This window comes from Allobosea lathyri (genome assembly GCF_900108245.1).
GTDB lineage: Bacteria > Pseudomonadota > Alphaproteobacteria > Rhizobiales > Beijerinckiaceae > Allobosea > Allobosea lathyri.
The window spans coordinates 55,178-276,444 of record NZ_FNUY01000008.1 but is presented as its reverse complement, the minus strand read 5'-3'; the positions used below and the strand labels follow the sequence as shown (position 1 = coordinate 276,444).

The following is a 221,267-nucleotide window of genomic DNA, read 5'->3' as shown; positions in this document are numbered from 1 at the left end:
TTTCGGCAAGCCCGGCAATTACTACGCCCGCCAGCTCAAGCGCTGGGGCGGGCAGTGGCGCGAGACCCGGACGCGTGACATCCCCGAGATCGACCGTGCCATCGACTGGCTGGGCTCCCATCTCGACGAAGCGGGAGAGACCACCATCGTCCATGGCGATTTCCGGCTCGGCAATCTGATGTTCCACCCAAGCGAGCCGCGCGTCGTCGCGGTGCTCGACTGGGAGCTCTCGACGCTGGGCCACCCGCTCTCGGACGTCGCCTTCTCCTGCCTGCCCTGGCATTCGACGCCGCAGATGTATGCCGGAATCGTCGGCCTGGACCGCGAGGCATTGGGTATCCCGACGCAGACCGAATATCTCGCCCGCTATTGCGCGGCCGCCGGCCGTGAGACCGGACCGGGACGTTTTCACCTCGCCTTCTCCCTGTTTCGCTTCGCCGTCATCCTCGACGGCATCGCGGCACGCGCCAGGACCGGCAATGCGGCGGCGGCGAACGCGGTCGCTGTCGGCGAGATGGCAAAGAGTTTTGCCGAACGGGCAGAAGCCGTGATCGACGGTAGGGACTGATGACTCGATACAGCTGATAACAACCGCGCGTCATCCCGGACAAGCGGCGCAGCCGCGCCGATCCGGGATCCATCCTGGAGCGCAGGAACTCTACGATGGATCCCGGATCTCCGCTTCGCTGCGTCCGTGATGACGGCGTATTTCCAGCAGACCGCGACCAGAATTGAACGAGGACCGCCATGGATTTCGCCTATTCCGCCAAAGTCGACGATCTGCGCGCTAAATTGCAGGATTTCATGGACGCTCATGTCCAGCCGGCCGATGCGCAATGGCGCGAGGAGGTCGAGGCCGGGCGCTATCCGATGGCGCTGATCGACGGGCTGAAGACCAAGGCCAGGGCCGTAGGACTGTGGAACCTGTTCCTGCCGGCGCTGAAGCCCGACGAACCCGGCACGCGGCTCGCCAATCTCGAATATGCGCCTCTCGCCGAGATCATGGGCCGCATCTTCTGGTCGTCGGAGGTGTTCAACTGCAACGCGCCCGACACCGGCAACATGGAAATCCTGCACATGTTCGCGACGCCCGAGCAGCGCGCGCGCTGGCTGGCGCCGCTGATGAATGGCGAAATCCGCTCCTGCGTCGGCATCACCGAGCCCGGCGTCGCCTCCTCCGATCCGACCAATCTGCAGACCACGATCACCCGCGACGGCGACGAATACGTCATCAACGGCCGGAAATGGTGGACGACCGGGGCGCTGCACCCCAACGTCAAGTTCTGCATCGTGATGGGCCTGTCCGATACCCGCCCCGACGCCTCGCCCCATGCCCGCCATTCCATGGTGATCGTGCCGATGGATGCGCCGGGCGTCAGCGTAATGCGCAACCTGCCGCTGCTGAACCATCATTCGCCGGAAGGCCATACCGAGACCGATTTCGACAATGTCCGCGTGCCCGCCACCAATATCCTTGGCGAGGAAGGCGCTGGCTTCGCGCTGGCACAGGCGCGGCTGGGGCCGGGCCGCATCCACCATTGCATGCGCTCGATCGGGCAATGCGAGGTCGCATTGGAACTGATGGTCGAACGCAGCCTCCAGCGGAAGGCCTTCAGCCGCAACCTCGCCGATTATGCCAATGTGCAGGACTGGATCGCGGAAGGCCGCATGGAGATCGACCAGGCCCGCCTGCTCTGCCTGCGCGCCGCCTGGATGATGGACACGCACGGCAACAAGGCTGCGCGCACCGAGGTCTCGGCGATCAAGGTCGTGGCGACGCGGCTGCAGACCAAGATCGCCGACAGGGCGATCCAGGTCTTCGGCGCCGGCGGCCTTTCGAACGATACGCCGCTCGCCTTCATCTATTCCTGGGGGCGGGCGCTACGTTTCATCGACGGTCCCGACGAGGTGCATCTGCGCACCATCGCCCGCGCCGAGATCAAGAAGCGGCAAGGCGCCAATCGCAGCACGATGACCGAGCAGGGCGTGCGGATGCCCTATCTCAAGCCGGCGGAATAACACCAACGTCCGTTGAGGCTAGCCTGTCGTCATTGCGAGCGCAGCGAAGCAATCCAGAAAGTCTCGCTCTACGTCTTCTGGATTGCTTCGCTGCGCTCGCAATGACGCGATAGGCCGTAGCGGGCGATCTCAAGGGCGATTGGTATACGCAGGGCGCGCCGGTCTGGAAAGGCCGGGCCGAGATCGAGACGGGCCGGAACGCGATCGCAAAGCTGCTACGCTGGATCATCGGGCTACCGGGCACGGGGAGCGACGTTCCGCTGAGCGTCACGATCGAACGGATCGCCGATCCAAGCGGAAAGGCCGAGGTCTGGACACGGAATTTCGGCGGGACGCGATTCTCGTCCCGGCTCCATGTCGGCGCAAAAAGCGGACTCCATGAGACATTCGGGCCAATCACCTTCGCGCTCGGGCTCGCCGCGCGGGATGACGGCCTGACATTGCCCGTCACCTCCGCGCGCTGTTTCGGCCTGCCCCTGCCGCGCTTCCTGCTGCCGCTATCGGAAGCGCGGGAATATGCCGATGAGGAAGGCCGCTTCCGCTTCGACGTGAAGCTGACGCTACCCTTCTTCGGGTTGCTGACGCATTATCGCGGCTGGCTGGTGCCTGCCGGCTCGACCTGCTCGACCTCGGGCTTGACGGCGGCGGTGCCAAACGAACCTGCAAGCGATGACAACGCGTTCGACAGCCTCTCCATATAGAGAAACAGCACCGGCGTGATGAACAGCGTCAACACCTGGGAGATCATCAATCCGCCGACCACGGCGATGCCGAGCGGCTGGCGCAGCTCGGCGCTCGCGCCGGCGCCGAGCGCAATCGGCAACGTGCCCATCAAAGCGGCCAGCGTCGTCATCAGGATCGGCCGGAACCGCATCACGCAGGCCTGATGGATCGCCTCCTGCGCGCTCTTGCCCTCCCGGCGCAGGACGAGAGCGACGTCGATCATCATGATCGCGTTCTTCTTGACGATGCCGATCAGCATCAGCAGGCCGATGATGGCGATGACGGAGAGGTCGAGGTTGAACAGCCTGAGCGCGCCGAGCGCACCGATCGCCGCCGAGGGCAGGCCCGTCAGGATCGTCAGCGGGTGAATGAAGCTCTCATAGAGAATGCCGAGCACGATATAGATCGTCAGGATCGCACCCGCGATCAGCAGACCCTGATTGGCGAGCGAGTCCTGGAAGGTCTTGGCGGTGCCGGCCAATGTCGTCGAGAGCGATTTCGGCAGGCCGATCTCGGCCTTCAGCGCCTCGATACGGTTGACGCTGTCGCCCAGCGCGACGCCTGCCGGCAGATTGTAGGAGATCGTCACGGCCGGCAGCTGTCCGAGCTGGTTGACCGTCAACTGCCCCGCCGTGCGCTCGACCTTGGCGAAAGCGCCGACCGGGACCAGTGTGCCGTTATTCGCCCTGACGAAAATCTCGTCGAGCCGCTCCGGCGACCACCCTCCCTTGGGGTTGAATTCCACGACGACATTGTAGTTGTCGCCGGTCGCGTAGATCGTCGAAACCTGACGCACGCCGAAACCGGAATAAAGCGTCGAGCGCAGGATGTCGGCCCCAACGCCCAATGAGTTCGCCTTGTCGCGATCGACGACGAGCGTCGCCTCGAGCGCGTTGTTCTGCAGGTCGGAGGTGACGTCGGCGAAGGTCGAGCCGGCACGGGCCATCGCATCGGCGAGACGGATGGACCAGTCGTTCATCTGCGCCTGGTCGAGCCCCTGGACCACGAGCTGGTACTGGCTCTTGGAGGCACGCGCGCCGATATTGAGGTTCTGGACCGGCGTCATATAGGCGTTGATGCTTGGAATCTGGGCGAGATCCCGGCGCAATGCCGCCAGCACCGGCTGGAGCTTCGGCCTGTCCTTGAGCGGTTTCAGCTCGACAAAGAGCCGGCCTGCGTTCAGCGCGCCCGCCCCGCCGTTGCTCGCGCCGACCGTGGAGGCGACATGGGCGACATAGGGCGAATTGCGGAATGTGTCGGCGACCTGCTTCTGCAGCGCCTGCATCGCGGGGAAGGAGATGTCCTGCCGCGCCTCCGTGGCGACCTGGAGCTGGCCGATATCCTCCTGCGGGAAGAAGCCCTTGGGCGCGCTCTGGAGCAACCAGACGCTGCCGATGAGCGTGGCGAAGAAGGCGATCAGCATGACCGGCTGAAAGCGCAGGCAGAAGGTCAACGCCCGGTCGTAACCATTGAGAATTCCTGAGAATCCGCACTCCAGCACACGCCCGACCGCGTTCTCCTCATGATGCTCCGAATAGCCGCTCAGCAGGCGCGAGCACAGCATCGGCGTCAGCGTCAGCGAAACGAAGGCGGAGGCCAGGATCGCAACCGTCACCACCACCGCGAACTCGTTGAAGATGCGCCCGATGACGCCGCCCATCAGCAGCACGGGAATGAACACCGCCACCAGCGAAAGCGAGATCGAGATGATGGTGAAGCCGATCTCGCTCGCGCCCTTCAGTGAGGCCTCGTAGGCGCTGAGCCCGTCCTCCTCCATATGCCGGACGATGTTCTCGAGCATGACGATGGCGTCGTCTACGACGAGACCGACCGAAAGCGTCAGGCCGAGCAAGGAGATGTTGTCGATCGAGAAGCCGAAGCCGTACATCGCCGCCAGCGTCGCGATGATCGAGATCGGCACCGCCACGGCCGGAATGAAGGTGGCTGCGAGCCTGCGCAGGAAGACGAAGATCACCATCACGACCAGTACGATCGTCAGGAGCAGCGTGAACTGGACATCGTCGACAGCCTGGCGGATCGAGCTCGAACGGTCGTTCAGCAGCGCCAGCGAGGAGGCGGCGGGAAGCTGCTCGCTGAAGGCCGGCAGCATCGCCTTGACCTTGTCGACGACCTCCACGGTGTTGGCGTCGGGCTGGCGCTGAACGGCAAGCACCACCGCCGGCATGCCGTCATAGGTGCTGGCGGTCTGGGTGTTCTCGACGGAATCGATGACCTTGGCGACATCGCCCAGGCGCACCGGCTTGCCCGAGCGGGTGGTGATGATGACATTGGCGAACTGGGCCGCATTGGCGAGCTGCGTGCGCGCCTGGATCGTCAGTTGCTGGCTGTTGTTCTGCAAGGTGCCGACCGGCGTATTGGCATTGGTCGCGGTGATCGCGGCCTGCAATTCGTCGATACCGATGCCACGCGCGGCAAGCGCCGTCGGGTCGATCTGGATGCGTACGGCATATTTCTGGCTGCCGAAGATCAGCACCTGCGCAACGCCATCGACCGTCGAGAGCGCGGGCGAGATGACCTGCTGGGCGAAGGCATCGAGCTGCGAGAGCGGAACGATATCGCTCTTCAAAGCCATCAGGATGATCGGCGCATCGGCAGGGTTCACCTTGCGGTAGCTCGGCTGCGTCGTCATCTCCAGCGGCAGCTGCTTCTGCGCGCGGGCGATCGCCGCCTGCACATCGGCCGCGGCTGCGTCGATATTGCGGTTCAGCACGAACTGGATCGCGATCGAGGTCGAGCCCTGCGAGTTCGTCGTGGCGATCGAGTCGATGCCCGCGATGGTCGCGAACTGCTTGACCAGCGGCGTCGCGACGGAGGTCGCCATCGTGTCCGGCGAGGCCCCGGGCAGCTGCGCCGAGACGTTCACGACCGGGAATTCGGCGCGCGGCAGCGCCGCGACCGGCAGGAAGCGATAGGCAAACGAGCCCGCCAGCACGAGCGACAGCGACATCAGGATCGTCGCGACCGGATGACGGATGCAGAAGGCGGAGATGCTCATGACCGGCCACCTTCCGCGACCGGTGTGATCTCCGAAACAGGAGGTGCGGTGTTCGTGGCAGCGGTCTTGTCCTGGACCCGCGCACCCGGTTTCAGGCGCATCTGGCCGTCAGTCACCACGCGCTCGCCCGGCGCAACCCCCTCGCTGATCGCCGTTTGGCCGCCATCGCTCAGCGCGATCTTGACCTGGCGCAGATCGACGGTCGAGTCAGGCTTGACGACATAGACATAAGGGCCCTTCTGCCCGGTCTGGACGGCGACCGTCGGAACGATCGTCGCCCCTGTCAGCGTGTCCGGGATGATCTCGACATCGACATATTGCCCCGGCCAGAGCTTCAGATCGTCATTGGCGAAAGCCGCCTTGGCGACGATCGTGCCCGAGGTGATGTTGACGCTGGAATCGACGAAATTGAGCGTGCCCTGCTCCGGCGGACGGCCGGAATTCGCGACGCTGGCCGTCACTAGAATGGGTTTGCTCGCCACCAGCGCCCCTTGCAGGACAGGCAGTTCGCTCTCCGGCATGGCGAAGCTGACGCGCAGCGGCTTCATCTGGGTGACCGTCAGCATGCCCGTGCCCGTGCTGTTTGCACTGACGAGGTTGCCGGGCGTGACCTGCACGGCACCGACGCGACCGTCGATCGGCGAGACGATCTTGGTATAGCTGAGCTTGAGCTTGTCGGCGTCCAGCGTCGCCTTGTCGGCCAGGATCGTGGCGGCCGCCGTGCGCTCGTCGGCCGTAGCCTGGTCGACCGCCTGCTGCGTTCCGGCATTCCTGGCGAGCAGCTGCTGGTAGCGGTCGAGATCGGCCAGCGTGCGCTTATGCGTCGCCTCATCGCGCGCGATCATCGCTTCATCCTTGGCGATCTGGGCCTTGATGTCGCGATCGTCCAGCGAGAACAGAAGGTCTCCCGCTTTCACGAACTGACCATCGGTGATGTGCAGCTCGGTGATCTGGCTGTCGATCCGCGACTTGATCACGACGCTGGTCGGCGTCTCGACGAAGCCGATGGCGCGCTTGCGCACCGGAAAATCGGCCTGCGTCGCAACGGCCGTCGTCACGGTGACAGCGCCGGAATCGGAGCGGCCGGCGCGGGCCGGATGCGTCGCTTCGCTGCCGCGCGATTGGACATACCAGACGCCGCCGGCCGCAATTGCGACGAGGGCGACGGCGATGAGGATCCTGGAACGGTTCATGGCCTACCTTCGCTCAATCAGGCCGCGCGGCCGGCGGCACGTGCCGCCTGCGCCCGCTCGTCGCGCTGCGGTCTCGTGCGGTCGCGGATGGTGCCCAGCGTTTCGAGCGCCATCACGATCGCCGCATCATCGACGCCCGCCAGGACCTCGCCCGCGATCTCGCCTCTAACGGTATCGAGCCCCTCGACCAGTTCCCGCCCCTCCGGTGTCAGATGCAGCAGGCGGACACGGCGATCCGCGGCATCCTCGCGACGTTCGACCAGCTTCTGCTGTTCCAGCCGGTCGACCAGCCTGGTCAGAGAGATCGGCTGCAGATCCATCTGCTCGGCCAGGGCGGCCTGATTCAGCCCCTCGGCGCGGCGCAGGCGCGAAAGAACGCCCCACTGGGCCCGCGTCGTGCCGTGCTGACGCGCGCGCTGGTCGACATAGGTGCGCAACAGCCGGGCGGTCTCGACCAGCTGGAACATCAGTTCGCGCCTGAGGGGTCGCATCATTCCGTACGTCTCCATATCATAAGCAGGCTTATGAGATGGGTAGCGATTGCGGCGTTTTCAGGTTGGCATTTTGGCGCTTCCCATCACGGCTCAGCGAGCGGAGCGAGGGCGGCTTGGCTGCTTGCAGCGTGCTTTACCGCCCGGTGAAACTCGCGGGGCGCTTTTCGAGAAAGGCCGCGACGCCCTCGCGAAAATCGGCGGTGTGCGTCGAGGCTCGGAAGGCCTGGCGCTCGGCTTCGAGCTGCTCTGCGAGCGTGTTGCCGCCGGACGCCGCGAGCAGGCTCTTGATGCGGCCATAGGCCTGCGTCGGCCCGGCGGCGAGACGCCTTGCCAAGGCCATGGCCTCGGCCTCGGCCTCGACGGTGTCGGCCGGCACGACCCTATTGACCAGACCCAGACGCAGCGCCTCTGCGGCCTCGATCGTCTCAGCCAGCAGGGCCAGCTCCTTCGCCTTTCTCATGCCGACGAGGCGCGGCAGGTGAAAGGTGCCGGAACCGTCCGGCGTCGCACCGATCCGGGCATAGGCCAGCGTGAACTTGGCGTTTTCGGCGGCGATCGCGAGATCGCAGGCGAGCGCCAGGCTGAAACCTGCGCCTGCCACCGCGCCGTGCAGGCAGGCGACCGAGGGTTGCTTCAGGCTGTCGAGGAGACGCAAGCCCGCATGAAGCGGCTGGATGATCGCCTCGATCGACGCCTCAGGATCACCTCCCCCGGTGAACTGCGCGACATCGCCCCCGGCGCAAAAGCCCCTGCCCTCGCCCTTGATCAGGATGGCGCGGACATCGTCGCGCGCGGCGATGTCTTCGATGCGCGCCAGAAAGGCTTCGGCCATCGGCGCGTCGAAGGCGTTGAGCACGGCGGGTCTGTTCAATCTCAGGAGCGCGACGCCGGCGTCCACTGTCAGGATGATGGGATCGGACGGATTGGACATGGGACAGCTCCGCTTTGCCCATTCCGGGCAGGCCATGCCCCGTTCTAGCATCGCCGCCCTCGCCGCTGCGAGCGCCCGGCAACGGCCCAATGCGTTGCGTTTGCGGCGCACCATGCTTGCGCGACTGCGCATGGCCGGTCCATGTGTGCCCGCCCTAGACTTGTCTGCTCGCCCTAGACTTGGCCTCGACCTCAAACACGTCCAACGCAGAGTTCCAAAGACCCATGAGCCAGCTCTTCAGCCCCGGCCAGATCGACGGCCTTTCGCTAGCCAACCGCATCGTGATCGCGCCGATGTGCCAGTATTCGGCCGAAGATGGCAGGGCCACCGACTGGCATACGATCCATCTCGGGCATCTGGCGCTCTCAGGCGCCGGCCTGATGTTCATCGAGGCGACCGCCGTCGAGCCAGCCGGCCGGATCAGCCCGCAGGATCTCGGCCTCTGGTCGGATGAGACGGAAGCCGCGCTGGCAAAAACGCTTTCGGCCGTTCGCGCCCATTCCGACATGCCGATCGGCATCCAGCTCGGCCATGCCGGCCGCAAGGCGTCGGTGGCGCAGCCCTGGAAGGGCGGCGGCCAGCTCGCGCTCGATCAAGGTGGCTGGCAGACGCGCGCGCCTTCGCCGGTCCCCTTCGACGGTCACGCCCGCGCGCCGACCGCGCTGACGCGCGACGATCTCGCCCGACTTTGCGAGAACTTCGCCGCCGCGGCGCAGCGCTCCGTCCGGCTGGGGCTGGCCGCGATCGAGCTGCATGGCGCGCATGGCTATCTGATGCACCAGTTCCTCTCGCCGCTCTCCAACCGGCGTGAGGATGCCTATGGCGGTTCGCTGGAAAATCGCATGCGGTTTCCGTTCGAGGTGTTCGAGGCCGTGCGTGCGGTCGTTCCGGCAGGCTTCCCGGTCGGCTTTCGCGTCTCGGCCACCGATTGGGTCGAGGGCGGCTGGGATCTCCAGCAGACGCTCGCCTTCGCCCGCGAACTGAAGGCACGTGGCGGCAGCTTCATCCATGTTTCCAGCGGCGGGCTCTCCGCGGCCCAGAAAATCCCGCTCGGCCCGAACTATCAGGTCCCGATGGCGCGCGCGGTGAAGGAGGCCACGGGCCTGCCGACCATCGCGGTGGGCCTGATCACGGAGGCCGACCAGGCCGAGGCGATCATCGGCACGGGCGATGCAGATTTCGTCGGGCTGGCGCGCGGCGTACTCTATGATCCGCGCTGGCCTTGGCATGCCGCCGCCCATCTCGGCGTCAGCATCAAGGCGCCCAACCAGTATCTGCGCTCGCAGCCCCGGCAATATCGCAATCTGTTCGGCTGACGCCGTACCCAGTCCTCAGCCAGCGAGATACGCGACGATCATGACAGCTTATTCCGAGCTTTCCGCCCATTTCGGCCGCATCGCGGCACTCTCCAACGCGGTCGGCATCCTGCAATGGGATACCGAGACGACGATGCCGAAGGGCGCGGCCGGCACGCGGGCCGACAGCATGGCGCTGCTGCATGTGCTGCGCCATGGCATGACGACCGAACCGCGCATCGGCGACTGGCTCGCCGATGCGGAGGCCGATGGCGAGCTTGGCGAATGGGAGCGCGCCAATCTGCGCGAGATCAGGCGGCTCTGGACGGTCGAGACGGCCCTGCCTGCCGATCTCGTCGAGGCCTCGAGCAAGGCGGTCTCGGCTTGCGAGATGCGCTGGCGGCAGGCGCGCGCCGAGGCCGATTTCGCCGGGCTCCTGCCCTATCTCGCCGAGGTCCTGAACCTCCAGCGCCAGATCGGCCGGGCCAAGGGCGAGAAGCTCGGCCTTGGCGCTTATGACGCGCTCCTGAACGACTATGAGCCGGGCGGCCGCTCGGAGCGCATCGACGCGCTGTTCGACGATCTCGCCGCGTTCCTGCCCGGCTTCACGCAGGATGTGCTCGCCTTGCAGGCGCAGCGTCCGCAAGCGCCCGATCCGCAGGGACCGTTTGCGATCGAGAAGCAGCGCGCGCTCGGCCTGCGCATGATGGCGGCGCTGGGCTATGATTTCGAGCGCGGCCGGTTGGACATCTCGACCCATCCCTTCTGCGGCGGGGCCGACAATGATGTCCGCATCACCACACGCTATGATGAGAGCGACTTCGCCAAGGCGCTGATGGGCGTGCTCCATGAAACCGGCCACGCGCTCTACGAACAGGGCCGGCCGCAGGCCTATCTGAACCAGCCCGTCAGCCAGGCGCGCGGCATGAGCCTGCATGAAAGCCAGTCCTTGCTGGTCGAGATGCAGGCCTGCCGCAGCCGCGAGTTCATCACCTTCGCCGCGCCGCTGATGCGCGAGACCTTTGGCGGCGCTGGGCCCGCCTGGGAGACCGAGGCGGTCTGGCGCCGCTACACCCGCGTCGAGCCCGGCTTCATCCGCGTGGATGCCGACGAGGTGACCTATCCGGCCCATGTCATTCTGCGCTACCGGCTGGAGAAGGCGCTCATCGCCGATGCGATGCCGCTGTCGGAACTGCCGGCGGCCTGGAACGAGGGGATGGCCTCGCTGCTCGGCGTGACGCCGCCCGACGACCGGCTCGGCTGCCTGCAGGATGTGCACTGGCCCGGCGGCGGCTGGGGCTATTTCCCGACCTATACGCTGGGCGCGATGACTGCGGCGCAGATCTTCGAGGCCGCCTGCAAGGCCGAGCCCGAGATCCTGCCCTCGATCGGGCGCGGCGAATTTTCTCCGCTGGTCGGCTGGCTGCGCGCCAATATCCACGCCAAGGGCTCGCTGCTGGAGACCGACGCGCTGCTGACGCAGGCGACAGGCCGGCCCCTCGACGCAAGCGTGTTCAAGGCGCATCTGCGGCGGCGCTATGGGGGAGTGGGCTGAGGCTGGGACTCGGTACTTCCAACCGAATGATTTTGTTGGTCTTCGGACCGGCAGATCGAATTGACTACGACAGGTTTTGCTAGGATCAATGCGGAGGGCGCGCCGCGCCCTTCGACCGGAGAGTAGGCATGGCCGCGCCATCCATCCACCCCGCTGCATCCCAGCATCTGCCGGCCTTCATCACAGCGCCCAACGAGACCGATTATCTCATGGTGGCATCGGCCGTGCTTCTGGTCGTCGCCGTGATGGCAATCGGCCTGCTCTTTCTGCGATTGCACACCCTGCCCGAGCGAATGGCGCACAGATCGCACAAGCTGCAGTTCGAGATCGTCGCCATCCTGGGGCTTCTGGCTCTCTTTACCCATGTCCACCTGTTCTGGGTGGCAGGCTTGCTCCTGGCGTTGATCGATATTCCCGACATCTCGGGAACCTTCACCAGAATGGCGCGGGCATTGGAGAAAATCGCGGGCATCGCGCCTCGAGAGGACGCGGACGGGGTACCGGTAGAAGCAGCCACTGCCATCCCGCCAGATGAGGTCCCCTTAGGCGGACCGCACCAGGCCCGCACATCCGAGGAGCTGAAGCATGCTTGAGCTTCTCTTCTGCTCCATTCTGACCATTCTTCCCGATTATCTCTATCGTCGCTACGCGCAAGGGAAGCGAATCGGCAAAGAGATCACGCTCTACTCCGTCTGGTTCGAGCTGCGTTGGGGCATCACCGCCTGCCTGATGCTCACCGTCGGCCTGATCACGGTGATCTTCTACAACCACCCTTCGACCAGCAGCGCGACATTATACTTCCGGACGGTTCCGATCGTCTCGGAAACCAACGGACGCGTCGCCGAGGTCAATGTCGGGTTCAGCCAGCAAGTGGAAAAAGGAGCTCCTATTTTCAGGCTGGACAATTCGCAGCAGGAGGCGGCGGTCGAGGCTGCCCGGCGCAAGATTGCCGAGACCGAAGCGGCGCTCATCGTCGCGCGGGCAGACATCCTGGCGCATGATGGCAAGATCCAGGAGGCCAGGAGCGCTCATCAGCAGGCTCTGGACGAATTGCGCACGAAGCAGGAGCTGAGGCGCCGCAATGACGACATCGTCGCCACCCGCGAGATCGAAAGACTCGAGAACCTCGTAACAGGGCGCGAGGCGGCAATCTATTCGGCGACGGCTGCAAAAGAGGCCGACCAGGCGCGGATCTCCTCTCTCCTGCCAGCCGAACGAGCCAGCGCCGAAGCGGCCCTGGCCCAGGCTAACGTAGAACTGGCAAAAACGGTCGTTCGAGCGGGCGTCTCCGGGCGCGTCGAGCAGTTCACGCTGCGGGTGGGCGACATCGTGAATCCCTTCATGCGGCCGGCCGGGATCCTGATCCCGCAAGAAGCCGGGCGGAACAGACTGCAGGCCGGTTTCGGGCAGATCGAAGCCCAGGTTCTGAAAATCGGAATGACGGCGGAGGCCGCCTGCGCTTCGAAACCCTGGGCCATCATTCCCATGGTGGTGACGGACGTGCAGGGTTTTATCGCCTCTGGCCAGGTTCGCGCCGGCGAGCAGCTGGTCGAGGCTCAGCAGACGGCACGACCAGGCTCGATACTGGTTACTCTTGAACCGCTTTATGCAGGCGGCCTCGAAGGTGTAACGCCCGGCAGCAGCTGCATCGCCAATGCCTACACCAGCAACCACGACGTCATCGCCTCAAAGGACACCGGCGCCGTAAAACGCGTGGTCCTTCATGCGGTTGATGCCGTCGGACTGGTGCATGCCATGCTGCTTCGCATCCAGGCGCTGGTGCTTCCGATCCAGACCCTCGTCTTCGGCGGCCATTGAGCGCAGGCGACGAGGACGCGCGCCATGCCGGCGAGGACCGGATCCGCTGAGTTTGTCCTCGCCCCCTCGGCGCCTCACAGGTTTCCCTTCGGCTATAGGGGAAAAACCTGATGGCAGGCCCGGCCCGCGTAGTTCACGCTCCCGGCGGAACGAACGGATGCCGGCCCCGCCCCGCGTGACCTTGAGGTCGAGCGGTTTCACACAGGAGCTGGCCCGGTCAAGCGCGGGAGTTCCCATGTCGGCCCTCGATATCTTCGCCTGGATCGTCCTCTTGGTCCTTGCAGTCAGCACCCTCGGGGTGATCTGCATCGCAGGATGGTTGCCCGGTCATATCGCCCATGAACGCGGGCATCCCTGGGCGCAAGCGGTCACGGTCGCCGGCTGGGTGACGCTGTTCCTCGGCTTCGTGCTGTGGCCGGTCGCGCTGATCTGGGCCTACGTCGACGTTCCCGCCCGCAGGCAGGAGGCGGCTCGATGATCGTCGTTCTGCTCAACGTCTACCTCGTCATCCTCTTCCTGCTGGTTCGGCTCAAGGTCATCAGCTTCAACCTGTTCTGGAAATGCTCGCCGTTTCTCGTCCTGCTGCTCCTGCTGATCGGCCTGTTCATTCCCATGGGCTGGGGCGCGCCATCGGGGCCCGCTCTCCTCGGCCGGTATTCGGTCGCGATCGTGCCCGATGTCGCGGGCGAGGTGATCGACGTGCCGGTTCAACCGAACACGCCGCTCAAGGCCGGAGACGTGTTGTTCCGCATCGATCCGACGCCGTTCCAGGCCCAGGTCGGGGCTCTCGAAGCACAGCTGACCTTCGCCCGGCTGCGGCTCGACCAGATGTCTCAGCTGCAACGCAACGATGCCGGCCGTGCGTTCGACGTCCAGCAGCGCGAATCCGAGGTCAAGCAGCTGGAATCGCAGCTCGAAGGCGCCAAGTGGAATCTCGACAAGACGACCGTGCGGGCGCCGGCAGACGGCTATGTGACCAATCTCGCGCTTCGCAAGGGCGCCCGGGTCACGAACCTGCCGCTATCGCCGGTGATGGCCTTCATCGATACGTCGAGCACGATTCTCGGGGTCGAGGTCCAGCAGATCGCGGCCCGGTACATCAAGCCGGGTCAGGAGGTCGAGATCGCCTTCAAATTCCTGCCCGGCCGCATTCTCGCAGGCAAGGTCGAAACGGTGCTGCAGGCCGTCGCCAGTGGGCAGACCCAAGCGTCAGGACAGGCCGTGTCCGCCCTGCTGACCGCGCCAACCCCGTTCATAGTTCGCGTCAAGTTCGACGATGACGCTGCGGGCCGGAGCCTTCCCGCAGGAAGCGCTGGCACGGCGGCGATCTTCACCGAGCGCGTGGCCGCCAGCCATCTCATCCGCAAGGTGCTGCTGCGTCAGGAGGCGATCTTGAACTACGTCCTGCCCTTCTAGATCCTGCGCTTCCGACCGAACGCGTGATGCGCCTGCGCGCGCGTCATGCCGCCGGGCAGACCTCCCTCCCCAATATCTTCAGGGTGGTCTTGCGCTGGATCAGGTCGTCCTTGGCGAAGAGTTCGGCAAGCCAGTCGACGAAGACGCGGACCTTGTTGCTGAGATGGCGGTTCGGCGGATAGACGATGTGCAGCGGCTTGGGCGCCGAGCACCAGCTCGTCAGCAAGGGCACGAACCGGCCTGCAGCGATGTGTTCCTGCACCATGAAGGTGGGGACCTGGATGATGCCAAGCCCCGCCAGCGCAGCGGCAACATAGCCCGAACCCTCATTGAGTGAGGCGATGTAGTTCCCCCTCACCTCGATCGCCTCCTTCTGGTCGACATAGGTGAAGGGCATGGCGCGGCTGGTGCCCGCAACGCGATAACCGACGATGAAATGATCCTTCTCCAGATCGGTCGGATGCTGCGGCTTGCCGTGGCGCGCGATGTAGCCGGGCGTGGCGCAGGTGACGAGATACATCTCGCCGATCTTGCGCGCGATCAGGCTCTGGTCCTGGATTTCGCCGGCGCGCACGGCGCAATCGAGATTCTCGGCGAGCAGGTCGGCCGGGCGATCGCTCAGTCCGAGATCAAGCTGGATGTCCGGATAGCGGGCATGAAAGGCAGGCAAGGCCGGGATGATGACTTCGACGGCAAGCGATGCGCTGCAATCGACGCGCAGCCGGCCACCCGGGCGCGCCTGCGAGAGCGCCATGCTCGAATCGAGTTCGTCGATGTCGCCGAGCACGCGCAGCGCCCGCTCGTAATAGGCGGCACCGTCCATCGTCACGGTGACGCGCCTTGTCGTGCGGTTCAACAATTTGGCGCGCAGATGCGCCTCCAGCTGCTGGATCTGCTTCGTCACCGTCGGCTTGGGAAGGTCGAGCAGATCGGCCGCACGCGTAAAGGTACCGGCCTCGACGACCCGGACGAAAGAGCGCATGGCGCTGAGCTGGTCCATCTCAGATATCCCATTCCATCCTAGAGATCCTGCCTTCTAATTATTTCCCTACAGAAATAATGAATGAGCCATATGACCATTTATTGCCCCATCAGCATCACCTAAATCATGCTGCACCGCAACACCCCAGGTCGCGCCATGTTCGCCTCGCCTCAAACGCAGTATCGCAGTCCACGCGCCGTATTCTGGCGGGAGGAGACGATTGCGTCTGGCCAGACTTCCCTGGCGGCCCGCCTCTACGCCCCCGCCGAGATCGCGGATGATGCCGGGCTGGTGCTTCATCTGCATGGCGGCCACTTCAATGGCGGCTCGCTGGTGGAGGGCGAAGCCGTCGCGACGATGCTGGCGGAAGCCGGTGCGGTCGTGATCTCGCTCGACTATCCGCTGGCGCCGGCGCACCGCTTTCCGGATGCGCTGGAGGCCGCATATGGGGCGCTCCAGACGCTCGGCAAGGGCCGCGCCCGCTGGACCTCCAAACGAGCCCCGCTCTATGTGGCGGGCGAGGAAGCGGGCGGCAATCTCGCTGCCGCGCTCGCCATGATGGCGCGCGACCGGCGCGGCCCGGCGCTCGCCGGCCAGATCCTGTTCTCGCCGATGCTCGATGCCTGCCTGGGCACCTATTCGCTGCGCGCGGCCCATGCCGGCCCGGTGGGCTGCCACTGGGCGGATGGCTGGGCCGATTATCTGGGCACGCCTGACAAGGCCGCCCACCCTTATGCCACACCGCTCAACGCCTCGCGACTTGCAGGGCTTCCGCCGGCCCTGCTGATCACAGCGCAGGACGACCCGATGCGGGACGAATGCGCTGGTTATGCGCAGCGCCTGCAGGAAGCGGGTGTGACCGTCCGCCATCATATGCAGACTGGCCCGACACTATGGCCGGGTGCCTATGCAGCCGCGCCCAAGGAAGGCTCCTGCCTTTGTCTGGCATGCAACCATGTGACTGAGTTCTACAGCCTGACCGCGCCTCCCTAGGCGCCGGACCCCGCGTTTTTCGCACCCTTATCGATAGTTCTAGCAAGGAATGAACCCATGATTCAGGGAACAACCCGTCGTGGCCTTTTGGGTGGCGGCCTGGCTGCCGGCGTTTCGCTCGCGACCCTCGCCATCGTCTTCAATCTCGTCGGCGGCCAAGCGCAGGGCGAGACGCCTGCCGCCGCCGCACCGCCTGCGACGCCCGTCTCGGTCTCCACGGTCGAGCAGCGCGATCTCGTCAACTGGTCGGAATTCTCCGGGCGGCTGGAGGCGATCGAGCGTGTCGAGCTGCGTTCGCGCGTTTCCGGCGTGGTCGAGGCCGTGCATTTCCGCGAAGGCGGGCTGGTCAAGCAGGGCGACCTGCTGATCAGCATCGATTCCGCACCGTATCAGGCCGATTTCGAGAGGGCTCAGGCTCAGGTCCTCGCCGCCGAGGCGCGCGTCGCATTGGCCGCGGGCGAGAATGAGCGCGGCCAGCAGCTGATGGCCAGCCGCAACGTCTCGCAGAAGGATCTGGACACGCGCTTCAATGCGTTGCGCGAGGCCCAGGCCAACCTGCGCGCTGCCGAGGCTGCCCAGCAGACGGCGCGTCTCAACCTCGACTACACCCAGATCCGGGCGCCGATCAGCGGCCGCATCGGACGGCTCGGCATCACCGTGGGCAACCTCGTGGCGGCCGGCGCCTCGGCTCCGCTGCTGACGACGCTGGTATCGGTCGATCCGATCTATGCAAGCTTCGACGCCGACGAGCGCAGCGTGCTCGACGCGCTGGCAAGCCTGCCCGGCAATGACCGCGTCATCGAGCAGATCCCGGTCAAGCTCGGCACCGCAGCCGGCGAGGCCACAACCTTCAACGGCAAGCTGCGCTTCATCGACAACGCCGTCGATGCCGCCAGCGGCACCGTGCGGGTGCGGGCGCAGCTCGACAATCCCGAGGGCAAGCTGATGCCCGGCCAGTTCGTGCGGGTGCAGATGGGCCAGGCCCGGCCGGAGCCGGCGCTCGTCATCAATGAGCGCGCAGTGGGCACCGACCAGAACAAGAAGTTCGTCTTCGTGGTCGGAGCCGACAACAAGGCGGCCTGGCGCGAGGTCACGCTGGGCGCCTCGAATGAGGGACTGCGCATCGTCACCAGCGGGCTGAAGCCCGGCGAGCGCATCGTCGTCAACGGCCTGCAGCGCATCCGCCCCGGCGCGACGCTGGCACCCGAGGCAGTGCCGATGGCCGAGAAATCCGAACTGAAGCGCGATCCGGCCAAGACGGAAATCGCCCAACGCTGAGGGCCTTAGGCCGTCATTCTCGGGCGCGGAGAAGCGCAGACCCGAGAATCTCTTGCAGAAGATGCCCGGGTCGAGCCCGGGCATGACGGCGTTTTTTTCACGCAAGACATCCGCTCCAAAGGGGGGCGTGCCATGAACCTGTCCAAATTCTTCATTGATCGGCCGATTTTCGCCGGTGTCCTGTCCCTGCTGATCTTTCTGGCGGGGCTGCTTTCGCTGCGCATCCTGCCGATCTCGGAGTATCCCGAGGTCGTGCCGCCCTCCGTGGTGGTCCGCGCGCAATATCCCGGCGCCAATCCGCGCGTGATCGCCGAGACGGTGGCGACGCCGATCGAGGAGGCCATCAACGGCGTCGAGGGCATGCTCTACATGTCCAGCCAGGCGACGACCGACGGCCTGATGACGCTGACCGTGACCTTCAGGCTCGGCACCGATGCCGACAAGGCGCAGCAGCTCGTGCAGAACCGCGTCAGCCAGGCCGAACCCCGCCTGCCCGAGGAGGTCCGCCGTCTCGGCATCACCACGATCAAGAGCTCGCCCGACCTGATGCTGGTCGTGCACATCACCTCGCCCAATGACCGCTACGACATGACCTATCTGCGCAATTACGCGGTCCTCAACGTCAAGGACCGGCTGGCGCGGATCGACGGTGTCGGCCAGGTGCAGCTCTTCGGCTCGGGCGATTATTCGCTGCGTGTCTGGCTCGACCCGCAGAAGGTCGCCGAACACGGCCTGTCGCCCAGCGACGTCGTGCGCGAGATCCGCGCACAGAACGTCCAGGCGGCTGCCGGCGTGATCGGCGCCTCGCCGAGCGCGCCCGGCCTCGACCTGCAGCTCTCGGTCAATGCGCAGGGCCGCCTCCAGAGCGAGGAAGAGTTCGGCGAGATCATCGTCAAGACCGGCACGACTGGCGCTGTGACGCGGCTGAAGGACGTCGCGCGCATTGAGCTCGGCGCATCCGAATACGCGCTGCGTTCGCTGCTCGACAACAAGCAGGCCGTCGCCGTTCCGGTGTTCCAGGCACCGGGCTCCAACGCCATCACGATATCCGACCAGGTCCGCGTGGTGATGGAGGAGATCAAGCAGAACATGCCAGAGGGCGTGGACTATTCGATCGTCTACGACACGACCCAATTCGTGCGCGCCTCGATCAACGCCGTCATCACCACGTTGCTGGAAGCAATCGCGCTGGTCGTGCTCGTCGTCATCGTCTTCCTGCAGACGTGGCGGGCCTCGATCATCCCGCTTGTCGCCGTGCCGGTCTCAGTCGTCGGCACCTTTGCAGTGATGTATCTCTTCGGCTTCTCGATCAACGCGCTCAGCCTGTTTGGCCTCGTGCTCGCAATCGGCATCGTCGTCGACGATGCAATCGTTGTCGTCGAGAATGTCGAGCGCAATATCGAGCAGGGCCTCGAGCCGCGTGAGGCGACGTACAAGGCGATGCGCGAAGTCTCGGGTCCGATCATCGCGATCGCGCTCGTGCTCGTCGCCGTGTTCGTGCCGCTGGCCTTCATCAGCGGCCTGACCGGGCAGTTCTATCGCCAGTTCGCATTGACCATCGCGATCTCGACCGTGATCTCGGCGGTGAACTCGCTGACGTTGTCGCCGGCGCTTGCGGCGCTGCTGCTGCGCTCGCACGATGCGCCCAAGGACGCGCTGACACGCGGCATGGACAAGGTGCTGGGCTGGTTCTTCCGCGGCTTCAACCGCTTCTTCAACCGCTCCTCGCAGGCCTATGGCACCGGCGTGCGCCGGCTGCTCTCGCGCAAGGCGGTGATGATGGCCGTCTATCTCGTCCTCGTCGGCATCACCGTCGTGCTGTTCCGTGCCGTGCCCGGCGGTTTCGTGCCCGGACAGGACAAGCAGTACCTCGTCGGCTTCGCGCAACTGCCCGATGCTGCAACGCTAGACCGGACCGAGGACGTGATCCGCAAGATGGGCGACATCGCGCTGAAGCATCCCGGTGTCCAGAGCGCTATCGCCTTCCCCGGCCTGTCGATCAACGGCTTCACCAACTCGTCGAATGCCGGCATCGTCTTCGTGACGCTGAAGCCCTTCGCCGAGCGCAAGGACCCGTCGCTCGGAGGGGCTGCCATCGCGATGCAGCTCAACCAGCAGTTCGCCGGCATCAAGGAGGCGTTCATCGCGATGTTCCCGCCCCCGCCGGTTCAGGGCCTGGGCACGATCGGCGGTTTCAAGCTGCAGATCGAGGATCGCGCCGGCCTCGGCTACAAGGCGCTGGATGAGGCGACCAAGGCCTTCATGGCGAAGGCTGCGGCGGCTCCCGAGCTGACCGGCATGTTCTCGAGCTTCCAGGTCAATGTTCCCCAGCTCTATGCCGATATCGACCGCACCAAGGCCCGCCAGCTCGGCGTCGCCGTGACGGATGTCTTCGACACGCTGCAGATCTATCTCGGCTCGTCCTATGCGAACGACTTCAACAAGTTCGGCCGCACCTACACGGTGCGTGTGCAGGCGGACGCGCCCTTCCGCGCCCGGCCCGAGGATATCGGCAAGCTCAGGGTGCGCTCGGCTTCTGGCGAGATGGTGCCGCTCAGCGCCGTGCTGAACGTCCGCGCCGATGCCGGTCCGGAACGGGCCATGCGCTATAACGGCTTCCTGGCGTCCGACATCAATGCCGGCCCTGCCCCCGGGTTCTCCTCGGGACAGGCGCAGGCGGTTGCCGAGCGTATCGCCAACGAGACGCTGCCCAAGGGCTTCTCGTTCGAATGGACGGAACTGACCTATCAGGAGATTCTGGCCGGAAATTCGTCGCTGATCGTGTTCCCGATCGCGATCCTGCTCGTTTTCCTGGTGCTGGCTGCCCAGTATGAGAGCCTGACGCTGCCGGTCGCGATCATCCTGATCATCCCCATGGGCCTGCTCGCCGCCATGACCGGCGTCTGGCTGACGGCTGGAGACAATAACGTCTTCACCCAGATCGGGCTGGTTGTCCTTGTGGGACTATCGGCGAAGAACGCGATCCTGATCGTCGAGTTCGCCCGCGAACTGGAATTCGAGGGCAAGACGCCAGTCGAGGCCGCGATCGAGGCCAGCCGCCTGCGCCTGCGGCCGATCCTGATGACCTCGCTCGCCTTCATCATGGGCGTGGTGCCGCTGGTGACTTCGACGGGAGCCGGCGCCGAGATGCGCCATGCGATGGGCGTCGCGGTCTTTGCCGGAATGATCGGCGTCACCGCCTTCGGCATCTTCCTGACGCCGGTGTTCTACGTGCTGATGCGCAAGCTCACCGGCAACAAGCCGCTGAAGCAGCATGGCGCGGCGGCGGAGCCGGCGCATCTGGCGGAGGCGGCTTGAGAAGGTAGCGAAGGCTCCGAACGAAGCGCCGTCATCCTGGGCTTCGCGAAGCGAAGTCCCGGGATCCATCATAGAGCGCTGAGCCCTACGATGGATCCCGGGACGACCTTCGGTCACCCAGGATGACGGCGTGTTTGATGTGTCTACCGAGCTTACCGCTCGATCATCTTGTTCCAGCGGCTGTTCCACTCCGGACGCTTGGCGTTGATGGCGTCCCAATCCAGCGTCACCGCGTTCTTCATGTTGGTGTGGAAGCTCTTGAGCTTCTCCTCGGCCGCCGGGGTCGAGGCGACTGCCTTGACGTTTGAGGGGACGATGTTGCCCGCCGCCAGCGCCTTGGACTGGGCATCGGCCGAGAGCAGGAAGGCTGCGAGCTTCTGGGCGAGTTCCGGCTCGGAATTGTTGGCGATGACGCATTGCGCCACCATCAGCACCACCGAACCCTCCTTGGGCTGGGCGTATTCCACCCCGATGCCCTTTTCCTTCAGGGTCGAGATCGCCGTCGGCGTCAGCGGGAAGATCGCGGCTTCGCCGGTCTGCGCCATCTCGGAGATCTTGGCCGAGCTCGGGATGAACTCGATCACATTCTTGCCGATGGTGTCGCGGAACTTCGTGAAGCCCGGCTCGACATTGGCTTCGCTGCCACCCTGGATGCGGTTGAACATCAGGAAGGCATGCAGGCCGAAGGAGGAGGCCGAGGCCGACTGGAACACGACCTTGTCCTTGAACTTCGGATCGGCCAGATCCATCCACGAGGTCGGAGCGGCCCAGCCCTTCTCGTCGAACAGCTTCTTGTTGTAGCCGAGCCCGGTCATGCCGAGGTCGATGCCAACGGCCATGTCGTCCTTCATGCGGGTACCCTGGGCGAGTTCGCCGAGCTCCGGGCTGGGCTTCAGCTTCTCGCAGAGGCCGGCGCCGATGGCGCGCACCATGACGCCATCGTCGAGGAAGATGACATGCATCTGCGGCTTGTCCTTGGCCGCAGTCGCCTTGGCGAGGATGTCCGACGAGGTGCCGGGCACGACGACGACCTTGACGTTGTTGGCCTTCTCGAAATCCGGGAAGACGGCCTGGGTGAAGGCCCGCTCGAAATTGCCGCCGTTCATGCCGACATAGAGCGTCTTGGTCTGGGCGCTGGCTGCGCCGGCTGAGAAAAGAGCGAGCGAGGCGACGGCTGTCACGAGTGCGGTTCTGCGGTTGGTCATGAGAGAACTCCCCTGTGGTGCGGCTCTGGGTCCGGGTCCGCACGCGAGCCGTCGGCTGTGCGGTGGTTGCTGGAAAGCGGCTCGCGCCGCTGGTCGAAGCGCGTGATGGAAAAGGCCTCGATCGGCGTCGTCGTGGTGCCGTCACGGACGAGTTCGGCCAGAACCTCGCCGACGCCGGGGGCGATCTGGAAGCCGGCACCGCTGAAGCCGAAGGCATGGAACAGGCCGGGCGTCGTGCCGCTGGCGCCGATCACGGGGTTATGGTCGGGCATCGACGCCTCGGTGCCGGTCCAGAAGCGGATGGCATGGGCATGGCGCAGCCCGGGAAAGAGCTCGGCCGCGCGGTTGATGATGCTGAGCGCGCCCTCGCCGCGCGGACGCGAATAGTCGGGGTCGACGAGCGGCAGGCCGCGTTCGCCGCCGACGACGCAGTTTCCGCGCTCGACCTGCCGGGCATAGATGCCGCCGCCCTCCATGCCGGTGTTGACGGTCATGATCGGCGCGAGCGGTTCGGTCACCACCATCGTCGGATAAATGCGGGTGAGCGGCACGGGTTCGCCGAAAGCCTCGGCGAATGCGCCCGCCCAGGCCCCGGCACTGTTGATGACCATGCCGGCGTTGACGACGAGCCCATCGCCGGCTTCCAGCGCAAAGCCCGCGCCGTTGCGGATCGCAGCCGTGACGGCCGTGTTCTCCAGAACATGCGCCCCGGCGCGCCTTGCAGCGCTGGCAAAACCGGCCGAGACCAGGCGCGGATTGGCGTGGCCATCGCCCGCGCAGAGCGAACCGCCGACGATATCGCCCCCGATCCAGGGGTAACGCTCGCGCAGGTCGTTATGGCCGATCAGTTCGAGACCGAGCCCCTGATCGGCGACGGAGAGCGCATAGGCTTCGAGCGAGGCCATGTCGGCAGCACTGCGGGCGAGCTTGAGATGGCCGGAGCGCATGAATTCGCCATCGATCCCGATCAACCCGGTGAGGCGCGGCCAGACCGCATGGGCGCGCTGCGACAGCGGCAATTGCTCGCGGGGACGGGCCTGACGACGGACGCCGCCATAATTCACGCCGCTGGCCTGCGCGCCGCAATAGCCGCGATCCAGCAGAGCGACGCTCATCCCCATGCCGCGCAAGGCCAGAGCGGCCGAGGAACCAACGAGGCCGCCGCCGATGATGGCGACATCGACATCGAGGCGCCGGCTCATTCCGCAGCCTCTCGCGGCAGGTCGGCCGGAACCAGCACAAGCGGGATCGGCTTGACCGGCGCCTGGGCCCGCAAGCGCCCGACCGTATCGAGATCGCGCTTCGTCTCGACGGACAAGAGTTCGGCGGCGGCGCTGGAGCAGATCCGTCCCTGACACCGGCCCATGCCGATGCGGCTCACCGCTTTCAGTCGATTGATCTCGCCGATATCGAACTGGCCGATCGCGCGGCGGACCTCGCCGACGCTGATCTCCTCGCAGCGACACAGCATGGTCTCGTCGGACAGCCCCGCGACCCAATGGGCCGGAAAGGGGAAGGCCGTCTCGAGAAGCTCGCGAAAGCGGCCGATCCGGGAAAGCTCGCGTTCGAGGGCTGCCGCGCGCTCGCGCCGATGCGGCAGGCCGCGATCCTCGATCAGCGCCAGGGCCGCACGCTCGCCCGCACGCTCGGCAGCGTCCGCGCCGGCAATGCCCGCGCCGTCGCCGGCGAGATAGACACCCGCAACGCTGGTGCGCCCGGCCGCGTCGCGCTGTGGCAACCAGGCCCTGTCGCGCTTGTCGAAACAGAACGCACAGCCGGCGAGATCGGCAAGCTGGGTCTCCGAACGCAAGGCGAGGCCATAGCCGATTCCGTCGCAGGCGACGCGCTTCTCGCGCCCGCCTTGCCGCCAAGCGACCGCCGCGACGCGTTCCTGCCCCTCGATCCGGACATCCTCGACGCCATAATGGAGAGCGACGCCACGCAGCCGCAGTTCGGCGGTGAAGCGAAGCCCGCGCAAGACGACCATCGGGGCCAGATGCAAGCCGCGCAGCAGATTGAGCTTGGCCTGGAAGGGGGCGGTGTCGAGAACGGCTGCGACATCGACGCCGGCTTTCAGATACTGCCAGGCGACCAGGTAGAGCAGCGGGCCCGACCCCATGAAGACCACGCGCGAGCCGATGGCGCAGCCCTGTGCCTTCAGCGCGATCTGCGCTCCACCCAAGGTGAAGACGCCCGGCAGGGTCCAGCCCGGAATCGGCAGGACACGATCGGCCGCACCTGTTGCGAGCACCAGTCCGTCATAGGCGACACGGCGGTTCGCTCGACCGACTGCGATGTCGGCGATGCCGTCGCGCAGGTTCCAGAGCAGGGCTTGCGGCCAATAGTCGATGCGCCCGTCCAGGGCCGCGAAATCGCGATGCAGCGCCTGAGCCTTTTCAGCCTCCGAACCATAAAGCGCGCGGGCGCTGCGCTCATCGGGAACGAGGCGCTGCCGGTAGATCTGGCCGCCGCAGGCGGGAGCCTCGTCGACCACCAGCGGGCGCAGGCCAGCAGCGACCAGAGCCTGCGCGGCGCGGATGCCGGCAGGGCCGGCGCCGACGACGAGAGGCTGAGGCCGGCCGTTCACGCTGCCTGCCCCTGTCGGGTGACGATCCGCATGCCCGGCGCAAGGGCTGTGGTGCAGGCGCGCAGGCGCTCGCCGCTCTCCAACGTCACCCAGCAATCCTGGCAGGCGCCCATCTGGCAGAACCCGGCGCGCGGCGAGCCGGAAAACTCGCTGCGCCTGAGCACCTCGCCATGGTTGAGGATCGCAGTCAGAAGCGTGTCGCCTGCCCGGCCTTCGCAGGGCTCGCCATCGAGCTGAAAAGCGATGGCGGCGTGGCCTTTGCGCGTGATGCGATGAAGCAGCGGCACGGCGGCCCCCTCACTTCTGTCCGACGAGGATCTTGTCGAGGCCGAAGGCGCGGTCGAGCACCAGCATGGCGGCGGCCGTCAGCGCGATCATCAGGGCGGAGACCGCCGCCATCATCGGATCGATCGATTCCGTGGCGTACATGTACATCCGCACCGGCAGCGTCACCGTCTGAGGCGAGGTCACGAAGATCGACATGGTCAATTCGTCGAAGCTGTTGATGAAGGCAAGCAGCCAGCCGCCGGTGATACCCGGCAGGATCATCGGCGCCGTGACCCGCCTGAACACCGTCCAATGCGAGGCGCCCAGCGTCATCGCGGCCTTTTCGGCGCTGCGGTCGAGCCCCGACAGCGCGGCCATCACCAGCCGCATCACATAGGGCGTGATGACGACGACATGGCTTGCGACCAGCCAGCCGAAGCTGCCCGTCGCCCCGATCAGTGCGAAAAGACGCAGAAATGCGACGCCGAGCACGAGATGCGGGATGATGAGCGGCGACAGGAAGAGGCCGTTCAGCGCGTCGCGGCCGGGAAAGTCATAGCGGTCGATGGCGAGCGCAGCCGGCACGGCAAGCGCAACCGAGATCGTGGCCGACAGGGTCGCCAGCCACAGGCTGTTGGCGAAGGAGGCCACGAAATCAGGATGCACGAAGATCTCGCGGAACCAGCGCAACGAGAAGCTCGTCGTCGGGATCGAGAGCGTGTTTTCGGGCGTGAAGGCGACGAGGCAGATCACCACGAGCGGCGCCAGCACGAAGGTGACGACGAGACCATGGAAGATCAGGGCGATGGGGCCGTTCTTCTGCATGGCGCTTACCCCAGGGTCCGGCGGGCGCGCGCTTCGACCATGCGGTTGTAGGCCAGCATGATGACGAGGTTGGCGAGCAGCACGATGATCGCGATGGCCGCGCCCAGCGGCCAGTTCAGCTCGTGCATGTATTCGTCATAGACCAGCGTCGCGGCCATCTTGAGCCGACGCCCGCCAAGCAGGCCGGGAATGGCGAAGGCGCTGGCCGAAAGCCCGAAGACGATCAGGCTGCCCGAGAGCAGCCCGAGCGAGACCTGCGGCATCACCACCCGGCGCAGCGCCGTGAAATGCGAGGCGCCCAGGCTCCAGGCCGCAGCCTCGACCATCGGGTCGAGCTTCTGCAGCGAGGTCCAGACCGGGATGACCATGAAGGGCAGCATCACATGGACGAGCGCGATCACGATCGCGGTCTCGGTGTAGAGCAGCTTCACCGTGCCCAGCCCCAGCGCCTGAAGGGTCTGGTTCACGAGGCCGGTCGAGCCGAGCAGCATGCTCCAGCCGAAGGCGCGCACCACGACCGAAACCAGCAAGGGGCCGATGATCACCAGCAGGAAGATCGAGCGCCAGGGATCGCGCATCCGCGACAGGATATAGGCTTCCGGCGCACCGATGATCGCGCAGATCAGCGTCGTCAGCGCGGCCAGCCGGAGCGTCCGCCAGAAGATGCCGAGATAGTAATCGTCCGACAGCACGGTGGCGTAATGCGACAGCGTGAACTCGTTCCTGATACCCGTGGTGTGGTCATAGGCATGGAACGACAGGATCACCGTCAGGATCAGCGGCAGGATGACGAGGCCGAGGAACAAAAGCGCGCCGGGCGAGACCAGCAGCCAGGGCGTCAGCGCCGTGCGCGACCGGCTCACGCGGCGGCTCCCGCGGCTGCGTGCAATGCCGAAACCTTGAGGCTGGCGGGCGCCCAGTCGAGCGAGACGGCCTCCCCCTCGCCTGCCGGCTCGTCGCCATGATTGGGCACGGAGACGGCGATCAGGCCAATGGCGGTCTCGACGTTGAAGAGCCAGTAGCTGCCGAGAAAGAAGCGATTGACGATGCGCCCGTCGGTCACGCCCTGCCCGGGGGCCTTGAGAACGATCTTTTCGGGGCGCAGGGACAGCGCGACAGCCGCCCCATCAGCGAAATCGACAATCTCGCTCGGCAGGACAAGGCCCGCGACCTCGGCCGTGCCTGACGCGCCATTGCGGCGCCAGACACCCTCGATCCGGTTCATCTTGCCGACGAAGGACGAGATGAAGGCCGTCGCCGGCCGCTCGTAGAGGCGGTACGGCGCGTCGATCTGCGTCATCCGGCCCTGCTCCATCACCACGACGCGATCGCTGATCGAGAGCGCCTCGGCCTGGTCATGCGTGACCATGATGGTCGTCGTGCCGACGCTGCGCTGGATGCGGCGCAGTTCGAACTGCATCTCCTCGCGCAGCTTGGCGTCGAGATTGGACAGCGGCTCGTCGAGCAGCAGCACCGGCGGCGAGATGACGAGCGCGCGGGCGATCGCGACGCGCTGGCGCTGGCCGCCCGACAGCTGGCGCGGGTAGCGGTCGGCCAGCGCGGCCAGATGCACCAGCGCGAGCATTTCCTTGACGCGACGGTCGCGCTCGGCCTTCGCGACTTTGCGCATTTCCAGCCCGAAAGCGACGTTTTCCGCGACGGTCATATGCGGAAACAGCGCATAGCTCTGAAAGACGATACCGAGCCCGCGCTTGCTCGGCTTCTCATGCGTGATGTCGCGGCCGTCCAGCGTGATCTTGCCGCCTGACGGCTCGACGAGACCCGCGATCATCTGAAGGGTCGTGGTCTTGCCGCAGCCGGAGGGGCCGAGCAGCGAGACGAATTCGCCCTTGGCGACGCTGAGGTCGACATCGGCGACCGCGGCGAGTTCGCCATAGACCTTGCTCAGCGATTGCAGCGTCAGGAAGCCCATCAGCACCTCGGACGGCAGGCCTTCCCTCCCCAACGGACGGAAAACCGGACTGCGATGGCTCATGGAGAACCCGGGCGACACAAATCCGTCAACATTAAATTCCGTATCAGAGAATTTATATTGACATTATTCTCCTATATGGAATTTTTATCTCATGTCTGTTTCGTTATTTTCACTCTAATGGCGCAATCCAGCGAGCCGCAATCGAGCCTGCGGCGGGCTCTGGGCCTGCTGCGCATCCTTGCGGCCGGTGAAACGGCCGGAATGCGCCTGAAGGACATCGCGAGCGCGGCCGGCTGCGGCCAGCCGACCGCCCACAGGGCGCTGCGCGACCTGATCGCGGAAGGCTTCGTCTCGCAGGTCGAGGGCGGCAAGCGTTATCGGCTCGGGCTCGATTTCTTCGTCACGGCAGCCCGCTCCGGGCAGGCAGGCGGCCTGCGCGATCTCGCTCGCCCGGTCCTGCTGCGGCTGTCGGCCACCTTGAGCGACACGGTCTTCCTGCTGGTCCGCAACGGCTATGACGCGGTCTGTCTCGATCGGATCGAGGGCCCCTTCCCGATCCGCTCCTTCACCGGCGATATCGGCGGCAAGGTACCGCTGGGCCTTGGCCAAGGCAGCCTCGTCATGCTGGCGCACCTGCCCGAGGCCGAGCGCGACGCCGTGATCCGCTTCAACATCCCGCGTCTGCTCGACCGCGGCTTTCTCGACGAAGCGGCCCTGCGCAGCGCGCTCGACAAGGCCCGGCAGCAGGGTTGGGTCAATCTCAACACCGGCCTGATTCCCGGCATGGCTGGCGTCGCGGTGCCAATTCTCGATGCAGAGGGGCGCGCTGTCGCCGCGCTCAGCATCGGCACGCTGGCGGAACGACTACGCGAGGAACGCCTCCCCAACGTCGTCAGCATCCTGCGCAGCGAGGCTGAAACGCTTGGCGCGAAACTCAACCCGTTCGACGTCGCCCTGCGCTACCCTTCCCGCAGCCTGAGCGCAGTGCCAAGATGAAGCCGATGACCATGCGAACCCTGCCTGCCATGCTCGCCACCTTCGCCTTCGCTTCGCTGCTGGGCTTCGCGGCCAGTTCAGCGCCGTCCGATCCGCCGAAGGTCATTCCGCAAGGCGGCCCCTGGGACGCAGGTCATGGCTTTTCCTTCGAGCACAAGGTCAAGAAGACGCGGCGCTCGCTGAGCGGCATTGCCTGCCCCGCCAACAGCTCCGGGCAAAGGCTCTGTCTTGGCGCCTTCGATGAGGGTGGCGAGGCCCGCTATATGGTGCTTGGGGATGGAACGCTTGCGCCCGATGGCGAGCGTGTGATCCTGCGACCCGGCAAGGTCGAGCTCGATGCCGAGGCCGCCGCCACCGATGGCGCGCTCTACTACGTCACCGGCTCCCACAGTGCCAAGCGCAGCAATTGCGCGAGCAACCCCGACAGCCGCCACGTCATCCGCTTCAAGGTCGACCCGGCGACGGGTCGGGGCCTGCGCGGCGCCGACGGAAAACTGGCGGGAATGGAAGATACCGGCGCGCTCTGGGGCCTGATGGCAACGCTGCCCGGGTTGAAGGACCATGTCGGCGACGCGATGTGCCTTGGCAGCCAGTCTCCCGGCGATGCACCGGACAAGGTCGGGCGGCGCGGCGTCAACATCGAGGGCCTGGCGATCAGGGACGGACGGTTGTTCTTCGGCTTTCGCGGCCCGGCCATCGACGGCACAGCCAAAATCCTGTCGGTCGACGCCGACGCGCTGTTCAAGGGCGGCGACGCGCGCCCGAAGCTCGCTACCATCGCTGTCGGGAAAGGGCGCGGCATTCGCGACCTCATCGCGGTCAGCGACGGCATCCTCGTGCTTGCCGGCCCCGATGACGACAAGGCCAATACGGCGCTGGACTGGGTCGTGCTGCGCTGGGACGGCAAGGATTCCGGCGATGCCGTAACTCAGCCACGACCGCTGGCCACGCTCGATCTCAGCCGGGTCAAACTGCGCAAATGCGACGACGAGCTGAAGCCGGAAGCGCTGACGGTGACCGATGATCGGCCTGGCCAGCCCTATCGCGCCATCATCCTCTCCGACGGAATGTGCGATGGCGGCGCGCTCGGCTTCAGCATCCCGCGCTGAGCCGCCATGCTCCTCCGGGCTTGCCTTGATGGTCCGAACCATGGTGTCGAAGCGCAGCCAATCCGCTGAAAGCGAACTTCGATGACCACATCCGTAGCCGCCACGCCCGCCGCGACCGCCTCCAAGCCCGGCCCGCGCATCACCATCACCTATTGCTCGATGTGCCAGTGGCTTTTGCGCGCCGCATGGCTCGGCCAGGAACTGCTCTCGACCTTCGGCCAGGATCTGGGCGAGGTCGCGCTGATCCCGCGCACGGGCGGCATCTTCCAGATCACCTATGACGGCGAGATGATCTGGGACCGCAAGGTAGATGGCGGCTTTCCCGATTCTAAGATCCTGAAGCAGCGCGTCCGCGACCGGCTCGACCCCGATCGCAACCTCGGCCATATCGACGGGCATAGCGCGGTCGAGGCCGAATAAGCGCTGCGCCTTATCGCGCCGCTGACGACTGACGCCGGTAATTCGACGGCCGCCTGCTCCGGCGTGCCGGCGGTCGAGATCCCGGGCCTTATGAGCCTCGCCCGGTTGCGGGCGCGTGCGTCCCGTCGGAACCCGGCCGGCGCCTGAGCGCCGGCCTTGAGCGAAACCCTGTCGCCACGAGCCTCCTGGAGAGGCTGTTATCCCGGCCAGCGCTCCATCTTTGAAAAGACATTTCGTTGACCGCAAGCAGTCGAAAGAGAACTATAGCACCATCGGTCAGGTCTTCATCTGTCCGGTCGCGGGATTTGCTGGAGCAGCTTGCGCCGCGTCACCAACGCTAAAAGCACCACGATGAATTCGTGGGCTCCCAATTGATGGAGACACGACCATGATCTATCTCTTCCACTTTGCAACGCGGGGCTTGTTGCGTCTCTCGGCTTTCCTGCGCGCCAACCGATGTTGACGGCGCGCCCGGCGGGCGCACGCGGCGGCTGACGGCCGCCCCCTCATTCCCATCGCAGACGAGAAGGCGCCGATCGCAGTCGGCGAAGGCGAACCTATGTCCAGCGCATTGATCATCACGGTCGGAGACATCACGGCCGGGCTCCTCGTCGGCTGGGCGGGCAATTTCCGCTTCTTCTCCTCGGCGCCAGCCTTCGATGTGCTCGACGGGCGCAGCTTCGGCAGCGCCGAGCAAGCCAGCCGCGCCGCTAACAGCCTGTCGGCCTCGCATGGCGCGAAGAGCGCATCGTCAGGGGTTTGATCCGTGAGCACACCAACCAAACCGAATATGCGATCTGAGGTGTTGTCATGAACGCGGTTACTCCCCTGTCCCAGGCCACCCGCCTGTCGCAACCGGCCCGGCTGGCGCAGCCGGCGCAACTGCCGAACGCCGTTCGGACGCCCCAGGACGATGCGGCCGACTTCCGCACTGCCTTCCGGCACCTCGCCGGCGGCGTCAGCGTCATCACCATCGGCCAGGGCGAGGATCGTTCCGGCCTGACAGCGACCTCCGTTGCCTCGCTCTCTGCCGATCCGCCCTCGGTAATGTTCGCCGTCAACCAGAGCTCGTCGAGCTTTCCGCTGCTGCAGCGCCATCGCAGTTTCGGCGTCAATTTCCTGAACGCCACGCAAAAACAGGTTGCCGACCGTTTCGCCGGCCGGCAGGGCGAGAAAGGGCTGGAGCGCTATGCCGGCGCCGAATGGACCAGCGCCGTCACCGGCGCTTCGCTTCTGGTCGGAGCCTTGGCCGCCCTGGACTGCGAGGTCGAGGAGATGATCGAACGGCATTCGCACAGCATCATCATCGGCCGGGTCCGGGCGGTGAGGCTGGGGACCGACGACGCGGCGCTGCTCTACTGGCGCGGCGACTATGAGCGTCTTGGCTGGATGATCGAAGAAGCGACGGGAGCGCTGGGATTGCGGGCGTGTTAGGCCGAAATGCTGGTGATGAGGATCGCTAGCCGGCGCCGTGTCATGTAAGCGTCGAACGAGCACCGAGCGGTCGCGACAGAGGCCCCAAGACTGAGCGATGAGCTGGATCGACGCCACCTACCACGTTCGCAGCACTGCGGCGGCCATCGAAGGCCGGGCGCAGGCCCTCGCCGTCGAGCAGAGCATCGAAATGCCGGTCGCTGCGGTGCGCGACGCCTGGATCCGTGACGAGGTCCTTGGCCGGGTGATCGCCGTCGAGCCCCTCGCGGGCGATCTCTACCGGGTCAGGATCGGGCTCGCCGCCGCGACCGTCGGCGCGGATGCCGGGCAACTGCTCAACATGCTCTACGGCAACAGCTCGCTGCATGACGACGTCACGCTCGAGGATTTCACCCTGCCGCCCGAAACCGAGGCGGCGCTCGGCCATGGCCCCCGTATCGGCCTCGCCGACCTGCGCCGGCGTGTCGATGCCGGCAGGCGTGCTTTGACCTGTTCGGCGCTGAAGCCGCAAGGCCTGCCTCCCGCTGGCCTGGCAGAGCTGGCGGGCGCATTCGCGCAGGGCGGCATCGACTATATCAAGGACGATCACGGTCTGGCGGAGCAGGCCTATAGCCCGTTCGCCGCACGCATCGCAGCCTGCGCGGCGGCGGTCCGGAGCGCCGCCGGCATATCGGGCCACGCGACGCGTTATGCGCCGAGCCTGTCGGGCTCCCTCGACGCGGCTCGCACCCAGCTCAACTTGATGCGCGAGGAAGGGCTCGATACAGCGGTCGTCGCGCCGATGATCCTGGGCGTCTCCAACGTTCAGCTTCTGGCGCGCGACTATCCCGACATCGCCTTCCTGGCGCATCCGAGCCTTGCCGGCGCCGCGCGCATCGCGCCCTATTGCCTGGCGAAGCTCTTGCGGCTGATCGGCATGGACGGGCTGATCTTCCCCAATCACGGCGGCCGCTTCGGCTATTCCGAGCAGACCTGCCTGGGAATAGCCGATGCAGCGCGTGCGCCCTGGGCTGGCCATGCACCGGCAGTGCCGATTCCCGCCGGCGGCATGAGCGTCGAGCGCGTGCCGGAGATGCTCGATTTCTATGGCGATGATGTCATGCTGCTGATCGGCGGCAACCTGCTTGCCGAGGGCGCCCGGCTCAGCGCGGCCACGGCCGCATTCGTGGAGACGGTCGCCCGCTATTCCGGAACGAAGGCCGATGGTTGAGAAACTCGGACACGAAGGTGGCAAGGAGCCGGAGGCCGCGCTGCGTCGCCGTGTAGGCGAATTCGCCTGGGGGGGCGTCGAGCGACTGCCCTACAAGGAATCGGACGCGGCGCTGTTCAAGGGCATTTCGCGTCAGATCCTGTTCTCACAGGCCGGGATGGCTGGCGAGTTGCGCTATTTCGAGATCGAGCCCGGCGGCTTTTCGACGCTGGAGCGGCACGCGCATCTGCACGGCGTCATGATCATTCGCGGCTCCGGACGCTGTCTGGTCGGGACGCAGGTGCAGGAGATCGGGCCGTTCGACCTGATCACGATCCCGGCCTGGACGTGGCACCAGTTCCGCACCGCGCCCGGCGAAGCGCTCGGCTTTCTCTGCCTCGTCGATGCGATCCGCGACAAACCCGCCTTGCCGACGCCGGACGAGCTTGCCGTGCTGAAGACGGTTCCGGAGATCGCAGCTTTCCTGCGATCCTAGAGCTTATTATTGATTTTGCGTCGAACCACGCCGTCATCCTGGACAAGCGGCGAAGCCGCGCAGATCCGGATCCATCGTAGGGAGCAGAGCTCTACGATGGATCCCGGGTCGACCTGCGGTCGCCCAGGATGACGGCGCGCTTTTTGGATCATCATCGCGCCAGACCGCCTCCAGCCCGAAACCGTGTCGCGCCTCAGCCCAGATGGCTGCGCGTCGCGGCGACCCAGGCGCGCAATCTCGCCTCCGGGTCGGCATTCAGGGTGATGTCGGTCACAGCTGCGACGATATCCGCGCCGGCCTCGAACACGCCCTCCGCCCGTTCGAGGCTGATGCCGCCGATGCCGACCAGCGGGATATCGCCGAGGCGGCGCTTCCATTCGCCGAGGCGGTGCAGCCCCTGCGGGTCCCAGCGCATCGCCTTCAGGATGGTCGGATAGACCGGGCCGAGCGCGATATAATCAGGAGCCAGCGCCAGGGCCCGCTCAAGCTCGGCCTCGTCATGGCTGCTGACGCCGAGCCGCAGGCCCGCCGACCGGATTGCGGCCATATCGGCGGTATCGAGATCCTCCTGACCGAGATGGAGGAAATCGCAGCCCTCCTCGATGGCGAGATGCCAGTAGTCGTTGATCACCAGGTCGCAGCCGGCCTTGTCGCACAGCAACTTGGCCCGGGCGATCTCGCGGCCGATTTCGGCCTCGCCTTTATCCTTGATACGCAGTTGCACCAGCTTGACGCCGAGCGGCAGCATCCGTTCGAGCCAATCGGCACTGTCGAAGATGGGGTAGAAGGGGTCGAGCTTCATGACAAAAACGCCTTGCCCATGACGGGAGTTGATGGAGCCGCCATATCGCGCGCCTCGATCGGCTGTGCTTCGAAGGCCTGGCGCCCGGCCGTGATCGCCATTGCGAAGGCTTGCGCCATCAAAGCGGGATCGCCGGCCTTGGCGACAGCCGTGTTGAGCAGGATCGCATCATAGCCGATTTCCATCGCCTGCGCCGCATGCGAGGGCAGGCCGATGCCGGCATCGACAACCAAGGGCGTTCCGGGAAAATGCTGCCGCATCGTCCGTAGCCCATAGAGATTGTTCAGCCCACGGCCCGAGCCGATCGGCGCGCCCCAGGGCATCAGCACCTCGCAGCCGGCATCGAGCAGCCGGCCGCCGACAACGATGTCCTCGGTGGTGTAGGGAAACACCGAGAAGCCATCATCGCTCAGGATCTTCGCCGCCTCGATCAGCCCGACGACATCGGGCTGGAGCGTATCGTCCTCGCCGATCACCTCCAGCTTGATCCAGTCGGTGCCGAAGACCTCGCGGGCCATATGCGCCGTGGTCACCGCCTCCTTGACGCTGTGGCAGCCGGCCGTATTGGGCAGAACCCTGACGCCGAGCTCCTTGATCAGCGACCAGAAGGCCTGCCCGGCCCCGCCTTCGCCCGACTCTCGCCGCAGCGAGACCGTCACGATATCGACCCCCGAAAGCCGGACGGCCTCGGCCAGGATAGCGGGGGACGGGTATTGCGCCGTGCCGAGGAACAGGCGGCTCTTGGGCTCGTAACCGTAGAAGGACGCCATCTCAGCCGCCCTGCATGGGAGCGACGACCTCGAGGCGGTCGCCGTCGCTCAATGTCACGCCCTCGCGCAGCCGCGCGCTGACGAACTCGCCATTGACCGCCGTCGCCACGACCTTGTCGGCATAGCCGAGCTCGGCCAGCGCCTCGGCGAGGGTCCGGGCCTCAACCTCCTGCGGTTGCCCGTTAAGCAGCAGAGTCATGCAAATTCTCCAGAATGCAAATTCTCCAGAATGCGGGCCGGGTCGAGAGCGGCATCCGCCGCCATCCGCGCCATGGCGGGGCTGAGCAGGAAGCCGTGCCGATAAAGCCCGTTGATGTGAATCACCCGCCCGCGCCGTATCACGCGCGGCAGGTTGTCGGGGAAGGTCGGGCGGGCGTCGACGCCGATCTCCACCACCTCGGCCTCGCCGAAGGAGGGATGCAGCGCATAGGCCCCGCCAAGCAGTTCCAGCATGGAACGGGCGGAGATTCGGCCGCGGTCGGCGCTTTCGATCATCGTAGCGCCAACCATGAAGATGCCGTCGGCGCGCGGCACGACATAGAGCGGGATACGCGGGTGCAGCAGACGCACGGGCCGGCCGAGGTGAAGGTCGCGGCTTCGCAGCAGCAGCATCTCGCCCTTGACGCCGCGAAGATCGGCAAGCTCGTCGCGCGCCGAAAGCCCCCTGCAATCGAGCACCACGGCGCCGGACAGGTCGGAGGCACGGACTTCGCTGGAGAAATGGATCGTCGCTCCCGCCGCGAGCACGCGCTCGGTGAGGCCCGCCAGCGCCTTTCGCGGATCGAGATGGGCCTCGCCTTCGAAGAACAGGCCCTTCGAGAAACGCCCCGCGAGATCGGGTTCGAGCCTGGCGATGGCGTCGCCGTCGAGTTCGGAAAAATGCGATGTTCGCTGGCCGAAACGGCGCAACTCGCTGCGGTCCCGGCTCGGCGCCAGCACGAGCGTGCCATTGCGGACGACGCAATCGACATGGCGTTCCCACCAGTCGGCCGCCTCCCCGCCCAGCCGGATGACCGGCTCCTCGGCGCTTTCGCCCTCGCACCAGGGCGCGAGCATGCCGCCTGCGAACCAGGAGCAGGCCTGCGCGCCGGCAAACGCCCCGCGTTCATGCAACGTGACGCTGGCGCCGCGATCGAGCAGTTCCGCCGCGCAGGCGAGGCCGACGACGCCTGCGCCGATGATCTCGACATGGACGCCCACGCCTGTCCTGTCGGGATGGCGTTGAACCTGCCCTTCTCGTGTCGACAAATCTGCCATGCCGTTCCCATGCTTCCGGCAAAGACAGCGATCATGGCGGGTAGCGGGTGATCTACGAGCCGAAGACCGTTCCCTTCGCCGGCATTACCCGGATCAGGTTCGATGGGTTGGCGCCTGCGCACCTCTCAGCCTCGACGGCACCCCAACGGACGCAGATATTGTAAGGTCGGCTGAGGGTAAGGACAAGGCTGACGGTCTGCATGGCCGGCATGAGCGCCTTCGCGATCGGTCTATCGCGTCAGTAGGTTGCCCTGCCACCGGACAGATCGAAAATGCCGCCCGTCGAGAACGAGCATTCGTCGGAGGAGAGCCAGAGCACCATCCTCGCGACCTCCTCGACCTCGACGAAGCGGCCCATCGGGATGCGACCGAGAATATCGGCGCGGCGCGCGGCCGAGATTTCCTTGGCCATCGCGGTCTCTGCTGCTGCTGGCGTGATCGCGGTGACGATGATGCCGTCGCGCGCGGTTTCCTTGGCGACGCTCTTGGTCAGCGCGATCAATCCGGCTTTCGAGGCGCTATAGGCTGCAGCCAGCGCCATGCCCTCCTTGCCCTGGATCGAGGCGATGTTGACGACATGGCCACGCAACGGATGCGGCGTCACAGTCGAAGCACGCGCATCCTGCTGCCGCATGCGCCCGACAATGGCACGCGTGACAAGATAGGCACCGAACAGGTTGACCTGGAGCACGCGCTGGAAGTTCTCCGGCGAGGTCTCCCAGACCGGCTTCACCTCGCCGAGCACCCCGGCATTGTTGACGAGGATGTCGATGCGACCATGGGCGGCGAAGGTGGCATCCGCGGCCTCGTCGACAGCCGCTGCCTGTGTGATGTCGACCTGTCGCGTCGCGGTGGATGGCCCAAGCTCCGCGGCCGCCTCGGCCAATGCGGCTTCATTGGCATCCCACAGCTCGACGCTGGCCCCAGCTTCGATGAAGGCCCGGGCGATTCCTCGCCCAAGTCCGCCGGCCGCGCCCGTCACGACCGCAGTGCGGCCCTTCAGATCATAGCGCGCGCTCATCAGCCGGCGCTCCAGGCCGTCTTGGTGCGGGTGACCTGATGACGATAGAGGCCAAGCGAATAGGGTCCCTCCCCACCAATCACATCGAGCTTTGCGGCCGAGAGTTCAGCCTTGGCCAATGCCACGAAGGCCTCCTCATCGCCCCAGCCCTCGACCAGCAGCACCCAGCGGGGAACGGCATTGGCGACGCCACGCGCCTTCTGCTCGGCGGTCGCGACACCACTGGCCTGCGCATCGGCGGTGAGCAGATGGACACCCGCTACGCCGGGCCTGGCCAGCAGATCGGGAATGGTCTGGCGCAGCAAAGTGTCCTTGTGAGCCGCGCCGGCCTCATCGGACACATCGTAGCGCAGCGTCGCGATCAAGCCGCCTTGCGCCGGTCCCGCGCTGTGGGCGACGCGGCAGATCGAGCGAGCGACAGACCGGAAATGCTTCACGGCCGAGAGCGTCCAGGGCGTCGGCGCGTTGACGCGGGCGGTATAGTCCTGGCTCTTCAGCGTTTCGACGCTCAGGGCCTCGTAGAGGTTGAAGAATTCGAGATCGGCCTCGATCGCGACATAGCGGCGGCCGCGCAGGAAACCGGGAATCCCCACACGTTCGGGCATGTGTTCATGCCCGTGCCAGGCATAGAAATCCTCCCGGCCCTCCGGCGCGATGTCATGCCAGATCGCGACCGCTCCCTCGCCCGCCAAGCTCATGCGCTCTCCCCCGACCTTCCCTGCCGAGGCGCGTTGACTCCGCCTCTGCCGGCACATATACGAAATGAAATTCTGAATTGGAAATCATTTCCAAAAATAAAAAACGACAGGGCGGAGCTGGTGACGATCGCAGCGGTGGAGCGGGCATTGAAGGTGCTGGAGGCGTTGTCGGGGGAGCCCGATGGCGTCGATCTCAGCCTGCTCGCCGAACGTCTCGATCTCCCCTTCAGCGCCACGCACCGCCTGCTGGCGACATTGACCGAGCGCGGCTTCGTCGCCCAGGACAGCAGTTCAGGCGCCTATGCTCTGACGCTCAAGCTTTCGCAGCTCGCCTTTCGCGATCTCGACCAGCGCGGCCTGCCCGATGCCGGGCAGATCGTGCTCGACCGGCTTGCCCGCGACACCCGCGAATATTGCCGCCTGGCCATTATCGAAGGCGAAACCCTCGTCTGGATCGCCCGGGCCCAGGGCGCAACAGCGGGACTTCGCTACGAGCCGCCGATGGGAACAGCCATCGTCCTGCATGCGACCGCGACCGGAAAGGCCTGGCTCGCTTCGCTTCCGGAAGCCGAGGCGCTGCGCATCGTCTGCGCACGCGGCTTCGGCGCCGAGGGGCGCACCGGCCCCAACGCGCTGGGCGATGTCGATACGCTGCGCGCCCATCTCGCCGAGACACGCCAGCGCGGCATCGCGCTCGCCGTCGAGGAGGGCGAGATCGGCACGGTCGCCATGGCGACGACGTTCCGATCCAGCACCGAACCGGACGCGCCGGTCGCCGGCACGCTGAGTGTCGCCGGCCCCCTGCCCCGCATGCATGAGGACAGGCGCCCGGTGATCGCAGACGCCTTGCGCAAGGCCGCGCGCGAGATGGCCGAAATCTGGCCGCTGCGCCGCCGGCAGATCCAGAAGCTGCAGGCGCCGGCCCTCAACGACCAACCGCATTCGACATTTCAAGCAGGAACTCCGGCATGACCGGCGAGACCGCCATCGCTCCCCATCCCGTCAGCGCAGCCCAGCCCAACAAGGCGCGCGAATGGTTTTCGGCAATCGCCTGGCCGCTGGCGAGCTTCGCCGTCCTGCTGCTGGCCTGGGAATGGCTCGTGCCTCTGGCGGGCATCCCCGAATACATCCTGCCCGTGCCAAGCGCCTTTTTCGAAAGGCTCTGGACGGACCGGGCGCTGATCTTCCAGCACACGCTGGTGACCGGCAACGAGATCGTCCTCGGCTTCCTGATGGCGGCGGTGATCTCGATCCCGCTCGGCTACATCATCGTCTCCGTGAAGATCCTGGAGAAGGCGATCTATCCGGTCATCGTGTTCTTCCAACTCGTGCCGAAAATCGCGATCGCGCCGCTTTTCGTGGTCTGGTTCGGATTCGGCCTGTTTCCGAAGGTGTTGCTGACCTTCCTGCTCTGCTTCTTCCCGACGCTGGTCGCGAGCATGACGGGTTTCAGGGCGCTGGACGAGCGCGTGCTCTATCTGACCCGCTCGATGGGCGCGTCGGCCTGGCAGACCTTCCGCTATGTCCGCGTGCCGGCGGCGCTGACCTATATCTTTTCCGGCCTCAAGGTCTCGGCCGTCTTTGCCGCGACGGGCGCGATCGTCGGCGAGTTCGTCGGCGCCAATGCCGGGCTCGGCTACCTGCTGCTGCGCGGCACGAGCTTCCTCGACATGCCGCTGATCTTCGCCTGTCTCGTCGCGCTCAGCGTCGTCGGCATCCTGTTCAGCTACCTCGTCGATGGGCTCGAGGTGCTGCTGATGCCCTGGCAACGGAAAAGCTGAGGCAGCGCGTGCGAAAGCAGAACGCGAAGGCTGAATTCGAATGCAACCATCAACCCGGAGAAACCGGGAATTCGGGAGGACACCATGAACAGACGCACGCTGATTACCACCGCAGCCATGCTGGCGCTGAGCGCGACGACGGCCTTCGCGCAAGGCGCGGGCAAGCCGATGAAGATCACGCTGAACTTCCTGGCGGCGGCGCCCAATGCCGGGTTCATGATGGCCAAGCAGCTCGGCCTCTATGAGAAGGCCGGGATCAACCTGACGATCGAAGAAGGCAAGGGCTCGGGCACGACCGCGCAGATGGTCGCGACGGGACAGACCGATATCGGCTTTGCCGACGCGCCCGCCGCGATGCAGCTGCGCACCAAGGGCGCACCGGTGAAGATCATCGCGCCGGTGCTCCAGACCAATGGCTTCGCCATCATCTCGCTGGAAGAGACCGGCATCAGCTCTCCCAAGGACCTGATCGGCAAGAAGCTCGCGGTTCAGCCCGGCACGGCGCAGACGACGCTGCTCGACGCGATCCTCGCCACCAACCAGATCGACAAGAGCAAGGTCGACGTCATCAATATCGATCCCGGCGCCTTCGTCGGCGCTCTGCTCGAGAAGAAGGTCGACGCGATCCTCGGCGGCGCCGATTTCCACTCCATCCAGATCCGCGAGCGCGGCTTCAAAGTGCGCGACATCTTCTACCGCGATGTCGGCGTGCCCACCGTCGGCCTCTCGATCATCGCCCGCGACGACAAGATCAAGGCCGATGCCGAGCTCTACAAGAAGTTCATCGAAGTCAGCCTGCAGGGCTGGGATGCGGCACGCAAGAACCCCGACGCTGCCGCCGATGCGGTCGTCGCGCAATTCCCTTCGGTGAAGAAGGCGCAGGTGCTCGCCCAGTTCGATGTCGTCAACAAGCTGCTCTGCGCCCCGGGCGCGGCCTCGCTCGGCAAGGTGCCCGAGAAGAACTGGACCGTAAGCTTCGACCTGCTGACGCAATATCTCGGCCTGCCCAAGGACAAGCCGATCACCGATTACTACACGACCGAGCTGCTCCCGGCCTCGGCTCCGGCCTGTTCGTAGCAGTTCTTCCGGTTTCGACGTCGGTAAACCAAAGCGCGCCGTCGTCCCGGGCGTAGCGAAGCGCAGACCCGGGATCCATTCCAGACCGCCTCTCAGAAAGGTCGGGGAATGGATCCCGGGTGGACCTTCGGTCCCCCGGGATGACCGCGTTTCCTGCGAAAGACACGATTATGACCCCAGCCACCTCCGCCGCCTCCATCGAAGGACGCGGCGTGATCAAGACCTTCGGCGGCTTCACTGCCGTCGATGGCCTCACCCTCAACATCAAGAGCGGCGAATTCGTCAGCCTGATCGGCCCCTCCGGCTGCGGCAAGAGCACGTTCATGCTGATGGCCGCCGGGCTGATTCCGATCAGCCAGGGCGAGCTTCTCGTCAACGGCAAGGCGCTGACCTCGCCGCTGACCGATATCGGCATCGTCTTCCAGGACCATCTGCTGCTGGAATTCCGGACGGCGCTTGAGAACGTCATGCTGCAGGCGGAGATCCGCGGCCTGCCGCTGGGTCCGGCGCGCGAACGGGCACTCGAGCTTTTCGCCAAACTCGGCATCAGCCATGCGGTCGACCGCTATCCCAAGCAGCTTTCGGGCGGCATGCGCCAGCGCGTCTCGATCGCGCGTGCGCTGATCCACGACCCGTCCGTACTGATGATGGACGAGCCCTTCGGTGCGCTCGATGCGATCACCCGCACGCAGATCCGCCACGACCTCGAAATGCTCTGGCTGGAGACCGGCAAGACCGTCGTCTTCATCACCCATTCGATCGATGAAGCGATCGGTCTCTCCGACCGCGTGCTGGTGATGTCGCCGACGCCCGGTCGTGTCGTCGACGAGATCGCGATCGAGCTGCCCCGCCCGCGTCCGGCCCATCTCGGCGATTATCCGAGCTTCAACGCCTATGCCGACCGCATCCACGATGCCTTCAGGCGCTTTGGCGTGATCAAGTACTGAGCGCACCGGATTCCATTTGAATAAAAACTGATCGACAACGCTTGCGATCGCGGCTTCCGGTACGACATGACGCAGAAATCGCTGGGCGGATACTGACGTCCGGCCGACCGCCTTCTATTCCAGCGTTCCGCCGATACGTCTTGTTAACAGACCGCGCCTACCAAAGACGTATGATCCTGACGGCATACCTATGCGACTCTCTTGACGCGCTTGGTATCGCAGCGTGCGAATTTGACCTGGAGCATCGCACCACCGCCTGGAACCGCACGTTCACCGAATTTTTCCCCGAGCACGCCGCCCATGTTCATGTCGGCGAACCCTATGCGGAAAATCTGCGGCGCTTCTATCGGGGCCGGCTCGGCGCCGATGAAGTTTGCGAGATCGAGCGCTATGTCGCCGAAGGGATTGCCCGGCATCAGAACCAGACGCAGCCCTATGAATTCACGCACCGGCACCGCCGCCTTCGCGTTTCCTCGCTGGAGGCGCCAGGCGGCAGCCGCCTGCGCCTCTGGCAGCAGATCGTTCTTGAAGGCGCCACCACGCGGCAACCGGCACCGGTCTTCGATGCGCTTGAGTATATTCCCGACGGCGCGACCATTCTCAGCGCCGACGACCGCATCCTGGCGACCAATGCCGAGTTTCGCCGCCTCTACGACATCCCACATGATCGCGTGATCGTCGGTTTGACCCTCGACGAGATCATTGCGGAAGCTTGGCGGTTTGGCCCCTCAACCGGTGCGCTGCGGGCCACGATCCGCAATGGGCTCCGCTATGATGGCGCCCCGTTCGAGGTCGAGCTTCCCGGCAATCGCTGGCGGCGCGTGATCGTCCGTCACGCCGATGACGGGCTTGGCTATTTCACGCATGCCGACATCACCGCCAACAAGCGTCAGCAACAGGAGATCCTGGAGGCGCAGGAGGCGCTGCGGCGAGCGAATGCCGAGCTGTCGCGCCTGGCGACGACCGATGCACTGACGGGGCTGGCGAACCGCCGACGGTTCGCCGATGCCCTCGCCCTAGAGGCCGCGCGCCAGCAGTCGCTGGGCCTCATTCTGGTCGATGTCGATCACTTCAAGGCGATCAACGACCGCTTCGGCCATCCCGCAGGCGACGCCTGCCTGAACAGCATCGCCGCAGCGATCGCCGCGGTCGTTCCGGCCGCCAAGGCTCTCGTCGCCCGGATCGGCGGGGAGGAATTCGGGGTCGTCCTGAGCAATACCGGCCTGAAGGAAGCGCGAAGCTTTGCCGCCGGGATCAGGCAGGCGGTCGCCTCCTTGCCGTGGAGCGCCCTCCAGACCGGGCTCGACAAGATCACGATCTCGGTTGGCGTCTGCGCGGGGGCCGGCCCTCTGGATCCGGCCGAGATGCAACTCGCCGCGGATCGAGCGCTCTATGTCGCAAAGCGCGCCGGGCGCGACCGGGTGGAAGTCGTGACGCTGAACAGTTTGTCAGTGTGTCGGCGAGACACCGCTCAGCAGGGTTGACCGGCGAGGCGGACTCTTTTGGTCATTGGCGACAGGCCGACCAGCCCAGGGGCGATCGACGGCCAATCGAGCCGCACGCGCGTCGCATTGCAGGGTTCCGACCCCAGGAGTGTCCTCAGCGCTCTTGTCTGGGGGACAAGAATGCTATTGAGCACGGTTGGAACGTCTGGGAACCCGCAGTCCTATCCAAGCAGATGCGGGGCCTACTCCGGGACAGAAGGAACCAGAACGATGAGCCGTCGGCTCGAAATACCAAAATCCAAGGCTCTGCATATCGATGGAGCTCAGTTTCAGTTCGGCTTGAACGATGTGAACCTGACCGCCGGCCGATTCGCCGATTTGTTCTGCAATGGCCGGATCAAGCGCGTGCACGAATGGCTTCAGGACGAAGTGCCGGTTCCGCCCTGGGTGCCCGCACTTCTGGCGGCCATGACGTTCCCCGACGCACGGGAACGCGCGATCGCAACCGCCGAACATCTCATCGCCGCGAAAACACCGAGCGAAACCGGCTCGTGATGAGGCAGCTCTCGCCGACGCGAGCCGCAAGCGTTCGGATGTTCCGTTGGACTGCACTTGCCGCGGTGGTGCTGATGGGCCCCGCCATCGCCGAACCGCGCCAGACGCTCATCGAGCAATGCGCAGCCAGCCACGGCGATGACGGCATTGCCCGCGATACGGAAGTGCCGCATCTCGCCGGGCAGAATGAGCGCTATCTCGTCAACCAGATGCTGGCCTTCCGCTCAGGAAAGCGCGCTCACAAGGAGATGCGGTTCATGGCGCGGGATATGACGACCGGCGAAATCGTTGCATTGGCAGCTTATTACGCGGCCCTGTCGCCTCGCTAAATCGCGACAACCGCATCCCACTTTTCGAGCCGATGCCCTGGCAGCGCGTCAGGCCACCCCGTCGAGCTCCGCCTGATAGGCCTCCTCGAGCATCTGGCGACAGGCGATGGCCTGCTCGCGGACCGCATCGAGCGTGATGTGGCTTGCGATATCGGCAAGATCACGAAGGGCAAAGTCCACAGCCGACAGCAAATCAAGGCTGGCTACGCTGCTGGCTTCATTTTGGCGCGTCGGCAACCGAAATTGCAGAATTTGACCCATCTCGATCTCACTTGTTGCCGAATCACAGATGAGTCTGGGCTGTTTGGGTCAGTAATCCGTTAACGCGGCGCCGCGGCGCGCGAAATGCTCGGGTTCATCGAGACGCCGGGCGATGCCGGCCCGGCAAAGCAGTTCGGCCCGGTCGCGCTCCGACCGGGCCTTTTCGCTTAGCCGATCAGTAGATCAGCCTCAGTAGGTCTCGGGAACGTAAAGCTCCGGCGGAACCGTCCGACGGGTGTAGTCGGGATTGCGCACACGTTCGGGCAGGCTGATCTCCTGCTTCGGCACGCTCTCATAGGGAATCTGGCCGAGCAGGTGAGCGATGCAGTTGAGCCGCGCCCTCTTCTTGTCGACGGCCTGAACGACCCACCACGGGGCGTGCTCCGTATGGGTGCGGTCGAACATTTCTTCCTTGGCGCGGGTATAGTCTTCCCAATGGACGCGGCTTTCCATGTCCATCGGCGAGAGCTTCCATTGCTTCAGGGGATCCTCGATCCGCATGCGAAAGCGGAACTCCTGCTCCTCATCCGTGATCGAGAACCAGTACTTGATCAGGATGATGCCGGACCGGACGAGCATGTGCTCGAAATCGGGAACGGAGCGGAAGAACTCCTCGAGCTCATCGGGCGTACAGAAGCCCATGACACGCTCGACACCGGAGCGATTGTACCAGCTGCGGTCGAACAGCACCATTTCACCGGCTGTGGGCAAGTGCTGCACATAGCGTTGGAAATACCATTGATGCCGCTCGCGCTCGGTCGGTGCGGGCAATGCGACGACGCGGCATATCCGCGGATTGAGCCGCTGGGTGACACGCTTGATGGCGCCGCCCTTGCCAGCGGAGTCGCGCCCCTCGAAGAGAACGACCACCTTGAGTTTCTTGTACTGGATCCAGTCCTGAAGCCGTACCAGCTCGTGCTGAAGCCGAAAAAGCTCCCGGAAATAGATCCGTCGGTCCAGCGCAGGACCGCCCGGAGCAAGACCTTCCAGAACGAGGCCGTCGATCCGCTCTTCTTCGAGCTGCAGTTCGAGTTCTTCGTCGAAGTTGTCGGCGATCTCGGCTTTGATGCGGTCCAGATCGTTCATCATGAATGCGGGCCTTTGAAGTCTTCATTTTCAAGGGAAAGAATCGGGACAAGACGCAGCCACCGGCAATCTCGCCGCTGCGAATGACGTTGCGATGAAGCCGCTCACCGCGAGCCTCCGCAGACGCCCCGCGCGAACTGATCTGCACGCGAACGCCGTCTGCGGTGATCGTGGGCCTTTTTGTCGTTCGGCCGAGGGGCCGGATGCCTCGCTCCGGATCGACCGCCAGCCGTCGCCATATTGTCATGCGCGGCTGCAACTAGCTCATCACATCCATGGGATCACGGATCATCGGAGGTTGGGGATGCAACTGAAAACGCTTTGGCATGCGATAGCAATCGGATCCGCCTTCGCAGCAGCCCCAGTGGCCGCGCAGACGATCTACCCGATCAACCGTGCCGAAATTCTCGAGGGCTCGCGCTTCGACTTCAAGGTCGAATTCCCGAACGCGCCCGCCTCGGCCGATGTTGCGGTCACGATCAACGGCAAGCCGGCGGCTGAAACCTTCGGCAAGCCGACCACCTTCATGCAAAGCGAGGAAGGCCAGAAGCATTCGGCGTTGTGGCTGCGCGGCGCGACGCTGCCGGCCGGCAATTATGTCGTCGAGGCGACACAAGGTGCCAACAAGGCGACGGTCAAGTGGGAGGTTTTCGCCACCGCGCAGCCGCGCCGCGCCAGGAACGTGATCCTGTTCGTCGGCGACGGCATGTCGGTCGCCCACCGCACCGCGGCGCGCATCCTGTCCAAGGGCTGGGAAGAAGGCCGCTATAATGGCGAGCTCGCCATGGACGACATGTCCAACATGGCGCTGATCTCGACCTCCGGCAGCGACTCGGTGGTGACAGACAGCGCCAATGCGGCCCATGCCTACACCACCGGCCACAAATCCTGCGTCAATGCGCTCGGCGTCTACTGCGCAAAGAACGCCCTGACGCTCGACCATCCCAAGGTCGAGACCATCTCGGAAGTGATCAAGCGCCGCAACAAGATGGCGATCGGCGTCGTCACCAATTCCGAGATCGAGGATGCGACCCCGGCTTCGATGGTGGCGCATACCCGCCGCCGCTCGGACTTCAACGACATCGTCAAGATGTTCCACGAGGTGCAGCCCGACGTGATCATGGGCGGCGGTTCGCCGAACTTCCTGCCCAAGACGACTCCGGGCTCCAAGCGCACCGACGATCTCGACTTCATCGCGAAGTTCAAGGACGCCGGCTACGCCCTCGCCACCACCAAGGCCGAGATGAACGCTGCCGTCGCCGGCGGCTCCAAGAAGCTGCTCGGGCTCTACAACACCAGCAATATCGACGGCGCCTTCGATCTGCGCCTGGCCAAGAAAGGCAGCACCGGCAAGTTCCCGGATCAGCCCGATGTGGTCGAGCAGACCAAGGCCGCGATCGACATGCTGAAGGGCAATGAGGACGGCTTCTTCCTGATGGTCGAGTCGGCCCGCATCGACAAATACAGTCATTCGCTCGACTGGGAGCGCTCGGTTTTCGACACGATCATGCTCGACAACGCGGTCAAGGTCGCCAAGGATTTCGCCGGCGAGCGCAACGACACCCTGATCATCGTCGTCGCCGACCACGCCCATCCGGTCTCGATCATCGGAACCTATGACGACGAGCGGCCGGGCCAGCTCCTGCGCGACAAGCTCGGTGTCTACGCCGAATCCGTCCCGCCGAATTACGGCCCGCTCGATGCCCAGGGCTATCCGACCAATGTCGACACCTCGCGTCGCCTGGCGGTGGTCTTCGGTTCCTATCCGGACACCTGCGATATCGGCCGGCCGTCCATGGGCGGCGAGCGCGTTCCGGCCGTGAAGGGCCCCGACGGCAAGACCAACATCGCCAATGAGGCCGATTGCTCGGGGCCGCTGGCCACGCGCAAGGCCGGCAACCTGCCCTTCGACTCGAATACGGGAGTTCATTCCGCCGACGACGTCGTCCTGACGGCAATGGGCCCCGGAGCGGAGAAGTTCCGCGGCCATAAGCCGAACACCTATGTTTTCCGCGTCATGGCAGAGGCGCTGGCACTGGGCGGCAAGTGAGCCGGCCATCCGCCGACAAGGACGAGCGATGCAACGGCAACGCGAGGAAATGCTGACCACCCGCCGCGTGACCCTGATGGGTCTCGCGGCGGCGACGCTTTGCGGGCCTGCCTTCGCGGCGGAGCCAGCGCAGATCGCCTTCGACGGCCTCTACAAATCCTTCGGCGTGCTCGGCTTCCAGTTTTCCGACCGTGTCACGGCGCTGCGCGGACAGGGGGTGCGCCTGACCGGCTACATGGCGCCGCCGCTGAAGCCGGAAAGCCATTTCTTCGTGCTGACGCGAGAGCCGTTGGCGATCTGCCCGTTCTGCCAGTCCGATGCCGACTGGCCGGTCGATATCGTCGTCGTTTTCATGAAGGAGATCACGCCGATGGTCAGCGCCGGCCGCAAGGTCGTCGTATCCGGCCGGCTTGAGATCGGTTCGGCCACGGATCGCGACACCGGCTTCGTCAGCCAGATCAGACTCGTCGATGCCAGCTTCACACTCGCCTGATCGCGCCACCGCCAAGGCGCTTCGGCTGTCTGGCGTCACGCTCGACCATCGCGGCGGCGACGGGCGCCCGTTTCGTGTCCTCGACATTCCCGACCTCACCGTGCCTTCCGGCGCGCATATCGGGCTGCGCGGCCCCTCGGGCTCAGGCAAGACCTCGCTCCTGCACGTGATCGCCGGGCTGATCGTACCGAGCACGGGCACGGTCTCATGGGGCGAGACTGAACTCTCCGCCCTGCCCGCCGCCAGCCGCGACCGCTGGCGTCTTGAAACGCTCGGCTTCGTCTTTCAGGATTTTCACCTGATCCCGGAACTCGACATCCTCGCCAACATCACGCTGCCCGCGAGCTTCTCCTCCTGGCGCGTGGTCCGGTCCGAACAGGAGCGTGCCGCTGCGATCGCCGCGCGCATGGGCCTCGTCGATCTGCGCCGCCGAACGGGTGTGCTCTCGCGCGGGGAGCAGCAGCGCGTCGCGATCGCACGCGCAGTATGCCGACGTCCCGCCCTGATTCTCGCCGACGAGCCGACTGCCAGCCTGGATGCAGCCCATGCCGATGAGGTCGGCGCCTTGCTGGTGGATGCGGCCAATGAGGCGGGCGCCACATTGATCTGCGCCACGCATGATGCTGCGCTTCTGGCCCGGCTGGAGCGGCGGCTCGACATCGAAACCACCTCCCCGCTACGGGAGCTGGTCGCATGAATCCGTTCGCGATGGTCCTGGCCGATCTTCGCGCGCTGCGCTGGACCGCGGCTGCGATCGTCATGCTGGTGGCTCTTGCAGTCGCGATCGGCGTAGCGATCGGCGCCCAGGAGCGCGCGCTACGGCAGAGTTCGGCCGCGGCAGCCGATGATTTCGACCTCCTGATCGGCGCGCCGGGCAGTCAGGCGCAACTGCTGATGTCGACCGTCTATCTGCAACTCGACGCTATCCCGCTGATGGAGGGAAGCGTGCTCAGGTCGCTGACCCAGGACGATCGTGTCGCCGCCTTCGCGCCGATCGCCTTCGGAGACGTCACCCGCGGCTATCCGATCATCGGCACGACAGCCGCCTTTGCCGCGCGCTGGGGCCGCATCGCACCCAGCGAGGGACGCCTCTTCGCGGCGGAGGGCGAGGCCATGATCGGCGCCGATGTCGATTACCGGCTCGGCGAAAGCATCACGCCTTCGCATGGTGTGGCGGGCCAGGCGCATAAGCCCGGCGAGGCGGATGCCGACGAGGCCGGCCATCGCCATGCCGGCCACGATTATACCATCGTGGGGCGCCTGCCGCCGCTGGGATCGCCCTGGGATCGCGCGATCCTGGTGCCGATCGAGAGCGTCTGGGAGGTTCACGGGCTCGGCAACGGACATGCGGCGGGAACGGAGACGATCGGCCCGCCCTTCGATGGTGTGACCATCCCCGGCGTGCCCGCGATCGTCGTCAAGCCGCGCAGCATCGCCGGAGCCTATGCTTTGCGCAGCCAATACCGCCAGGGCGGGACGATGGCGTTTTTTCCCGCCGAGGTCCTGGTCGGGATCTATCGCGCGCTCGGCGATGCCCGCGGCGTGCTCGTCCTCGCCTCCACGCTCAACGCGACGCTGGTACTTGCCTCGATCCTGCTCCTGCTGATCGCCGTGACGGGATTGCGCCGGCGTCGTTACGCCGTCCTGCGCGCGATGGGCGCGCCCCGGCTTTATGTCCTGCTCGTGATCTGGCTTGGCATGGCCGCGCTGATGGCGCTCGGCTGCATCGCCGGCTTGCTGCTCGGCGGCGCTGCCGCCAGCGTGCTGTCAGGCCTGATCGAGGCGCAGACCGGCCTTCGTCTCGCGATATCGCTCGGCCGGCCCGAATTCCTGCAGATCGGCGTGCTGTTCGTCGTCGGCTCCGTTCTCAGCCTGCTGCCGGCCATCGCCTCGTTCACCAACCCGATCGCATCGGGACTGCGCGGCTGAAGTGACGTCGACCGGCCGCTGTCCGGGCACCCCAGATCTCCAGTCATCGACAGAGTTTACGAGGGCATGCAGCCGCGCCCTGGGCTCCCGGCCTATGTGACCTGCATCACTGAGCGGAGCCATGAAACGGCGCAGATTGCCGGCGGCCGGGGGGCAAGACTCAAATCACCCATTCGGGAGGAATTCTCATGCCTGCCCACAGCCTTACGACACTGGCGGCCGGAAAGACGATCATCGCTGCTCCGGCGATCGAAGCGCTGGCCTCGCAACTTCGCGGCAGCATTCTCGATGCGAGCGACGCAACCTATGATGAAGCGCGTGCGATCTGGAATGGGATGGTCGATCGCAGGCCCGGCCTGATCATCCGCTGTGCGGATGCTGCCGATGTCGTCAGCGCGGTCCGCTTTGCCGGCGATAACGGGTTGCTCGTCTCGGTCCGGGGTGGTGGACATGGCATTGCCGGAAACGCCGTCTGCGATGGCGGGGTGATGATCGATCTTTCGCAGATGAAATCGGTCCGCGTCGATGCGGCGGCGCAACGTGCCTGGGTCGGACCGGGAGCAACCCTCGCCGATCTCGACAGGGAAACGCAGGCGGTTGGACTGGCCGTGCCGACGGGCATCAATTCGACGACCGGCATTGCCGGGCTGACGCTGGGTGGTGGGTTTGGCTGGATCACGCGGAAGTTTGGCCTGACCCTGGACAACCTGTTGTCGGTCGAGGTCGTTACGGCAGATGGCGAACTCAGGAGGGCAAGCGGGTCTGAAAATCCGGACCTGTTCTGGGCGTTGCGCGGCGGCGGCGGCAATTTCGGCGTGGTGACAGCGTTCGAATTCCGGCTTCACAAGCTCGGCCCCCAGGTCCTGGCGGGCCTCGTCGTGCATCCATTCGGTGACGCCGAGATGGTGCTGAAGGACTATCGTCAGGCACTCGAGGTCGCGCCCGACGAGCTGACATGCTGGGCCGTGATGCGACAGGCGCCTCCCCTGCCGTTCCTTCCGGCGGAATGGCATGGCAAGGAGGTGCTGATCCTTGCCATGTGCTATTGCGGCGACATCACTGAGGGTGAAAAAGCGACCGCCAGGCTGCGCTCGATTGGAACGCCGATCGTCGATGTGGTCGGCCCTGCCCCTTTCGCGGCATGGCAACAGGCTTTCGATCCCCTGCTGACGCCCGGCGCCCGCAACTACTGGAAGAGCCACGATTTTACCGATCTCTCGGACGCGGCGCTGGGAATCCTGACGGGCGCCGTGCGCCGTCTTCCGGGCCCGGAATGCGAGGTTTTCATAGCCCATGTCGGTGGTGCGGCAGGTCGCGTCTCGGCCGATGCCACGGCGTTTCCGCAGCGCAGCTCCCATTTCGTCATGAACGTTCATGCGCGCTGGCGCGAACAGGCCATGGATCAGGCTTGCATCGGCTGGGCCCGTGCACTCTTCGAGGCGACGCGGCCACATTCCGCCGGGACGGCCTATATCAATTTCATGCCGGCAGACGAGGCGGATCGCGTCCAGGAGGCCTATGGCGGCAGCTATCACCGCCTTGCCCAGCTGAAACGGCGCTACGATCCGTCGAACCTGTTTCGCATGAATCAGAATGTGATGCCGGTAGCGAGCTCCCAGGCGGCGTGAGTCCAGCCCGCTGAGAACGCAAGGGGGCCGAGCGGCTTCATGCAAAAGGGGCGCCTTTCGGCGCCCCTCGTTGTCGTCGCGATGTTCGAGCGATTGTCGTTCAGACGAAGCGGAAATAGTCTGCGGCGAGGTTGGCGAGGTCGACGCCCTTGAGAGGGAGCGTCGTCTCGGCATCGACGCTGAACACGGTATCCGCTCCGATCTGCTTGGCAGTGGTGATGGCAGTGCTGACCGACGTGCTGCCCTGGATTGCCGCATCGGCAACGCTCGGGTCGCTGTTCTTGACCGGATAGGTCAGCCCGCACCGGAGAACACAGTGTCGAAGTCGATGACGCGGTCTTCTGAACCGCGCTTGGCGATGTAAGCGAGAATGGAACTGGTGATCGTGGCCACGAGACACGCCTCGCTGCCGAATAAATATGCCTTGACGCCGGGGAAGCATCGGGCCGTTTCGAAACCCGGGAGCAGGGCTTGGCAATCGATGTGACGTATCGTTAAAAAAATCGCTTAGCAGATATATTGAGTTTTTAAACAGCCGTATGGCGATGCCTATCGAATATAGCCGACAAATATACCGACATGCACCAACATTATCTTCGTCATAAATTATGAGATCCGTTGATATATTTAAATAACAGGCGATATTTTTGGCGAAACGGAGAAGTAAATTTATGGCATCGGTCGCGCAGCTTAGAGCGTTTCACTCCGTCGCTACGGCAGGCGGGTATTCGCAGGCGGCACGGGAAATGGCGGCCAGCCAATCTGCCCTCTCCGGCCAGGTGCGACAGCTCGAGGCGATCTCCGGCGTCGTCCTGTTCGAACGCGGCCCACGCGGCGTGACCCTGACGGCGGATGGCGAGGCGCTCTATCAGGTAACGTCCCGGCTGTTCTCTGCCTTGTCCGAGGCCAGCCAGATGCTCAAGAGTCCCGCCGCCGAAGGTGGGCGGCTGCGGCTGGCTTCCGACGGCGCCGCCCATTCGCTCCCGATCCTGGAGGCGTTGCGCCGGCGCCGGCCGAAACTCGTGTTCTCTATTCAGCTGCACAACTCGGACAATGTGATCGAGCAGGTCGTCCACTACCGTGCCGATGTCGGCATCACCGCTCAGTTGCCGAAGGACAGCCGCTTTCACGTCCAGCCGCTGACGACCATGGCTGTCGGCGTCTTCATGCCGGCGGATCACCCTTGGGCCGAAAGGGAGATCCTGAACGTCAGGGATCTGCAGGGCATGCCCTTCGTGCTGAGGGAACGCGGCTCGCGCACGCGGGAGGTCTTCGAACAGATCCTTGCCGACCATGGCGTGACCCTCGGGGACATCATGGAGGTGTCGACCCGCGACGGCGTGCGCGAGACGGTCGCGGCCGGCTTCGGCATGGGAGCCGTAGCCGATCTCGAATTCGGCTTCGACACGCGGCTGCGCTTTCTCCTCCTTGCCGACGCCCGTACGGTCATCAACGAATATGTCGTCTGCCTTGCCGAGAGGCGCCGGGTCCCCATGATCGCTGACTTCTTCCGCTGCGCCGACGACGCCTACGCGTCGCGGCAGCCGCCGGAGATCGTAGTGACGGGCTTCAGTAGCGGAAGCTGCGCGCGAGCTGGTCTTCGATCGGCTTGACCAGATAGGCAAGCGCCGTCCGCGAGCCGGTCTGGATGAAGGCTTCGACCGGCATGCCGGGTACCAGAACTTTGCCGCCCAGGCGTCCGATTTCAGCTCGCCCGAGCGTCGCCCGCACGGTGAAGTAGGAGGCGCCGGTCTGCGGGTCGGTGCTCGCATCGGCGGACACGCGGCTCAGCTCGCCATGCAGATCCGGCGTCGTGGCGGCGTCGAATGCGGGAAACCGAAGCACCACGCCCTGCCCGATCCGCAAACGGTCGATCATCGTCGGCTCGACCCTGGCCTCGACCACCAGCCCGTCCGTTTCCGGCACGATCAACATGATCTGTTCGGCCGGCCCAATGACACCGCCGATCGTATGGACGATCTGCTGATGCACGACGCCGTCCTGGGGCGCACGCATTTCAATGCGCGACAGCTGGTCAACGGCGGCAATCCGCCGTTCGGAGAGATCGGCGATCTTGCCGTCGACATCGCGCAACTCGGTCGCGACCTCCCGGTGCAGATCCTGGTCGATCTGAACGATCTGGAGCTCGACCTCGGCAATCCGCCCCTTCACCCGCGCCGTGTCGGATACGAGGCTGCCCTGTTCGCCGACCAGGCGAGAAGCCTCGCGCTGGAGCGCGGTCAGCCGCGACAGCGCGACGAGGCTCTGATCATAGAGCTTCTGCACCCCCACCAGCTCGTGTCCGATCAGGATGGACTGCGCGCGCCGGGCCTCGATCTGGGCCGCGAGCCCAATGGTTTCCTCATGGGACTGCGCGATGCGCTCGCGAAGCTGCGAGCGTTGCACATCCGCGGCCGAGCGGCGTGACTGGAACAGCCGGACCTCACCCGCAACTGCCTGCAGCACCGCCGGATCGCCGGCGCGTCCACGCAGTTCCTCGGGGAACTCCAGCTCGGACAGGCCGTCACGTTCCGCCTCGAGGCGAGCCTTGCGCGCCTGGAAGCGTCGCAGTTCGATCTCGATCAGCGCCAGGCTTGCCTTGGCATTGGTCTCGTCGAGTCGCACGAGGACGTCGCCGGCCTTGACGCGATCACCTTCCTTGACCCGGATCTCCGCGACGACACCGCCCGAGGGATGCTGGACGCGACGCACATTGCTCTCGACCACGATCTTGCCGGACGCGATCACGGCGCCGGAGAGCGGAGCCGTCGCTGCCCACAGGCCGACCGTGCCGAGGAGCACGGCAATCGTCGCGACACCGAACAGGGTTGCGCGGCGGATATCCCGGCGAGGATTAGGTCGCTCTGCTCCTGCTGAAGCAGTGGCGCCCGGAAATGCCGACCTGCCGTCGGCGTTGTTCTCGTTAACCGCGCGCATCGGCTGTCATCACGATCTTAGGGGTGGACGGAACGATGTCGGACATGCCCGGCTTGCCGACGAGGCTCTTGCGAAGAACCTCCTCCTTCGGGCCGAAGGCCTGGACCTGCCCGTCCGCGAGGATGAGCACCTGATTGATGCTTGCCAGCGCCGAAGGCCGGTGGGCGACCACCACCACGATGCCGCCGCGCGCCCGCACGCCGGCAATCGCGGCGGTCAGCGCGGCGTCGCCGTCGGCATCAAGGCTGGCATTGGGCTCGTCGAGGACGACGAGGAACGGATCGCGATAGAGCGCCCGCGCCAAAGCGATGCGCTGGCGCTGGCCGCCGGACAGCACACCGCCGGCCTCGCCGATGGGCGTCTCGAAGCCTTTGTGCAGGCCGACGATCAGGTCATAGGCGCCGGCAGCCTTGGCCGCGTCACGCACGGCCTCTTCGCTCATCGCGGGGTCGAAGCGGGCGATGTTCTCGGCGATCGTACCGGCGAAGAGCTGCACGTCCTGCGGCATATAGCCGATGATCGCGCCACGCGTCTCCTCCGGCCACTGGTTCAGCGTGGCTCCATCGAGGCGCAGGCTGCCACGTTGCACGGGCCAGACCCCGACAAGCGTGCGCGCCAGCGTCGATTTGCCCGAGGCGGAGGGGCCGATCACTGCCAGGCCTTGTCCGGCCTCGAGCGTGAAGCCGACATCCTTGACGGTCGGGGTCTGGCTGCCGGGAGGCGCGACGAAAACATGATCGAGCGTCAGGCGTTGTGTCGGCCGGTCAGGCGCCACCTGGGGAGCCTCCTCCACAGCGACGAGCGCCAGTTGCAGCCTGCGCCAGGCCTGGCGCGCGCCGATGAACGGCCGCCAGCTGCTGATCGCCAGCTCGATCGGCGCCAGCGCACGGCTGCTCAATATCGACGAGGCGATCATCACGCCCGACGACGCCTGATCATGCATCACGAGCCAGGCGCCGACGCCCAGCATGGCGGACTGCAGCATGAAGCGAATGACTTTGGATATCCCTCCTAGCCCGTTGGTGACGTCGGCTGCGCCGAGATTGGAGGTGACGTGGCGATCGTTGATGCGCTCGAACAGGCGGGTGATGCGCTGTCCCATGCCAAGCGCCGCCACGGCTTCCGCATTGCGCCGGACCGCCTCGATGAGAGCGGCCCGCTCGCCGCCCGACCGCGCGACATCGGCGCTGGGCCGGCGCGACAGGATTTCGGTCAGCAGAGCCAGCACGAGCAGAATCGCGGCGCCCCCGACGAGCGTCCAGCCGAGATAGGGATGAAGGATAAAGCAGAGCCCGACATAGAGCGGAATCCAGGGCAGATCGAACAGCGTCATCGGGCCGATGCCGGAGAGAAAGCCGCGGACGCTGTCGAGATCGCGCGAAAGCTGGCTGCCGCCGGGCGTCCCGCGGAGTTGCCCGCTGAGGATCGCGCCGAGCACGGGCCCACCAAGCCTGCGGTCGAGCTCGACACCGACGCGGCTCAGGATGCGCTGGCGCAGCCAGTCGAAGACGCCGAGCAGGATGAAGAGCGCTGCCACGATGAGCGAGAGGGCCACGAGCGTCGGCACGCTGCGCGAAGGCAGAACGCGATCGTACACCTGCAACATGTAGATCGAGCCGGTCAGCATCAGCACGTTGACGAGGGCGGAGAACAGCGCCACCGCGAGGAAGGCCGAACGGCAGGAGGCCAGGGCCTCGTTCGCGGCATTCTTGGAAGATTTCGGAAGCAAGGGATGTTTTCCGGACGCATACTGAACAAAAGAGAGCCTGCGGGCGCGCTCCCGCCAGGACCCCAGAACCATCCATCGAATGCCCCAGCGGCCTCCCGGCGAAACTGTCGCGCTCGATGAATGGCCGCAGCAGATAGGCAGGCGAGATGACAAACCGGTGAAATCATCACCGGGAGGGCCATCGAAAATAGCGATACCCCCCATCGACGAGGCCGCAACCTCAGAATATTACCTTATATATTGCGGGCCATCCGGCCGATTCAGGAAGAACTGTTCAGAAAACTCGGTCCAGACCCGCTCCGATACCCCAACGGAAGTCCGGAAGTTTTTCTCGGATCAGGCGAGAAATATAAAAGAATCGCGATTCGTCGGACGCCTTTCTGCGTATTCCGAGGGCGATGCTCGCTCGGCGCGGATATTTTTTGATCGGTCAAGAAACCGTTAAGCAACTGTCATCCTTAACAAGTCATTAACGCACCCAAGGGCTCGCAGCGTGCGGGCCGCGCTCGGCTGAGGTCGAGCACTTCCCTCTGCGCATCTGGCTACAAGGATTTACACAATGACGCGTCCCGCTGGTTCGGTCAGTTTCGTCGGCTACAGCCCCGATTCCGGCAATGGCATCGTCTTCACCGTGATCGAGCCTGTGCTCGCCGGCAATGTGATCACCATCGTGAATGACGGGTCTGATGGCCTGAACGGCGGAAAAGCCGCGAGCTGGACATGGACCGCCAATCGCGACATCCCGGCCGGCACGACCGTCACCGTCGAGGGACTTGCCGCGGGAGAGGCCCCGGCCAATCAGCAGGACGTCGAGACGACCGGCAGCGTCGGCAGCTCGCCTACCTCCCTTGGCAGCTCGACGAGCCTAAGCCTGCTTGATTCGGCATCCAACGACTTCATCGCGCCGTCGATCGTCAGCATGTCATCGGCCGAGAGCGAGACCTCGTCCGCCCGGGTGGCCGCCCCTATCGACAATGGTTCCCCCGGCGGCGGAATGTCCGCCCGCAGCCTTGCGACGAGTTCGACCTCCACTGCCGCCGCGGAACAGAACGCACCGCAGGCGGCTGTCGCTCAGTTGAACGTCGACGTGCAGCCTGCACTGGCCAGCTCGCCGGCATTCGGCGAAGGTGACGACAGCCTGAGCAACACGGACGTCCTGCTCAGCGGCGTCTCGATGGGCGGCGGCAACGACAAGTTCACCAATTCCGGAACCATCATCGGCAGCGACGGCGTTGCCATCGACACCGGCGCAGGCAATGACGAGGTCACGCTTCTCGAAGGCTCGCAGCTGTATGGCGAGGTCCGTCTCGGCACGGGCGACGACAAGCTGACGGCGACTGCAGCCGAGCAGGATCTCTCGGTCGATGCCGGAGAGGGCAACGACATCGTTCTGGCGGGCGCCGGCGACGACCTCGTCCGGGGTGGCGATGGCGACGATCTGCTCGACGGCGGCGCCGGCGACGACGCTCTTCAGGGCGGCAACGGAAACGATCGCCTGATCGGCGGTCGCGGCGACGACTTCCTCTTCGGGGACGCGGGCAACGACACCCTGATCGGCGGCGCCGGCAACGACCTCCTGGATGGCGGCGACGGCATCGACACGGTCGACTACTCGGCTGAGACCGCGAGCGTCACGATCGATCTCGGCACGGGCAAGGCGACCGGCGACGGCATCGCGAAAGACCGGCTCGCCGGAATCGAGAACGTCATCGGCGGCTCAGGCGACGACGTTCTGATCGGCAATAACCTGGCCAATGTTCTGGACGGCGGCGCTGGCAACGACCGCATTGTCGCCGGAGCCGGCGACATGGCTATCGGCGGCGCGGGTGACGACAGCATCGAGATCCAGGCCGGTGCAGGGGCTGCGGCCAGCATCGATGGCGGCTCGGGCCGCGACACGGTGAAGCTGACCGGAACCGGGACCGGTTCGCTCGCTGCTCCCAGCGGGGTCGAGCGCCTCGTTGTCGAAGGCGGAAGCTGGTCGGTCGCAGGCAGCGCCGGCTATGACGAGATCGCCATACGCGACGGCGCGGCCGTGACGACCGGCGTCGTCATCGACGGCGACGACCGCATCGGTATCGATGCCGGCGGCAAGCTGACGGTTGCCAACAACGCTGTGACCTGGGCTGGCGGCGGCAATGCCGTCTTCACCAATGCCGGGCTTGTCGCGGTCGATGCAGGTGGCCGCCTCTTCCAGACAGCCGCGAATGCATCGGGTTCGCTCACATTCGACAACGCCGCTGGCGGCGTGCTGCGTGGCGCGATCAATCCGAGCCAGGCTGGCGAAGCAACTGCGTCCATCACCCTCAACAATGCCGGCCTCATCGAGGCCAACGGGCGCGTGATCGACTTCCGCAGCTTCGATAACAACGGCGCAAGCGCCACGATCAACAACCTGGCCGGCGGTGTCATCCGCCAGTACGGCACCAACACCGACGTGATCCGCCCCGGCCAGAACGGCATCGTCAACAACTGGGGCACGATCGCGGCGGAAGCCGGGGCGGTGGGCGGCGGCGACCTGATCGACTTCCAGAGCGAGACCGGCGGCAAGGTCAGCAACCATGTCGGCGGCCTGCTCGACGGCGCTCGTCATGCCGTGACCGGCGACCATGCCGTCACCGTCGTGAATAACGGCACGATGATCGGCCGCAACGGCTCAGCCGTGAACATCGACAATGACGGTTCGGAAGCCGATCGCGTCAACATCACCAACCACGGCGTCATGCAGGGCCGCTCGGCCGGGCTTGATGACAGCGACGGCGATGCCATCGATGTCGACGGCCTGCTGTTCCTCAACAATTACGGCACCGTCGAGGGCCTCGGCGCCAACGGCTATCACGATGGCGAGCCCAATGTCTCGGAAGGCATCGCCGTCGGCGGCGGCACCATCATCAACAACAGCGCCGGTAAGATCTACGGCTATGGGCGCGCCATCCAGGTCGACAATTCCAGCAACCAGAACGCCCTGGGCGCGACCCTGGTGGTCAATGACGGCTTGATCCAGGGTGACGGTCACGGGCCCGCGAATGTCGCTCCGGCAGATGCGGCCCGGTTCGACCTGCGCGGCAACGAGGCGATCAACCTCGTCGGCAACTACGCCGACGAGGTCATCAACAATAGCCGCGGCCATATCGTCGGCGGCGTCTCGATGGGCGGCGGCAACGACAAGCTGGGCAATTCCGGCCTGATCACGGCAACCGGCGGCGCGGCCGTCGATATGGGCGCCGGCGACGACCATGTGAATCTCTATGTCGGCGCCAAGGTGGTCGGCAAGATCCTGCTGGGCCAGGGCAACGACCTCGTCACCGCAACCTCCTGGGGCGATTTCGAGATCGATGGCGGCGAGGGAGACGACCAGATCTATCTCGACGCGGGCGCCGATCACGTCCTTGGTGGTGCCGGCAACGACATCATCTATACCGGCGCCGGCGACGACGTCATCGACGGTGGTGACGGGGACGATACCCTTGTTGGCGGAACCGGCAACGACACGATCAGCGGCGGCGCGGGCAAAGACATCATCGACGGTGGAGCCGGCGACGACGTGATTTTCGGCGATGCGGGAGATGACATCATCAAGGCCAGCGCCGGCCATGACATCATCGACGGCGGTGACGGCTACGATACGCTCGATGTGTCCGCTGCGACCGGCCCGCTCTTCGCGGATCTGGCCTCGGGTCGGATTTCGGGTGGCGGCCTCGGAATTGTGTCGTTCACCAGCATCGAGAACCTGCTTTTTGGTGACGGCGACAACATCGTCACCGGCGGCAACGGCGACGACAGCTTCGATGGTGGCGCAGGCAACGACACGCTCACCGGCGGCGCCGGTGACGACGCGCTCGCCGGCGGCCTGGGCGACGACATCCTCAATGGCGGCTCCAACGACGACCAACTCGACGGTGGCGCTGGCAACGACGTGCTGTCCGGCGGCTCAGGAGATGACATCCTGCGCGGCGGAGCCGGGAACGACGTGCTGAAAGCTGGCTCGGGCGACGACCGGATCGAGGGCGGCGCCGGCGACGATCTGCTGACCGGCGGCTCGGGAACCGACACGTTCCATTTCGCTGCCGGGTTCGGTCGCGACGCGATCACCGATTTCGGATCGTCCGACACCGATATCATCAGCTTCAGCGATAGCCTGTTCGCCGATTTCGGTACGATGATCGCGGCATCCGCGCAGGTCGGCGATGATGTCGTCATCACGGTCGACGCCCAGACATCGCTGACGCTTCACGAAGCGAATTTGCTCTCCCTGAGCGCCGACGATTTCCGCTTCGCCTGAGCGAAATCGTCCCTTCGCCCTGAGTGCACGAACATGAATGGGCGCGGCGGCAACAGGCCGCTGCGCCCATTGTCTATGGTGAGAATGGCACGGTTGGCGGGTGGAGCAAGGCAGGCCGGGCTCAACCTGCTGTGTCAGTTGAACATAGCGCCGACGCTTCGATACTGGTGCGGCAGTGCCGCGAAAGAAGCATTCGGGGCTCAGAGCCTGGCCGAGAATGTCGTAAGCAATTTCAATCGTTTGGCATTTCGCATCGAAAAGCGCTGTCATCCCGGGCGACCGCAGGGAGACCCGGGATCCATTCCGAGGCGCTTACCGGTCAGCGCTCCGGAATGGATCCCGGATCTCCGCTTCGCTGCGTCCGGGATGACGGCGCGTTTTTCGCTGATGTTCAAGTCCTTGAAAACTGGGATATCATTATCGGCCAGACTCTGAGGAGCCATTCCGTCAGGTATGGCGTCTCGAAGGATGTTCCAGCTGGTTCGGGAACCTCCTGAACATCCTTCGAGACGCCACTTCGCAACTCCTCAGGATGAGGGTTGCATTCTCCAACTGTCTCTCAGAACTCGATCGACGCGCCGACGATCGGGCCGTGCTGGGTGACTTTCCACTGGAAGCCGCCCTCCCTGTAGTCCTGGTGCAGGACCCGATATCCAGCGCGAATGATCGACTTGTAGCCCAGTAGTGTCGTGCGATAGCCCAGCAATGCCTGGCCGTTGAGGCTCAGCCGCGAGCCGGCGCCGAAACCGCCGACGTCGCCTTCCATGAACAGATTCCAGCGATCCGTCAGATCGAGGTGAATGCGCGCGCCGACGAACGGGTCGAGCCAGCTTTCACTGTCGGAGGCATGAAGCCCGCCGAGGCGAAGACTGCCGGTCAGCCGCGTCCAGCGGGCGCCGACCGTTGGTTCCAGCGCAAAGACGCGCGGCGCACCGAACACGGTGTTACCACCGAGTTCGGATTGATAGACGCGATAGAAGGCGCCGGCACTGACCAGATAAGACTTCATGCCGACGCCGATGTTGAACGGGCCGATCCTGGCGTCGTTGGAGACGTCGACATACTCGCCGTTGACATAGGCGCCAAAGGCCCCGCGGCTGATTTCGACATTGCCCATCACCCCGAGATCGAGATTCTCGAGGGTGTCGCGAAAGGGCACGTCGACATGCGTGCGGATGCCGAACACGGACGCATCGCCGTTCAGCGAGGCCGCCCATAGATACGGGCTGATGGTGATCGTCCAGTCGCGCTGAACGACCGGCGCCACGACCTCCGTATTGCGGGCGGGAGCCGGATCGGCTGCCTTTGCCGGAGGCGCCATCGTCAACAGCGCGGCGACGCCAACGCAAGCGGCAGTCACAAAGCTCCAGCACGGCGCGCTTGTTGTCGATGATGTCATGGTGCTGATGCCCCCCGGCACTGGCGTCGATCGGATGTCGAAGAATGTCGTGCCGTGCGGCCCGTCAGGGCTTGGCGAAGGGCAGCGCCGGAGGCGTCATCGCCGGCTTCAGCGCCGCGCTCACCATTGCCTTGGCATCGAGATCGAAACTCTTCAGGTCGATGCCGCGCAGGACGGGGTCATCATAGGTCTTGACGTAGAACACCCGGTTCACGAGGTCGGCTACCGTCGACCATTGGGTGTATTCGAGCGGCGCCTTGCCCTGCTCGCCCTCCCTGATCCAGCCCTTCGGAATGTCGAAATTGTTGACGATATGCTCTGCCAGCCGGACGCTTTCCGGGCCGCTCGGCTTCCGTTCGATGGACAGCGTATAGCCGAGCGCCCGCAGGAAGCGGGACGGCGGCGTCGGGTCGCCGGGAATGCCGAGCATCCCCGAGCCCTGCCCAAGTGGCGCGAATGACTGCTCCCCGACCCTGAGCGGTGGCGCGCTGAAGGGAGACAGCTTCACATAGTTCCGCAGATTGGTCAGATGCCAGTCGAAGGGTGGCGAGTTGGTCATCACGCCGAGCGGATTGTCGTAGATCTTGAGCACGCCATCGACCGGCTCGATCACCAGCGAGGCGCCGGTCGCGTCGTGCAAGGTGTAGTGCACGGGCGGCGCGATCTTCATCGCCTCCTGGACCACATGGATGACCGCGATATCCTTGATCGCCGCCTTGACCTCGGCGACGGTGGCGAAACTGGTCAGCGCCCAGGTCAGGACATCCCATGGCGCGAGCGACTTTGTGGGATCGGCCTTGGCGGGGTCGGCATAGCCGGCAAAATCCGGGAAATAGAGGATGCCGCCGGCGAGCCCCTTCTCATTCATGCCGTCGACCAGGGCGGAGACGCCGAGCGCGTTGAGGCCGACGGCTGCGTATTTTCCGGTCCAGTTCATCGCGGGCGTTCCGCCGGGCCCGGTCGAGCTCAGCTTGTAGTTGCGCGGAATCACTATGGCGCGCGATTCGAGCTCGAAGGCGAACTCCATGGTGCGGCCGTAGACGGCGCCATTATCGGTCGTCCGGATCAGGAAGCTCGTGCAGGCAAGCACGGATTGCGGTGTCGCAAGCATTGCCATGACCAACGAGGCGGCTGCGGCGCGCTTGACGACGCGCCATGGGGCGCTTGGAGACGATGCCGTGAATGACATTGGATATCGACCTTCCAGATTCGTGGAAACGAGGTGGGAGCCGATCACCAGCTCATGCGGAAGCCGGCGCGGCCGCTGAGTTCATGGCTGTCGGCGAACTGGGCGAGGCTCGTTTTGGCGGAGACCTCGCCATAGACCGCGTAGCGGCCGCCGGCCCAATCGTATTTGGCGCCGAGGCCGACCCCGCCCCAGAGCCGCTCCTCGGCGCTGGTGAAGCGGGCGCCCGAGACGTTCGCTGTCGTGCCATCGAGGAACTCGTAGGAGAGATTGGCGATGCCGTAGAGCGTGGCGCCAACCAGCTGGCCGTCGGCGCCGCGCCAGCTGTTGCGGTACTCGGCGCCGAGCCCGAGGCGGCCCTTCAGGCTGTCGCCGTCATCAAGCGAAACCCGGGCGCCGAAGGGATCGGTGAAGCCGGAAGAATCGACCTTCGAATAGATCAGCTGGGCCTGCGGCGTCAGCGACCAGGCACCGCCCAGCGCGATGCGCTGGCCGAGTTCCAGGCCGAAGGCATAGCCGAAGCCGCCTTTGCCATCGGCGAGCCTGCGCCCGGCGGTGGTCGAAGTGAGGTCGCTGTCGAACCAGCTGACTTGCGCCTGCGCATCGGCATAGAAGCCGCTCTGGCCGTACCAGGTCAGCGTGCCGCCGAAGCCGGTGCCGCTCGTATCGATCTTGCCGCGGCCGAAGACCGACGCGACATCGGCGGTGGCGCCGCCGTGATGGGCGGTGAGGCCGCCGATCAGCGTGCCCGCGCCATCGCCGAGCAATTGGCCCTCGACGCCCGCCTGCAGCTTCCAGCTGTCGATTTCGTAGCTGGTGCCGCTGGTCGATAGCCGCGGCGTCACGCGGCTATGCGCGCCTTCGATGCGGGCCCAAATCGCGCGGCTTTCGGGAGTGCCGGCGGCGGCTCCGCTCTCGCCTTGGACGCGATCACCGACGCGCTGGCGCAGGGTCGGCAAGCCGTTCAGGCTCTGCAGCACCTGGCCATAGGCCTCGTAGAGGGGCACGCCGGGCTGGAAAATCGGCATGGTCCGGACCGAACTGCCGACTGGCGCCGCCGCGCCGGCGGGCTGGACATAGGTCGAGCGCAAATACCAGTCGCCGTCGCCGGGCGTGCTGACGCCGTTCTGCTGCAGCGTATAGGCATAGGCGCCGGCGATCAGCGCAGGCTGGCCCTGAAAGGCATAGTCGCCATTGGCGAGACTGAAGCGGCCGTTCGAGGCGCCGCCGACATCGACGACCTTGATGCCTTCGACGGTCGGAGCGCCGTTGCCACCCTGATTGAGCACGGTGACCAGCGTCGAGCCGGCGGCGCTGCCGGTGACCACCAGCCGGTCGGACGGCGAGGCATCGCCGCCCAGCACGGTCTCTATCTCGAGCCTGCCGCCATTGCCGAGATAGTTGCCGTTGATCGTCAGCGTGCCGATCGAATTGCCCGGCGCGATGGTGCCGCCGGCTTCGTTGGTGGTCGTTCCGACCGTGCCGACACCCTGCAACCGGCCACCGAGCACGGCCATCGTGCCGCCGAGGCTGCCGTTCACCGAGAGCCTGCCGGCCTGGACCGTGGTCGCACCGGAAAAGCCGCTGCTGTTGCCGGTCAGCGTTTCGGCGCCGCTGCTCAGCGTCAACCCGCCCGTTCCCTGGAACGTGCCGTCGAAGGTGTCGGCGGCTGCGGTCAGGGTCAGGGTTTGCGCGCCGGTATCAACCACGCCTCTGCCGGAGAGCGTGCGGATCGATGCGCCGGCCGTGGTTGCGGAGATATCGAAGGTGCCGTTGTTTCGCACACCGCTGGAGGCGGCAATGCTACCCGCACCGGTGAGGGCGAGCGTTCCCGCCTGGATCGTCGTGGCGCCGGTGTAGGTATTGGTGGCCGTTAGTGTCGTCGTGCCGACACCGGTCTGCGTCACGGCGCCGGAACCCGAGATGGAGCCGGCGAAGGTCATCGCGTCCGAACGGTTGAAGGCGAGCACGCCGTTATTGATAGCGTTGCCCGTGATGCTGCCGGAGCTTCCGCCATTGCCGAGTTGCAGCGTGCCGGCGCTGATGGTCGTGCCGCCGGAATAGCTGCTGTTACCGGTCAGGATCGTGGTGCCGGGGCCGGTGTGATTGACCACGCCATCCCCGGTCATCGCCTGGTCGAACAGATAGCCGCTATCGGTGTGGTTGAAGTTGAGCGAGCCCGTGCCCCCGGCAAAGACGATGGAGGAGACGCCCAGATGCCCCGCTCCCGTTGCCGCTTCGCCGACCGCACCGCCGATATTGATCGTCCCACCCTTATTGATGGTCAGAACGCGCGAAGGCGCGACTGCGACGAAGGAGAAGGTGCCGCCCTCGGCAACGGTGATGATGCCGGTTCCGTTGGTCCCGAAGACCAGGCCGTTGACGGCATGCAGCGAGCCGGCGCCTGAGATCAGGATGTTGGAGGTCTTGCCGCCGAGATGACCGATCGACATGTTGCCGTTCTGCATCACGCCGCCATCGAGGATCCTGAGCGACACCTCCCCGAAATAACCGGCTCCGCTTTGCCAGCGTGACCCGGCGCCGGAGATCAGGATCGTCGCGCTTCCCGAGCCGGCGCCGGCAATGCTGGCTCCCATGGCGATCTGCCCCCCATGGATGATCGCGCCGCCGTCGATGATGTTGTAGGTGGCGTTGCCATGCAGCGAGCTGATGGCGGATTGGGTTCTGAACTCCGATCCCGCTCCGATGACGTTCAATGTCGCGTTTGTGCCAGCCACATTCGCGATGTTGATGTTTCCGGTGGTGTTCTGGAACGTGCCCCCCTTTTCAACCGTCATCGTGACGCCGGCCGCCGAACCAATGGCACCGAGGTTGGCTCCCGTTGTGAGCCCCGATCCTATCCCGCTGATGATCAGGCCGGCATTGGCGCCGGTCAGGGACAGCGTGCCGTTATTGGTCACCGTGCCGCCGTCGAGGATGCGCAGCACGCCTCCGGAAATTGTCGTACTCGAATAGCTGCTCGCGCCCGTTAGGCTCAGCGTGCCGTCGCCCGCCTTGTTGACAGCGCCGGGCCCGGTGATGGCGCCTGCCTGCGTTGCGCTGCCCCCCGCGTCTACGGTCAATGTCGCGGGAGCCGTGACGCCCGCGCCTCGCACCTCCCCATCTATGTAGGTGTAGCTCTGGGCCGGTGCCTGCGTCGACGCTAGGGCGGCGATCGCAAGCGACAGCGCCGAGACGCCTGTCCTTAGCGTGCGAGACCGGGGTGAAGACGGGCGTCGTGTCGAAAGGCGGGTCGAAGCGATAGGCATAGGCCACTCCAGAACCGGAGGCCTCATCCCCCGGAGCACTGCTGCGATATGAGAGGCCTTGCCATTGGGAGCGATGGGTCGTGCGCGCGACAAAGCTGCCGCGCAACACGCCCCCCAGCAGTGCCGCCGCGCTGCGAGGATCGCATGTTCGCGACAGCCTGCTTGTATCGCCACGTCTCATTTGTTCTGGCTTTTCGTCTCAACGGATGAGGCGCCGTACCGCGCTGGCGGAAGCCCGCCCCCGCGTCAGCCGCGTAGGTCTTCCCCGCAAATCACCTTAGGCCTGTTCCAGCACGTCCCGGTCCCGGCGGAGGAGAGCGAGCGATGCGGCAGGCTGAAAAGACCAGCGCACCAGTTGCGGCGGACGAGATCTTCCTGTCGACGGAGATGGTCGAACCGGGCCTGCGCAACGATCTCTGGCGCGAAGTCTCGCGGCCGTTCTTCGAGACGACGCAATATCCGGGTGACGCCGAGATGAGGCTTGAAGGCTCGATCCGCTCGAGGGCTATCGGCGCGCTGCTGATCGGCCCGACCAGCTTCAACCAGCAGCAATATAGCCGCGACCGACGCGCGATCCTGCGAGGCGGGCTGGAGCAGTACTTCATTCAGCTGTTCGTCGCCGGCAGATTGGAGGCCGACTGCGAGGGCCGAGCCATTTCGGTCGGGCCGGGCGATATCTGCGTCTTCGATTTATCCCGCACATTCAGGAGCCGCGTTCGAACCGGCTCGACTTTGTCGCTGGTCGTGCCGCGAGAGCGCGTCGACAAGGCGGCGGGCGGGCGCAACCTGCACGGCCTCGTGCTGAAGGCTGGTGCGCCGATCACCCGGATTCTGACGGATTTCGTCGTCAGCCTCTCCGACGTCTCGGCCGAGATGGACAGCGCCGACACGCTCGCCATCGAGGATGCGGCTATCGCGCTGATCGCGTCCGGTCTCGCGCGTCACGCGCCCGAGACATCCCTGCATGATCCGGCGCTGACGGGCGTCCTGCGCCGGCGCGTGCTCGAGTTCATCGAGGCCAACCTGTCGGGGCTGCAGCTCGGTCCCGATCTGCTCACACAACGGTTTCGCGTTTCACGCGCTCATCTCTACCGGATATTTGCAGCCGATGGCGGCGTCGCCACGATCATCCGCGAGAAGCGGCTCGACGCTTCGTTTCGCGAATTGGCCAGGCCCGGTGGGCCGTCACGCTCGATCACGCAGATCGCGCATGAGCAGGGCTTCTCCAGCAGCGCCCAGTTTCACCGTGCCTTCCGCGCGCGTTTTGGAATGGCTCCCGGCGAAGCCCGCGATGCAGCGGCGGCACGTCCGCTCGCAGATCAGCGCCTGGCGCATGTGCAAACGCATTTCGCCAGATACGCGCAACAGCTCGGCGCGAACCGTCATCGCGAAGTAGCGGGCTAGTTCGGGCAAGACCGACATTCTCGCCGGCGGTCATGTGGTAACGCACGAAATCCTGGAAGATCGCACCGAAGTGTTCGTGGCGTTGGCTTGCACTTGCAGGGCCGCGCCCTACCGTCCGGCCACCTTCACCCCGCAGAACGACTTTGCATTATCGGTCCACTGCCCGAAGCCTGTCGCGACCATGTTCCGGATGACCGTACAGACATAACGCTGCTGCGCCGGGTTGTTGTGCGGCCCGGCATGATAGCGCGCGACCGCCATGGTCCATGTGGCGTGGCGCGCTTTCAGCCGTTTCAGGAACTTGGCCGAATATTCGACGTTCAGCGCCGGATCGAACATCGCGTCGAGGCTTGGGAACTGGTCGCGGTGATAATGGTGGTTGATCTGCATGCAACCGATGTCGATCAGCTTTTTGCCCCGCGCGCGGGCGGCCTGGAAGGCAGCCAGGGCCTCCTCCTTCGTCGCACCGAAAAAGGCCTGACCCTGAATGTTCAATGCAAATGGCTGGAGCGAATTGCGCCGGCCGCTCTCGGTGAGCCCGACCGAATAGAGCACGCCGACGGGAATGTCGTAGGCCTTGGAAACCCGGGTCATATGCTCTTCGCAAACCGTCTGCGCGGAGGTGCCCAGCGTCTGGCGCGAGATCCTTTCGGCGTTGCGTTCCGATTTGGCGGCGGCCACTTCGGCCAGGACGGCATAGGGATCCTCGAAGCCGGGCGCGCCCTGCGAGGGATCCCTGGCCGGATGGCTCGGCCGCCACTCGGAGCCCGTGCTTTTCGCGCCCTTCTCGTCGCCGGGCAGCAGTTCTGCGCGCTCCGATTCACCGGGCTCTGCGTCCTGCGGACTACGCACGCCCTTGCGGTCGGAGGTTGTATCCGTAAGTTTGATCGGGTTGAAATATTGCGCAACGGTCGTGCGGGTTTCGCGATTGGTCGCGTTGACCAGCCAGAGCACGAGGAACAGCGCCATCATCGCCGTCATGAAATCGGCATGGGCGATCTTCCAGACCCCGGTCTTGGGCTGGTCGGCCACCTTGACCGCATAGCGACGGATGATGATGAGATCGGGCGGGCCCTTGTCCATGATCTGTTATTCCGGTTCCGTGCAAGGCGAAATGATCTGGCGAAGCGAGAAGATCTGGCAAGGCAAGACGATCTGGCGAGCGAAAAGGTCTGGCGAGGCGAACGGTTTCAGATCGGGGTCGGAGCGTGGCGCCGACGATCCGGCCCCTGGCCTTCCAGCCTGCCGACCCATTCGGCGATGCGGGTCTCGATGACGGTGTCGCGGGTCACGATGGTGACGTCGACGGCATCCGTTTCGACGAATTCGACCGCCTGCCCGGCCGGAAAGACGAGGCGCAGCGTCTCCAGTAGCGCAGGCGAACCGGATACGCGGATCAGCGCACCGTCGGCGCCTGCAAGCAGCGGCGCGATCTGCTGGATCAGCGCGCGGCAGGCTGCGTCGCGCATTTCGGTCGCCAGGAAGGGGCGCAGCAGACGCCCAACGGTGTCGGAGAGGTTCTCAGCCAAGGCTTGAAGCGCGTCGGCGAGTTGCGAGGCAAAGGGCGCAGCGACGTCCTCGGCCCAGCGCAGGCGCTCGGCGGCCAGTGTGGCTTCGGCCTCATTGCGCTGCTTCGCGAGATCCCGCTGAGCCTCGGCACGTGCCTCCGCCAGACCCGCCTGTCGCCCGCTCTCGAAGATCCCGTCGAGATCTGGCGGCGGTTGGCGCGGGGTCTTGAGCGGGAAGGCCGGCAGATCGACCGGGACGTCGTCACCGACCTCCTGCACAAGCCAGGCGTCGCCGATGGAGGGCTTCGCTTCATCGAAGCTCGGGATGAAGGCCGCGATGGGAAGATGCCTCATGCTCGCGCCTCCTCTACCCGTGTCTCCTCCTGGAGCCACTGCCTGAGGATCGCGGCGGCCTGCACCTCATTGAGTTCGATGAGCTGCTCGATCTTCTTCTGCGGCAGGCGGCCCTGGGATTGGGAGAGGTCGGCGAGCAGGTTCAGCCCAGCCTCAGTGCCGGCGAGTTGGGCCGGCATGGCCGTCATCTCCCCGGTCACCGCGACGATAGCGGCAGGCTCCGCCGGCCAGAACACGCCGATCATCATGCTGACCACCGAGAACGGCGCCGACATCAAGGCGGAAGGGCGTCGCGCCGGCGCCAGCGCCTGGATGGTCAAGCCTTTCGAGCCCAATACGCTGCTCGGCCTCGTCGCCCGCTATCAGAGCTGAAGCAGCGTTGCGCAGATGCGGCCCGGACGACCAGTGCCTGCCACCGATGACTGCAGCGCTCTCCCTCAGGAGCTTGCGCTCAGAATTGCACGGCAAGCCGCGCGTCGAATGAATGGTCATTCGTGCGCCGGGCGAGTTGGCCGCTATAGAACAGGCCGAGGATCGCGCCATTGCCGATGTTCACATCGAGGCCGGCACCAGATGGCCGCCGGGGGAGCCGCCATCGGCATCATCCATATCTAAAATCAACCCACGAGCGCAGGCACTTATAAGCGAAATGCCAGGCCGTCGCATCGCGTCCGACGCGCTCCGCAGGCGGGTGTGGCGTAGCGTCACAATACAGTTTAAATTGTCTTAAGCTGCCTCGGGGAGGATGGGTCGGCATTCAGGCGAGGTGGAGAAGAAGAGGTCCGATAACGCCGTTTGAGCAGGCATGTTTAACATGCGTCACACGATCGAGACCGCACCGAAAGATGGGAAATTCGTCATCCTCGAGGATGACGCGACGGGCATCTATGACGTCGCTCAGTGGTCGCCGGAGGCGGCGAAGTGGATCGGAAAAAACAGTGAGCCAACCAAGCTTACGCCGACGCATTGGCACCCGTTGGTGCGCGACGAGTATTTTCTGGGAGAGGATGAAATATCGAGCAACCGCTCTGCGGTTTGGGCGTCGGTACGGCGACACCGCAAGGGGCTATATACCGGCGCTGCTGTAGCGGCTGGATTCCTGGTCTTCTATGCCATCCGAGACGCTGCTCAGTATGATAGCGTCAAGATCATAGGACGGCAGGTCGTCGCGCAAGCCACCCAGCTTTTGAGCCAAGTCTCGAAGACCTCCCTCCCGGCGTCCCGACAGAGCGATGCCAATCAAACCAGTCCACCAAGTGCGCAGCAGGTTCAGGTGACGTCCGTACCGCACCCGCCGCAATCCCAGAACGGCGAGCGCGCCGAAGCCGTGGCGCAGGAGCTTACCGAGGCCCGGCTTACCGAGGCTCGGCGAACCATCGAACGGTTGGATTTTCAGCTGCGAGCGGAAACCGCGAAGGGCATTCGATCACTCGAACAGGAGCGCAAGCAATCCATTGCCCTTGCGCTGGAGACCGCAGCTGCACGCAATGAGCTTGCCGCCAGCGCGGCGCGATATCGCCAAGCGCTCGACGAGGAGCGGGCTCGCAGCACCGCGCTGGAGAACGAACTGGCGACGGCGAAGAGCGAGATTGAGACGCAGGCGGCCCGGCTGCGGACGGCGAACGACGAAGCAGCACAGCTCGCGCGCGCGGAAGCCGCAAAAAGCCTGCAGTCGCTCGAACAGGAGCGCAAGCAATCCGCTGCCCACGCGCTGGAGGCCGCTACCGCACGAAATGAGCTCGCCGCAAGTTCGGCAGATTACCGGCAAGCGCTTGAGGAGGAAAGCGCCCGTAGTGCCGCGCTCGAGAGCCAACTGGCGACGGCGCAGCGCGAAATCGAAACGCAGGCAGCGCGACTACGGACGGTGAGTGACGAAACGGGACGCCTCGCGCATGCGGAAGCCGCAAAAAACGTGCAGACACTCGAACAGGAGCGCAAGCAATCCGCCGTGCTGGCGCTAGACGCCGCTGCTGCACGAAGTGAACTTGCCGCGAGTTCGACGCGACATCGGCAAGCGCTCGACGAGGAGCGCGCTCGCAGCGCTGCACTGGCGCAGGAACTGGCGACGGCGAGGCTCGAAATCGAGACGCAGATGGCGCGTTTGCAAGCGGCGAGCAACGAAACAGGGCAGCTCAGACAGGCGACGACGAGCGCGATGGCGGAGTTGGAACAATCTCGGCAGCAAGAGCGGGACAGGATTGCGGCAATGGCCCGGGATGTCGCGCCGGGCAATGCGGTCCTTGCACACGCCATGCCTGAGCCTGTGAAGAGCGGCGATGGACCTGATACAGCGCAAGTGTCTGAGGTGGCTGCCCTGCCGCAGACGACGATCGCCGAAGCCCAAAGCAATACGGAGGCGACGAGATTGATCGCGCGCGCCAGCGCGCTGCTCATTCAGGGAGATATCGGTGCTGCCCGGATAGTGCTCGAAAGTGCTGCCGAAACGGGCAGCGCTCGGGCGAGCTTCATGCTCGCGGAGACATATGATCCCGCCATTCTGACCGCGTGGGGGACCTTTGGAACGCGTGGCGAGGTCATGAAGGCGCGTGAGCTTTATGCGAAAGCCCATGCCGGCGGCATTCAAGAGGCGAAGGACAGATTCAATGCGCTGCGGCAGTAAGGCGCGCGACATGCGGCGATAGTGCCGGGGACGTGTTGATTCCGGCGTCAAAAAGGGAGTTCAGGAATGAACCGGTTTCTAACACGACCCTTGCTCTTGCTGGCCGCCTGGATTGCGGTTGTTTCCTCGTTCCAGCCAGCCGATCTGTCTGCGCAAACAGCTGGGGTGGAGGCCCAGAGCGCTCCATCGGCAAGGCGTGCGCGCGCTGCCGAGACGGAAAAGGAGAAGATGAACGCCTGGACCGTCGGCCTTGCCGCGGGCTTGCTTGAGGGCGCGCCCCTTCGTCTGGCGGCGGAGATGGCCCGCGTGGCCGATGACGGGGCGAATTTGCATATCCTGCCGATCGTCACCAGGGGCGCCACCGATAATCTGAACTCGCTGCTCTATCTGCGTGGCATCGACACGGCGATCATCAATTCCGACGCGCTGGAAGAGTACCAGATCCAGGTGCCGCAGATCCGACGCCGGATCACTTACCTGCTCAATCTGTTCCCGTCAGAACTGCATATTTTTGTTCGGCCTGAGATCAAAAGTCTGCAGGATCTCACCGGCAAGAAGGTGAATTTCAATACCCAGGGCACAGCCGCCGCCTATTCGGGACCGCTGATCTTCAGCCGTCTCGGCATCGATGCAGAAAAGACTTTCATTCCCCACCAGGTTGCGCTGGAGCGGATGCGCAAAGGCGAGATGGCGGCGGTCGTTTTCATCACGTCGAAGCCGGTAGACGCATTCGTACGCGGGCGCTGGGAGCCCGGATTCAAGTTCCTTCCGGTAAAATATGAAAGCAAATTCGAGGATTACTATCTTCCCGCCGTGCTGGCGGCCGAAGAATACCCCGGCCTGATCGAGCCGAACGAGCGCATATCGACGATTGCGGTGCCGACGGCTCTGGTCGCGTTCAACTGGCCGGCACAAACCAACCGCCATCAGCGCGTCGCCCGCTTTGTCGATATCCTGTTTACCCGCATCGACCAGTTGCAGGCGCCGGGCTTCGACCAGAAATGGAAATCGATCAATCTCGCTGCGACGGTCCCCGGCCTGGATCGCTTTCCGGCAGCGCAGGAATGGCTGGATCGTAAAGCGCGCGCACCGCGGGCGTTGCGATGAGAGCGATCCCCCTTTCCGTCGCGTTCGATGTCGTAAGCCGGATCGCGCTCGCGCAGGGCGCGGCCGATCCGATGACGCATCTTCGTGCCTGCTCCCTGATGGAGCCTGCAGAGCGACTGGAATGTCTGGACAAGCTGTCGCGTAGCATGAAGCTGCCGGATCGCTCGACGCCGGGGGCCGCCAACTGGATCATCAGCGAGACGACCTCGCCTGTAAACTACGCGCCGATCATCAGCGCCACCGCCTTTTCTCGCGGCGGATCCGGATTCCCGCTGCAGCTCTCCATACACTGCCGCAACGGCCGCACGGAGCTGGTGGTCACAGGAACGGCCGTCTCCAGCGTCGCTGCCTACACCATCACCTACCGCATCAATGACGGTCAGCCGGTGCAACTTCAGGCCGGAGCCCCATCGTTTGGAACAGGTGCTGCGTTCAAGGGCGATGTTGTGCAGCTGTTACTGTCGCTACCCGATGAGGGCGGCATCACAGTCCGCCTCTCCACGCCGGGCGGCGCCTCCCATGAAGGATATTTTCCACTTGGCGGACTGAAGGCAGTCCGAGACAAGGTAGCCACCGTGTGCAAATGGCCGCGTGCGACTGCCACGCCACGTAACGATTAGTTATCGCACCAAAACGGGAGTTTAAATTATGATTAGATTTAATCCAGTTTTTAGAACTGTACTGCCTTGCATCGTAGGACTACTCATTGTCGCGCAGCCCGTTGCGGCGGAAGAAAAAAAGCAAACTGCGGTTCAGGTTTCAAAGCGGCCTGTCGCCGAATCGAAGCTGCATCGCCTTATCTTACAGGTGAACACAAACGATCCTGCGACGATGAATCTTGCGCTTAACAATGCGGCCAACGTTGCGCAGTACTACAAGGACTTGGGAGAGAAAGTGGAAATCGAAGTCGTCACTTTCGGCCCTGGTCTGCATATGTTGCGCGACGACACGTCTCCGGTGAAAGCGCGGATCAAAGCGATGACCGCGAGCACTCCGGCAATTTCGTTCAAAGCATGCGGCAATACCCAGGAAAATATGAGCAAGACCGAAAACCGGGATATCACGCTAATTCCAGAAGCAGCTGTGGTTAAATCTGGCGTAGTTCGTGTCATAGAACGACAGGAACAGGGTTGGATCTATGTGAGGCCGTAAATGGCAGCGACCTGACTGCGCTATTCACAGTCACTTCGGCCTCGTAGAGCCGCATTCTTTATCCAGGCGCCCATCCGGCGGCTGACGCAGCGCGCGTCAGCTCATCATGGTTCTTGTCGCCATTTTGTCGAACGCGTTCGACGGCTGAAGATTGAGGTGTGACCGGTAGCCGTTCGATGATGTGCGGACGGCCGCCTGCGCGTCCCTGCGAGAGCGGCCCCGGTGACGGCGCTCGGATTCCGAGCAAGTTCTCGCCAATGGCGCAGGCGTTGCAAACCGATGTGGTCGAAAGCCTTAAGCTGTGTCGATCACAGAAGAAGTCTGCGCGGCTTAAGGGGCCGTCGCGGTATTCCGATTTGTTGAAGACCGGAATACATGCTTCCGCGATCATGCGCTGGCCAGGCGAAACTCTCGCCCGAAAAATAGATGTTGCCGGCTGCGGACCCAGGGCGACAATGTCCGAAATAGCCCGGCGCTCTCGCAAACATCATCTGGATTGATCTGCCATCCCTCCGCCGGATAGCACGGGGTGCCTCGACGGCACCGATGACAGCATGGTCGAGATCGATCAGGCAGTTGGCGCTGAAGGTGAAGAAGATGTCGCCCTTCAAAGAGATGGTCGATTGCGCCGCAGGATTGGAACCGGAAACGAATGTCGGCTTTCCCTCGCTGGCCGAGCGCCATGCGACTTCGTCTGGCGCATGAAGAAACACGCGCACAGGTCGGCGGGGTCGAGCGCGATCGCCGGAGTCGCCAGCCTCTGAGCCTGCGGCGGAACGATGCTCGTTGGCAGCGGTGTTTTTCAGGCTGACGAGGAGACCTTCCGTGAGGCGGCGTAGCACGGTTGTTTCAAGCAATGCCCGGAAGCCAGCGCTCTCGCGGAAGCGGGCGCAGCGGATCTTCGAGAACGTGGAATGGTCGGGCACATTACCCTCCAGCTCAGGCCGGCAAAACCAGCGATAAGGGATGTTCAGATCGACTTTCTCTCACAGACGACACTCGAGCCCGGGAGTGGTAGCCGAGCGTCGATGGAAGGCTGCCGCGTCGTGATCGCCGGCAGGTGTCGCGCCAGACTGCTCATAGAACGGGGGCTCCCAGATCAATCTCCGCTTGCCCATGCTCGCAGCCTCCTGTCCCGCTTCCGATAGAGTCAGGACTTCAGCGAAACAGCGACGCTGTCTCCGTCAAAACCCCCAATATGGAAATTCAGCGCCTACCCGACGGCAAACGCTTGCCGACCGACAGGCAACTGCATCACTGCCTATCTGGACCGGCATCTCGATCAGCGATGTCCGTCGCCGTCGGAGCTTTTCGGGTACCGTAACGGCCGGCGGCCGTTCGGTGTGGAATGCACCGCTTGCCGCCGGGCCCCTCGTGTGAACTGGCGGCGAGGAGCGCCGCCAGCTTTGTGCAGAGCAACATCAAACGAGCGTGATTGCGTCGTATCCCAGCGCATCGTTGATATCGGCGATCGAGGCGAATGTGCCGCCGCCGGAAACGCCATCGATCTGGATCGTGCCGAAGCCGAAATCCAGAACGACGCTGGCGCCCGTATCGTCCACGGTCACGACGACCGTCGTCGGATCGAAGACGTCCACTTCGATAACGTCTTCGTCCGCAACGTCGAGATCGGTGACTTCGTCATCACCGAACGGATTATCGGCTCCGTCACCAAAATGGAACGTGTCGGTGCCTGCTCCGCCGGTCAGTAGATCGTCGCCGGCCTCGCCATACAGGTTATCGGCGCCGTTGCCACCGTCGAGATCGTCGGCGCCCTCTCCGCCGTAGAGCGCGTCGCTGCCGGCATTACCGTCAATCTCGTCGTCGCCAGCGTCGCCAAACGCAACATCCGCGCCACCGCCGCCGCTCATGGTGTCGTTGCCGTCCCCGCCGAAGAGAACGTCACTGCCGGCGTCACCGCTCATGGTGTCGTCGCCGGCGTCGCCGCTCAGCAAATCCGCTCCCGAACCGCCATTGAGCGTATCGGCGCCATCACCGCCACTGACCGTATCGTCGCCCGCGCCACCATCCAGGGTGTCGTCGCCGGCGTCTCCGGAGAGCACATCGGCGTCGTCGCCGCCGTTGAGAGTATCGGCACCGTCGCCGCCACTCAGCGTGTCGATGCCCGCACCGCCATCCAGGGTGTCATCACCGGCGCTGCCGCTGAGAGTGTCGTCGCCGTCGCCGCCGCTCATCTCATCATTACCGGCACCGCCCTCCAGGCTATCGTTGCCGGCATCGCCGTTCATCGTGTCGTCGCCGCCGCCACCACTCAGGGCATCATCGCCATCGCCGCCATTCAGCCCGTCATTTCCTGCGCCGCCATTCAGCACGTCGTCGCCGGCACCACCGTCGAGCGTGTCGTCGCCAGTGCCGCCGTTCAGGGTGTCGATCCCGTCTCCGCCGCTCAGGCTGTCGATGCCTGCACCGCCGGTCAGAACGTCGTCGCCTACGCCGCCATCGAGAGTGTCGTCGCCCGCGCCGCCATCGAGGGTGTCGTCGCCTGCATCACCCGACAGGTTGTCGTTGCCGGCATTGCCGTTGAGGACGTCGTTATCGTCGCCACCGTTGATGGTGTCGTCCCCGGCATTGCCGTTCAACGTGTCAATGCCGGCGGCGCCCAGAATGATGTCGTTGCCAGCCCCGCCATTGACGGTATCAGTGCCGGCGCCTGCGTCTATCGTATCATCGCCCGCCAGACCGTTGATGGTGTCGTCGCCACTGGTATCGGGAGGAGGAATAATGTCGTTTCCGGCTGTACCATTGATGATAGCCATAGCGGTTGCTCCCTAATTGGACGTGAGCCCTCGCACATGCACATTCCTGCGATTACGCGCAGTAGTGCGCATCGGGGTCGATCGTCACGGATCGAACAGTCTGCGAAGGTAGCGGACGCTAAGGAGATGCAGCAGGGGGACGCAATCCCCAATTGGATACAAAAGGTCAAGGGGTCAGGAGATAGTCTGGCGTCATTCCGCGAAAACGCTGGATTTACCTTTGAAAACGACGCGCAATACAGTTGGAGAGTTCCCCCGGGGCGCAGGCAGGAAAATCGGATTCCAGAACGCGGCGCGACGGAAGCGCGTATCCGAGCCAGAATTCCAATGGCGCCACGACGGACAACCTCGACAAAATCGCCTCCCGGGCGCGCCCAGCCATTTCTGTCACCAAATGGGGATTATGAAGAAAGATAACCTTCCCTAGCTTCGCGCGGCTGCATCCAGGTCTTCCCGGGCAGGTCTTCCCGGGCCGGCGGTACGCAGCACTCGGCGCGTTCGGTGTCTGCGGCAATCAATAACGGGGCGAGCTGGCGAAAAGGGGCAAGCTGAAAGTCCGAGGAGGCGAAGTCATGGATACATTCCAAGGCATGAATACTGCTGGCCTGATCAAGTTGTCTGATATTGTCGGCGATTCCGCCAATACGAATACCGATGGCGGAAACGACACGCCGCGACCTTCCCCAGATGTTCCTTTCCGGCCTCGCCGATATCCATATCTTCGCAGGCTGTAAGCCGCTCAACCGGCCTGGATCAACGCGCTGATTAGCGGCCGAAAGCCCGCTGCCCAGCACTGTCGATGTCGAAACCACGCTCTTTCCATCCCAGAGGACACATGTCCTACGCGTCTGCGAGCCGTGCGACTTCAGAGTTCCGCCCCAAGACAGCTGCCGAGACCGGCAGATTGAGCGGCCGCACTCTTTTCCTGGCCATCCCGGGGCGCCGCGCCTTCCTGTGGGTGGTTGTCTTCAGCATCGTGATCAACTTGCTCCTGCTGATCCTGCCTTTCTACTCGATCCAGGTGTTCGACCGGGTGATCACCAGCGGCAGTGTCGAGACGCTCATCGCATTGACGATCCTGACCGTCGTGGCGCTCGGGTTCAGCACATGCTTCGAAGTGCTGCGCAATCGTCTGCTCGGCTGTTTTGCAGTCGGCTTCGAACAATTCCTCGCTCCACTCGTGCTCAAGGCTTCGATCACCGATCCAGCAAGGCGGGGCGAGGCCGGCACGCATGACATGGTTCGCGTGCGCGAACTCAGGAATACCTTGGCGAGCGCAACCGTCTGCACCCTGATCGACGCGCCATTCCTGCCAGTCTTCATCGCCGTATTATATCTCATTCATCCCTGGTACGGGACGATTGCGCTCGTGGGCGCCCTGCTCCTGCTATTGCTGGCCATCGCGAGCGGGCGCGTTGCGCGGTCCGAAGCGGCGCAGGCAACGGGCGCCGCCATCCGCGCGCAGCGCACTCTCGACGGCATTGTCCGGCACGCCAATCTCGTCCGGGCGATGGGATGGACGCATGGGGCGATACGCGAATTCGTGCAGCTCAACGACCATGCCCTGGCGCCTGTGGTCAAAGCAAACGGACGCGTAGCCTTGATCGCGTCAGTGGCGCGCATGATCAGGATCGGACTTCAGGTCGCAGCCGTCGGGGCCGGAGCCTGGCTCGTCCTGCAGAACGAGGTTCTGGTCGGCAGCATGATGGCGAGTTCCATCATCATCAGTCGAACGCTGGCCCCGATGGAACATCTGGTCGCGAGTTTGCGTATGCTGAACTCGGCGCGTGACGCGTGGGACCACATTCGGGGCGCGACCGCTGCGGCCCTTATGGATCAGCGCCGAACGCTCTTGCCAACCCCATTGGGCGCGCTTGATGTCAGCTCCGTCACCTTTCGCAACCAGAATGCGAAACGACCAGCTCTGACCGGGGTCTCTTTCCGCTGCCCGGCGGCCAGCGTCGTTGTCATCATAGGACCTACCGGGGCTGGCAAGTCCACGCTGCTGCGGCTGATCGCGGCGCTCGACAAGCCGTCGATGGGCACGATCCGCCTCGATGGCGCCTCGCTCGACAACTGGGATCCGGACCAGCTCGGGCGCTTTGTCGGCTATCTGCCTCAGGATGTCGAGCTGCTGGGCGGCACGGTCGCCGAAGCGATTGCGGGGTTCGACGAGCGCGCGACGGATGAGGATGTGGTCGCCGCCGCCAGTCAGGCGAATGCGCATGACATGATCCTCGCCCTGCCAAGCGGTTACGAGACCGAGATCGGCCGGGATGGCAGCAAGCTTTCGGGCGGACAGCGGCAGCGCATCGGTCTGGCGCGCGCGCTCTTCGGCAAGCGCAAGCTGATCCTGCTCGACGAACCCAATTCCAATCTGGACCCCGACGGGGAAGAGGCCCTGTGCACGGCGATCCGACAGGCCAAGGCGCGCGGCACGACCCTGGTCATCGTCACGCACCGTCCGCGTCTTTTCACCGTCGCAGATTTTATCCTGTTCTTGCGCGACGGGGTCGCAGTCGCCTTTGGCTCCCCAGCCGAGGTGCTGCCGCAAACCATGGCGGGCGCCACACCGATGCGCAGTCCGCGTCCTCCTGCGAATGACAAAGCCAGGCCCGCCACCATCGAGGGGCGGCTCTGATGGCTGACATTCGCCTCGAGCCTCGGTCGCAATGGCAGCCGGATGTCGCCGCTGGCGTGCCAGCGCAGCCATTTCGCACGGCGATAGCCCGTTGGGACGCGGTATCCGAGCAGCCTCGGACGGATACGAGGTGGATCGTCATTTGGGGATGCGTATTCACGATCCTCCTGTTCGGCGTCTTCGGCGTCTGGGCCGGAACTGTGCCGCTTGCCAGCGCTGTGATCGCGCCTGGGGTCGTAAAGGTCATGTCCCAACGCCGCGCCGTGCAGCATCTCGAAGGGGGGATCGTGAGGGCGATATTCGTCCGTGAGGGCGAGCAGGTCGAACGTGGGCAGCTCATCGCCCGGCTCGACACGACGCAGCTCGAAGCCAGTCTCGGTGTCCTCGAAACCAAGCTATTCGCGGGGCTCGCAATCGAGGCTCGCCTGGAGGCGGAACAGGTGGGGGCGGCGGAGGTTTCGTTCCCCGACGAACTGCTCTTGAACAAGGCTCGCCGGGAGGCGCAGGCGTCGATGGTGAACCAACTGTCGGAATTCGCTGCCCGGGCGGCTTCGCTCCAGGGACAACGGCATCTCATCGATCACCAGATGCTGCAGCTCGACGATTCGATCCGCGGGCTCGAGAGCAGCGTCGACGGCCTGACACGGCAGCTCGTTTTTCTCCGGGAGGAAATCAAGGATTCTGATTTTCTCCTGGCAAAGGGCCTCGCTCGCAAACCGAAGGTCCTTGCTCTCAAGCGGGCCGAAGCCGATGCCGAAGCGCAGCTCGCAACGAATACCTCATCCATCGCACAGACGAGGGGCAAGCTTGCCGAACTAAGGGAGCAGCGCCTGCAGCTCGTCTACAACCGGCTGGAGGAGATCGCCAAGCAGCGCCACAGCAACCGCGAACAGATCACCGATGTAAGGCACCGCATTGCCGCAGCGCGAGACACGCTCCTTCGTACCGAGGTGAGAGCACCGGAAGGCGGTATGGTCGTCGGCCTCAACACGCGCAACCAGAACGCCGTACTCGGGCCTCGCGAGACACTTCTCGATATCGTTCCGACGCAGGATCGCTTAATCGTAGAAGGAGAGGTCAAGCCTACTGACCGGAATGAATTACGGGTCGGGCAGCCGGCGCGCGTGCGTATTCTTGCGTTCAATTCCAGGCGCTCGCCCATGCTCGCCGGCTCGGTCACCATGGTTACAGCTGACGCGCTCATAGAACCAAGATCGGGCAAGTCGTTCTACAAAGCGGAGGTCGATCTCCAGAATACGCCGGAACTTACCTACTATCTCGCCTCGCTTCAGCCGGGCATGCCGGTCGAGATCTTCATCGAAACCGGTCAGCGGACATTTGCGGAGTATCTGCTCCAGCCGCTGTCGGTGCGCATGCATCGCGCTTTTAGGGAGAATTGAACAAGTCTGCTGGTGATCAATGCCAGATGGGGAGGGACCAATGGTGCGGAACGATTCCTTGATGCAGGCGCGGTCGAACGCGCCAGCAGCCGCCACGTTGCTCGGACTCGAATCGTTCGGAAGGGCGATCCTTGGATTGCTCGAATGCAAGCGATGCTTCGTTTTCACGCTCTCGCCAGCGACCGGATTTGCCGTGCAGGCCGTTCGGGTCGGCTTCGACAGCAGCGTGCAACCCTCGGCCGATGTGATCACACGCCTGGCGCAGAGACAGGAATGGCAAGCCGCCAGGCTTTTTGCCATCGATCCCGCGGATATGCTCGCGACCGAACTGCTCGGCCGCGAGCACGACGAGCCCGTGCATGCGCTGGCCGGGCGCCTGCCTGCCGGCGATGTAGGCGATCTCATCTTTCTGGCAGGCTGGCGATCGGTCCCGTTCTCTGCCGCGGAGATCGCATGCGTTTCGCGGGCGGCGAGCATCATCTGGGCGACGATGCAGAGCTTCAACCAACGTCGCCCCGATGAGTTGAGTTTGGACAAACTCCTGGAGGAGCTAGCCTTCCCGGTCTTCACGGTCGACCATAAATGGCGGGTCCTCGAAACGAACGACGCCGGCCGGCAACTGCTCCTGGCGAAGAACCCGGTTCACCTTGATCACGGCGCGCTTGCGGGTTCGAACTCCCTCGTCAACAGCCTGATGCAGCAGGCGCTGCGCGATACGATTGCATCCCGGTCAGAGCGGTCCTGGGCGAACACGATCATTCCACTGTCGACCGACCATCGCGCCTTCGCGTTCGCCTGGATAGGCGCGGCTCCGGCCGAGCGACATATGGACCGGCTGCTCGTCATCATCCCCCAGATCGACCCGGCGGCGGGGGCCAAGCGGATCGCGATGGCTTTCGGCCTGCCTTGGGCCGAAGAGAGGATTGTGCTGCTCTTGCTTCGCGGCGAGCCGCCGGCTCGAATAGGGCGGCACCTGGATCTCACCGAAGCGACGGTGCGAACCTATATCAAGCGCATCATGCTCAAGCTCGGCATCAACCGCCAGATCGAGTTCTTTCTTCTTTATATTCTGACGCTGTCGCCCTTCGTTGACGGATGCCGCGACCAGGTCTTTTCGGACGATCTGGATGGCCGCAGTTCATTTGCCCGGGTGGATCGACTGCGACAGGAGAGAGCCTGATCGTGGATAGGGTTGGGATCTGTCGCGCTGCGGCGCTTGCCTTCTGTCTGGCATGGGCGACAGGCGCGGTCGCCGAAGGGCCGCCGCTTCTCGAATTGCCGGTCGCCTGCGATATCGGGCGTAGCTGCTTCATTCAATACTACGTCGATTCTGATCCGGAACCGTCGGCCAAGGACCATACATGCGGCAGCTTGTCCTATGATGGCCATAACGGGACGGATTTCCGCCTGCCGACGATGGCGGCGCAGCAGGCAGGCGTCGATGTGCTGGCCGCTGCCAGCGGCAGGGTTCTCCGGCGCCGTGACGGCATGGCGGACACATCCGTCCGCGAAGCCGGCCGAGCCTCGGTGAAGGATTCCGAATGCGGCAATGCCGTGGTGATCGAGCACGCCGCTGGTTGGGAAACGCAGTACTGCCACATGGCCAAAGGCAGCCTGCGTGTAGAGGTTGGTGACCGTGTCGAGGCGCGGCAGGCGATCGGGCGGATCGGCCTATCCGGCTTGACCGAATATCCGCATCTTCATTTCATCGTCCGTCATGGCGGAAAGATTGCCGACCCCTTCGCTTATGGGGCACCGCCAAACTCATGCGGAGCCGGCCGCTCGCTCTGGCAGCCCTCGCTACAGCCCCTGCTCGCCTACAGGCAGCGAGGGATCTTGAATGCAGGCTTCGCTGCCGCCCCCGTGACAATGGCGACGGTTGAATCGGGGGATCTCGATCGGAAGCGGCCCAACATCGATGCTACCGCGCTCGTGGCCTATGTCCGTGGGATCGGTCTCAAGGCGGGCGACGTCCAATCGCTGGTGGTGGAAGGCCCCTCGGGTCAGACCATCGCCGAGAATCGAGCCCAACCACTTCAGCGAGACCAGGCGCAAACCCTAATCTTTGCGGGACTTAAGCGGCCTGCGGGTGGTTGGGATCGACGCTTCTTTCAGGCCAGGTATGTAGTGTTGCACGAAGGCAAATTGGTTCTGGAGCGAATTTTCGATATCGACCTACAGTAATGACGATTGCAACTCGTATCAGTAATACTCGCAACCAAAATCCGCTCATTCCCCGGTCTCTAGCGCCCTCACCTCTTCCTTCGGAATCGGGCGCCCATCAACGACGATCCAATCAAACCGGCCATCGAACAATCCGATCCATGGGCCGCCTTGAGCGCCCCGTCGGCCTTCGCCCGTCCCCGGGACACAGGGTTTCAGCCCGGCGCGAAGAAGTGCACCTGAGTTCGCTTGGAAACACGCCGTCCTCCCGGGCTTGACCCGCGATTCATGCCGGAGCGCTTGCGATCAACGTCCAGGCATGAATCCCGGCTCTCCGCTTCGCCCCGGCAGGGATGACCCGCGTTTCCGGGAAATCGCAGTATGATCTGCAATATCCACAAATAATAAACCGAACTCTAATAGAATTACTCTTTTGGATGGCAATTCTCAAACTATAATAATTACAAACTATAAGCATTGACTTAATCACGCCGGCATTGCTAGGAGCCGACAACTCTATTAGTCGAAAGTTTACCAACGTGAATTTCCGTTGCGCCCTCATAGCGTCGCCCGCCCTCGTTCTTGTTCCGGCGCTAGCTTTGGCGCAGGCGAATGAAACGCGGCCGATTCAGCTCGATCCGGTCATTGTCGAGGGGCAAGGCGGCGAACTCAGCGGCATTATCAACACGAACGGCTATGTCGCGACTTCGGGCCGGAGCGCCACCAAGACGGATACGCCGCTCCTTGAAACGCCGCAGTCGATCTCGACGGTCACGCAGACGCAGCTCGAGCAGCGCAAGCCGCAATCACTGCTCGAAGCCCTGTCGTATACGCCCGGCGCGCGCGTCGGGACCTATGGCTTCGATCCGCGCTACGACGCCTTCACAATCCGCGGCATCGACGTGACGCACAACGCCGTCTTCCGCGATGGGTTGCGCCAGATCGGCAGCCCCAATGGCCTGTTCCGGCTAGAGCCCTACGGCGTCGAGGCCATCACCGTGCTGCGCGGGCCGGCCTCCTCGATCTACGGCGCCAGCACCAGCGCCGGCATCATCGACATCATCTCGAAGCGGCCAACCGAGGTGCCCTTCCGCGAGGTCGAAGTCCAAACCGGATCGTTCGGCCGCAAGCAGATGAATTTCGATCTGTCCGGCCCGATCAATCCGGAGAAGACGCTATTCTACCGGCTGACCGGCCTGGTACGGGACGCCAGGACCGAAATCAGCGCCATCAAGGATGATCGCGTCTTCATCGCGCCGGCCCTGACCTGGAAGCCGGACGACGCGACCAAGCTGACCATCCTCGGCGAATATATGGATTCGACCACGGGCGGCACGGCCGCCTATGTCAATGAATACGGCCCCTATATGGACAGCCATGGCAATATCCTCTCCAAGGTCACCCGCGCGACCAAGGTCTTTGGCGGCGACAGGCGCTATAACGACTTCCGCCAGCAGCAGGCGCGCATCGGCTATGAATTCGAGCACAAATTCAACGACGTGTTCACGCTACGCCAGCGCGCCCGTTTCTCGCAGCTCGGCAACAACCAGCAATATGTCTACGTCGGAACGCCCGGCCTGACGCGCGAGAACACTGAAGGCTTTTCGGTCGACACCGCCCTGGAAAGCCGGTTCAGGACCGGCCCGGTCGATCACACCCTGTTGACCGGAATCGACCTCAGCCGCCTGAGCTACAAGAGCAAGGAAGCCTATGGCGGCGTGCCGCTCGGATACAACCCGCCCTTCCTATGGCGGACGAGCCAGACCCAGACCTTGGTCGGCGCCTATGTCCAGGACCAGATGAAATGGCAGAACTGGCGCCTGACCGCCGGCCTGCGTCATGACTGGCTCGACAGCAAGTTCGAGGCGGGCGCGGCCGGGGCCGCCCCGACGGAGAGCAAGCAGACGGATGGCCAGCTCACCGGGCGCGCTGCGCTGAGCTACGTCACCGATTTCGGCCTCGCCCCTTATGTTAGCTACGGAACCTCTTTCGTGCCGAATTCGGGCACGGTGCTGGCTGGCGGCGTCGCAGTGCCGACGACAGGCGAGCAGGTCGAAGCTGGCGTGAAGTATGACATCCCCGGCTACAATGCCTCGCTGCGCGCCGCGGTCTTCAACATCAGGCAGGAGAATGGCGTCGTCTATGAGGTCGTCAACGGCCTCAACCGCCAGGTTCAGATCGACCTGCGCTCCAGCGGTTTCGAGGTCGAGGGCGTCGCCTCCCTGGCCAACGGCCTCAGCGTCCAGGCGTCCTATTCCTACAACGACGCGCGCATCAAGAAGCTGACGCCGGAGACGGTCGGCAATCGTTTGACCAGCGTGCCCTATCACATGGCGTCGCTCTGGCTGGATTATACCGTGCAGGAGGGACCGGTGAAGGGCTTCGGCATCGGCGGCGGCGTGCGCTATGTCGGCTCCAGCCTCGGCGACAATCTCAACCGCGCGATCCTGGACAACGAGGCCCGCACCTTCGTCGATGCCTCGGTCCGCTACGATCTCGAGAATCTCGATCGACGCCTGAAGGGCATGCTGGTGCAGGTCAGCGCCACCAACCTGCTCGACGAGGACAAGCAGAACTGCACCGGCGGGTTCTGCTACTTCGACGAAGGCCGCAAGGTCATCGCCAGCCTGAGGTATCGCTGGTGAGCGTGGCCGGATCGCGGTCCGCGGTGACGCGCACTCTCGCCTCGCCAGCCGCCATCGTGCTCGCCATCGGCGGGCTCTATGTCGGCCAGAGCATCATTGGCGGCCTGACCTTCATCGCCCTGCCCGCCGTGCTGCGCGATCGCGGACTGCCGCTCGACCAGATCGGGCTGATCTATCTCGCAAGCCTGCCCTGGGCGGTGAAATTCCTCTGGGCGCCGGCCGTCGAGCGCTATCGGCTGCCTGCCCATGGCAAGGCCCGTTCGCGCTCGATCATCCTTGCGACGGGGCTCGTCTCGGCGCTTGGGCTCTGCGTCGTCGCAGCGCTGGGCCCGACCCATCTCGTCCCGCTGATCGCTGCGTTCGTGCTGATCGCGTTCGCGGCCTCGACCGGCGACATCGCCTGCGACGGGCACGCGGTCGAGACCTTGTCGGAACGCCATCATGGCTGGGGCAACGCGGCACAGGTCGGCGGGGCCTATCTCGGCTCGGCGCTCGGCTCGGGCCTGTTCCTCGTGCTCGTCGGATATTTCGACTGGAGCAAGGCGACGCTGCTGATGGCGGCGCTGCTGCTGGTGCTCGCCCTGCCCTTCCTGCTCTCGCCGGCCCCGCCCTCCGCGGGCCAGCGGACGCATCAGCCCTCCCTTCGCGAGGCCTTGCGCCGTCCCGATATGCGAGCCGGCCTGCTGCTCGCCGCGGTCTATGTCGTCGCGCAGAAATGGGGCGTGGCGATGCTGGGGCCGTTCCTGATCGATTCTGGCCTGGACCTGGCCTCGCTCGGCATGGTCAACGGCATGGGCGGATTGGTGGTGGGCTTCGCCTGCGCGCTGCTTGGCGGCGCGCTCGTGCGCTTCTGGGGTGCGCGCGTGGTCATGGTGCTCGCGCTTGTCCTGCAAGCCGCGTCACTGGCCGGCCTTGCCATGGCGGCCTGGCAAAGCGGCATGCCGAAACCCGTGTTGCTCGCCCTGGCTCTCGGAAGTTCTTCCGGCTTGATGGCGCTCGGCTTCGTCGCGCTCTACGCCCAGTTCATGGCGCTGTCGGACCCGCGCCAGGCGGGCGTCGACTTCACCCTGCTGCAATGCATGGACGCTCTCGTCAGCATGGCCGGTGGCCTCGGTGCGGGCTGGATCTCGCAGCATCTCGGCTATGCCGCCTGCTTTGCGCTTGCTGCGGCCGGGGCAGTGATCGCAGCGCCCGTCACCGCGATTCTGGGCGGTCGCGCGGCGCGACTTGGCCGCCTTCCGCCCGAGCTGGCGGCAGTCCAGCCCTAGCCCGCAGATGATATCATCACTGGCGCAGCACCTGCCGGAAGCGCTTGCCTGGTACGGCGACAAGCTCGTTTTGCCGGGCGAGCATTCCAATGCGATTCCCGGCACCGTTCTGCTCGACAAGGCCGGCGCCGAGCGACTGATGGAGCGCTTCGCGAAAACCCATCCGGGCGGCGATCGGCGCGCGCTGGTCTCGATGTGGACGCAGTGGCATTTCGGGATGCTGATCATCCCAGCAACGGCGGCTATTCTGCTGCTCGATCGCGATCTGCCGGTCGCGCTCGATGAGGTTGGCATCGTCCCTCATGACGAGGGCCGGACGGCGGCCCTCGTCGTCGCGCATGAGGGTCGGCCTTGCGACGTCGACGGGCCGCGCTATTCGCGTCTGTTCGACGGTCATATCGCTCCGCTTATCGCTCACTTCGCCGGGCATTTCAGCGTATCGCCGCGCCTGCTCTGGACCAATGCGGCGGCGATCTTCGAGTGGACGCTGCAGCAGGTCGCGGCGACCGGCGAGGCCGCTCCCGAGGCGCTCGCGGAAGGTTTTGCCCTGCTCGAGGCCCAGACCGATGCGCGAGGGAAGCGCAGCCTCATGCTCGACGCGGTGCGCTATCCCTTGCAGGACGGCGAGCCGACCCGGCAGCGCAAAATCTGTTGCCTGCGCTACCTCCTGCCCGGCGTGGCGCATTGCGGCAGCCTCTGCCCGCTGCCGGAGGCGACAGTGGAGCGTGAGCGACGCGCTCTGCCGGAGGTGCGCTAGCTCCAGCCCGACGCCGCAGCAAAAAAGGGCCGTCCCCAAAAGCGCTGTGAGAAAGAGCGTTGCCGACGCGAGGCTGAAGACGGGATCGAAAGTCCGGCGACGCCGAGAAGTTCATGTCTTCCGGGTCTGTCGGACAACATCCAGAAAGGCCCCGACGATCCGGCTCGTCTCGCGCTTTTTCAGCACAACGACGTGGGCATAAGTATAAATCTCCGCATTCGAGATTGGTATCAGCCGTAAATCAGGGTCCGGCACGAACTCCGCCACCGACACGTAGCTGATGCCGAGCCCGCGGATGACCGCTTCGCGAATGGCTTCGCGGCTGCCGATCTCCATGACGGTTCGCGGTTTTGTCTTGGCGGCAAGGAGCGCTTCCTCGAAAGCGCGCCGCGTCGTCGAGCCATGTTCGCGGATGATCATAGGCTCGCCCTCCAACTCCGCGATCGCGATGCTCTTGCGCCGCGCCAGGCGATGGTCCTTGCGCAGGAACACTGCGACGGGGTGGCGGCGGTAAGGGATGGTGAGCAGGCGGTCGTCCTCGTCGATATAGGCGAGGATCGCGACGTCCGACTTGTAGTCGAAGAGGTCGTCCAGCACGGCGGTCGAATTGCCGAGCTTGACTGCAAGCTCGATGCCGGGATGCGCACGATTGAAGGCCGCCAGCATCTCGGTGACGTGGAACGGGCCGACGGCGCTGATCGACAGCTTTCCGGTCCTCAACTCACGCGACTGCTCCAGGAATGCCTGCGCCTCGCCCTCCTCGGCAAAAAGGCGCGTCGTGATCGCCAGCAACTGCCTGCCGGCATCGCTGAGTTCGCGGCGCCGGCCCTTCCGAACGAACAGCTCGACGCCATACTCCTCCTCGAGCAGGCCGACCTGCGCGGTCAGGGTGGGTTGGCTGATGTGGAACTGCGCCGCGGCCGCATTGAAGCCGCCTGCACTGGCAACAGCATGGAACGATCGAAGCTGCGAATAACGCATAGCAAATTTCTATCTATCAGCTCTGAAAAATCAATTTGTTTCTTGGTTCGTCCTTTGTGAGCATCTCCACCAACGGCGCTCGGAAAGCGCGATGGCACAAACGTGAGCGAGGGCGGACGCATGCAGTGGGCCTATTGGAATCCGGTCAGGATTCGTTTCGGTGCAGGCCTGTTCGACGAAGTCGCAGGTTTGATCGGCAAGCGCCGCTGGGCGCTCGTCACCTATGACCAGCCGATCTTCAAGGAGCTTTCGGAGCGTCTGGTTGCCGCCGCCGGTGCGCCGGTCGCGACGATCACGAATATCGAAACCAATCCGGACTGCGCCGATCTCGTCGAATCCTGCCGCCTGTTCGGCGCAGCGGCGCAACGGGCAGAGGTCATCGTCGCGCTCGGCGGCGGCTCCATGATCGACGCCGCCAAGGTGCTCGCGGCCAGCGGCGGCGATTTCGAAACCGTACGCCGCCATCTCGTCGACAAGGTCCCGCTCGACGCCTCGGACATCGTCCCGATCATCGCCGTGCCCACGACGGCCGGGACCGGCAGCGAAGTCACGTCCTGGGCGACGGTGTGGGACTCAGCCAATGGCAGCAAATACTCCCTGGCTCATCCGCGCCTCTATCCGGAAACGGCGGTGCTCGACCCCGCCCTGACGATCGGAGCACCGCGCGGCCTGACACTCGCGACCGGCCTCGACGCGCTCTCCCATGCGCTGGAAAGCATCTGGAACGTCAATGGCAATCCGGTTTCGGCCAATTACGCCGTCGAGGCAGCACGCGAGATCCTCGATACGCTGCCGCGCCTGCTCGACGAGCCCGGCGATATCGATCTGAGGGTTCGCCAGATGCGCGCCAGCCTGCTGGCAGGCCTCGCCTTCTCCAACACCAAGACCGCGCTGGCCCACAACATCTCCTACGACATCACGCTGAAGTCCGGCACGATCCACGGCATCGCCTGCTCCTTTTCGCTGCCGATGGTGATGCGCTGGGCGATGGGCGTGCAGCCCCAATGCGATGCGGCCCTGCGCAGGGTCTTCGGGCCTGATCTCGAGGCCGGCGCCGAGCACCTGACTGCGTTCCTGCAGAACCTCGGCGTGAAGACCGAGCCCTCCGCCTACGGGGTGTCGCAGGCCGACTGGAATCGTCTCGTCGACAAGGCGCTGGAGGGCGAGCGGGGCCGCAACTTCATCGGGAGGCAAGCTGCGAAAGCTGCCTGACAATCCAATCTTTCGGGCAATCATGCCCACGCGTTCACCGGCAAGGTCAAAGACCACCGGATCATCTGGGAGGATGACATGAACATTTCTCGTCGGAAAGTGATGACGGGGTCGGCCGCGGCTGCGGGCGCCCTGCTGGCAATGCCGCATATCGTCCGCGCTCAGACCAAGCTCATTCGCGTCGGCCTGATTCCCTCGGAAGATTCGCGCGCCATGCTCGAATCGAGCCAGCAACTGCTGGATGCGCTCCAGAAGAACCTTGGCATCAAGGTCCAGGGCTTCGTCGCCTCGGACTATAACGGCGTCATCGAGGCGATGCGCTCGGGCCATGTCGAAGTGGCCTATCTCGGCCCCTTCTCCTATGTGCTGGGCACCACGGTCGCGGCCATCGAGGCCTTCGCGACCGCCGAAACGGCCAAATCGGGCCGGACCTTCTACCACAGCCAGATCATCACCCGGAAAGACAGCGGCATCAAAGAGGTGAAGGACCTGAAGGGCCGCACCTTCGCCTTCGTCGATCCCTCCTCGACCTCGGGCCACCTCTTCCCCAAGGCCGGGCTGATGAAACTGGGCTTCGATCCCGAAAAGGATTTCGGCCGCGTTCTCTTCACCGGCTCGCACGACGCCAATGCGCTCGCCGTCGCCAACAAGCGCGTCGATGCCGCGACGATCGCAGACCGGATCTTCGACGCCGCCGTTCAGAAGAAGCTGGTCGACGCCGCCGACATCCACGTGGTCTGGCGCTCGGATCCAATTCCGGAGTCGCCGACCTGCTGGCGCAAGAATCTGCCGGATGACCTCAAGCAGCAGATCAAATCCGCCTTCCTGAACATCCGGGACATCACCTGGGCCGATCAGGGCAAGCTCAACCGCTTCGTCGAGACCAATGATCAGGCCTACGACATCATTCGCGATACCGCGAAGGTGCTGAAGCTCGATCTGGTCAAGATGAAGTAGTCGCCAGCTGCGACCGGGAGGATCCATCATGATCAAGATCGAAGGCCTGAAGAAATCCTATGCCGGGCGTCCCGTGTTGCAGGGCATCGACCTGACGGTGGAACCCGGCGAGTTCCTGGTCGTGCTCGGGCCGAGCGGCGCGGGCAAATCGACGCTTCTGCGCTGCATCAACGGCCTCGTGCAACCGGATGCCGGACGGACGCTGATCGACGGCAAGGTGTTCGACACGAAGAGCAAGGCGCGCGGCGAGCAGCCGGTCGCGATGATCTTCCAGCACCACAATCTGGTGAAGCGGCTGTCCGTGCTGAAGAACGTGCTGGTCGGCCGGATGGCGGGGCTGTCCTCCATCCTGACGATGCTGCAGCTCTTCCCCAAGCGCGATGTCGAGATCGCGATGGAGGCGCTGGCGCGGGTCGAACTGCCGCACAAGGCGAATTCGCGGGGCGATCAGCTCTCGGGCGGCGAGCAGCAGCGCGTCGGCATCGCCCGGGCGCTGGCGCAGCAGCCGGCCGTGATCCTCTGCGATGAGCCAGTGGCGAGCCTCGATCCGAAGACCTCGCGGATCGTGCTCGGCTATCTCAAGGCGATCTGCAAGGAGAAGGGCATCGCCGTGATCTGCAACCTTCACCAGGTCGATTATGCCGTCGAGTTCGGCGAGCGGATCGTCGGGCTCAGCGGTGGCAAGGTGGTCTTCGACGATACGCCCGATCACCTGACGGCCGAGATCGTCCACCAGATCTATCCCGGCCTGGAAGACCCCGGCATCGGGCGCGTGCTGAAGCCGCGCGCCGCCGCCAGGCAGCCGATCCTGGCACCTCTCGTCGCCACCGCAACGGCCTGAAACCGAAGGGAACCCCGTCATGTCGTTCGGTACAATGCAGCTTGTTCTCCGTCCTCCGCAGGGGCGTTTCGGCTGGTGGGGCGTAAGCGCCCTGACGCTGGCGATCATCGCCTTCCTGTGGTGGGCAGCGCTCGGCTCCGAGATCAACGCCACCAACCTCTGGAACGGCTTTCCCTATATGTGGGATTTCCTGGTGCGGATGATGCCGCCCAATCCGGAGTTCCTGGACCGGTTGTGGAAGCCCGCACTGGAGAGCCTGCAGGTCGCGGTCTGGGGCACCCTGCTCGGCGTCGTCATTGCCGTTCCGGTCTGTTTCTTCGCAGCCCGCAATCTCAGCCCAAGCCCGGTCGTCTATCACGCGACCCGGCAGATCCTGAATTGCATGCGCGGCATCAACGAGATCATCCTGGCGTTGATCTTCGTTGCGGCCATCGGGCTTGGACCCTTCGCCGGCGTTCTGGCGCTCGCCATCCATGGCGCCGGCATGCTCGGAAAGTTCTTTGCCGAGGCTATGGAAGACATCGACGAAGGCCCGCTGGAAGCCTTCCGCTCGGCCGGGGTCGGCCCGTTCAAGACCTTCTTCTTCGGCGTCCTGCCGCAGGTCCTGCCGACCTGGCTGGGCACGGTCTTCTACCGGCTGGAAACCAATGTCCGCCAATCCACGGTGCTGGGAATGGTGGGCGCGGGAGGCATCGGCTTCGAATTGGTCTCCTCGATGAAGCTGTTCAAGTACCAGGACACCGCGACCTGCATCCTGCTGATCCTGGCGATGGTGCTTGCCGCCGATCTGATCTCCTCGCGTGTCCGCGCCATGATCCGCTGAAGGCGCGCGCTGCAGCGGATGTCGTTGCCGCCTTCCGACACATCAAGAAGCCGTATCGCGGTCATCGCGAACGGCAATCGAGCCCGGTGCTGGAGTGGCTCATTCCGGCTTCTCGAAAGGATTCCCCCATGAACATTCATGCCGCCATTGGTTCTGACGTCGTCGCGAACGGTCGGTCTTATCGTCGTCCTTCGCGGCCTGTGGTCGTGATCTGCGTCGATGGCTCGGAACCTGGCTATATAGAGCAGGCGATCGCGGCGGGGCTTGCGCCTAATCTCGACCGGCTGATGAAGACGGGCGCCAACACCACGGCGCTCTCGGTGATCCCGAGCTTCACCAATCCCAACAATCTCTCGATCATCACCGGCCGGCCGCCGGCCGTGCATGGCATCGCCGGCAACTTCTTCTACGATCGCGAGGCCAGGGAAGAGGTGATGATGAACGATGCCCGCTTCCTGCGCGCGCCGACCATCCTCGCCGAATTCCAGAAAGCCGGCCTCAAGGTCGCGATGGTCACCGCCAAGGACAAGCTCAGGACGCTTCTGGGCAAGGGGCTCGACTTCACCAGCGGTACCGCGATCGCGTTCTCCTCGGAAAAGGCCGACCAGGCGGATATGGCGCAAAACGGCATCGAGAACGTGCTCGATTTCGTCGGCCAGCCGCTGCCCTCGGTCTATTCGGCCGATCTCTCGGAGTTCGTCTTCGCCGCCGGCGTCAAGCTTTTGCAGAGCTTCCGGCCCGATGTGATGTATCTCTCGACCACCGATTACGTGCAGCACAAGGCCGCGCCGGGCTCAGGCACCGCCAACGCCTTCTATGAGATGTTCGACGCTTACGTCGGGCAGCTCGACGCCGCCGGCTGCACGCTCGTCATCACCGCCGATCACGGCATGAACGACAAGCATCTCGCCTCTGGCGAGCCCGATGTGATCTATCTGCAGACGCTGATGGACGCATGGTATGGCGTAGGCACGATGCGGGTGATCCTGCCGATCACCGACCCTTATGTCGTGCATCACGGCGCGCTCGGTTCCTTTGCCACGATCTATCTGCCTGATGGCATCAGCCAGCAGGAGGTCGCAGACCGCATCGCGGGGCTCGACGGCATCGAGGTCGCCCTGACCTCGCCGCAGGCCTGCGAGCGCTTCGAGCTGCCCGCCGACCGGATCGGCGACGTCGTCGTCGTCTCGACCCGCCACAAGGTTCTGGGCACATCGGCCGAGAAGCACGATCTGTCGGGCCTGACCGAGCCGCTGCGCTCGCATGGCGGATTGACCGAGCAGGTCGTGCCGATGATCGCCAATGGCGCGATTGCCGTGCCCGAAGGCCGGACCTTGCGCAATTTCGACGTCTTCGACGTCGCCCTCAACCTGGTGCGCTGATCATGACCGTCAACATCAAGCCGCCGGTGCGCCGCGAAGCGATGCGGATCGCCGGCAAGCTCGTCTCGACCGACGACATGCTGGAGGTGCGCAACCCCTATGACAACACGGTCGTCGGCCTGATCCCGGCGGCGCGGCCCGAACATGTCCGCGACGCCTTCGCCAAGGCCAAGGCGTTCAAGCCGAAGCTGACCCGCTACGAGCGCCAGCAGATCCTGCAGAAGACGGCCGAGCTGCTGCGCGACCGCAAGGACGAGTTCGCCCGGCTGATTACGGCGGAAGCCGGGCTGTGCTGGAAGGATTCGCTCTATGAGGCGAGCCGCGCCTATGACGTCTGGTCCTTTGCCGCCCAGCTCACCATCAAGGACGATGGCGAGATGTTCGCTTGCGACATCTCGCCCAACGGCAAGGCGCGCAAGATCTTCACGACGCGCCAGCCGCTGCTCGGCGTGATCTCGGCGATCACGCCGTTCAACCACCCGCTCAACATGGTCAGCCACAAGCTGGCGCCGGCGATCGCGACCAATAACCGCCTCGTGCTGAAGCCCACCGAGCTGACGCCGCTGACCGCGCTGGCGCTTGCCGATGTGCTCTACGAGGCCGGCCTGCCGCCCGAGATGCTCTCGGTCGTCACCGGCAATCCCTCGACCATGGGCGATGCGATGATCACCGATCCCGATGCCGATCTGGTGACCTTCACCGGCTCGGTCCGGGTCGGCAAGCACATCGCCAATACGGCCGGCTACAAGCGCATCGTGCTCGAGCTCGGCGGCAACGACCCGCTGATCGTGATGGAGGATGCCGATCTCGACAAGGCGGCCGAGCTCGCCGTCACCGGAGCGACCAAGAACTCCGGCCAGCGCTGCACCGCGGTCAAGCGCATCCTGGTCGTCGAGAGCGTCGCCGATGCGTTCTCGAAGCTCGTGGTCGAGAAGGCCCGCAAGCTGAAGTGCGGCGACCCGATGGACCCTGAGACCGATGTCGGCACGGTCATCAACGAGCGCTCGGCACAGCTGTTCGAGGCCCGGGTCGAGGATGCGGTGAGGCATGGCGCCCGGGTGCTGCACGGCGCCCCGCGCCAGGGCGCGCTGTTCCACCCGACCGTGGTCGACCACGTGCCCTATGATTGCGAGCTGGTGCATGAGGAGACCTTTGGGCCGGTGATCCCGATCGTGCGCTGCCCCGACGACATCGCCGCGGTCATCGCCATCTCGAACTCGACCGCCTACGGCCTGTCCTCGGGCATCTGCACCAACCGGATGGACTATGCCAGCCGCTTCGTCGCCGAGCTCGAGGTCGGCACCGTCAACATCTGGGAAGTCCCGGGCTACCGCATCGAGATGTCGCCCTTCGGCGGCATCAAGGATTCCGGCCTCGGCTACAAGGAAGGCGTCGTCGAAGCCATGAAAAGCTTCACAAACGTCAAGACATGGTCCCAGCCGTGGACTGCGTGAGGGTGAGCAGAGCAAGGGCCAACGGCGGGACAAGCCAAGCCGCGGAGAGCCGGGGCGAGCAGACCATCTCGAATCCGTAATGTGCCGGAGGTATTCGACAGCCCTCCGCGCTGCCCGGACCCAGGACCTGAGTCATGACTATCGACGCCTTCTCCGCACCCGGCCGGTTTTACCGCGGCAATCTCCACACGCATTCCAAGCGCTCGGACGGCAAGATCGGTCCGGAAGACGTTTGCGCGCGCTATCGCGAGCAAGGCTACGACTTCATTTGCCTCTCCGACCACTTCACGGCGCGATACCAGTATCCGATCACCGATACGACGAGCTACCGCACCGAGAGCTTCTCCACGATCCTCGGGGCGGAGTGCCATGCGCCGATGACGGCAGCGGGAGAGCAATGGCACATTCTCGCCGTGGGCCTGCCGCTTGATTTTCCGGGAAACGGAGACGGCGAGACCGGGCCACAGATCGCTCAGCGCTGCCTCGATGCCGGTGCATTCGTCGCGATCCCGCATCCCGAATGGTACGGGCTTACTCCAGAAGACGCTGCGAGCATTCCAGGCGCACACGCGGTCGAGGTCTATAATCACACGAGCCAGGTGCGACAGTCACGCGGCGGCGGAGCGTATTACCTCGACATGCTCCTGACCGGCGGCCGGCGCATCAATGCGCTGGCGTGCGACGACACGCATTGGCTCGTAGAGGGCGATGAAAACCGCGATGCCTTCGGCGGCTGGGTGATGGTCAAAGCCGAACGGAATGAACCGGCGGCGCTCGTCGAAGCGCTTAAGGCAGGCCATTACTATTCGACACAGGGCCCGCTGATCGAGAACATCGCGGTGAATGACGGCCATATCGAGATCGCCTGCTCGGCCGCTTCGCAGATCATCGTCGTGGGCCGCGCCTCGAAGAATGAAGCGACCGCCGGCTTCGGCCTGACGCGGGCACGGTTCCCGCTCGGGAAATTTTCAGGCAGCTGGTGCCGAGTTATGGTCGTGGCTCCGGACGGCAAGACAGCGTGGTCGAATCCGATTTATGTCTGAATACCAGTCGAGATGGAATCGACGCCGGGCGCGATGATCCGCAAGGCGCTTCTATGATCAGCATCAGACAGCTTCGCTTCAGCAGCGACGCGCGCCCGCCCCTGCGTTGGGAAACGCCCGATCAGATGGGTGAAACTATCTGATACTTCAACCGCTTAAAGAGCAGGGTAGTGGCGGAGACGGAGGGATTCGAACCCTCGATACCCTTGTGGGGTATGCTCATTTAGCAAACGAGTGCCTTCAGCCTCTCGGCCACGTCTCCGTTGCACGCTCTATGCCCGATTGCCACGCGCTTTGACAAGCCATCCCTGAGACAATCGCTATCGTTTCTGTGAGCAGCGTGTCCAGGCTGCGCGGTTTCGGCTCCATCAGCACGGATGCAGGCCTCTGATCCGCGCAAAACGGATCAGAACTGGCGCAAGCAGTCCCGGAGGGTCTCGATCTCCGAGCCAGGGGGATGCCTTGGCACGGGCAGCAAGGCCTGACCGGTCAGCGACACAGCCCGGACATCACGCGGGCTCACGCCGAACTCCTGCCTGAAGGCGCGGGTGAAGCTCGACGCGTCCGGGAAACACAGGGATTCGGCGATCGCCGTAATCGACCTCGTGTTCGACAGATCCGACAGATCGGCATAGGCCTGCAGCAGGCGCCGACGCTGGATGTAGTGCATGACGCCACCGTCATTCTGCAGAAGGCGATAGACCTGACTGCGCGACATGCCGAGTTCGCGACACAGCGTATCCGTCCCCATCGAAGGATGGCGCAGATGCCGTCCGATGATCTGCCGCGCCCTCTCGCGCCTGCTGATGTCGATCTGGTTTGCCGCCGCCACCGCATGGTCAGTGGACGGCGCCACGCAAGCCAACATCATGGCGCGAACGGCGTTCGTCAGCCGCGGCAGATCGGCTGGGGTCAGTCCGGCCAGGCTCTGCTCGAGCAGAACGAGGTAATCGCCGAGCAGTTTCCCCAGCGGCGTGTTCAGGGCCTGTCCCTGCACCGCATCGAGCATCGGTGCGAGTTCGCCGAACGTATCGCGGGGCAGATAGAGCTGGAGCCGCTCATCCTGGCTTCTCTGGCTCACAAGTCCACGGCCCAGCGAGACGACGAAGGGCGTGCGGGCGGGCACGTTCAGCGTCTCGCCATTTCCTCCCAGGCCGGTGGTCGTGCGCTGCCCGAGAGTGACCGCCCAATGATCTATCGGATTGCGCCGGATAAGGGCTTTCGTCCGCGTCGCCTGAAGGGAGGGCGCGGCAACGCGACTCAGCGCGAAGCCGTCCAGCGTCCAGGTTGTGCTTTGGGCCGTAAATCCGTCATCGACCGCACCCGGGACAACGTCGAAGACGGAATCGAACCAACCGCGCCAGGCTTCAATCTGTTCTCGCGGGGGGAGCCCGTGAGTGGAAAACTGAATTGGGGACATGGCAAGCCCGACAGCACGGATGAAGCGAGGTTAGGCTCTTGGAATATTCAGGACCAACAATACTTGATATGCATCAAAGGTGCCATTCGTCTCATCGAGTTTTTTCGAACGCGGAAGCATCGACCGTAATCGCCAGCTGAATCCGAGCGTTGCTGGTTGATCCCGGCGACATTGCTGTCGCCTGGCGGCCTTGATGTCTTCCGGCAGCCAGTTCCAGAACCTCGATTCGAGCAGAATTACCACGTCATGCTTAAGGGAAATTGCCGCAAAGAAAGCTGGCAGAATTCCTGCCTCGCCTCAGGTTTTACCGGCTGCCGTCATCGCTTCCGCTCGCCTCCTCGCAATCGTCGGCGCGCATGGTCACGCCTGCTTCCCGCTCCCTGCGGCGCCTTCTATCGCGACACTTTCGGCAAATTCCTGCGTGAGAGCACCATAGGCTTCCATGGGCGGGAACGTCTCGAAGCTGTGCGCGGCGGGGGTCCTAGCCCAGGGCAGCCGCTCGCTCGTGTAGGTTTCGACAAAGGGTGAAAACCAGCTCGGATCATCCAGCATTGTCGGTCGAAGATTCACGAACCAATCGACGCCCTCGGGCCGGGTGAACATCCAACTCATGCAATGCGGGCAGAAATAGTGCTTCGCGCCGCCATGCAGCCCGCCGATGACAGGCTCGCCTTTGGTGACGAGAAAACCGTCCGACGGGATCGCCGCGCTCAAGGAATAGGCGCTGGAACTCATGCGCTGGCAGCCGGTGCAGTGACACGCCATGGTGAGAATGGGCGGCTTGGTGATTTGCAGGCGAATCCGCCCGCACCGGCAGCCGCCTTCCATCGGTAGGTTAATCGAATTCATGCCGAGCCCCTTTTTGTGTTCGACCGCCGGTCACAGAAGTTCAACCCGACGCGGCTGAGTTGGCAAGAAGCCGTTACAACGTCCGCACCATCAAGTCTTCCTGGAGGAGCGACCCAACAAAAAAAGGGGGCGCTCGATGCGCCCCCTAATCCCGTAAGCGGAGAAGCGGAAGGATGTCCGCTCAGTATCGGTCGTAACGGCGATAGCCATAGCCCGGAGGCGGGCCACCATAGCCACGACGCGGCCCGTAGCCATAGCCCGGTCCACGTCCGTAGCCAGGTCCGCGTCCATAGCCAGGGCCACGTCCATAGCCGCCACGCCCGTATTGCTGCTGGCGCTGCGCTTGTTCGATCATCATAAGGCGACGCTGTTTGGCCGCAGTCATGGTGAACTCTACAGCCTGCTTGTCGAGCTGATGAGCAACGGCGGCTGGTAATGCCTCGGCTGCGCTGGCTGCCGTTGGGGCAGTAATAGCAGCACTCGCGAGAGCAATAGCACCGACGAAGCCGGCAAAAATGGACTTCCTATTCATATTAAATCCTTTCGCCCCACATCCAGGGGGCAAACGTCAACGCAAAGGGTGTCGATTCGTTCCATTTATCCCGGCGGTCCCGTGGATGTCGACCGTATTTCAATTCGCGGAAGGAGCGGAACGACTATCCGGCCGAAGTCTTCCGGGGGCTTGAAGGCCCCGGCGGTGACGACCGCGCACGGCGCTCGCATCGGCAATCACTGACAGTTGCGCCTGACGGAGCCTTCAGGCCTGATTAGAAAGCGCTTGTTGGCATCGGCCGAACGAAAGGGCGATTGTCGTGTCGCTGCGATTGGATTGCTACCCTTGCCCGCCGAGTCTCGGACTGAAACCAGACGTCAGCGGCGTCACGTCAAGGCAGGCGCCTGTCTTGGGATGCTTGCGCGGAGGCGCCAGCGAAAGAACCGTAGATAGCACCCGCCCGCGTCGCTCGGGGCGCCTGCAAGCTCTTGATTGAGCGCGTTTTCTTCGCTGATCAGCCCGGAAAGGAAAATGGTGCCCAGAGCTGGAATCGAACCAGCGACACTGCGATTTTCAGTCGCATGCTCTACCAACTGAGCTATCTGGGCGCCGGGGAAGCGCGGGCGCTTTCCTGTTGGTCGGCGGGGTATAGTCGGTGATGCGCGGGCTGTCCAGTCGCTTCAGCCGGCTTTATCGCTGTCTCCCACAGAGAAGGCATATCTCCGCATAAAGCGGCCCGCGCGGCGTGGTTTCCTGGCGGCGGCCTGGTCCGAGGCGCCTGTTCGCCGTCCTACTCCTCCTCCTGCTCGCGCTTGGACGGACCTGTCTCGGCCTCATCGACCGGTTCGCCGGGAATCACATAGTTTCCCTTCAGCCAGCGGCCGAGGTCGATATCGGCGCAGCGGGCCGAGCAGAACGGCTTGTAGCGGGCCACCGCCGGCTTGCCGCAAATCGCACAGGGCTTCATGGGCGGCGGCGTGTTTTCGTTGTCAGCCATATTTGAGCGTGATTCCTCCGTCGACGATGAGTTCGATGCCCGTCACATAGCGCGCCTCGTCACTGGCAAGGAAGAGCGCGGCATTAGCTACGTCCCAGGCCTCGCCCATATGGCCCATCGGCACCTGCGCGTCGCGTGCCGCCCACATCGCGTCGATGTCGCCATCGCCATAGACCTGTGCGAGGCCGGCGGAGAGCTCCACCATCGGCGTCTTCATCAAACCCGGCAGGATCGCGTTCACGCGCACCTTCTGGGGCGCATATTGCGCGGCGGTCGTCTTTGTCAGCTGGTTCAGCGCCGCCTTGGTGGCAGAATAGCTGGCATAGGGCACGCCGGTATGGCGAATCGAGGCGATCGACGAGATGTTGATGATCGAACCGCCCTCGCCGCTCTCCTCGAACTGGCGCTGCATTACCGGGATGACATGTTTCATCGCCAGGAAGGCGCCGGTGAGGTTCACCTTGAAGACATGGTCCCAGACCTCCTCGGGCAGATCGACGACGCTGCCGACCTCGGCGATGCCGACATTGTTGTCGAGGATGTCGATTCGGCCATAGCGACCAAGCGTGCGGCCAACGAGATCGGCCATCGCATCGGCCCTAGTGACGTCGCACTGTATCGCGAAGGCCTGCCCGCCCTCGTTCTGGATGATGGCGGCGGTTTCCTCGGCCGCATCGCGATTGATATCGGCGCAGATCACCTTGGCGCCCTCGCGGGCGAAGATGGTCGCCGTCGCCTTGCCGTTGCCCCAGCCCGGGCCGATCGAGCCCGCGCCAGCCACGATGGCGACCTTGCCCCTGAGACGTCCCGTCATGCCTGTTCCTCCTGGAGGCGCGCCTTGTGAGGCTGACGCGCTTGCTGCCGGCAGGATCGGGCCTGATCAGGCTCACTGCAAGCTTCCTACGCCGAAGTTGCCCGCCAGCGCAGCAGCCAGGTGTGCCGCCACGCTTAGCGACTGGAGGGCGTGTCGAGTTCGGAGGCGCAACCAGACAGCAATCCGCTCGTCTCAGGCGGCGTTCATCCAGCCGAACCGCACCGGAAAGCCCTCGCCGCCGAGCAGGTTCACCGTCTCGTAAAGCGGCAGGCCGACGACGGCGGTGTAGGAGCCGACGAGTTTGACGACGAAGGAGCCGGCGATGCCCTGGATGGCGTAGCCGCCTGCCTTGCCCCGCCACTCTCCGGAAGCGAGGTAGTGCTCGATGTCTTCGTTCGAGAGCCGCTTGAAGCGCAGCCTGGTCTCGACGATGCGGTCGCGAATCGCGCCTGACGGCGTCACCACAGCCACGGAGGTGTAGACCCGGTGCGCACGCCCCGAGAGCAGGCGCAGGCAGGCTGCGGCCTCGTCGACGATCTCGGCCTTGGGCAGGATGCGGCGGCCGACGGCTACGACGGTGTCGGCGGCAACGATATAGCAGCCTTCGAGGTCGGGCCGGCTTTTGGCGCCGTCCCGCGCGGCCTGCGCCTTTTCACGAGCGAGCCGACGCGACAGATCGCGGGGGCGCTCGCTCTTGAGCGGTGTTTCGTCGAGATCCGAAGGCAGCATGGCGTCAGGCTTCAGCCCGGCCTGCTCCAGCAGCGCCAGGCGGCGCGGCGAGGCCGAGGCCAGCACCAGCATCGGCCGCCAGCCGGGATGTTTGGGAGAGGCAAAGAAGCTCAAGGGCAGCTCGATTATGTTTCTGGCGCGCATGGACAGGCCGCGCTGTGCTTAAGGCTCTAGAGCATTTTCCGCGGCGGATAAATCCATCTCGTCGCCCCGCGCCCGGCGCATTTCAGGCCGGAGAAAACGGCTGCGCCATTCACGCTGCGCATAAATTGGGCGGGAAACTGGTATACCATAGATTGCGCTAACCGCGCGGAAGCGCCACATTCGTTGCCCGCCGGCTTGCTGCCGCCCTCCGGTGGCTATGTTCTTGTCCTGGAGACATCCCAAGATGGCGATCTCGAACAAGCGTCTACGCTCTGTCACCGGAGCGGGCGTAGAAGCCCAGGCGCTCGCGAGCAGGATGATGACCCTGCAGGCCGATGCAGGCCTGACCATCGCCATGCGAATGCCGATGCTGATGAAGGGCGCCCTTGGGGACAGCCGGGGTCAGCGCGAAGCGGCGCAGGCCGTCAACGAGAAGGTCTCGGCTGTGATGGAGAGCGGCATTGCCGCGAGCCAGGCCGCGGCGATGTTCTGGTGGGGTGTTGCCCTCAACCCGTTCGGTCAGGTCGACTTCACCGAGGCGGCCGCAAAGGTCGCCAACAGCACGCTGGAGCCTTTCTCCAAGCGCACCCGCGCCAATGCGGCCAGGCTCGGCGGGCGCAGCCGCAAGGGCTGAGATCCAGCACCAGCAGCCTCCCCTTACTGTCGCAGCGCGCGTACAGCCGAGGCTGCACGCTTGCGCGGTGTCAGGCGATGTCGGAGCGCGCCTCGGCTGGAGCGGCCGTGGCCGCCGCAGCCGCGTTATACTCGCGTTCGAGCTTGCGGTAGCGCGCGGCACTGACCGGTATCAGCGCCAGATAGGTGACGACCACGAGCGACAGCATCTCGAACGGATAGGCGAAGAGCAGGCCTGCCACGACCACGACTGCGACGAAGATCGGCAGCACCTTGTCGCGCGGAACGCGCGCACCAAGCGTCTTGCCGGCATAGCAGGGAATCCGTGAGATCGTCAGGAAGGCGATGAACAGGATGTAGAGCCCCACGAAGGGAGCGCCATATTCCTGCACCGGAAGCCCGATCGCATGCAGATAGAGCGGCAGCATTGCGGTGATCGCGCCCGCAGGAGCGGGCATGCCGACGAAGAAGTTCTTCTGCCAGTCCGGCCGGTCGGGATCGTCGATCATCACATTGAAGCGCGCGAGCCTGAGCGCCATCGCGCAGGCCAGCGTGAGCACGATGATCCAGCCGAATGAGCGCAGATCGTGCAGCACGAAGATCCAGAGCACATAGCCGGTCGCGACGCCGAAATTGACGAAATCGGAGAGCGAATCGAGTTCCGCACCGAAGCGCGACGTGCCCTTCAGCATGCGGGCCAGCCGACCGTCGACGCCATCGAGCGCCGCCGCGATCAGGATGCAGATGGTCGCGGTCTCGAGCTTGCCCTCGACGACGAGGCGCATGGCGGTCAGCCCCAGGCAAAGCGCCAGCAGCGTCACCACATTGGGTGCGATCAACCGAAACGGGATCGGCTTGAAACGGGCGCGCTTCGATTCGACGCGCTCGGGTTCGAAAGGGGGAAAGAGGTCGCTCATGCGAGCCGGAATACGCGGTTTTAACGGCGGAGGCTAGGCAAGAGAAAGTTGACAACAATCGCCGCGCGCCTAGCCGGGCCCCGCTCTCCCAACAGGAAAGCGGAGCACACGCATGTCTCGTCAGCGGTCAGATTGCGCGGAACGCCCGCTTCACCGGTTCGTTGGCGGAAAAGTCCGCCAGAACGGTCTCGCCGGCGATCGCGGTCTGGCCCTCGCCGACGAGCGGGATCACGCTTGTGGGCAGGTAGACGTCGACACGCGAGCCGAAGCGGATGAGGCCGAAACGCTCGCCGGTTCCGATCGTCTCGCCTTCCTTGACGAAGGGCACGATGCGACGCGCGATCAGGCCGGCGATCTGAACCACGCCGACGATGCCGGCCGGCGTTTCGATGGCGAGCGCGTTGCGCTCGTTGTCATCGCTGGCCTTGTCGAGTTCGGCATTGAGGAAGAGGCCGGGCGTATAGGCCATCTTGACGATGCGGCCGGGAACGGGGGCGCGGTTCACATGGCAGTCGAAGACATTCATGAAGATCGAGACGCGCGTCATCGGTTCGGGCGGCAGGTTCAGCTCCGGCGGCGGCAGGGCCAAAGCGATCTGGCTGACGCGGCCATCGGCCGGCGAGATCACCAGCCCCTCGCGCTGTGGCGTGATCCTGATGGGATCGCGGAAGAAATAGCAGATCCAGACCGTGATGATCGCGCCGATCCAGCCGAAGGGCGACCAGAGATTGGCGAGCACGATCGTCGCCACCAGGCCAATGGCGATGAAGACATAGCCCTCCTTGTGGATGGGCACGATCACCTTGCGGACGGAATCGACGAGCGACATGGGTGTGGTTCCGTAGTGTTGCAGGCGCGGGCTGGCGCATGTGGCGACAATCTGCGGCAGAGTTGCGACCGCAAGCTTTGGCTGCGTGGTTTAGGGGGTTCGGCGCGCGGGGGGAAGGGCCTGCGGCAGCTTGTCCCTTATCCGCCGGCCATTGGGCAGGCACAGGCTTGCAGAGGGAACGCCCGAGGCGTAACGGCCTTCACCGGAACGGATGACGCCGTTTTGCAAGGCCAAGGAGATGCCGATGAGCTGGTCCGCCGCGCAATACACCAAGTTCGAGGCCGAACGAAACCGCCCGATCCACGACCTGCTCGCGCATATTCCAACGATCGACGTCGAATCGGCGGCCGATATCGGCTGCGGCCCCGGCAACTCGACGGAACTGCTTCAGGCCCGGTTCGCCGGCGCCAAGGTGATCGGCATGGACTCGTCGAGCGATATGATCGAGGCCGCGCGCAAGCGCTTGCCGGGCATCAGTTTTGAAATCGACGACGTCGCGACCTGGCGCAATCCGGGTTCGTTCGACGTGATCCTGTCCAATGCCGTGCTGCAATGGGTGCCCGACCATGCGGCTTTGCTGCCGGCGCTGGTAAGCAAGCTGCGCACCGGCGGAAGCCTGGCCGTTCAAATGCCCGACAATCTCGACGAGCCGGCCCATGTGCTGATGCGGGAGGTCGCTGCCGAAGGTCCCTGGGCCAGCGCGCTGGCCGGTGCCTCGGGGACACGCGTCCCGCGCCAGCAACCGGACTGGTATTACCGGGTGCTGCGCGAGGTTGCGGCCGAGACCGATATCTGGCGGACCACCTATCATCACCCGCTTGCCGGCGGCGCGCAGGCAATCGTCGAGTGGTTCAAGGGCAGCGGACTTCGCCCCTTTCTCAACCCGCTCGACGACACGCAACGCGCGGGCTTTCTCGCGCGCTATACGGAACTGATCGCGAAGGCCTACCCTGCCCTGCTCGATGGCAGCGTGCTGCTGCCGTTTCCGCGGCTGTTTTTCGTAGCCACGCGCTAAGCTAAGATCGGCGGCTCGCGGCCAAGGCAGGCGGGAGACCGCGGATGACAGGGCACGGCCATTCCGGCGAAGACGAGGATACCTCCTCCGGTCTCGTTTGCGAGGATGTGGTGCTGCGGCTCAGCCACATCTACCCGCCCGAGACTTCGCCCTGGGGTGTGCGGGCCTTTCGCTTCGACATCATGACCGGCGGAGAGGTCGCAGGCACGATCAGCCTGCGGCCGGAGGACACGCATCTTCTGACCCATCTTTCCGGCCAGATCGGATTTTCGGTCGAGCCGGCCTTTCGCGGACGCGGACTTGCGGCCAAGGCCGTGCGGGCGCTTCTCCCGGTCGTGCGTGCCCACGGCCTGAAGCAGATCTGGATCACCACCACTCCCGAAAACACCGCCTCGCAACGCACGCTGGAGAAGCTCGGCTGCATATTGGTGGAAAGCATCGCGGTGCCGGAAGATTACCAGAGTCATGCGCAAGGCGAGCGGGAAAAACTGCGCTATCGACTGGATTTGCCGCTCTGAGCCACATCGAAGGCGGAACACCAGCCCTGCACGCCACGTTCTCCACGCATCCCCTGCGCAAGGAGTACCCCCATGGCGAAATCCTCGGCGAAGCCCAAATCCGACAGGCCCGACAAATCCGTCAAAGCCGCCGGCAAGCAACAGCGGCGCATTCAAAAGCAGGTTGCGCGCGCCGATGCCCGCCCGAGACCCGCTGAAGCCGGAGCAATGCAGGCAGGAGCCAGGCTTTACCCGGAGCCTCCGTTCAAGAAGCAGCACCAGCCCAAGCCCGGCTCGGAGGCGGCGCTCGATCCCGCACCGATGTATGACGCGCCCTACTACAAGGGCTCAGGCAAGCTCGACGGAAAGGTCGCGATCATCACGGGCGGCGATTCAGGCATCGGCCGCGCGGTCGCCGTGCTGTTTGCGCGCGAGGGCGCCGACGTCGCCATCCTGCATCTGGGAGAGACCGAAGACGCCGCGGTCACCCTGGAGGCGGTCAAGGCCGAAGGTCGACGAGGACTGTCGCTGGCCGGGGACGTGCGCGACGCGGCCTTCTGCCGAAAGGCGGTAGCCGAGGTGGTGAAGGCGTTCGGGAAACTCGACGTGCTCGTCAACAACGCCGCTTTCCAGGTTCATGCGCCGCGCTTCGAAGATCTCACCGAGGAGCATTTCGACACGACGCTGAAGACCAATCTCTACGGCTATTTCCACATGGCCCAGGCAGCGCTCGAACATATGACGACCGGCAGCGCGATCGTGAATTCAGGTTCGGTCACGGGGCTGGAGGGCAGCAAGGCATTGATCGACTACGCGACGACCAAGGGCGGCATTCATGCCTTCACCCGCTCGCTCGCCTCGCATCTGGTGCCGCGCGGCATCCGCGTCAACGCCGTCGCGCCGGGACCGGTCTGGAGTCCGCTCAACCCTTCCGACAAGACGGCGGATGACGTCGCAAATTTCGGCGCCGACGTGCCGATGAAACGCCCGGCCCAGCCGGAGGAGATTGCGCCGGCCTATGTCTTCCTGGCCTCGCCGCAATGCTCCAGCTACATCTCCGGCGAAATCCTGCCGATCATCGGCGGCTATTGATCGCCGAGGTGGTCAGGCGCTCAGGCGCGGCCGCACCACCCGGCTGCCGACGAAGCGCCGCGCCGCCAGCCAGGTCAGCACGACGAAGACCAGCAGCAAGATACCCTGCGCGATCGCGAAGGGCGGCTCGGATTGCGTTGGCGCCAGGGCTCGCAGCGGCGGGATCTTCATGAAGGCCTGCGCGACGAGAACGAAGACCAGAAGATAGAAGGCCAGCATCGCCGTGATCGCATAGATGCGCCGCCATGCGCCCTCGAGCCGGAACGCATAGAGGGCAAAGCCCGCGACGATGATCAAAGCCAGCGAGATCGCGCCGACGATATGCGAGGGCAGCACCCCGTTAAAGGGAAAGCCGAAGCCGGTCGCGCTAGTGGCGAAGGCGGTGGACAGAAAGACCCCCGTCCAGCCGCCACGCGTATGGCCGTGCAAGAGCCCGGAGGCGACGGGAAACCCGGCGACAATGGCGATCAGGCTGAGCCAGGTATGAAAGCCTACAAAAGTCGTCGGATCGAACATGATGAGGTCCCCACCCCGCCGGTACACGTCCAGCGTAGCAAAAAGGATGCCGTAGCGGGAGCCAAGATGCGAGCGATTTTAAACTGAGCGCCTCGGCGCCTACTCCGTCAGGCTGACCCGCACGCTCGGACCTTCTGCCTCGGTGGCGCGCTTCAAGGTTTCCTTGGCCTCGTCGACCTGGCGCTGGCGGTTCCAGAGCGCCGCATAGATCCCGTCGGCCGCCAGCAGCTCGCGATGATGGCCGCGCTCCACGATCAGCCCCTTGTCGAGCACGATGATCTCGTCGGCGTTGATCACGGTCGAGAGCCGGTGGGCGATCACCAGCGTGGTGCGCCCTTCGCTGACGCGATCGAGCGCATCCTGGATTTCCTTTTCTGTGAAGGAATCCAGCGCCGAGGTGGCCTCGTCCAGCACAAGCACCGGCGGGCCCTTCAGGATGGTGCGGGCGATCGCGACGCGCTGCTTCTCGCCGCCCGAAAGCTTCAGGCCGCGCTCGCCGACCGAGGTCTCGTAGCCTTCCGGCAGCGAGCGGATGAAGCGGTCGATCTGGGCCAGCCGCGCGGCTTCCGCGACTTCACCTTCAGTCGCATCGGGGCGCCCGTAGCGAATATTGTACTCGATCGTGTCGTTGAACAGCACCGTATCCTGCGGAACCATGCCGATCGCCGCGCGCAGGCTGACCTGCTGGACATCGACGATGGGCTGGCCGTCGATCAGGATGCGGCCGCTATTGGGCTCGTAGAAGCGGAACAGCAGCCGCGAAATCGTCGACTTGCCCGCGCCCGAGGGGCCGACGATGGCGATCGTCTTGCCCGGCGGCACGGTGAAGGAGATGCCCTTCAGGATCGGCCGCTCGGGAATATAGGCGAAGTGGACGTTCTCGAACACGACCTCGCCGGCCGGCACCCGCAGCGGCAGGGAGCCGGGCTTGTCCTGGATCTCCGGATCACGCCCGATCAGCGAGAACATCTGCTCGATATCGAGCGTCGCCTGCTTGATCTCGCGATAGACTGTGCCCATGAAATTCAGCGGCTGATAGAGCTGGATCAGCATCGCGTTGATCAGCACGAAGTCGCCGACGGTATGCGTGCCCGAGCGAAACCCCTGCACCGCCATCACCATCGAGATGGTGAGGCCAGCGGCAAAGATGGCCGCCTGGCCGAAATTGAGCCAGGCCAGCGAGGTGTAGGCCTTCACCGAATTGCGCTCATAGCGCGCCATCGAGACATCGTAACGCGCGGTCTCGCGGGCCTCGGCGCCGAAATACTTCACTGTCTCGTAGTTCAGGAGCGAGTCGATGGCCTTGGAATTGGCGTCGGTATCGGACTCGTTCATCTCCGAGCGGATCGCGATGCGCCACTCCGTCGCCTTGATGGTGTAGGCCATATAGGTCGTGACCATGACCACGAGCACGACGACATAGAGCCAGTTGAACAGCGTCAGCAGCACGCCGATGATCAGCACAAGCTCGATCACCACCGGCACGAGCTGGTTGAGGCCGAGCCGCACCATCTCCTCGATGCCATTGCGGCCGCGCTCCAGCACGCGGGTCAGCCCGCCTGTCTTGCGCTCGAGATGGAAGCGCAGCGAGAGATGATGCAGATGGCCGAAGGTCTGCAGCGCCAGCGTGCGCACGGCATGCATGAAGACCGGGGCGAACAGGGCGTCGCGCAGCTGAATGAAGGCAGCCGAGCCGACACGGGCAAGCCCGTAGATCACCGTCAGGGCGAGCGGCGCGCCGACAAGCCAGGGCAGCCAGCGTTCCAGGCTGGAGGGCGTGTTGGCGAGCGCATCCGTCGCCCATTTGAAGGTGAACGGCACCCCCATCAGAACGACGCGGCCCATCACCAGCAACGCGAAGGCCAGCACGACACGGCGGCGCAGATCGGCCCGGTCGCTCGGCCACAGATAGGGCCAGAGCGCGCGGAAGGTTGCAACGAAACCGGAGCCCGGCTGAAGCAGGACCGAGCGCGCAAAGGTCGGCGCCGGATTGGGTGCGGCAGGCGGGGACATCTTGAAACGATTCCAGTTGGCGGGTTCATATAGGCGCAATCGCCGGGGAATGCATGCCGTCCCGTATCGGGGGCGGCGTGCATGGGCCGCTTGCCTTGCTCTCGCCGAAAGCGCGGTGTCAGATGGCGAATGGGAGAGCACAAAGCTCGCTACGGGGACGAAACAATGACGAAACTTCAAAGAGTTATCGCTGCCGGGCTGACCGGCCTCTGCGCCGGACTGGTATTCGCCGTGGCTCCGGCCGCCGCGCAGCAGGCCAAGCCGCCGGCGCAGATCAAGATCACCAACATGCGCGCCGCGCCCCTGACGACGTTCGAAGTCGCGACAACAGGCGATCAGTCACGGCTCGTCGGAAAGCTCGACAAGCCGCTGGCTCCGGGGAAAAGCGCTTCGATCAAGCTCAACAAGCCAAATGGCTGCAACTATTTCGTGCTCGCGAAATTCAGCGACGATGCCGAAAGCGATGCCGAAAGCATGGATCTCTGCAAGGAACGGACGATCCGCCTGACCGAGTGAGGCCCTTCAAAGGCCTCCATGCCGGTCCGGCAACAAAATAGCGCCTGTCCGGGGTCGCAAATCCGGCCCGCCGATGAAACCAGAAGTGGGGTCGGTGCGTAGACCATCTGAACGCAATGATCGAAAGCGTCGATGCATGCCGGATCAGATGGTCAAACAGGACAAGGGACGCGGGCGCCCGCCAGTGCCCGCTCAAATCGACGAGCTATCCAATGACGAGAAAGCGCTCGTCGCCTTGTTTCGCGCCGTTTCCGCAGAGGACCGGCTGAATATTCTGCGCTATGCCGAGGCGACGCACGACATCCAGGCCATCTTCCGCACGGGCGGAGACAAGCGCAATCATTGATGGTTCTTAGAGCATGCTGTTCGGTCTGAGAAACGCGCCGTCATCCTGGGCGACCGCAGGTCGACCCGGGATCCATCCTAGGGTTCCGGAGCTTTACGATGGATCCCGGAGCTGCGCGTCTTAGCCGCTTGTCCAGGATGACGACGTGGTTCCGAGCATGAACGGCAGACTCGGCGAGCCGCTCCGACTTCGGCTCTGCCGAGCCGTGTTCAGGCCGTGGCCCCTGCCCTCACCAGCTTGTAGGTGATCGAGTCGACCAGCGCTTGGAACGACGCGTCGATGATGTTGGCGCTCACCCCCACCGTGGTCCAACGCTCGCCGGTCTCGTCAGCGGATTCGATCAGGACGCGGGTGACGGCGTCGGTGCCGCCCTGGAAGATGCGCACCTTGTAGTCGACCAGGCGCAATCCCTCGATCAGCGACTGATAGCGGCCGAGGTCCTTGCGCAATGCGACGTCGAGTGCATTCACCGGGCCGGACGCGCCTTCGGCCGCCGAGATCAGCACCTCGTCACCGACTTTCACCTTCACGATCGCTTCGGAAAAGGTGACGAGTTCGCCCAGCGCATTGTGACGGCGCTCGACATTCACGGCGAAGCGCTCGATCTCGAAATAGGTGGGCACCTCACCCATGATGCGTTTGGCGAGCAGGAAGAAGGATGCGTCGGCACCCTCGAAAGCATAGCCCTGCGCCTCCTTCTCCTTGACCTCGTCAAGCACCCGCGTCAGCCGCGGGTCGTCGCGGCCAAGCGTGACGCCAATACGCTCAAGTTCCGCGACGAGATTCGACTTGCCGCCCTGATCGGAGATCAGCACCTTCCGCAGATTGCCGGTCGCCTCCGGCGCGACATGCTCATAGGTGCGCGGGTCCTTCATCACGGCCGAGGCGTGGATGCCGGCCTTTGTGGCGAAGGCCGAGGCTCCGACGAAGGGCGCATGGCGGTTGGGCGCGCGGTTCAGCATTTCGTCGAGCGCACGCGAGACATGGGTGAGTTCGGAGAGCTGCGCCTCGCCGACGCCGATCGAGAAGCGCTCGCGATATCGGTCCTTGAGCTTCAGAGCGCCGATCAGCGTCACGAGATTGGCGTTGCCGCAGCGCTCGCCCAATCCGTTCAGCGTGCCCTGGATCTGGCGCACGCCGGCCTCGACGGCGGCCAGCGAATTGGCGACGGCGCAGCCGCAATCGTCATGGGCGTGGATGCCGAGATTGTCGCCCGGCACGGTCTTGGCGACCTCGGCGACGATGGCCGCGACCTCCTGCGGCAGGGTTCCGCCATTCGTGTCGCAGAGCACGACCCAACGCGCACCGGCATCGAACGCGGCGCGAGCGCAGGCCAGCGCGTAGTCGGGATTGGCCTTGTAGCCATCGAAGAAATGCTCGCAATCGAGCATGACCTCGCGGCCCGCAGCTTTCGCAGCCTCGACGCTTTCGCGGATGCCGGCGAGATTGTCTTCCAGCGAAATCTCGAGCGCGACGCGGACCTGATAGTCGGACGCCTTGGCCACGAAAACGATGACGTCGGCCTTCGCCTCCAGCAGGGCGGCGATGCCTGGATCATTGGAGGCCGAGCGGCCGGCGCGCTTGGTCATGCCGAAGGCGGCGAACTTCGCAGCGTTCGTCGGCTTTTGCGCGAAGAATGCGGTATCGAGCGGGTTGGCGCCGGGATAGCCGCCTTCGACATAGTCGATGCCGAGCCTGTCCAGCATGCCGGCGACGGCGCGCTTGTCGTCGAGCGAGAAATCGACGCCGGTCGTCTGCGCGCCGTCGCGCAGCGTCGTGTCGAAGAGATGGACGCGGGCAGGAACAAGCCCCGCCCCCTTCCCTTCTCCCCTGGCGGGAGAAGGTGGCCGCGCAGCGGTCGGATGAGGGGGCGCCGTGACGTTTCCGGGTTGCGACTTTGCTGGCGCTGCACGGCTATCGTCGCGCGCCGCATCACCCCAACCCTCTCCCGCGAGGGGAGAGGGGGCTGTGTCGCGGTTCATCGCCTGATCCTCATGCGATAACGCAGTACCTTGGGCATCACCATGGCGAGCATGACGAGCTTCATGGCGACGGAGAGCGCACCGGCGCGGCGGATTTTCGGGGTGGGGGTCATGATCTAAACTCCGCCGTCTCTGTCGGCTCAATACGGGCAACGTCGTCAAGATCGTGCCAAAGCGTGTCACGCAGTTCGTCTGGACGCTGGAGAATGTCGGCATTCCAGAAGTGCCGAATGCGGAAGCCCTGCGCCTTCAGCCAAGCATCCCGCACGATATCGTGCTTGTTCTCAGCATGCTGACCGCCATCTGCCTCGACGATCAGGCGCTTCTCCAGACAGGCGATATCCACGATGTACCGTCCGATGGGTACTTGTCGACGGAATTTGAATCCGCTGAAACGCCGGTCGCGCACGAGATGCCAAAGCTTGCGCTCGGCCTCAGTCGGCTCCTTGCGCATGGCGCGGGCACGCCCTTTCAGGGTCTGCTGAAGCGCCGACCCGTCCCCCCCTTCTCCCCTGGCGAGAGAAGGGGGCCGCGCAGCGGTCGGATGAGGGGGCGCCGTGACATTTCCGGGGTGCGACTTTGCTGGCGCTGCACGGTTATCGTCGCGCGCCCCCTCACCCCAACCCTCTCCCGCGAGGGGAGAGGGGGCTGTGTCGCGGTTCATCGCTTCACCTCTCAGGTCGTGGTCGGCTCGCGTGCGGCGTCCCTGCCCATGCTTCAGCGCAATGCCCATCGCCGCGGGTTCGTCGCGTTTCCCTTCTCCCCTCGCGGGAGAAGGTGGCCGCGCAGCGGTCGGATGAGGGGGCGCCGTGACATTTCCGGGGTGCGACTTTGCTGGCGCTGCACGGCTGTCGTCGCGCGCCCCCTCACCCCAACCCTCTCCCGCGAGGGGAGAGGGGGCAGGTTGGCGGCTCATCGCTTCACCTCCCAAGTCGTATCCAATTTACCGGTTGTCGGATCTTTCACGTCTTTGAGCGAAATACCCATCGCCGCGAGTTCGTCGCGGATACGGTCGGATTCGGCGAAATTTTTTGCGCGGCGGGCTTCGAGTCGGGCTTCGATGAGGGTGTTGGCTTCGCGTTCGAAGAGTTCATTTACAGCCCCTTGAGGCTGGTCAGCGAAATCGAACCCCAACAGAGCGAGCGACGACCTTAGGACATCTGCGGCGATAGCGTTGGTTGCGAGAACCTCAGCTTCAGACCCCGGGGATGTCCGCATCCCGCCATTGGCTTCACTTACGAGTCGGTCGATCTCCGTCAACGCCCCATGGGTATTAAGATCGTCGGCAAGCCTCGCAAGAACAGCCGAAGAGGGCGCGGCGGCTCTCCCACCACCGAACTTTGTCAGAGTGTGGCGGTAGCGTTCGATTTTCTTCTCCGCCTCCTCCAGCGCCTTCACCGTCCAATCAATCGGCTGGCGATAATGCGTCTTCAGCATGGCAAGCCGCAGCACTTCGCCGGGCCATTTCCGCCCACCGAACTGTTCGGTTTCCAGCAACTCGTTGATCGTCACGAAGTTGCCGAGGCTCTTCGACATCTTCTCGCCTTCGACCTGCAGGAAGCCGTTATGCATCCAGTAGTTCGCCATGCGCCCTGCCCCGTCCGCGCCGCCAAAGGCGCAGCAGGACTGGGCGATCTCGTTCTCATGGTGCGGGAAGACGAGATCGATGCCGCCGCCATGGATGTCGAAGACGTTTTTGGCCGGATCGTCGCAGGTGAGGCCGCCGCCGAAGGGCGATAGCAGCTTTGCCATCGACATGGCCGAGCACTCGATGTGCCAACCCGGCCGGCCGGGTGTCCTGATGCCCGCAGGCGACGACCAGCCCGGGTCGATGCCCTCGCGGCTCGGCTTCCAGAGCACGAAATCCATCGGATCGCGCTTGTAGGGCGCGACATCGACGCGAGCGCCCGCGATCATCTCGTCGAGCGGGCGGCGCGCCAGCGAGCCGTATTTCGGCGCGGATCCGAGATGCTCGACCGCCGGAACATGGAACAGCACATGCTCCTCGGCGACATAGGCGACGCCGCGCGCCACCAGCCGCTCGATGATGTCGCGCATTTCGGCGATATGATCGGTCGCGCGCGGCTCCTGGTCGGGCGGCAGATTGCCGAGTGCGCCGATATCGGCATGGAACTGCGCCGTCGTGCCTTCCGTGACCTTGGCGATCGCCTCGTTCAGCGGCAGGCCGGGATAGTCGCGGGCGGCACGCGCATTGATCTTGTCGTCGACGTCGGTGAGGTTGCGGGCATAGGTGACATGCTCGGCGCCATAGAGATGCCGCAGCAGCCGGTAGAGCACGTCGAAGACGATGACCGGGCGCGCATTGCCGATATGGGCGTAGTCATAGACCGTCGGGCCGCAGACATACATCCGCACGTTCAGCGGATCGATGGGGGCGAAAACCTCCTTCGTCCGGGTCAGCGTGTTGTAGAGCCTCAAGGTCGGCGACATCGGAGAGTGTCCTGGCAAAACGGCGAAAGGCGTGACGACGAGCATATCCTGGCCGCTGGCCGGGGCGCTGTCTGTCTTTCCGTTTCAGGACGAGGACGTGAGCAGCCGGCCAGCGAAAGCTAGCGGCAAATAATGCAAATCGGGTTGGCGGCTCGCGTCATGAGAAACTGATTGCCTGCATGCGGGCTTTGCGTCAAGAGGGCGCCCCGACTTGCTGCAGTGCAACATCATTGTGACGCAATTCACGTAAATTTAACCCGGCGGAACCATCCTCGCGATTCGAGGGTTACGAGCCCGTCCGGTCAGCTAGGAAACACCTCAAATGCGCCGCGCCGTCGCCCTCATCGGACTGCTCGGAATCGTCGGAGCCGGGGTTTCGCTTTCGGTCCTGCCGACCACGAAGACCTCCGCCGCCGCAAGCGACAACCGCACCTTCCTGATCCCCGCCAGCGACGGCTACGGCGTCGCCGACTGCCTCTCGACCAAATCGGAATGCGGCAAGATCGTCGCCGACGCCTGGTGCGAGGCGCAGGGTTTCGCCAAGGCCGCCTCGTATGGCCTCGCTGACCGCGAGGATTTCACCGGCACGCTGTCGAAGGCCCGCCCGGCCGCATCGGTCGAGCAGCCGCTGGTCATCACCTGCGGCGAGTGAGCCGCTCCCTCACTTGATCCAGTCGGCGCATTTGGGCGCGTCGCCATTGCCGCCCCAGGGCATGATCGGCACGGTCGAGGTCGAGTTCTGCGGCGAGCCGTCGATCAGCTTGTCCGAATAGACCAGATAGACCAGCACGTTGCGCTTGGCGTCGCAGCCGCGCACGATCTGCATCTTCTTCCAGACCAGCGAACGGCGCTCGCGGAAGACGACATCGCCCTGATCGGCCTTTTCCTTGAACTTGATCGGACCGATCTGGCGGCAGGCCAGCGAGATCTCGGAGACCTGCTCGGCGACTCCGAACATGCCGGAAACGCCGCCCTTCTCGGGGATGGTGTAGTGGCAGGCGACGCCTTCGACGACGGGATCGTCGACGCCGTAGACGGCGAGCTTGTCGTCAGGGGTCAACATCTTCCAGACCGTCGACTTCCTGAAGATAAGGTCTTCCTGCGCGGCTGCCGGGAGCACTGACGCCGCGAGACAAAGCGCTCCTGCAATCAGGGCGGATGCGGCGGTTCTCAAGCGCATGGTAGTCTCCTCGGCACGACGATGCTGGCAGTCTATGGCCGGCTGGATATGGTTGCAGTCGGCCCCGAACGCCAGGGTTGCGCTCAAGCAGCCAATGGCTTGAAGACGAGATAGGCGGCCACGAGCGCGCCGACCACGCCGGCCGTGAAGAGCACCAGCTTCAGCCGCGTCATGCCGCTGGCGAAGGCGACGTCGCCGGCATCGATCTTGGGAAACTTGCCGAGCAGCCGCGAGATCGCGAGATTTTCGGCGACATCGCAAAGTCCGCCGAACAGCCAGCCACCACCGCACAGCGCCGCCACCCACCAGGGATAGCCGCGCATCGACAGGCCCGCGACGATGATTGCGCCGACGATCGCATAGGTGAAGGCGCAGGCGACATCGGCCGGGAGCACCCGGGCGCGATAGCGTGCGCGTGCTTCCTCGCCATAATGCGTGAAAAGCTTCTCGACATCGGCGACGTTGAAGCCGTTCCAGTCATTCTCCAGCATCCGGGCCACGCCCTGGCGGCTGGACCAGAGCCCGACCGCCCAGAACAGAACCATCACCAGCACCGGGCCCCAGATGAAGAAGGCGAGCGGAACGGTCGTCGAATAGAACGGCACGGGATCGATCATGGCGGGTTCGGCTTTCGCGGCGGGCGGCGGTCGGTGGAGCGGGGCGCAATCCTGGCAAGCTACCTCGCCTTGCGGGCCAGAGCCAAGGCCTCGCGCAGAACCTGTTCATCGCCGATGTGATTGGCCAGGATCAGCACCAGCTTGGCGTTCAGGGCGGCACTCCCGGCCTCGTCAAGATCGCGATGCGCCTGCGCGATCAGGCGATAGGCGGCGTCGGCATCCGCGAAGCGCTGCCCCGTCTTGAGTTGCCTGTCGGTGGTCATCGGGCGCGGCCCTCCAGTCTGGCGACGGCAGCCGCCACGATCTCGCGCGTCGGGTTGTGGAAACGGGCAGCGACATGCCCGTCCGGCCGCAGCACCACCGCGTCGCCATCGACCAATGCGTAGCGGCGCGGCAGCATCGCTTCGGGGTCTTCGAGTGGGCCCCGTTCGCGCTGCTGCACGACGGCGGGAACATCGACCACGCCGACGCCGGCCGAGCCGAGCCGACGACGCCCGCCGCCATAGGACAGGACCACCGGGCGGCCGTCGCGCAGCGTTTCGCTGAGCCAGAGATGGGGCCCCTCGGAGGCAAGCAGGGGCGCATCCCGGAAGGCCGCGCCGGGCGCAACGCCACCATGGAAACCTTCATCGCGCGTCGAGAGCGGCGAATTGCTGTAGGTTGTCGGCAATGAGAGCCGCCCCGAATTGACGAAGGCGGCTCCGAATTTGCCGCTCGCGGCGAGAGACAGGGCTGCATCGCGCAGGACGCGCTCACCGGGCGAACGCGGCGCGATGAAATCGGTCGCCCGCATGGAATGCAGGATATTGTCGTCGGCGGCCTCGCGGCGCTCGCTGTCATAGCTGGCGAGCAGCGCGACCGGGCTCACGCCCTTGACGACGAGCGCCAGCTTCCAGCCGAGATTATCCGCGTCCTGAATACCGGAATTCGCGCCCCGCGCGCCAAAGGGCGAGACCTGATGGGCCGCATCGCCCGCGAAGACCACGCGGTCATGGATGAAACGCTGAAGCCGGCGGCATTGGAAGCGATAGACCGAGACCCATTCGAGCGCGAAATCGCCATGTCCCAGCATCTGCTCGATGCGCGGACGCACGACCTCGGGCCTCTTCTCCCATTCTGGGTCGGCGTCCGGCCCCAATTGCAGATCGATGCGCCAGATATCGTCGGGTTGCTTGTGCAGTAGCGCCGACTGGCCGGCATGAAAGGGCGGGGCAAACCAGAACCAGCGTTCGGGCGGAAAATCGGCGGCCATTCTGACATCGGCGATCAGGAACTTGTCCTCGAAGGTCTCGCCTTCGAAGGCGAGACCCAGCATGCCGCGCGTCGGCGAGCGCGCGCCGTCGCAAGCGACGACCCAATCCGCCTCCAGCCGATACTCGCCTTCCGGCGTCGCGACAGTCAGCAGGCCGCAATCGTCGCGAGGAGCGAGACCGGCAAGCCGGTTCGACCAGCGCAGATCGACCAGCGGCTCGGCCTGGACGGCCGCCACCAGCGCCGCTTCGACATGATATTGCGGGAGATTGATGAAGGCCGGCTGCTTGTGGCCGGGCTCGGGCTGGAGGTCGAAGGCATAAAGCTGTTCGGTGCCGCGAAAGACCTTGCCGGTCTTCCAGGTCACGCCCTTGGCCACCATCGCATCGGCAAGGCCCAGCCGGTCGAAAATTTCGAGCGTGCGCTTGGCAAAGCAGATGGCGCGCGAGCCCTCGCCGATGCAGTCGGAATCGTCGAGCAGGACGACGGGAACCGCGCGCTTGGCCAGATCGAGCGCCAGTGTCAGACCAACAGGCCCGGCGCCGATGATGACGACGGGGTGATGCGCCGGACTGCGAACATCCTGATCGGGCGAGCGGCGGTAGGCGAAACGATGGGGCGGATCGCCTGGTGTCTTCACCGCAAGGCCTCCGGCGGCGCGATGCCGAGTTCAACCAGATCGGCGCGACGGCCTGCATCGAACTGCAGGAAATACTCGTCGAGCTGCGGCGGCGCGATCGCCGTCCCCGCCAGCATCGCATGGGCCTGGCCCCGATGGTGGATCTGGTGCTGGAAGAGATGCGCCAGGAGATCGTCGACGCGCTCGCGCACCCTGCCTTCTTCGCCACGGTCGGTCTCGACACTTTCGGCGAGCGAGACAGCATCCTGAACGTCGCAGAAGGTAATCAGGCGCCGGTCGCTCTCGCTTTGAGCGGCAAGCAAAGCCGGCCCGGCAAGCGGCACGAAGCCGTCGAAGATCGACTGCCCGCCCCCGCCTTGCTCGAGCGCGTCGATGTAATAAAGATCGACGGAAAGGCTGTGGTTCAGCGTCTCCTTCAGCGAGGGAAAGAAGCTGGTGCGGGTCGAGGCGAATTCGGCATCGCTGAGTTGCGCGCAGGCCGCGAGCAGGCGGTGATTAGCCCAGGCGTTGTTGCGCGCCATCTTGCGAAAATGCGTGGCCAGCGACATCGCGTCAGCCTCGCAGATCGATCCACATCTGGCGATCCCTCTCATCCGTCCAGATGCGGGGATGGTCGAGGCCATTCGCCTCGTCATAGGCGCGCGAGACGTTGAAGGGCAGGCAATGCTCGAAGATCACCCAGTCGCCATAGGCCGGCTTCAGCGTGGCGTGGACGCGCTCGAAGGTCTCGCGCAACGACCGGCCGGCCGCGGCATTGATTTTGACGGCTTCGAACAAATCGCTCAGGAAAGCGCGCGTGCCCTTGACGCCATCGGCCACCATGGCAGCGCTGGTCAGCGCCGCTCCCCGTCCCGGCACCATCGCAGCCGAGCCCAAAGCGGACAGATTGTCGAGCGTCTGCGGCCAGTCGGTAAAATGCGCGTCGCCGCAATAGGGCGTCGCGCCATACTCGACGAGATCGCCCGCAAACGAAACCTGCGCGTCGGGAATCCAGGCGACGATGTCTCCGGCGGTGTGGCCGCGTCCGAGCTTCATCAGGCGCACCTCGCGGGTGCCCAGCCAGACCGAGGCCTCGGCCGAGAAGGTCATGCTTGGCCAGGTCAGGCCGGGACGGATCGAATCGGCGCCCTGGAACAGGCGCGGGAAGCGGCCGATCTCGCTCGCCTTGTCCTGCTCGCCACGCTCCACGATCATGTCGCGGGCGACATCCGAGCAGATGATCTCGCGGGCGCCATAGGCGGGAGCACCAAGCACGCGCACGGCGTGATAGTGCGACAGGACGACGTGGTGGATGGGCTTGTCGGTGACCTTGCGCACCCGCTCGATCACCGTCTCAGCCATCCTCGGCGTCGCCTGCGCGTCGAAGACGAGGACACTGTCGTCGCCGATCACGACCCCGGTATTGGGGTCGCCCTCGGCGGTGTAGGCGTAGACGCCCCGCCCGATCTCATCGAAGGAGATCGTCTTCTCGCCGAGATCAGCGCTGGAGGCGAAGGCCGGCTTTTCGCCCGGCATGGCTCTACTCGGCGTGGCGTTATTCGGCATGAGGCAGGGCCTCCTGTTCGATAGCGCCGAAGATCGACCGTCCCTCCGCATCCTTCATCTCGATGCGGAAGCTGTCGCCAAAGCGCAGGAACGGCGTGACAGGCGCGCCGGTGCGAATGATCTCGACCATGCGCTGTTCGGCGATGCAGGCATAGCCGAGGCCGCCTTCCGCGATCGGCCTGCCCGGGCCGCCATCGGCATCGCGATTCGAGACGGTGCCGGAGCCGATGATGGTGCCCGCGGAAAGTCGCCGCGTCCTGGCGGCGTGAGCGATCAGCGTGCCGAAATCGAAGGTCATGTCGACGCCGGCATCGGGCCTGCCGAAAGGCGCGCCGTTCAGCTGCGTCAACACGGGCAGATGGAGCTTCCCGCCGCGCCAGGCCTCGCCGAGCTCATCGGGCGTGACCGCGACGGGCGAGAAGGCCGATGAGGGCTTTGATTGAACGAATCCAAAGCCTTTCGCCAATTCCTTCGCAGTCAGATTCCGCAAGCTCACGTCGTTTACGAGCATGACCAGGCGGATATGGCGCAGAGCCGCGTCGGGATTGACGCCCATGGGCACATCGTCGGTGACGACCGCGATCTCGGCCTCGAAGTCGATTCCGTGCTCCTCGCTGCGGGCGCGCACGGCCTCGCGGGGGGCCAGCGTCACGTCGGAGCCGCCCTGATACATCAGCGGGTCGGTCCAGAAGCTATCGGGCATCTCGGCGCTGCGCGCCTTCCGGACGAGTTCGACATGATTCACATAAGCGGAGGCGTCGAGCCATTGGCCGGCGCGCGGCAACGGCGAGGCGCAGTCATGTTCGTGGAAGCGGAAGGAGGGCAGCGACCCGTGTTCGAGGCTCTCTGCCAGATCGGCAAGACGCGGCGCATATCGATCCCAGTCGTCGAGCGCCGCCTGCAAGGTCGGCACGACCGGGAAGGCGTCCGTCGCCCTGGTCAGATCCTTCGACACCACTACAAGGCGGCCATCCCGGCCATGCATAAGGGACGCGAGTTTCATGTCTTTTCATTCCTCGCCTGACGCGCAACAAAGGGCCCAACAAGACCGCGGGAGGACACCTTATGAAACGTCGCGACTTTTTGAAAACAGGGGCGCTCGCCGCTGCCGCGACCCCGGTCGCGATGCCGGCTCTGGCGCAGTCGCAACCCGAGGTGAAATGGCGGTTGACGTCGAGCTTTCCGAAGTCGCTCGACACGATCTACGGCACCGCGCAGCAATTCTCGAAATATGTCAGCGAAGCCACGGACGGCAAGTTCGACATCCAGGTCTTTGCGCCCGGCGAGATCGTGCCCGGATTGCAGGCGCTCGATGCGGTCTCTTCCGGCACCGTCGAATGCGCGCATTCGCCGACCTATTTCTACATCGGCAAGGACCCGACGCTGGGGCTCGGCACCGGCATCCCCTTCGGCCTGAATGCCCGCCAGCAGCATAGCTGGTGGTATTTCGGCGGCGGCGAGCAGATCGTGAACGGCGTTCTCGACCGCTTCAACGCCTATTCGATCCCCTGCGGCAATTCCGGCTGCCAGATGGGCGGCTTCTTCCGCAAGGAACTGACCGGGCTCGACGATCTCAAGGGTCTGAAGTTCCGCATCGGCGGCATGGGCGGCGCGGTTCTCGCCAAGCTCGGCGTCGTTCCCACGCAGATTGCGCCCGGCGACGTCTACCCGGCGCTGGAGCGCGGCACGATCGATGCGGCCGAGTTCGTCGGCCCCTATGACGACGAGAAGCTCGGCTTCATCAGGGTCGCCAAGTACTACTACTATCCCGGCTGGTGGGAGGGTGGCGCCATGCTGCATCTCATCATCGGCAAGGAGGCCTGGGCCAAGCTGCCAAAGCACTATCAGGCGATCGTCCAGAATGCCTGCGAGGCGGCCAATAACTGGATGCTGGCGAAATACGACTTCGTGAATCCCGGCGGCCTGCGCCGGCTGGTCGCGCAGGGTGCCCAGCTGAAGGCGTTCCCGCTGCCGGTGATGGAGGCGGCGCTCAAGGCTGCCGAGGAATATTACGCCGAAACCTCGGCCAAGAGCCCGGATTTCAAGAAGGGCTATGATTCGATGGTCGCCTTCCGCGGCGAGAACCTGCTCTGGTGGCAAGTGGCAGAGCTTTCGTACGATTCGTTCATGAACCGGCTGAAGGCCCGATAGACACCCGAACTGATCCGTGAATTTCGCAGACCTCCCCGGCAAAACGCCGGGGAGGCCTTGTCTTGAGCGAACTGCTCGAAAACACATCTGACGTGACGTGGCAGAATCCTGGCCGCCACGAGTGTCCGTGACATTTGACGGCGCTGATCCCCGGGACCCGCGCCCCCCGCGCCTTATCTGAAACGGCTCCGCCCTCGCGTCCCGGAAAGATTTCCTTAACTGCAACAATGCCGACCCCTCAGGCTTTGTTGCGGTATTCGCTTCGTCTATCTAGTATCCACTCAAGAACACTAAATATCCCAGACAATTGCCTTGCCTATGCCTCGCTACCATCCGAAATTGGCGCGAGTTTAAGCAATGATCGACTTAACTGGCTACAAATTAACCTTCGACGAGGAATTCAACTCTCGCAGCATCTCGCAGAATGGCACTGGAACGACATGGGCGGACATTCGCCCGGGCTCGCGCTTGAATGCCAATGCTGACATCGGCTTCGGGAATTCCGCATTTGTAGATGCGGCTTCGGGGATCGATCCCTTCTCGGTCCAGAATGGTGCCCTCCATATCACGGCGGTCCGCACCGATGCCGAGGTGGCAGGTCCGGGAGACTGGGCATCAGGCCTGATCAGCAGCAGGGCGTCATTTGCGCAAACCTACGGCTACTTCGAGATGCGGGCGCAGCTGCCGGCGGAAGCCGGGGTTTGGCCTGCGTTCTGGATGCTACCAGCCGATGGAAGCTGGCCGCCGGAACTCGATGTCCTCGAAGCCTATGGCGACACCAATCTCTGGCAATATGTCCACAGCGTCGCGGGAGACGTGCAGGTCTGGAGTTCCCACGCCAATATGACCGCAGGCTATCACAGCTACGGCGTGGAATGGGGACCCACGACCATCTCCTTCTACTTCGATGGAGAGCGCGTCGGCGCGGCGCAGACCCCGGTCGATTTCCACAAGCCGATGTATCTGCTGGCAGATCTGGCGATACAGCGAGGCGTTGCGGGCACCACCGACGCCGCCAAACAGATGCAGATCGACTATATCCGCGCTTACTCGGCCGATCCGCACGCGACAGCTGTCGATCTTGCTCACGTGTCGTCGCCGGATGGGGCAGACACCGGGCATCTCTATGGCGCGACTGCCGCCAGCCATGCCGAGCCTCCTCCATCGAACGGGCAAGCGAGTGTGCTGTCGCTTCGCGTCTCGGGCGACCATTATGCCGGCTCGCCGCAATTCCAGGTCTTCGTCGACGGAACTGCGGTGGGATCGGTCCAGACCGTTCAGGCGCTGCATGTGCTCGGCCAATGGCAGCAGTTTGATTTTTCGGGGCCTTTTGCGGCCAACACAGCGCATGCCGTGGAGGTGCGCTTCCTCAATGACGCCTGGGATGGCTACGGGGGCGGCGAAGGACATGATCGCAACCTTTATGTCCAATCGCTGACCCTCAATGGCACGACGGAAAACTGGACCGCTGCGACGGGCAATGTGGCGCCATGGTCCACCGATTCCGCGGCGATCGCGACGAATGGCAGCATCGTCTTCGGCCACGCCGTTGCCGGACCGCCCCCGCAACAGCCAGTCACGCCGCCCTCCCCGCCGCCGGAGTCAGTCCCGACTGCGCCTTCCGCTCCCGGCGGCTCCGCGAGCCTTTCGGTGAAGGTCTCGGGCGACCACTATACCGGCGCACCGCAGTTCCAGGTCTTCGTCGATGGAGCGCAGATCGGGCAGACGCAGACTGTCGAAGCCGTGCATGTGCTCGGCCAGTGGGACACATTCGACTTCGATGGTGCATTTGCCGCCGGCACGCCCCATCAGGTCGAGGTCCGTTTCGTCAACGATGCCTGGGACGGGTACGGCGGCGGCGAGGGACATGACCGCAACCTCTATGTGGAAAGCGTATCGCTGAACGCTCACACCGCGCTTTGGACTGCGGCGACCGGCAATGTCGCGCCGTGGTCCATAGGATCGGCGGCGCTTGCGACGAATGGGGGCGTCCTGTTCGATTTATTCTAGAGCATCGGTCCGACACTGCGGCCGGTCAGACAAATCTGACCCGGCGCGGTTCGTGCGCCGCCAGCATGGTGCCGAGGTGGGAGGACATCGCCTTGGGCCGCTGCTCGAGCAGCCGGTCGCCAATCAGGGCCGCTTTTGCGCGCTTCTTCGCGATGCTTTTTTCGATCTCGCGCTCGGCCTTGCGCCGGCGTCTGGCCGGAACCGCCTCCGACAGATGCTTCCGGGCCATGTTCAGGTCGACGACCGTGCCGAGATGGGCGCGCAGGCGCTCGGTCGCCTCCGCCTTCGGCTTGAACCCGGCGGGATCGGCCGGCTGGAAGAAGTCGATCTGATAGCCGAGATCGACGATCGCGGTGCGCCAGGCGTGCAGGCGCTTCATGCTCATGCGACGCGGATCGCCGTCGAGGCGCCGCCTGGCCTTGCGGCAGATGCGCCTGAACCCCGTCAGCAGGAACGAGCCGCCCTCTCCCGCTACCGACCAGCGCGCCATCTCGGTGGAAAGCCAGGCCAGCTTGGCACGAACCGCCTCGAACTGCTGTCGGCTTTGCTCGAGCACGTCGGCCGGCGCATCGACCTCGTCGGCCGCTTTCGGCAACACCTTGCCCAGCGCCTTCGCAACGACGGTCGCATCACGAACCGCCCCGAAACTCTGGCGCAGCCCCTTCACCTCGGAGCGCACCATCCTCGCCTCCGAAGCCAGCGCCTTGGGAGCGAGCTTTAGCAGCGCGCGCCAGGCTTTCATCAAGCGGCGGAAGGCATGAATCTGCTTTTCCGGGTCTGGCGCCGCGTGATCCAGCAGCCTCTGTGCCTGCTTGGGCATGTCGCGGCAGGTGCGCAGCCAGTGTCCGGCCCAGCGCTGCATCATGGCCTTACCGTCGACCTGGCGTTCCGACTTTCGACGCACCGGGCGCGCAGCTGTGCGTACGCTGCGACGAAGCGGCCGGGCCGGCGTTTTCGCTCGTATCGCCATCATGCGCTCCGCGCGGAGGTCGGAATGCGATTCAATCCCAAGTGTCGGAAAGCTGCAAGCTTTCCGAACAGATCCAACCGTTACCAGGCCTCGCGCCTGTTCGGATCGAAGCGCTTCTTCAACCCGTCCCAGCAGGCCGTGTAGTCGGGCTGGAACTGCGACGAGCGCGCTGCATAGCCGGTGAGGCGTTGGGGAAAACGCGTCTCGAACATGAAGGCCAGGGTGCCGGTGAGCTTCACCGGTTTCTGCTCGCTGGTAGAGGCGTGCTCGAAGGCGGTGGCGTCAGGCCCGTGCGGCAGCATCATGTTGTGCAGGCTGAAGCCGCCGGGCGTGAAGCCCTCGGGCTTGGCGTCATAGACGCCATAGATCAGGCCCATGAACTCCGACATGATGTTGCGGTGGTACCAGGGCGGCCGAAACGTGTTCTCGGCCACGGCCCAGCGCTCGGGAAAGATCACGAAGTCGATATTGGCGGTGCCGGGCGTCTCCGAGGGAGCGGTCAGCACCGTGAAGATCGACGGGTCGGGATGATCGAAGGAGATCGCGCCGACCGGTGAGTAATGCCGCAGATCATATTTATAGGGCGCGTAATTGCCGTGCCAGGCCACGACATCCAGCGGCGACTGGCCGATCGGCGTCGAAAACAGCTCGCCGCCCCATTTGGCGTAAAGCGTCGAAGGCTCCTCGATGTCTTCATAGGCGGCGATCGGGGTGAGGAAGTCGCGGGGGTTGGCGAGGCAGTTGGCGCCGATCGGTCCGCGATCGGGCAGCGTGAAGCCGCCGCCGTAATTCTCGCAGACATAGGCGCGGGCAGGACCACCGCTCAGCTCGACCCGGAAGACGACGCCGCGCGGGATCACGCAGATCTCGCCCGGACCGATCTCGATGACGCCGAACTCGGTCGCGAAGCGCAGCGCCCCCTCCTGCGCCACCACGAGATATTCGCCATCGGCGTTGAACAGATATTCGCGCTCCATCGACGCGGTCACGAAGAGCAGATGCGCCGCCATCCCGGCTTGCGTATCGGCATCGCCAGCCGTCGTCACCGTATGCAGTCCCGTGATGAAGGTTAGCGGCTCGGCGGGCAGCGGGATCGGATCCCAGCGCATCTGGCCGATCGGGAGATCGGCCTCGTCGCGGCAAGGCGCAGTCCGGATCAGCCCCCTGTCGCATTTGGACCAGCGCCCGCCATGCTTGACGCTGGGCCGGATGCGGTAGAGCCAGGAGCGCTCGTTCGTCGAGCGCGGCGCGGTGAAGGGCGAACCCGAGAGCTGCTCGGCATAGAGCCCGTAGGCGGCCTTCTGCGGCGAGTTGCGACCAATCGGCAAGGCGCCAGGCAGCGCCTCCGTCTCGAACGAGTTGCCGAATCCGGACATATAGCGCGGGTCGATGCCCGCCCCGGTCCTGGCGCCGGCGTCGATCTTCGGCTGCACGGTCATGCCCTTCTCCTGCGAGTCTTCGCAAATATTTGCTGTTTCGGCCGCCAGCCGCTTTGACAAGCAGGCCGGATACGGAAAGATCGAGAGATTACGTCTTGCCTTGCCTTAAAATTAGTTGCAAATGAAACTAATGTCAACGAATCCAGCGCCGTCACCGGAAGCCGAAACGCTCAAGCTGGAGCGCTTCCTGCCCTACCGGCTCAATGTGGTCGGCTTCTTCGCGAGCCGCGCGCTGGGGCGGATCTATGGCGAGCATTTCGGCATCGGCATCCCCGAATGGCGGGTCGTCGCGCAGCTCGGCGAGTTCGGCAAGCTGACCTCCCGCGACATCGGCGAACTCGCCCAGATGCACAAGACGAAGGTCTCGCGCGCGGTCGCCGAGCTTCAGAAGCGCGGCCTCGTCTCGCGTGCCGAAAACCGGGAGGACCGGCGCGAATCCTTCGTGGCGCTGACGCCGGCGGGGCAGCGCATCTACGCCCATATCGTGCCGCTCGCGCTCGCCTTCGAGGCGCGCTGGATCGAGGGCATCGCGCCTGACGAACTCAAGGTGTTCGAGCGCGTGCTCTCGACGCTGACCGATCGCGGCCGCCTGCTGGCCGGCGGCTATCGCGACGTGGAAACCTGACCGATCAGAAGTAGCGGGCCAGATTTCTGCGGATGCGGTCCAGCGGCCGCTCGCCCTTTGCCGGCGGCTCAAACGCGCTGCCCGTGATCGTCTCGAAAGCCCGGATATAGACCTGCGAGGTCTGCGCGATCAGTTCGTCGGGGATTGCGGGCAGCGGCTCGTTATAGGGGTCGCAGCGCGCGACGACCCAGTTCCGGACGAAATCCTTGTCGAAGCTCTCGGGCTTGTCGCCACGGGCGAAACGCTCCGGATAGCTTTCGGCGAACCAGTATCGGCTGCTATCGGGGGTGTGGATCTCGTCGGCGAGGATGATGCGCCCCTGCGCATCCGTACCGAACTCGTATTTGGTGTCGGCGAGGATCAGCCCGCGTTCGCGCGCCATCGCCTGCCCCCGCGCGAACAGCGCCAGAGCGTAGGCAGACACGGTCTCCCACTGCTCCTTGGTCAGCAGCCCCTTCTCGATGATCTCGGCCGCGGAAAGCGGTTCGTCGTGGCCGCCGTCGAAGGCCTTGCTCGTCGGCGTGATCACGGCCGCGGGCAGCACCTCGTTGTCGCGCAGGCCATCGGGGAAGCGCAGCCCGTAGATGTCGCGCGCGCCCTGCTTGTAGAGCGTCAGGATCGAGGTGCCGGTGGTGCCGGCGAGATAGCCGCGCACCACGATCTCGACGGGGAGGATATCGAGCAGCTTTCCAACGACGACGTTGGGATCGGGATATTCCAGCACATGGTTCGGGCAGATGTCGGCCGTGTTCTCGAACCAGAAGCGGGCCGTCTGCGTCAGCACCTGGCCCTTCAGCGGGATCGACGCGATCGCGCGGTCGAAGGCGCTCAGGCGGTCGGTGGCGATGATGATGCGACGCCCGTCGGGGAGGTCGTAATTCTCGCGGACCTTGCCCCGGTAGTAGCTCGGCAGCTCCGGAATGACCGCTTCATCAAGGGGCAGATACTCGGACATGGATGGCATCGCTTCATCGAGGGCGGGAAATCGAGGGCAGGAGATCGAGGCAAGAGCAGGCTCGGAGCGTCATGTCCGCGCCTGCTCCTTCTAGCCAAAACGCCCGCGATAGACCATCTCGGCTCACATCGTCGCGAGCGATCGCATTCGATCTGCCATTGCCAGCGACACACTTTATGCCGGGGCCCGCAGCCGATTGCTGCTCTGCGGCAAATATGGCATGCGGGGCAGGCTGCTGCATTGGAGCGAATCCGCGCCAGGTCGCCGCAGGAGCCGTCCTTAGTTCCGTCGCGTTTGGCGGTTGTTGTTGCGCCTCAAAGAGTGACCGGCCCGGCCAGGGCCCAGACCAAAGCGGATGATGTGGCCCGACCTGCGATGATATCGAGACTTTCCCGACGCTTCGGCACCGCGCTGCTGGCGCTGGCGGCCATGGGCGGAGCGGCTGTCGCACAATCGCCGTCATGCACCGCCTGGCGTTCCGAGCTTGCAAGCCTCCAGGGTCAAAGCAGTGGCGACCCTCGTGCTGCGCAGGCCGCACAGCGCGTCGGCGCACAGCTTTCCCAGGCCACCAACCAGTATCGCGCCATGGGCTGCGAACGGGGCGGGTTCCTGTTCTTCGGCGAGCAGCCGCCGCCGCAATGCGGAGGCCTGAGAGCGCAGATCGGCCAGTTGCAGGCGCAGTATGGCAGTCTGCAGCGGCAGGCTCAGGGTGGCGCTGTCGAACAGCGACGCGCCCAGCTCGCGGCCGCGATCAACACAAATTGCCGGGCCCCGCAGCAGCAGCGCGGCTTCTTCGAGACGATCTTCGGGCTGGAGCCTCGTCGCGGCGAGATCGATTCGACCATCCCCGAACTCGACCCGGACCGGGTGATAGAACCGGAAAAACCGCGCTCGGGCGGCGCCTATACGGTCTGCGTGCGCACATGCGACGGCTTCTTCTTCCCGCTGTCGAACAGTCCCGGCGGTCGCGAAGGCGCGGACGAGATGTGCCAGGCGCTCTGCCCGGGCACCGAAACGACCGCATTCGGCATGACGAGCGGCGGAGACATCCAGAATTCGGCGTCGCGCAGCACCGGCCAGCCCTATTCCTCGCTGCCGAACGCCGGAAAATACCAGCGTTCCTTTGACGCCGCCTGCACCTGCCGCGGCCAGGGCCAGAGCTGGTCGCAGGCCTTGAAGGACGCGGAATATCTGCTCGACAAGCGCGACGTCATCGTCACCGAACAGCGCGCCGCCGAGTTGTCCCGCCCCAAAGTCGACACCAAGACCGATCCAAAGCGCCGGGGCGCCGCGCCTGCCACGGTTCAGCCCGCGGCGATTCCGGAGCTTCCGGAGGAAAAGCCGCTGCCCTCCGAGAACTCTCCGACATCGGGCACCGAATCGGCCGGCGTCGGCCCCAGCACCATCGGGGAAAAGGTTCTCGACAAGGGCGACGGGTTGAAGAGCGAGACGCGCAGCGTCACCGGCGAGAAGCGGACGGTCAGAATCGTCGCGCCGAACCTGGCGCCGAACCTCGCGCCATCATTGGTCCGGCCATAAACTCAGTTGTTTGTTCCATGCGTTAAGCGCATGGACATCTGCAATTTAATTCCAACAACAGCGCTGGACGCATGATGGCGCACGGCGCATGAAGGCCCGACCCGCATAGAGGGGACGCCGAGATCATTGCGCCCTAGCTTGCCGCCTCTCCAAACGGCGCAAGGGTGCCTCTGCCCCCGAAGGCTCAGAGGCTGCCATGTCAGACAACATACTGCCTGCTCACCCCCAGCCCATCGAACTCGTCGACGCAAAACGCCGGATCAAGGCGATCTTCATCGGCTCGGTCGGCAATCTGGTGGAATGGTACGATTTCTACGCCTACACGGCTTTCGCGCTCTATTTCGCTCCGCATTTCTTCCCCTCGCACGACCCCGTCGTGCAGCAACTCAACGCCGCAACGCTCTTCGCCGCAGGCTTCATCGTGCGACCCATCGGCGGCTGGCTCTTCGGCCACCTCGCCGACCGCTATGGGCGACGCCTGTCGCTGACCCTTTCGGTCCTGATGATGTGTTTCGGCTCGCTGATCATCGCGCTCACGCCGACCTATGCCACCATCGGCTTTGCGGCTCCCGCGCTCCTGGCGCTGGCGCGCATCATCGAGGGCCTCAGCCTCGGCGGCGAATACGGCGCCAGCGCCACCTACCTCACCGAGATCGCCGACCCCGAGCATCGCGGTTTCTATTCCAGCTTCCAGTATGTGACGCTGATCGGCGGGCAGCTCACCGCCATCATGGTGCTGTTGCTGCTGCAGAACGTCTTCCTGACACATGAGCAGCTCGTCGCCTGGGGCTGGCGCATCCCCTTCGTCATCGGCGCCCTGCTGGCGATCACCGCCATGTTCATGCGCCGCCACATGCAGGAGACGGATTCCTTCGTCGCCGCCAGCAAGGAGACGGTGAAGCGGCAGAGTTCGCTGCGCGGCCTGCTGAAATATCCGCGCGAGGTCGCGATCGTGGTCGGCCTCACCGCCGGCGGAACGGCAGCCTTCTACACCTTCACGACCTACATGCAGACCTTCGTGAAGCAGACGGTGGGCCTGTCCGACCTGACCACGACCTATGTCATTGCGGGTTCGCTGATCTTCGCCGCGGTGCTGCAGCCGATCTATGGCGCGATCTCCGACAGGATCGGCCGCAAGCCCCTGCTGATCTTCTTCGGCGTCGCCGGCACGCTGCTGACGGTACCGATCCTGACCACGCTCGCCGGTACGAAATCGCCCTGGATCGCCTTCCTGCTGATCTGCGGCGCCTGGATCTTCACGGCCGGCTACACCTCGATCAACGCGGTGGTGAAAGCCGAACTGTTCCCGACCTCGATCCGCGCCACCGGCATCGCGGTGCCCTATGCGGTCACGGTCTCGATCTTTGGCGGCACCGCGCCGGCAATCGCGCTGTTCTTCAAGCAGCAGGGCCACGAGGAGTGGTTCTACTACTACCTCGCCGGCGTCATCTGCCTGTCGCTGCTGGTCTATGCCACGATGCGTGACACCAAACACACATCGGCCATGCATCGGCACGATTGAGCGAGGAGGGTTGCGCGTCATGGTCGGGCTTGATCCGACCATCTCGGAAACCAGTGGCTACTGGTCTTGAGATTCTCGGGTCTTCGCTTCGCCCGAGAATGACGGGTCAGCCTAGGCCGCCTGTCCGGCCAGCCGCTTCAGCGCCTTCTCCCGCCCGATCAGCGGCAGAAGGGCTGCGAGTTCGGGACCATGTTCCAGACCCGTCAGGGCCTGGCGCAGCGGCATGAACAGCGCCTTGCCCTTCGTGCCGGTCGCAGCCGCGACAGCGCCCGTCCAGCTTTTCCAGGTGGTGGCGTCGAAAGGCTCCTGCGGCAGCAAGGAGGCGGCCGTCGCCGCGAAAGCACTGTCCGCGATCACAGGCGCCAGCGGCCCCGCGACGACCTGCCACCAGGGCTTCGCTTCGTCGAGCTTGCCGAGATTGCCGCGCACGGCGAGCCAGAACGGCTCGCTGGCGGGAATGCCGAGCGCCATGAGCCTGTCCGCCACCGCGTCATAGGGCAGCTGATGCAAGGTGCGGGCGCTCAGCGCCTCCAGCTCATGCTCGTCGAACTTGGCCGGTGCGCGCGAGACATGGGCGAGATCGACGAGCTCAGCCAGTTCGTCGAGGCTGGCGACCGGGCGCACTGCGTCGGACGAGCCGACCAGCACGGCAAGGGCCGAAACCGCCAGCGCCTCGACGCCAGATTCGCGCAATCCGCGCAGCGAAAGGTGGCCGAGCCGCTTCGACAGCCCCTCGCCGCTTGCGGTCGTCAGCAGGTTGTGATGGCCGAAGATCGGCAGCGGCGCTCCCAAGGCCTCGAAGATCTGGATCTGCACCGCCGTATTGGTGACGTGGTCCTCGCCCCGGATGACATGGGTCACGCCTGTGTCGATATCGTCGACGACCGAGGGCAGATGATAGAGATAGCTACCATCCTCCCGGATCAGCACCTGATCCGACAGCGAGGCGCAGTCGACATGGGCCTCTCCGCGCACAAGATCAGTCCAGGCGACGACGCGCGGTTCGAGCAGGAAGCGCCAATGGGGCTTGCGCCCCTCGGCTTCGAGCTTCGCCCGGTCCTCCGCCGTCAGCTTCAACGCGGCGCGATCATAGATTGGCGGCAGGCCGCGTGCGAGCTGGCGCTTGCGACGACGGTCGAGTTCGTCTGCCGTCTCGTAGCAGGGATAAAGCCGCCCGGCGTCGCGCAGCCGGGCGGCAGCCGCGTCATAGATCGCCAGCCGGCCCGACTGCTTGATGACACGGTCAGGGACCACGCCGAGCCAGCTGAGATCTTCCGCAATCGCCTCGGCGAATTCGGGCTTCGAGCGCACCAGATCGGTGTCGTCGTAGCGCAGCAGGAAACGCCCGCCATGGCGACGCGCAAACAGCCAGTTGAACATGATCGACCGGACATTGCCGATATGGAGATAGCCGGTCGGGGACGGCGCTGTGCGAACGAGAGGACTTGTCATGCGCGGGTTATGGCGCGTTTGCCGGGAGGGGACAATCGGCCGGAGCCGTGTTGCCCTGGCACGACGCGTCAATAAGTGCGGTGCTCCTCGCATCGATCTCAATTCCGTGTTGCGGCAGGCAACCCTCGCAGGCTAAGGCTCTCGCACTCGACCGGACCCGGTGAAAACCCGGGTGGCTCTTTCGGCCGCCGACCCGCCGAACAACGCACATGAAGATCGAAGCCAGCTCGCCATTGCGGGCCCGATCTGTTGCGGATTCCCCTTACAATGACAAAGCTGTCTGCCTACCGCCGCGAATGGTTCTGCAATATTCGTGGCGACATCCTATCCGGCATCGTGGTGGCACTTGCCTTGATCCCGGAAGCGATCGGCTTTTCGGTCATCGCCGGCGTCGACCCCAAGATCGGGCTCTACGCCTCCTTCGGGATCGCCTGCGTCTCGGCTTTCGTCGGCGGGCGCCCGGGCATGATATCTGCGGCCACCGCCGCCACTGCGGTGTTGATGGTGACGCTGGTGCGCGATCACGGGCTGCAATATCTCTTCGCCGCGACCGTCCTGATGGGCCTGATCCAGATCGCTGCGGGCTTCCTGAAGCTTGGGCGGCTGATGAGCTTCGTCTCGCGCTCGGTGATCACCGGCTTCGTCAACGCGCTCGCCATCCTGATCTTCATGGCGCAATTGCCGGAGCTGATCGGCGTGCCGACGCTGACCTATGCGATGATCGCGGCGGGATTGGCGATCATCTATCTCTTCCCGTACCTGACCAGGGCCGTCCCCTCGCCTCTGGTCGCGATCGGCGTGCTGACACTCGCCGCCTGGTGGTTCGGGCTGAACCTGCGCACGGTCGGCGATCTCGGCGAACTGCCCTCGACCCTGCCGATCTTCGCGCTGCCGCAGGTGCCGCTGACCTTCGAGACCCTGCGGATCATCTTCCCCTACTCGGTGGCACTCGCTGCGGTTGGCCTGCTGGAATCGCTGCTGACTGCGCAAATCGTCGACGACATGACGGACACGACGAGCAACAAGAGCCAGGAGTGCTTTGGGCAGGGCGCCAGCAATATAGCCTCGGCGCTGATCGGCGGCATGGGCGGCTGCGCCATGATCGGTCAGTCGGTCATCAATGTCCGTTCCGGCGGACGCGGCCGGCTCTCGACCTTCGTGGCGGGCGCCTTCCTGCTGTTCCTGATCCTCGTGCTCGACGATCTCGTCCGCATCATCCCGATGGCGGCGCTCGTCGCGGTCATGATCATGGTTTCGATCGGCACCTTCTCATGGCGCTCGATCCTCGACCTCAGGCGCAATCCTCGCTCGTCCTCTCTGGTGATGCTGGCGACGGTCATCACGGTCGTGGCGACGCATGACCTTGCCAAGGGCGTGATCGTCGGCGTGCTGCTGTCGGGCGTGTTCTTCGCCGGAAAGGTGGCACGGCTCGTCGCGGTGGAGCGGCGGCGCAGTGAGGATGGCCTGGCCTGCGATTATCGGGTTCGGGGACAGATCTTCTTCGCCTCGACCGAGAGCTTCCTCGCCGGGTTCGATTTCGACGACCGTCCGGAGCGTGTGGCGATCGATGTCAGCCAGGCACATTTCTGGGACATCTCGGCCGTCGGAGCGCTCGACAAGGCCGTGCTCAAGCTGCGCCGCAATGGCGCGGAGGTCACAGTGACCGGCCTGAACGAGGCCAGCGCGACCATGATCGACCGCTTCGCCCGGCACGACAAGGCAGATGAGGCCAGTGCCAGCTCGGCGCATTGACGCAATCGCTTCAAGCTCCGGAACCACAGCCCTCATCCTGAGGAGCTGCCGATAATGTCGTCAACGATTTCAGTCGGTTGGCATTTCGCATCGAAAGGCGCCGTCATCCCGGGCGACCGCAGGGAGACCCGGGATCCATTCCGGAGCGCTTGCCGGTGGGGTTCCGGAATGGATCCCGGATCTCCGCTTCGCTGCGTCCGGGATGACGGCGCTTGTTCGATGGTCGCCAAGCCTTTGATTTCAATGCATGCTTTGCGGCCAGTCTCTCAGGATGAGGGCTAAAAATCCATGTCCAAACGAGCTGTCAGAAATCGAAGCTGTCGCCGCCCGCCTTGCCCACACCCTTCACCAGTGACGCATCCGGACTGTGCGGGCCCTCGCCTCGATCGCTGAAGCCGTTGACGATCGGGTAGCGGCGGTCGCGACTGAGATTGCGGGTGGTGATCTTGGCGCCGGGCGCCGACTGGCGGCGCTTGTACTCAGCCCGCTGCAGCAGCCGCTCGACCTGCATCACGGTGTCCAGATCATGCCCGCGCGCAACGATTGCGGCGACGCGCTCGTCGCGCTCGATCAGCCCGGCCAGGATATCGTCGAGCACGTCATAGGGCGGCAACGTATCCTGATCCGTCTGGTCCTCGCTCAATTCGGCGCTGGGCGGCCGCGCGATGGTGCTTTCGGGGATGACGACACCATCGGGACCGAGACTGCCCGTCGGCCTCCAGCGGTTGCGCAGCTGCGCGAGGCGCATGACATCGGTCTTGTAGAGGTCCTTGATGGCGTTGAAGCCGCCATTCATGTCGCCGTAAAGCGTGGCGTAGCCGCAGGACATCTCCGATTTGTTGCCGGTGGTCACCAGCATCCAGCTGAATTTGTTGGAAAGTGCCATCAGCAGCGTGCCGCGCGCGCGGCTCTGGAGGTTCTCCTCCGTGACGTCGCGCTTCGTGCCGGCGAACAGGCCGGCAAGCGCCGCCTCGAAGCCTTCGACCGGGCCTGCGATGGAGACGGTCTCATAGCGGACGCCGAGCGCCTGCGCGCAGGCCTGGGCGTCGCTCAGGCTCTGCTGCGCTGTGAAGCGTGAGGGCATCATCACGCAGGTGACGCGCTCGGCCCCCAACGCATCGACAGCCATCGCGGCGCAGAGCGCGGAGTCGATTCCGCCGGACAGGCCGAGCACCACGCCCGGGAAACCGGTCTTGCCGACATAGTCGCGCAAGGCCAGCACGCAGGCGGCATAGTCGGCCTCGTCGCCAGTCTCGATTTCGGCGGCGTTGGCGGGCTTGCAGCGCCATTGCCCGGCCTCGCGCGCCCAGTCGGTCACGACAAGCGCCTCCTGGAAGGCCGGGAGCTGATGCATCAGCCTGCGGTCAGCGCCGAGGATGAACGAGGCGCCGTCGAAGACGAGCTCGTCCTGTCCACCGATCTGATTGAGATAGACCAGCGGCAGGCCGGATTCGACGACCCGCGCAACCGCGATGTTCATGCGCTCGTCGCCGACGCCGCGCCGATAGGGCGAGCCATTCGGGGAGAGCAGGAGTTCGGCCCCGGTCTCGGCAAGGCATTCGACGACATCCTCGCTCCAGATGTCCTCGCAGATCGGCAGGCCAAGGCGTATCCCGTTGCGGAACACCACGGGGCCGGGCAGCGGACCGGGCTCGAAAATGCGGGCCTCGTCGAAGACGCCGTAATCAGGCAGCACCACCTTGAAGCGCACCGACTGGATCACGCCGCCATCAAGCAGGGCGTAGGCGTTGTAGAGCTTGCCATTCTCCGCCCAGGGCAGGCCGATCAGCAGCGCCGGGCCGCCATCGCCCGTTTCGCGCGCCAGTTCCTCACAGGCCTTGCGGCAGGCATCCTGGAAGGCCGGCTTCAGCACCAGATCCTCGGGCGGATAGCCGCAGAGGAAGAGCTCCGGCAGCATGACGAGATCGGCGCCCGCCTCCCCGGCGCGTTGCCTGGCGGCGCGTGCCTTGCCGGTATTGCCGGCGATGTCGCCAACGATCGGATTCAGCTGGGCAAGGGCGAGGCGGAGCGAGGGCGTGGTCATGGAGCGCCTGTAACGCGCCGCCGCGACACCAGCAATGCCGCATGCGTCCGGGCTGAGCTGCAGCTTAACCTGACGTTAGGGTTAATCGCGCATGAATCATGGCGAGCCGCAATTGGATGTCTGTCGGCTGCCGTGGAGAAGCGACGATGCGTACCCGCATGATGACAACCCTGGGCACGGCAGCCCTCCTCGCCGGCTCCCTGGCCATGGCGCAAGGCGCAGTCGCCGCCGACTACCCGGTGCTGCGCGGTTCGCAGATCGAGGACGTGCCGCCCCCGCCCAGCGACATGGGCGGCAACTTCGAGTGGTCAGGCTTCTATTTCGGTGGTGGCGCCGGCGTTTCCGACACCCAGTTCAAGCCCGGCACCGGATTGCAGGATCTCGCTCGTTCTGCCTTCCGGAACACAACCCTCGGCAGCGAGTACGACATGGGCCAATTCGTCAACAATCTGCCGTCGAAGCGCGACAGCGGCGCGACGTTCTTCGGTTTTGCAGGCTATAACTACGCGTTTGGCGATGTCATCCTCGGCTTCGAGGCAGACTACACGCGCTCCGGCCATAAATATTCGATCAATGATTTCATCGCCAGGCAGGTCGTCACGTCAGATGGCACTATCAACGGCTGGTCGCTGACGACTAACCAGGGCGCGGAGATCCAAGACTATGCGACCGCACGCATTCGCATGGGATGGGCTTATGGCCGTATCATGCCCTTTGCTACGTTCGGCGGTGCAGTGGGCAGATTCGATACGGTCTCCACGGTCGATGCGACATGGCGCTTCACCCGGACCAATCCTATTACCGGCGTAATTTCAAACAATGTCGTCGCGTCAGGCTATCCGCTCACGGTCGGCGCCGCCAAGACGAACGTGTACGGCTTCGGCGTCACACTCGGTGGCGGTATCGACATGGCTCTGACCGACAATCTGTTCCTGCGCGCCGAATACCAATTGATCCGCTTCGCCGATGTCGAGGGCACGACGACGACGATCAACACCGCACGCGTTGCGGCGGGCCTCAAATTCTAAGACGACATCATCCTGATGCGAAAAAGGCCGGGGCAGAGCGCCCCGGCCTTTTTCTTGTCGTGCATGCGGTCGCGGGCTACTCGGCCGCTTCGACCTCGGGGCGGGCCCGGCCCGACCGTTCGTGCTTGACCAGCTCGGCCACGAGGAAGGCCAGCTCCAGCGCCTGCTCGGCGTTGAGGCGGGGGTCGCAGACCGTGTGATAGCGGTCGTTCAGATCCGCATCGGTCATGCCGCGCGCGCCACCGGTGCATTCGGTGACGTTCTTGCCGGTCATCTCCAGATGCAGGCCGCCGGCATGGGTGCCTTCAGCCTGATGGACGGCGAAGAAGTTCTTCACCTCGGTCATGATCAGGTCGAAGGGGCGCGTCTTGTAACCGCTCGCGGCCTTGACCGTGTTGCCGTGCATCGGATCACAGGACCAGACGACGTTGCGCCCTTCCCGCTTGGTGGCGCGCACCAGCGCAGGCAGGTTGTCGAAGACCTTGTCGGCGCCGAAGCGGCCGATCAGCGTCAGCCGGCCGGCCTGGTTCTGCGGGTCGAGCACCTCGATCAGCTTCAGCAGGCCGTCGACGGTGGTCGAGGGACCGCATTTCAGGCCGATCGGGTTCTTGATGCCGCGGAAGAATTCGACATGGGCATGGTCGAGCTGGCGCGTGCGATCGCCGATCCAGAGCATGTGGCCCGATGTGTCGTACCATTCGCCCGAGGTCGAGTCGGTACGCGTCATCGCCTGCTCGTAGCCGAGCAGGAGCGCCTCGTGACTGGTGTAGAAATCCGTCGTGCGCATCTCCGGATGCGTCTCGGGATCGATGCCGATGGCGCGCATGAAGTCGAGCGCTTCGGTGATGCGCTCGGCGACTTCATTGTAGCGCGACGAGGCCGGCGCGTCCTTGACGAAGCCCAGCATCCAGCGATGCGCGTTGTCGAGATTGGCGTAGCCGCCGGTCGCGAAGGCGCGGATCAGGTTCAGCGTCGCCGCCGACTGCCTGTAAGCCTCGAGCTGACGGCGCGGATCGGGAATGCGCGCCTCTGACGTGAACTCGTTGTCGTTGACGATGTCGCCCTTGTAGCTCGGCAATTCGACGCCACCGATGGTCTCGGTGGGGGTCGAGCGCGGCTTGGCGAACTGGCCGGCGATGCGCCCGACCTTCACCACAGGCGAACCGCCGGCGAAGGTCAGCACCACCGCCATCTGGAGGAACAGCCGGAAGAAATCGCGGATGTTGTCAGCCGAATGCTCGCCGAAGCTTTCGGCACAGTCTCCGCCCTGGAGCAGGAAGGCCTCGCCATTTGCGACTTTGGCTAGGGCCTTTTTCAGCTTGCGCGCCTCGCCCGCAAAAACGAGCGGCGGAAAGCCGGCGAGCTGCTGCTCAACCGCCTTCAAGGCTGCCTGGTCCGGATAGTCCGGAATCTGCTGGACAGGCTTTGCCCTCCAGCTCTCGGGCGTCCACCGCTCGGACATAATCTGTGCTCCTGCTTGCAACCGCGCTCAGTTAACCTCGTGTCAGCGCGAAAGCGGGCCTATACACCCAGCAGGGTCACAAGACCACCATGCTATCCGCGGCGAAGCGCCGGCGGTGGCGGCCGGCAGCGGCAGGAACCCGATCAAGCTGAATCCTTACAATGGGATGGAGCCAGCGGCTCGGATCTTGATTCCGGCGGCTCAGATCCTGATTCAACTCAATCAGATCCTGGTCGAGCACCAAGACGCTTTCTCCCGGCGAAGCGGTTTCTCAATGGAACCATGCATGCGTCGAGCGTCATTGACAGATTGTGACGTAACGTTTAGCTCCCATTACGCTTCGTAAGCTATAACGCCTAAACCTCGCAAATCAGAAATTTCTCTATGAATATCAGCGTCTTCGTTCAGGAATATCTTCGTGGCGCGATGCGCAATCCCGGACAGTTCCTGCAGCCTCGCGCTCAGCGCCACTGTCCGATCTGTGAGTATGCTGGACGGTTTATTGATGTCGGCCCCCGCCCCGAGGCGCGCTGCCCGAACTGCTCTTCCAAGGAGCGCGACCGGATCATGGGGCTTTATTTCCGCCGAAACGCCATCGATATGATGGGCCAGCGGGTACTCCATTTTTCTCCGGAACGACCTTTCTTCCGGCAATGGAAGAATAACCCAGCCTATATCGCGGGCGATGTTAAAATCAGCAAAGTCGCCAATACGGTCGTCGACATCACTAATATCCAGTTTAAACTTGATTATTTCGACTATCTGATCTGCCACCACATTCTCGAGCACGTTCCGGAAGACGTCCAGGGTATGCGCGAGTGCTTTCGCGTCCTGAAACCAGGCGGCCTGGCATTTTTCTCGGTTCCCCTCGACATGGAGCGGGCCCACACCTGGGAACCGCCTGCCGGCATGCCGGCAGAGGAGATCGAGCGCATCTGCGGCTGGGACCATGTCCGGCTGTATGGCAGGGATTTCGCGACCAAGTTGGAGGCCGTAGGTTTCCACGTCGAATTGATCGCCTTTACCCCCCAGGAGGCGGAGCAGTTCCGCCTTTCCGAGCAGCACGCGCTCAGCCTGCAGGGGCTGGACCGGATCTTCATTTGCAAGAAATAGCCGGTTATCTGCCCGCCCGCGCCGTCCGCATCGTCACGAGTTCTTCGGCCGCACTTGGATGCAGCGCGATGGTACGGTCGAAATCGGCCTTGGTCGCCCCCATCGTCACGGCGATGGCAACAGCCTGGATGATCTCTCCGGCATCATGGCCGAGGATATGGACGCCCAGCACCTTGTCGCTCTTCACGTCGACGATGAGCTTCATATAGATGCGCTCCTGCCGGCCGGAAATCGTCGCCTTCATCGGGCGGAAGCCGGATTCGAAGATGCGCAATTCGTATCCGGCCGCGATCGCCTGCGTTTCGGTGAGGCCGACGGTGCCGATTTCCGGCGTGGTGAAAACCGCCGAGGCGACGATGTGATGGTCCATCGTCCAGGGCCTGTCGCCGAAGGTGGAATCGGCAAAGGCGTGGCCCTCGCGGATCGCGACCGGCGTCAGGTTGATGCGGTTGGTGACATCGCCGACCGCGTGGATCGACGGCACGCTTGAAGCCGAATGCGCGTTGACGATGATCTGGCCGACCGGCCCGAGCTTTACGCCGGCCGCTTCCAGACCGAGCCCGACCGTATTGGGACGACGCCCCGTGGCGACGAGGATGACCTCGGCGTCGATCGGGCTGCCGCTGGCGCAATGGGCGCGGCGGGCACCATCGGGCAGCAGTTCGATGCGGTCGACCGTGCAGCCCAGCCGCAGCGTGATGCCGGCATGGGCAAGAGCGTCGCGCAGGCGGGTGCGAACGTCCTCGTCAAAGCCGCGCAGGATGTTGTCGCCGCGATGCAGCAGCGTCACCGCCACACCCAGGCGCGCGAACAGGCTCGCGAATTCGAGCGCGATATAGCCGCCGCCGACGACGAGCATGCGCTTGGGCAGGCTCGGCAGATGGAAGATTTCGTTCGAGCTGATGCCGAGCTCGCCGCCGGGGATCGGCGGATCGAAGGCCGGGTAGCCACCGGTCGCGACCAGGATATGGCGGGCGCGGACGATTTCGTCGGACTTCGAGAGGCGCACCGTATTGGGCCCTTCGATCACGGCGCGTTCCTCGCGGACCGCGACTTTCGCGCCGTCGAGCCCCTTGCGGTACAGGCCCGAGAGCCGCGTCACCTCGTTTGCGACCGCATCGCGCAAGGTCAGCCAGTCGAAGCTCGGCTTGGGCACCGTCCAGCCGAAGCCGGCCGCATCCTCGAACTCCTCGGCGAAGCGGCTGGCATAGACGAAGAGCTTCTTGGGCACGCAGCCGCGGATGACGCAGGTGCCGCCGATCCGGTCCTCCTCCGCGATCATGACGCGAGCGCCGTGGCCGGATGCGATGCGCGCGGCGCGGGTGCCACCGGAGCCCGCCCCGATGACGAAGAGATCGACGTCGAATTCAGCCATGATATTCCCTCACTCGCCGCCGGGTTCCGGCAAGGCCGCATACAACCAAAGCGCCGCCACGGTCAGGGCGGCGATCCACCAGCCCTGCCAGGCGCCGTGCGCGACCGAAGCCACCCCGAACGCCGAAGCAAACAGCGCCAGCCGGGGCGCGAGCCGGCTGGCAGGCAACCGGCGCAGGCGCCAGAGGCAGGCTACGCCGGCGAAGGCGAGGACCGCCGCACCAGGCGCGCCGGTTTCGACCCAGGCCTGAATCGGCGCACTATGCGGATGCCCCACTGCCAGCATGGGGCGGTGCGCCTCCGACACGGCGAGCGCGACGGGGTGGCTGTCGAGCGCGGCCGAGGTGCCGAAGCCGGAGCCAAGCAGTGGTCGGGCCCGGATCGCCTCGCCGAAGCTCAGCCAGATATCGACGCGTTCGCGCGAATGCGCTTCCTGCAATTCCGTGTAGAGGGATGGAGGAAAAGCGGCATCGGCTAACCTGCCGATGACCGGCGACAGCGCCATTGTCAGGACGAAGCCGAGCATCACGGCCCAGAGCGCCAGCCGCGGCAGCAATTGCGCGACGACCCAGACAGCGATCAAGATCGCAAGACCGAGCTTGGCCGCGCCGCTGTCGGAGGCGAAGATCATGGCGATGACGGCAACGACGACGAGGCCCGTAGAAAGCCAGGCAAGAAGACGGTCACGCCGGTTTGCGCCGACATGCCGGTTTGGGCCGACATGGCTCCAAAGCCCCGGCAGAACGGCACCGGCGAGAAACAGGCAGGTCAGCGCCGGCCGATTGAAGACGAAGCCGTACTGCTTGCCGACACCGAGCATGATGCGCTGCGACAGGCCGCTGCCGAGTTCCACCATGATCAGCACGGAGGCCGCGACGAGCGACAGTGCGAGCGCGCGGCTGAGCGTCACCCCCGGCCGAAAACGGTCGCTGGCGGTGATGGCGAGGCCAAAGAGCAGAGGCAGCACGAGCTCACCCCACATCCGCAGGCCTTGAGCCGGCCGGTGACTCCAGGCCAGCGTGACGAGCGACCAGAGCAGGAAGGCACATATCGCGAACCCGACCGGGCTGCGCAGGATGTCGAGCAAACGGCGCAGGGGCGCACGCCACCCATCCGCCATCACACTTGCGGCAGTGAAGGCGGCGGCTGCCATCCCCAGGACGAGCGGCGCGGAGCGGTTCGCGATCCACATGGCGAGCGGCAGTGCGGCAAGCAGCGCATAGCCCAGTGTCGTCAGGCGCCCCGACCATGATGCCGGCGCGCTGCCGGCCCGTAATATCTGGCGGGATAGGGGAGATGAGCTCATTGCGCAGCGCTTACGCCATCGCGCCCGAAGCGACCAGAGACTTGTAGCTCTCGCCGCGGAAAGACGTAGAACGAAGGGCGCAGAACCATCACCAACTCGTCTGTCGGACGAAATCTCTTGACTTATGATTATGCAATCAGGCGCAATTGACGCGAGATGCGGCAAGGTGCCACTGGCCAGATTGCCCTAATAAATGCGCGGAAAATCCGCGAGCGGAGGAACTCATGCTGACATCCATTCTGAAGCGTACCGCGCTGACGGCAGTCGCGCTGGCGGCACTCTCGACGGCAGCCTTCGCTCAGCTCGAACTCAAGATCATGGCGCCCGCCTCGCCCGGCGGCGGCTGGGACGGCACCGCCCGCTCCATGCAGCAGGCGCTGATGGCATCCGGCATCGCCAAGAGCGTGCAGGTCGTCAACGTGACCGGCGCCGGCGGCACCATCGGCCTCGCCCAGCTGATCAACGGCGCCAAGGGCGACGGCTCCCAGCTGATGGTCAACGGCTTCGTCATGGTCGGCGCCATCCTGCTCAACAAGTCGCCGGTCAACCTGTCGCAGACGACGCCGATCGCGCGGCTCACCGCCGAGGCCGAAGTCATCGTCGTGCCGACGGACTCGCCGATCAAGACCGCCAAGGACCTAGCCGATCGCGTCAAGGCCGATCCGGCCAAGGTGACCTGGGCAGGCGGCTCGGCCGGCGGCACCGACCACATCCTCGCCGCCCTGTTTGCCGATGCAGTCGGCGCCGACGCCAAGAAGATCAATTACATCCCGTTCTCGGGCGGCGGCGAAGCTTTGGCCGCGATGCTCGGCGGGCGCGTGACCGCCGGCATTTCCGGCTATGGCGAGTTCGAAGGCCAGATCAAGGCCGGCAAGCTGCGCGTCATCGGCGTCTCCTCGTCCAAGCGCCTCGCAAACGCTCCCGATGCCCCGACCCTCAAGGAGCAGGGCATCAATCTGGAACTGCTGAACTGGCGTTCGGTCGTGGCTCCTCCCGGCCTCAGCGCCCAGCAGCGCAAGACGCTGTCCGACGCGGTCGAGAAGCTGACCAAGACCAAGGAATGGGCCGAGATCCTCAAGGCCCGCGGGTGGGATGACGCCTATCTCGGCGGCGCAGAGTTCGAGGCCTTCCAGAAGGCCGAGGAGGCGCGCGTCTCCAAGGTCATGCACGATGTCGGCCTCGTGAAGTGAGCCGCCGGCACCGCTGAAAATGGGCAAGGGGCCGGGAGACCGGCCCCTTTCTCGCCTGAAGTCCCTCTCCCCGCGACGCGGCAACCGCCTCAGCAGCCCCCTGGACCAGCCATGACGAACCAAAAACTGACTGGAAGTGCCGACAGGCCGGCCTTGCTCGTGGGCGTGCTGCTGCTGATCGTTGCCGCCTTCGTCGCCTACGACGCCTCGCAGCAGACGATCACCTCGAATTACGGCATTGGCCCGACCGCCATGCCCTATGTGGTCTGCGTCGGTCTCGTCCTGCTTGGCCTGGCGCATTTCTTCGTCGCCTTCCGCGAGGGCCTGCCCAAGCCGGAGCCGGCAGACCGGTCGGCCCTTATCTGGATCGTGGCCGGCCTGATCGGCCTCATCGCCTGCATCGCGCTCGGCGGCGGCTTCATCGTTGCCATCACCATCGTCTTTGCCTGCACGGCGCGTGGCTTCGGCCGCAGGGCGCTGGCCGTCGATGCGCTCATCGGATTCGTGCTCGGCCTCGTGATCTTCCTGGTCTTCGCCAAGCTCCTGACCCTGCTGCTCCCGGTGGGGCCGCTCGAACATCTGTTCCTCTGAGGGCGGCCGATCATGGAAACCACACTCGCCCTTATGCACGGCTTCAGCGTCGCTCTCGAGCCGAGCAAGCTGCTGTTTTGCCTCGTCGGCGTCTTCCTTGGCACCGCTGTCGGCGTGCTGCCGGGGATCGGGCCGGCGCTCACCGTGGCGCTGCTGCTGCCCGTCACCTTCAAGCTCGACCCTGCCGGCTCGATGATCATGTTCGCCGGCATCTATTACGGCGGCATGTATGGCGGCTCGACCACGGCCATCCTGCTCAACGCGCCCGGAGAAAGCGCTTCGCTTGCGACAGCTCTCGAAGGCTCGAAAATGGCCAAGGCCGGCCGCGGCGGCCCTGCCCTTTCGACAGCGGCGATCGGCTCTTTCGTGGCCGGCACGATCGCCACCTTCGGGCTTGCCTTCCTGGCGCCCTGGCTCGTCGAAATCGCCGTCAAATTCGGTCCGTGGGACTATTTTGCGCTGATGATCGTCGCTTTCGTCACGGTCTCCGCGACATTCGGCGATTCCCCGCTGCGCGGGCTGACCAGCCTGTTCATCGGCATCACGCTCGGCCTCATCGGCATCGACAAGCTGACCGGGCAGGCACGGCTGACATTCGGCGTGCCCGATCTCCTGAACGGTGTCGAGGTCACCACGCTTGCGGTCGGCCTGTTTGCGGTCGGCGAGGCGCTCTATGTCGCCTCGCGCCGCGCACATGCCCCTGAGGAGATCATCCCGATCAAGGGCTCGCTCTGGATGACCAAGCAGGACTGGAAGCGTTCCTGGGCGCCCTGGTTGCGCGGCACCGCCTTCGGCTTCCCGATCGGCGCTTTGCCGGCGGGCGGCGCCGAGGTTCCGACGTTTCTGTCCTATTCAACCGAGCGCCGGCTCTGCAAATATCCCGACGAGTTCGGCAAGGGCGCGATCGAGGGCGTCGCGGGCCCCGAGGCCGCCAACAACGCCTCGGCGGCGGGTACACTTGTGCCGCTGCTGACGCTGGGCCTGCCGACCTCGGCGACGGCGGCAATCATGCTCGCCGGCTTCCAGCAATACGGGCTCAACCCCGGCCCGCTGCTGTTTGCCGAGAAGCCCGACCTGGTCTGGGGCCTGATCGCCTCGCTGTTCATCGCCAACGTCATGCTGGTGATCATCAACCTGCCGCTTATCGGAATCTGGGTCCGGCTCCTGGCGATCCCGCAGCCCTGGCTCTATGCCGGCATCCTGGTCTTCGCGACCATGGGCACGCTTGCCGTCAACGCCTCGCCGGTCGAGCTCAGCATGCTCTTCGTCTTCGGCTATCTCGGCTATCTCATGCGGCGCTACGACTATCCCGTCGCCCCGATGGTGGTGGGGCTCATCCTTGGGCCGATGGCGGAGGCGCAGCTGCGGCGCGCGCTGCAGATCAGCCTGGGCGATCCGATGATCCTGCTCGAGAACCCGATCTCGGCAACGCTGCTCGGCCTCGCCTTCATCGCGCTTGTCGCGCCTTTCGTGATGAAAGGCCTGAACCGCTTCAAGGCCGCCGAGGATTAAAGGCTGCCATCATGCCCGGCCCTGCCGCGGGCATCGTCTTCCAGTTTTCAGCGCCTGGATTCCGCTTCGCCCGAGAAGCAGGGTTTGACGTTGAACAAATGTGGCGTGAATGTGTTGCTGTAAGGCCGGGCCTGCGTGAGTGATCGCGCCGCGCCCCGCCCTCCGGAGAACGCTTCATGAGCGATACGACGCTTTCCGCGACCGCGACGCCAGCGGCCGAACCCAGCCTTCATCGCGTGATGGGCCCCTGGCTTCTGCTGCTTTTCATTGTCGGCGACATCCTGGGCACCGGCATCTACGCCCTGACCGGCCAGGTCGCCAATCAGGTTGGTGGTGTGGTCTGGCTACCTTTTCTCGTGGCCTTCATCGTCGCGATGGTCACCGCCTTCAGCTATCTTGAGCTCGTCACGAAATACCCGAAGGCGGCCGGTGCGGCGCTCTACACGCACAAGGCCTTCGGCATCCACTTCATCACCTTCATCGTCGCCTTCGCGGTGATGTGCTCCGGCATCACCTCGGCCTCGACCGCATCGCGCGCCTTCGCCGCGAACATGTCGAGCGCCTTCGGGCTCGGCCTGTCCGGCGGGATCGGCATCACGCTGATCGGGCTTGGTTTCATGGCGCTCGTAGCCGCGGTCAACCTGCGCGGCGTCGGCGAAAGCGTGAAGGCCAATGTCGTGCTGACCTGCGTCGAGCTGACCGGTCTGCTGATCATCATCACCATCGGCTTGATGGCGATCATGGCGGGTCAGGGCGACGTTTCGCGCGTGCTGGAATTCAAGGCGACTGGCGATGGCGGCCTGTTCTGGCCGGTGATCGCGGCGACGACGCTTGCCTTCTTCGCCATGGTCGGCTTCGAGGATTCCGTCAACATGGCCGAGGAATGCCAGAACCCGAGCCGCATCTTCCCGAAGGTTCTGCTGGCGGGCCTCGTCATTACCGGTGTGATCTATGTCCTCGTCTCGATCTCGGCGATCACGCTGGTGCCGCCCGAACAGCTCGGCGAAGGCGAGACGCCCCTGCTCAAGGTGGTGCAGGCCGGCGCGCCAAATTTTCCGATCTGGGTCTTCGGCTTCATCACCATGTTCGCGGTCGCCAATAGCGCCTTGATCAACATGCTGATGGCAAGCCGGCTGGTCTACGGCATGAGCCGCGAGCACGTGCTGCCTGCCCTGCTGGGCAAGGTCCATGCGACCCGGCGCACGCCCTATATCGCGATCGGCTTCACGACCCTGCTCGCCTTTGCATTGATCACCTTCGTCGGCGAGGTGCCTGCGCTGGGCGGCACCACGGCGCTGCTGCTGCTGTGTGTGTTCACCGTCGTTAACATCGCCGTGCTGGTGCTGCGCAAGGACAAGGTGGAGCACAGTCATTTCCGGACACCGACCGCCCTGCCGGTTGTGGGCGCGCTCGCCTGTGCCTTCTTCGCCGGCCCCTGGACCGGCCGCGACCCGGTTCAATACAAGATCGCGGGCGTCCTGATCGGCATCGGCGTGCTGCTCTGGATCGTCACCGTGCTGGTCAACCGCGCCAGCGGCGTGCGTCCGGCCGAACCGGCGATGGACGATCTCGGCCGAAGCGGGCCAGTCAACTGAGGTGGTCCCGCGCATGAAAAAGGCCGCCGATGCGCAATGCTGCCGGCGGCCTCGATAGGTCTCGATCAGACAAAAAGAAGCGGGGCCTCGCGGCGAAGCCTCAGAGCTGATGGCCGCGCTTGCGCATTTCCTGCGAGAAACGGTCGAAGAGGTAGTTGCTGGTCTGGACGCTCCAGGGCTGGAGCACCTTGTAGATCTCTTCCATCGCCTGCGGCCGCAGCGCCGAATAACGCTGGCCTACCGGCGACTTGAAGAAGGCCAGGACCTCCTTGAGGTCGGCTTCCGTCATCTTCCGTGCGAAGATCTCGACCGCGGTCTTGGTGACCTCTTCGCTGCGCTTGTCGGCTTCGGGCTTGAGGGCCAGCAGGACCTCGTTCACGTCCTTGACCATTTCGGGCCGGGTCGTGCCGACCATCTGCTTGGTATTGTCTGCGAACTCCGCGTAGATGCCGTCGATGTTCTGCGACACGCCGGTCAGATCGACGATTTCACGCGCGACCTGAAGATGGCTCGGCGACAAGGCGGGCGTCTGGGCAAAGGCCGGAGCGCCGCACAGAAGCGCCAGGCTGAGAGCCGCATAGGCAAGGTGGTGACGGATCATGGCAGAGCCCCTTCATCATACAGCGAACAGACCCGCCGTGCTGGCGACGCTTCGCCGCCGCCGCTGATTGCGACAGCATATTCAGGCGTTCCTTAGAGCATGACGCCGAAAAGTGGAAACCGGTTTTCCGACGAAACCGGACTATTCGGCGGCGCCGAGAATGGTCAGACCGCCAGCGCCGGCAAGGATGGCCATGGCTGCCAGACCAATGAACAAGCCGTGCTCGACAACGCCGGGCACGATATTCAGCGCCTGGGCCAAAGCCTCGGGATGGTCGATCGTGCCCAGATGCGCGTCGAGGATGTAGTGGCCGCCATCGGTTACGAGAACTTCACCGTCCGGCCGTTTGCGCAGGGTCAGTTCGCCCGCCGCGCCCGCTTCGGCGATCGCCTTGGCCACCGCGCGGCGCGTCACCTCCAGGCCGAACGGCACGACCTCGATCGGTAGCGGAAAGCGCCCGAGCTTGCCTACGAGCTTGCCGTCATCGGCAATCACGACCATGCGCCTGGAGGCGGCAGCCACGATCTTTTCGCGCAATAGCGCCGCGCCGCCGCCCTTGATCAGGCGCAAGGCACTGTCGAGCTCGTCGGCGCCATCGACCGTCAGATCGAGTTCCGGCGTTTCGTCGAGGGTCGACATCGGAATAGCCAGCGACAAGGCCTGCGCCTGCGTCGCCTCCGAGGTGGCGACGCAGATGACATCGAGCCCGGCGGCGACACGCTCGCCGAGCAGATCGACGAAGTGCTTAGCCGTCGAGCCAGTGCCCAGGCCCAGCCGCATTCCCGGCTGGACCAGTTCGAGCGCGCGCGCTGCGGCCTGCTTCTTCAGATCGTCCGCAGTCACGCGCCAAGCCCGCCCATCAGCATGTACTTGATCTCGACGAATTCCTCGATGCCGTGCAGCGAGCCCTCGCGGCCGAGACCGGACTCCTTAACGCCGCCGAAGGGCGCGACCTCAGTGCCCAGCATCGCCGAATTGATGCCGACCATGCCATATTCGAGTTCCTCGGCGACGCGGAAGGCGCGGCCGAGATCCTTCGAGTAGAAATAGGCGGCAAGTCCGAACGGCGTGTCGTTGGCCATGGCCACGACCTCGTCCTCGGTCTTGAAGCGGTAGACCGGCGCGACGGGACCGAAGGTCTCCTCATTGGTCACCAGCATCTTGGTGGTGACGCCCGAGAGCACGGTCGGCTCGTAGAAGGTGCGGCCCAGCGCGTGGCGCTTGCCGCCGACCACGACCTTTGCCCCATGAGCGACGGCATCGGCGACATGGCGCTCGACCTTCTCGATGGCGCGCTCGTTGATCAACGGGCCCTGCACGACACCGACATCGACGCCGTTGCCGACCTTCATCTTGGCGACCTCGCCGGCGAATTTCGCGACGAACTCGTCATGGACGCCTTCCTGCACGAAGAGGCGGTTGGTGCAGACGCAGGTCTGACCCATGTTGCGGTACTTCGCGGCAATCGCGCCCTGCACGGCAGCATCGATGTCGGCATCGTCGAAGACGATGAAAGGGGCATTGCCGCCCAGTTCCAGCCCGACCTTCTTCACCGTCGAGGCAGCCTGCTGCATCAGCAGCTTGCCGACCGGCGTCGAGCCCGTGAAGCCGATGAAGCGCACGGCGGGGTGCGAGGTCATGACGCCGCCGATCGCCTGCGCGTCACCGGTCAGGATGTTGATCACGCCCTTGGGGAAGCCAGCGCGTTCGGCGAGCTCGACCAGCGCAAACGCGGTCAGCGGTGTGTCGGGCGCGGGCTTGACCACGAAGGTGCAGCCGGCAGCCAGGCCCGGGGCGCATTTGCGGGTGATCATCGCGGCCGGGAAATTCCACGGCGTGATCGCGGCGCAGACGCCGACAGGCTGCTTCTGGATGATGATGCGCGAATTCGGGAAGGGCGAGGGAATCGTCTCGCCATAGATGCGCTTGGCCTCCTCGGCGTAGAACTCGACGAAGGAGGCGGCATAGGCGACCTCACCGCGCGCTTCGGTCAGGGGCTTGCCCTGTTCGGCGGTCATGATCTGGGCGAGATCCTCCTGATTGGCCATGATCAGGTCGAACCATTTGCGCAGGATCACCGAGCGCTCCTTGGCTGATTTCTTGGCCCAGGGCTTGAAGGCGCGCGAGGCGGCCTCGACCGCGCGGGTGGTCTCGTCGGCGCCGAAACGCGGCACCTTCGCCAGCACCACGCCGGTCGCGGGATTGTCGACGGGATCGACACCTTCGCCGATCCAGGCGCCATCGATGTAGCACTGCGACTTCAGCAGGGACGGATCATTGAGCTTGAGCATGACGAGCCTCGACGAACGGTAAAATCTCCCCTCCGTCTAACACGTCCGCGCGGCAGATGCCGACACACATCGCCGCATGCTGGCGACATGATCCACGCAATACAGGTGCTGAAACAGCGTCTTATTTCGCCTGGGGCGTGCATACGACCTTGTCGTCGAAGACGTAGCAGATGCTCATCTCGCCGGTGCGGACGTTGACGCGGAAGATGCCGCCTTCGCGCTCGTGCCGCGACGGCATCAGCAAATAGTCGCTGGGAGGCTGGGGGCCCGCCCCCTCGCCTGCCGGAAAGCAGATCGTGATGCCGACGCCGCCTTCCTTGAGCTGGAACTGGCAGGCCCCGACCTCGCCTGTCGCCTTGTCGACGCGATAGACCCGGTTCAGGTCGTTCTGCGGCGCAGGCGCAAATTCGAACGGCGCCGCCATGGCCGGACTTGCAAGCATGGCCAGACTTGCAAGCAGACAGCTCGCCAACGCGATGCGGCGCGCCTTGGCCGCCAATGCTGAGAGGGTGTTCGACATCGCACCAATCCTTGCCGCGAAGCTTCGCCGCGAATCGCCAGAACGATATCACCTTGCGGGCCGGTTTTGGGGAGCTTCCCTGCGGCGCTTGCAAACCCTGCCTGCGGCGCTTGCAAACCCCCGCGCGAACGCATTTAAGCAGCTGCATGCCGCACGCGACAGAGGTCAATTCATGAGCCTGCCCCCCATCGTCGTCTTCGATCTCGACGGCACCCTCGCCGAGACGGCGCCCGATATCATGCGCACGCTCAATGTCATCCTGGTCCGCGAGGGGCTGCCGGGGCTGCCGCTGGAGCGGGCGCGCGAACTGGTCGGGGCCGGCGCGCGCGCATTGATCGAACGCGGCTTCCGGGTTTCCGGAAAGCCTCTCGACGATGAGACGCTGGAGCGGCTCTTCGAGGATTTCCTGCTGATCTATGCCGAGGACGTAGCCTCCAACAGCTATCTTTATGACGGCGTGCTCGCTGCCCTCGACGCGCTTTCGGCCGAGGGCTACGCGCTTGCGGTCTGCACCAACAAGCCAATCCTGCACACGCGGCTGATCCTCGATCATTTCCAGATCACGGATCGTTTCGCAGCCGTCGCCGGCCGCGACAGCTTTGCCTTCCACAAGCCTGACCCGCGTCACCTGACATTGACGATCGAGGCGGCAAAGGCCGATCCGGCCCGTGCCGTCATGATCGGCGATTCGCGTACCGATATCGCGACCGCGCGCGCCGCCGGCATCCCCACGATCTGCGTGCCCTTCGGATATACCGACGTTCCCATCGAGACGCTCGAGCCGGATCTCGTCATCCAGCATTTCGACGCCCTGCCCGACGCCGTTAGGCAGGTGTTCGATCGCGTGCCCATCCTTTCTTGACGCCGCCGGACGCGCCGATTAGGAGAGGGGCCGGTGCGGGCGACTAGCTCAGCGGTAGAGCACTCCCTTCACACGGGAGTGGTCACAGGTTCGATCCCTGTGTCGCCCACCACCGCAACCCCCTGAAATCGTTAGCGAAAAGCCACTCCGGACACCCGGCCAACTGGCACCCTACAGAGCTACCGGGGCATAAAACGGGGCATATTCGGGGGCCAACTGGGGGACGAGAATCAAGCGTAGAGGCCCGATAGCCCGCCGCCGAAGAGCGCCTGGCGCCGCTTCTGCGTCTCGTCTTCTTCCTGTTTCTTCCGGGTGGTCATATCGAGGAACGGCTTGGGCGCTTCCGTGGCCAGTACGTTCTGCGCCGCGGCCACGCCGGGGTTGGCCATGTTCGGTTCGCCGGTCGGCCCGAGCACGTCCCCGAACTGCGGCGTCGGCTGGCCAACCATGGACGGCGTCGGGGAACCGCCCGGCGCCGCGGGGCCAACCACATCACCGAACGCCCCGGAAGGCGCTGCGCCGCCCACGCGCCGATAGCCGAGCAGCTTGCTCGGGTTCATCGTCGTGTAGGTGACGGCGTCGGACTGGTCCCCGCCGAGGATCTTGATCCGGCCATCGGGCGTGGCGCCGTCGTAGAAGCCGACGTGACCGAGCGGCCCATTGCGGTCTCCCCGCCAGAAGACGGCCAGATCGCCGCGCTGCGGCTCCTTGGTCTCTTCGCCAACATTCAGGAAGGAACGGGCCAGATTGGAGCCCGACCCCTTCACACCGGCCTGCGCGAGCGATGAGTTGACGAAGGCCGCACACCAGGCGAGCTGCTGCGGGTTCAGGTTCACGCCGCCGGTCTTGAGATAGTCGGCGATCAGCGGCGCGGTCTTGCCGAGTTGCCCGCGCGCGATGTCATAGGCGCTACCGGCCATTGCGGCCTCCTGCGTTTAACGCGCCGAAAGCTTCAAGCAGACCGAGATAGTTCGAGCGATCCTGCCCAGCGCGTTCGGCGTCGGGCAGTGTCTTGAACTGACCCACCGGCGCGTTGCGACCTTCTGTGACAGCTCTGATCGCCTCGTCTAAGCCAAGTTCTTGGCCGTCGACGATCGTCGGCACGTTCAGCCACGGGCGGTCTCCCGAGGTGTTGAAACGCTCCGTGGTCGTGCGTTCTGTCGAGATCGAACCGTCTGCGTTGTTCAGCACGGGCCGATTGACGTCGATCGGGAAGCCCCACGGATCGTAATACTCGCCGCGCTCCATCTGCCGAACTGGGCTCGGGACCGGCATTCGGGGCTGCGCGTAAAGATCGGACACCTTCCCCGCCATCAGTTCGGCCTCTTCTTGACGTCGACCTCTAGCGGCCGGCGGATCGCGTCTCCTACCTCATCGTCGGGCGCCTGGGCGTCGTCGAGCAGGTTCAGGAGTTGCGTGGCGCGGACGCCGTATTTCTGCGAGATCATGCGGCGTTTCGCCGCGTACTCGATCGGATTGAACTTCTCCAGCAGGTCGGCGGCCAAGCCGGGGTTGTTCACCGCCGAGCTCGTCAGCGTGTCGATCGCACGGGCCTGGATCTGCTTCGACTTGTTGCGCAGATAGGTCGAGAGCAAATCGACGCCGGCAATGGTCGGGGACAGCTGGCCGCGCTCCACGGAGCGGGCGCGCGAGGCGATACCTGTGGCCGTCAGCGACGGGTCGAGCTTGCCCGTCAAAGCCTGGGCCGTGCCGGACGATCCCGCCGCCCGGGCGCGCATGCTGCCGTCCGCGCCGTCGAGCGCGGTGAAGACCTTCTTGATGTCCTCCAGATCGCCCGGATTGTCGCGCCACAGTTCCTCGGCAACGGCATTCGTCTTCGGGTCGTCGAACATGGCCTTCAGTTTGCGGCCGCTCCAGCGATCGTTGCCCGTGATGCCGGGCGCGCTGAGCTTCTGCTGTTTGACAACCTCCCACAGGGCCGAGCGCGCGTTGCGCAGGACCTCGGGCGAGCCGCCAGCTGCGTCGACCAGTTCCCGAGCCGCTTCCCGAGGGCGAGGGCCAGCCGTGACGCCGCGCACGGCGTTCACGACGGCTTCGTCGCCGTGCTGCAGATAGTTGGCCTGTGCGCTCCGGCTCGGCGTCGTCAGGCGACGCGTCGTCTCATCGGCTGTCGTGCGGGCGGTCGATGCGCCTTCGCGCGCCGTAGCCGCGCCGACCATCTTGTCGCGCAGCTCGGGGAAGGCTTCCAAAACGATGTTACGCTCGCCGAGGTATTTCCGCAGCTGATCGGGCCGATCGGTCAGGCCGCGCGCGTTCACGTCCGACATGATCTCGTCGGCGATTGCGTTGCGGGCGCGCGGATCGCTGCCGACCTCCCGCATCACCGACTGGAAATCGTTGACACGGCCCTGGTCTGTAGGCGTGAAGCGCTGCGTGACTGCGCTGTCGTCGAGGGCGTAACCGCCGCCCTCGCGCGGCTTCAGCGTCTCGGCGATGCCCGTACCGGGGCGTTCGAACCGATCAGCAACGTCCCGGCGCGCGGCGCGGGCGGCGTCGAACTGATCGCGAAGCTCGGGCGGAACATTGCCCTCCACAAACTGGTCAACTTCGTCGCGGAACTGATTGGCGACACGAGCTTTCTGTGCCTGACCAGGCGTCGATTTGGCGGCCCGGATATCATCGGTCAGGCCGGATCGCAGCGACGTAATTTCGCGCAGTGGAACTTCGCCGGTGGCCGGCGTACCCGGGCGCACGAACGGCTGGCCAGAGACGTCGAGGATCGGACTGGCCGAGGGCGGCACGGCCGGTTCGACCAGTTGCGCCGGAACGTTCGCTTCCGAGGGCAGGAAGCGCTGGCGATCATTGATCGGCAGGCCTTCCGTGACAGCGCCAAAACGATCCGCGAGCGGCGCGGCATCGACCTGGACGGTGGCCTCGTTCACGGGGGCGTAAGCTTCGCGGACGCCCTGCTGCTCCTGCGCGTAGCGGTCGGCCAGTGCTTCACGCATGGAGGCGCCTCGCGCCGTGGCGTCGCGCATTCCGGGCTGGACCGCCTGTGACGCCTCGGCCGCTGCAGCTTCAGCAGCGCGTGCGGCCTCATCGACCTGCCCGAGCTGTTGCGTGCGGTTGGCTTCCAGCGCAGCGCGGAACTGTGCCGCGTCGCCGCCGGGGTCGAGACCTGTCATGCGGCTGTCGACCGCGACCTCGTTGCCGACGCGGCGCTCATTGGCCGCTCCGGGCATCCGGGCGTCCTGGTTGAACGCAAAGGTCGCGATCTGCGGGTCCTGCGTCCGATCACCGATATTGGCGCGATAGCCCGGGATGGCCTCTTCGACGGGCGAAGGGCGGCGCAGCTGCGTGACGAGCGGCGTGGTGTCGACCGTGCCCGTGTTGGCGAACTGCTCGCCGGCCTGCGTCGAGTTGTTGATGATACGGTTGGCCACTTCCTCGCCGACCGTATCGCTGGTCATGGAAGGGCGCCCGAGCACGGTGCCGGCGATGCGCTTGACCGGGCCCGCGACAGCGCCGGCCGTCGACAGCGCGCCGACGCCCGTCATCGACCCGATGAAGTCGGACCAGAAGTTGTCGCCGCTCTGCGGGTTGCCTGCGAGCTCGTTGACGACGCCCGCCCCCGTTCCGGCCGCGCCGGCGTAAGCGCCTTCGCGAACCGCCACGGCGCGCGGCGCCACAGCGCCCGCTTCCAGGGCGCTGCCGGTCAGGCTCTTGCCTGCGTTCGTCAGATTGTTGAACTGCTGCTGGACGACCTGCGCGCCCGGGATGGAACTTGGCGGCGCGATCGTCGGCGGCGCGACAGCCATGCGACGCGCGGCCTGTCGGCCCATGGCGTTGCCGATGCCGACGACGCCAGCTACGGGGAGCGCGTTGGCTCCGACTTCTTGGCCAATGCGTCCAGCGACACGCTCGATCGCGTTGCGCGGCGCGGGCGCTTCGGGGATCAGCCCGAAACCACCCATGGCGCGGTCGATGCTCTCGCTGCCACCGATGGGGTGCGGCGTGATCGGGCCGACGTTATCCACGCCCGGCAGCAGGTTCAGGACGCGCGGGGCGTTGTTGACGATGTCCACCGGAGCGCCCGCGAGCGAGGCCAGGCCACGTCGAGCACCGCGTCCGAACTGCGTCACCGCACCGCCAGCCGTGTCCAGGATCGCATCCATGACCGATCGCGGCTTCACCTCTTCGGGAACGCGGGCGCCGGGCAGAACTGCGCGAGCGGCATTGACGCCCTGCTCGATCAAGCCCGGGGTCTGCGCCTTGGGCGTCACGGCGTCAGCGGCCGGCGAGCCGACACGGCTACGCCGTTCGGCCGTCTGCGCCTTCGCGACGCGCGCGATCACCTCCGGCGACGTGCCGTCGGGAAATTCGAGAACCGTTCCGTCGAAGAGCTCAGCTTCAGCCATCAGAGCGGGTTCCCGTTCTCATCGAACCGCATACGGCCTTGACCGACGCTGCTGACCGTCGGCGCGGCCGGAGCGGCGCCGCTGACAGCCGCGACGCCACCGCCGCGCGCCCGGGTAAGGATGCCCTGCTGCGCCTCGATACGGCTGACAGCCTGGTTGATGCGGGCCAGCGAATTGGCCTGGTTGGCGTCGAGACCGTCGAGACCAAGCGCGGCCTTGGCGTTCTTCAACATCTCGTTGGAGAGCCGTTCGCCGGTCGTGGTCTTGGCGTACTGGAAGGCCAGGAGGTTGGCCATCATCTCGATCGCCGGGATGCTCGGGTCGAACGCGCCGGCAAGGCCAGCATCCGCCGTGCCGTTCTTGATCGCCTCTCCGACCTTGGCGAGGTTGCCGCCGAAATACGCGCCGACCTCGCCACCCGTCTGGACGACGTTCTGCGCGGTGCCGCGCATCCAGCCGACGACGCCCTGCGAAGCGGGGCTCTTGGCGATCAGATTGCGAAGCTCGACTGCTGTGTCCTTGGCCACCGCGATATCGAGCAGCTGCTTGTCGATGTCGTTCGTCACGGTCTTGCCGATGCCGACATCGGTGTTCGAGCCCTGCGGTGTGGCCATGTTGGTGACGCGCGCGTCGGGCGGCAGGAGCGCGCCCGTCTGCGCATGCTTCCACTGGCCGTCGGGCGTCTGCACGGCGGGGCCGGCGGTGCCATCGGCGAGCACGAACTGACCGTTCGCCGCCTTGGCCTGCGCGCCCTTGTCGACGAAGGCGCGCTGCCCGATAGCGCCGGCATTGCTCTCGACGACTGGAACGCCGTCGCGGACAACGTTCTGCGTGCCGGGCCCGGCGAGCGCGAGGCCCTGCTGCGTCGCAATCGGCGTCTGGCCGAGTGCGGCGGCGAGAACTTCGTCGCGGGAAAGCGGCTTCGGTGCGCCCTGCGCCATGCCCATCGTCGGCAGGCCGATCGTGCTCGCGACGTCGGCGGGAACCTCCGGCCGGATCTGGCCCGGGTTCAGCGCGCCGTAGAGGCTGGCGATCGTGTTGCCTCGCGTGCTGTTCGCGCCGACCTGGATCTTCGTCTCGTTGTCCAGAACGTTGCGGCTTCCGAGACCTTCCTCCTGCAGCCGGCGCTCTTCCAGCGCCCGCGCGTTGTCCGCGGAGTTGTTGCTGCGCGACGTGAAGGAGGTGACGTCCTGGCCGCGCCGGGTCGTCGCGTTGTTCATATCGAGAGCCTTGTAGCTCTGCGTCGGGTCGTACAGATCGGCGATGACGGCCTGACGGTCGGCATCGCCCGCCGCGCCCGCATAAAGCTCGGCGATCCGAGCGGCCTTCTCGCGGGTCGCGCCAGCATTGGCCCAGCCGCTCGCATCCGCGCCCGAGGGCGGGGCGAACAACTCGGCCAGGTTCTCAGTCGCTTTGGCGATGTAAGGATCGCCGCGGTAAGCCTGATTGCGTCGGACAGAACCAGCCATCAGCCGAAAATCCCAAAGAGGTTGCGGAGGCCATTCGAACCGCCGGACGCCGCGTAGCCGGGAACGCTGGCGAGATCGGCGGCGCGGCCAGCGGCCATGCTGCTGTTCGCCACGGTCTTCGCGCCCGCTCCGAGCCCCGTTCCGGCGAAGGAGCCCTTCAGGCCTGCGCCTGTCGCGATCGAGCCGATGCCGCCGAGCAGATCACCGATCGACTTGATGCCGTTGCCCGCGCCAGACGCGGCGTCGAGTTCCAGCGACGTGACGTCGGACGAGCCCTTCTTGAAGCCGCCGATCTGACCGATCCTGGCCGCGTCGCGCGCCTGCAGACGGCCCGTTCCGCCGAGCACATCGCCAAACGCCCGCAGCTCGCCGCGCTTGGCAGCGAGATCGTTCGTATCGGTGCGAGCCTTGCCACGCTCCTTGGTCTCGTTCTGAACCGTAACGTTGGACCCGGACTGCGGGATCAGCGCGCCGGCAGCTTCGGCGCCGGCCGCCGCTGCGGCGTCGGTTCCGGCCTGCTGGCTCGCGAAATAATCGCCGAGCTCCTTTGACTTCTCGCCCTGCTTATCGGCGAAGCCTTCATAGCGGTCCTGGCTCTGCGTGTTGAGCGCAGCCGCCTCCTGGTCGAGACCGCCCTGACGAATGCGTTCGGCCGCCAGAACGTCCTTGCGGGCGCTCGCGGCCTTGCTGCTGGCCATCTGCCCTGCGACCGCCGAAGCGCCTGTCAGTGCGATACCGGCGATCGTAAGTGGATCGCACATCAGCCCGTGACCTTAACTGAGCTCGATGGCGTGCCGAACAGGCCGGTGTTGTATTTGGCCTTGTACGCGCCCCCGGAGAGGGCTTCCGCCTTCTCCTGCGCCGCCTGCTGGCCGAGTGTGCTGGTGAAACCGGCGAACAGCTGCGAGAGCGGGTTGAAGGCCGTCGGCTGCGAAAGCGCGGTCGCGCGTGACAGGGCCGAGTTCGCCGCGCCTTCGGCATCGCCGGTGGCGCTCAACGTCTGGATCAGGTCCGTCCGGGCGCCCTCGACATTGTTGCGGGCTTCGGTCTCGTTGGCCAAGGCCTTGTCGGCGATGTCCTGCTTGTTGGTGTCGAAGAGCTTCTGCAACTCGCCGACCTTCTCGCCGCGGATCGAGCTATCGAGCGTTCCGGAGCGGGCCAGCGAATAGGTCAGCTGTTTCTGCGCGTCGCCGTACTGATCCTCCAGCTGCGGCGTCGCGAAATTCGTGAATGCGTCCCGACGACCCTTGTAGAAATCGTCGTTGAAGTTGCTTTCAAAGATGTTGCCGACACGCGTCGTGCCGTCACGGATCTTCTGCTGGCGCGCGTCTTCCTCGGAGCGAGCGATGTTGCTCTCGCGCTTACTGGCTTTCTGGCCCATGCTGTCCGTCCAGTCGCTTCGACATCATGAACCCGACACGCCTGAAGCCAAACCGCTCCATGAATCTGGCTGTCCGTTCTGATTGGAAGTCGTTGTCGTTGCCACCTACGATCTCGACGGCGCCCATGCGGGTGGCATACGAGATGAGTTCGTTGGCTAGGAGGACGGCCGCCCGAGTTCCGCGCTTATCCGGCGAGACGTAGAGTACCTTCTGTAAAACGAAAAATCCAGTCCGATGGTCGTAGCTGCCTGTGTCAGCCACCAAAAGCCCGACAAGGCGTCCGTTATCCTGGACGACGAAGGCGGTCGGGAAGGACGTATCAAGGTATTCCTGAAATCTTTCGTGCATGACGTCGGCATCGATCGGCTCGCCGGGCATGGTCTCTCGTGCGTTGGCCGTGGCCATTTCTATGACCGCGTCTTCATCCTCGCGCAGGGCCAGCCTAACGAACATCGGGGGCTGTCCAGGCGAACTGAAAGAACGTCTCGCCGCCCTTGCCGTAGCCGGGCATCGTCGCTTCCTGCTTCAAGCCGAGGATCTTGATCCAGCGGTGCGCGTCGGTGTGGTCTATGATCGACACGCACTCGATACGGTGCACGCCAGCTTCGCGCTGCGGCGGGAAAAGCCGCTTCGTGATGAAACTGGTCAAGCTGATCGCGATGCGCGGCATCTCGTTGGTGGCGAAGAACAAGAGCGTCAGGACGTTCGGCCTGGCTTCGATCATCGCCCCGATCGCAACGGGGTCGGTGCCGTCGAGCGCGCAGATCGCCCCGGGCAAGCCCGCGTACCGACGCACCATGTCCTGCGCCAGTTCGTCCGACGTGCGGGCATAAGACGTCGCCATGAACTCGTGCTGATCGCGCTCACGCATGCGGCTGGCCACCGCCAACACAGCCGCGGGCGACGCCGGCTCAATCCTCATCTGCGTCGCCATCATAGTGGATCACGGCCGAGCCGAGTTTGTGCGGGCCGAGCCCGACCGATTTGAAGATCAGGCTGATATGCGTGCTCTTACCCTCAACCGGATGGGTTGCTTGCGTGAACGTGCTGTCGTGGATCGTGCCGACCACATCGACACCGTCTGGCCGAAGCGGTTCGAGCGCGACGCTGACCTGCCACGTCCCGCGCGCCGAAGCGTCCATACCGGACAGGGTCTTTTCTTTCGCCGGAGCTCCACCGTCCAGGTAGGGCAACTGCGCGATGGCCTGTGTGTCGTCGTAGACTGTCGCGCTCCCGATGCCGCCGTAGGCGTAGATCGAATTTCCCGAACGCACGTAGACACGCTTCTTGAAGACGACCGCATGCGAGATGTCGAAACCGGGCAGATAGCGCGACCACGCACTGACCTTAGCACCCGAGAAGAAACTGAAGACGAAGATCTGGCCTCTGATAATCAGCCAGAACCGGCCCGATCGGGGCTCGATCAGACCGATGACCTCGTCGCGATTATCGTCGCCGAGCGCCTGCAGCGCCTCCACGACGAGATCGTCCACGGGAACGCCGATATCGGTCGTCGCCGCGGCATTGGAGGCGTCGCGAGCACGCAGCGAGCGAAGCCCGCTCTCGTTCAGATAGAAAAGATCGCTGTCGCCGAACTGCGTCACCGAACGCGGGCTGACCGTTCCGGTGTTGTTGAGGACCTGGGCGATCTTGTTGAGGGTCGGATCGGGGTCGACGAACCAGATCTGAACGACGCTCTCCGCGAAGACGGCGACGTAGTTCTGGTATTTGGCCAGCGCGATAAGCTCTTCGGACCCCGAACTTTCCGACGACATGTCGATGAAGCCCGAACCGACGACGCCATTCCAGCGCGTCGGCTGCTGGATGCCGGAAAAGTGCATGTTGGGCCCGGACGTCGAATACATCTTCGACCCGATCGTGCGGGCAAAGAGCCCCGGGGGGTATGTTCCGGGCACGTCGGCGCCGCCCATCATGGACGTCGAGGCCGGCGATACGCCCAACCCGTCCGTCAAAGTGAACGTGACCGGCTTGCCGTTTTCGGCTGCTCCCGACGTCGCCGCGATCACGAAGACGGTGTCGCCGTCGGAGACCGCCGTGTACTCCGGGCTGGAAGACGCGCTGTTGACGGCGGTCGCGATGTTCGCGGCCGTCACCGAATTGCTCGTGATCCAGTTGACGGGCGCTCCGATCACGGAGACGCCGCCGACATTCAGATCCGTCAATTTCGATTGCGGTGAAACGGTCCCGGCCGTGACGACGAACGAAGCGCGGGCGCGACCGTCATACCAGTCCGTGACCCGGGTGCCGTCGTAATAGTGGTGCCGGCTACCGTCGGAGAAGACGCCGACCGCGTAGATCAGCCCCTTGTACAGGTCGAACGACGGCACATCGATAAGCGCCAGTCCCGACGGATGGACCAGGCGTTGATACGTCACGCCTGACGGCACCGCGATGCCGGCTTCGTGCCCGAAAACGACGATGCTGGTAGGCGTAAAAGCGAGCGCCACCGTCCCCGGCGGGAGCGAATACGTGCCCACGAACGCCGCGCGCTGTTCGAACTCGCCGCCCCGATTGATGTGGCCGTCGGTGGCCTGGATCAGCACGCCGCCCGGGGTGGTCTCGGGCATGCGGCGTGTGTCGAGACCGCCGATAAATTCCTTGATCCAGATTGAGGCCATCAGGACCCCGGCGGCCGATAGGTGGTGATGAACGGACGCCGCGGCGGCACAGGATCGCCGATCCCGAACATTCGGAAGCTGCGCTGCGGCGAGAAGCCGCCCCGCTGCTTGGCGTAGAGGATATTGGCCATGTCGAGCTTGATCTGAGCGTCTTTGGCGCCGCTCGCGGCCAGGATTTCGGCGGCGCAGTAGAGCGCCAGCATGTCGTCGTCCAGGTCGGCGAGGTCAGTGTCAGCGGTCAGAGGCCGCAATTTGCGAGTGCCGGTGAACCGAACATAGCCCTCGCGCGTGGTCGCGTCGGCGTTCTGGTCGGGGATCGGCCATAGTTCAAGGCTCTCGTCTTCGACGATGCGCCAGCGGCGCGGTGGCCATGACCGCTGATCGAGATCGCTGTTCCACACGCCGTACTCGGCGCCGGTCACGCCATAGTCGAGGCGGAACCAGCTGCCGTCGCGGAACAGCTCGATCCGCTCGATCCGGTCGATATCGAGATCGGGCGGGGTGTCATAGTACCGCTGCCCGTTCTGGACCGGGATCTGCCATTCCTTGCGGAGATGCGGCCATGCGAAGTCCCGCCACAGGCGCTCCTGCGTCCGCTGCAGCATGTTGACGTGCGTCGACCGGACTTGCGCGTTATGCGCAGGGTTGCTCGAAAGCCGCGCTTCGAAGCGCAGCTTATCGAGCAGAAGCGTGAGCGGGCTGTAGCGGGCCATCGATCAGGAAAAAGCCGAGTTGGTGTCGGTCATATCCTCGATGCCATCATCCTCTGCCTGCGGCTCGGGGGCCGGCACGGCAGCGGCGGCCTTCTTGCCCTTGGTGGCCTTCTTCGTCTCTGCGGGCTTCTCCTGCGCACTTGGCACGGGCTCAACCGCTGAGTTGGCAGTCACCCGGGTCTTGGCCTTGAAGAAGCTCTCGTCGAGTTCGAGTTCGTCGAAGCTCTCGTAGACGCGAGCGGCGGCGCCGGGGAAGAGCGCGGAAACAGCGCGGGTGTCGGTGCCGACGAGGCGCGACCCGGCGTATTCCAGATTGAGGCGGCCGAGCTCTGCACGGTTGGAGCGTTCGATCTCGCCAGTCGGCTCCACGTCGAAGACGGCTTCGTCGCCATGAACGGCGCGCAGCAGTGCGACTTCGGCAGCGGTCACGCCGTATTTCGGGATGGTGTTTCCAACGTCGCCCCCGAGAGCGAGCATGATATTGGCGGTCTGCATGGGACTGGTCCTAGCGTTGTGGCGGGGGCGTCATGCCCCCGCCTGGTTTCGTCAGTACGAGTTGTCGCGCGTCGGTCGGATCTTAACGGTCACGACGCCCTGGCCTTCGGCAAAGGCCGTGACGGACGCCGCTTCGACCGAAAGCACGCTGGTGCGCGTCAGGACGTTGGCGCCGGTGATAGCCGTGGCCTTGAGGACCTTGCCGAGCGGCGTGGAGTTGGCCGAAGTCAGAGCGATCACACCGCCCGTGACGTTGGTCGTGCCGATCTCCAGGTTCAGAGACGCCAGCTTCGCCGCCGTGGTGACGGGCGTGGTGACGGTGAACGTGAAGTCCTCGATCACACCCGCGATGCCGGGCGAGAAATCGGTGACGACGTCGCCGGCAGCGGTGATCGCGGCCAACTGGATCGGGAAGTTCAGGAAGATGGCGTTGTTGCCGTCGACCTGATCGAACATCAGCGAGACGCGCGAGCCAGCGGCCAGCGTTACGCCGGTGCTGTTCGTGACGGTGATGGTCGACGCGCCGAACGAAACCGAGAGCTGTGCCCCGGAATAACGATCGTTGTCGTTGACGATCATCACATTGGCGGCGCCAGCGAGACCGTTCTGATAGCTGGCCTGCGACGTGCCGGACGGATAGCCGACGTCGAAGGTGCCGGTGCTGATCACTGCGGCGGCGAGGACCGTATCGATACGGCCAAATTCATTTACGTTGGTGGCCATGACAGGCTCCCGTGATTGAAGGTTGAACGGAGCAGCAAAGACGGGCGCCGAAGCGCCCGTCTTGTATTCGTCAGACGATGTCGTAGACGCCCGAAGTGTTGAGCTGCTTCGCAACCATAACGCCGGTCATGGACACGCCGTTGTACATGACCATTCGGTCATACGGACGAGCCGGGTTGTGCTTCTTCATCCGCTGCCCGTCCATATAGAGCAGCTTCAGGCCCGTGCGGCCCATGTCGACGGCGTAGCAACGCTTGGCCAGGCCGAGATCGTCCATGGTCGGGTCCCACTCAAGCGGCAGGCCGCCGTGGTTGGGGTCGTCCATGGAGCCGTCGGGCTTGCCGTCGCGCCAACCGCTCTGGCTGTAGAAGCCATTCGAACGGAGCTCGAACTTGTAGGCATCGATGAAGTCCGAGCCCGCGAAGTAGCGGATCTTGGTCGAGCCGTTGCGGTACTTGCTCCGGCGCCGAGCGGCCTTGTCCATGGCCGTGATCAGTGCGCCGCCGCCAGCTGCCGCGGACGTGATCGCGCCGAGGCCGCCTGCCGCGAGGGACGCAGCGGTCATGGCGTCATTGCGCCACCAGGTATTCGCCACGCGGCTGAGACCGCCCGTCGAACCCACAGCAGGGCTGTCCAGGATGATCGAGCGGATGCCCGACAGAGCCTTGGCGTCGGCCGAGCCGTCACCGTGAACGAGCAGGTCGAGCGAGAAGGTGTAGCTCTCGCCCATCTTGTCGTTCTTCTCGTCCAGCAGGTTCGCAAGAGCCTGGGCCTCGCGGCCGGACATCTCGCGGGTCGTCTGGTCGGTGCCGTTCTCGACGACGTCGATACCGTCGGTCTTGAGCTCGGTCATCGTGACGACCATGCCCATGTAGTGCTCCTTCCAGGGGAAGCGAGCGCGCTTCGTCCCGGTCGGGTTCAGGTGCGAAAGCTGATCGTCGCCGGTGTAACCGGCCAGACCCCAACCGGGCTCGTAAGCCGAGCCGACAGCAAAGGAGACGTTCTCCTTGCCGCCGACGAACTTGCCGGCAGCAGAGTTGAAGGCCTCAAGCATCGGCTTGTTGGCAACGTCCTGCTTCCAGACCTTGCCCTTGTCGATGTAGGTCTCAAGGGTGGAGTTGTTGATATTGGCGATTTCGTCGACCGTGAAGGCCATGACTGTTCGTCCTCAGATCAGCCCGCTCGCTTCGCCAACTCGGCCTGGATGATGCTCATCGTGGAGGCCGGGGCTGCGGGGCGGGTGTTGCCACTGATCTGCCCGCCATTCACCGGTGCGAGAGCGGGGCGGCCGGGTGCAGCTGCGGTGCGCGGCTGAAGCCGTGCATTGACCGCGCGATAGGCGCGGTTCAGCTGGTCCTGAACACCCGCTGCATTGACCGGCTTGTAGCCGAGCGCCTGCAGCTGCTTCACTTCCTTGATGATGTCGGGCAGTTTGGCGTCGAAGTTCGGATCTTTCGCCCTGCGGTCGTCTTCCCAAGACTGCGCCGTCGTCAGGCGTTCCTGAACGACACCGGTTTCGGCATCGCTCTGCTGACGGAGACGCGCAGTTTCCGCGCGCTGCTCTTCAAAGCTCTTTCGAACGTTGACGCTGGCCACGGTCGCGCGCGATCGACTGACTTCCAGAGCGGCTTCCTGGGTGAGTTCACCCTGCTGGACACGCTGGTATAGGTCGTCCGGCAATACCTCGCCGGCTGCGCGCAGCACCGCCTCGACTGTCGGCTTCATGCGACGCCAAGCCTCGGCCGGGTCCGTCTTGATCAGTCCACCGATGACCAACAGCTCGGCCGCTTCTTCAGCGTCGATGCCGTTGTTGTCGATGAAGGTCTGGACGTTCCGGTATCGGGTGGCGTCGACTTCCGCAGTCTTCAGCTTGCCAAGAACTTCCTGGAAGCGGGGGTGCTTGTTGAAGGGAACGTCTGAAAACTCGACGTCGTCCTTCGCTTTGGGATCTTTACCGCCGGGGTCTGAACCGGCTCCTTCGCTCGTGGCTGACGAGGCCGCCGCGGCCGGATCGGTGCGCTTTTCCACCACGTCGCGAACGACGGATAGGGCGCCCTCATCGGCAACAGTGTTGCTGACGTCTTGCTCGGTGGACGAAGCCGAGGCTTCGGGCTTTTCGACCTCTTTCGAGGCGCCCGCATCGTCCGACACCTGCGAGATGTCGTCCATCTCTTCGATGTCAAGGTCGTTTTCGAGGGGCATAGGTGCTCCTGTTGGTGGCTGCAGTATACGCAATGTCCAGAATGTCGCAAGCGACTATGGACGAACTAGACCTGATTGCTCCCAAAGGCGGCGTCGGAGCCGCCCGGATCACCGTCGGGAGGCTTCGGCGCGTTGTCTGCGCCCTGCCCTCCCTGGGCCTCCGGCGCGGCCCCTGGCTCGCCGGGCGCGGCGGGTGGCGGTGCCGCAGACGCCATCGCGTTCTGCGCAATGATCGAGGGCGCCTGATCGTCGAACATCTCGGTCAAGTCCATGCGATCGTCGAGACGGCGAAGCGCTTCCTTCAGGAAAGCGTGCTTGTTGAGCCCCGGGATCTGCAAGATGATCGGCGCGACCTTGTTGAAATTGTCGATCTCGATCGCCTGGTTGGGTTTGCCGGTCGAGCCGGCCTGAACCTCCAGATAGATTTCGTCCGCGACGTCGGCCAATTGCTGGTGAGGCCAGAACGCGCCGACACCGGCGATGCGCTTCACCTGCTCTTCCGACATCTCGCGCAGAAGGATCTGCCCCGAGGCACGCGCCAGAACGGTCAGGAACGCGTCGAGATCGTCGACATTCGAGTTGCTGGTCGACGCCGTCGAGTTGGCCGCGATGGCGCTTTCCGTTGCCGTGGCCTTGGCCACGCCGCCGAATTGCGCCTCCTGCATGCCAACCGACATCTGCATGTCGGTGACATAGGGCGAGGTGTCGTAGAGGTTCGGATCGACGCCGGGGACCTTTATGACCTCCAGCATGTCGTTGATTTTGGCCTGGGGCTCCTTGTCGATCAACGAGACGGTGAACGGCTCGGCCGATGCGATCGTCTTCACCGCCTCTTCGCCAACGAAGCCCTTGGCGCCAATCCAACGCGGTCGAGCCGCCTTGCGATGCTCCTTCTGGCCCTGCCTGGACGAATTGATGCCGTGCTGCTGGTCCTTGATCAGCTGGACGTCGGACGGCGGCCACAGGTAGTTCTCGTCTTCAACGTCGTTGAACGTGATCGCATAGACGGGCCAGAAATCCTCAACGAAGACATTCGGAGGGGCCGGCGGGCGAAGCCATTTATTGTGGCCGTCGGCAACGTAATAGACGAGCCCGGACGGCTTATCGAAGTGCTTCCAGACGCAGACGAGCCCGTCTTCCTTATCCTTTACTTCGCCGGTTCGGGGCCCGTACTCGTTGGCGCCATCCTCGTCTGCGACCATGTTGGCGCTGGCGGTATCCTGATCGCTCTTCCCGTTCAGGCTATAGGCCTTGTAGCCGCCCTTGATGTCGACGCCGAAGAGCTCCTGGATTTCGGTGCACGTGAAGAGATATTCGATCGTGATCCGGCGCGCGCCGATGAACCCGACGAGGCTCTTGCACAGGGAGTGCGGGATGACGCGCGTGGACGGCGGGAAGTCGACGATTAGGCCTTCGCGCAGGATGACCTCGGGCTCCTTCTCCAGCGCCGCGATCGACGTTTCGAGCTCGTACATCTCGGCGTCGTCGTTCTCGATCTCGCCTTCGGCGGCGCGCTCCTGCAGGACACGCAGATGGTCCAGCCGGGTCCGGGCATCGGCCAAGCGTTCCGTCATGCCCGGGCGCGGCCCGTACTGACGCTGGAAGTCGAGCTCGACGTAACCGACGCCGTTCGTCAGGGCGCGGCGCACCAGGCTTTTCATGCCAGTCTTGAAGTCGACGGGTTTCTGCTCGGTCAGCGCCTGGCTGTAGAGAATTTCGAGCGTCTTCCCGAGCTTGTTGATATCCTTGCGGCGAGCCGTCCCCTGCTGATAATCGGCGATGACCTCCTGCGCGGTCTGGAAGGCCTGCATCATCTCGGGCGGGATCTGCGGGACGTCCGGCACGGCTTCACCCGTCACCAGGTCGACCTGCTGCGGCGCTGCAGCCATCATCTGCTGCGCCATCTGCACGGTCTGGAACGCCATCTGGAGCGACTGTGGGGTCTCGTCCCAAACGACGAAATCCAGGGTCTCTTTCCGCTTCGCGGTGGCCTTGGGGTTCTTCGCGTAGAGGCTGTCGGTCTTCGATTTGATCAGGCTGCGCGTGATCGGAGCGACATAGCTCGTGGCGCCCGGGTAGGTCTTCGGATCGTAACCCTTGCGCGCCGCGAACATGTCGCTGCGCATCTGCTCGAACGCCTTCTCGTGGAATTTCTTGTCGGCCTTGACCGCGCCCTGGATCTTGAGGACCTGGGCTTTCTCGTTTTCAGCCTGCTCGGCGTCCGGCGTGCTTTCCGCGACCGGGACGGCCTCGGCTTCGTCGATCTCATCGCCGATGATGTTCGAGAGTGCCATTAGAAGCCTCCAAGCTCTAGCGAGCGTTTCTTGTCGGCGTTCCACCGATCCATCTGCTTCATCCAGCCGACGGAGCCCGTGGGAGCCGAGGCGGGTTTGCTGTCGGGGGCTTTGCCCTTGCCGAATTGCTGGCCGAGGCCGAGGCCGATGTAGGCGAGCGCATCGACGAAATCGTCGTGGTTGCCGTTCGGGAAGGCCAAGAGCTCGTCGACCGCGGACGTCGTCCACCAGGCGGTTTTCGGGAAGAGCACCTTGCCCATCGCAACACGGGCGGCGATCGACTGCGCGCGCTGCTCCTTGTCGGCCTTCGGCGTGACCTCGACGAGATTGATGTATGTGCCGGTCTCGCTCATGCGCTTGCGCAGGAACGGCCCGATCGAGCCCGAGATATGCCCGGCTTCCGCCCACCAGAGCAGCGGCGCCATGTTGCCGCCGGCCATGGTCAGCATGGCCTCGACGGCGACGTCGGTGGCCATCCGCTTCCAGACGGCTTCGACCAGATAGAGGTTGTCCTGGCGATCGACGCCAACCTTGATGAAGCAGGACGGATCGTTCCGCTGCTTCTCCTTCACGGCATGGTCGGAGGCGCAGTAGAAGCGCAGGTCGTCGGGCAGCTGGTCGTAATACTGGATGGTCTCGCGCCGGAAGAGCGTCCCGTCGGCCACCGTCGGCCGCTGCTGCACCAGGGCGGCGAAGCCGAGCGGGTCGCGGCGCTGGTTGGCGCGGTGGTAGTCGACATCGTAGCGCTCCGGCCACAGTGCCTCGCCGGGCTCGCGACCGAGCGGATCGTTTTCCTCGGCGATGCCGGGCAGACGGATGATCATCCAGTCCGCGGCTTCCTCAGCGTTGTAATAGTCGCTCTTCGGATCGGTCAGCCGTCCGATGATGTCGTCGGAGTGCCAACGCGTCATCGTGACGATGGTCAGGCGCTTACCCATCCGGCGGTAGAGCGCGACCTTCGTGAACCAGTTCCACGCGGCGTCGCGGATCGTCGGCGAGCGCGCTTCCTCGTGATCCTTGTAGAGATCGTCGACCAGCAGCAGATGCGCGCCGCGACCGTTGATCGTGCCGCCGCGGCCGGCGAAGATCAGGCGCCCGCCCTCGTCGGTCTGGATGTTGTTCTTGGCGTTGCCGCCACGCCGCAGCTTGTAGGTCGGGAAGACCTGCTTGAAAGCCGGGCTGTGCAGGTTGGCGCGGACGTCGGCGCCGACGTCTTCCGCCAGCAGGTCCGAGGCCGACGCCACGATGATATCGTCACGTGGATGCTGACCGGAATACCAGGCGGCAGCGCGCTTCGTGGCCAGTTCGGTCTTGCTGTGCCGGGGTGGCATGCACAGGATCAGCTGCGTGCAGACGCGGCCGTCGGCGTGCAGCAGATCACCCTTCAGGAAGAGCGTGATGACCTGCGCGACGTGCTCCTGGAACCGGGCGGCCTCGTACCGCGAACGCTCGGCATTGCTGGGATCTTCAGGGTCCGGCATCGTGAAACGGGTGAACGCCAGCAGGCCATCCCGAGCCTTGGCGGCGGCCTCCATCCGGCGGGTCGTCGCGATCTGCTTCTGGATCTCGCGAAGCTGCTTCGCCTGATCCTTCTTGGGATCGACGAAGCCGTACCGCTTGCCAGTGTCAGGATTGATGGAGTTCGGGTGCGGCATCAGCGTGGAGCCGGCGGCATCGTCAGCCGATCGAGCAGCGTCTCGATCCGAACCGTCGAGCGCAGCACGTTCCGAACGTCACCGGCCAACTCGGCCGTCTTCTGACGGTCGGCCGAGGCCGCCTGACGCTGTTCGCGCTGCTCGGCCTCGATCGCGTCCTGCTTCTTCTCAAGGCGCGAGATCGCGGTCGCCGTCTCGCGATCGGCGGCCCGTGTATCGGCCCAAAAAAGGACGGCCATTCCCAACACGGCGATACCCGCTGAAAGCAGCGAGGGGATCAACCGGTCGAAGAATTTACCATCCTCGTTGAGTTTCATCGGGTCCATCCGCAGGCCTTCGCACCGTATTCGTTATGCTTCAGAACGGCCAGCTTATCCGTTTGATCCATCGCGACTATGGACGCGGCAGACGGACGGATGGGGGCCGCGACGTCGCAGAAATCACCTGTTATCTTTGCGCACCCACCGATCCATGCGGTGGTCGAGATCAGCAGGAGCAAGGTTGTCGATTTCACTGTCGGATTTCCTCTTTGCGGCGATGGCTTCCGCCCGATGCCGATCCTGCTCTTCCTTCATGATCCGCTTGCCGTCCTGGCGGCCCTTCAGCCAGACGGCGAAGATCGCCGCGGCGATGGCGCCGGCTGCGGCTGCGTAGCCGGAGACCTTGGCCCATAGCCAGGCGAGGATCGTCACGACACGACCTTTGAACTCGGGATGCTCGCGGCGAGCCTGTCGCTGGTGACAGTCACCTTTTCCACGCTCGGCAAGGCCGCTACAGCGGCAATCTGCTGAGCTGGCTGCTCGCGGCGCTGGCCGAGAAAGATCACCCACCCGACGAGAGCTGTTCCAACCACGACGATCCCGGTCGCGGCCAGATCGACCAGCGGGCCGGAGATCACCGCCGCGATCGTGTCGGGGATCTTCAGCTTCACGACAACAAGCGGCACGATGATCAGAGCGATCTGCCGGGCGAGCACGGGCCAATCGATTTGCATTTCAACGACCCTTCCAGAGAGCGGCGAGCGCGGTGAAAAGCGCCGACCAGGCGCTCGCGCGGGCAACCGGGGCAGCTGGCACGTCGACCGGCTTGACCGGTTCGATCGGCTTGACTGGCGCGACTGTGGACGTTTTCTCGCCGTATCGAGCGGCCTTCAGCGCAGCCTCGAACTTCCGGGCATAGCCGGCGACCTTCTCGGCGCTCTCGACGCCGTTGATAATTCGCCGTGCGTTGACGTAGTCGGTCTTCGTCGCGGTCAGATAGTCGTCCAGCTTCTTGCCGGTGAACCAACCCTCGATCATGCCGAGGAACATCACGGGGACCGCATGCTCGATCTTGAGCATCAGGCTCGGGTCCTTCGTGAAGGGCACGCCGGTTTCCTTCTCGGCGCGGACGTAGTTGTCGCGGTGCGTGACCTGCGGCAGACCCCGGCCAAGCCAGGACAGGCCGTTCGCATCCTTGCGCCAATAGGCCGTCTTCACCCACGGCATCTTGCCGGCCTTCCACGAGCTCTCCAGTCGCGCAATCGCGCTGTCGACGCTCGGGTTGACCTTCTCGTCGGCGCGGCGGGTCTCGATGACCGGCTGCATGGCTCGCGCCGTCTCGTGGAACGGCGTCGCGAGGACATAGACACACTGGTTCAACGGCATGCCGCGGCGTTCGGCCTCGTCGAGAATGCGCGACAGCCCGTCGACCTGTTCGACGCCAAGTGTGCCGCTGAACAGGTTCTCCCGGACGTCATCGAAGAAGGCCGCGCGATCCATCAGCAGCGTCCTTCAGCTTTGCACAGCGGGATCTTCCAGAGACCGCCGGCCCCGTCGTCACGACGCCCTGCGCACCCGGCGAGGGCCAATACCAGGGCCAGGGTGACGAAGCGCTTCATCACGTCTGCAACTCTTCGAGGGAGATCACGCCTGTAACAGCGCCGAGCGCCGACGCGGAAGGCAACCAGGTGAACACCGTTCCGACGATGCCGGAGCCCCACACGAAAACGAAGTAGGCCACCGAAGTGGTCACGCCGGGGGCGTCAAGTCCCTCCATGAAAGCGACGCCATAGGTGGGCTGCGCCGTCGAGAAGACGGTCGCGATGTTGCCCACAGCGGTGAACGTGTTGGTCCGCGACAGCTGCGTGGCGGTGATCTGCGTGTTGGTCCCGCAGAGCGCCGGTCCGCTCGCACGTGTCCGGACGAGGTTTGCGGCCGATGTCAAGGCGATGCTGGCCGTCGTCGTCGTGACCACCTTGGTCGTGCCGCTGGCCGATGTCGCAGTCGTGTCCGTCGCGCTGATGCTCTGAACGACATCGCCCGGCAGCTTCATGCCGGCCTGCCAGAGTTCCACGAATGTGGGCGCGACCCAGGTCCCGAGCGCCGTGAGACCAACCTCCCACGACAGGCGCCCGAGGATCGTATAGGCCTTCGCCGCCACGGCTGTGCCGGTGTAGAAAATCGAATTGCTGTCCGCGCCGCCGGCACCGCCTTCCGCCGTGGACGACGCGATCTTCTGGCCTTTGCCCAGCGGGTAGATGTTCTTGCCGGAGAGACAGTTCACGACGCCGAGACGCACGGTCCCCGCGTCGTCGAACGCAACAACCCAAAGCGCAAAGGGCGTGTTGATCGCGGGAACGCCGAGCGTTGACCCCGAGGACAGCACCAGGCTCGACGCGGCCGAAACGACCCGCGTGGTCAAAGCGCCGACATTCGCCGTCGCGGAGCGGAACATCAGGGTCACGACGTCCGTGGCTGTCGGGGTGTTCCCCGCCAACGTGACCAAAGCGATCGTCAGGGCGCCGGCAGCGGCGCTGACCGTCAAACCACCGCCTACGGGCGACAGCACGTCGATTTCCGACTTCAGCGCGTGCGGTACGCCGCCGGCTGTCGCACCGTTCTGCATGTGCAGCCGGCCGGTTTGTGTATTCCAGATGGGTTCGCCAGAGAGCCCCGTGTAGGCCGCGACCTCGGCGGTCGTTCCGCGAGCAAAACGGCGTGGTGTGCGGGCCATTACAGGGTTCCCCAGTCTTCTTGGCCGACGGCGGCCTCTGACAGCAGCCCGAAATCGTAAATCATGGCGCCGGCCTGCGTGGCGTAGTTTTGGGCGAGTTCGGCGGAAGCGTCGGCTTCCGCGGCGCTGATCGCGGCGGCGGCGGCTGCTGCCTGCGTGGCCACCGCATCGAGCTGCGTGTCGACGCCGGCAGCGACTTCGGGCGAAAGACTGTCGAGCGTCACGAGCTCGTTCTGTAGCTTCCCGTCAGCGCGCCGAACGTCGGCCAATGCCGTGATCGTGGCTTGGTTCGACGACGCGATCCTGGCCAGTTCCGTATCCAGCGCAGGAGCGGGCAACGGCGTCTGCGGGGCGGTCGTCTGGAACCCCGAGAAACTGTAGCCGACAACGTAGGGATCTGGATTGGCCATCCGGCGAAGCGCTCCGCTGCGCCGTTTGTCGGCTGCGAAACCACCAATAACCTACATTCCGGACGATTGGCAAGAAAGAACCCGCCAGACGGATGCCGGGCGGGCTGAAAGTTTAGGGAGGAAACGCCAGCCGAGGTGGCTAACGTCCTGACTGTAGGCCGCGACTATGGCCTACGTCAATCTGTGGGGTCGACCGCGTAAAAATCCCTCGGGGCGACAATGCGAGCGCCGCTCGTGCCGACTTCGTAGATCACCATCCCGAAGCAAAGGCTCTCCAGCACGACCTCCCCGGCGATACCTTCCGCGGCAAGGTTGCTGTCGAGCGTTGACCAGAACAGGTCGGAGACCTCATCGACGGTCATTGGCACGGGCGTTCCCCCTCAGCTGGACGGCTCGGGTTGGCAGATACGCCTGGCCCTCGCGATCGACAAGGATACGGTCTGGTTGTGGCCGCTTGAGCTCGGCCTCGAACAGCCGCGAGAACCACGCCGAGACCCGAATGACCTTCGGCGGGGTCCACATCAGCCGTGGCTCAGCGTGCGGCCGCTCAGTGCGTTGCGGAGCGTGTAGCCCTCGAACGCCCAAATCTTGTTCCGGGCGTTGTCGCGGGCGATCTTCCGGCCGAGTTCGACGTCGAAGTTCTCCGGGCTGGCGGCTGCACTCTCGCCGGTGACCTGGAAGCCGTTGCGCAGGGTGAGCGCGCAGACGGTCAGCGTGGTCCCGGGGAAGACGTGGTAGGCGTCCGAGACGATCTGCGCGTCGATCAGATCGGGCGTCAGACGCGGGGCAGTGAGGCCCTTCTCCTGGATTTCAGCTTCGACGGCGACTTCGTTGAGGGGCATGGGGATCTCCTGTGAGAGGCGGTCAGGTCGACGCGGGATCGGGCTAATGGACCTTGGAAACAAGGCGGCAGTCACACCGTGGCTTCACTGCACCGCTCCGGCGAGAACCCGCGTCGATGGAACGGACGTTACGGACGAAATGTCCAGAAGTCAAGACACTCTGGCCACATCCGGAGTTGGTGCGAGGGGAGAGAATTTGCACTCTCACAGCTCAAAGGCGGGGGATTTACAGTCCCCGGGGCTCACTCATGCCCAGCCCGCGCGAAGCGGACGTCAATATCGGGAGTTGGTCAGGGCGGCAGGATTTGAACCTGCGATCTCCGCATTCCGAGTGCGGCGGGGACGGCCAAACTCCCCCACGCCCTGGCTTGGGCGCGGTCGTGGGGTGTTGCGGGTGCCGTTCGCGTTCATGGTGGTTGGATGCCAGACATTCCGGACGACGTCAAGACCGCTTCGGCCCGGTTCTGGCGGGTCGGATCGTGTCGGTGTCAGGCGGGGCGGAAGAACGCTCCGTGGCGTGCCTCGGCGTAGCGACAGAAGGCGGCGTGCGCTTCGTCGGCGGTATCAAACGTTCCGAGATACTTCGTTTGGCCTTTCCCGGCGTGGGCGCTCGCCATGAAGCGCTTCCCGCGGGCGGTCACGCCTTTAGGGAGGCCGGATCGCGAGAACCCGCCTCGGTTGGCGTTGTTCTGTGATCGAGTGGCGAGGCGAAGGTTAGCGAATGCGTTGCTGTCACCGCGACCGTCGGCGTGGTCGATTTCAGGGAAGCCTGTCCGCCCGGTGACGAGTGCGTAAGCGATCCTGTGCTCGCGGAGTTTGATGGACCGACCCTCGTACTCAAGGCTGCAGAAGCCGTAGCGTCCGGAGCGGTTGAGGGAGCGGCCGGCGTATCGCGTGTTCCAGGTCTTTCCCCTGGAAGCCGTGACGAATGAGGCCAACGTCCGACGACGCCACCGTACAACTCCCTCGGCGGGGTCGTAGCTAAAACGCTCGCGCAGGAATTCGATTGGGGGTAGGTCAGAGCACGCCATGTCGCATCTCCAGTGCGGGGTGGTCAGAAGGCCGGTGAGCGTTGACGCGCTCCCGGCCTTCGTTGTTTAGCGCGTTTCGTCCGTAATGTCTGTCGTGAATATGGACGTCCGTTGCGTCCGTGTCGGTTGGACAGATTGTCAAAACGTAATCTCGCTCAAAAATTAGGACGGACGCCCGACGGGGCTTTCGAGTGGGCGCGCGGACTACCCCCGGAGGGCGGCCCGGGGTCCACCCCGCCCCGCCGAGCCGCCTTTTCGCATGCCACTCCCTCTATAGGGGAGTTGTCATGTCATACGTATCAATGACTTAACCGAAGATGTCGGGCGCGTCCGGGGCATTCCGGGGTTCGGAAGCCTCGTTCTCGAGCACTGGACGGGCTCGATCGGCCATCGCCGCGGTGATTGCTTCCGCCTGGCGTTCGAGCTTGGCGCGGTGCTTGGCCAGCTCGTCGCCAGTCATCTCGTGCAGATCCTTCTCCCCCTGCCCCTCTGTCACGGCCATGCCTGACAGTTTCACCAGGTTCGTGCCGGCCGTGACACGCGCGCCGGCTGGCTGTCTCTCGTCCAGGGCGATGGAAACGAGCGTTGCGACGCCAATCGCGCCCGCTTTCTCGCGCAGAAGCGCTTGGCCTGCCTCTCGTGTGGCCTCCTGAAAGATGGGGTTTTGCATGAAGCGCCAGCCCGAAATGACGGGGTCTTTATAGCCCGCAATTGCGGCTGATGCTTCCGGGTTGTCCGTCACGGCCATCGCCGCAACCATCTTCTTTTCCTTCAAGGTGAAGCGGCCGTTCTTGAGCGGCATTCGGGTGACCTTCCATTGCGCAACGGGCGTAACTGCTTAGCACCGTTGGATTTATGCAGCAATGTTAAGCCTATTCACATTGTTGCGGGCACATACCCGCATCGACCACGCGCGGCATCACCTCAAATTATTTTGTCCGTTTTGTATCCCACTATATTGACAGAATGTCCGCCATCCCGTACATGTTGATCCAACGAAGCAGACGAACTGGACGGAGTTTCCGAGATGCACCCGACCTACAACAAGACCCGCTACCCCACCTTTGTCTGCCACCATGGCAACTGGGACATCTACCGTAACGACGCAGGATACTGCGTCTCGATCCCCACCGTTCAAGGCGTCGCTATCGGCTGCAAGGCGTCGCACTTCGGAGATGCCGGATATCTCGCCGCTACACTCGGAATTCGCATCTGACGTTTCGCCTCTGCGCCGCCTCAAGCGACGCAGCACGAAGCGCCCTGCGCCTCAACACCGCCACCAACGTAGGAGGAACCCACCATGACGATCATCACCATCAAAGGCGTCTCGCTCTCGGCCAACGCCACCGCCAACGGGTTCCCCCTGCCTAAGCGTACCCGCCTTCGCGACCGGATCGACTTCGCCAGCTCGGACGAAGGCCACGCCCGCCGCATGGAGCGCCGGGACGTCCGCAGCGCCAAGCGCGCCTTCATCTACAGCTAGACCGTCCATTCTCGCGCACATCGAACCGAACGGAACCAACCGCCATGCCCGTACAAGTTACGATCAACTTCCAGAACGCAGGCCCGCACACGATCTGGGCCAAGCTCGCGGTTCGCCTTGGCCGTGAGCCGACGCGGCAGGAAGCTGCGGACGAAGTTCGCCGCATCCTGTCCGAAGCCTCTGGTAAGTGAGGGCATCATGGCCAAATTCAAAGCAACCTCCGTTCGGACGATTGAAAGCCCCTACGGCTACGAGCTCGAAGCAGAGGCCGAAGTTCTCGGCCCCTTCCACATTCACCCGATGCTGTCACGGAGCGGCGAGCTGGACTACAGCGGTTACACCGTCACCCCGCACAATTCGAAGTTCATGGTTGGCTCATTCAAGAGTCTGACAAGGGCGCGAGCAATTGCGAAAGAGCTTATGGCGCTCTCTGCAAATTGGGACGGCGAGGCGTTCGGCGATATCTTCCCTGATCAAGAATTGGCGCGCGAAGCGTTCGATATTGTCCGCCCCCACCGCATAGACTAACAGGCAAACACCCTTCCAAACCTTCTCTCAACCAAAGCAACGCGCCTGACATGGTCGGCGCGAACGGGAAAGATTTGTCCGATGACCAAACTCACCGACGCAGGCGCGGTCTACAATCAACACGACGCCGCCTTCTCTCACGTGTCCGCTTACGTCGTCATCGACAAGCGTGACGGCGCCTGCGTCGCCAAGGTCGCGATCAAGCGCAGCACCTCGGGCCTGCGCACCACGGCCTTCGTGCACTGGCTCGGCGTGCCGATGGTCAAGGGCGTCGCCAATGGCGGCGGCTACGACAAAGACAGTGCCAGCGTTGCGAACGCCGCGCGCCGCATGCTCGATCTTATGGGTATCGAGCCACGTCTGACACGCGAAGCGCTCGACGACTATGACGCTTTCCGTGCTGCCGCGTCGCTCGACGGCGGCAAGCGCTGGGACGATGCCGTTCGCGATGCCGGCTTCTCAGTTTTTCAGGCGGTGTGACATGCCTGAATTCATCCTCAACACACCGACCCGCCGCACCCCGTCGCACGTCTATTACGGCCTTGCTGAATTCGCGCAGGGCTATGTCGAGGCCATGTTTTTCACCAACGGCGATTGCGGCAGTGAAGACGACGACGACCTGTTGAACTCGATGGGCGTCGAGCGCCTGACGAAGGCGAGCGTCGAATCAATCAAGCGCGACTGCGACAAGTTCCTCGGCACGATCATGCCTGACGGTTGCTTCGCTCGACAGTGGATCGATCGCTTGGCCGATCAGAGCGGTCAACACGGCGATGGCGTTCCTGACGATCGCCGGGCAGGCCACATGTTCTGGTATGCGCGACAAGGCCATGGCGTCGCCTGGACAGATGATTTCGCGTCGGACGAGCCCCTGCATGACATCGCCGACGGTCTGCAGGACGCCGCCCAAGCCTTTGGTGAATGCTACGGCATCAACGCCTATCGCGGCTGGATCCACGTCTCATGAGCATCGACCTGCAAATCGCAATCGCGGTCTTTCCGCTGCTCGTGCTGTTCGCCGGCCTGGTCGTCCGTCACATCGACGCCGTGCGCCGCTTCGAAAGGGGTTCGCTATGAGCAACCGCGAAAAGATCCTGCGGGCAATGCGTGCTGCGGGCGCCACAGGCGACAAGCAGACATTTACGCGGCTCTACGTCAGCAACCGGATTTCACTGGCGGCAGCAAATGCGGAATGGCGCGCTGGTGTGGCCTTCGCTCGCTTCGTCGAGCGTCGCGATGCGGAAGGCGCCAAGTCATGAGCCTGAACAATCTCAGCCCCGATGACCGCTGGCGTGTGTGCATGCGTCGCGCCAGCTATTGGCTCAAGTGCAATGACCCGGGCTATGCCACACGCTGCGTCCGGGACGCCCTGCACTTCGCGAACCGCCTCTCCCCCGCCCATCGCCGCGCCACCATGCGCGTGCTCAACTGGACGCGCGCCGCAGCGTCGCAGAGGGCCGCGGCATGATCCTGCTGGCCCTGCTGCTCGCCCTGGCCCTGATCGCCTTCTGTGCCGTCCCCTGGGGTGTCGGCTGGCTATGCGGCCGTCTGTGGGACCTATTCGGCAGATGACTTAAACGCTAGCATCTGGCTGGTCGCGCAACGGGCGCGGCGTCAAAGCCGGAGCAGCACCTTGCGCGCCCTACTCGCCGTTGCCGTCGCCGCCATCACCCTCACCGCCTGTACGACGATCGAACAACGCGAGGCCTCCGAGCAGGAGCGCTTCGCGTCTTTCGTTGGCCAGAGCGTTGACACCTTCATCCGTCAGACCACGATCGCCCCGACCAGCTACTACCCCACATCGACCGGTCGTGTGTTCGTCGCTGCGACTGGAACCTGCAACCTCCTGATCGACGCCACACCGACCAGCCGAACAGTTGGCGCGGACAGTTGGCGCATCACACGGGTTACATATCGCGGCGGGTGCGCCAACATCTGACATAATGTCTTTGGCCTTGCTCCAGTTGTCTTGGCGCTCTGGTCCCGGATCGGGCCGCTCCAGTTGCGTCCAGGTTATGTTACCCCTTACAGGGGGTACATAACTGGAGCACTGGAGCACTGGGGTAGCTGCTCCACTCTTTGCTCCAGATAAAAAGCAACTGGAGCACTGGAGCAAAACGCTTCAATCGAAGACTGAAAGGCCATCTTCCAGGTTTTGTATCCCGCTATTTTCGACCACTTCGACGAATGTTCTAGGGCGCCGCTGGGCGTCGTTCTTCGTGATCTCCTTAAGTATCCCGTCCTTGATCCACTGCGCGACGATGCTTTTGACGCGCCCCTTGGCCTCTTCTTCGAACAGATCCAAGCCCAATCCTTGCGCGATTGGGACGCCAATCCACGCATCGCCGGCTCGAGGATCGCGGCGCCACTCGCCCGCACGGACAAGCGCCAGGGTCGATGCCTTGTCGTCCGCTGCGACGGCATGCGTGCGGGCTTCCAGGACGTAGCGGCGCACCACGCCGACGCTATCGCCACTCATGATCGCCGTCAGGGCGTCTGCCCCCTCCGGCCCCGCCATCCCGCCCGCATCGAGCGTCAAGCCATTCCCGAGCGCGACACTGGCCAGCTCGAACCATTGCCCGCCATCGGCCGGCGCAGGGGGCGCCAGGTTGTTCTTGTCGTCGGCGAAGTGAAACAGCCTCTTGTGCACGTCGACCAGCCCCATGCGCACCGCATCGACCTTTGACATGCGGGATAGGGCACGGGCCGACCGTGCCGCCGCGAGCAGCGACACCGCGCCGCGCCCATCCTCAACCGTGACCTCGCCACCATTCAATTTTCGGACGTGGTGCACGAGCTCGACGGATGCATTGCCCGCATCCGCGATCTTCGCCCATTTCTTTACGACCATGTCGATCGCGCCGTTATCGTTCTCGGAGACGCGATGCGTCGAGATGAACGGATCAAGCGTCAGCACGTCCAGACGGTTCGCCTCGATCGTGGCCAGCACGGCGCCCGCAACCGGTTCGGCGATGCGGCACCCGTCGCGCGTCTCCGACGCCAGCACGATCTCCATATTGCGCCCGCTGTCCACGAACAGCCGATCGCCGACATCTTCCCGGGTCAGGCCATAGTGCTGCATAGCCGCGCTGATGCGGCGTTCCAGCTCGTCCATCGGGTCTTCGCCATTCCACAGCCAGACGCGATACGTGCCCGTCGGCTGCGCGCCAAGGAGAGGCTTGCCGCTGGCCATGGCCAGCGCCTCGACGATCTTCAGTGATGACTTGCCGACGCCTGACGGAGCCACCGTGGCGGATACGAACTTGCGGATATAGTGGTTGTCGTAGAGCCACTGCCGTTTCGGGATCTTCGCCGGGTCCGGGAAACCATAGGGCGTCGCCTCGATCAGGGAAGCCGAATTTCCAAAAGCGTTTGGTAAGTTTTCCGGGAACAGGGGGGTGTCTGAGCCGGGCTCTTCCAGCCACCGCTCCGCGACGCTGAAGGTGCCCCGCGAATGATCCTCGGCGAGTTCGTAGAGCCATGAGGCGCCGCGGCGATAGGGCGGCTTCATGCGATGCCAATCCGCTGCGACCACGTCGGGATCGTTACCCCCCTCCCCGTCGTCCCATTTGGCGGCCCATTGCTGGAACAGCTCGAGGCCTGCAGCCTGGTTGTCGGGGAGCGCCGCCCGGATCGCATAGCCGACGTCCCTGTAGCTTTCCCTGGTCGGGAACAGAGCCGTCGTGTTCGGGAGGGCGGATACCGCCTTCGTGACAGTGGCCAGATCGCCGGCAAGGGAGCGCTGGTCGTATTCGTTCCCGCCGCCCTCGGTCGTGGGCGCTGTCGCTGACGGGAGCAGTTCGGTCAAGGCCTTCAGCAGGGCCGAGAGATCGGGTCCTGCGACGTAAGGCAGGTCGGCATAGGCCGGCATGCCGTCTGGCCACCTGTAGGCTTGCCCGGTGGCCGGGTGGATGCCGCAGGAGACGAACTGCCTGCCATCCGCCAGGATCTCCACCCTGTCGAGCAGGCGGCCTTTGTCGTCGCGCAGGCCGAACTCGATCCTGGTGTATGTGAAGTCAGCATCCGTGCGGACGAGATACCCCGCTTTTGGGTACTGGCCTATGCGGACAGGGAGGGAGCCGAAGCGGCGCTCGATCTCATCCTTGATGATCCTGGCGTGCGCTTCGTTCTTCGTGTCGGCGTCGATCAGGACGAGGCCCTGCCCCGTCTTCACGCCGACGCCGGCTTGCATGCCGTGCCATGAGACGAGATCGGCCGGCGTGCTCTCGACGCTGACGAAGTCCAGGCCGCTCCATGTGCCATCGGGCCATTTCACGCCCGGGACCTTGCCGCGGGCATCGGCCTTCGGGTTGGCCTTGATACGCCTGGCAAGCGACGAGCGCTCTGACAACGGGGCGTTCGGGGGGACGATCGGGCAGAGCCGGTGATAGCCCAGCGCCCACAGACGCTCGAACGGATTTGAGCTCTGGACGTTCATCGTGTTTCCTCGATCGACAGCGCGGCGTTGCCCGTCATGAGCGGACGATCTCGGTTGATCCTGGTGTAGAACCCGGGTTTCCAGTTCACCGCATCGGCCCATTCCCGTGCGGTCTGGCCGGCGGTCGTCGGGTTGCCGTGGGAGTGGGCGTAGAACGCGCGTAGCCCGTCCCGGCTCGCGCCTCCGATGGCTTGCGGCTTTAGAAGCGCAGCGCTGGCGTCGCGGGGGATATCGTTGGTTTCGAGGGATCGGGCCAGGAGGGCCACCGCACTCCAGTGAGCCCGCGCTGGCCAATCAATATCGTGTGGTTTGTCTTGCGATTGTAGGTTTTGGGCGCTATACATGGACGCCTCTCCAGCTTGGCGGTTGGGAGTTTAATGCGGAAAGACCGGGTTCTCGCGAGCCCGGTCTTTTTGTGTAGCGGATTGTCCGTTTCGTAGCCAGCGAGAATGGACGATTGGGTAGACGTGCGTTACCCGCGCGCCAGCTCCACGAGCATCTGCCAGGTTCCGACGGGCACGATTGCCCCAGCCAAAAGCAACGCTAGCGCGCCGGCAGACACCCATTTGGTCATGGAAATCGTTGAGAGCAACGCGATATAAAGGGCTGTCCACCAGATGGATGCGACGGGGAAGGGTTGAGCCTTCAACAAGGCGACCGCCAGGAGGCCCAGGAAGACCGCTCGACTTGTGCGCAGCGCCAGCATCCCAGCCATGGAGCTATACCAGCGAAGCGCTTGTGGTGAAAACTCCTCGACAGGGGGTTGGGGCTTAATGCCCGTATCCGCCATCTCCCAAGGCATATTCTTTCCGGTGTTCATAGCGCCGCCCATTTGATGCCTCGGAGCAGTCCTAGCCCGCCGCCTCTCAGATAGCGGATGCGGGTAAATGAAATACGGTTTTGTGCGAAGCGCAATCCACTGTCCGACCCGGCGCTGTCCTTATGGGATGGCGCCGGGGTTTTTTCTATTTGGCATCCGCGAGACTCGGGCGCTTCAATCCGAAGTCGCGGAGCTTGATTTTCGCCATGCGACCATCTGGATGGTGGAAGACCAAACCCTCGATATCCTGCCCGGTCAGCCAAGCGCGCATGCCGTCGAAGTCGCGCGGCGGCTCATCACCAGGGGAAATGCTGCCGTGAGGGACGAGCATGTGCCCTTCACAATGCTCTGGGTTGCCTTGGATCTTTGGGCCTAGCAGCTCGTAGGTGCCGTCAGTATCGCCGCCGCGCGCCTCGCGATGCCAGCGGTCCTCTGGTCCGTCACCGACACGCATCCAGCCGACGACCTTGCCTGTTTCAGGGTCTTTGCCGGAGTTCTCAAAGCCTGCCGGGATGTGATCGTTCGCCCCAAGTTCGCGGCGCTTGAACCGCTCTCCGTCGCGGACCATCACGCAGGTTCCATCCAGCTTGATCGTCGCCCGGCCCTCTCCTTCAAAAACCCACGCACAATCGGGGTGCGGTTCATCCAAGACCCTGCTGCGGTCGCCGGCCCAATCTCGGGCGAATATGGTCGGTATCTTCCTCATAAGTCACCCTTGGTTGTAGGTTCTGGCCGGAATCACGCGGATGCCAACAACAGATTCACTCACCCCATCCCCTCGCCAGATACGGTAGCGGTGCGGGCGCAGTAATCCGCGATGCTCTGGAATGACCGGACTACGGCCTCGTCATGGTCGCGCGGGCTGATGTTGTAAACCGACGTGTCGCACTGCTGCTTCACACACGCCAGCGCGCTCCTCAGCCTGTCTGCCTCCGCTTCTGCTGCGAGGGCTCTCGCTTCGGCGGCTTGGAGGGCGGTGGCGGCTTTCTCCTGCGCGGCATTGAACCCGGCCGCCCATGCGTCGGCTTGTGTTCCCGACATCCAGCACGGCGCGTCTTCCGGCTCAGCCCCCACATCCGCAGGAGCGCCGGCCTGTGCCTCGGGGGTGGCGGTCATGATTTCCTCCGGGTGATCTTGCGGGCACGCCTCGCAGCCGCTTGAGCGTCGCGTTTCGGGTTGACGCGCTTGCGCTTCTTCCATCGGCTATAGCGAGGCAGTTCATCGGGATACGAGTTTTGGAACATGGCCGCTGACGCTAGCGCAGCGAGCCCCAAACCAGAAATGACCGATCTCCTCATGTCAGCGCCCCTTGATGTCGGAGAGGGCACGGGCGCGATACTCTTCGACCGCACGCCAGATTGAATCGTGAAGGTTCCCGCCGTTCGAAGCGTGCACGGTTCGGAACACACCGACTGCCGCGTTCATTGCATCGCCGTCTAAGCTCACCGGCTCAGCCTCTACCGGTGATTTTGTTGGGGCATCCGCGAGTGTCTGGCCAGAACCTATCGGCCGCCAGTGCGTCGGGTCGACGGGCAATCCAACCTCTGTCGACATGCATCCGGGCCCGCGCTCTCCCGCCCGGCTACCAAGGATGCACTGCCGTGCCTCAGCCCAATACACGCCTTCTTCGGTTGAGCCATCGTCGTATAGCGCCTCGAACGGCGTCCCATCCTTCGGCGCCGAGTCGATCGCTTGCCAAGCAGGCGCGCGAGTCTCGCGGATGCCATCACATCTCATCTCAATTCTCCTCCGGGGTGGGGGCTGCATCGGTCGCGGGCTTGGCGTGGAAGACAGGACTGGGCCCGCCGTATTCGGGCGTGAGCCGCCCATCCGAGCCGATGATGCCCTCGGATATGAGCAAGGCGCGGGCTTCGGCTTTCGAGCGAGCCCCGGGTTTGCATCTCGCTTCAACGAGCGCTTTGACATCTGAAATGAACTGCTGGTCTACAGCCATCTAGCGCCCCTCCGACGCATCGGTCGCGGGCGCTGCGAGGGCGGCGCGGGCCTTATCCCCGCAGTCACATGGCGATCCGGCCTCTCTGCGGTTAACCGGTATGGCTTTCGGCGTGATGCAGCTCGGATCGCCGTCCCATGACGGGGTATCTACCCAGTTGTCGGTGTTCGCGTAGAACTCAAGGGCTTCCCGCATCTCCACCGTGGCGGGCGCGGGAGGGGTGGCGAACTGCAACATGACGGCGATGCGCGCCAACGCCACCTCTGCGATAGTGTCTTTACGCAGCTGCCGCGTTTTCTCGTCATCCCGCGTCAGCTTGCCAAGGCGTTCATAGGCCATTGCTGCGCGTTCTAGGCGGTTAATCGCTTCGACACCGCTGGCCTCGGCTGCGGGCTTGGCGGCCTCCGTCATCTCGTCAACCTTCATCAGTTCACCGATAGTTTCGGGTTCGTTGGGAAAATCAGCGGCTCGGCGCATCATGGCTCGGCTCCTTGGTGGCGAGAGTGCGGGCTTCGAGCTTCAAAAGCGCAAGAGACGCCCTGCGCTTAGCCATGCTGTCGGTTGTCAGGTCGCGGATTTTGATGAGGTCGGCCTTCAACGCCTCCCGCAGCGCATCCCTCTCAGCAAGGGCGTCTGTAGCTACGTCGTCTTTCCGAATTGAGAGGTCGAGATACCGTTTCGCGGCATCCTTCCAGCCATCCCGCTCCGCCGTCATCTTCGCGAGCGCGTCATCGGATGCGGGGTCGATATCGGACGGGCCGTTATACTCACCGTCCTGATAGGCGAGGAACTGCGGCGCTGGTCCGCGATCGGCTAGTGCGTTAGCGCGAGAGCAGATGTCGCAAATCGTGTCGGGCGCGCGCTGTTGGTGCGGGCATGGGCTTATCGCTGAGCAGCAACCGGGTTTCATGACTTGCTCCGAACTGTAGCCGCGTTGACAGGGGTGACGATCCAGTCCACGCCAAGGTGCTCCGGGTCGGGTGCTTGACGCTGAAAATAGTCTCGGCCCGCGCCTGTCGTGACGACGTAACCGAACGGCGCGTCATCGGATGCGGGCTTGGTGGGGGCTTCGGCCATTCGGCGTTTCATCTGTCGAAGATTGGCCGCGACCTCGTTGAACGCGGCGAAGTGCGAATGCACCCATTCATAAAGCTCGTCAGCCTTGTCCTTGTCGCCAAGCTCGTAGCCGACCCTCATGGTCCCGAACTCGCGCTGACGCCTATTCAGCCATTGCTCGAACGTGTCGAGATCGCTGACGCCGGTATGCGCTGTCCAGCGCTCCAGAGGCGTGTTGCCGCTGATGAGGTCGGACAGCGGGATCATGCCCGCAGCCACCATTCGACTGTCGATGTCGCTCGCGTCATCGGATGCGGGCTTGGTAAATGCCGCGAAGATTTGCCCGGTCCTGCCGTTCAAAGAGGCTTCACGGAGAGCAAGCGTCTCTGCGGGTTCCCGATCTTTCGCCCATCGGCCGATGTTCTCCCCGTCCAATATGGCGAGTCCGACGAGGTTGCGGACCAGCGTGCCATCAATATCGAGCTTGCCGGTATGACCGCAGTCGTCGCACTCCTCCATGCGCTCATCCATCTGGTTGAACGCATATCCAGTGCCTTCGCATTGCGCGCACTGCACGCTCCCCGACTTCGCGTCATCGGATGCGGGCTGTGCTGCGAAGAGAGCGAGGACGGCGCGGGCCTGTTCTTGCGACTTTGCCACAGACGAATTCGCCGTCCGCATGATGAACTCATTGCGGGGAGCGATGGACACGGCTTGGTCGTATGTGCGCCAGCTGTCAGGATCGAGGACCCTCGCGATCTCCTCCTCCCTTCCTGGGACGGGCGCGGCCTTCAGCATGGCGCGGCGGCTGAACTCGGTTCGCCACCAGAAATTGCCTCGGGCGCCTTCCGGCCTTTCAAAGCCGTCAGGGTGCGCGCCCATCAGCCAGTCGATCGCTTCTGCCGGCACAACGCGCCAGGTTGCTTCAGGGTTCGCGGTCATGGGTTCAATCCTTGTAGGGGTCGAATTCGCTCGCGCCCGCCATGATCACGCCGCGCGGGCGCAACTCGTGGACGATCTCGATCGTGCCGGCGTGAGCCGCGAGCACATCGGGCAGTCGACGATAGGCTTGCGGCGCCTCATCGAGATCCGCACCGATCAACGTCACGCCCCGCTCTCTGATCCAGGCCTGCCACTCGTCACGGCCGATGCGTCCTTCGGTCAGCTGCTCGCCTGTCTTGCGGTTGTATTTGCCGCGCGCCGCGGTGCGAGACATGACGCGCCCGGCGCCGTGCACGGTGGAGTAGAGCGTCTGCGCCGACAGCGGCGTATCGACCCCGCGCAGGATGACTGCGTTGTCGCCCATGGAGCCGCCGACGAAGCCATACTGCCCCGGGAAGGCCGGCGTGGCGCCCTTGCGCACCACCCACATGTCGACGCCGCCGTGCGTCTCACGCCAGGCGAAATTGTGGTGGTTATGGACTTCGAACGTGACATCGCCTCCTACGACGGAGCGGACCTTCTCCACCACCCAGTCGCGTCCAGCGTAGGCGTACAGCCCGCCGAGTTCGATGCCAGCCAGGTAACCCCGGCCGAGATCGCTTCCGGCCTCCAGCAGGGCCGGCGGCGAGACCATGTCGTCCTTGGCGCCGGCAGCGGTCAGATACTTCGTCGTGATCTTGTGGCCGAGGCCGCGCGAACCGAAGTGGACGCCGATCCAGGTTGATCCGTCGGCGCAGTCCTCGAATATGTCGACATAGTGGTTGCCGGAACCGACTGTCCCGAGCTGCGAACGCCCGAGCTCCTTCAAGTGCGCCACATCGGCGGCGTTCCAGAGCTCGCTGTCGAAGAGATCGTGGTCGACGCGCTCATCGTTCACACGACCGACGCCGAAGCTGATGACCCTTGAGATATCCTGCAGGATCGTGCCGATGCGTGGGGCGATCTCGGTGTAAGGCACGTCCAGGCGGATGGCCTTGTTGCCGCAGGCAATGTCGAAGCCGACACCGCTGATCGAGATGTGGTCGGTGTATCCGACGACCCCGCCGATCGGGTGATTGTAGCCGAGATGGCCGTCGGCACAGAGCACGCCAGCGACGGCGCTGCCGGTGGACATGCAGGTCTCGAATTGCGCCAGCGTGTTATCGTCATGCTGACCGAAGATGAGGCTCATAGGGGTCTCCTTGTGTTGGCGGTTGGATCAGTCGAAAACGTTGGTCTCGACTATGGACGGTTCGGTGTCGAAGAGCGGCGGGTCCGGCTCGGGCCACTGGTTGAGCGGGACGCGCAGTCCGGCGCAGCCTGAGCGCCAGTCACAACCCGGTATGCAGGCATGGCCGGTGTTCGGGCATTCGTGCCGCTCGGGGAAGGCCTGTTCGATCGCCTCCGCAGCGGTCTCGCCCTTGAACGTGAAGGTGTCCCCGCCAGGCGTGATCAGCTCCAGCGTCACCAGCCCGCCCGGCTCCAGGCCGTAGAGGTTCACGATCAGATCGGGGTTGGACGCGCGGATATCGTCGAAGGTCACGACTTAGCACCACAACGTTTGAAAAATTCAGCAACGGCATACGTTGTGTCTTCAAACTGCGCAGCAAGCGGCGCATGCGCCTTTCTCGGACCGAGGCCTGGCAATTCGATGCGCGCGTGCCAGTGCTTTTTTGCGCGACTTAGCGTGGCGATGGGGAATGCCCACACCCCGGCGAACAGGTCCAACGTCTTTTCGTCCGTCTCTACCCACGTTAGAAATGGGTATTCCGGGTGCGGCCCGTTGACCGTCATTCGAATATGCTCCCCTCAACGGCCGGCGTAGGGGCCGGCTCGCCCGACAGTCCCGAGCGCAGCGTGTCGACGATGACCTCGGCGCGCGGGGCGTTGACGCGGCGGGCGCGCTTGTCGATCTGGCCCAGCAGGTCCAGCGGCATCCGCATGGAGACCTGGCGGGTGCCCTCGGCGTATTTTGTCTTGCGAGCCATGATGTCTCCGTTCTTGTTGCCCTGATCTGTACGGTTTTGTATCCCGTTTGTCAATACAGAATGGACATTCTGGACGATTTTGTATAATGGTCCCTTTCCACGCGAAAGGGCGAGAAAATGCGAATAGAATGGCGCGATGTGCTGGACTGGGAGGGTTTCTACCAAGTCAGCCGGTGCGGACGTGTTCGTTCCGTCGATCGCGTCTGTCACGTCGTTAATCGTTTCGGCGACGACGAAGCGCGACACCTACAAGGCAAGCAGTTGAAGGCGAGTACGGGGGTGAATGGCTACCGAATGGTGAGCTTCACCCGCCCCGGCGTCCGCGTGAGCAGGACAGTCCACAGCCTCGTGGCCTCCGCTTGGTTGGGTCCTTGCCCGCTTGGCCATGAGATTTGCCACCGCGACGGCCGACGCGACAACAACGCCGCAGAAAATCTGCGCTACGGCACACGATCAAGCAACGCGCTTGACCGCCACCATCACGGCACAATGAACCAAGCACACGGAGAGGATCACTATTTCAGAAAACTCACCGAAGCTGACGTCAAGTGGTTGCGAAGCCAGCGCGGGCGTGCGTCGCAGAGAGCTCTCGCGGACACGCTCGGCGTGTCACACGGAACCGTCGGTTGCGTCTTGCGCGGGGTGAGTTGGCGTCACGTCCAGTAAAAGTCAGTCCTTGCGATAGCGCTTCGCGCGGAAGCCGCCAGCGTTCAACGGCAAGCCATCGGCCCACCCCGGCGCCTTGCAGATCAGGCGCTCGAACTCCCGTAGGTCGCCGTACCCAAGCGGGATCTCGGCGAACATCTCGTCATAGACGTGGCCAATGATCGGGTAGCCGGCGGCTTCCGCCGCGAACATGCCGTTGACCAGGATATCGCGCGCCACGGCCTGCGTGTCGTTCTCGGCGAAGATACCGCCGTGCAGATGCTCGCGCTGCATGCGTCGCCCGGCCTTGTCGAGCCCGAGCGCCGAGATCGACGGCGATGTCGCGCCCTGGATCTCAACCTTGCCGACCAGCGCCAACCCTTCGGCCTGTTCGCGGTCCATAACCTCGGCTTCGGACCACGTTCCATCCGCCAGCTTGACCTTGGCCCACACCTGATCGCGCAGCTTCGGTGACGCATAGGCCAGGCACCGCCCCGACGGCAGGCGGCACCACAGATAACCGTTCGCTACGATGTAGGAGAACTTCAGGGCCTCGGTCACGACGCCGGGGTTCCGGATCGCCTCGCGCACCGCTTCCTCGCGCGCGCGCCAGCCGTTGGCGATGGCCGGGTTCGTCGCACGCCAGCCGACCTTGATCAGTTCGCAGGCGATCCAGGCGTTGCGCGACAGCTCGTCGGTGCGGCTGCGACCACGCTTCAGCTCGTTTTCGTAACGCTTGGCCGCCTTCTCGCGCCGTTCCTCGCTGGCGGTTTCCCACACCGGGGCGAACAGCGGTTCCAGGTCGACATTGTAGTTGCGCGACATGGAGTAGAAGGCCGGCACACCGCCCTGGAAGCCAAGGGCGAGCTCCGACACCTTGCCCACCGCTTGGCGGGCCCAGTGCTTCTTCGTGACGACCTCGATCGGCAGGTTCAGGATGCCGGCAGCGGTGCGGCGATACATATCGGGCAGCGTGTCGTCGGCGAAGATCTCGTGCATGGCCTGGACTTTCCAGTCCTCGCCGGACGTCCACGCGATCACGCAGCCTTCGATCGAGCTGTAGTCCGCCTGCATCAGTTCGTGGCCCGGTGCGGCCCACAGGAAGCCCCTGATCGCGTCGGAGATCAGGTCGAGGGGACGGCCAAGCTTCGGCCCGTACAACGCGCGCAGCCATTCCGGGTCCTCGGTCTGGAAGGCTTCGAACAAGGCCGCCGCGTCGAGATGCGCGTCTTCGAAGGCCTTCCGGGGGCGCGGCAGGTTGGCGAAGTTGACGCCGACCGACTGGAAACGGCCGGTCGAGGCCTTGTGATAGATGAAGGAATGTCGGACCCGGCCGTCCTCGTCGGCCCGGTTCAGCATGGCCTGCAGCTTCGACACTGATGTCTTGGCCGCTTCCTGTCGTAGCTCCAGCGCCTCGCGCACATCGGCGGGCAGGTCGATCAGGGACAGCAGGTCGAGGATATCGGCCTTGCCGGCGGTCGCCATGTCGACGCCGCGCGACTGCGCCCATTCCAGGAGCTTCGCCGGTTCGGAGCATTTTCCGACACGCCCGCCCGTGACCCGCTTCATCTCGCGATCGAGGAACGCCTTGGTCTTCTCGGCGAGCCGCAGCGCGGCGCGCGCCGAGCGGCGATCGATCCGGATACCCCGATCATTGATGGTCTGGTCGAGCGTGTAGACGGCCTGCTCATAGTCGGAGAGCGACACCATGCGCGTGTCGGCCTCGGCCTCCGTCAACACGTCGCCGTCGCAATAATCGTGGAACTGCTCGAACTCGGCGGGGAACTCGTGCGGCTCGTTGAATGCGACGATATCGTCAGGCTCGCCCTTGCGGGGCCGGCGCGGAACGGAGAACTTCTGGATCAGCGATTTGCCGACCTTGTCCTTCTTCACGTCGAGGTTCAGGGCGTCGCCCAGGAACTCCAGCGCGCGGGGAAGGCCGAGAGCTGCGGCGGCCGCAGCGGTGCAGCGAAACTGGCGCGTCCGGACAGCTGGCCAGCCGTAGCGCGGCGTCAGGATCATCTGCCACAGCAGACGCTCGAACGCGGCGTTGTGGGCGCTGATCATGCCACCGGCAGCGACGTGAGCCACGATATCGGCGGGGCAAGGCTCACCGGGGCGCCAGCGCCGCACCGGCCCGCCATTGATCCGGTACGAGCCCATCAAGGGAACGGTCGTTGGCGAGGCCATGTAGACGTGCAGGCCGCGCGTCTTCAGGTCGACGGTGCTGCGCGTCTCGAAATCGATCTCCAGCCCGCTCATTTGTGGGCCCGTTTCCGCTTGAGGGCCTTCCAGGGGAGACGTTCCGGCACGACTGCGACGCCGGCAGGCTTCAGCGCCCGCACGCTCTTCGCCTCTGGCGAGACCGTGACGACACGGTCCCCGTCCATGATCAGGTAGAGATTGCCGACCTTGCCGTTGCGGGCTTTGACGTCCGCGAAGGGCTGCGCCAGGTCGGCGAGCTCCTGCCGGAACGCCTCGGTATCGAGACCGTGGTGACGCTCCAGCCAGCGGACCAGGGCGTGATCGGTGACGCGCACGCTCACCATGGCCAGATGCTCCAGATGAAGAGCCCGATGAGCACCCACAGGGCCATCGAGAGCGGGAGGGCGAACAGCAAACCGCGAAGGAGGTTCATGCGCAGTCCGCCTGGTTCATGGAGACGGGAACGACGCTCCATTCCTCGTGCGGGATCGCGCCGCGCCCGAAGAGCGCCGCAGCGGCTTCGGAGCCGAATTTCTCGGCGTCGATGAGATGGTTGGTCCAGACATATGGCCGCCAGCCACCGGCGCCGATCTCGGGCGGGATGGCCGCGTTGTTCCAGCCGAGCATTCGGCCCTTCTCGAAAACGATGACGTAAGCGGGCTCGATCATAGGAAGACGTCCTGAATGGAGGGAGCGACTATGGACTTTAGGGTGTGACGCGGACCTTCACGCCCGCCTCGCGGAACATGGTCCGAGCCGCATCGAACTCTTCCTCGGGCATGGACGTTGAACCCATCCCCGCCACCACACCGACGACGCCGGCCTGGATCAGCGTCCGGGCACAAGCCGCGCAGGGGAAGTGTGTGACGTAGACGACGCAATCCTTGGTCCTGATGCCCTCACGGGCCGCGAACGCGATCAGGTTGGCCTCTGCGTGGCTGGCGAAGAGGTATTTGCGGGGGTGCTCCAGCCGGTCGGGCGTGTCCTTCACGCCCTTCGGCGGGCCGTTGTAGGCGGTCAACCGGACCTCCCGATCGGGCCCGACAAGGACGGCGCCTACCTGCGTGCTGTCCTTGGATTTGGTGGCGGCATGCTGTGCGAAGCCGAAGAGATATTCAGGCCAGTTCATGACGGCTTTCCTTTGCGGGTCTTCGGCCGTTTCCAGTATTTCCGCTTTGACCTGTGGTGCTCGATCCCGCGCCGGATCGCCTCGGGCGTCCGGTCGAACATCTGCGCCAGCGCGGCGATGCCGAACGCCCCGCCCGGATAGCGCGTCACCAACCGCGACCAGACGGCACGACGGGCTTTCCCCGCCATGCGGAGCCGGGAGCGGCCGACGATGTCTTCCGGCTCGACGCGGAAGCGTGCGGCCATCAGGGCGATCTCGTGTTGCAGCCTGGCGTTCACTTGCAGCCCCATTCCTCGTAGACGGTGTCGAGAGGCCGGCCGGAGATGGCGGCTTCGGTGCGGGCGGCAGCGCGAGTGTGTTCCCGCTTCTTGATCTGCCGCCGCTCTTCGATCGATTTGGCGTGCCACCGCCGCTTCTCCATCGCGGCTCGGGACGCCCGATGCTTCTCGACAACCCACGGGGCGATCCGGCTCTCGTAGGTCGTGAAGCGTCCGCCGCAGGCCGTGCACTCCCGGCGGCGACGGATGGTGTCAAAGGCGCTCGCCCGGCTGTCCGTGACCTGCGTCTCGGCTCCGCACTTGCACCTCATGAGACGATCGGACGCCCGAGATTGTCGGTGCTGTGCGCGGCGTCGGTTTCTTCCCAAGAGACGTTCGGGTTGGACGTGCCGGGCATCTTCAGGAGGCGCACAAAGCCCGCGCCGTACCCGGCGAAGAGCATCTGGCCGCGCTTGTAGACCTTGGCCTGTCGGAAGACGCCACCGCTCCGGAGGATCACGGCCTTGTCTTCAATCTGGTGAAAGTAGTCCATCAGTCGAACACGCTTTCTGATGATGTTGACGTGGGGGTGCGCTGCCCGGTCAGGGCTTCCAGCAGCGCAGCGACGGGATCGGATTGGATGGCGACGCGGAAGCCTTCGCTCCCGCGCGCCTTGACGTTGGCCTGCCAACCATCAGCCGTCCTGAAGAGCGAGACGGACATTAGGCCGGCGTCGATGGCGCTGAGCAGGGCCGGGTCGATCACCCGAAGACCCCGACGGCCTGCAGGTAGAGATCGAGGATCGCCTCTTCCTCGGCGCGCTCATTGGCGTCGCGCTTGCGGATGGCGATGACCTTCCGGAGGATCTTGACGTCGTAGCCGTTGCCTTTGGCCTCGGCGTAGACCTCCTTGACGTCGTCGGAGATCGTCTTCTTCTCTTCCTCCAGGCGCTCGATGCGCTCGACGATGCTCTTCAACTGGTCGCCCGCGACAGGATCACCGCTGTTGTCGCCGGCAGTGGCGCGGGGGTTTTCAGCGCTCGCCATAGGTGCGCTCCTTCCACGCCTTGACGTCAGCCGGTTGGCCAGCCGCCACCCATGCGGTGATCTGCTCGCGCGTCAGATCGGCCGTGTAGCCCAGCACCGAACGGACGCCGCTGGTCGTCGTGAGCGCGACGAGCAACAGGACGATCAGGTCGATCACCCACGAGCCGCCGAACCACTGCTTGGAAAAGCCGAAGGCGGCGACGATCACGATCCAGAAGGCGACGAAGCGGAGCCAACGTGCGGTCTTTGACCCGGGCATCTGCGTGGATATGGTCTTGGTATCGGGCATGGAAATTCTCCTGATTGGCGGTTCCGACACGCCGGATTGTCCGGCGTGTCGGTCGTGATTATGGACGTTCCGGATAAATTAGCCGAAAAGGCCTGACGCGCCAGCCCCGCCCTGCGTCGCAGCAGGCGCAGCGCCGGTGTCCTCGACGGTCTCCAGCCACTTCTCCGGATCGCCGCCCGAGCCGCCCAGGCTCTCGCCGTCGGCCTTCTTGTAGAAAGACTGGATGCCGCACGAGATGCCGTCGCCGTTCTGCGGGTGGTTCCAGGCGAAGAAGTTGATCGCCCCGAAGCCGTAGCAGCCGGAATACACTTCCTTCTCCGTGGCCGGGATCACCGCCGTGTGCGAGGCCGACACGACCGGAGGACGATCGGCATTGGCCTGCGTGCGGATGAAGAACACCTCCGGGCCCATGCCACCGTGCAGATCGCCGGTCTTCTTGTTGCGGGCTTCCTTGCCGTCTCCCGGCAGGAACGGAGACTTGATCAGGCCAGCTTTGGCCTTCTCCAGCCCCTTGTCGCCCCACTGCTCGACGATCACCGCCGCAACGATGTCCTGCAGCGACACCAGGGCGCCGCGATAGGAGATCGTCTTCGCGGTCATGGCGGATTTCGGGAAGATCAGCGTGGAGCCGAACTTCAGCTTGGCGCCGGGTTCGGTGCTGCCGGCGCGGGCCTTGAAGAGGCCGTTCGCGAAGGACAGGCGGCAATCGGGGGATTTGAAATCGTCGGATCGTGCAAAGGCCATGGTCAGGTACTTTCGGTTTCGAGGAACTGTTCGGCTTTCGACTTGACTGCCGGACGGGTGGACTTGGTCGTGGAGGCGAGATTGGTTCCCGTTACCGGGCGCATCCACATGTTCGAGATCTTGTCCTTGCGCTTCGCGCCAAGAACCTTCTCGATCTGCGCGACCGAACGAACTTTCCGGTCGTAGATTTCGTCGTCGGTCAGGCCGGCGACGGTTTTCAGGTCGGCGATGATCTTCGCCTCGTCAGCCGCCCATTTGCGGTTGCCGATCTTCTCGACGAGCTGATAGCCGGGGATCGTCGCGCCATGCTCGGCCATGGTGTGGGCGTGGGCACGGACGGCCTTGATCCAGTTCTCTATCATCTCCAGCAGGTCGAGCGTCTGGCCCAGTTTCTCCGGCGACATCTCGCCGGGCGCATTGGCAATGCGCGGCTGCTCCAGGTCGTCCAGCCACACCGCAGCTGCGTCGAGGGCCTTCTTGCGCAGCGCAGGGCAGAACCCCTCCGCAGGGCAAAACGAGCATTTCCCGGGCTTCAGCCACTTCTCGGCCCATTCGTCGAACAGGACCGTGTTGCCGCCGAGCGCGTCGTACTCGTCGCAGGCCTGCTTGGACTGGCCCATCTTGGCCAGCAATTCGGCCGTCCATTCGATCAGTTCGGCGACGTGGAAGGTCTCCGACCTGATGCGCCCATCCTTGTGCGGCGCTCGGGGCTGGACGATCGTCACCGTGATCGTTTCGACGTCCAGGCCGGGATTGGCCAGCATGGCGCCCAGCGCATAGGTCCGCAGCTGCTTGTTCTCGGAGACGTCGACCACGCCCATGCCGTTCTTGAGATCGACGATCTCCAGGTGCCGGGTCGGCGGTGTGTAAAGCACCGCGTCACCCGTACCGCCGGCATCGAAGGGCGTGTCCAATTCGGCCAGCGAAAATCGCTGTTCGACCTGGACGATCTTGTCGTCCTGCAGCAGGAGCTCGTCGGCGAGGCGATAGGCCACGCCCCGAACATAGTTGACGTACTCGGCCGCCGAGTTGACCTCGTCCTCGCCGATCTCGATCTCGCGTTCCTTGGTCTTTTCGACCGTATCGAGGAAGGCCGCCGGATCGGCGCCGGTGCGCAGGCAGCGCTCGGCGATCTGGTGAACCGCCGTGCCTGTGGCTGCGTGGATGCTCTCTTTCTGCGGCGGGGCCGCACGGGAGAGCGCGAGGGCGCCGGAGCAGTGCCAATTCCGAGCCGTGGAACTGGCCGCCCAGGTGGCGTGGTCGCGGGCGCCGTGGTCAACCATCGACCTTGGCCTTTTCGTCGATGAACAGCGCGCAGCTCACCCACTGGCCCGCGGCGAAGACGGCGACGAGCTCGCTTTCCAGGTAGAAGGTCAGCTCTCCTTCGGACTTGACCATCTGCGTGGACGGGATCTTGTGCGTGATGCCCGTGGTCTCGCGCACCAGGTAGTTTTTGATCGGCTTCTTTTCAGCGGCCATGTCACTTGCCCCCGCGCTTGAAGACGTCCTTCGACTTCATCTCGGCGATGCCGGCGATGGCCTTCGCGTAGCCGTCGGCGGGGACCTGCGAGAGCTTCGACACCTCGGCGCCGAACAGCTTCCCGAAGACGACCGCGACGTCCTCCATGGTGTGCGGCATCTTCGCGTGGTCGGCGTTCTGGCCGTCCGCGAAGAGGGCGTAATCCAGCATCGCGGCAACGAGATCTTGCTTCGTGGCGGCAGGCGTAGCCTCCGTCTTGGCCGGCTCGTCGCTGACGTTGCTCAGCCCGTTCTCCAGCACGAACTGCACGGCGCTGATGGCCTTCGGCAGTTCCTCGTCGGTCAGCTCGCCGACGCCCTTGCCGATCAGGCCGGGGAGCTTCGCAGCAACGGCCATGCCGTGCTTGCGCTGGACATCGCCCATCAGGCGCCGGAGATCGTCCAGCGTCGGAGCGCCGGAGGTGCGCGCCGCAGCGCTTTCGGCGGCTTCGTCAGCTGCGTCTTGCGCGACTATGGACGGATCGACCCGCTCTTCACCCGACGAAATGTTCAGCGCCGGAGGAATGTGGGTGGTGATGTTGGCGTCGTCGACTGCGTCAGCGGCTTCATCCTCGGCGATCTCGGCCTTGGTGCGGCGGGCCTTGCCCGGCGACGGCTGGCCGCGTTCCCGCTTGGCGATGGCCTGCTGGACGGACGGCTCGTCGAGGACGCTCGGAGCAATGCCGACAGCGGCGCGCTCTTCATCGGTCGCGGAACGGACGCCGAAGGTGCCGTCGAGCACGCCCTGCTGCCGGTCGGTGGGTTGGTCGACGGTCGTGTCAGCGCCGGAAGGCATTGCCCGGTTCGACGGGAAAGGCTCGGTATTCGGCACCAACGTTGACACCGGCGCGAAAGGCATCCCCAAGAAGAGTGCCATCTGTTGCCGGGCTTCAGCGCCAGTCTCTGTCAAAATCTCGATCTTGAATGTCATTCTGTGACTTTCCTTATTGTGGTCCATAACCTCATCAGCGACGCCTGGACCGCTTCGTCGACTGAACCTTCCAACGTGCAGACCTTCACGATCGCGTTTCGGGCCTGACTGAAATTTGTGATCCGCAGAGACATCTGCGACATGGATTTCGGGGAGAAGACCGTCTCGACGAACCAGAGCTCGGCCGCCGCAGACAGGTCGATGGCCTCGCCGGCAGCGTCGATCTGGCCCAGGAATACCCGGGGCCCGTCCGACTGGCTGAAGGCCGCCACGCTGGCGCCGCGGACCTGATCGGGCGTCGATCCGTCGATCCCGACGACGCCGAACCCGGCCAGCCCCTCCTTCAGGATCGCGCCGACACTCTTGTGCCAGTAGGCCAGAACGATCTTGTCGAGCCCGCAGGCAAATTCATCTTTCAGCGCTTCGACAACGGCGCGCGCCTTGATCTCGCCGGTGATGCGGCGCAGCGGCCCGAGATGCAGATCGAGCGCCTTGGTCTCCCCTGCCCTCGCAGCCTCCAGGATGGCCTGCCGGTCGCCGTCGCCCTCGGCTTCGCGCAACTCCCGATCGGTCACGATCAGAGGCATGAAGCCGTAGGACGGTGGCCGGATGCCGACATCGGCCTGTGTCCGCCGAAGCGAGAAACCGCCGAACCTGGCCTTGAACTCGTCCTCGTTCTTGCCGCCTATCACGACCGGGATACGGTTGAAGCGCGACAGCGTCTTCATCTTCACGATGCAGTAGCGGTGCAGGAAATCACCCCGAACGGTGACGTCCGGCCAGGCGCGGGACGGATCGGCCGCCAGCAGCTCCGGCGCCAATGCCCGCAGCCGAGGATAGCCGTCAGACAGATCGTGCGGGTACGGCGTGCCCGTGAGCGGCCAGACGACCGCGCAGCGTGCCGCGATGCTCGTTGCGTTCATGATCGTGACGCCGTCGCGATCGGGCGTCCCGTAGACGGCCTGTGTCCGCTTGGCGTCGAAATTCTTGGCGTAGTGGTCCTCGTCGGCGATCAGCAGGTCCCACTCGAACCCGAGCAGCGCAGCGCGCACCTTCGGGTCGGAGACAGATGGCCAGCCCACGACGGCGACGAGGTTTCCGTCATGCCCGGGTTTGACCCGAGCAACTGTTTTCGGCGTGACGATGTGGATCGGACGATCGAAGACCGACCAGTCGGAGAAGCCCCGCTTCCAGACGGCACGGCCCGAGGCCGTGGTTATAACGAGGATCTTGCGGGCGACGATCAGGTCCGAGCCGATGATCGCCGCGCCCGTTTTCCCAACGCGCGGCATATCGGCCAACATCGCCGCCCGACGTGAAGCGAGGAACCTCGCCCCTGATATTTGCGTCGGAAGCGGCGTATGTTTCATTGGCACCTAGCCCGGCAGGAACAACAGTTTCGGCGTGTTCGGATATGTACGTTTTGTATGTCGCGACTATGGACTAGACGGACATATTGTCAAGCTGTGATTTGCCGAAGCGACGGCTCGACGTACTCGTAGATGTCCAGTTGGCAGTTCTTGGCGAGGGCCAGTTCGGCGCTGACGCCGAGCGATTTATGCCAACCCGGCAGAAGGACGATTGCGTCGGCCTTGCTGCAGATGAAGGCGCTGTATTCAGCGAAAGCGACGCGTAGCGGAAACGTAGGATGCGTGGTCCGGCAATAGTCGAACTCGGCGGGGTTGTAGACCTGGTGGCCCTGTGCGCGAAGCTCAGCGGCGACGCGGCGGAAGAGCGGGTAGTTGCTCTCGGGGTAGCCCTTCATCGGGCCGCTCAAGTAGATCGTTTTCACTCGAAAACACCTTCGCCTGTGTCGGGAGACACCGTAATCACGGTGCGGGGGCGGTCGCTGTAGCGCTTGCGGCAGCGGCCGTCGGTGATCTGTGCATCGTCGGTCCAGACGATCAGGTTGAGCGCATCCGTGAGCTTGCCGCCATTGTCCCAGTCGGGCTTCACGGTCGGCTTCAACTCGCCGGTACGGGCGGCCTCCTGCTTCTTCTTGGGCCAGCTCGGCGGGATGGCCATGTGCATCCAGACATCCAGCTTGAGCGGGCCCTGGAGCAACGGCCGCCCGGCCATCACGGTCTGCGCCGCCAGCGAGAGGCGGTCTTCAAAGCGAACCGTGCGGTCGGGCGTATAGGAGTGGCCGAGCTGAGCGCGCTTCACGCGCTCCTTACCGCGGGGCGCCCCCGCGAGCTCGATCGTAATCACGAGCGGGCGACAGCCGGCATTGGAGGCCGGATCTCAACAAGCATCGATTGGCACCGGGCCCGGAGGCGAGGCCACTCGACGTGCATTTCCATGCACTCCAATTCCTCGATAAGTTCGATTTTGTCCGGCGCACCGTCGTGTCCGCGGGCCTCACGGGCCAAACCCCAAAACATCTTCGCAAAGGCTTCTTTATCGGAAAGTCCACTCATATTACTGCGGAGCCCTTAGATAAGGAGAAACGGAAATCGGAGTTCCTTTTTCCAGCTCAAGCAGAGCTAAAAGAATGGGGAACCACTCGCCTGGAATGCTCTCTCGCCTAAACCACTTGTAGACGGCCTCATCTTTCGGAGGCTCGTACCCGAACGCTCTGACGAACGCTGTCAGGACTATAGGGCTAACGAACTTATCAATTAGGAATTTTTTCGCGTCAAACACTTTTGTAACCTAGCTGTGGACGGCGATCAGTCCGACCACAAAGACAGATTGTCCGCCCATAGTCAAGACAAAACGTACGTTCCGGACGGACAATCTGTCCTTGACGGTGGACATTTTGTCCTGTAGGAACCGACATGTATGAAACAGCGTAGGAGGATCGTAGATGGCTTCAAGGAACAGGAACCACATGGTCGAGGATGCTACAGACGGCGGCCCGCCGTCAGACGCTAAGTATCTGTCTCGTCAACAGTTCGGGCAACGATTAGAGACATTCTTAGCTAAGAAGGGCTGGCGTCAGGCCCAACTGGCACGCGAAGCTGGCCTGCCCAAGGACAGCATCTCTACCTATATTCGCGGCGTCACGATGCCCACGCACCATAGTCTTCTGAAGCTGTGCGCTGCACTCGGCGTCACGCAGGACGAACTGCTGCCGAACCTCTCTATCAATGCGATCGCAGACGACTTCCCGGAGTTCGATCTGAAGGTTTCTCCCGCCAATCCGGACAAGGCCTGGTTGCGCGTCAATCGGCTGGTGTCGTTTTCGGTTGGCGTGAAAGTGGCCGAATTGCTTCAGCGCGACGGCAAGCCCGTCGCTGACGATGATGCTGACCGAGGCTGAAGTCGCGATCGAGCTGCGCTGCTCCCGCTCCAAGGTGAAGCGGCTGCGGCTCTCCGGCATGCTGGCCTACCTGCCCGGTCGTCCCGTGCTGATCGATGAACGCGATCTCGAAACGTACAAGGAGGCGATCAAATGCCCGGTCCAACCCTCAAGCGAAGCCCCGAAGGCGTCTATCATATCCATTGGTCCGACGCCGGCCGAAGCAAGCGCATCTCAACGCGCACGAGAGATCTGGCTGCTGCGAAGAGCTTCCTCGGCACGTGGCTCCTGATGGAGCGTGAGGCACCGCAGGGCAAAGCTGCCCTGTCGGTGTCCGACTGCTGGACGGTCTACAAGAAGCAGCACGTCGAAAAGAAGGTGATGTCGGCCACCGCCGGCTATTGCTGGAAGGCCCTGGAGCCGCATTTTGGCGCGCTCATGGCGTCCACAGTCGCGCAAGACGCAGTGGACGATTACGTGAAAAAGAGGACAACCGGCAAGCTCGGGCGCAAGGTCAAGAAGCAGACTTGCCGGCGCGAACTCGTGCAGCTGATCGCGGCGCTCAACCACAACAGGATCGAGCTTGACGTCGACCTGCCCGAAGATGGCCAACCGCGCGATCGTTGGCTTAAGGCGCCGGAGATCAAGGCGCTCATGGAAGCCGCGCAGGTCTACCGAGGCGAGGACGGCAAGCTGTCGCGCGCTGAGCGGTTCCTGTGGCTGGCCCTGGAGACGGCCGGGCGCCGGGCGGCGATCCTTGAGCTCACGTGGGACCGGGTCGATTTCGAGACCGGCGTCATCCACCTGGCCGTTCCCGGGCGCCGGGTAACGAAGAAGCGTCGCGCCAGCGTGCCGATGTCTGCGCCACTATGCCGCATGCTGGAGCGAGCCGAGATGGAGCGCACGGGCAAGAAATTGGGCTCCGATCGCGTCGTCGGCGGGGTCGTGGCGAACAAGATGGTGACGGCGGTCGCGCTGAAGGCCAAGCTCGCGGACGTCACGCCGAACGTGCTGCGCCACACGGCGGCCACCAACATGGCCCGTCGGGGCGTGCCGCTCTGGCTCATCGCCAAGGTGCTCGGCAACTCGGTCGCGATGGTCGAGCGGGTCTACGCCAAGCACTCCCCTGCCGATCTGCAAGAGGCGGTCGGAATGATCTCAAACGGACAACTGGAGGCCGCAGAATGATGAGCTATGTGCTGTTCAAGAAGCATGTCCTGGAAGCCTTCGACGGCGAGAACGTCACTGTCGAGGTCACTCGTCGCGAGGGCTGTTGGGGCGTCTACGTGAAAGGGTTTGACGGTGAACTCGGCGCCTACGATACGACCACTGCCGTGAAATCACCCAACCGGGAGGCTGTCCGCGCGTTCTGTCTCGGGCTCTATAAATCGATGCTGGAGAGCTTCCAGGAGGCCGAGAACGAGCGCGCTGAGAGCCGGGCATAATGCCCGGATCGGGCCGTCCATTTTGTCCGCAGAAACCAACTATGACCTACGGCCTCTCGCGGATAGCCCACATTCGCCGCATTCCAGCGTCCGTTTCGTCCCCCAACGAAACGGATTTCTCCCTTCACACGGGAGTGGTCACAGGTTCGATCCCTGTGTCGCCCACCATTTCCTCCCGACATTTTGAGCATAGACCGTGCATATCTGTGCATGATCTCGCGCGGCAGGGGGAACTTGCGGGAACGCGTCGCTCTGGCGTTGCCCGATTGGCCCCGCCGCGATCAAGACAACCCGTAGCAAGAGCAAAGGCGTGTCATGAACAACGACCGAACCCGGAGGCCCAGCGATCCCCGCAAGAACGCTGAAGCGCTGTTCAAGCCCGCTCCTCCGAAAGCGCCGCCTGCCGCCGAGGCCCGCCCGACAATTCCCGGAGCGCGAGAAACAGTCTCGTTGCGGATCGACAGCGATGTACTGGAGTATTTCCAGAGCAGCGGACCTGGCTGGCAGGACCGAATCAACGACGCGCTTCGCAAAGCGGCCGGCAAGAGCTGATCAGACCGGGCGGGGTGTGACGACAGCCCGACTTCGACCTCCGAGTCATGCGCGGTTTGCGCGCCACGACCTTCTTCTCAGCGCCACGACTCTCTTCTTGGCATCATGGCTTTCTTCTTGGAGTCACGACTTGCTTCTTGGCATCACGGCTTTCGACGCCATGGGTTGCCAAGCATTGAGCCACTCCCGATCAGACAGGAGTGGCGAATCGTCATGCAGAACCACAAGGGCCGCGCGAATCAGTCCGCGCGCCCCTCGTGCTCTCGCGATTACGCGGGGACCTTGGCCTTGGGCGTCCGCTTGGCCTTTACCGGCTTGGCCGGCTCGACAGGCTCGGGCGCCTTAACGGATTTGCGACCAAGCCCGGCCGCCTTCGCCAGGGCCGAACGGGCCTCGGAATAGGCCGGCGCGACCATCGGATAATCGGCGGGCAAGCCCCATTTCGTGCGGTACTGCTCGGGCGTCAGGCCATATTTGTTGCCGAGATGACGCTTCAGCGATTTGAACGACTTGCCGTCCTCCAGGCAGATGATCGCCTCCGGGGTCACCGACTTCCGGATCGAGACGGCGGGAACCAGCGGCGCCGCCGGCGGCGGGGCTGCTTCGGCGCCCAGGCCGCCAAGCGCAGCGTGGGTGCTTTCGATGAGACCGGCGAGATCAGCGCGCGGGACATTGTTGTGGGCCACATAAGCCGCGACGATCATCGCCGACAGACCGAGGAGCTCTTCGTTGTTGTTCTCAGACATTCGCGTTCCCGGATTTGAGACACTCAGAAACTGGCCCTGAGCTGTGCGTTTCCACTATAGCGATTTATAGCGCCTCGATGGCTCTTCCTCGAAGCGATCACCGATCACGATTTCGCGGAGAAGCTTCGACTTGACATTACTATACATGACATCGTTGCCATCGGAAAGTCGAAACACCAAGAACGTATCAATATGGGCTGCACAAGCGGATATCGAGTGCGCTGATCTCCGTCCCGCTTTACGAGTCCGCCAGAACTATGGTGTCTTACAGCCGTGAAAATCTCGTCGTGATCTGAGGCCTCTCTTTTGGCTGACATGCAGGAGACGACTTTGCGCGCGAACCTAAAACTGAAATCAATTTCCATGCTGCTCGCATTTCTGGCGAGCTTTGTTTCGCCCTTGGCCAGCATCAGTTCGGCCGAAGCGCAAGGCCGTTCCGGCTCGCGGGACGTGTCGCGCCAGAACGTCCGGAGCGCGCAGGCGCAGCGGGGACGGCACGCCACACGCCCTCACCGGCCCAACGCCAACCGCCCGCATACACGCCCCCATGCACGCCCCCATGCACGCCCCCATGCACGCCCCCATGCACGGCCCCATGCACGGCCGCACACGCGCCCGAACGTCCACAGGCCGCGTCCGCATGTGCGTCCCCACAGGTCGCACCGCGTGGTGGTCGTTCATCCGCGTCGGCACTGGAATCGCGGTGGCGCCGTTGCGGCCGGTGCGGCTCTGGGGTTCATCGCAGGCGCGGCAGCCGTCTCGCTTGCCGGCAACCCGCCCCGGGCAGGCTATTGCTGGTACTACACCACGCCCCAACGGACGACGGGCTTCTGGGACTGGTGTCCGCGGTGATCTGGGCATAAATCATCGCGATAGGGTCGGGCCGGAAGAGCGCCGTACATGCTGTCTAAGTTCGGCCTCAGCCTTGCGAAGTTTTGGCTCGGCCTCGGCATCAGCCTGATCGTCGCCGTGATCGCCGACATCTGCGGCGCGCATGCCCAGGAAACGCCATCATCGGGCATCGACGCCGCGCTCTGCCGGATGATCGACGATGCGGCAAGAACTCACGGCGTTCCGCCCGCCTTTCTGACTAGGCTGATCTTCCAGGAATCGAGCTTCCGCCCCGGCGTGACCAGCCCCGCGGGGGCGCAGGGGCTGGCGCAGTTCATGCCGGGGACGGCGCGCGAACGCGGCCTCGTCGATCCATTCGATCCCGAACAGGCTGTGCCGAAGGCCGCGCATTTCCTCGCCGAAATGCGAAATCGCTTCGGCAATTGGGGGCTTGCGGCCGCCGGATACAATGGCGGGCCCAATCGTGTCGCCGGCTGGCTCGCGCGGGGAGGAACCGGCGCCCTGCCCTATGAGACGGAGAATTATGTCGTCGCCATCACCGGCGCGACGGCCCAGCAATGGGCGCAGGATGCGAAGGCTGAAGCGAACCGCGATGCGCGCGACCTGCCGCTCATGCGCCGCCCGGCCACGCCCGACAGCGCCTCGGCCTGCGGCACGGTCGTGGCCGCCGTCCGCGCCGGCAGCCGGCCATCCCTGAGCTTCGCTGAAGCGGCCTTCGCCCCATGGGGCGTGCAGCTCGCCGGCAACTTCTCGAAAGGACGCGCACTCGCCTCGTTTCAACGCGCCGCGATCCGGCATCGGGCCATCATCGGCGATCTCCAGCCCATGATCATCGGCACGCGCCTGCGCAGCCGGGGCACGCGCGCCTTTTACCGGGTGCGGTTGCCGGCCGCGACGCGCGCGGCGGCCATCGCGCTGTGCCAGCGGATCCAGAGCCATCAGGGGGCCTGCGTCGTGCTGCGGAGTTGAGGCGGCCCGCTCCATGTTGCAGGCGCGCAACGCAACGCAGCAAAGCCCGCGACCTCTCATCGATGTGATGAGCGCGCGATTGCGCAGGGCACGGCACTCTGACAGGAAATTGAGGAGATGTTGACTTTTCTGCGTCAACTTCGTGCTCCGCGCCGCCCCCCGCCGTCTGTCCGAGGTCCCGATGATCCGCACCATCCGTTTGGCCATGCTCGCTAGCCTTGGCCTGCTCGCCGTCGCGACATCCGCCCGCGCCGAGATCGACCCGCTAACGCGCCAGCCCCTGATGGTCTCCAGCGACCCGTCCAAGGCCCAGGCGACCGCCATTCCGCGCGAGGTCGTCTCGTTCAGCGGCAAGTACAATCCCGGCACGATCGTGATCAACACCACCGAGCGCCGCCTTTATTATGTGATGCCCGATGGCAAGGCCATGCGCTACGGCGTCGGCGTCGGCCGCCCGGGCTTCGACTGGGCGGGTGCGCAGACCATCACCCGCAAGCAGGAATGGCCGACCTGGACGCCCCCCGCCCAGATGCTGCGGCGCCGTCCCGACCTGCCGCGCTTCATGCCCGGCGGCCCGGAAAACCCGATGGGCGCGCGCGCCATGTATCTCGGCTCGACGCTCTATCGCATTCACGGCTCGAACGAGCCTGAGACGATCGGCCAGGCCGTGTCGTCGGGCTGCATTCGCATGCTGAACGAGGATGTGATGGATCTCTACGAGCGCGCCAAGGTCGGCACGCGGGTCGTCGTCGCTCGCTGAGCGGGTCCGATCGAGATTTTGTGATCAAGGCCGGCCTTCGCGCCGGCCTTTTTCATATCGCTGCACTACGCGCGATCAGCGCCGCCGCGCCGGCTCCCGCGAAAGCCCTTTTGCGGCGAGATCGTCGAGATAGGCCTGCAGCTTCGCCTCGCCATGCTCGCCGAGTTCGCGAAGATAGTCCCAGCCATAGATGCCGGTGTCGTGCATGTCGTCGAAGGACAGTTTGACGGCGTAATGCCCGATAGGATCGACGCGGATGATCTCGACCTCGGCCTTGCCGGGAACCGTCGTCTTCTGTGTCGGACTATGGCCCTGGACCTCGGCGGAAGGGCTTTCCACCCGCAGCAATTCCGCCGACAGCGCATAGCTTGCGCCATCCTCGAACGTGACATGCAAGGTCCTGCGATCCTTCGACAGGCGTATCTCGGTCGGCCAGACTGACATGGTTGGCGTGATCCTTTAGCCGGGTGCGACCTCTGTCGCGCTTGACGTTGGCTCAAGCGATGCCAATGTCTCAAGCCTATAGCAACGCAGCCGCTGCGCCGCATCTGCCGGTGCGGTGGATGCAGAGTTTCTCGAGGCCTGGACCAGAGTGCTTCTCGACGACATCAAGCCCCTGACGCGTGCGCCGCTGGTCGATCCGTTCGGCCGCGACATCTCCTATCTGCGGATTTCGGTGACGGATCGCTGCGACTTCCGCTGCGTCTATTGCATGTCCGAGGACATGACCTTCCTGCCGAAACGCGACCTGCTGACGCTCGAGGAGATCGATCGCGTTGCGACTGCCTTCGTCGCGCGCGGGACGCGCAAGCTGCGCCTGACCGGCGGCGAGCCGCTGGTGCGCCGCGACGTCATGAGTCTGTTCCGCTCGCTCTCGCGCCATATCACCTCCGGGGCCCTGGACGAGCTGACCCTGACGACCAACGGCTCGCTGCTGGATCGTTACGCCAGCGAACTCGCCGGATATGGCGTGCGCCGCATCAACGTCTCGCTCGACACGCTGGATCCCGACAAGTTCCGCAAGATCACGCGCTGGGGCGATCTCGACAAGGTGCTTGGTGGCATCGAGGCGGCGCGCAAGGCCGGCATCCGCGTCAAGATCAATGCCGTCGCCCTGAAAGGCGTCAACGAGGACGAGATCGAGGATCTGATGGTCTGGGCCCACGGCCTCGGCATGGACCTGACCCTGATCGAAGTCATGCCGATGGGCGAGATCGAGCCCGGCCGGATAGACCAGTTCCTGCCGCTGTCGATCGTGCGGGCACGGCTGATGGACAAATATTCGCTAGTCGACGACCCCTACCGCACCGGCGGGCCGGCGCGTTACGTCCGCGTCAAGGAGACCGGCGGACTCGTCGGCTTCATCACGCCGATGACGCATAATTTCTGCGAGAGCTGCAACCGCGTCCGTCTGACCTGCACCGGCACGCTCTATATGTGCCTGGGTCAGGAGGACGCCGCCGATCTGCGCGCTGCCATACGCGCCTCGAGCGACGACGCCCTGCTCCACCGCGCCATGGAAGAGGCGATCTCTCGCAAGCCCAAAGGCCATGATTTCGTCATCGACCGGCGCCGCTCGCGGCCGGCAGTCGGGCGCCATATGAGCGTGACCGGCGGCTGAAAACCGCCCTCCGCCACGGCCTCCCCGCGCGGAAGGTGCGTGGACAGGCTGCTGCGCGGCTTGACGAACCCACTGAATGGGTTAACGTTTTGCGATCTGTTGCTGATGCGAGCGTTCGATGGTCGAAGGCATAATACTTCGATTTAAATCGACAACAGGGGCCATTTTCCGCCTGGCGCAGGAAACATGCGCGGCAAGACTGGCCGGCATGATCAGGAAACTCTGGCCCGATCTGTCACTCCTCGCGATTCTCGTTTTCATCCTGCTGGTCAGCTGTTTCATTTTGGCCGGCCTTACTGCACGCAATGTCTTTGAAACTCTGTCTCCTTCTTCAAGCAGCGGTATCGTTGCCGTCGTCGTGGCCGTCATCGTCGCCGTCCTGGCAGCCGTATTCATCCTAGAACTCTGTGCCGCCAGCGCGGTCGCCGGCATGAATACGGCACTGCAACTGGCTTCAGACGCAGGCCGCCATCACATGCATGCGCTGCTGACGCTCGCGAGCGCGGTCGCAGTCCTTGTTGCCGCGCTTGCACTGTCGACGGGCGAGGATATGTCGATCCTCGGCGTGGCCGCAGGCGCCTTCGCCGCAACCGGGCTCTGCGCTCTGACGATCTGGTTCCAGCGGGTCTATCGCAGCCCATCCTATCCCGGTTTTCGCGACTTCCGGGTCGATGTCGTGGATGCGCGCCAGTTCCTGATGCGAGCCTCCCATGGCGAATGAGCCCGGAGCGTCCGGCGGAACCACCATGTCTGTGATACCTCCGATATCGGCCCATCATCTCGCTGAAACGGTGCAGGCTGGCCGTCACGGGGCCAGCGATGCGCTGGACAACCAGCCGGCGGCTCATTCCGTGCTGCTGTCGCAGACCGAGCAGACGCTGCTGGCTCGAGTCCGCGAACTTTTCACATCGATCCGGCAGGAGGCGGCGGCGACGCTGGGCACGCTCCATGGCGAGATCACCCGCAAACGCGAGATCCTGAGCCAGGAGCGGTTCGAGAGCCGCATCCGGTCGATCGAGGCGACGATGCGGACCATGCTGAACAAGCATGGCGGCGAACTCGAACAGAAGGTCTATGACGCGCTCAAGGCCAAGCGCGAATACGCGTTCTTCAGCTATACGAACAAGCGAACGGCCGATCCCAAGCTCGACAAGTGGCAATTCCTCCTGTTCTTCCTCGTCGCGCCGCTGGTGATTGAGAGCCTGCTCAACGGCACGTTCTTCGCCGAGGCCAGCGATTTCGGTCTGGTCGGCGGCGCCGCGACGGCCGTGATCATTTCGGCGCTCAACATCTCGCTAGGCTTCATCATGGGGTTGGGGCCGGCGCGCTATTGCCAGCATGTGCGAAGTTCGCACCTGTTATGGGCCTTGCCGGCCTATGTCGGGATGATCGTGCTGATCGTGTTGTTCAACCTCGCGGTGGGCCATTATCGCGAGATGCTGATCGCCAATCCCGATGCGCGCTCGATCCAGGTCGTGCCGCGCATGCTGGAAAACCCGCTCGCCGTCTACGAATTCAAATCGCTTGCGCTGGTGATCATCGGCTGCATCGTCGCCTTCGTCGCGGCCTCGAAGGGATATTCGGCCTTCGGCAGCTATCCCGGCCATGCCACCGCCTATAAGCGCTGGCGGCAACGCTGGAGCGCCGTCGAGGAGGAGCGTCGCAAGCTCGACACCGATCTCCTGCCGGAACTCGAGGTGATCCGCTCGCAGATCAACAGCTTCCGGGAAGACTGCCAATATGAGATCGGCCGGCTCCAGGCGTCGAAGATCGCAGCCGACCAGGCCCGGAACTTCTTCGTCTCGAGGGTCGCACAATTGCGCTCGGCCAAGGATGCCGCGCTGATGCAGTATCGCGAGGCCAATCTGAAGGTGCGGACCGATGTGCCGCCCGCCTATTTTTCGCAGTCCCTCAATCTGGCCGAGATCGATCAGCCGGCGGAACTCGCCGAGTACATCGCGATCAGAAGGCTGATCGAGGATTTCGAATTGCAGCTGGGGAACATGCCGGCACTGGTCGAGGCCAAGCTGAGAGAGCAGCTCCTTCTGGTACGCGGCGTCAATCTTGCCAGCGAGATCGAGCTGTTGAAGACGCGCGCGGCCGAGGCCGGGCGGGATGCGTTCGAGCGGGATGAGAACGCCCGCAAGGCAGCCGACGCGGAATTCGCCGCGATACCCCGTTGAGCGGCCACAAAAAGATGAAGACAGAGAATTGGGCGATCGTCGCCTCCGTACTCGCCGGCGTTGCGCTGGTCGGCTTCTTTGCCGCTCCTTCGCTGCTGCGCGGACCACCGCGCGATCAGGAAACGCTCTGTCCCAAGACGGGTCCGGTCGGCCATACGCTGGTCCTGGTCGACAAGAGCGACCCCTGGAGCGAGGTCCAGGCCGGGCGGCTGAAGAAGCTGGTCAAACAGATCGGCGACGACTTGCCGGCCGACCGGATGATGTCGATCTACGTGTTCAAGGACGTCTTCGAACCGGGCTTCCCGCCACTCATCGCCTTGTGCAACCCCGGCCGCACGGCCAGCGAGTTGATCGGCAATCCGCGCCGGGAATATGTCAAATGGGTCGAGAAGTTTGGGCGCCCGCTCGACGAGGCGCTGGTCGTGCTGACGCAGCCGGCCAAGGGCAACCTGTCCCCGATCGTCGAGGCCGTCGGCGATGTCGTGTCACGCCGCGAAAACCGCGTCCCCTCCGGCGATCGGACACTCGTGCTGGTGTCCGACATGCTGCAGAATTCCAGCCAGTTCAGCTTTTTCGGGAGCGCGCCGGGCGCTCGTGATCCGGAGCGTCTGCGGCGCCTGATCGGCAAGGTCTGGCAGGATTCAGGCGCCAGCAGCTGGCAATTGCAAGTCCATCAGGTTCAGGGCGTCTATGAGCCCCAGCGTCTCGAACAGGCCGGGACGCTCTGGCAGCAAACCCTGGACAAGCTGAAGATCGCCTACGCCTGGGAGCGGCTGTAGGCGGCACGATCGGGAACGGCCGCGATCTCAGCGCCCAGCCGATAGGCCATCCGCACGCCGCCCCAATGCCGGCCGTTCACCCGCAGCGGCGCGTCGACCTCGCGCAGGATGTCGCTGGCGCCGCCCCCGAGGTCGCGATGATAGGCCTGTACGAGGAACGGGCGCACTGACCGCGCCGCGGTAATGCCGGCGCGCTCGTCGAAAATGCGCCTGTTGCGGGCATAGGTCGCGTTCCAGAGCGGATCGTTCTCGCGCTGCGGCAGCGAGAACTCCGCATTGTGAACCGGGACATAGCCGTTACGGTCGGTCGGGAGCGCGAAGATGAGGCGCGGGTCGCTGGCCAGAATGCGCGACAGCAGCGGCGGCAGGACCGCCTCCAAGGCCGGCAACGCCCTGCTCATGAATTGTCGGGGTTCGGTTCCGGGCACGGAGACATAGTCGATGTCGAAAAGATCGGCCTCGCTCACGAGCCCATCGCGAAGCGCGTCCTCCAGCACGATGGCAACGTCCCGGGCAAAGTCCTGGGCGCGCTCGATCAAAGGCCGGTAGGAGCGCTCGATCGTCTGGATCATGTCCGCCAGCGGGCGGCACCCGGCGACGACATCGGGCTCGAACGCGACATGGAGGCCGAGTTCGCTCGACGCCATCATCCGGAACGGAAGCGACGGCAGGCCGTCGATCTCGATCGTGCCCGAGGATCCGGGTTTCAGCCGTTCATTGGCGGGCTTGGCGAGCAAAGCGCCGCCGCGGCCCAGATCGATCGTGCTGCTGGCAAAGCCGAGCGTGCCGATGCGGGCTTCCGCGCGTCGCTCGGCCGGAAACCGGTCGTGACGCCGGCGGTCGGCAAAAGCCGAATGACGCAGGATCGGCGTGAAGCGCCGCATCATGTTGCCGACGAGCTTCGCGCCCTTGGCCGTCGCCCTGCGGAGGTTTTCGCTGTCGGCGACGGTCGCGAGCGCGACGCGGTCGATCTCGTCGACACGCTGTCCGACATTCTCGATGAACAGCGCGGTTGCAACGGCGCTGCGGGACAATTCAGCTGTCGCCGCCGCCTGCTCCTGCGAAGCACCGCCGATCGCGGCGATGATGGGATTGACCTCCCGCACCATCTGCAGGGCGTCGTTCACGATGGCGGTAGAGCCTTGCGCCGCGCGCGTGAGCCGGTCGACGCGATGGCGGATATGGTCGGCGGCTTCGCGCACCTCGACCGCCAGTGTCTTGACCTCATGAGCCACGACCCCGAAGCCACGCCCGGCCTCTCCCGCACGCGCCGCTTCGATCGCGGCATTGAGAGCCAGCAGATTGGTCTGTCGTGCAATCTCGGCAATGGAGTCGACGATGCTGCGGATCTCGGCGGTCGCCGAGGAGAGCCCGCCCATCAGCTCTGTCGCCTCGCCAGCGCGGGTGGCCGCGGCATCCAGCCTGTCCCGCGCGCTGTTCATCGCGCTGCCGACCTGCTCGGCCGCCTGCGAGACCTGCTGCGTCGCCACAGCCAGTGCAGACGAATTCGCGCTGGCGGTATCGGTGGCCAGGCGCATGTCGACGACGCTTTCGCGGATGGCGCGGGAACTGGTTTCGGACTCCGCCGAAAAGCGCTCGGCGTGACCGAGTTCCGCGGTGAGCTCGCGCATCGCTGCCACGACATCCTGCTCGAGCTCGTCCACGGCGTCACGGATCGCAGCGCTGCTGTCGTAGACAGCATGTCGGGATGAGGGGGCAGGCATGATGTCCGCCGACACGGCAGGCTGGACTGCCTCCGCTTGGCTTCGACTGCCTAGCCAGCGTCGAATCCTGCGATGCATCGGCCAATCCAGTGAGAGTAACAATCTTCCTCTTTATGGCGTGACACCGTTAATAAAACTTCACTGGCGTGAGCCGCGCATCGGGCCAGCCCCAGAGAGCATGGACCCGCCCCGAACCGCTCTGTAAGACTTTGCGTCACCAGCCCTGCCCGACCGAGCCTTTACCCACCGAGCCTTGCCACCCGACAGAGCCTTGCCATGACCCATCATAGCTACGACGTCATCGTCGCCGGCGTCGGCGCCATGGGGTCGGCCGCCTGCTGGCACCTGGCCAAACGCGGCCTGAAGGTTCTCGGGCTGGAGCGTTTCAATCTCGGCCACGCGATGGGCTCCTCGCACGGCATGACCCGGATCATCCGCCTCGCCTATTTCGAGGGCTCGCATTACGTGCCGATCGTCAGGCGCGCGCATGAACTCTGGGAACAGACCGGCACGGAAGCCGGGATGAAACTCCTGCACGTCACCGGCTCGCTCGACCTTGCGCCGGAAGGTGCTGGCCCGGTCGAATCGTCGTTGCAATCCTGCCTCGACCACGGGCTCAGCCATGAGCGCCTCGACGGCCCTGACATCACCAGGCGCTTTCCGGGCTTCAACCTGCCCGCCGGCCATGTCGGGCTGTGGCAGCCCGATGGCGGCTTCGTCGCCTCCGAGAAGGCGATTTACGCCCATGTCGGCCTGGCGCAGTCGCGCGGCGCCGAGATCCGGACGAATGAGCCACTGCTGGACTGGACACCGACGGCGCAGGGCGGCGTGGTGGTACGCACAGAGCGTGGAACCTATTCGGCCGGCCGGCTGGTGATTACCTCGGGCGGCTGGATCGCCGACGCTGTCCCTGCTTTGGCCAAGCGCGTGTCCACCGTCCGGCAGGCGATCGGCTGGTTCACCACGCGCCGGCCCGAGTTGTTCCGGCCGGACGTCTTTCCCGTCTTCATCCTGAGCGTCGAGGAAGGCACGTTCTACGGTTTCCCGCTGTATGAGCATCCCGGCTTCAAGCTGGGCGGCCCGCATTTCGGGCGCGAGCCGATGGACCCGCGCGACGACGACCGCACACCGAGTCCGCGACAGGTCGCGCTGATCCGCGAATGCCTGGCGCGCTATCTGCCTGACGCGGCCGGCGAGCCGCTGACCCTCAAGGGCTGCGTGTACAGCGTGTCGCCCGACGAGGATTTCATCATCGACAGCGTGCCGGGCGTGCCGCAGGCGGTGTTCGCCTCGGCCTGCTCCGGCCATGGCTTCAAATTCGCCAGCGCCATCGGCGAAATCCTGGCCGACCTGTCGACCTCGGGCCAGTCGGCCTTCGACCTCAAGCCCTTTGCGCTCGACCGCTTCGCGGCCTGAGCCTGAAATCCAGCCAGAACGGAACGACTGACGTGGCCAGCGCAGCCGAAAACCGCCGTGGCATCCTCTCCATGCTGCTGGCGATGTCACTGTTCACCGGCAACGACCTGCTGATGAAGCTGGCCCGCGAGGTCTACCCCGCAGGTCAGGCAATCGCGCTCCGAACCATCTTCGCCATCCTTGCGGGGTTGGCCCTGGTGTTCGCCTTCCGGGAGAGCGACAAGCTCCTGCTGGCCCTGCGCCCCGTGGTTCTCCTGCGCGGCCTGATCGAGGCTACCGTGGCGCTGAGCTTCGTCTGGGCGCTGGGAATGTTGCCGCTGGCGAACGCCACGGCCATCGGCATGGCCTCCCCGCTCCTGATCGTCGCGCTTGCCGTGGCGCTGCGGATCGAGCGCATCGGCTGGCGGCGGACGCTCGCCGTTCTCGTCGGCTTCTGCGGCGTCCTGATCGTGCTCAGGCCGAGTGCGGACGGTTTCAATGCCGCGGCTTTGATTGCGCTGGCCAGCGCCGTTCTGGTCGCATTCCGCGACCTGCTGACGCGCAGCATCGGCAATGATGTGCCCTCCACCGTGATCTCCCTGACCACGACGGTGCTCGTCGGCATCGTCGCGGTCAGCTACGGCTCTCTGGAGGATTGGCAGCCGATCTGGCGCCGCGAAACCGCTTTTGTCGCCGCAGCGGCTGTGCTGGTGTCGTCGGGTAGCTTTTTCATCATCGGCGCCTTCCGCAATACCGATGTCGGCATCGTCTCGGGATACCGCTATTCCGTCATCATCTTCGCGGTCATTGCGGGCTACCTGATCTGGGGCGATATCCCGGAGCCGCTGGCCTTTGTCGGCATCGGGCTGATCGTGGCGAGCGGGCTCTATACGATGCACCGGCAGCGCGTGCGGCCCGATTCCAACCTCAAGCTCACCGCCGATCCGACGCCATGATCCCCGCCCGCCCCAAGCCGACGCTGACGATACTGGTCGCGATCTCCGCGCTCCAGCCGCTGGCGCTCAACCTGCTGGCTCCGGCAACGCCGACGCTGACGCGGCATTTCGCCTCCAGCTACGCCACGATCCAGCTCAGCCTGACGCTGTTCCTGGTCTCGGTCGCGCTGACCCAGCTCGTGATCGGGCCCCTATCCGACCGTTTTGGGCGGCGCCCCTGCGTCAATGCCGGGATCGCCTTGTTCGTGCTCGGCTCGGTTCTTGGCGCACTGGCGCCCTCCACCGATATCCTCCTGCTGGCCCGCGTTCTTCAGGGCGCAGGGTCGGGCACCGCCTTTGCGCTGTCGCGCGCGATCATCCGCGACACGTCGGACCGCGACGAATCGGCGGGGCTCATCGCGAGCGTGACGATGGTGATGGTGGTGGCGCCGATGATCGCGCCCTGGCTCGGCGGGCAGATCGAGACGCGCTTCGGCTGGCGGATGATCTTCTGGTTCATGATGGCGATCGCCATCGGCGTTCTGGCCCTGACTCTCGCCCGACTGCCCGAAACCGCCCGTATCGTCGGCACGCGGACATCGCTGCTCGGCGTGTTCCGCGCCTTTCCCGAACTGGCGCGCAATCGCATGTTCGTGCTGAACGTGATCGCAAGCTCGACGACGGTCGCGGCATTCTTCGCCTTCATCGCAGCCGCGCCCTATATCGTGGTCGAAACCATGGGGCGCGGGTCGGACGTCTATGGCACGTTCTTCATGACGAATGCCTTCGGCTACATGATCGGCAATTTCGCGATGTCCCGGCTGGTCGGGCGCATCGGTGCGGCCCGCATGGTCCATATCGGGCTGGTGATCTCCTTCGTCGGAATGTGTGCGGCGATGGCGCTGTCGCTGCTTCCGGCCTGGTCGCCGTTGACCTTCTTCCTGCCGATCGCGTTTAACTCCATTGGAAACGGGCTGACGATTCCCGGTTCCACGGCAGAGGCGCTGTCGGCGCGGCCCGAACTCGCGGGATCGGCGGCCGGGCTGATGGGCGCGATCCAGCTTGGGCTGGGAGCCGCCATGACCCTGCTGATCAGCTGGCTGGTGACGCTCTGGCCCCAGGCGCTGATCGCGATGATGTGGCTCCTGATCGCGATCGGGCTGCTTTCGACCCGTTTCGCCCGCGCGAGCCGGTAGTCGGCCCGGCTATTTCACGACGATGTTGTAGACGGTATCGGTCCGGACATCGACGCGGCCATTGAAGAGATAGGTCGAGATCACGGCGCGATCGCTGCCGCGAAAGCCCGCACGAGAACGGTAAACGACCACATAACCCTCAAAGGGCCTGCCGAGGCAATGCGAACTCGGATTGCTGACTTTCATCCGCCGGCTACGAATCTCAAAGCTGCCATTCGCCGCCCGTTCTCGTATCTCAGGCTTTCCGCCTGCGCTTTCGCACATGCCGTTGATGGCGCCGAAGGCAGCGATCGACCGTTCGGTGCCACTGGCGACGACGATATCGATCGCCGCCGCCGGATTTGCGATCGCGACCAAGCCGGCGACCAACAGCAACGCACGCAACATCGACCACTCCACCCCAGACCGCGGTGAAGTTAACCTAACGTCACTCTTCGAGGCGCGCAATCAAACTCGACGTGTCCCAGCGCCTGCCGCCCATTTTCTGAACTTCGGCATAGAACTGATCGACCAGCGCAGTGACGGGCAGCTGCGCGCCGTTGCGCCGTGCCTCGTCCAGCACGATCCCGAGGTCCTTGCGCATCCAGTCGACGGCAAAGCCGAAGTCGAACTTGCCGGCATTCATGGTCTTGCCGCGATTTTCCATCTGCCAGGACCCTGCAGCGCCCTTCGAGATCACCTCCAGCATCGCCTCGACATCGAGCCCGGCGCGCTTGGCGAAATGGACACCTTCCGACAGGCCCTGGACGAGGCCGGCGATGCAGATCTGGTTGACCATCTTGGTGAGCTGGCCGGAGCCGGCCGGCCCCATCAGCTTGCACATGCGCGCGAAGCTGCCGATCACGGGCTCGGCCCTCGCATAAACGGCGGCATCGCCGCCGCACATCACCGTCAGCACGCCGTTCTCAGCGCCCGCCTGCCCGCCGGAGACCGGCGCGTCGATGAAGCCGAAGCCGCCGGCAGTCGCCGCCGCATCAAGCTCGCGCGCCACGCCGGCCGAGGCGGTGGTGTGGTCGACGAAGATCGCGCCTTTCTCCATGCCGGAAAAGGCACCGTTCTCGCCCAGCGTGACCGAGCGCAGATCGTCGTCATTGCCGACGCAGGCGAAGACGATCTCCTGCCCCTTGGCCGCATCGGCCGGCGTCGGGGCGCTGGCGCCGCCATGCTGCGCCACCCAGGCTTGCGCCTTCGTCGGGTTGCGATTGTAGATCGTGACGTCGTGGCCCTTGGCCTTGAGGTGGCCAGCCATGGGATAGCCCATCACGCCGAGACCGAGGAAGGCGACTTTGGTCATGTTTCGCTCCGCTGCATTTCTTGAAATCCCTGAACGGACTTAGCGCGCGGCAGACCAACTGGAAAGAAGCGCGCCTGTGCCGCCCCGCATGCGCTGAATGGGGCAGCGCGTGTTGTCGCCGGACACCGGACCGGATAGGGCATGCGGCCATGACCATATCCAATGATGACGATCTGAAGGGTTTGCAGGAGATCGGCCGCATCGTCGCCAACGCGCTGGCGGCGATGGGCAAGGCGCTCGAACCCGGCATGACGACGGCGGAACTCGACCAGATCGGCCGTGCAGCGCTGGAACACGCCGGAGCCCGCCCGGCTCCCGAACTGGCCTATGGCTTTCCCGGCGCGACCTGCATCAGCGTGAACGAGGAAATCGCCCACGGCATTCCCGGCCCGCGCCGGATCGCAGCCGGCGATCTCGTCAATATCGACGTCTCCGCGGAGAAGAACGGTTTCTTCTCCGATACGGGCGCCTCCTTTGCAGTGCCGCCGATCTCGCGCCGGACCGAAAAGCTGTGCCGGGACGGCCGCCGCGCGCTGTGGGCCGGGCTCGGCCAGGTTGGCGCCGGCAAGCCGCTCGCGGGAATCGGGCAGGCTGTCGGCCGCTTCGCCGAAAAGAACGGCTATACGCTGGTCCGCAATCTCGCGAGCCATGGCGTCGGCCGCTCGCTGCATGAGGAGCCGACCGAGATCGCAACCTGGCCCGAGCGCTCGGAGCGTCGCGTGATGCATAAGGGCCTGGTGTTCACGGTCGAGCCATTCCTGTCGCTGGGTGCCAACTGGGCCGAGAATGGCGACGATCCCTGGACGCTCTATGGCGAACCGCGCGCGCCGACCGTGCAGTACGAACATACGGTCGTCGCAACAGCGAACGGGCCGTTGATCCTGACCTTGCCGGGCTGATCGCGGCCATTAGCCCTGCTCGGAAACTGTTTGATAAATCAGCCCTCATCCAGAGGAGCCGCGAAGCGGCGTCTCGAAGGATGTTGCAGGAGGCTCCCGAACCACCCGGAACATCCTTCGAGACGCCATTTCTGACGAAAGGGCTCCTCAGGATGAGGGCTGGAGGAATTTCCAAACGGGCTCTCAGCGCAGCGCCATGTGGCGGGTGAGCCGGAGTTCGACCCTGTCCCAGACGCGTCTGATCACCTCGACCATCATCAGGTAGATCAGCGCGGCGTAGAGATAGATCGAAAGGTCGAAGGAGCGGGCGAAAGCCAGCCGCGTCGCCCCCATCAGGTCGAACAGCGTCACCAGCGAGGCGATCGCGCTGACCTTGATCGTCACGATCAGCTCGTTGCCGAGCGGCCGCAGCGCCAGGATCATCGCCTGGGGCATGATGACGTGCCGCAATGTCGCCCAGCGATGCAGCCCGAGCGAGAGCGCTCCCTCGAACTGCCCGCGCGGGATCGACTGGATGGCGCCGCGCAGGATCTCGGTCTGATAGGCGGCCGTGTTGATGGTGAAGGCCAGTACCGCGCAATAGAACGGCTCGCGGAAGAACCACCAGAGGCCGACATCCTGCCAGAACAGCCGGAACTGGCCGAGCCCGTAATAGATCAGGAAGAGCTGGCAGAGCAGCGGCGTGCCGCGAAAGAAGGTGGTGTAGCCGTTAACGGCCACTTGCGCCCAGCGCGGCCCGTAAAGCCGCGTGATCGCCAGCCCGACAGCGATGGCGAAGCCGAGCACGACGGAGATCGCGACCAGCTGGAACGTTATCCCGAGGCCGCTGAACATGCGGCAGCCGTAGTTCTGGAAGACTTCGCTGCCGACGAGCCAGCCAGGAAACTCGCACCAGCTCATCGCGTCGCGCCCCCGAAGGCGGCAAAGCCACGATTGGTCCGCGCCTCGACACGCCCGAGCCCCCAGGCGGAGATCAGCGAGAAAGCGAAGTAGATCAGCATCGCCGCGCCGAAGAACAGGAACGGCTCCTTCGTCACGACATTGGCGCGGGTGGTGATGAACATGATGTCGGGCAGCGTGATGACCGAGACCAGCGAGGTCTCCTTCAGCAGGACCATCCAGTTGTTGCCGAGCCCGGGCAAAGCGACGCGGATGAGCTGCGGGAAGACGACGAGCCGGAAGGCCTGCGCCTTGCTCAGGCCGAGCGCGGAAGCGGCCTCGCGCTGACCCTTCTGGATCGAGTTCAGCGCGCCGACCCAGACCTCGCTGGAGAAGGCGGACAGGACGACTCCCAGCGCGACCATGCCGGCGACGAAGGGTGGCATGCTGAAATTGCCGGGCAGACCAAGCTTCGCCCAGAGCTCCTGAAGCAGGATCTGGATGCCGAAATAGATGATGTAAAGCGTCAGCAGCTCGGGAACACCACGAAACACCGTGGTGTAGACCGTCGACAGCCAGCGCAGGATGGCGCTGTCCGAGCGCTTGCCGAGCGCGACGATCAGGCCCAGCGCCAGCCCGAAAGGCAGCGTCGCCAGCGCAATCGAGATGGTGATGAAGGCGCCCTGAAGGAGCGCCAGGCCCCAGCCGCCCTGACCGAAACCGAGCAATGCGAGTTTATCGAGCATGGATGCGCCGGCACGGAAGGAAACGGAAATCTCGCCGGCACGATCAGCGCCGGCGAGGATGTGTCAGGCGATGGCGATCAGCTCGCGTTGAACTTGAACCACTTGTCTTCGATCGCCTTGTGGGAGCCGTCGGCCATCGACTCCGCAATGGCCTTGTCCCACATCGCCTTCAAAGCCGTGTCGGACTTGCGCACGGCGCCGCCGACACCGGGGCCGTGGATCGCGTTGTCGCGCGGGACTTCGGCGATCTTCTTGCAGCAATCCTTGCCCTGGCCCTTCAGGAAGTCGGCAAGCGCCAGCGCATCGGCCACCGCATAATCGAGGCGCCCGTTGATCAGGTCGAGATTGACCTCTTCCTGCGTCGGATAGAGGCGCGCATTCGAATCCTTGTAGAACTTCTCGAGGAAGTTGGCGTGGATCGTCGAGCCCTGCGCGCCGATCGCCTTGCCCTTGAGCGCGGCCGGCGAAATATCCGCCGAGGCCGTCGTCTTCGGGCCGACCATCCAGATCGGGGTCTTGCTGTAGACCGAGGTGAAGTCGACCTGCTTCTTGCGCTCGTCGGTGGCGTTCATGCCGGCGATGATGATGTCGTATTTATTGGCCAGCAGCGCCGGGATGATGCCGTCCCAGTCCTGCACGACCCAGGTGCATTTCACCTTCATCTTCTCGCAAATCATGTTTGCGTAGTCGATCTCGAAGCCTTCCAGCTCCTTCTTGGCGTTGAGGTTGTTGTAGGGCGGATAGGCGCCTTCCGTGCCGATCCGGACCTCCTTCCATTCCTTGGCCTGGGCAAGCGCACCGGTTGCGCCGACAACCGTCAACGCGGCGGCGGCGATGAAACGAACGAAACCTATCATGGTACCTCCCACAGGTTCGACCGGCCGGGCGTTTGGGGTTCCCGTGTCCGGTACGTGCTCACAGATTGGGCGATCCTGTGCCATTGCCGCAAGTGGGCGCGCGCAGCTTTTCTGAGCCGCAGCGCCCAATAATCTTGCAGCGCTATGCTGCTGTTTTTGCTGATTAAAATGTAATTCTGACCGTGCAGCGCCCGCGCACCGGTCATAAAGCACTACGCGGCCGTCAGGCAGCGACAGCCTGGCCTGACGAGCGCAGGCGTTCGTCGAGAACCGCGACGACCCAGATCAGGAAGCCGCCCAGCGCCAGCGCGGTCCCGACCCAGCCGGTCGAGGTCCAGCCGTAGCCGGCCGCGATCGCCATGCCGCCGAGCCAGGGGCCCAGCGCATTGGCGGTGTTGAAGGCGCTGTGGTTCAGCGCCGCCGCCAGGGTCTGCGCGTCGTCGGCGACGTCCATCAGCCGGGTCTGGAGCATGGTGCCGAGGCCACCACCGCAGCCGATCAGGAAGATCACGCCCGACACCGCCCAGATGTTGCCCGCCGCGAACGGGAACAGGGCTAGCGAGGCGGCGCTCCAGAGCAGCATGCCGCCGATCGACGGCATCAGGGCACGATCCGCCGCCCAGCCGCCAAACAGCGTTCCCGCTGTCAGCCCGACACCGAAGACGCAAAGCACGAGCGGCACGATATGAGGCTGGACCTGCGTCAC

228 protein-coding genes, 4 tRNA genes, 1 pseudogene, 1 riboswitch and 1 other annotated feature (2 of these 235 running past the window's edge) are annotated in these 221,267 nt (G+C 64.5%); of the genes and pseudogenes, 99 read left to right on the top strand and 134 right to left on the bottom strand.

Annotated elements, in window-relative coordinates; all coding sequences use genetic code 11:
• From C4S73_RS19705 to C4S73_RS29095, 3 genes are all read left to right on the top strand, one after another.
• Positions 1–568, top strand: partial view of a phosphotransferase family protein gene (locus tag C4S73_RS19705; protein WP_244595683.1) — the 3' portion only. It extends 476 nt beyond the left edge of the window; 568 of the gene's 1,044 nt are visible here — the last part of the coding sequence; its start codon lies beyond the left edge, outside the window; the stop codon is at positions 566–568.
• Between the two features lie 179 nt (positions 569–747).
• Complete coding sequence (locus C4S73_RS19700) at positions 748–2,019, top strand: acyl-CoA dehydrogenase family protein (RefSeq protein WP_103874230.1); 1,272 nt, start codon at positions 748–750, stop codon at positions 2,017–2,019.
• A gap of 182 nt (positions 2,020–2,201) precedes the next feature.
• On the top strand, positions 2,202–2,720 hold the full coding sequence (locus tag C4S73_RS29095) for a DUF4166 domain-containing protein (RefSeq protein WP_146071443.1): 519 nt from the start codon (positions 2,202–2,204) through the stop codon (positions 2,718–2,720).
• Here the strand turns inward: C4S73_RS29095 and C4S73_RS19685 are convergent.
• From C4S73_RS19685 to C4S73_RS19670, 4 genes are all read right to left on the bottom strand, one after another.
• Positions 2,606–5,758 carry an efflux RND transporter permease subunit gene (locus C4S73_RS19685; protein WP_103874227.1) on the bottom strand — a complete coding sequence of 1,051 codons (3,153 nt, stop codon included), beginning with the start codon at positions 5,756–5,758 and terminating at the stop codon, positions 2,606–2,608. The two genes, C4S73_RS29095 and C4S73_RS19685, sit on opposite strands and share 115 nt — an antisense overlap.
• Positions 5,755–6,951, bottom strand: a complete 1,197-nt coding sequence (locus C4S73_RS19680) for an efflux RND transporter periplasmic adaptor subunit (protein WP_103874226.1) — start codon at positions 6,949–6,951, stop codon at positions 5,755–5,757. Before C4S73_RS19680 ends, C4S73_RS19685 begins: the two co-directional genes overlap by 4 nt.
• A gap of 17 nt (positions 6,952–6,968) precedes the next feature.
• Positions 6,969–7,445, bottom strand: a complete 477-nt coding sequence (locus C4S73_RS19675) for a MarR family winged helix-turn-helix transcriptional regulator (protein WP_103874225.1) — start codon at positions 7,443–7,445, stop codon at positions 6,969–6,971.
• A gap of 133 nt (positions 7,446–7,578) precedes the next feature.
• Positions 7,579–8,376: an enoyl-CoA hydratase/isomerase family protein gene (locus tag C4S73_RS19670; protein WP_103874224.1), complete on the bottom strand. Its 798-nt coding sequence runs from the start codon at positions 8,374–8,376 to the stop codon at positions 7,579–7,581.
• Between the two features lie 224 nt (positions 8,377–8,600).
• On the opposite strand from C4S73_RS19670, the gene C4S73_RS19665 reads away from it, so the two are divergent.
• From C4S73_RS19665 to C4S73_RS19640, 6 genes are all read left to right on the top strand, one after another.
• Positions 8,601–9,692, top strand: a complete 1,092-nt coding sequence (locus C4S73_RS19665) for an NADH:flavin oxidoreductase/NADH oxidase (protein ID WP_103874223.1) — start codon at positions 8,601–8,603, stop codon at positions 9,690–9,692.
• A 40-nt stretch (positions 9,693–9,732) separates the two neighbouring features.
• Positions 9,733–11,226 (top strand): carboxypeptidase M32, encoded by a 1,494-nt coding sequence (locus tag C4S73_RS19660; protein ID WP_103874222.1) that lies wholly within the window; start codon positions 9,733–9,735, stop codon positions 11,224–11,226.
• Between the two features lie 128 nt (positions 11,227–11,354).
• Positions 11,355–11,819 (top strand): hypothetical protein, encoded by a 465-nt coding sequence (locus tag C4S73_RS19655; RefSeq protein WP_244595682.1) that lies wholly within the window; start codon positions 11,355–11,357, stop codon positions 11,817–11,819.
• On the top strand, positions 11,812–13,044 hold the full coding sequence (locus C4S73_RS19650) for an HlyD family secretion protein (protein WP_103874221.1): 1,233 nt from the start codon (positions 11,812–11,814) through the stop codon (positions 13,042–13,044). Before C4S73_RS19655 ends, C4S73_RS19650 begins: the two co-directional genes overlap by 8 nt.
• 235 nt (positions 13,045–13,279) lie before the next feature.
• Entirely contained in the window at positions 13,280–13,522 is a 243-nt protein-coding gene (locus C4S73_RS19645) for a DUF3302 domain-containing protein (protein ID WP_103874220.1), read from the top strand.
• Positions 13,519–14,460: an HlyD family secretion protein gene (locus C4S73_RS19640; RefSeq protein WP_103874219.1), complete on the top strand. Its 942-nt coding sequence runs from the start codon at positions 13,519–13,521 to the stop codon at positions 14,458–14,460. Before C4S73_RS19645 ends, C4S73_RS19640 begins: the two co-directional genes overlap by 4 nt.
• Positions 14,461–14,503: 43 nt before the next feature.
• Here C4S73_RS19640 and C4S73_RS19635 read toward each other — a convergent pair whose 3' ends face one another.
• Positions 14,504–15,460 carry a LysR family transcriptional regulator gene (locus C4S73_RS19635; protein WP_103874218.1) on the bottom strand — a complete coding sequence of 319 codons (957 nt, stop codon included), beginning with the start codon at positions 15,458–15,460 and terminating at the stop codon, positions 14,504–14,506.
• A 138-nt stretch (positions 15,461–15,598) separates the two neighbouring features.
• Here C4S73_RS19635 and C4S73_RS19630 point away from each other — a divergent pair, with 138 nt between their 5' ends.
• The 3 genes from C4S73_RS19630 (at position 15,599) to C4S73_RS19620 (ending at position 21,031) form a co-directional block, all read left to right on the top strand.
• The gene (locus tag C4S73_RS19630) at positions 15,599–16,435 is read left to right on the top strand and encodes an alpha/beta hydrolase fold domain-containing protein (RefSeq protein ID WP_103874263.1); all 837 of its coding nucleotides are present in this window, start codon (positions 15,599–15,601) and stop codon (positions 16,433–16,435) included.
• Positions 16,436–16,492: 57 nt separating this feature from the next.
• The gene (locus C4S73_RS19625; RefSeq protein WP_103874217.1) at positions 16,493–17,713 is read left to right on the top strand and encodes an efflux RND transporter periplasmic adaptor subunit; all 1,221 of its coding nucleotides are present in this window, start codon (positions 16,493–16,495) and stop codon (positions 17,711–17,713) included.
• A gap of 132 nt (positions 17,714–17,845) precedes the next feature.
• Positions 17,846–21,031: an efflux RND transporter permease subunit gene (locus C4S73_RS19620; RefSeq protein WP_103874216.1), complete on the top strand. Its 3,186-nt coding sequence runs from the start codon at positions 17,846–17,848 to the stop codon at positions 21,029–21,031.
• 152 nt (positions 21,032–21,183) lie between these two features.
• On the opposite strand, the gene C4S73_RS19615 is transcribed toward C4S73_RS19620, so the two are convergent.
• Genes C4S73_RS19615 through C4S73_RS19585 form a run of 7 tightly spaced genes read right to left on the bottom strand, consistent with a single transcriptional unit; the run spans position 21,184 to position 27,848 of the window.
• Positions 21,184–22,236 carry an extracellular solute-binding protein gene (locus tag C4S73_RS19615; RefSeq protein ID WP_103874215.1) on the bottom strand — a complete coding sequence of 351 codons (1,053 nt, stop codon included), beginning with the start codon at positions 22,234–22,236 and terminating at the stop codon, positions 21,184–21,186.
• On the bottom strand, positions 22,233–23,438 hold the full coding sequence (locus C4S73_RS19610) for an NAD(P)/FAD-dependent oxidoreductase (RefSeq protein WP_103874214.1): 1,206 nt from the start codon (positions 23,436–23,438) through the stop codon (positions 22,233–22,235). The genes C4S73_RS19615 and C4S73_RS19610 overlap by 4 nt, the downstream gene beginning before the upstream one ends.
• Positions 23,435–24,823 carry an NAD(P)/FAD-dependent oxidoreductase gene (locus tag C4S73_RS19605; RefSeq protein ID WP_103874213.1) on the bottom strand — a complete coding sequence of 463 codons (1,389 nt, stop codon included), beginning with the start codon at positions 24,821–24,823 and terminating at the stop codon, positions 23,435–23,437. Before C4S73_RS19605 ends, C4S73_RS19610 begins: the two co-directional genes overlap by 4 nt.
• Complete coding sequence (locus C4S73_RS19600) at positions 24,820–25,110, bottom strand: (2Fe-2S)-binding protein (RefSeq protein ID WP_103874212.1); 291 nt, start codon at positions 25,108–25,110, stop codon at positions 24,820–24,822. Before C4S73_RS19600 ends, C4S73_RS19605 begins: the two co-directional genes overlap by 4 nt.
• Before the next feature lie 10 nt (positions 25,111–25,120).
• The gene (locus tag C4S73_RS19595; protein WP_103874211.1) at positions 25,121–25,915 is read right to left on the bottom strand and encodes an ABC transporter permease; all 795 of its coding nucleotides are present in this window, start codon (positions 25,913–25,915) and stop codon (positions 25,121–25,123) included.
• 5 nt (positions 25,916–25,920) lie between these two features.
• The gene (locus tag C4S73_RS19590; protein ID WP_103874210.1) at positions 25,921–26,778 is read right to left on the bottom strand and encodes an ABC transporter permease; all 858 of its coding nucleotides are present in this window, start codon (positions 26,776–26,778) and stop codon (positions 25,921–25,923) included.
• A complete protein-coding gene (locus C4S73_RS19585) occupies positions 26,775–27,848 on the bottom strand; it encodes an ABC transporter ATP-binding protein (protein WP_103874262.1) in 1,074 nt (357 codons plus the stop codon). Before C4S73_RS19585 ends, C4S73_RS19590 begins: the two co-directional genes overlap by 4 nt.
• A gap of 180 nt (positions 27,849–28,028) precedes the next feature.
• On the opposite strand from C4S73_RS19585, the gene C4S73_RS19580 reads away from it, so the two are divergent.
• The 7 genes from C4S73_RS19580 to C4S73_RS19550 all read left to right on the top strand — a co-directional run bounded on the left by C4S73_RS19580 (position 28,029) and on the right by C4S73_RS19550 (position 33,495).
• Positions 28,029–28,847: an IclR family transcriptional regulator gene (locus tag C4S73_RS19580; protein ID WP_103874209.1), complete on the top strand. Its 819-nt coding sequence runs from the start codon at positions 28,029–28,031 to the stop codon at positions 28,845–28,847.
• Positions 28,848–28,852: 5 nt separating this feature from the next.
• A complete protein-coding gene (locus C4S73_RS19575) occupies positions 28,853–29,956 on the top strand; it encodes a DUF3616 domain-containing protein (protein WP_160115844.1) in 1,104 nt (367 codons plus the stop codon).
• Positions 29,957–30,037: 81 nt separating this feature from the next.
• Entirely contained in the window at positions 30,038–30,376 is a 339-nt protein-coding gene (locus C4S73_RS19570; protein ID WP_103874207.1) for an Rdx family protein, read from the top strand.
• A gap of 559 nt (positions 30,377–30,935) precedes the next feature.
• Positions 30,936–31,139, top strand: a complete 204-nt coding sequence (locus C4S73_RS19565; RefSeq protein ID WP_103874206.1) for a hypothetical protein — start codon at positions 30,936–30,938, stop codon at positions 31,137–31,139.
• A 47-nt stretch (positions 31,140–31,186) separates the two neighbouring features.
• Entirely contained in the window at positions 31,187–31,810 is a 624-nt protein-coding gene (locus tag C4S73_RS19560) for a flavin reductase family protein (protein ID WP_103874205.1), read from the top strand.
• A gap of 97 nt (positions 31,811–31,907) precedes the next feature.
• Complete coding sequence (locus tag C4S73_RS19555; RefSeq protein ID WP_103874204.1) at positions 31,908–33,020, top strand: RuBisCO large subunit C-terminal-like domain-containing protein; 1,113 nt, start codon at positions 31,908–31,910, stop codon at positions 33,018–33,020.
• Complete coding sequence (locus C4S73_RS19550) at positions 33,013–33,495, top strand: cupin domain-containing protein (protein WP_103874203.1); 483 nt, start codon at positions 33,013–33,015, stop codon at positions 33,493–33,495. The genes C4S73_RS19555 and C4S73_RS19550 overlap by 8 nt, the downstream gene beginning before the upstream one ends.
• 193 nt (positions 33,496–33,688) lie before the next feature.
• Here the strand turns inward: C4S73_RS19550 and C4S73_RS19545 are convergent, their stop codons facing one another.
• From C4S73_RS19545 to C4S73_RS19520, 6 genes are all read right to left on the bottom strand, one after another.
• A complete protein-coding gene (locus C4S73_RS19545) occupies positions 33,689–34,297 on the bottom strand; it encodes a thiamine phosphate synthase (protein WP_103874202.1) in 609 nt (202 codons plus the stop codon).
• Positions 34,294–35,067 carry a thiazole synthase gene (locus C4S73_RS19540; protein WP_103874201.1) on the bottom strand — a complete coding sequence of 258 codons (774 nt, stop codon included), beginning with the start codon at positions 35,065–35,067 and terminating at the stop codon, positions 34,294–34,296. Before C4S73_RS19540 ends, C4S73_RS19545 begins: the two co-directional genes overlap by 4 nt.
• A gap of 1 nt (position 35,068) precedes the next feature.
• On the bottom strand, positions 35,069–35,266 hold the full coding sequence (gene thiS, locus C4S73_RS19535) for a sulfur carrier protein ThiS (RefSeq protein ID WP_103874200.1): 198 nt from the start codon (positions 35,264–35,266) through the stop codon (positions 35,069–35,071).
• Positions 35,263–36,324 (bottom strand): glycine oxidase ThiO, encoded by a 1,062-nt coding sequence (thiO, locus tag C4S73_RS19530; RefSeq protein ID WP_103874199.1) that lies wholly within the window; start codon positions 36,322–36,324, stop codon positions 35,263–35,265. The genes thiS and thiO overlap by 4 nt, the downstream gene beginning before the upstream one ends.
• Before the next feature lie 53 nt (positions 36,325–36,377).
• Positions 36,378–36,479, bottom strand: a riboswitch (TPP riboswitch).
• 83 nt (positions 36,480–36,562) lie between these two features.
• Entirely contained in the window at positions 36,563–37,345 is a 783-nt protein-coding gene (locus C4S73_RS19525) for an SDR family NAD(P)-dependent oxidoreductase (protein ID WP_103874198.1), read from the bottom strand.
• A complete protein-coding gene (locus C4S73_RS19520) occupies positions 37,345–38,043 on the bottom strand; it encodes a hypothetical protein (protein ID WP_103874197.1) in 699 nt (232 codons plus the stop codon). Before C4S73_RS19520 ends, C4S73_RS19525 begins: the two co-directional genes overlap by 1 nt.
• Positions 38,044–38,163: 120 nt before the next feature.
• On the opposite strand from C4S73_RS19520, the gene C4S73_RS19515 reads away from it, so the two are divergent.
• From C4S73_RS19515 to C4S73_RS19485, 7 genes are all read left to right on the top strand, one after another.
• Positions 38,164–39,015 carry an IclR family transcriptional regulator gene (locus C4S73_RS19515; RefSeq protein WP_103874196.1) on the top strand — a complete coding sequence of 284 codons (852 nt, stop codon included), beginning with the start codon at positions 38,164–38,166 and terminating at the stop codon, positions 39,013–39,015.
• A complete protein-coding gene (locus C4S73_RS19510; RefSeq protein WP_103874195.1) occupies positions 39,012–39,824 on the top strand; it encodes an ABC transporter permease in 813 nt (270 codons plus the stop codon). Before C4S73_RS19515 ends, C4S73_RS19510 begins: the two co-directional genes overlap by 4 nt.
• 84 nt (positions 39,825–39,908) lie before the next feature.
• On the top strand, positions 39,909–40,901 hold the full coding sequence (locus tag C4S73_RS19505) for an ABC transporter substrate-binding protein (protein WP_103874194.1): 993 nt from the start codon (positions 39,909–39,911) through the stop codon (positions 40,899–40,901).
• 170 nt (positions 40,902–41,071) lie between these two features.
• Positions 41,072–41,848 (top strand): ABC transporter ATP-binding protein, encoded by a 777-nt coding sequence (locus C4S73_RS19500; RefSeq protein ID WP_244595681.1) that lies wholly within the window; start codon positions 41,072–41,074, stop codon positions 41,846–41,848.
• A 170-nt stretch (positions 41,849–42,018) separates the two neighbouring features.
• On the top strand, positions 42,019–43,332 hold the full coding sequence (locus C4S73_RS19495) for a GGDEF domain-containing protein (protein ID WP_103874192.1): 1,314 nt from the start codon (positions 42,019–42,021) through the stop codon (positions 43,330–43,332).
• 231 nt (positions 43,333–43,563) lie between these two features.
• Positions 43,564–43,848, top strand: coding sequence for a hypothetical protein (locus C4S73_RS19490; RefSeq protein WP_103874191.1), 285 nt, complete (start codon positions 43,564–43,566; stop codon positions 43,846–43,848).
• Positions 43,849–43,886: 38 nt separating this feature from the next.
• Entirely contained in the window at positions 43,887–44,177 is a 291-nt protein-coding gene (locus C4S73_RS19485; RefSeq protein WP_146071438.1) for a c-type cytochrome, read from the top strand.
• Positions 44,178–44,225: 48 nt separating this feature from the next.
• On the opposite strand, the gene C4S73_RS19480 is transcribed toward C4S73_RS19485, so the two are convergent.
• Together C4S73_RS19480 and ppk2 are read right to left on the bottom strand one after the other, a co-directional pair.
• Complete coding sequence (locus tag C4S73_RS19480; protein ID WP_103874189.1) at positions 44,226–44,438, bottom strand: hypothetical protein; 213 nt, start codon at positions 44,436–44,438, stop codon at positions 44,226–44,228.
• A gap of 189 nt (positions 44,439–44,627) precedes the next feature.
• A complete protein-coding gene (gene ppk2 / locus C4S73_RS19475) occupies positions 44,628–45,527 on the bottom strand; it encodes a polyphosphate kinase 2 (protein ID WP_103874188.1) in 900 nt (299 codons plus the stop codon).
• Positions 45,528–45,888: 361 nt separating this feature from the next.
• On the opposite strand from ppk2, the gene C4S73_RS19470 reads away from it, so the two are divergent.
• The 5 genes from C4S73_RS19470 to C4S73_RS19450 all read left to right on the top strand — a co-directional run bounded on the left by C4S73_RS19470 (position 45,889) and on the right by C4S73_RS19450 (position 51,624).
• Positions 45,889–47,574: an alkaline phosphatase gene (locus C4S73_RS19470; protein ID WP_342210583.1), complete on the top strand. Its 1,686-nt coding sequence runs from the start codon at positions 45,889–45,891 to the stop codon at positions 47,572–47,574.
• Positions 47,575–47,602: 28 nt separating this feature from the next.
• A complete protein-coding gene (locus C4S73_RS19465; protein ID WP_200828052.1) occupies positions 47,603–48,067 on the top strand; it encodes a hypothetical protein in 465 nt (154 codons plus the stop codon).
• Positions 48,045–48,764, top strand: a complete 720-nt coding sequence (locus tag C4S73_RS19460) for an ABC transporter ATP-binding protein (protein ID WP_103874186.1) — start codon at positions 48,045–48,047, stop codon at positions 48,762–48,764. Before C4S73_RS19465 ends, C4S73_RS19460 begins: the two co-directional genes overlap by 23 nt.
• Positions 48,761–49,996: an FtsX-like permease family protein gene (locus C4S73_RS19455; RefSeq protein ID WP_103874185.1), complete on the top strand. Its 1,236-nt coding sequence runs from the start codon at positions 48,761–48,763 to the stop codon at positions 49,994–49,996. Before C4S73_RS19460 ends, C4S73_RS19455 begins: the two co-directional genes overlap by 4 nt.
• Positions 49,997–50,184: 188 nt before the next feature.
• Positions 50,185–51,624 (top strand): FAD-binding oxidoreductase, encoded by a 1,440-nt coding sequence (locus tag C4S73_RS19450; protein ID WP_103874184.1) that lies wholly within the window; start codon positions 50,185–50,187, stop codon positions 51,622–51,624.
• Positions 51,625–51,724: 100 nt separating this feature from the next.
• On the opposite strand, the gene C4S73_RS27995 is transcribed toward C4S73_RS19450, so the two are convergent.
• Positions 51,725–52,024, bottom strand: coding sequence for a hypothetical protein (locus C4S73_RS27995; protein WP_146071437.1), 300 nt, complete (start codon positions 52,022–52,024; stop codon positions 51,725–51,727).
• Positions 52,025–52,295: 271 nt separating this feature from the next.
• On the opposite strand from C4S73_RS27995, the gene C4S73_RS19445 reads away from it, so the two are divergent.
• Positions 52,296–53,237, top strand: coding sequence for a LysR family transcriptional regulator (locus C4S73_RS19445; protein ID WP_103874183.1), 942 nt, complete (start codon positions 52,296–52,298; stop codon positions 53,235–53,237).
• On the opposite strand, the gene C4S73_RS19440 is transcribed toward C4S73_RS19445, so the two are convergent.
• Together C4S73_RS19440 and C4S73_RS19435 are read right to left on the bottom strand one after the other, a co-directional pair.
• Positions 53,194–54,561: an HlyD family type I secretion periplasmic adaptor subunit gene (locus C4S73_RS19440; protein WP_103874182.1), complete on the bottom strand. Its 1,368-nt coding sequence runs from the start codon at positions 54,559–54,561 to the stop codon at positions 53,194–53,196. The genes C4S73_RS19445 and C4S73_RS19440 overlap by 44 nt on opposite strands.
• Positions 54,548–56,362 carry a type I secretion system permease/ATPase gene (locus C4S73_RS19435; RefSeq protein WP_103874181.1) on the bottom strand — a complete coding sequence of 605 codons (1,815 nt, stop codon included), beginning with the start codon at positions 56,360–56,362 and terminating at the stop codon, positions 54,548–54,550. The genes C4S73_RS19440 and C4S73_RS19435 overlap by 14 nt, the downstream gene beginning before the upstream one ends.
• Positions 56,363–56,849: 487 nt before the next feature.
• Here C4S73_RS19435 and C4S73_RS19430 point away from each other — a divergent pair, with 487 nt between their 5' ends.
• Positions 56,850–60,572, top strand: a complete 3,723-nt coding sequence (locus tag C4S73_RS19430; RefSeq protein WP_103874180.1) for a beta strand repeat-containing protein — start codon at positions 56,850–56,852, stop codon at positions 60,570–60,572.
• A 559-nt stretch (positions 60,573–61,131) separates the two neighbouring features.
• Here C4S73_RS19430 and C4S73_RS19425 read toward each other — a convergent pair.
• The 3 genes from C4S73_RS19425 to C4S73_RS19415 form a co-directional block, all read right to left on the bottom strand.
• The gene (locus C4S73_RS19425) at positions 61,132–61,932 is read right to left on the bottom strand and encodes a hypothetical protein (RefSeq protein WP_244595678.1); all 801 of its coding nucleotides are present in this window, start codon (positions 61,930–61,932) and stop codon (positions 61,132–61,134) included.
• Positions 61,933–62,035: 103 nt separating this feature from the next.
• Positions 62,036–63,160: a linear amide C-N hydrolase gene (locus tag C4S73_RS19420; protein WP_103874179.1), complete on the bottom strand. Its 1,125-nt coding sequence runs from the start codon at positions 63,158–63,160 to the stop codon at positions 62,036–62,038.
• 44 nt (positions 63,161–63,204) lie between these two features.
• Positions 63,205–66,426, bottom strand: coding sequence for an autotransporter family protein (locus C4S73_RS19415; protein WP_160115843.1), 3,222 nt, complete (start codon positions 66,424–66,426; stop codon positions 63,205–63,207).
• Between the two features lie 324 nt (positions 66,427–66,750).
• On the opposite strand from C4S73_RS19415, the gene C4S73_RS19410 reads away from it, so the two are divergent.
• Positions 66,751–67,830, top strand: coding sequence for a helix-turn-helix domain-containing protein (locus tag C4S73_RS19410; RefSeq protein ID WP_103874177.1), 1,080 nt, complete (start codon positions 66,751–66,753; stop codon positions 67,828–67,830).
• 108 nt (positions 67,831–67,938) lie between these two features.
• Here C4S73_RS19410 and C4S73_RS29090 read toward each other — a convergent pair whose 3' ends face one another.
• The 3 genes from C4S73_RS29090 to C4S73_RS19395 form a co-directional block, all read right to left on the bottom strand.
• Positions 67,939–68,913: a flagellar motor protein MotB gene (locus tag C4S73_RS29090; protein ID WP_103874176.1), complete on the bottom strand. Its 975-nt coding sequence runs from the start codon at positions 68,911–68,913 to the stop codon at positions 67,939–67,941.
• 107 nt (positions 68,914–69,020) lie between these two features.
• Positions 69,021–69,692 (bottom strand): FliH/SctL family protein, encoded by a 672-nt coding sequence (locus C4S73_RS19400; protein WP_103874175.1) that lies wholly within the window; start codon positions 69,690–69,692, stop codon positions 69,021–69,023.
• The gene (locus C4S73_RS19395) at positions 69,689–69,871 is read right to left on the bottom strand and encodes a hypothetical protein (RefSeq protein WP_103874174.1); all 183 of its coding nucleotides are present in this window, start codon (positions 69,869–69,871) and stop codon (positions 69,689–69,691) included. Before C4S73_RS19395 ends, C4S73_RS19400 begins: the two co-directional genes overlap by 4 nt.
• On the opposite strand from C4S73_RS19395, the gene C4S73_RS19390 reads away from it, so the two are divergent.
• From C4S73_RS19390 to C4S73_RS19370, 5 genes are all read left to right on the top strand, one after another.
• Complete coding sequence (locus tag C4S73_RS19390; protein WP_200828051.1) at positions 69,870–70,064, top strand: response regulator; 195 nt, start codon at positions 69,870–69,872, stop codon at positions 70,062–70,064. The genes C4S73_RS19395 and C4S73_RS19390 overlap by 2 nt on opposite strands.
• A 442-nt stretch (positions 70,065–70,506) precedes the next feature.
• Positions 70,507–72,312 (top strand): coiled-coil domain-containing protein, encoded by a 1,806-nt coding sequence (locus tag C4S73_RS19385; protein WP_146071436.1) that lies wholly within the window; start codon positions 70,507–70,509, stop codon positions 72,310–72,312.
• Positions 72,313–72,378: 66 nt separating this feature from the next.
• The gene (locus C4S73_RS19380; RefSeq protein ID WP_103874172.1) at positions 72,379–73,419 is read left to right on the top strand and encodes a TAXI family TRAP transporter solute-binding subunit; all 1,041 of its coding nucleotides are present in this window, start codon (positions 72,379–72,381) and stop codon (positions 73,417–73,419) included.
• The gene (locus C4S73_RS19375; protein WP_103874171.1) at positions 73,416–74,039 is read left to right on the top strand and encodes a hypothetical protein; all 624 of its coding nucleotides are present in this window, start codon (positions 73,416–73,418) and stop codon (positions 74,037–74,039) included. The genes C4S73_RS19380 and C4S73_RS19375 overlap by 4 nt, the downstream gene beginning before the upstream one ends.
• A 28-nt stretch (positions 74,040–74,067) precedes the next feature.
• Positions 74,068–74,571, top strand: a complete 504-nt coding sequence (locus tag C4S73_RS19370; protein ID WP_103874170.1) for a DsrE family protein — start codon at positions 74,068–74,070, stop codon at positions 74,569–74,571.
• Between the two features lie 308 nt (positions 74,572–74,879).
• On the opposite strand, the gene C4S73_RS19365 is transcribed toward C4S73_RS19370, so the two are convergent.
• From C4S73_RS19365 to C4S73_RS27990, 3 genes are all read right to left on the bottom strand, one after another.
• The gene (locus tag C4S73_RS19365; protein ID WP_103874169.1) at positions 74,880–75,545 is read right to left on the bottom strand and encodes a transposase; all 666 of its coding nucleotides are present in this window, start codon (positions 75,543–75,545) and stop codon (positions 74,880–74,882) included.
• A 447-nt stretch (positions 75,546–75,992) separates the two neighbouring features.
• On the bottom strand, positions 75,993–77,348 hold the full coding sequence (locus tag C4S73_RS19360; RefSeq protein WP_103874168.1) for a calcium-binding protein: 1,356 nt from the start codon (positions 77,346–77,348) through the stop codon (positions 75,993–75,995).
• A gap of 401 nt (positions 77,349–77,749) precedes the next feature.
• Positions 77,750–78,160 (bottom strand): hypothetical protein, encoded by a 411-nt coding sequence (locus C4S73_RS27990; protein ID WP_146071435.1) that lies wholly within the window; start codon positions 78,158–78,160, stop codon positions 77,750–77,752.
• A 92-nt stretch (positions 78,161–78,252) separates the two neighbouring features.
• On the opposite strand from C4S73_RS27990, the gene C4S73_RS19355 reads away from it, so the two are divergent.
• The 7 genes from C4S73_RS19355 (at position 78,253) to fhuF (ending at position 88,222) form a co-directional block, all read left to right on the top strand.
• Positions 78,253–79,989, top strand: a complete 1,737-nt coding sequence (locus tag C4S73_RS19355) for a type I secretion system permease/ATPase (RefSeq protein WP_244595676.1) — start codon at positions 78,253–78,255, stop codon at positions 79,987–79,989.
• Entirely contained in the window at positions 79,989–81,389 is a 1,401-nt protein-coding gene (locus C4S73_RS19350; RefSeq protein WP_103874166.1) for an HlyD family type I secretion periplasmic adaptor subunit, read from the top strand. Before C4S73_RS19355 ends, C4S73_RS19350 begins: the two co-directional genes overlap by 1 nt.
• 40 nt (positions 81,390–81,429) lie before the next feature.
• Positions 81,430–82,569, top strand: coding sequence for a helix-turn-helix transcriptional regulator (locus C4S73_RS19345; protein WP_103874165.1), 1,140 nt, complete (start codon positions 81,430–81,432; stop codon positions 82,567–82,569).
• Between the two features lie 191 nt (positions 82,570–82,760).
• The gene (locus C4S73_RS19340) at positions 82,761–83,573 is read left to right on the top strand and encodes a M23 family metallopeptidase (RefSeq protein ID WP_244595675.1); all 813 of its coding nucleotides are present in this window, start codon (positions 82,761–82,763) and stop codon (positions 83,571–83,573) included.
• 578 nt (positions 83,574–84,151) lie between these two features.
• Positions 84,152–86,197 (top strand): TonB-dependent siderophore receptor, encoded by a 2,046-nt coding sequence (locus C4S73_RS19335; protein WP_244595674.1) that lies wholly within the window; start codon positions 84,152–84,154, stop codon positions 86,195–86,197.
• A 23-nt stretch (positions 86,198–86,220) separates the two neighbouring features.
• Positions 86,221–87,465 carry an MFS transporter gene (locus tag C4S73_RS19330; protein ID WP_103874259.1) on the top strand — a complete coding sequence of 415 codons (1,245 nt, stop codon included), beginning with the start codon at positions 86,221–86,223 and terminating at the stop codon, positions 87,463–87,465.
• Positions 87,466–87,472: 7 nt separating this feature from the next.
• A complete protein-coding gene (fhuF, locus tag C4S73_RS19325) occupies positions 87,473–88,222 on the top strand; it encodes a siderophore-iron reductase FhuF (protein WP_146071433.1) in 750 nt (249 codons plus the stop codon).
• 111 nt (positions 88,223–88,333) lie between these two features.
• On the opposite strand, the gene C4S73_RS19320 is transcribed toward fhuF, so the two are convergent.
• Positions 88,334–89,203, bottom strand: a complete 870-nt coding sequence (locus tag C4S73_RS19320; protein WP_103874161.1) for a LysR substrate-binding domain-containing protein — start codon at positions 89,201–89,203, stop codon at positions 88,334–88,336.
• Positions 89,204–89,323: 120 nt separating this feature from the next.
• Between C4S73_RS19320 and psrA the strand changes: the two genes are divergently transcribed.
• The 7 genes from psrA (at position 89,324) to C4S73_RS19285 (ending at position 96,915) form a co-directional block, all read left to right on the top strand.
• Positions 89,324–90,415, top strand: a complete 1,092-nt coding sequence (psrA, locus tag C4S73_RS19315) for an iron-containing alcohol dehydrogenase PsrA (protein WP_103874160.1) — start codon at positions 89,324–89,326, stop codon at positions 90,413–90,415.
• Positions 90,416–90,493: 78 nt separating this feature from the next.
• Positions 90,494–91,372 carry a phosphonate ABC transporter substrate-binding protein gene (gene phnD, locus C4S73_RS19310; RefSeq protein ID WP_103874159.1) on the top strand — a complete coding sequence of 293 codons (879 nt, stop codon included), beginning with the start codon at positions 90,494–90,496 and terminating at the stop codon, positions 91,370–91,372.
• Between the two features lie 28 nt (positions 91,373–91,400).
• Positions 91,401–92,213 (top strand): phosphonate ABC transporter ATP-binding protein, encoded by an 813-nt coding sequence (gene phnC, locus C4S73_RS19305; protein WP_103874158.1) that lies wholly within the window; start codon positions 91,401–91,403, stop codon positions 92,211–92,213.
• A gap of 19 nt (positions 92,214–92,232) precedes the next feature.
• On the top strand, positions 92,233–93,036 hold the full coding sequence (phnE, locus tag C4S73_RS19300; RefSeq protein WP_103874157.1) for a phosphonate ABC transporter, permease protein PhnE: 804 nt from the start codon (positions 92,233–92,235) through the stop codon (positions 93,034–93,036).
• Positions 93,037–93,164: 128 nt separating this feature from the next.
• Positions 93,165–94,418 (top strand): phosphonoacetate hydrolase, encoded by a 1,254-nt coding sequence (phnA, locus tag C4S73_RS19295; protein WP_103874156.1) that lies wholly within the window; start codon positions 93,165–93,167, stop codon positions 94,416–94,418.
• A 2-nt stretch (positions 94,419–94,420) separates the two neighbouring features.
• Positions 94,421–95,872: a phosphonoacetaldehyde dehydrogenase gene (gene phnY / locus C4S73_RS19290; RefSeq protein ID WP_103874155.1), complete on the top strand. Its 1,452-nt coding sequence runs from the start codon at positions 94,421–94,423 to the stop codon at positions 95,870–95,872.
• A gap of 134 nt (positions 95,873–96,006) precedes the next feature.
• A complete protein-coding gene (locus C4S73_RS19285; protein ID WP_103874154.1) occupies positions 96,007–96,915 on the top strand; it encodes a CehA/McbA family metallohydrolase in 909 nt (302 codons plus the stop codon).
• A gap of 171 nt (positions 96,916–97,086) precedes the next feature.
• Here C4S73_RS19285 and C4S73_RS19280 read toward each other — a convergent pair.
• The 8 genes from C4S73_RS19280 to C4S73_RS19250 form a co-directional block, all read right to left on the bottom strand.
• Positions 97,087–97,177: transfer RNA gene (locus tag C4S73_RS19280), tRNA-Ser, on the bottom strand.
• A gap of 144 nt (positions 97,178–97,321) precedes the next feature.
• Complete coding sequence (locus C4S73_RS28315; RefSeq protein ID WP_160115841.1) at positions 97,322–97,924, bottom strand: helix-turn-helix domain-containing protein; 603 nt, start codon at positions 97,922–97,924, stop codon at positions 97,322–97,324.
• A 771-nt stretch (positions 97,925–98,695) separates the two neighbouring features.
• A complete protein-coding gene (locus C4S73_RS19270; protein ID WP_103874152.1) occupies positions 98,696–99,184 on the bottom strand; it encodes a GFA family protein in 489 nt (162 codons plus the stop codon).
• 181 nt (positions 99,185–99,365) lie between these two features.
• Entirely contained in the window at positions 99,366–99,569 is a 204-nt protein-coding gene (locus tag C4S73_RS27985) for a hypothetical protein (protein ID WP_146071432.1), read from the bottom strand.
• Positions 99,570–100,209: 640 nt separating this feature from the next.
• Positions 100,210–100,285 (bottom strand) — tRNA-Phe (locus C4S73_RS19265).
• Between the two features lie 182 nt (positions 100,286–100,467).
• Positions 100,468–100,674, bottom strand: coding sequence for a DNA gyrase inhibitor YacG (gene yacG, locus C4S73_RS19260; RefSeq protein WP_146071431.1), 207 nt, complete (start codon positions 100,672–100,674; stop codon positions 100,468–100,470).
• Positions 100,667–101,488: an SDR family NAD(P)-dependent oxidoreductase gene (locus C4S73_RS19255; protein ID WP_103874151.1), complete on the bottom strand. Its 822-nt coding sequence runs from the start codon at positions 101,486–101,488 to the stop codon at positions 100,667–100,669. Before C4S73_RS19255 ends, yacG begins: the two co-directional genes overlap by 8 nt.
• A 192-nt stretch (positions 101,489–101,680) precedes the next feature.
• The gene (locus tag C4S73_RS19250; protein WP_244595686.1) at positions 101,681–102,289 is read right to left on the bottom strand and encodes a Maf-like protein; all 609 of its coding nucleotides are present in this window, start codon (positions 102,287–102,289) and stop codon (positions 101,681–101,683) included.
• A 316-nt stretch (positions 102,290–102,605) separates the two neighbouring features.
• On the opposite strand from C4S73_RS19250, the gene C4S73_RS19245 reads away from it, so the two are divergent.
• Positions 102,606–102,995, top strand: a complete 390-nt coding sequence (locus C4S73_RS19245) for a hypothetical protein (protein WP_103874149.1) — start codon at positions 102,606–102,608, stop codon at positions 102,993–102,995.
• A gap of 70 nt (positions 102,996–103,065) precedes the next feature.
• Here C4S73_RS19245 and C4S73_RS19240 read toward each other — a convergent pair whose 3' ends face one another.
• Both C4S73_RS19240 and C4S73_RS19235 read right to left on the bottom strand, forming a co-directional pair.
• A complete protein-coding gene (locus C4S73_RS19240; protein WP_103874148.1) occupies positions 103,066–103,911 on the bottom strand; it encodes a CDP-alcohol phosphatidyltransferase family protein in 846 nt (281 codons plus the stop codon).
• 127 nt (positions 103,912–104,038) lie between these two features.
• Entirely contained in the window at positions 104,039–104,740 is a 702-nt protein-coding gene (locus C4S73_RS19235) for a phosphatidylserine decarboxylase (protein ID WP_103874147.1), read from the bottom strand.
• 244 nt (positions 104,741–104,984) lie between these two features.
• On the opposite strand from C4S73_RS19235, the gene tam reads away from it, so the two are divergent.
• The 3 genes from tam to C4S73_RS19220 all read left to right on the top strand — a co-directional run bounded on the left by tam (position 104,985) and on the right by C4S73_RS19220 (position 107,344).
• Positions 104,985–105,755: a trans-aconitate 2-methyltransferase gene (tam, locus tag C4S73_RS19230; RefSeq protein WP_103874257.1), complete on the top strand. Its 771-nt coding sequence runs from the start codon at positions 104,985–104,987 to the stop codon at positions 105,753–105,755.
• 44 nt (positions 105,756–105,799) lie between these two features.
• Positions 105,800–106,273 (top strand): GNAT family N-acetyltransferase, encoded by a 474-nt coding sequence (locus C4S73_RS19225; RefSeq protein WP_103874146.1) that lies wholly within the window; start codon positions 105,800–105,802, stop codon positions 106,271–106,273.
• A gap of 72 nt (positions 106,274–106,345) precedes the next feature.
• A complete protein-coding gene (locus C4S73_RS19220) occupies positions 106,346–107,344 on the top strand; it encodes an SDR family oxidoreductase (RefSeq protein WP_103874145.1) in 999 nt (332 codons plus the stop codon).
• A gap of 12 nt (positions 107,345–107,356) precedes the next feature.
• Here the strand turns inward: C4S73_RS19220 and C4S73_RS19215 are convergent, their stop codons facing one another.
• Together C4S73_RS19215 and C4S73_RS19210 are read right to left on the bottom strand one after the other, a co-directional pair.
• On the bottom strand, positions 107,357–107,860 hold the full coding sequence (locus C4S73_RS19215; protein ID WP_103874144.1) for a hypothetical protein: 504 nt from the start codon (positions 107,858–107,860) through the stop codon (positions 107,357–107,359).
• Between the two features lie 99 nt (positions 107,861–107,959).
• Positions 107,960–109,873 (bottom strand): ABCB family ABC transporter ATP-binding protein/permease, encoded by a 1,914-nt coding sequence (locus tag C4S73_RS19210; RefSeq protein ID WP_103874256.1) that lies wholly within the window; start codon positions 109,871–109,873, stop codon positions 107,960–107,962.
• Between the two features lie 165 nt (positions 109,874–110,038).
• Here C4S73_RS19210 and C4S73_RS19205 point away from each other — a divergent pair, with 165 nt between their 5' ends.
• Together C4S73_RS19205 and C4S73_RS19200 are read left to right on the top strand one after the other, a co-directional pair.
• Entirely contained in the window at positions 110,039–110,389 is a 351-nt protein-coding gene (locus tag C4S73_RS19205; RefSeq protein ID WP_103874143.1) for a hypothetical protein, read from the top strand.
• A gap of 73 nt (positions 110,390–110,462) precedes the next feature.
• Positions 110,463–110,735, top strand: coding sequence for a hypothetical protein (locus tag C4S73_RS19200; RefSeq protein WP_146071430.1), 273 nt, complete (start codon positions 110,463–110,465; stop codon positions 110,733–110,735).
• 209 nt (positions 110,736–110,944) lie between these two features.
• Here the strand turns inward: C4S73_RS19200 and cimA are convergent, their stop codons facing one another.
• From cimA to cysS, 3 genes are all read right to left on the bottom strand, one after another.
• Positions 110,945–112,717, bottom strand: a complete 1,773-nt coding sequence (gene cimA, locus C4S73_RS19195) for a citramalate synthase (RefSeq protein WP_103874141.1) — start codon at positions 112,715–112,717, stop codon at positions 110,945–110,947.
• A 109-nt stretch (positions 112,718–112,826) separates the two neighbouring features.
• On the bottom strand, positions 112,827–113,192 hold the full coding sequence (locus tag C4S73_RS28700) for an endonuclease domain-containing protein (RefSeq protein ID WP_280177613.1): 366 nt from the start codon (positions 113,190–113,192) through the stop codon (positions 112,827–112,829).
• A gap of 437 nt (positions 113,193–113,629) precedes the next feature.
• Positions 113,630–115,168, bottom strand: coding sequence for a cysteine--tRNA ligase (cysS, locus tag C4S73_RS19185; RefSeq protein ID WP_103874140.1), 1,539 nt, complete (start codon positions 115,166–115,168; stop codon positions 113,630–113,632).
• A gap of 322 nt (positions 115,169–115,490) precedes the next feature.
• On the opposite strand from cysS, the gene C4S73_RS19180 reads away from it, so the two are divergent.
• Positions 115,491–115,820, top strand: coding sequence for a hypothetical protein (locus C4S73_RS19180; RefSeq protein WP_103874139.1), 330 nt, complete (start codon positions 115,491–115,493; stop codon positions 115,818–115,820).
• Between the two features lie 9 nt (positions 115,821–115,829).
• On the opposite strand, the gene C4S73_RS19175 is transcribed toward C4S73_RS19180, so the two are convergent.
• The 7 genes from C4S73_RS19175 to C4S73_RS19145 all read right to left on the bottom strand — a co-directional run bounded on the left by C4S73_RS19175 (position 115,830) and on the right by C4S73_RS19145 (position 121,404).
• Positions 115,830–116,348 carry a CreA family protein gene (locus tag C4S73_RS19175; RefSeq protein WP_103874138.1) on the bottom strand — a complete coding sequence of 173 codons (519 nt, stop codon included), beginning with the start codon at positions 116,346–116,348 and terminating at the stop codon, positions 115,830–115,832.
• Between the two features lie 83 nt (positions 116,349–116,431).
• Positions 116,432–116,965, bottom strand: coding sequence for a hypothetical protein (locus C4S73_RS19170; RefSeq protein WP_103874137.1), 534 nt, complete (start codon positions 116,963–116,965; stop codon positions 116,432–116,434).
• 59 nt (positions 116,966–117,024) lie between these two features.
• A complete protein-coding gene (locus C4S73_RS19165; protein ID WP_103874136.1) occupies positions 117,025–117,228 on the bottom strand; it encodes a DUF2783 domain-containing protein in 204 nt (67 codons plus the stop codon).
• Entirely contained in the window at positions 117,225–118,856 is a 1,632-nt protein-coding gene (locus C4S73_RS19160) for an FAD-dependent oxidoreductase (RefSeq protein WP_103874135.1), read from the bottom strand. The genes C4S73_RS19165 and C4S73_RS19160 overlap by 4 nt, the downstream gene beginning before the upstream one ends.
• Entirely contained in the window at positions 118,853–119,404 is a 552-nt protein-coding gene (locus C4S73_RS19155; RefSeq protein WP_103874134.1) for a DinB family protein, read from the bottom strand. The genes C4S73_RS19160 and C4S73_RS19155 overlap by 4 nt, the downstream gene beginning before the upstream one ends.
• A 4-nt stretch (positions 119,405–119,408) precedes the next feature.
• A complete protein-coding gene (locus tag C4S73_RS19150; RefSeq protein ID WP_244595672.1) occupies positions 119,409–120,401 on the bottom strand; it encodes an MBL fold metallo-hydrolase in 993 nt (330 codons plus the stop codon).
• Positions 120,391–121,404: a fumarylacetoacetate hydrolase family protein gene (locus tag C4S73_RS19145; protein WP_103874132.1), complete on the bottom strand. Its 1,014-nt coding sequence runs from the start codon at positions 121,402–121,404 to the stop codon at positions 120,391–120,393. The genes C4S73_RS19150 and C4S73_RS19145 overlap by 11 nt, the downstream gene beginning before the upstream one ends.
• Before the next feature lie 62 nt (positions 121,405–121,466).
• Here C4S73_RS19145 and C4S73_RS19140 point away from each other — a divergent pair, with 62 nt between their 5' ends.
• A complete protein-coding gene (locus C4S73_RS19140) occupies positions 121,467–122,552 on the top strand; it encodes a TRAP transporter substrate-binding protein (RefSeq protein ID WP_103874131.1) in 1,086 nt (361 codons plus the stop codon).
• A 357-nt stretch (positions 122,553–122,909) separates the two neighbouring features.
• Entirely contained in the window at positions 122,910–124,562 is a 1,653-nt protein-coding gene (locus tag C4S73_RS19135) for a carbohydrate-binding domain-containing protein (protein WP_103874130.1), read from the top strand.
• Positions 124,563–124,587: 25 nt separating this feature from the next.
• Here C4S73_RS19135 and C4S73_RS19130 read toward each other — a convergent pair whose 3' ends face one another.
• Positions 124,588–125,532, bottom strand: a complete 945-nt coding sequence (locus C4S73_RS19130) for a CHAD domain-containing protein (RefSeq protein WP_160115840.1) — start codon at positions 125,530–125,532, stop codon at positions 124,588–124,590.
• Between the two features lie 80 nt (positions 125,533–125,612).
• Entirely contained in the window at positions 125,613–126,971 is a 1,359-nt protein-coding gene (gene hmgA, locus C4S73_RS19125) for a homogentisate 1,2-dioxygenase (protein WP_103874254.1), read from the bottom strand.
• A 130-nt stretch (positions 126,972–127,101) separates the two neighbouring features.
• Between hmgA and C4S73_RS19120 the strand changes: the two genes are divergently transcribed.
• The gene (locus C4S73_RS19120) at positions 127,102–127,596 is read left to right on the top strand and encodes a MarR family winged helix-turn-helix transcriptional regulator (RefSeq protein ID WP_160115839.1); all 495 of its coding nucleotides are present in this window, start codon (positions 127,102–127,104) and stop codon (positions 127,594–127,596) included.
• Between the two features lie 4 nt (positions 127,597–127,600).
• On the opposite strand, the gene C4S73_RS19115 is transcribed toward C4S73_RS19120, so the two are convergent.
• Complete coding sequence (locus tag C4S73_RS19115; protein ID WP_103874127.1) at positions 127,601–128,551, bottom strand: phosphoribosylaminoimidazolesuccinocarboxamide synthase; 951 nt, start codon at positions 128,549–128,551, stop codon at positions 127,601–127,603.
• 375 nt (positions 128,552–128,926) lie between these two features.
• On the opposite strand from C4S73_RS19115, the gene C4S73_RS19110 reads away from it, so the two are divergent.
• Complete coding sequence (locus C4S73_RS19110; RefSeq protein WP_103874126.1) at positions 128,927–130,090, top strand: DUF2865 domain-containing protein; 1,164 nt, start codon at positions 128,927–128,929, stop codon at positions 130,088–130,090.
• 196 nt (positions 130,091–130,286) lie between these two features.
• Positions 130,287–131,612: an MFS transporter gene (locus C4S73_RS19105; RefSeq protein ID WP_103874125.1), complete on the top strand. Its 1,326-nt coding sequence runs from the start codon at positions 130,287–130,289 to the stop codon at positions 131,610–131,612.
• A 111-nt stretch (positions 131,613–131,723) separates the two neighbouring features.
• Here the strand turns inward: C4S73_RS19105 and gltX are convergent, their stop codons facing one another.
• The gene (gltX, locus tag C4S73_RS19100) at positions 131,724–133,064 is read right to left on the bottom strand and encodes a glutamate--tRNA ligase (protein ID WP_103874124.1); all 1,341 of its coding nucleotides are present in this window, start codon (positions 133,062–133,064) and stop codon (positions 131,724–131,726) included.
• A gap of 150 nt (positions 133,065–133,214) precedes the next feature.
• Positions 133,215–133,270, top strand: a sequence feature (sul1 is cis-regulatory element that is thought to sense ions involved in sulfur or methionine metabolism; They are found in Alphaproteobacteria).
• Between the two features lie 61 nt (positions 133,271–133,331).
• Here gltX and C4S73_RS19095 point away from each other — a divergent pair.
• Positions 133,332–134,816 carry a SulP family inorganic anion transporter gene (locus C4S73_RS19095; RefSeq protein WP_103874123.1) on the top strand — a complete coding sequence of 495 codons (1,485 nt, stop codon included), beginning with the start codon at positions 133,332–133,334 and terminating at the stop codon, positions 134,814–134,816.
• Positions 134,817–135,120: 304 nt separating this feature from the next.
• Here C4S73_RS19095 and C4S73_RS19090 read toward each other — a convergent pair whose 3' ends face one another.
• The gene (locus C4S73_RS19090) at positions 135,121–136,860 is read right to left on the bottom strand and encodes an NAD+ synthase (RefSeq protein ID WP_103874122.1); all 1,740 of its coding nucleotides are present in this window, start codon (positions 136,858–136,860) and stop codon (positions 135,121–135,123) included.
• A gap of 146 nt (positions 136,861–137,006) precedes the next feature.
• On the opposite strand from C4S73_RS19090, the gene C4S73_RS19085 reads away from it, so the two are divergent.
• The gene (locus C4S73_RS19085; protein ID WP_160115838.1) at positions 137,007–137,888 is read left to right on the top strand and encodes an outer membrane protein; all 882 of its coding nucleotides are present in this window, start codon (positions 137,007–137,009) and stop codon (positions 137,886–137,888) included.
• 76 nt (positions 137,889–137,964) lie between these two features.
• On the opposite strand, the gene C4S73_RS19080 is transcribed toward C4S73_RS19085, so the two are convergent.
• Positions 137,965–139,350 carry a class II 3-deoxy-7-phosphoheptulonate synthase gene (locus tag C4S73_RS19080; protein ID WP_103874120.1) on the bottom strand — a complete coding sequence of 462 codons (1,386 nt, stop codon included), beginning with the start codon at positions 139,348–139,350 and terminating at the stop codon, positions 137,965–137,967.
• A 76-nt stretch (positions 139,351–139,426) separates the two neighbouring features.
• Positions 139,427–139,594, bottom strand: a complete 168-nt coding sequence (locus C4S73_RS28310; protein ID WP_160115837.1) for a hypothetical protein — start codon at positions 139,592–139,594, stop codon at positions 139,427–139,429.
• Positions 139,595–139,734: 140 nt separating this feature from the next.
• On the opposite strand from C4S73_RS28310, the gene C4S73_RS19075 reads away from it, so the two are divergent.
• Positions 139,735–140,463, top strand: coding sequence for a methyltransferase domain-containing protein (locus tag C4S73_RS19075; RefSeq protein ID WP_103874119.1), 729 nt, complete (start codon positions 139,735–139,737; stop codon positions 140,461–140,463).
• Positions 140,464–140,467: 4 nt separating this feature from the next.
• Here the strand turns inward: C4S73_RS19075 and gor are convergent, their stop codons facing one another.
• Together gor and C4S73_RS19065 are read right to left on the bottom strand one after the other, a co-directional pair.
• The gene (gor, locus tag C4S73_RS19070) at positions 140,468–141,838 is read right to left on the bottom strand and encodes a glutathione-disulfide reductase (RefSeq protein WP_103874118.1); all 1,371 of its coding nucleotides are present in this window, start codon (positions 141,836–141,838) and stop codon (positions 140,468–140,470) included.
• Between the two features lie 9 nt (positions 141,839–141,847).
• Positions 141,848–143,143 carry an O-antigen ligase family protein gene (locus C4S73_RS19065; RefSeq protein WP_103874117.1) on the bottom strand — a complete coding sequence of 432 codons (1,296 nt, stop codon included), beginning with the start codon at positions 143,141–143,143 and terminating at the stop codon, positions 141,848–141,850.
• Between the two features lie 224 nt (positions 143,144–143,367).
• Between C4S73_RS19065 and C4S73_RS19060 the strand changes: the two genes are divergently transcribed.
• The 4 genes from C4S73_RS19060 to C4S73_RS19045 all read left to right on the top strand — a co-directional run bounded on the left by C4S73_RS19060 (position 143,368) and on the right by C4S73_RS19045 (position 148,031).
• On the top strand, positions 143,368–144,333 hold the full coding sequence (locus C4S73_RS19060; protein ID WP_103874116.1) for a Bug family tripartite tricarboxylate transporter substrate binding protein: 966 nt from the start codon (positions 143,368–143,370) through the stop codon (positions 144,331–144,333).
• Positions 144,334–144,444: 111 nt separating this feature from the next.
• On the top strand, positions 144,445–144,924 hold the full coding sequence (locus C4S73_RS19055) for a tripartite tricarboxylate transporter TctB family protein (protein WP_103874115.1): 480 nt from the start codon (positions 144,445–144,447) through the stop codon (positions 144,922–144,924).
• Positions 144,925–144,936: 12 nt separating this feature from the next.
• Entirely contained in the window at positions 144,937–146,436 is a 1,500-nt protein-coding gene (locus tag C4S73_RS19050) for a tripartite tricarboxylate transporter permease (RefSeq protein ID WP_103874114.1), read from the top strand.
• Between the two features lie 176 nt (positions 146,437–146,612).
• Entirely contained in the window at positions 146,613–148,031 is a 1,419-nt protein-coding gene (locus C4S73_RS19045) for an APC family permease (RefSeq protein ID WP_103874113.1), read from the top strand.
• 100 nt (positions 148,032–148,131) lie between these two features.
• Here the strand turns inward: C4S73_RS19045 and C4S73_RS19040 are convergent, their stop codons facing one another.
• From C4S73_RS19040 to C4S73_RS19025, 4 genes are all read right to left on the bottom strand, one after another.
• Positions 148,132–148,632 carry a DUF2059 domain-containing protein gene (locus C4S73_RS19040; protein WP_103874112.1) on the bottom strand — a complete coding sequence of 167 codons (501 nt, stop codon included), beginning with the start codon at positions 148,630–148,632 and terminating at the stop codon, positions 148,132–148,134.
• Positions 148,633–148,773: 141 nt separating this feature from the next.
• Positions 148,774–149,475, bottom strand: coding sequence for a ribose-5-phosphate isomerase RpiA (gene rpiA / locus C4S73_RS19035; protein WP_103874111.1), 702 nt, complete (start codon positions 149,473–149,475; stop codon positions 148,774–148,776).
• Entirely contained in the window at positions 149,472–150,923 is a 1,452-nt protein-coding gene (locus C4S73_RS19030) for an NAD-dependent succinate-semialdehyde dehydrogenase (protein WP_103874110.1), read from the bottom strand. Before C4S73_RS19030 ends, rpiA begins: the two co-directional genes overlap by 4 nt.
• Positions 150,924–151,044: 121 nt before the next feature.
• The gene (locus tag C4S73_RS19025) at positions 151,045–151,443 is read right to left on the bottom strand and encodes a hypothetical protein (protein WP_342210582.1); all 399 of its coding nucleotides are present in this window, start codon (positions 151,441–151,443) and stop codon (positions 151,045–151,047) included.
• 172 nt (positions 151,444–151,615) lie between these two features.
• On the opposite strand from C4S73_RS19025, the gene gph reads away from it, so the two are divergent.
• Positions 151,616–152,305, top strand: a complete 690-nt coding sequence (gene gph, locus C4S73_RS19020; protein ID WP_103874109.1) for a phosphoglycolate phosphatase — start codon at positions 151,616–151,618, stop codon at positions 152,303–152,305.
• Positions 152,306–152,342: 37 nt separating this feature from the next.
• Positions 152,343–152,417: transfer RNA gene (locus C4S73_RS19015), tRNA-Val, on the top strand.
• Between the two features lie 118 nt (positions 152,418–152,535).
• On the opposite strand, the gene C4S73_RS19010 is transcribed toward C4S73_RS19015, so the two are convergent.
• The 27 genes from C4S73_RS19010 to C4S73_RS18880 form a co-directional block, all read right to left on the bottom strand.
• Positions 152,536–153,225 carry a TIGR02594 family protein gene (locus C4S73_RS19010; RefSeq protein WP_103874108.1) on the bottom strand — a complete coding sequence of 230 codons (690 nt, stop codon included), beginning with the start codon at positions 153,223–153,225 and terminating at the stop codon, positions 152,536–152,538.
• Positions 153,215–153,619 (bottom strand): hypothetical protein, encoded by a 405-nt coding sequence (locus C4S73_RS19005; protein ID WP_146071429.1) that lies wholly within the window; start codon positions 153,617–153,619, stop codon positions 153,215–153,217. The genes C4S73_RS19010 and C4S73_RS19005 overlap by 11 nt, the downstream gene beginning before the upstream one ends.
• A complete protein-coding gene (locus tag C4S73_RS19000; RefSeq protein WP_103874106.1) occupies positions 153,619–156,684 on the bottom strand; it encodes a hypothetical protein in 3,066 nt (1,021 codons plus the stop codon). The genes C4S73_RS19005 and C4S73_RS19000 overlap by 1 nt, the downstream gene beginning before the upstream one ends.
• Positions 156,684–158,153, bottom strand: a complete 1,470-nt coding sequence (locus tag C4S73_RS18995) for a hypothetical protein (protein WP_103874105.1) — start codon at positions 158,151–158,153, stop codon at positions 156,684–156,686. Before C4S73_RS18995 ends, C4S73_RS19000 begins: the two co-directional genes overlap by 1 nt.
• Entirely contained in the window at positions 158,153–158,914 is a 762-nt protein-coding gene (locus tag C4S73_RS18990; protein WP_103874104.1) for a hypothetical protein, read from the bottom strand. The genes C4S73_RS18995 and C4S73_RS18990 overlap by 1 nt, the downstream gene beginning before the upstream one ends.
• The gene (locus C4S73_RS18985) at positions 158,914–159,534 is read right to left on the bottom strand and encodes a hypothetical protein (RefSeq protein ID WP_103874103.1); all 621 of its coding nucleotides are present in this window, start codon (positions 159,532–159,534) and stop codon (positions 158,914–158,916) included. The genes C4S73_RS18990 and C4S73_RS18985 overlap by 1 nt, the downstream gene beginning before the upstream one ends.
• Positions 159,515–159,988, bottom strand: a complete 474-nt coding sequence (locus tag C4S73_RS18980; protein WP_103874102.1) for a GNAT family N-acetyltransferase — start codon at positions 159,986–159,988, stop codon at positions 159,515–159,517. Before C4S73_RS18980 ends, C4S73_RS18985 begins: the two co-directional genes overlap by 20 nt.
• Complete coding sequence (locus tag C4S73_RS18975; RefSeq protein ID WP_146071428.1) at positions 159,978–160,469, bottom strand: hypothetical protein; 492 nt, start codon at positions 160,467–160,469, stop codon at positions 159,978–159,980. Before C4S73_RS18975 ends, C4S73_RS18980 begins: the two co-directional genes overlap by 11 nt.
• Complete coding sequence (locus tag C4S73_RS18970; protein ID WP_146071427.1) at positions 160,447–162,099, bottom strand: hypothetical protein; 1,653 nt, start codon at positions 162,097–162,099, stop codon at positions 160,447–160,449. The genes C4S73_RS18975 and C4S73_RS18970 overlap by 23 nt, the downstream gene beginning before the upstream one ends.
• A gap of 74 nt (positions 162,100–162,173) precedes the next feature.
• Entirely contained in the window at positions 162,174–162,887 is a 714-nt protein-coding gene (locus tag C4S73_RS18965; protein WP_103874099.1) for a phage adaptor protein, read from the bottom strand.
• A 3-nt stretch (positions 162,888–162,890) separates the two neighbouring features.
• Entirely contained in the window at positions 162,891–163,382 is a 492-nt protein-coding gene (locus C4S73_RS18960; protein ID WP_103874098.1) for a hypothetical protein, read from the bottom strand.
• 51 nt (positions 163,383–163,433) lie between these two features.
• Positions 163,434–164,105, bottom strand: a complete 672-nt coding sequence (locus C4S73_RS18955; protein ID WP_103874097.1) for a hypothetical protein — start codon at positions 164,103–164,105, stop codon at positions 163,434–163,436.
• Positions 164,106–164,175: 70 nt separating this feature from the next.
• Positions 164,176–165,261, bottom strand: a complete 1,086-nt coding sequence (locus tag C4S73_RS18950) for a phage major capsid protein (RefSeq protein WP_103874096.1) — start codon at positions 165,259–165,261, stop codon at positions 164,176–164,178.
• A 17-nt stretch (positions 165,262–165,278) separates the two neighbouring features.
• A complete protein-coding gene (locus tag C4S73_RS18945; protein WP_103874095.1) occupies positions 165,279–166,307 on the bottom strand; it encodes a hypothetical protein in 1,029 nt (342 codons plus the stop codon).
• A gap of 65 nt (positions 166,308–166,372) precedes the next feature.
• Positions 166,373–168,601 (bottom strand): hypothetical protein, encoded by a 2,229-nt coding sequence (locus C4S73_RS18940; protein ID WP_103874094.1) that lies wholly within the window; start codon positions 168,599–168,601, stop codon positions 166,373–166,375.
• A complete protein-coding gene (gene terL / locus C4S73_RS18935; RefSeq protein WP_103874093.1) occupies positions 168,601–170,256 on the bottom strand; it encodes a phage terminase large subunit in 1,656 nt (551 codons plus the stop codon). The genes C4S73_RS18940 and terL overlap by 1 nt, the downstream gene beginning before the upstream one ends.
• Positions 170,256–170,573 carry a hypothetical protein gene (locus C4S73_RS18930; RefSeq protein ID WP_146071426.1) on the bottom strand — a complete coding sequence of 106 codons (318 nt, stop codon included), beginning with the start codon at positions 170,571–170,573 and terminating at the stop codon, positions 170,256–170,258. Before C4S73_RS18930 ends, terL begins: the two co-directional genes overlap by 1 nt.
• Before the next feature lie 123 nt (positions 170,574–170,696).
• The gene (locus C4S73_RS27980) at positions 170,697–170,948 is read right to left on the bottom strand and encodes a hypothetical protein (RefSeq protein ID WP_146071425.1); all 252 of its coding nucleotides are present in this window, start codon (positions 170,946–170,948) and stop codon (positions 170,697–170,699) included.
• Positions 170,945–171,250: a hypothetical protein gene (locus tag C4S73_RS18920; protein ID WP_103874090.1), complete on the bottom strand. Its 306-nt coding sequence runs from the start codon at positions 171,248–171,250 to the stop codon at positions 170,945–170,947. The genes C4S73_RS27980 and C4S73_RS18920 overlap by 4 nt, the downstream gene beginning before the upstream one ends.
• 1 nt (position 171,251) lies before the next feature.
• Positions 171,252–172,016, bottom strand: coding sequence for a hypothetical protein (locus C4S73_RS18915; protein ID WP_200828050.1), 765 nt, complete (start codon positions 172,014–172,016; stop codon positions 171,252–171,254).
• A 118-nt stretch (positions 172,017–172,134) separates the two neighbouring features.
• The gene (locus tag C4S73_RS18910) at positions 172,135–173,250 is read right to left on the bottom strand and encodes a hypothetical protein (RefSeq protein WP_146071424.1); all 1,116 of its coding nucleotides are present in this window, start codon (positions 173,248–173,250) and stop codon (positions 172,135–172,137) included.
• Positions 173,250–173,660, bottom strand: coding sequence for a hypothetical protein (locus C4S73_RS18905; RefSeq protein ID WP_103874088.1), 411 nt, complete (start codon positions 173,658–173,660; stop codon positions 173,250–173,252). The genes C4S73_RS18910 and C4S73_RS18905 overlap by 1 nt, the downstream gene beginning before the upstream one ends.
• A gap of 176 nt (positions 173,661–173,836) precedes the next feature.
• A complete protein-coding gene (locus C4S73_RS18900; RefSeq protein ID WP_103874087.1) occupies positions 173,837–174,022 on the bottom strand; it encodes a hypothetical protein in 186 nt (61 codons plus the stop codon).
• Between the two features lie 159 nt (positions 174,023–174,181).
• The gene (locus C4S73_RS18895) at positions 174,182–174,502 is read right to left on the bottom strand and encodes a Gp49 family protein (protein ID WP_103874086.1); all 321 of its coding nucleotides are present in this window, start codon (positions 174,500–174,502) and stop codon (positions 174,182–174,184) included.
• A 287-nt stretch (positions 174,503–174,789) separates the two neighbouring features.
• Positions 174,790–174,868, bottom strand: a tRNA-Pro gene (locus C4S73_RS18890).
• Positions 174,869–174,990: 122 nt separating this feature from the next.
• Positions 174,991–175,533: an HNH endonuclease family protein gene (locus C4S73_RS18885; RefSeq protein ID WP_103874085.1), complete on the bottom strand. Its 543-nt coding sequence runs from the start codon at positions 175,531–175,533 to the stop codon at positions 174,991–174,993.
• 307 nt (positions 175,534–175,840) lie between these two features.
• Positions 175,841–176,335 (bottom strand): hypothetical protein, encoded by a 495-nt coding sequence (locus tag C4S73_RS18880; RefSeq protein ID WP_103874084.1) that lies wholly within the window; start codon positions 176,333–176,335, stop codon positions 175,841–175,843.
• Positions 176,336–176,560: 225 nt separating this feature from the next.
• On the opposite strand from C4S73_RS18880, the gene C4S73_RS27975 reads away from it, so the two are divergent.
• The 9 genes from C4S73_RS27975 (at position 176,561) to C4S73_RS18845 (ending at position 179,483) form a co-directional block, all read left to right on the top strand.
• Entirely contained in the window at positions 176,561–176,749 is a 189-nt protein-coding gene (locus C4S73_RS27975; protein WP_146071423.1) for a hypothetical protein, read from the top strand.
• Between the two features lie 84 nt (positions 176,750–176,833).
• Positions 176,834–177,016, top strand: coding sequence for a hypothetical protein (locus C4S73_RS18875; RefSeq protein ID WP_103874083.1), 183 nt, complete (start codon positions 176,834–176,836; stop codon positions 177,014–177,016).
• Between the two features lie 44 nt (positions 177,017–177,060).
• Positions 177,061–177,207: a hypothetical protein gene (locus C4S73_RS28305; RefSeq protein ID WP_160115836.1), complete on the top strand. Its 147-nt coding sequence runs from the start codon at positions 177,061–177,063 to the stop codon at positions 177,205–177,207.
• Positions 177,208–177,214: 7 nt separating this feature from the next.
• A complete protein-coding gene (locus C4S73_RS18870; protein WP_146071422.1) occupies positions 177,215–177,544 on the top strand; it encodes a hypothetical protein in 330 nt (109 codons plus the stop codon).
• Positions 177,545–177,625: 81 nt separating this feature from the next.
• Entirely contained in the window at positions 177,626–178,024 is a 399-nt protein-coding gene (locus tag C4S73_RS18865) for a hypothetical protein (protein WP_103874081.1), read from the top strand.
• Position 178,025: 1 nt separating this feature from the next.
• Positions 178,026–178,511 carry a hypothetical protein gene (locus tag C4S73_RS18860; RefSeq protein ID WP_103874080.1) on the top strand — a complete coding sequence of 162 codons (486 nt, stop codon included), beginning with the start codon at positions 178,026–178,028 and terminating at the stop codon, positions 178,509–178,511.
• A gap of 106 nt (positions 178,512–178,617) precedes the next feature.
• Positions 178,618–178,803 (top strand): hypothetical protein, encoded by a 186-nt coding sequence (locus C4S73_RS18855; RefSeq protein WP_103874079.1) that lies wholly within the window; start codon positions 178,618–178,620, stop codon positions 178,801–178,803.
• Positions 178,800–179,012, top strand: a complete 213-nt coding sequence (locus C4S73_RS18850) for a hypothetical protein (RefSeq protein WP_103874078.1) — start codon at positions 178,800–178,802, stop codon at positions 179,010–179,012. Before C4S73_RS18855 ends, C4S73_RS18850 begins: the two co-directional genes overlap by 4 nt.
• A gap of 165 nt (positions 179,013–179,177) precedes the next feature.
• Positions 179,178–179,483 carry a hypothetical protein gene (locus tag C4S73_RS18845; protein ID WP_146071421.1) on the top strand — a complete coding sequence of 102 codons (306 nt, stop codon included), beginning with the start codon at positions 179,178–179,180 and terminating at the stop codon, positions 179,481–179,483.
• Positions 179,484–179,666: 183 nt separating this feature from the next.
• On the opposite strand, the gene C4S73_RS18840 is transcribed toward C4S73_RS18845, so the two are convergent.
• From C4S73_RS18840 to C4S73_RS28695, 13 genes are all read right to left on the bottom strand, one after another.
• Positions 179,667–181,982, bottom strand: coding sequence for an AAA family ATPase (locus C4S73_RS18840; protein WP_425290358.1), 2,316 nt, complete (start codon positions 181,980–181,982; stop codon positions 179,667–179,669).
• Entirely contained in the window at positions 181,979–182,326 is a 348-nt protein-coding gene (locus tag C4S73_RS28300) for a hypothetical protein (RefSeq protein ID WP_160115834.1), read from the bottom strand. The genes C4S73_RS18840 and C4S73_RS28300 overlap by 4 nt, the downstream gene beginning before the upstream one ends.
• 128 nt (positions 182,327–182,454) lie before the next feature.
• Positions 182,455–182,802 carry a hypothetical protein gene (locus tag C4S73_RS18835; RefSeq protein WP_146071419.1) on the bottom strand — a complete coding sequence of 116 codons (348 nt, stop codon included), beginning with the start codon at positions 182,800–182,802 and terminating at the stop codon, positions 182,455–182,457.
• Positions 182,803–182,947: 145 nt separating this feature from the next.
• Entirely contained in the window at positions 182,948–183,451 is a 504-nt protein-coding gene (locus C4S73_RS18830; protein WP_200828049.1) for an RNA ligase 1 family protein, read from the bottom strand.
• 116 nt (positions 183,452–183,567) lie between these two features.
• Positions 183,568–183,918 (bottom strand): hypothetical protein, encoded by a 351-nt coding sequence (locus tag C4S73_RS18825; protein ID WP_103874073.1) that lies wholly within the window; start codon positions 183,916–183,918, stop codon positions 183,568–183,570.
• Between the two features lie 622 nt (positions 183,919–184,540).
• On the bottom strand, positions 184,541–184,756 hold the full coding sequence (locus tag C4S73_RS18815; protein WP_103874071.1) for a hypothetical protein: 216 nt from the start codon (positions 184,754–184,756) through the stop codon (positions 184,541–184,543).
• Positions 184,757–185,236, bottom strand: a complete 480-nt coding sequence (locus tag C4S73_RS18810) for a hypothetical protein (RefSeq protein ID WP_146071418.1) — start codon at positions 185,234–185,236, stop codon at positions 184,757–184,759.
• Positions 185,217–185,666 carry a hypothetical protein gene (locus C4S73_RS18805; RefSeq protein ID WP_103874069.1) on the bottom strand — a complete coding sequence of 150 codons (450 nt, stop codon included), beginning with the start codon at positions 185,664–185,666 and terminating at the stop codon, positions 185,217–185,219. Before C4S73_RS18805 ends, C4S73_RS18810 begins: the two co-directional genes overlap by 20 nt.
• On the bottom strand, positions 185,663–186,754 hold the full coding sequence (locus C4S73_RS18800) for a zinc finger-like domain-containing protein (RefSeq protein ID WP_103874068.1): 1,092 nt from the start codon (positions 186,752–186,754) through the stop codon (positions 185,663–185,665). Before C4S73_RS18800 ends, C4S73_RS18805 begins: the two co-directional genes overlap by 4 nt.
• A gap of 4 nt (positions 186,755–186,758) precedes the next feature.
• Positions 186,759–187,925 carry an RtcB family protein gene (locus tag C4S73_RS18795; protein ID WP_103874067.1) on the bottom strand — a complete coding sequence of 389 codons (1,167 nt, stop codon included), beginning with the start codon at positions 187,923–187,925 and terminating at the stop codon, positions 186,759–186,761.
• 27 nt (positions 187,926–187,952) lie between these two features.
• Entirely contained in the window at positions 187,953–188,276 is a 324-nt protein-coding gene (locus tag C4S73_RS18790; protein WP_103874066.1) for a hypothetical protein, read from the bottom strand.
• Positions 188,273–188,527: a hypothetical protein gene (locus C4S73_RS27970; RefSeq protein WP_146071417.1), complete on the bottom strand. Its 255-nt coding sequence runs from the start codon at positions 188,525–188,527 to the stop codon at positions 188,273–188,275. The genes C4S73_RS18790 and C4S73_RS27970 overlap by 4 nt, the downstream gene beginning before the upstream one ends.
• Positions 188,524–188,967 (bottom strand): hypothetical protein, encoded by a 444-nt coding sequence (locus C4S73_RS28695; protein ID WP_244595671.1) that lies wholly within the window; start codon positions 188,965–188,967, stop codon positions 188,524–188,526. The genes C4S73_RS27970 and C4S73_RS28695 overlap by 4 nt, the downstream gene beginning before the upstream one ends.
• Between C4S73_RS28695 and C4S73_RS29085 the strand changes: the two genes are divergently transcribed.
• Positions 188,860–189,387, top strand: coding sequence for an NUMOD4 motif-containing HNH endonuclease (locus C4S73_RS29085; RefSeq protein ID WP_425290357.1), 528 nt, complete (start codon positions 188,860–188,862; stop codon positions 189,385–189,387). The two genes, C4S73_RS28695 and C4S73_RS29085, sit on opposite strands and share 108 nt — an antisense overlap.
• 3 nt (positions 189,388–189,390) lie before the next feature.
• Here C4S73_RS29085 and C4S73_RS18775 read toward each other — a convergent pair whose 3' ends face one another.
• From C4S73_RS18775 to C4S73_RS18695, 17 genes are all read right to left on the bottom strand, one after another.
• A complete protein-coding gene (locus tag C4S73_RS18775; protein ID WP_103874063.1) occupies positions 189,391–191,628 on the bottom strand; it encodes a DNA polymerase in 2,238 nt (745 codons plus the stop codon).
• Positions 191,625–191,915 carry a hypothetical protein gene (locus C4S73_RS18770; RefSeq protein WP_103874062.1) on the bottom strand — a complete coding sequence of 97 codons (291 nt, stop codon included), beginning with the start codon at positions 191,913–191,915 and terminating at the stop codon, positions 191,625–191,627. The genes C4S73_RS18775 and C4S73_RS18770 overlap by 4 nt, the downstream gene beginning before the upstream one ends.
• A gap of 85 nt (positions 191,916–192,000) precedes the next feature.
• On the bottom strand, positions 192,001–192,240 hold the full coding sequence (locus C4S73_RS18765; protein ID WP_103874061.1) for a hypothetical protein: 240 nt from the start codon (positions 192,238–192,240) through the stop codon (positions 192,001–192,003).
• 37 nt (positions 192,241–192,277) lie between these two features.
• On the bottom strand, positions 192,278–192,700 hold the full coding sequence (locus tag C4S73_RS18760) for a deoxycytidylate deaminase (protein ID WP_103874060.1): 423 nt from the start codon (positions 192,698–192,700) through the stop codon (positions 192,278–192,280).
• The gene (locus C4S73_RS18755; protein ID WP_146071416.1) at positions 192,697–192,945 is read right to left on the bottom strand and encodes a hypothetical protein; all 249 of its coding nucleotides are present in this window, start codon (positions 192,943–192,945) and stop codon (positions 192,697–192,699) included. Before C4S73_RS18755 ends, C4S73_RS18760 begins: the two co-directional genes overlap by 4 nt.
• A gap of 29 nt (positions 192,946–192,974) precedes the next feature.
• Positions 192,975–193,289, bottom strand: coding sequence for an NrdR family transcriptional regulator (locus C4S73_RS28690; RefSeq protein WP_244595670.1), 315 nt, complete (start codon positions 193,287–193,289; stop codon positions 192,975–192,977).
• The gene (locus tag C4S73_RS18745; protein ID WP_103874058.1) at positions 193,286–193,510 is read right to left on the bottom strand and encodes a hypothetical protein; all 225 of its coding nucleotides are present in this window, start codon (positions 193,508–193,510) and stop codon (positions 193,286–193,288) included. Before C4S73_RS18745 ends, C4S73_RS28690 begins: the two co-directional genes overlap by 4 nt.
• Positions 193,510–193,722 carry a hypothetical protein gene (locus C4S73_RS18740; protein ID WP_103874057.1) on the bottom strand — a complete coding sequence of 71 codons (213 nt, stop codon included), beginning with the start codon at positions 193,720–193,722 and terminating at the stop codon, positions 193,510–193,512. Before C4S73_RS18740 ends, C4S73_RS18745 begins: the two co-directional genes overlap by 1 nt.
• Positions 193,719–194,003, bottom strand: a complete 285-nt coding sequence (locus C4S73_RS18735; protein WP_103874056.1) for a DUF2312 domain-containing protein — start codon at positions 194,001–194,003, stop codon at positions 193,719–193,721. Before C4S73_RS18735 ends, C4S73_RS18740 begins: the two co-directional genes overlap by 4 nt.
• A complete protein-coding gene (locus C4S73_RS18730) occupies positions 193,990–194,292 on the bottom strand; it encodes a hypothetical protein (protein ID WP_103874055.1) in 303 nt (100 codons plus the stop codon). Before C4S73_RS18730 ends, C4S73_RS18735 begins: the two co-directional genes overlap by 14 nt.
• 78 nt (positions 194,293–194,370) lie before the next feature.
• The gene (locus C4S73_RS18725; RefSeq protein WP_103874054.1) at positions 194,371–195,036 is read right to left on the bottom strand and encodes an ssDNA-binding protein; all 666 of its coding nucleotides are present in this window, start codon (positions 195,034–195,036) and stop codon (positions 194,371–194,373) included.
• Between the two features lie 2 nt (positions 195,037–195,038).
• Complete coding sequence (locus C4S73_RS18720; RefSeq protein WP_103874053.1) at positions 195,039–196,319, bottom strand: DUF2800 domain-containing protein; 1,281 nt, start codon at positions 196,317–196,319, stop codon at positions 195,039–195,041.
• Entirely contained in the window at positions 196,312–196,515 is a 204-nt protein-coding gene (locus C4S73_RS18715) for a hypothetical protein (protein WP_103874052.1), read from the bottom strand. The genes C4S73_RS18720 and C4S73_RS18715 overlap by 8 nt, the downstream gene beginning before the upstream one ends.
• Position 196,516: 1 nt before the next feature.
• Positions 196,517–197,350 carry a hypothetical protein gene (locus tag C4S73_RS18710; RefSeq protein WP_146071415.1) on the bottom strand — a complete coding sequence of 278 codons (834 nt, stop codon included), beginning with the start codon at positions 197,348–197,350 and terminating at the stop codon, positions 196,517–196,519.
• Between the two features lie 131 nt (positions 197,351–197,481).
• Positions 197,482–198,777 (bottom strand): DEAD/DEAH box helicase, encoded by a 1,296-nt coding sequence (locus C4S73_RS18705; protein WP_146071414.1) that lies wholly within the window; start codon positions 198,775–198,777, stop codon positions 197,482–197,484.
• A 167-nt stretch (positions 198,778–198,944) separates the two neighbouring features.
• Positions 198,945–199,277 carry a DUF4406 domain-containing protein gene (locus C4S73_RS18700; RefSeq protein WP_146071413.1) on the bottom strand — a complete coding sequence of 111 codons (333 nt, stop codon included), beginning with the start codon at positions 199,275–199,277 and terminating at the stop codon, positions 198,945–198,947.
• The gene (locus C4S73_RS18695; protein ID WP_103874048.1) at positions 199,274–199,696 is read right to left on the bottom strand and encodes a RusA family crossover junction endodeoxyribonuclease; all 423 of its coding nucleotides are present in this window, start codon (positions 199,694–199,696) and stop codon (positions 199,274–199,276) included. Before C4S73_RS18695 ends, C4S73_RS18700 begins: the two co-directional genes overlap by 4 nt.
• 622 nt (positions 199,697–200,318) lie before the next feature.
• On the opposite strand from C4S73_RS18695, the gene C4S73_RS18680 reads away from it, so the two are divergent.
• From C4S73_RS18680 to C4S73_RS18660, 4 genes are all read left to right on the top strand, one after another.
• The gene (locus C4S73_RS18680) at positions 200,319–200,750 is read left to right on the top strand and encodes a helix-turn-helix domain-containing protein (RefSeq protein WP_160115832.1); all 432 of its coding nucleotides are present in this window, start codon (positions 200,319–200,321) and stop codon (positions 200,748–200,750) included.
• 132 nt (positions 200,751–200,882) lie between these two features.
• A complete protein-coding gene (locus C4S73_RS18670; protein WP_146071412.1) occupies positions 200,883–201,917 on the top strand; it encodes a site-specific integrase in 1,035 nt (344 codons plus the stop codon).
• On the top strand, positions 201,914–202,174 hold the full coding sequence (locus C4S73_RS18665) for a hypothetical protein (protein ID WP_103874042.1): 261 nt from the start codon (positions 201,914–201,916) through the stop codon (positions 202,172–202,174). The genes C4S73_RS18670 and C4S73_RS18665 overlap by 4 nt, the downstream gene beginning before the upstream one ends.
• Before the next feature lie 315 nt (positions 202,175–202,489).
• Positions 202,490–202,726, top strand: coding sequence for a BrnA antitoxin family protein (locus C4S73_RS18660; RefSeq protein ID WP_103874041.1), 237 nt, complete (start codon positions 202,490–202,492; stop codon positions 202,724–202,726).
• 269 nt (positions 202,727–202,995) lie between these two features.
• On the opposite strand, the gene C4S73_RS18655 is transcribed toward C4S73_RS18660, so the two are convergent.
• Positions 202,996–203,472 carry a Ros/MucR family transcriptional regulator gene (locus tag C4S73_RS18655; RefSeq protein ID WP_103874040.1) on the bottom strand — a complete coding sequence of 159 codons (477 nt, stop codon included), beginning with the start codon at positions 203,470–203,472 and terminating at the stop codon, positions 202,996–202,998.
• 633 nt (positions 203,473–204,105) lie between these two features.
• Between C4S73_RS18655 and C4S73_RS18650 the strand changes: the two are divergent.
• The 3 genes and pseudogenes from C4S73_RS18650 to C4S73_RS18640 form a co-directional block, all read left to right on the top strand.
• Positions 204,106–204,324 (top strand): annotated as a pseudogene (locus C4S73_RS18650) (hypothetical protein); the annotation flags it as partial.
• A 48-nt stretch (positions 204,325–204,372) separates the two neighbouring features.
• Positions 204,373–205,293, top strand: a complete 921-nt coding sequence (locus C4S73_RS18645) for a lytic transglycosylase domain-containing protein (protein ID WP_103874039.1) — start codon at positions 204,373–204,375, stop codon at positions 205,291–205,293.
• 181 nt (positions 205,294–205,474) lie between these two features.
• Positions 205,475–206,053 (top strand): L,D-transpeptidase, encoded by a 579-nt coding sequence (locus tag C4S73_RS18640; protein WP_103874252.1) that lies wholly within the window; start codon positions 205,475–205,477, stop codon positions 206,051–206,053.
• Between the two features lie 75 nt (positions 206,054–206,128).
• Here C4S73_RS18640 and C4S73_RS18635 read toward each other — a convergent pair whose 3' ends face one another.
• The gene (locus C4S73_RS18635; protein ID WP_103874038.1) at positions 206,129–206,497 is read right to left on the bottom strand and encodes a gamma-butyrobetaine hydroxylase family protein; all 369 of its coding nucleotides are present in this window, start codon (positions 206,495–206,497) and stop codon (positions 206,129–206,131) included.
• A gap of 148 nt (positions 206,498–206,645) precedes the next feature.
• Between C4S73_RS18635 and moaA the strand changes: the two genes are divergently transcribed.
• From moaA to C4S73_RS18615, 4 genes are all read left to right on the top strand, one after another.
• On the top strand, positions 206,646–207,674 hold the full coding sequence (moaA, locus tag C4S73_RS18630) for a GTP 3',8-cyclase MoaA (RefSeq protein ID WP_244595669.1): 1,029 nt from the start codon (positions 206,646–206,648) through the stop codon (positions 207,672–207,674).
• Between the two features lie 208 nt (positions 207,675–207,882).
• Complete coding sequence (locus tag C4S73_RS18625) at positions 207,883–208,395, top strand: hypothetical protein (RefSeq protein ID WP_103874037.1); 513 nt, start codon at positions 207,883–207,885, stop codon at positions 208,393–208,395.
• Between the two features lie 25 nt (positions 208,396–208,420).
• Positions 208,421–209,857 carry a hypothetical protein gene (locus tag C4S73_RS18620; RefSeq protein ID WP_103874036.1) on the top strand — a complete coding sequence of 479 codons (1,437 nt, stop codon included), beginning with the start codon at positions 208,421–208,423 and terminating at the stop codon, positions 209,855–209,857.
• Positions 209,858–209,871: 14 nt separating this feature from the next.
• Entirely contained in the window at positions 209,872–210,636 is a 765-nt protein-coding gene (locus C4S73_RS18615; RefSeq protein ID WP_103874035.1) for a hypothetical protein, read from the top strand.
• Here C4S73_RS18615 and C4S73_RS18610 read toward each other — a convergent pair.
• Positions 210,615–212,360, bottom strand: a complete 1,746-nt coding sequence (locus C4S73_RS18610; RefSeq protein WP_160115831.1) for a methyl-accepting chemotaxis protein — start codon at positions 212,358–212,360, stop codon at positions 210,615–210,617. The two genes, C4S73_RS18615 and C4S73_RS18610, sit on opposite strands and share 22 nt — an antisense overlap.
• 276 nt (positions 212,361–212,636) lie before the next feature.
• Here C4S73_RS18610 and solA point away from each other — a divergent pair, with 276 nt between their 5' ends.
• The 3 genes from solA to C4S73_RS18595 are packed head-to-tail and all read left to right on the top strand — an operon-like array spanning position 212,637 to position 215,886.
• Positions 212,637–213,776, top strand: coding sequence for an N-methyl-L-tryptophan oxidase (gene solA, locus C4S73_RS18605; protein ID WP_103874033.1), 1,140 nt, complete (start codon positions 212,637–212,639; stop codon positions 213,774–213,776).
• A gap of 32 nt (positions 213,777–213,808) precedes the next feature.
• Positions 213,809–214,711, top strand: coding sequence for a DMT family transporter (locus C4S73_RS18600; protein ID WP_103874032.1), 903 nt, complete (start codon positions 213,809–213,811; stop codon positions 214,709–214,711).
• Entirely contained in the window at positions 214,708–215,886 is a 1,179-nt protein-coding gene (locus C4S73_RS18595) for a multidrug effflux MFS transporter (RefSeq protein WP_103874031.1), read from the top strand. The genes C4S73_RS18600 and C4S73_RS18595 overlap by 4 nt, the downstream gene beginning before the upstream one ends.
• Before the next feature lie 9 nt (positions 215,887–215,895).
• Here the strand turns inward: C4S73_RS18595 and C4S73_RS18590 are convergent, their stop codons facing one another.
• Both C4S73_RS18590 and C4S73_RS18585 read right to left on the bottom strand, forming a co-directional pair.
• The gene (locus tag C4S73_RS18590; protein ID WP_146071411.1) at positions 215,896–216,333 is read right to left on the bottom strand and encodes a hypothetical protein; all 438 of its coding nucleotides are present in this window, start codon (positions 216,331–216,333) and stop codon (positions 215,896–215,898) included.
• Positions 216,314–217,180 carry an NAD(P)-dependent oxidoreductase gene (locus C4S73_RS18585; RefSeq protein ID WP_103874029.1) on the bottom strand — a complete coding sequence of 289 codons (867 nt, stop codon included), beginning with the start codon at positions 217,178–217,180 and terminating at the stop codon, positions 216,314–216,316. Before C4S73_RS18585 ends, C4S73_RS18590 begins: the two co-directional genes overlap by 20 nt.
• 149 nt (positions 217,181–217,329) lie before the next feature.
• Here C4S73_RS18585 and map point away from each other — a divergent pair, with 149 nt between their 5' ends.
• Positions 217,330–218,079: a type I methionyl aminopeptidase gene (map, locus tag C4S73_RS18580; RefSeq protein ID WP_103874028.1), complete on the top strand. Its 750-nt coding sequence runs from the start codon at positions 217,330–217,332 to the stop codon at positions 218,077–218,079.
• A 183-nt stretch (positions 218,080–218,262) separates the two neighbouring features.
• Here map and C4S73_RS18575 read toward each other — a convergent pair whose 3' ends face one another.
• From C4S73_RS18575 to C4S73_RS18560, 4 genes are all read right to left on the bottom strand, one after another.
• Positions 218,263–218,979: an ABC transporter permease gene (locus C4S73_RS18575; protein ID WP_103874027.1), complete on the bottom strand. Its 717-nt coding sequence runs from the start codon at positions 218,977–218,979 to the stop codon at positions 218,263–218,265.
• Positions 218,976–219,704, bottom strand: coding sequence for an ABC transporter permease (locus C4S73_RS18570; protein ID WP_103874026.1), 729 nt, complete (start codon positions 219,702–219,704; stop codon positions 218,976–218,978). The genes C4S73_RS18575 and C4S73_RS18570 overlap by 4 nt, the downstream gene beginning before the upstream one ends.
• 77 nt (positions 219,705–219,781) lie before the next feature.
• Positions 219,782–220,561: a transporter substrate-binding domain-containing protein gene (locus C4S73_RS18565; RefSeq protein ID WP_103874025.1), complete on the bottom strand. Its 780-nt coding sequence runs from the start codon at positions 220,559–220,561 to the stop codon at positions 219,782–219,784.
• A 223-nt stretch (positions 220,562–220,784) separates the two neighbouring features.
• A protein-coding gene (locus C4S73_RS18560; RefSeq protein ID WP_103874024.1) for an MFS transporter crosses the window boundary here: on the bottom strand, positions 220,785–221,267 show its 3' end. Its footprint extends 747 nt past the window's final position; only the last 483 of its 1,230 coding nucleotides appear in the window; its start codon lies beyond the right edge, outside the window; it ends in the stop codon at positions 220,785–220,787.

Coding starts and splice junctions, on each gene's coding strand:
- C4S73_RS19610 (WP_103874214.1), bottom strand. CDS start 23,438: ATGAGCCGGCGCCTCGATGTCGATGTCGCCATCATCGGCGGCGGCCTC.
- C4S73_RS19380 (WP_103874172.1), top strand. CDS start 72,379: ATGAACCGGTTTCTAACACGACCCTTGCTCTTGCTGGCCGCCTGGATT.
- C4S73_RS18635 (WP_103874038.1), bottom strand. CDS start 206,497: ATGTCAGTCTGGCCGACCGAGATACGCCTGTCGAAGGATCGCAGGACC.
- C4S73_RS19095 (WP_103874123.1), top strand. CDS start 133,332: ATGACAAAGCTGTCTGCCTACCGCCGCGAATGGTTCTGCAATATTCGT.
- C4S73_RS19490 (WP_103874191.1), top strand. CDS start 43,564: ATGAGCCGTCGGCTCGAAATACCAAAATCCAAGGCTCTGCATATCGAT.
- C4S73_RS19650 (WP_103874221.1), top strand. CDS start 11,812: ATGCTTGAGCTTCTCTTCTGCTCCATTCTGACCATTCTTCCCGATTAT.
- gltX (WP_103874124.1), bottom strand. CDS start 133,064: ATGACAAGTCCTCTCGTTCGCACAGCGCCGTCCCCGACCGGCTATCTC.
- C4S73_RS19350 (WP_103874166.1), top strand. CDS start 79,989: ATGGCTGACATTCGCCTCGAGCCTCGGTCGCAATGGCAGCCGGATGTC.
- C4S73_RS19075 (WP_103874119.1), top strand. CDS start 139,735: ATGAATATCAGCGTCTTCGTTCAGGAATATCTTCGTGGCGCGATGCGC.
- C4S73_RS19120 (WP_160115839.1), top strand. CDS start 127,102: ATGTCAACGAATCCAGCGCCGTCACCGGAAGCCGAAACGCTCAAGCTG.
- C4S73_RS19485 (WP_146071438.1), top strand. CDS start 43,887: ATGTTCCGTTGGACTGCACTTGCCGCGGTGGTGCTGATGGGCCCCGCC.
- C4S73_RS19165 (WP_103874136.1), bottom strand. CDS start 117,228: ATGACCACCGACAGGCAACTCAAGACGGGGCAGCGCTTCGCGGATGCC.
- C4S73_RS19420 (WP_103874179.1), bottom strand. CDS start 63,160: ATGTCATTCACGGCATCGTCTCCAAGCGCCCCATGGCGCGTCGTCAAG.
- C4S73_RS19560 (WP_103874205.1), top strand. CDS start 31,187: ATGAACGCGGTTACTCCCCTGTCCCAGGCCACCCGCCTGTCGCAACCG.
- C4S73_RS19225 (WP_103874146.1), top strand. CDS start 105,800: ATGACAGGGCACGGCCATTCCGGCGAAGACGAGGATACCTCCTCCGGT.
- cysS (WP_103874140.1), bottom strand. CDS start 115,168: ATGTCGCCGACCTTGAGGCTCTACAACACGCTGACCCGGACGAAGGAG.
- C4S73_RS28315 (WP_160115841.1), bottom strand. CDS start 97,924: ATGCTCGATGCGGTGCAGGGACAGGCCCTGAACACGCCGCTGGGGAAA.
- C4S73_RS19145 (WP_103874132.1), bottom strand. CDS start 121,404: ATGAAACTCGCGTCCCTTATGCATGGCCGGGATGGCCGCCTTGTAGTG.
- C4S73_RS18565 (WP_103874025.1), bottom strand. CDS start 220,561: ATGATAGGTTTCGTTCGTTTCATCGCCGCCGCCGCGTTGACGGTTGTC.
- C4S73_RS18765 (WP_103874061.1), bottom strand. CDS start 192,240: ATGATCGAGCCCGCTTACGTCATCGTTTTCGAGAAGGGCCGAATGCTC.
- C4S73_RS18995 (WP_103874105.1), bottom strand. CDS start 158,153: ATGGCTGGTTCTGTCCGACGCAATCAGGCTTACCGCGGCGATCCTTAC.
- C4S73_RS19630 (WP_103874263.1), top strand. CDS start 15,599: ATGTTCGCCTCGCCTCAAACGCAGTATCGCAGTCCACGCGCCGTATTC.
- C4S73_RS18940 (WP_103874094.1), bottom strand. CDS start 168,601: ATGGCACTCTCGAACATCATCGGCGATGAGATCGACGAAGCCGAGGCC.
- C4S73_RS19245 (WP_103874149.1), top strand. CDS start 102,606: ATGGCGATCTCGAACAAGCGTCTACGCTCTGTCACCGGAGCGGGCGTA.
- C4S73_RS19465 (WP_200828052.1), top strand. CDS start 47,603: ATGCAACGGCAACGCGAGGAAATGCTGACCACCCGCCGCGTGACCCTG.
- C4S73_RS19170 (WP_103874137.1), bottom strand. CDS start 116,965: ATGATCGATCCCGTGCCGTTCTATTCGACGACCGTTCCGCTCGCCTTC.
- C4S73_RS19480 (WP_103874189.1), bottom strand. CDS start 44,438: ATGGGTCAAATTCTGCAATTTCGGTTGCCGACGCGCCAAAATGAAGCC.
- hmgA (WP_103874254.1), bottom strand. CDS start 126,971: ATGACCGTGCAGCCGAAGATCGACGCCGGCGCCAGGACCGGGGCGGGC.
- C4S73_RS19700 (WP_103874230.1), top strand. CDS start 748: ATGGATTTCGCCTATTCCGCCAAAGTCGACGATCTGCGCGCTAAATTG.
- C4S73_RS18900 (WP_103874087.1), bottom strand. CDS start 174,022: ATGACCGTCGATGAGGTCTCCGACCTGTTCTGGTCAACGCTCGACAGC.
- tam (WP_103874257.1), top strand. CDS start 104,985: ATGAGCTGGTCCGCCGCGCAATACACCAAGTTCGAGGCCGAACGAAAC.
- C4S73_RS19065 (WP_103874117.1), bottom strand. CDS start 143,143: ATGAGCTCATCTCCCCTATCCCGCCAGATATTACGGGCCGGCAGCGCG.
- C4S73_RS18965 (WP_103874099.1), bottom strand. CDS start 162,887: ATGGCCCGCTACAGCCCGCTCACGCTTCTGCTCGATAAGCTGCGCTTC.
- C4S73_RS27970 (WP_146071417.1), bottom strand. CDS start 188,527: ATGACGGTCAACGGGCCGCACCCGGAATACCCATTTCTAACGTGGGTA.
- phnE (WP_103874157.1), top strand. CDS start 92,233: ATGTCGTTCGGTACAATGCAGCTTGTTCTCCGTCCTCCGCAGGGGCGT.
- C4S73_RS19460 (WP_103874186.1), top strand. CDS start 48,045: ATGCCAGCTTCACACTCGCCTGATCGCGCCACCGCCAAGGCGCTTCGG.
- C4S73_RS19550 (WP_103874203.1), top strand. CDS start 33,013: ATGGTTGAGAAACTCGGACACGAAGGTGGCAAGGAGCCGGAGGCCGCG.
- solA (WP_103874033.1), top strand. CDS start 212,637: ATGACCCATCATAGCTACGACGTCATCGTCGCCGGCGTCGGCGCCATG.
- C4S73_RS19570 (WP_103874207.1), top strand. CDS start 30,038: ATGACCACATCCGTAGCCGCCACGCCCGCCGCGACCGCCTCCAAGCCC.
- C4S73_RS29090 (WP_103874176.1), bottom strand. CDS start 68,913: ATGGACAAGGGCCCGCCCGATCTCATCATCATCCGTCGCTATGCGGTC.
- C4S73_RS19345 (WP_103874165.1), top strand. CDS start 81,430: ATGGTGCGGAACGATTCCTTGATGCAGGCGCGGTCGAACGCGCCAGCA.
- C4S73_RS18920 (WP_103874090.1), bottom strand. CDS start 171,250: ATGCAAATCGATTGGCCCGTGCTCGCCCGGCAGATCGCTCTGATCATC.
- C4S73_RS19220 (WP_103874145.1), top strand. CDS start 106,346: ATGGCGAAATCCTCGGCGAAGCCCAAATCCGACAGGCCCGACAAATCC.
- C4S73_RS18825 (WP_103874073.1), bottom strand. CDS start 183,918: ATGACCGCCACCCCCGAGGCACAGGCCGGCGCTCCTGCGGATGTGGGG.
- C4S73_RS18960 (WP_103874098.1), bottom strand. CDS start 163,382: ATGCAGACCGCCAATATCATGCTCGCTCTCGGGGGCGACGTTGGAAAC.
- C4S73_RS18840 (WP_425290358.1), bottom strand. CDS start 181,982: ATGAACGTCCAGAGCTCAAATCCGTTCGAGCGTCTGTGGGCGCTGGGC.
- C4S73_RS19060 (WP_103874116.1), top strand. CDS start 143,368: ATGCTGACATCCATTCTGAAGCGTACCGCGCTGACGGCAGTCGCGCTG.
- cimA (WP_103874141.1), bottom strand. CDS start 112,717: ATGAACCGCGACACAGCCCCCTCTCCCCTCGCGGGAGAGGGTTGGGGT.
- C4S73_RS28300 (WP_160115834.1), bottom strand. CDS start 182,326: ATGTATAGCGCCCAAAACCTACAATCGCAAGACAAACCACACGATATT.
- C4S73_RS18815 (WP_103874071.1), bottom strand. CDS start 184,756: ATGGCTGTAGACCAGCAGTTCATTTCAGATGTCAAAGCGCTCGTTGAA.
- C4S73_RS19030 (WP_103874110.1), bottom strand. CDS start 150,923: ATGCTCAAGCTCAATGATCCGTCCCTGCTGAAGTCGCAGTGCTACATC.
- C4S73_RS19580 (WP_103874209.1), top strand. CDS start 28,029: ATGGCGCAATCCAGCGAGCCGCAATCGAGCCTGCGGCGGGCTCTGGGC.
- C4S73_RS19450 (WP_103874184.1), top strand. CDS start 50,185: ATGCCTGCCCACAGCCTTACGACACTGGCGGCCGGAAAGACGATCATC.
- C4S73_RS19510 (WP_103874195.1), top strand. CDS start 39,012: ATGACCGGCGAGACCGCCATCGCTCCCCATCCCGTCAGCGCAGCCCAG.
- C4S73_RS19135 (WP_103874130.1), top strand. CDS start 122,910: ATGATCGACTTAACTGGCTACAAATTAACCTTCGACGAGGAATTCAAC.
- C4S73_RS18680 (WP_160115832.1), top strand. CDS start 200,319: ATGGTCGAGGATGCTACAGACGGCGGCCCGCCGTCAGACGCTAAGTAT.
- C4S73_RS18880 (WP_103874084.1), bottom strand. CDS start 176,335: ATGCCGCTCAAGAACGGCCGCTTCACCTTGAAGGAAAAGAAGATGGTT.
- C4S73_RS19625 (WP_103874217.1), top strand. CDS start 16,493: ATGATTCAGGGAACAACCCGTCGTGGCCTTTTGGGTGGCGGCCTGGCT.
- C4S73_RS19585 (WP_103874262.1), bottom strand. CDS start 27,848: ATGGGCTTCCTGACGCTGCAATCGCTGAGCAAGGTCTATGGCGAACTC.
- C4S73_RS19635 (WP_103874218.1), bottom strand. CDS start 15,460: ATGGACCAGCTCAGCGCCATGCGCTCTTTCGTCCGGGTCGTCGAGGCC.
- C4S73_RS19665 (WP_103874223.1), top strand. CDS start 8,601: ATGAGCCAGCTCTTCAGCCCCGGCCAGATCGACGGCCTTTCGCTAGCC.
- C4S73_RS18735 (WP_103874056.1), bottom strand. CDS start 194,003: ATGGCGAGCGCTGAAAACCCCCGCGCCACTGCCGGCGACAACAGCGGT.
- C4S73_RS18705 (WP_146071414.1), bottom strand. CDS start 198,777: ATGCCGCGCGTTGGGAAAACGGGCGCGGCGATCATCGGCTCGGACCTG.
- C4S73_RS19255 (WP_103874151.1), bottom strand. CDS start 101,488: ATGACGGGACGTCTCAGGGGCAAGGTCGCCATCGTGGCTGGCGCGGGC.
- phnA (WP_103874156.1), top strand. CDS start 93,165: ATGAACATTCATGCCGCCATTGGTTCTGACGTCGTCGCGAACGGTCGG.
- C4S73_RS18795 (WP_103874067.1), bottom strand. CDS start 187,925: ATGAGCCTCATCTTCGGTCAGCATGACGATAACACGCTGGCGCAATTC.
- C4S73_RS19445 (WP_103874183.1), top strand. CDS start 52,296: ATGGCATCGGTCGCGCAGCTTAGAGCGTTTCACTCCGTCGCTACGGCA.
- C4S73_RS19500 (WP_244595681.1), top strand. CDS start 41,072: ATGACCCCAGCCACCTCCGCCGCCTCCATCGAAGGACGCGGCGTGATC.
- C4S73_RS18575 (WP_103874027.1), bottom strand. CDS start 218,979: ATGAGCTGGTGCGAGTTTCCTGGCTGGCTCGTCGGCAGCGAAGTCTTC.
- C4S73_RS19655 (WP_244595682.1), top strand. CDS start 11,355: ATGGCCGCGCCATCCATCCACCCCGCTGCATCCCAGCATCTGCCGGCC.
- C4S73_RS19210 (WP_103874256.1), bottom strand. CDS start 109,873: ATGTCCCCGCCTGCCGCACCCAATCCGGCGCCGACCTTTGCGCGCTCG.
- C4S73_RS18620 (WP_103874036.1), top strand. CDS start 208,421: ATGTCTGTGATACCTCCGATATCGGCCCATCATCTCGCTGAAACGGTG.
- C4S73_RS19090 (WP_103874122.1), bottom strand. CDS start 136,860: ATGACCACGCCCTCGCTCCGCCTCGCCCTTGCCCAGCTGAATCCGATC.
- C4S73_RS18615 (WP_103874035.1), top strand. CDS start 209,872: ATGAAGACAGAGAATTGGGCGATCGTCGCCTCCGTACTCGCCGGCGTT.
- C4S73_RS28305 (WP_160115836.1), top strand. CDS start 177,061: ATGCCCGTACAAGTTACGATCAACTTCCAGAACGCAGGCCCGCACACG.
- C4S73_RS19115 (WP_103874127.1), bottom strand. CDS start 128,551: ATGTCCGAGTATCTGCCCCTTGATGAAGCGGTCATTCCGGAGCTGCCG.
- C4S73_RS19575 (WP_160115844.1), top strand. CDS start 28,853: ATGACCATGCGAACCCTGCCTGCCATGCTCGCCACCTTCGCCTTCGCT.
- C4S73_RS18745 (WP_103874058.1), bottom strand. CDS start 193,510: ATGGACTACTTTCACCAGATTGAAGACAAGGCCGTGATCCTCCGGAGC.
- C4S73_RS19395 (WP_103874174.1), bottom strand. CDS start 69,871: ATGCCGGCCCAACTCGCCGGCACTGAGGCTGGGCTGAACCTGCTCGCC.
- C4S73_RS19390 (WP_200828051.1), top strand. CDS start 69,870: ATGGCCGTCATCTCCCCGGTCACCGCGACGATAGCGGCAGGCTCCGCC.
- C4S73_RS19080 (WP_103874120.1), bottom strand. CDS start 139,350: ATGTCCGAGCGGTGGACGCCCGAGAGCTGGAGGGCAAAGCCTGTCCAG.
- gph (WP_103874109.1), top strand. CDS start 151,616: ATGAGCCTGCCCCCCATCGTCGTCTTCGATCTCGACGGCACCCTCGCC.
- C4S73_RS19285 (WP_103874154.1), top strand. CDS start 96,007: ATGACTATCGACGCCTTCTCCGCACCCGGCCGGTTTTACCGCGGCAAT.
- C4S73_RS19525 (WP_103874198.1), bottom strand. CDS start 37,345: ATGAGCGCGCGCTATGATCTGAAGGGCCGCACTGCGGTCGTGACGGGC.
- C4S73_RS19000 (WP_103874106.1), bottom strand. CDS start 156,684: ATGGCTGAAGCTGAGCTCTTCGACGGAACGGTTCTCGAATTTCCCGAC.
- C4S73_RS19045 (WP_103874113.1), top strand. CDS start 146,613: ATGAGCGATACGACGCTTTCCGCGACCGCGACGCCAGCGGCCGAACCC.
- C4S73_RS18730 (WP_103874055.1), bottom strand. CDS start 194,292: ATGCCCGATACCAAGACCATATCCACGCAGATGCCCGGGTCAAAGACC.
- C4S73_RS18870 (WP_146071422.1), top strand. CDS start 177,215: ATGGCCAAATTCAAAGCAACCTCCGTTCGGACGATTGAAAGCCCCTAC.
- C4S73_RS19250 (WP_244595686.1), bottom strand. CDS start 102,289: ATGCTGGTGCTGGCCTCGGCCTCGCCGCGCCGCCTGGCGCTGCTGGAG.
- C4S73_RS19085 (WP_160115838.1), top strand. CDS start 137,007: ATGCGTACCCGCATGATGACAACCCTGGGCACGGCAGCCCTCCTCGCC.
- C4S73_RS18910 (WP_146071424.1), bottom strand. CDS start 173,250: ATGGCCCGCACACCACGCCGTTTTGCTCGCGGAACGACCGCCGAGGTC.
- C4S73_RS18720 (WP_103874053.1), bottom strand. CDS start 196,319: ATGGTTGACCACGGCGCCCGCGACCACGCCACCTGGGCGGCCAGTTCC.
- fhuF (WP_146071433.1), top strand. CDS start 87,473: ATGATATCATCACTGGCGCAGCACCTGCCGGAAGCGCTTGCCTGGTAC.
- C4S73_RS19410 (WP_103874177.1), top strand. CDS start 66,751: ATGCGGCAGGCTGAAAAGACCAGCGCACCAGTTGCGGCGGACGAGATC.
- yacG (WP_146071431.1), bottom strand. CDS start 100,674: ATGGCTGACAACGAAAACACGCCGCCGCCCATGAAGCCCTGTGCGATT.
- C4S73_RS18645 (WP_103874039.1), top strand. CDS start 204,373: ATGCTGTCTAAGTTCGGCCTCAGCCTTGCGAAGTTTTGGCTCGGCCTC.
- C4S73_RS18775 (WP_103874063.1), bottom strand. CDS start 191,628: ATGAGCGGGCTGGAGATCGATTTCGAGACGCGCAGCACCGTCGACCTG.
- C4S73_RS19240 (WP_103874148.1), bottom strand. CDS start 103,911: ATGAGCGACCTCTTTCCCCCTTTCGAACCCGAGCGCGTCGAATCGAAG.
- C4S73_RS19685 (WP_103874227.1), bottom strand. CDS start 5,758: ATGAGCATCTCCGCCTTCTGCATCCGTCATCCGGTCGCGACGATCCTG.
- C4S73_RS19360 (WP_103874168.1), bottom strand. CDS start 77,348: ATGGCTATCATCAATGGTACAGCCGGAAACGACATTATTCCTCCTCCC.
- C4S73_RS19200 (WP_146071430.1), top strand. CDS start 110,463: ATGAAACCAGAAGTGGGGTCGGTGCGTAGACCATCTGAACGCAATGAT.
- terL (WP_103874093.1), bottom strand. CDS start 170,256: ATGCCGCACCCGAACTCCATCAATCCTGACACTGGCAAGCGGTACGGC.
- thiO (WP_103874199.1), bottom strand. CDS start 36,324: ATGGCAGATTTGTCGACACGAGAAGGGCAGGTTCAACGCCATCCCGAC.
- C4S73_RS18945 (WP_103874095.1), bottom strand. CDS start 166,307: ATGCCCCTCGAAAACGACCTTGACATCGAAGAGATGGACGACATCTCG.
- map (WP_103874028.1), top strand. CDS start 217,330: ATGACCATATCCAATGATGACGATCTGAAGGGTTTGCAGGAGATCGGC.
- C4S73_RS18595 (WP_103874031.1), top strand. CDS start 214,708: ATGATCCCCGCCCGCCCCAAGCCGACGCTGACGATACTGGTCGCGATC.
- C4S73_RS18915 (WP_200828050.1), bottom strand. CDS start 172,016: ATGGATCGCGCGGCCTTCTTCGATGACGTCCGGGAGAACCTGTTCAGC.
- C4S73_RS18770 (WP_103874062.1), bottom strand. CDS start 191,915: ATGGTGAGCGTGCGCGTCACCGATCACGCCCTGGTCCGCTGGCTGGAG.
- C4S73_RS19010 (WP_103874108.1), bottom strand. CDS start 153,225: ATGGCCGGTAGCGCCTATGACATCGCGCGCGGGCAACTCGGCAAGACC.
- C4S73_RS18850 (WP_103874078.1), top strand. CDS start 178,800: ATGAGCCTGAACAATCTCAGCCCCGATGACCGCTGGCGTGTGTGCATG.
- C4S73_RS19555 (WP_103874204.1), top strand. CDS start 31,908: ATGAGCTGGATCGACGCCACCTACCACGTTCGCAGCACTGCGGCGGCC.
- C4S73_RS19320 (WP_103874161.1), bottom strand. CDS start 89,203: ATGCGTTATTCGCAGCTTCGATCGTTCCATGCTGTTGCCAGTGCAGGC.
- C4S73_RS19400 (WP_103874175.1), bottom strand. CDS start 69,692: ATGAGGCATCTTCCCATCGCGGCCTTCATCCCGAGCTTCGATGAAGCG.
- C4S73_RS19215 (WP_103874144.1), bottom strand. CDS start 107,860: ATGTTCGATCCGACGACTTTTGTAGGCTTTCATACCTGGCTCAGCCTG.
- C4S73_RS18805 (WP_103874069.1), bottom strand. CDS start 185,666: ATGAAACCCGGTTGCTGCTCAGCGATAAGCCCATGCCCGCACCAACAG.
- thiS (WP_103874200.1), bottom strand. CDS start 35,266: ATGACTCTGCTGCTTAACGGGCAACCGCAGGAGGTTGAGGCCCGGACC.
- C4S73_RS19110 (WP_103874126.1), top strand. CDS start 128,927: ATGATATCGAGACTTTCCCGACGCTTCGGCACCGCGCTGCTGGCGCTG.
- C4S73_RS18860 (WP_103874080.1), top strand. CDS start 178,026: ATGCCTGAATTCATCCTCAACACACCGACCCGCCGCACCCCGTCGCAC.
- C4S73_RS19050 (WP_103874114.1), top strand. CDS start 144,937: ATGGAAACCACACTCGCCCTTATGCACGGCTTCAGCGTCGCTCTCGAG.
- C4S73_RS19205 (WP_103874143.1), top strand. CDS start 110,039: ATGACGAAACTTCAAAGAGTTATCGCTGCCGGGCTGACCGGCCTCTGC.
- C4S73_RS19645 (WP_103874220.1), top strand. CDS start 13,280: ATGTCGGCCCTCGATATCTTCGCCTGGATCGTCCTCTTGGTCCTTGCA.
- C4S73_RS18875 (WP_103874083.1), top strand. CDS start 176,834: ATGACGATCATCACCATCAAAGGCGTCTCGCTCTCGGCCAACGCCACC.
- phnC (WP_103874158.1), top strand. CDS start 91,401: ATGATCAAGATCGAAGGCCTGAAGAAATCCTATGCCGGGCGTCCCGTG.
- C4S73_RS18985 (WP_103874103.1), bottom strand. CDS start 159,534: ATGGGCCAGAAAGCCAGTAAGCGCGAGAGCAACATCGCTCGCTCCGAG.
- phnY (WP_103874155.1), top strand. CDS start 94,421: ATGACCGTCAACATCAAGCCGCCGGTGCGCCGCGAAGCGATGCGGATC.
- C4S73_RS19270 (WP_103874152.1), bottom strand. CDS start 99,184: ATGAATTCGATTAACCTACCGATGGAAGGCGGCTGCCGGTGCGGGCGG.
- C4S73_RS19640 (WP_103874219.1), top strand. CDS start 13,519: ATGATCGTCGTTCTGCTCAACGTCTACCTCGTCATCCTCTTCCTGCTG.
- phnD (WP_103874159.1), top strand. CDS start 90,494: ATGAACATTTCTCGTCGGAAAGTGATGACGGGGTCGGCCGCGGCTGCG.
- C4S73_RS28690 (WP_244595670.1), bottom strand. CDS start 193,289: ATGAGGTGCAAGTGCGGAGCCGAGACGCAGGTCACGGACAGCCGGGCG.
- C4S73_RS18625 (WP_103874037.1), top strand. CDS start 207,883: ATGATCAGGAAACTCTGGCCCGATCTGTCACTCCTCGCGATTCTCGTT.
- C4S73_RS18610 (WP_160115831.1), bottom strand. CDS start 212,360: ATGCCTGCCCCCTCATCCCGACATGCTGTCTACGACAGCAGCGCTGCG.
- C4S73_RS19370 (WP_103874170.1), top strand. CDS start 74,068: ATGATTAGATTTAATCCAGTTTTTAGAACTGTACTGCCTTGCATCGTA.
- C4S73_RS18665 (WP_103874042.1), top strand. CDS start 201,914: ATGATGAGCTATGTGCTGTTCAAGAAGCATGTCCTGGAAGCCTTCGAC.
- C4S73_RS19670 (WP_103874224.1), bottom strand. CDS start 8,376: ATGTCCAATCCGTCCGATCCCATCATCCTGACAGTGGACGCCGGCGTC.
- C4S73_RS18660 (WP_103874041.1), top strand. CDS start 202,490: ATGAACAACGACCGAACCCGGAGGCCCAGCGATCCCCGCAAGAACGCT.
- C4S73_RS18760 (WP_103874060.1), bottom strand. CDS start 192,700: ATGAACTGGCCTGAATATCTCTTCGGCTTCGCACAGCATGCCGCCACC.
- C4S73_RS19175 (WP_103874138.1), bottom strand. CDS start 116,348: ATGCGCTTGAGAACCGCCGCATCCGCCCTGATTGCAGGAGCGCTTTGT.
- C4S73_RS18755 (WP_146071416.1), bottom strand. CDS start 192,945: ATGGCCGCACGCTTCCGCGTCGAGCCGGAAGACATCGTCGGCCGCTCC.
- C4S73_RS18810 (WP_146071418.1), bottom strand. CDS start 185,236: ATGATGCGCCGAGCCGCTGATTTTCCCAACGAACCCGAAACTATCGGT.
- C4S73_RS18905 (WP_103874088.1), bottom strand. CDS start 173,660: ATGGCCAATCCAGATCCCTACGTTGTCGGCTACAGTTTCTCGGGGTTC.
- psrA (WP_103874160.1), top strand. CDS start 89,324: ATGCAGTGGGCCTATTGGAATCCGGTCAGGATTCGTTTCGGTGCAGGC.
- C4S73_RS19675 (WP_103874225.1), bottom strand. CDS start 7,445: ATGATGCGACCCCTCAGGCGCGAACTGATGTTCCAGCTGGTCGAGACC.
- C4S73_RS27985 (WP_146071432.1), bottom strand. CDS start 99,569: ATGACTGCGGCCAAACAGCGTCGCCTTATGATGATCGAACAAGCGCAG.
- C4S73_RS19440 (WP_103874182.1), bottom strand. CDS start 54,561: ATGCGCGCGGTTAACGAGAACAACGCCGACGGCAGGTCGGCATTTCCG.
- C4S73_RS19415 (WP_160115843.1), bottom strand. CDS start 66,426: ATGCCTATCGCTTCGACCCGCCTTTCGACACGACGCCCGTCTTCACCC.
- C4S73_RS19235 (WP_103874147.1), bottom strand. CDS start 104,740: ATGTCGCTCGTCGATTCCGTCCGCAAGGTGATCGTGCCCATCCACAAG.
- C4S73_RS19055 (WP_103874115.1), top strand. CDS start 144,445: ATGACGAACCAAAAACTGACTGGAAGTGCCGACAGGCCGGCCTTGCTC.
- C4S73_RS19520 (WP_103874197.1), bottom strand. CDS start 38,043: ATGAGCTTGGCGGGCGAGGGAGCGGTCGCGATCTGGCATGACATCGCG.
- C4S73_RS19595 (WP_103874211.1), bottom strand. CDS start 25,915: ATGCAGAAGAACGGCCCCATCGCCCTGATCTTCCATGGTCTCGTCGTC.
- C4S73_RS19545 (WP_103874202.1), bottom strand. CDS start 34,297: ATGAAGCTCGACCCCTTCTACCCCATCTTCGACAGTGCCGATTGGCTC.
- gor (WP_103874118.1), bottom strand. CDS start 141,838: ATGGCTGAATTCGACGTCGATCTCTTCGTCATCGGGGCGGGCTCCGGT.
- C4S73_RS27975 (WP_146071423.1), top strand. CDS start 176,561: ATGCACCCGACCTACAACAAGACCCGCTACCCCACCTTTGTCTGCCAC.
- C4S73_RS19505 (WP_103874194.1), top strand. CDS start 39,909: ATGAACAGACGCACGCTGATTACCACCGCAGCCATGCTGGCGCTGAGC.
- C4S73_RS19040 (WP_103874112.1), bottom strand. CDS start 148,632: ATGATCCGTCACCACCTTGCCTATGCGGCTCTCAGCCTGGCGCTTCTG.
- C4S73_RS18800 (WP_103874068.1), bottom strand. CDS start 186,754: ATGACCGCGAACCCTGAAGCAACCTGGCGCGTTGTGCCGGCAGAAGCG.
- C4S73_RS18710 (WP_146071415.1), bottom strand. CDS start 197,350: ATGCCTTCCGGCGCTGACACGACCGTCGACCAACCCACCGACCGGCAG.
- C4S73_RS19495 (WP_103874192.1), top strand. CDS start 42,019: ATGATCCTGACGGCATACCTATGCGACTCTCTTGACGCGCTTGGTATC.
- C4S73_RS19105 (WP_103874125.1), top strand. CDS start 130,287: ATGTCAGACAACATACTGCCTGCTCACCCCCAGCCCATCGAACTCGTC.
- C4S73_RS18885 (WP_103874085.1), bottom strand. CDS start 175,533: ATGGCGTGCTCTGACCTACCCCCAATCGAATTCCTGCGCGAGCGTTTT.
- C4S73_RS19375 (WP_103874171.1), top strand. CDS start 73,416: ATGAGAGCGATCCCCCTTTCCGTCGCGTTCGATGTCGTAAGCCGGATC.
- C4S73_RS19620 (WP_103874216.1), top strand. CDS start 17,846: ATGAACCTGTCCAAATTCTTCATTGATCGGCCGATTTTCGCCGGTGTC.
- C4S73_RS19455 (WP_103874185.1), top strand. CDS start 48,761: ATGAATCCGTTCGCGATGGTCCTGGCCGATCTTCGCGCGCTGCGCTGG.
- ppk2 (WP_103874188.1), bottom strand. CDS start 45,527: ATGATGAACGATCTGGACCGCATCAAAGCCGAGATCGCCGACAACTTC.
- C4S73_RS19435 (WP_103874181.1), bottom strand. CDS start 56,362: ATGGTTCTGGGGTCCTGGCGGGAGCGCGCCCGCAGGCTCTCTTTTGTT.
- C4S73_RS18990 (WP_103874104.1), bottom strand. CDS start 158,914: ATGTGCGATCCACTTACGATCGCCGGTATCGCACTGACAGGCGCTTCG.
- C4S73_RS18930 (WP_146071426.1), bottom strand. CDS start 170,573: ATGAAACTCAACGAGGATGGTAAATTCTTCGACCGGTTGATCCCCTCG.
- C4S73_RS18950 (WP_103874096.1), bottom strand. CDS start 165,261: ATGGCCTTCACGGTCGACGAAATCGCCAATATCAACAACTCCACCCTT.
- C4S73_RS19005 (WP_146071429.1), bottom strand. CDS start 153,619: ATGGCGGGGAAGGTGTCCGATCTTTACGCGCAGCCCCGAATGCCGGTC.
- C4S73_RS18855 (WP_103874079.1), top strand. CDS start 178,618: ATGAGCAACCGCGAAAAGATCCTGCGGGCAATGCGTGCTGCGGGCGCC.
- C4S73_RS18640 (WP_103874252.1), top strand. CDS start 205,475: ATGATCCGCACCATCCGTTTGGCCATGCTCGCTAGCCTTGGCCTGCTC.
- C4S73_RS18670 (WP_146071412.1), top strand. CDS start 200,883: ATGCCCGGTCCAACCCTCAAGCGAAGCCCCGAAGGCGTCTATCATATC.
- C4S73_RS19385 (WP_146071436.1), top strand. CDS start 70,507: ATGCGTCACACGATCGAGACCGCACCGAAAGATGGGAAATTCGTCATC.
- C4S73_RS18715 (WP_103874052.1), bottom strand. CDS start 196,515: ATGGCCGCTGAAAAGAAGCCGATCAAAAACTACCTGGTGCGCGAGACC.
- C4S73_RS19680 (WP_103874226.1), bottom strand. CDS start 6,951: ATGAACCGTTCCAGGATCCTCATCGCCGTCGCCCTCGTCGCAATTGCG.
- C4S73_RS19615 (WP_103874215.1), bottom strand. CDS start 22,236: ATGACCAACCGCAGAACCGCACTCGTGACAGCCGTCGCCTCGCTCGCT.
- C4S73_RS18725 (WP_103874054.1), bottom strand. CDS start 195,036: ATGGCCTTTGCACGATCCGACGATTTCAAATCCCCCGATTGCCGCCTG.
- C4S73_RS18980 (WP_103874102.1), bottom strand. CDS start 159,988: ATGTTCGTTAGGCTGGCCCTGCGCGAGGATGAAGACGCGGTCATAGAA.
- C4S73_RS19430 (WP_103874180.1), top strand. CDS start 56,850: ATGACGCGTCCCGCTGGTTCGGTCAGTTTCGTCGGCTACAGCCCCGAT.
- C4S73_RS18655 (WP_103874040.1), bottom strand. CDS start 203,472: ATGTCTGAGAACAACAACGAAGAGCTCCTCGGTCTGTCGGCGATGATC.
- C4S73_RS18895 (WP_103874086.1), bottom strand. CDS start 174,502: ATGCCCCTCAACGAAGTCGCCGTCGAAGCTGAAATCCAGGAGAAGGGC.
- C4S73_RS19155 (WP_103874134.1), bottom strand. CDS start 119,404: ATGTCGCTGGCCACGCATTTTCGCAAGATGGCGCGCAACAACGCCTGG.
- C4S73_RS19130 (WP_160115840.1), bottom strand. CDS start 125,532: ATGGCGATACGAGCGAAAACGCCGGCCCGGCCGCTTCGTCGCAGCGTA.
- C4S73_RS18975 (WP_146071428.1), bottom strand. CDS start 160,469: ATGGCGACGCAGATGAGGATTGAGCCGGCGTCGCCCGCGGCTGTGTTG.
- C4S73_RS19565 (WP_103874206.1), top strand. CDS start 30,936: ATGTCCAGCGCATTGATCATCACGGTCGGAGACATCACGGCCGGGCTC.
- C4S73_RS19180 (WP_103874139.1), top strand. CDS start 115,491: ATGCGCCGCGCCGTCGCCCTCATCGGACTGCTCGGAATCGTCGGAGCC.
- C4S73_RS19540 (WP_103874201.1), bottom strand. CDS start 35,067: ATGGCGTCCTTCTACGGTTACGAGCCCAAGAGCCGCCTGTTCCTCGGC.
- C4S73_RS19140 (WP_103874131.1), top strand. CDS start 121,467: ATGAAACGTCGCGACTTTTTGAAAACAGGGGCGCTCGCCGCTGCCGCG.
- C4S73_RS18865 (WP_103874081.1), top strand. CDS start 177,626: ATGACCAAACTCACCGACGCAGGCGCGGTCTACAATCAACACGACGCC.
- C4S73_RS18585 (WP_103874029.1), bottom strand. CDS start 217,180: ATGACCAAAGTCGCCTTCCTCGGTCTCGGCGTGATGGGCTATCCCATG.
- C4S73_RS18835 (WP_146071419.1), bottom strand. CDS start 182,802: ATGAACACCGGAAAGAATATGCCTTGGGAGATGGCGGATACGGGCATT.
- C4S73_RS18955 (WP_103874097.1), bottom strand. CDS start 164,105: ATGGCCACCAACGTAAATGAATTTGGCCGTATCGATACGGTCCTCGCC.
- C4S73_RS19150 (WP_244595672.1), bottom strand. CDS start 120,401: ATGCCGAATAACGCCACGCCGAGTAGAGCCATGCCGGGCGAAAAGCCG.
- C4S73_RS19025 (WP_342210582.1), bottom strand. CDS start 151,443: ATGTCGAACACCCTCTCAGCATTGGCGGCCAAGGCGCGCCGCATCGCG.
- C4S73_RS18570 (WP_103874026.1), bottom strand. CDS start 219,704: ATGCTCGATAAACTCGCATTGCTCGGTTTCGGTCAGGGCGGCTGGGGC.
- C4S73_RS19660 (WP_103874222.1), top strand. CDS start 9,733: ATGACAGCTTATTCCGAGCTTTCCGCCCATTTCGGCCGCATCGCGGCA.